This window comes from Micromonospora zhanjiangensis, from assembly GCF_042650605.1.
GTDB lineage: Bacteria > Actinomycetota > Actinomycetes > Mycobacteriales > Micromonosporaceae > Micromonospora_J > Micromonospora_J zhanjiangensis.
In genome coordinates this window covers 114,464-298,698 of the sequence record NZ_JBHSBN010000008.1, presented here as the reverse complement: position 1 = coordinate 298,698, position 184,235 = coordinate 114,464, and the positions used below count along the sequence as shown (strand labels likewise).

Genomic DNA, 184,235 nt, shown 5'->3' with positions numbered 1-184,235 from the left:
CGCTCGACTTGCATGTGTTAAGCACGCCGCCAGCGTTCGTCCTGAGCCAGGATCAAACTCTCCAACAAAAAATTAGAGAAAATCCTGACAACAAAAATGTTGCCAAAGGAATCCCAGCCGAACCAGCAAAAAATGCCGACCCGACACGGGGTATAAAACAATTGGCACTGGCTTATCAAGCACCCTGTTGAGTTCTCAAAGAACAAACACACACCGGAGTTAACCCCCGCTTGCGGCGGGCGTTACCCTCGGGGCAACTTGCCTAACTTACCCGGTCGACCTCGCGGCGTCAAGCTGATCTCTCAGCTCTTCTTCGCATCGCCCGGTTTTCTCCAGCAGAACGAGCACCGAAGATCGGTGGTCGTATCGTAGGAGGAAGTCCGCAGACCGGCCGGCCACCGCTTCAGCGGCACACCCGCCCGGCTCCTGCCGGCTCCGAGTACTATACGCGGTCGGTTTCGCGATCTCAAGTCCGGCTTCGCCGGCGATCGCACCACCCGCCCGGTCCCGATCGACGGTCACCCGCCCCGGATCCGGTGCCCACGGTTCCGGCTGTTTTGTCCGGTGTCCCGCGTGCAGAGAGAAAGTTACGCGTACGGCAGCGGGAAAGCAAATCGGCAGGTGTCGTTGCCGTCGCGCGCTCGGTCCCGGGCGCCCGGACGTGCGAGAGTGGCGGGCATGGACGATGGCGTACCGGTGCCGGCCGGTCACGTGCTCGCCGAGGAGGCCGTCCTCGGGCTGTTGCTCCCGATGTGGCACCTGGTCATCGGGGCGCTGGTGCTGTTCGCCGTGGTCGCCTCGGTGCGCCGGCTGGCCCGCCGCGGCCGGTCGAGGATGACCACGGCGCTGCTGGTCACCGCCGGCACGATCATCAGCTTCGCGGTCATCGGCATCCTGCTGCAGAGCCGCTGAACCGCCGGCGCTCCGGAGGCGCCTGGACGGCAACCGCCCGGCCATCCGGCGCTCCCGAAAGCCACAGCCGAGCCAGCCATCCTGGGCTACAGCCGGCGGTTGGCGAGGCTGGGCAGCTCGCGTCGGATGGTGACCGAACGGTCCAGGTCGATGTCGGCCACCGCCACACCTACCGTGTCCGGCATCTGCGCGACCACGGTGCCCCACGGGTCGATCACCATGCTCCGGCCGAAGCAGGTCCGGCCCGGGTCGTGGTCGCCGATCTGACCCGCGGCGATCACCCAGCACTGGTTCTCGATCGCCCGGGCGCGCAACAGGATCTCCCAGTGGTCGCGTCCGGTGTGCAGCATGAACGCCGCGGGGACGACCAGCACCTGGGCGCCACCGGCCACGGCCAGCTCCCGGTAGAGCTCCGGGAAGCGCAGGTCGTAGCAGATGGACAGGCCGACCGGCACGCCCTCGATCTCGGCCACCACCGGTTCCGTGCCGGCGGCCACCCCGTCGGACTCCCGGTAGGACACCCGACCGGGGATCTCCACGTCGTACAGGTGGATCTTGCGGTAGTGGGCGCGGCGGGTGCCGGTCCGGTCGAAGACCAGGCTGGTGTTGTAGGTGCGTCGGGGGTCCGGGCCGACCTCGTGGAACGACCCGGCGTGCACCCAGATCCCCAGCCGGCGCGCGGCCTCGGCGAAGAAGGCGGCGAACTCGCCGTCGAGCGGTTCGGGCGTCGGTGCGTCGGCCGCGGGGCCCAGGTAGTCCACGTACTCGGGCAGGACGGCCAGGTCGGCGCCGGCGTCGGCGGCCTGGGCGAGCAGCTCACCGGCGGCGGCCAGGTTGGCGGCCCGGTCGGCGCGGGCATTGAGCTGGCAGACGGCTACGCGCATGGCGACAGCCTACGGCCGCCGGCGACGCGGTGGGCGGGCGTCCAACCGCCCGGAACGGTCCGCCCGTGCCGCATCCGACGGTACGGGCCGGAGCGTCGACGGGTGCCCGCCGGCTCCGGGCCGCGGTGGTCGACCCGCGGCCGGACGCCGGATCAGGCGGACTTCTCCTCGCGGTCCCGACGGCGGCGGCCGCCGGTGAACTCCCGCGGCACGATCGTCGGGTTGACGTTCTCCAGGACCACCTCGCGGGTGATCAGTACGCGGGCGGCGTCGGGGTTGCTCGGCACCTCGTACATCACCGACTGGAGGACCTCCTCCATGATGGCCCGCAGCCCTCGCGCGCCGGTGCCGCGCAGCATCGCCTGGTCGGCGATGGCGGCCAGGGCGGCCGGTTCGAACTCCAGCTCGACGCCGTCCAGCTCGAACAGGCGTTGATACTGCCGGACCAGGGCGTTGCGCGGTTCGGTGAGGATCTGCACCAGGGCCTCGCGGTCCAGGCTGCGCACGTTGGTGATGACCGGCAGCCGGCCGATGAACTCGGGGATCAGCCCGAACTTGAGCATGTCCTCCGGCATGACCTTGCCGAAGATGTCGTCCGTGGAGCGTTCGGAGACCGAGCGCAGGTGGGCGCCGAAGCCGAGGCCACCCTGACCGGTACGGGACTCGATGATCTGGTCGAGGCCGGCGAACGCGCCACCGCAGATGAACAGCACGTTGGTGGTGTCGATCTGGATGAACTCCTGGTGCGGGTGCTTGCGGCCGCCCTGCGGCGGGACGTTCGCCACGGTCCCTTCGAGGATCTTCAGCAGCGCCTGCTGCACGCCCTCGCCGGAGACGTCCCGGGTGATCGACGGGTTTTCCGACTTCCGGGCGATCTTGTCGACCTCGTCGATGTAGATGATCCCGGTCTCGGCCCGCTTGACGTCGTAGTCGGCCGCCTGGATCAGTTTCAGCAGGATGTTCTCCACGTCCTCGCCGACGTAGCCGGCCTCGGTGAGCGCCGTCGCGTCGGCGATGGCGAACGGGACGTTGAGCATCCGGGCCAGGGTCTGCGCCAGGTGTGTCTTGCCGCACCCGGTGGGGCCGATCAGCATGATGTTGGACTTGGCCAGCTCGACGGCGTCACCGCCGGAGCCGGGCGCGTTGGACGCCTCGGCCTGGATCCGCTTGTAGTGGTTGTAGACCGCCACGGAGAGGGCCTTCTTCGCCTGGTCCTGGCCCACCACGTACTGGTCGAGGAACTGGCAGATCTCCATCGGCTTGGGGAGTTCTTCCCACTTGACCTCGCCGGTCTCGGCCAACTCCTCTTCGATGATCTCGTTACAGAGATCGATACACTCGTCGCAGATGTAGACCCCGGGGCCCGCGATGAGCTTCTTGACCTGCTTCTGCGACTTGCCGCAGAAGGAGCACTTCAGTAGGTCGCCGCCGTCACCGATCCGTGCCACCTACGTTCTCCCTGCGCTCATCGGTCCGGCGGTGCCGGCCCTGGGCTTGAGGTCTGTCCGCCTCGTCGGTCTTCGATCCCCCGCGGGCCGGACCGATGGACGGTGCAGACCCGACGTTACCCCCTTGGGGGGCATTCTCCGACCCCCAAAACGGGTGTGTCAGAGGCCGGTCGCCGTCCCGTGGGCGCGACCGACCTCTGACCCGTGCGTTGTCAGCTCGCGGCGTTGGCCGCCAGCAGACCCTTCTTCCGACTGGTCAGGACGGTGTCGATGAGCCCGTACTCGCGGGTCTCCTCGGCGGTCATGATCTTGTCCCGGTCGATGTCCTTGCGGACCTGGTCGACCGGCTTGCCGCTGTGCCGGGAGAGCATCTCCTCCAGCTGGGTACGCATCCGGAGGATCTCCCGGGCCTGGATCTCGATGTCCGAGCCCTGCCCGTAGCCGCCCTCGGTGGCCGGCTGGTGGATGATGATCCGCGAGTGCGGCAGCGCCATCCGCTTGCCCGGGGTGCCCGCGCCGAGCAGCACGGCGGCGGCGCTGGCCGCCTGCCCCAGGCAGACCGTGGCGATGTCCGGCCGGACGTACTGCATGGTGTCGTAGATCGCCGTCATCGCCGTGAACGACCCGCCCGGCGAGTTGATGTACATGGTGATGTCCCGGTCCGGGTCGCTGCTCTCCAGGGTGAGCAACTGGGCCATGATGTCGTTCGCCGAGGCGTCGTCCACCTGGACGCCGAGGAAGATGATCCGGTCCTCGAACATCTTGTTGTACGGGTTGGACTCCTTCACCCCGTACGACGTGCGCTCGACGAACGACGGCAGGATGTAGCGGTTGTGCACCGGCGCGAAGTGCGGCGGAAGCGTCATGTCGGTCATCGTCAACTCCTCAGCTCAGGGTCCCGGCGCCCTCGGGAACCTGGGTGGCTCCCGTGATCACCTTGTCGATGAAGCCGTAGTCCCTGGCCTCGGCGGCGGTGAACCAGCGGTCCCGGTCCGAGTCGGCCTCGATCTGCGCCTGGTCCTGCCCGGTGTGGTGCGCCACCCGCTCCTGGAACATCCGCTTGGTGTACAGCATCTGCTCGGCCTGGATGGCGATGTCGGAGGCGGTGCCCCCCATCCCACCGGACGGCTGGTGCATCATGATCCGCGCGTGCGGCAGGGCGTACCGCTTGCCCCTGGTGCCGGCGCAGAGCAGCAGCTGGCCCATCGAGGCCGCCATGCCCATGGCGACCGTGGACACGTCGTTGTCGATGAACTGCATCGTGTCGTAGATGGCCATGCCGGAGTAGACCGAGCCACCCGGCGAGTTGATCCACAGGTTGATGTCGCGGTCGGGATCCTCCGCGGCGAGCAGCAGCAGCTGCGCGCAGATCCGGTTGGCGACCTGATCGGTCACCTCACTGCCCAGGAAGATGATCCGCTCCTTGAGCAGCCGGTTGTAGACCGAGTCGTCGAGGTTGCCAATGGAGTCCCCGCCGCGGGCGTCAACCGCGCGCAGGGGCATCGCTGGGATGTGCATATCGGTCATGGCAGCCCTTCGCTCTCCGTACCGTCTATAGGCCCGACACTAACCGCTCCCCCGGGCCGCAGCGCCCCCGTCTGCGCGGTTTTCGCTAACAGCGCACGTGCGCCGGGACGTACCCCGGAAAGCGGTTTCGGCCGCCGTGCGCCACGGGTTCCGGGCGCGCGGCGGCCGACCGCGACGGCTCAGTGCTCGTGGTCGTGCTCTTCGCCGGCGGCGGCGCGGAGCTCGTCCAGGGTGACCTGGTTGCCGGCCGCGTCCGTGATCTTGATCTTCTCCATCACCGAGGCGAGGGCCTTGCCGCGCCGGACGTCACCGAAGACCGCGCCCGCAGCACCGGAGCGGACCAGCTGGTCGTAGTACTGCTGCGGGGCCATCCCGGCGCGCTGCGCCCGGTGCACGATCTCGTGCCCGAACTCGTCGTCGGAGACCTGGATCTCCTCGGCGTCGGCCAGGGTGTCCAGCAGCAGCTGGATCCGCACGCCTTCGGTGGCGGCCTCGCGCAGCTCGGTGTCGATCTGCTCCTCGGTCTTCTCCTCGGCCGAGAGGTAGTCCTCCATCGAGGCGCCGATCCGCTCCAGCTGGTCGACCATCGCCTGCTTGCGGTGCTCGACCTCGTCGGCCACCACGCCCTCCGGCGCCGGCACCTCGGCGGCCGCGACGAGCTGCTCCAGGGCCTTGTCCCGGGCGGCGTAGATCTGCTCGACCCGCTTGCCCTTGGTGACCCGCTCGCGCAGGTCGGCGCGCAGCTCCTCCAGGGTGTCGAACTCGCTGGCCAGGCCGGCGAACTCGTCGTCCAGCGCGGGCAGCTCCTTCTCCTTGACCGTGCGCACGGTCACCGCGACGTCCGCGTCCTGGCCGGCGAAGTCACCGCCGACGAGCTGGGTCACGAAGGTCTTGGACTCGTCGGCGGACATGCCGACCAGCACCTCGTCCAGGCCCGGCAGCAGCTGCTTGCTGCCCACCTCGTGCGAGATGTTGCTGGCCGAGCCGCCCGGCACGTCCTCGCCGTTCACCGTGGCCGCCAGGTCGAGCTGCACGTAGTCGCCCTCCTGGGCGGCCCGCTCGACGGTCTTCAGGGTGGCGAACCGCTCCCGCAGGCTCTCCACCTGCTGGTCGATCTCGCTCTCGTCGATCTGCAACTCGTCGACCGTCACCTCGATGGTGGACAGGTCCGGGATGGTGATCTCCGGCCGGACGTCGACCTCGGCGGTGAACTTCAGCGTGTCCCGGTCGTTGAACTCGGTGATCTCCACCTCGGGCCGGCCGAGCGTCTTCACGTCGTGCTCACGGACCGCGGCGAGGATGTTCTCCGGGATGGCGTCCTGGACCGCCTCGTTGAGCACCGCACCCCGACCGACGCGCTGGTCGATCACGGCGCTCGGAACCTTGCCCTTACGGAAGCCGGGCACCGTGACCTGCTGGCCGATCTCCCGGTACGCCTTCTTGAGGCTCGGCTCGAGCTCGACGAACGGCACCTCGATGGTGAGCCGGACGCGCGTCGGGCTCAAAGTCTCGACGGTGCTCTTCACAGGCGTACTCCTTGATGGATCTCAGTCTTTGTCTGGGCGTGCTTCAGCCCATCGAGCATAGTCGGGCCGCAACGACGGCCCGGCGGCGCCCGGCGACCGCGGACGTGATAGTGATCCACTCCGCGGTGCGGACGACAGTCGGGGTGGCGGGATTTGAACCCACGGCCCCTCGCTCCCAAAGCGAGTGCGCTACCAAGCTGCGCCACACCCCGTGACGAAAGGAAGTGTATGCCTTCCGCGCCCGCCCGCGTCGCCTGGTGCCCGCGCGCCGCATTTCGCCCGCGTCCGCGCGCTTCGTCCGATTCGACAACCATCGAGGGATTGGCGGCTTCCGGCAGTTCCGGTCCGCGCCGGATTGGCGGCCTGCGGTCCGCCCGGCCCGGCGGGTCGCGTTCGCCGCCGGCCACCCCGGGGGTACGGGTCGTCAGCGCGCGCCGGGGATACCGGTGGAGCGGATGCGGGGGCGTTCGGTAGTCTTGGTGCCACGCCCGGGCGACCGGGCGACGCGGGCGTAGCTCAATGGTAGAGCCTCAGTCTTCCAAACTGATTACGCGAGTTCGATTCTCGTCGCCCGCTCCGAACGTCCCGGCCCAGGTCAGCGGCATGATCGCCGCACCTGGGCCGCTGTCGTTCCAGCCCTCTTTGATCTCGTCTACCAGTGGCGCTGTCGTTCATGACTCCGTGGCTTCCGATCGCTGTCCACCCCCGGGGCACTCCTCGGGCGGGGCGTAGGCACGAATGGTGCCGTTGTGCCACGCGACTCTTCCGTCAGTGGTGAGGGCTACGACGCGGTTACAGACGGGGCACCGACCCCGCTGGTGCTGCGAACGCTCAATCACCGTGCCTCCCGGGTGGGTCGTTGTTACGTCGTCGGGGCTCATCCGCCGAGCCGTGCCACCCATCGTTGCCGATCGAGGCTCGGAAGCGGCCTGACGGTCTACGACTGCCCGGTGAGCGATCCGCTTTCAACGACCAAGAAATCGCACGATGGCGTCGCGAAGCAGCCAGTCCGGATCGCGAAGCTGAAGATCAGGATCGTTGAACGGCGGGCCGGCAACGAGCTCGCCAAGGACCGACGCCAGCCGCTTCCGTTCCGCTCGCAGGTTCCGCCAGGCCGTGTCGGGGAGCCGCAGTACCGTGGCGAGCAGGTCGCCCGGGTAGTAGTCGCCCTCCGACATGGGATTGCGGAGCAGTGCCTTTGCCGCGAGAGGCAGCAGAGCAGGCACGCCGATCTCTTGCCCGAGCATGATGCGCAGGTCTTCGACCGTGAACTCGGCGAGCGGCTTGCGTCGCAGTTCGGTGCAACGCCTCACGAGTGACGTGGCGTCCGGACCGGGGTCCGGCCACGCGCTCCCTTCAAGCTGTTCGATCGTCGTCACGGCGGTCAGGGTAGCCCGCCGCCACGGACGCGAATCGCTACGCCGACATGCGCTCGGCAGGTCGAGGAGTTGATGTGCATTTCGTCGTACGTTCGTGGCTGACATCCGTCGTCAGGTGACGGCGCAGACCGAGAGCGCGGCGATCGGCCGGCTCCGCTTCTATGCGGCCGGGCTCTCCATCGCCCTCGGAATGCTGGGCGTCGTCGCTTTCCTGCCCCTGGCCCGAGGAGACGTCTCGTGGGCAGCAGCGCCAGGCTGCCTTCTGATGATCGCCGGAGGCGCACTCGGGATCGGTTCACCTGCCTGCTCTCCTGAGGCACCGCGCACCTCTCACCTCCGGTCAGGTCCGCGGAGGCCGAAGTATAAGAGTCAAGGTGCAGCCAGCTGCACGCCGTCGACGTCTTCGTCACGTAGCAGCCGGTCCAGGTCCTCTGGCCTCATCCGCTTGATCGCAGCCTCAAGCTCGCGGCTGTACGAGCGGTCGTTCGGGTCGCTGCCGTTGCCGGCCGCTACCAGGCCATACGCCTTCATGAAGGGTCCGGGTTCGCCTCGGATCCGATCTTCTCGGCGGCTCATGCCTCAACGGTAGGTGGCGAAAGTCGTTCGTCGACAGCGATATGGGCGGCTGAGCAGCGCGGCTACATGTCACGGGTTCAGAAGCTCGTCCCAGTCCGCGAGGGCATCCAGCTCTTCGACATGTTTTCGGAGTGCTTTCGCAGTGGTCGGGGTCATGGCGCAGATGGCTAGTTCCAAGACCCGACGATGATCGAGTGGATCCAGGCAGCACGAGAGTTGGCCGCAGCCACGCATCTCGGCTCGTTGCTGCCGAGAGGCATGAACGAACAACCTCCACTCGCGTAGCGACTCAGCTACCGCGCCGGGATGCAGGCGGGACCGCTCAAGTTGGGCTATCTCAGACTGGCCACGGCGAGGGACGCCAGGGACCACGGCGATTCGTTCTCCGGGCTGCGGGCGCCGACGGAAGCCGGCGCGGGTCTGAGCTGGCGATCTACGAGACACGGCTCTTTCGGGTAATCGACATAAGGCACATGATCCCATGGGCCGTGCATGGAAAGGAGCCGTCCCACCGCTAGGCCGTGACGATCGCGTAAACGGTCAGCCGTCGTCGAGGCGGGGCGATCGCTGCCACACCCGCTGCGCGGCTTGCCATTGGATGACGAGGACCAGGCCGCGGTGCAGCCGGTCCGATGGGAAGCCGCCCCCGGCCCAAAGGCCGGGGCGGTAGCCGCCCGACGTCGGAGCTACTGGTGGGCGAGGCAGCCATCACCGTCGAAGTGGACGAATCGCAGCTCACGAGCAAGGGCGTTGATGGCCCGTTGGAGCTGTGTCTGACCAGCTTCCTCGTTCACCCTGAAGGCCAGCCAGCCTTCCTGGGCGGCCTCTTCAACCACCACATGGGCGAGACGTTCAATCGACTGGAGGTAGTCGACGTCTCCGCAATTGTCAGCCCGATCCACGGCACCTCCCACCTTTGATCGATCGACCGTACAGCCAAGAAGGCCATCCTCGGGCACCCAGAGTGCAACGTGCAGAGTGCTTGCAATGATCTTGGCTTGCGGAACCGGTGGACGTCTCAGACGTACAGGTCACCGACAGGTTCGGCGGCCCGACTCAGTCGCCTTTGTAAGCCGTGTGTCGCATATACACACTTCTGAGTACAGTAGCCGCACCCGGACCGAAGGCCGGGAGCGGTGAGCCGAAGGATGCCGGACAACCGCGCCCCAGCGCGCCGCCGCCCGGCCCGACGAAACATCGGGCCGGGCGCGCGTCGATTGAGCTACGCCACGAAGCGGGAACGGCGTCGGCGTCCGATCACGTAGCCCACGGCGCCGAGGAGCAGCAGCGCACCGCCGATGCTGGCCACGGTCGCGGTGGCGGCACCGGTCACGGGCAGCCCACCGCCCTCGCCGCCGGGGGCACCCGGGCTGGCGGAGGGAGCAGCGGTCGGCGCGGCGGTCGCCGTGGCGCTCGGAGTCGGTGTGGGCGCAGCCGCGCAGTCAAGCGCGCGTGCGACGTACAGGCCGTTGTTCAGATACTCCAGGAGGGCGTCGATGGTCCCGTCGTCGAGCGTCTTCTGCGCGGCCGCCTTCACGTTGGCGCCGGCGCGCGTCATGGTCTGGCCCACGGTGATCCGCAGCGCCGTCGTCCAGGTGTTCTGCAGGTCCTTCTTGAGGAATGCGCGGAGTGCGTCCGCGGTGCCGTTCAGCCGCTCCTCCAGCCGGCCGGGCAGGACGGGCAGCGACTCGGCGTTCGCCGTGTCCAGGATCCGGTAGGCCAGCAGCCGCAACTCTGCCTCGTTGGCGGCGTCCAGGTCGATGGTGACCAGTTCGCGGATGTCCTTGTACACCTTGCGTTCGATCGTCTGGCAGGACTCGTTCTGCCCGGGCGCCTGGGCGTGGACTTGGGCCACCGCCGGCGCCGCCGGAATCAGAAAGGCCAGCGCCATGAGGACGCCGGCCGGGATCTTCCATCGCATGTGGATCTTCCTCCCCGTTGCAGTCAAAACACGGGGATAGTACCGGCGGGTCATCGGGCTTGTGCGCGGATGTTGTCCGGCCAGTGCGACTGGACTCCGAGATCGGACAGGACCGACTGAAATTCGGCGCACAGGTCCGACCTCGACCAGACGTCCCGCCCGAGGTTCGGTCGGCGCAGCGCTCTGCCGGCCTCCGGTTCCTCGGCGGCCCAGCCGATTCCCCGGAGTTTGTGAACGTCTGGTGTCGCTCCAGCAGCACCAGATGCACCCAAACCCGTCGGCGCGGCGACAGCGGCGGGCGGGACGGGTATCGGGGATACGAGCGGGCGGGCGTAGGCGTCGGGCAATTGTCGAAAATCGGACCCGGCCACCGCTCCTGACGGCCTGGTTGGGCGGTGGTTCCCCCATTGCTGCCTGCCAGCGGCGGAGGAACCGTCAGCCGGCGTCGGTGAGGATCTCGCGGAGGCGGGCCAGCAGGTCGGGGCGGCTGGTGCAGTTCAGCCGGGACCGCATCCGGGCCACGTGGTGTTCGACGGTCTTGGCCGAGATGAACAGCCGGTCCCCGATCTGCCGGTAGGTCAACCCGTCCAGCACCAGCCCGGCCACCTCCCGCTCCCGCTCGCTGAGCGGGGACTCGGCCGCGGCGGCCGGCACCCCGGCCGTCCCGGCCATCCCGGTCGTCGGGGCCAGCGCGGCGGCGCTCGGCTGCTCGGGCGGTACGGCGGCGCGGGCCGACGGTCGGCCCTGCAGCGCCCGGGCGCACTCCAGGAGCGTGGTCATCGCCCGCCGGTCGGTGGTACGGATGGCCGCCTGCCCGGCCAGCCGTGCGGCGTCCCAGCACAGGCCCACGTCGGACAGTTCGCGGGCCGCCGCCTCGACGCGTACCGGGTCGATGTCGGCGCGCAGCACGGCCCGCCAGGCGTCGGCGGCGCCGGCCAGGGCGGCGGCGTACCGGCCGTGGCCGGCGGCCCGGCGCAGCGCGGCGGTGTGTTCGTCGGCGGCGGCCGGGTGTTCGGCGGCGATCGCCGCGTGCAGCAGGTTCCAGTGCAGCGGCGTCGACCAGAGCACCGGGTCGCCGAGCCGGTGCAGCACCGCGCGGGCCTCGGCGAGCTGCGGGCCGAGCCGGTCCAACTCGCCGAGGCGGGCGGCGGCCACCGCGAGTTCGCCGAGCGGCAGCAGGGTGAACAGGTCGACGGGGTGGCGCAGCACGGCCTCCCGGGCGTACCCCCAGGCACGCCGCAGGGTCGGCAGGTCGCTGTTGCGGCGGGCGATGCCGACCTGGAGGGCGGCGTGCAGCAGCAGGTCGCGCGGTTCCAGCGGGCGGCCGTCGGCGACGGCCGCGGCGGTCTCCTCGGCCGCCGCGGCGGTCCGACCGCCGAGCATCGCGACGCAGGCGCGCAGCAGCCGGTGCCGGCGGGCCAGCAGCGGACCGCCGGTACGGGCGGCCACGGCCCGGTCGAGCACCCGCGCGCCGATCTCCAGTTCGCCGCAGTGCAGCGCGGTCAGCGCGGCCAGCGCCGCCGGGCTGTCCGGCAGCAGCGCGGCCCGGCCGGCCGGTTCCAGCAGCGCGGCGGCCTGCACGAACGCGGAAAGTGCGGCGGTGGGCGCCCCGGTGAGGGTTTCCCGCAGGCCGCGGGCGGTCAGGTTGGCGGCCCCGGCGAGCAGGGTGGGCGGCTCGTCGACCGGCGGTTCGAACGGCTCGTCGAGCCGGCCGGTGCCCACCGCGCCGACCGTGGCGTGGGCCAGCGAGGTGGCGGTGCCGGCCCAGCGGTACAGCTCGGCGCTGCGGGCAAGTTGGCCCCGGTGCGCGAGCGCGGTCGCGGCGACGGTGGCCGCCTCGGCGCGGCTGGCCGGGTTGGCCGTACCGATCAGCCGGTCGGCCAGCCGCAGCGCGGCGTCCAGGTCGCCGGCGAGCGCGGCGGCGGCGGCCTGCCGGGCGGTGCCGCCGCGGCCGTCGGCGGCCGCCGCGGCGAAGAGTTCGGCGGCGTACCCGGGGTCGTCGGCGAGCGCCTCCTCGGCGGCGGCGGCCAGCATCGCGGCCGGGTAACCGCCGTCGGCGCCGACCGCGCGCAGCGTCCGGACCAGCGGCAGCACCGGGCCGCCGCGGGCCAGCCGCAGCTCGGTGAGCCGCTGCCAGACGGCGTCCCGCGCGGCGGCCGGGGCGAGGGTGGCGATCGCGCGGGCGACAAGCGGGGCGAGCCGGCCGTCCGGGCCGAGCAGCCCGGCCGCGGCCGCCTCGGCGACCGCCTCGCCCACGGCCGCCGGGTCGCGCCGCAGCAGCGCCGCGAGCAGTTCCACCGGCAGCGGCCCGCCGGCCGCGGCGGCCAGCAGCAACGCCCGGGTGTCCGGGCCGAGGGCGTCCAGATCGGGCCCGAGTTCGAGGACGACGGACCGGGGCACCGCCCGCTCGGCCCGCCGGCCGGTCCCGCCCGGCACGGGTACGGCGTGCTCGCGCACCCCGCGCGCCAACCGCTCGACGTCCCGGGGCACCCCACCGGTCTGTGCCTGCACGAACCGGGCCACCGCGGGATCGGTCAGGCCCACCGTGTCGGCCAGGTGCGCGGCGGTCTGCGCCGGGGTGAACGGGGGCAGCGGCAGCGGCTGCCCGTGCCGGCGGAGCAGGTCGACCAGCCGGGCCAGGGCCGGCGGCTGCGGCCACGGCCGGTAGCCGACCACCAGCCGGACCGGTCCGCTCTCCAGCAGGTCGCCCAGCGCCCGCAGCCGGGCCTCGTCGAGCAGGTGCGCGTCGTCCAGCAGCAGCACCTGGTCCGCGCCGAGCCGGCCGGCGCCGACCCGGTCCAGCTCGGTCCGGTCCGGTCCGAACCGGTCGCCGTCGGAGCGGTCGACGTCGACCCGGTTGCCGTCCGAATGGTCGGGGTCGGATCGGTCGGGGTCGGAACGGTCGGGGTCGGAACGGATCGGGTACTCGGTGAGCACGGTCAGGCCGGCTCGGCGGTAGGCGCGGGCGAACGCGTCCAGCAGCACGGTCTTGCCGTGCCCGCCGGGCGCCGGCAGGGCCAGGCAGAGCGGCCCGTACGGGTCGGCCGCCACGCCGGCGAGCAGGGCGCCGGCGCGTTCGCCGAGGACCGGCCGGACGCCGTCGACGGTGCGCGGGTCCACGGTGGTCATGATGGTCATTCGGCGCGTCCCCGGCCGCGAACCAGGGCCAGCCGGGACGCCTTGGGCAGCTCCAGCGGGGCGAGTCGGACCGGCGGTCGGGGCGGTGGTTCCGGGGCGTCGTCGCCGTATCCGGTGTCGGCCGGGTAGCGGGTCGGGTCGCCGTGCCGCGCCTCGTCCGGGTAGCGGTCCAGGGTGCCCGCCCGGCGGTGGGCGAGCTCGTTGCCGTACCGGTCGGGGACGGCGCCGTGGTGGGCCTGGTCGGCGGGGGCGACACCGTGCCGGTCGGCCGGGTCGTGACGCCGGTCCGGCGCGGGCGACCGGGGCGCGGGCCGGGCCGGCCGGACGCCGGTGCTGCGGGCCGCGACCTGGCAGCCGGCGAGCGCGGCGCCGGTCGCGGCGGTGGTCCGCGGTTCGGCCTGCACCTGCACCGGGCCGGGGAACCGCGCGGTCAGCAGCTCGGTGAGCAGCGGGATCCGGGCCGACCCGCCGGCCAGCAGCACCCCGTCGAGTTGGTCCGGCGCCAGCCCGGCCCAACGGACCGCCCGGTCCAGCAGGTCCACGGTGGTACGCAGGGCCGGACGGATCATCTCCTCGTACTCGGCCCGGGTCACCGGGATCCGCACCGGGCCGGCGGGCGACCGGACCAACACGTCGGTCTCGGTGGCCACGGCCAGGTCCCGCCGCGCCCGCGCGCAGGCGGCCCGCAGGTCGGGCGGCGCGGACCCGCCGGCCGACCGACCGCCGACCGCCGACCGGCCCAGGACGGTACGCACGTGCTCGGCCAGGATCTCGTCCAACTCCGCGCCGCCGAACTCGTCCAGCCGCTGCGCCAGCCCGACCGTGGCGAACCCGCCGCGCTCGGTGGCCCGGACCGCGGTCGCCTCGAAGCTGGTGCCGCCCAGGGTGTAGACCGCCGCGGTGGTGCCGCCGAAGCCGCGGGCGGCGTGGCTCTCGGTCGCCGCCACCGCCCGGGGCAGCAGCACCGCGTCACCGAGGCCGATCTCCCACAGCGCCCGGTGCAGCAACCCCCGGCGGTACGCCCCCCAGCCGCTCGGATGGGCCAGGACGATCGCCTCGGGGCGTTCGCCGACCCCGGTGGTGACCCGGTCGACCACCCACCGGGCCAGTACCGCGGTGAGTTCCTCGGCGGTGCACGAGCGGCCACCCACCAGCACCGGTACGTCGTCACCGACCCGTCCGACGAAGTCGCGCGCCTTGCGCTCGCCGTCCGGGCTGCCGGCCGGCGGGTCGCCGACGGCCAGCTCGCCGTGCTCGGCCAGGTACACCACGGACGGTACGGCGGTCGAGCCCGGTTCGAGCTCCACCGGTTCGGGACGGGTCCAGGTCCCGCCGCGGATCCGGGACACCGCGGCGGCGGTGGTGCTGCTGCCTGCGTCGATTCCGAGGACGTACGGCATCCGTTGGTTACCCCCACCACGAGTCGAGCGGTCGGTCCGGGGGCGGTACCGCGGCGCGGCGTACCGGTCCCCGACTGTCGTATCGCGCCGGGGCGGCCAGACGTAACAGATCGGGGCGGACGTCCGTTCGGTGTGACCCGTTCCCCCTAACGTCCAATCCGGACGATCCCCTAACGCGGGTGGACCGGATACGGGACGCCGCCCCGATGACCGGACCGTGGCGCCGCCCCTAGCGTCGTAACCGCGCCGCCGTCCCGGCTTCGAACGGGTCGCCGCGGACGACAGCCATCCGGCCACTGTTGAGGAGAACCAGCACAATGAGCTCGGCCCAGACGCTGCACGACTTCGTGCTCAACCTGTTGACCGACCCGGACGCCCGGTCGGCGTTCGACCTGGACCCCGAGGGCGCCCTGCACGACGCCGGGCTGGCCGACGTCACCGCCGCCGACGTGCAGGACGTCGTGCCGCTGGTGGTCGACTCCGTACCGGTGCCGGAGGCCGCGGCCCTGGGCGCGCTCGGCCAGCCGGTCGACCTGGGTGGCCTGACCGACATCGACCCGGTCGGCCAGCTCCAGCTGATCACGTCGCACCTGCCGGTCACCGCGCCGTCGGCGAACCTGGACGTCAGCGCCGGCATCGCCGGCGCCCTCGCGGTCGACGCGGGCAGCTACGCCGCCGGGGCCACGATCATGCCGGGCCTCGCCTTCGGCGTCGGGCCGGCGGGCCTGACCAGCGACCTGAGCGCGGTGCACGACGTGGCCGGCTCGCTCGACGTGACCGACCTCAACACGCCGGCCGGCGACGTGCTCGGCACCGACGCGGTGACCGGCCCGGCGCTGTCCGGCGTGCAGGAGCACGTCGACGGCCTGACGGCGGGCGGGCTCACCGGCGGGTCGTTGGACGTGTCCTCGACCCTGCACACCGCGACCGGGCTGGTCGGCTCCACCGGCCTGACCGACCACCTGGGTGGCGTCGGGCACACCGCGGACGGCGTGCTGGGCGGCGTCACCGGCACGGCCGACGGCGTGCTGGGCGGCGTGACCGGGCACACCGACGGCGCGCTGGGCGGCCTGAACGGCACCCTGCACGGGGCGACGTCCGGGCTGACCGACTCGGTGCACGGCCTGACCGGTGGTCTGACCGGCAGCGTCAGCGGCGGCGCGAGCGCCGGCGCCCACGCGGAGACCGAGACCTCGGCCCACCACGGCGGCCTGCTCGGTCTCGACCTGCTGCACTGAGTCACCGCGCCACAACCCGATGAACCTCATGTGACCTCTCCCACACTGAACGCGCTTCCTGTCACGGTCCGGCACGCGGGCGCGATTGCAGGTTGAAGAGGCTCACTGAGCTGCGACCTTCCGCTCAGCACAGGGCGCGGGCCGGATCTCATCTGCCATGATCCGGCCCGCGCCCGCCCCTCTTCCTCTTGAAAAATGTAGAAATTTCAGCACAATTGCAGCGTGATCGCCCCGATCTGGTTGGACGTGCTGGACGAAGTCGCCCGGCTCTGTGTCGCCCACGGGCGCAGTGACCTGCTCCGCAACGTCCAGCACAAGCGCGCCCACCTGCTCGACCCGGCGCTTCGGGTGCTGGTCGTCGGTGAGCCCAAGCAGGGCAAGAGCCAACTGGTCAACGCTCTGATCAACGCCCCGGTGTGCCCGGTCGGCGACGGACCCACCACCGCCCTGCCGACGGTGGTCCGGCACGCACCCGCCCCCGCCGCGGCCCTGGTGAGCGCGGCCATCGCCGGCGGCGGGTCGCCGGCCAACCCGGTGGACGGTGGCGTCGACCGGACACCCGTACCGCTGGACCAGGTCGCGGCCCGGATCGCCGGCCGCGGTGGTCGACCCGGCGGGCCGGCCACGCACGTCGAGATCGGCGTCCCCCGGGAGTTGCTGAACGCGGGCCTGGTGCTGGTCGACACGCCCGGCACCGACGCCGCCGGCACACCCGGCGGTACGGCGGTGCCGGAGGCCACCACCGTCCGGGCCGACACGGTGCTGCTGGTGTCCGACTCGACCCGGGAGTTGTCGGTCGGCGAGTTGAACCTGCTGCTGCACGTCATGCAGTCGCACAGCAACGTGGTCGTGGTGCAGACCAAGACCGACCTGGTGCCGGACTGGCGTACGGTGGCCGACCGCAACCGGGGACACCTGGCCGGCGCCGGCATCCCCGCCGCACTGATCTGCGTCTCGGCGGCGCTGCGGCTGCGGGCCGCCGGCACCGACGACCGGGCGCTCAACGCCGAGTCGGGCTTCCCGGAACTGATCGCCCGGCTGCGCCGGGACCTGACCGGCAAGGCCGACACACTGGCCCGGTCCGCGGTCGCGTTGATCGTCCGCAACGTCGTCGAGCAGTTGGCCGCGCCGCTGCGCGCGGAACTGTCCGACCAGGACGCCGGCGAGCAGTCCGCGCCGATGTCGCGGCTGCGCGCCGCCCAGCGCGAGGTCGACGAGCTGCGCCGGTGCACCGCCCGCTGGCAGAACATGCTGGGCGACGAGATGGCCGACCTGATCTCCGACGTCGAGTACGACCTGCGGGACCGGACCCGGCGCATCCTCAAGGTGGTGGACGAGGCGTTCGACACGGCCGACCCGCTGACCGGCTGGGACGACTTCCAGCGGTGGCTGGAGCAGAGCCTGATCGAGGCGACCCGGGACAACCGGCGCTGGTTCGCCCAGCGCTGCGACTGGACCGCCCGCCGGGTCGCCGACAACTTCGCCCGGTACGGCCGGGACGCCCTGCCCGGCTGGTCACCGGCGCGGCTGGCGGAGTCGGCCGACGAGTTGCCCGTCCTGGACCGGCCGACGATCGACAAGTTCTCCGCCAGTCACAAGCTGATCACCGGGATGAAGGGCTCGTACGGTGGGGTGCTGATGTTCGGCCTGGCCACCACCCTCGCCGGCATGCCCATGATCAACGTGGTGTCGGTCGGCGCCGGCGCGGTCTTCGGCGGCAAGAGCGTCTGGGACGAGAGCAGGTCCCTGCTGCGGCGTCGCCAGTCGATGGTGAAGACCGCCGTCCAGCGGTACGTCGACGACTACTTCGTCCGGGTGACCAAGGAGGTCCGGGACACCGCCCGGCAGGTGCAACGGACGCTGCGGGACCACTTCGCGGCGTCGACCGAGCAGTTGCAGGAGGCCATCGTCCAGTCGTTCCGCACCGCCAAGCAGGAGGCGGACGCCGACGCGGCGATCCGCGAACAGCGGCAACGGGAGATCCAGCAGAAGATGGCCCGGCTGGCCGCCGTCTACGAGCAGGCCCAGCGGCTGGGCATGCCGCGCGGCGCGGCTCCCGGACTGGCCACCAAGCTGTGACGTACGGGCTGCGGCTGGCCGAGGCGGTCTGGGGCACGCTGCAGGACGCCCTGGCGGTCTACGCCGACGACCGCCGGGCCACCGGCCACCTGCGGCAGCAGCTCGGCCGGCTGGAGGAGCCGGTCCGGCTGGCGGTGGCCGGGCCGTGGCGGTCCGGCAAGTCGACCGTGATCAACGCGGTCATGGGCGAGGAGGTCGCCCCGCTCGGCGTCGAGCCCGCCGGTCGGGCCTTCGTCTGGTACGAGGACGGTCCGCAGCCGCGGGCCACCGCCTACCCGGTCACCGGCCCGGCGCAGGAGTTGACGGTCGCCAAGTCGGCCGCCGGGCTGCGGATCGACCCGGTCGGCTGGCCGTCGGGCGAGGTCGAGGATGTCGTGGTGCGGTGGCCGACCCGGGCCCTGCGGCAGGCCACGCTGATCGACACTCCCGCGGTCGACGACCCGGACGGCAACCGGCCCTCGCCGGTGCTGGACCGGGTGCTGCGGGACGCCGACGCGGTGCTGTACCTGACCCGCGACGGGCGGGACACCGACCTGCGGGCGCTGGAACCCGTCCGGGACAGCGCGGTGGGGCAGGCCGCGCCGGTGAACGTCCTGCTGGTGCTGTCCCGGGCCGACGAGGTCGGCGGTGGCCGGGTGGACGCCCTGCTCACCGCCCAGCAACTGGCCCGTCGTCAGCGCCGGGACCAGCGGGTTGCGGCATGCTGCGTGGACGCGGTGGCGGTCAGCGGCGTGGTGGGCCTGGCCGGCCGGGTGATGAGCGAGTCGGACTTCACCGCGCTGGCCGCGCTGGCCGACGCGGACCGGGTGGAACGGGACGCGGCGCTGCTCTCCGCCGACCGGTTCCTCCGCGCGAACCTGCCGAGATACCTGGACGCCCCGGTGCGAGCCGCGCTGCTGGACCGGTTCGGACTGTTCGGGCTGCGACTGGCGAGCACGCTGATCCGCTCCGGCGCGGACAGCCGGGCCCGGCTGTCCGCCGAGCTGATCCGGCGCAGCGGGCTGGCCGAGCTGCGTACCGCGGTGGCCCGCTACTTCATCGAACGGACCGACGTGCTCAAGGCACGGTCGGCGCTGCTCGGGCTGGAGTCGCTGGCCCGGACGGCGCGCCGGCCCGGCAGCGCGGAACTGCTCGCGGCGGTCGAGCAGATCCTCGCGGGCGCGCACGACTTCCGGGAGCTGCGGCTGCTCGCGGCGTTGGGCGACCCGCGACTCGGCCTGGCCGCCGACCTGACGGCCGACGCGCACCGGCTGGTCGGCGGGCAGGGCGTCAGCCTGCCCGCCCGGCTGGGGCTAAACGACACCGCCGACGACGACGGGTTGTGGACCGCCACCTGCGACGCGTTGGTGCGCTGGCGCGAACTCGCGGAGCAGCCGGAATCGACGGCGGCCCGGCAACGGGCGGCCCGGGTGGTGGTCCGCACCTGCGAGGGCATCCTCGCCGAGATCACCGAGGGCGGTCGCTGAGCGGTCAGCGCCCGGCGTCGGCCGGCTCGTCGGGGCAGCGCCCGGCCTCGGCCGGGCAGGCGTCCTGACCGAGCCGCTCGATCACCTGGGTGGCGAGCCGTTCCAGCTCGGCGAGCTGGCCGCGGTCGAGGCCGTCGAGGAAGTAGCGCCGGACCGCGTCGACATGGCCCGGCGCGGCGGTCTCGATGGCCCGCCGGCCGGCATCGGTGATCACCACGAAGGCGCCCCGCGCGTCGGACGGGCACTCCTCCCGGCCGACCAGGCCCCGACGCTGCATCCGGGCCAGGTGGTGCGACAGCCGGCTCTGCTCCCACTCCAGGCTCCGCTGCAACTCGTACGGCCGGAGCCGGCCGTCGGGGGCCTCGGTGAGCTGCACGAGCACGTGGTAGTCGGCCAGCGACAGGCCGGCGTCGGCCTGCAACTGCCGGCCCAGCCGGGCGGTCAGCCGGGCCTGCATCTGCAGGTACGCCCGCCAGGCGCGCTGTTCGTCGGCGTCAAGCCATCGGGTGCCGGTCATGGCTCCAGCGTACCAGTGGTACATGACACATCATCTTTGGAATGAATGATGCGTCATGTAAGTTGAGTGAGGTGTAGATGACACATCATCGACCGAGGGAGACACCGAGATGACCACCACCACCACCGACCTGAGCTCGCTGACCGGCAGCTACACCATCGACCCGAGCCACACCCGGATCGGCTTCGTGGCCCGACACGCGATGGTGACCAAGGTCCGCGGCGCGTTCAACGAGTTCGAGGGCACCGCCACCTTCGACGCGGCCAACCCGGCCGCCACCGCCGTCACGGTGCGGATCACCGCCAAGAGCATCGACACCCGCAACGCGCAGCGGGACGAGCACCTGCGCGGCAACGACTTCCTGGCGATGGAGACGTACCCGGAGATCACCTTCGTCTCCACGGCCTTCACCCAGACCGGCGAGGCCAGCTTCGACCTGACCGGCGACCTGACCGTCAAGGGCGTCACCAACTCGGTGACCATCCCCTTCGCGTACGAGGGCGCGGCCACCGACCCGTTCGGCAACCTGCGGGTCGGCTTCGAGGGCGCGGTGACCATCAACCGCAAGGACTACGGCGTGACCTGGAACGCGGCGCTGGAGGCCGGTGGCGTGCTGGTCAGCGACAAGATCACCCTGGAGTTCGAGGTCTCCGCGATCAAGAACGCCTGAACCGGCTCGGGACGGGCCCCGGCCGGACCGGGGCCCGTTCCCGACCACCCGCACCACCGCGACCAGCCGGGAGGAAAGATCCCATGAGCACCCTGTTGACCCCGAAGACGGACATCCGCCGCGCCGGTGACCGCTTCAAGACCAAGATCTCCTGGCTGGACTCGAAGCACTCGTTCTCGTTCGGCGGACACCACGACCCGGCCAACACCCACCACGGGCTGCTGCTGGTCAACAACGACGACGTGGTGACCCCCGGCTCGGGCTTCGAGACCCACCCGCACCGGGACATGGAGATCGTCACCTGGGTGCTGCGCGGTTCGCTGGTGCACCAGGACTCCACCGGCCACTCCGGGGTCATCTACCCGGGCCTGGCCCAGCGGATGAGCGCCGGCACCGGCATCCTGCACTCGGAGAAGAACGACTCCTGGCGCCTCGGCGGCGACCAGCACACCGACCCGGTCCACTTCGTCCAGATGTGGGTGGTCCCCGACGAGCCCGGCATCACGCCCGGCTACGAACAGCTCGAGATCGACGGCGAGTTGCTCTCCGGCGACCTGGTGCCCGTCGCGTCCGGCATGGCCAAGCACGACGGCGCCGCCGCCATCCGGATCAAGAACCGGTACGCCGCGCTCTACGCCGCCCGGCTGGACGCCGGCCAGAGCGTGGAACTGCCCGACGCGCCGTTCCTGCACCTGTTCGTGCCCCGCGGCGCGGTCCACCTCGAAGGCACGCAACCGCTCGGCACCGGCGACGCGGTCCGCTTCACCGCCACCGGCGGGCAGCGGGTCACCGCCACCGAACCGGCCGAGATCCTGGTCTGGGAGATGCACGCCACCCTCGGCTGAACCCCGCCCCGCGGCACCTGTAACACCATCCACGGCACCGGAAGGAGCCACACCCCGATGACCCTCAGCAAGCCGGCCGACACCTCGGCCGCCCTGCACCCGCTGCTGGCCCAGCGGTGGAGCCCGCGCGGCTTCGACCAGGTCCACGAACTCGACGACGAGCGGCTGACCACGCTGCTGGAGGCCGCCCGCTGGGCCTCCTCGGCGGCCAACACCCAGCCCTGGCGGTTCCTGGTCACCCGGCGCGGTGAGGTCGCCTTCAAGCGGCTGTTCGGCACCCTGGCGCCGGGCAACCAGACCTGGGCCGGTGGCGCCAGCGCCCTGGTGCTGGTGGCCGCCCGGACCGTGGCCGAGAACGGCGACGAGTTGCCCTGGGCGCTCTACGACACCGGGCAGGCGGTCGCCTCGCTGGTGGTCCAGGCGCAGGCGGACGGCCTGGCCGTACACCAGATGGGCGGGTTCGACCGGGCGGCGGTGGCCGCGGAGTTCTGCCTCGACGCGGGCCTGACCCCGCTGGTGGTGGTGGCCGTCGGCCGGGCCGACCACACCGTCGACCTGCCGACCCCGCTGGCCGAGCGGGAACGCGCACCCCGGGCCCGGCACCCGCTCGGCACGCTGCTGCTGCCTGCCGAGGCACGGTCCGCCGCCTAACGGCGGCTGCACATCGGCACCCCGAGGGGCTGGGGAGTCTGAGTGTCGTCCCGACGACAATCAGATTCCCCAGCCCCTTGTCCGGCCGAACCGACCGGTGGTCGGGGAGGTAAGGCACCGCTTGCGTACGATGCGGGGCCGGACACCCCTCGTACCGGCCGGAGGTTGACGGGAGATGGCAGACCAGCCCTACGGGTTCGCCCTGGGCGTCGACCTCGGCACGTCCAACACCGTGGCGGTGCTGCGCTGGCCGGACGGGCGTACCCGGCCGCTGCTGGTGGACGGGCAGCCGATCCTGCCGTCCGGCGTCTACGCCGACCACGAGGGCCGGCTGCACGTCGGGCGGGACGCGCAGCGGCTGGCGCAGGCCGAACCGACCCGCTACGAGGCCCACCCCAAGCGCCGGATCGACGACCGGAGCGTCCGGTTGGGCGACCGCGAGTACGCCCCCGCCGACCTGCTCGCCGCGACCCTGCGTACGGTCGCCGACTCGGCGGTGGCCGCCACCGGCTTCCTGCCGCCGGCGGTGCTCACCTGCCCGGCGACCTGGAACGAGGCCCGCCGGCAGGTGCTCGCCGACGCGCTGGCGCGGGCCGGTTGGCCGGCCGCGGCCGAGCACACCATGGCCGGACCCATCCCCGCCGGCACCCGCCTGCTGCGCGAACCGGTGGCCGCCGCCCGCTACTACACCGAGGTGCTGCGCCGGCCCGTGCCGATGGGTACGGCGATCGCGGTCTTCGACCTCGGCGGCGGCACGCTCGACGTGGCGGTGGTCCGCAACGAGGGCGCCGACCCGTGGGGCGACTCGGGCTTCGAGGTGATCGCCGCCGGCGGCATCGACGACCTGGGCGGGCTGGACCTGGACGCGGCCCTGGTCGCCCGGCTCGGTGAACTGGTCGCCGCCGAGCATCCGGCGCAGTGGAAACAGCTGGAGCAGCCGGCGGACACCGGCCAGTGGCGGGCCCGGCACCAGCTCTGGGACACCGTACGCGGCGCGAAGGAGATGCTGTCCCGGACCACCGTGGCGCCGGTGGCCGTACCGGGGGTGGAGGTGGCCGTCCAGCTCACCCGGGCCGACCTGGAACGGGTGGCCACGCCGCTGCTGCGTCGGGCGGTGACCGAGACCCGGAACGTGATCGCCGCCGCCGGCCTGGCCCCGGAGCAGTTGACCGGCCTGTTCCTGGTCGGCGGGGCGACCCGGACACCGCTGGTGGCCCGGCTGCTGCACGCCGACCTGGGCGTCGCGCCGACCGTGCTGGAACAGCCCGAACTACCGGTGGCCGAGGGCGCACTCACCGACCTGCCCACCCGCCCGGCACCGCGCTCCGGACCACCCGTCGCCGTACCGGTGAGTGCCGCACCCGCGTCCCCCGCCGTGGCGCCGGCGTCGACGCCGCCCGGAGGCGCATCGCCGCACCTCGGGGTGCCCGGGTCCGCAGCACCGTATCCCGGGGTGCCCGGCTCCGCGCCGCCGTATTCCAGGGCGCCCGGCTCCGCGGCACCGGCCTCCCCGGCTCCGGTACCCGGATCGGGTCCGCCGGCGGCACCCGCCGTACCCCACGGGTCGGCCGTGCCCGGCGGCGCCGCGCCGTACCCGATCCTCGGGCCGGGCGGGACGGTGCGGGAGATACCCGGGTTCGGGGCGCCGGCCGGTCCCCCGCCGCCGGGCACCGGCGGGAACGGCTCGGCGAACCGACGCCGGCGGGCGCTCTGGATCACGGCCGGCGCGGTCGTCGCGCTCGCCGGGGTGGTCACCGCGGCGGTGCTCTACCTGACCCGGGACCGCTACCCGGAACTGGAGTACCTGCACTCGGTCAGCGAGGTGGCCCGGATCCCGACCGGGGCGGCGGACCGGCCGGGCGACATGTTCACCGCGGTGCTCGGCGACCGGGCCTACGTCGCCTGGCCGAGCGAGGACGACCACCTGGAGGTCGTCGCGGTCGACGTCACCACCGGCAGCCAGCGGTGGCGGACCCGGACCGGGTCGACCGCCCAGCAGTGGTACGGGCTCGCCTCCGTCCCCGGCGGGATCGCGGTCTACGCCGACGCGGCCGGCGACTCCACTCCCCGGGACATGACGGTGTTCGACGCGGGCACCGGCGCCCAACGGTGGACCCGCCCGATCCACGGCAACGACCAGGTCCACTTCTCGAAGGACACGGCGGTGCTGGCCGACCAGGAGGGCCACCGGCTGGTCGGGCTCCGGCTGACCGACGGCGAGCCGAAGTGGACCCTGGACTACCCGCGTGATCAGCGCGGCGGCCAGCGGGCCACCGTCCGCGTGGTGGGCGGCGAGAAGGGGGGCAACGGGCCGGCCACCGTGTTTGGGACGCCGCGTGACCCGTACGGCGACGCCCCCCAGCGGTTGGTGCTGATCGGCGCGGACCGGTCGGTGCGCCTGATCGACAGCCGCAGCGGAGAGGTCCTGGCGACCCGCGCCGACGTCGCCGACTACGACGACGTCATCACCGCGTACGGCGACCGGCTCTACGTCGCGAACGACGACAGCAAGTACGGGCTCCTCGCGTACGACCTGACGAAACTCGGCGCGGAGCCGACCGTGCTGTACACCGTGACGGACGACCAGCGCCGGCCGAAGTCGGTGGTGCCGTGCGGCGAGCACCGGGCCTGCCTGCTGGAGGTGCGCGGCTACGACAACGAGACCGCCGAGATCGTGGCCGCCACCGAGGGCGAGGGCACGAGGCACTGGCCCGCGCCGGGCACCACGTCGCTGGTGCCGGTCGGCGACCACGTACTCGCCGCGCACGGTTCGCCGGGCGAGTCCGTCACGCTCTTCGACCCCACCGGCAAGGCCGTGCTGCGGGCCCGCAAGGGGGTCGCCGCGCGACTCGACGCCGGCAACGTCCTGGTCTTCAACAAGGAACTGGGCACGAGTACGGACGACCGCGCCCTGGCCGGCGTCGGGGTGCGGTCCGGCAAGGTCACCGAGCTGGGCGGGGTCAGCAACGTGCGCAGCCGGACCTGCTCGTGGAACACCCGGTTGATCGTCTGCGGCGCGGAGAAGGACTTCGTCGTCTACCGGTTCGCCGCGGACTGACCCGGGACGTGGTTTGGCCGAAAGATCGACAAGGCATTAACAGTGTCGTGACCACGCGCGACGCGGCCGGCGGAACCGGCGACCCCGGCGCCGGGACGGATGACCGGACGACCCGGACCCGGCCGGTGCCCCGCTGGGTGGCGCCCGTCTTCGGCGTGCTCGCGCTGCTGACCGTGCCCTGGATCGGCTACCTCGCGGTCACCCTGCCCCGGCAGTCGGTCAGCGCGCACTACCGCAGCGCCTGGGTGGGTTTCGACATCGGCCTGGTGCTCGGGCTCGCGGTCACCGCCGTGCTGGCGTACCGGGGGCACCGGCGGGTGGGGCTGGCCGCCACCGCCACCGCGACGCTGCTGGTGGTCGACGCCTGGTTCGACGTGACCAGCACCCCGGCCGGACCGGACCTGCTGGCCTCGGTGGTGCTCGCGCTGCTGGTGGAGTTGCCGCTGGCCGCGGTCTGCCTGTGGATCGCCGGCAACGCCGAACGGGTCACCGAACGCCGGATCCGGCAACTGGCGCTGCGGGCCCGGCTCGCCACCGAGCGGGCCCGGGTCGCGGAGCAGACGATGGCCGAACCCCGGCGGGGTTGGCGGGCCCGCCGGGCGAGGTCGTCCACAGCGGCGGAAAGGTAATCTGCACGGGCCGGTCCGGGCCTTGCCGCCAGCGGGGAGACCGGTAGCCTCAGAAGAGCAGTCCCCCTTCGACCAAGCGGAGCCATGGCGCGCACACTTATCGTTTCCGCGGAACGCCCCGGTGCCTACCCGACCATCCGGGACGCCCTGGAGATCGCCCCCGACGGATCAGTCATCTCCATCGAACCCGGCGTCTACCCCGAGACGGTCCGCCTCGTCGGGCGGCGGTTGAGCCTGGTCGCGGCCAAGGAGGCCGGCTCGGTGACGATCGACGCCAGCGAGGCGCGCGGCTCCGCGGTGGCCTGCGAGGGCGGCGAGACCACCCTGCAGGGACTCGTCCTGCGCGCGGCCGACTACCCCGCGTTGAGCGTGGTCGGCGGCCGGGCCACGGTCGAGAAGTGTGAACTCGCCGCCCGGTACGCGGCGGCCGGCACCGCCACCGACGGCGCGACGCTGACCGCCACCGACGTGAAGGTCACCGCCGGCCAGTACGGCCTGGTCGTCGAGGACGCCGGCGGACTGCTGGACAAGTGCGAGATCCGGGACGTCACCGACGACGGGATCATCGTCCGGCTCGGCGCCAACCCGACCATCCGCAACTGCACGGTCGTCGACTGCGGATACCGCGGCCTCTACATCTACCAGGCGGGCCAGCCGACGATCGAGCGCTGCGACGTCTCGAACACCGGGGACGTGGGCATTTCGGTGGCCCACCAGAGCTCGCCCACCATCACCGAGAGCTGGGTGCACGACACCCGCGGCGTCGGCATCCTGTTCGGACGCGGCTGCGGAGGTCTGGTCGAGGGCACCCGGATCGAGGACACGGCCGCGCCGGGGATCGAGGTCGAGGACGGCGCCACGCCCACCATCCGCGAGGCCCAGGACGACGGGCACAAGCCGAAGGTCGGCGTCAGCGCGATCGAGGGGTCCACCCAGCGGGACACCGAGAAGGTCGACAAGCTGCTGGCCGAACTGGACTCGATGATCGGGCTGGCCGGCGTCAAGGCCGAGGTCCGCGCGCTGATCGACGAGATCCAGGTCAACGAGTGGCGGCGCAGTGCCGGGCTGGCCGTCGGCGCGGCCAGCAACCACCTCATCTTCACCGGAGCGCCCGGCACCGGTAAGACCACCGTGGCCCGCATCTACGGCCAGTTGCTCAAGGCGCTCGGCGTACTGCCCAACGGACTGTTCCGCGAGGTGTCCCGGCGGGACCTGGTGGGCCAGTACATCGGTCACACCGCGGAGAAGACCACCAAGGTCTTCGAGGAGGCGCTCGGCGGTGTGCTGTTCATCGACGAGGCGTACACCCTGTCCCGGTCCGCCGGAGCGACCTCCGACTTCGGTCAGGAGGCGATCGACACGCTGGTGAAGCTGATGGAGGACCACCGGGACCAGGTCGCCGTCATCGTCGCCGGGTACACCACCGAGATGCTCGACTTCCTGGACGCGAACTCCGGTCTGGCGTCCCGGTTCGCCAAGACGCTGGAGTTCGAGAACTACGCGCCGGACGAACTGGTGCTGATCGTCCGGCGGATCGCCCGCAACGACGACTACCTGCTCGGCACCGGTCTGGACGACGCGCTGCTGGAGTGGTTCGGTCAGATCGAGCGGGACCGCAACTTCGGTAACGCCCGCGAGGCACGCAAGCTCCTCGAAGGCATGCGCAAGGCACAGTCCGGCCGGTTGCGTTCGCTCGGCCGGATGCCCAGCCGGGACGACCTCCGAACGCTCGTCCTCGACGACCTGCTCGTCGCGACCAGGTAGCCGGGCGGTCGGCGGAGACGGCGGTCGGCGGAGACCGGGCGGGCGTTCCTATGATGGGCGGGCCCGAATTGGGCGGCGAGCTAGGCAGGGGGTAGCAGCCGGCATGAGCCAACGCAGCGCGGCCGCGGCGACGGTGCCGACGCGGCCGGAAGGGGACGCCGCGGCGGATCGCACCACTACCCGGGGCCAGTCCCGGCCGCCGATCCTGACCCCCCGTCGCAGACCCGGTCACCTCGGCCCGATCCACGTCACGCAGCTCCTGCTGATCGAGGCGGTGCTGGTCGCGATCGCCGCGATCAGCCCGTACGGGTTGCTCGCCGTGGTGCCGGTGGTGCTCGTCTCGGTGGTGTTGCTGGGCGTCGTACTGGCCCGCCGCAAGGGTCGGTGGTGGTTGGAACGCCGGATCATGACCCGCCAGTTCCGGCGCCGCCAGCAGGGCGTGGCCGGGGCGACGCTCGGCGCCGACCCACGACTGGCGGCATTGCGGGCGCTCGCCCCGGGGCTGGTGGTGGAGAACGTCACCACCAGCGACGGTGCCCGGATCGGGGTGGCCCGGGACGACGCGGGCTGGTACGCGGTGGCCTCGGTGGCCCCGGACTCCCCGGTGGACGACGGGCCGACCACGTTGCCGCTGGAGAAACTGGCCAGCACCTTCGTCGAGGCCGACCAGCCGGGCGCGGTGCTGCAACTGGTCACCCACACCCTGCCGGCGCCGAGCATCGACACGCATCCGTCGTCGCCGGCCGGGCACTCGTACCGGCAGCTGCTGGCCCAGTTCGGCACGGTGGCCGTGCCGGCGGACCGGGCCACCTGGCTCGCCGTACGGCTGGATGCGCGGACCTTGGCCCAGGCGCTCGGCGACGACCCGGCGGACCTGGAACAGGCGCCCGCGGTGACCGCCGCGCTGATCCGTCGGGTGACCAAGTCGTTGCACCGGGACGGCATCGCGCACCGGCTGCTGGACGCCGACGGGCTGCTCGCCGCGCTGGCCCGCTCCTGCGACCTGGAGCCCACCGGGCAACCGGTCGAGGCCGTGTCGCCGCGCGAAGAGTGGACCGAGTGGCGCTCACCGCGGTTGGCGCACCGGTCCTACTGGGTCCGCGGTTGGCCGCCGGTGGGGCAGGCCGGCGCCGTGCTCGGCACCTTGAGCGGGGTACCGGCGGCGATGACCAGCGTCGCGCTGATCCTGGCCCAGGACGACGACAACGGTCTGCTGGATCTGCGCGGCCTGGTCCGGGTGGCCGCACCGGCCGGTGAGTTGGCGCAGACCTGCCACGGACTGACCCGCGCCGCCCAACAGGTGCGCGCCGAACTGTTCCAACTGGACGGAGAGCAGGGGCCGGCGGTGTACGCCACGGCACCGACCGGGGGTGGCGCGCGATGACGAGGCCCGGAGACCAGGAACGCCCGCGCGACGACCAGTACGGCGTCGTGCCGCCGGCCGTGCCCGGATCGATCGGGCGGGCCACCGTCCGGCCCGGACAGAATCCGCCCGCCGGGCAACAGCCACCGGGCCAACCGCCGCAGGGACAGCCGCAACCGGGACAGCCGCAGCCGGGACAGCCACGGTTGCCCGGCCAGCCGTACCCGCGACAGGGCTATCCGCAGCAGGCTGGCCAGCCACATCCCCACCAGGCCCACCAGCCGCACCAGGCCCAGCAGCCGCAGCCGGGACAGCAGTATCCCCGGCAGGGACAGCCGGTGCCGCCGCAGCGGGGCTACCCGCAACCGGGCTACCCGCAGCAACAGCCGTACCCGCACCAGGGGGCGCCGCAGCCGGGACGGCCGCAGCAGCCGTACCCGCAGCAGGGCTATCCGCAGCAGGGCTATCCGCAGCAGCCGTACCCGGCGGTGGCGCCGCAGCCGCCCGGCGGTGGTCAGGGCGCGGCGGTGATCGGCCGGCCCGCCGCGCCGGCTCAGGCGCAGGCCGCGCCGGCACCGGCTCAGGCCGCGCCGGCACCGCCAGCGGCGGCGTCCCCGGTCTCGGCGCCGGTCCACGGGCCGGCGCAGACCGCGCCGGCGCCGGTCGCCGGCGCACAGGGTGCCGCGGCGGCAACGGCGACCGCCGCGGCGGTCGCCACAGCCCGGCCGACCGCCGCGCAACTGCCCGCCTCGCTGGCGCTGCCGGGTACCGAGCAGAAGGGTCCGGACACCGAGGGCCCTCACCCGCCGGACAAGGACGGCTTCCGGAGCCTGGGTGGTCGGATGGCCCGGCTCCGGATCGGCTCACACACCGTCTCCCGGTCGGCGTTGACGCAGTTCCGGGTCTCCGGCCGGGGCACCGGCCTGATCCTCGGCGCCGACCAGCACAAGTCGCCCGTCTCGGTCCGGCTCTTCCGGCCGCAACCGACCCGCGTAGCGCTGGTCGGCGGCGCCTGGGCGAGCCAACTCGTCGCCTTCCGGGCGCTCGCGCTGGGCACCCGGGTCGCGGTGATCACCAACCAGCCGCACGGCTGGCAGGGTTTCGGCGAGCGGGTCACCGGCCGCACCGACCGGATGTCGGTGTACGGCGCCGAGCAGCAGGTCACGCTCAGCGGCACCGCCGCCCAACCGGTGCTGATCATCCAGGACCTCGGCCTGGGCGGCAGCGCCCGATCGGTGCCGCTCGGCCCGTGGCAGACCCAGCTCACCGTGCTCCGGACCCTGGACCGGTCCGGTCTGCCGGCGGTGCAGGACGCCGATCTGGTGCTGCTGCAACGGATCGCGGCGACCGAGGCGCCGTTCGTCACGAGCGCACTGCGGCTGCCGACGAACAGCGTCCGGTACCTGCAGACGATGGCCGACGACATGATGGCCCTGGTGGCCGGCGGCACCGACCACTACCTCTGGTTCGCCCAGACCGACGTCGAGCGCCAGTACGGCGGCCCACCCCGCCGCTGAGCCACGCCACCGCCGTGCCCCGCGGCGGCCCGGCGCGGCCCGGCCGACGCCGGGCCGCGGTGGGTTCGCGTCGGCCGCCTACTGAGCCGGTGGGGTCCAGGCCAGCTGGACCAGTTGGGCGCCGTGCCGGCGGGTGAACAGCCAGGCTCGGCCGGGCGGCAGGAACTGCGGCTTCATGTTGCCGAAGAGCGCGCCCTCCTCGCGCGGGCCGGACATCATGATGCCGGGTGAGGCGAGTTCCCGGATCCGGGCGATGATCGGGTCGAACATCGCCCGGCCGGCGCCACCGATCCGGCGGGTCATGATGAGGTGCAGGCCGATGTCCCGGGCCTGGGGCAGGTACTCCAGCAGCGGCCCCAGCGGGTTCGTCGCCGCGCCCGCGACCAGGTCGTAGTCGTCGACCAGGAGGTAGAGGTCCGGGCCCTTCCACCAGCTGCGGTTGCGCAGCTGTTCCGGGGTCACCTCCGGGCCGGGCAGCCGCTCCTGCATCACCGTGACCACCTGCTTGACCAGGTCCGCGGTGGTCTGCTGGGACGTGCCGTAGCCGATCAGGTGGTCGGTCTCGACCGTGCCGAGCAGGCTGCGCCGCAGGTCAACCAGGATCAGCCGGGCCTCGCTCGGTTGGAAGTTGGCCGTGATGGTCTTGGCCATGCTGCGCAGGAACGAACTCTTGCCGGCCTCGATGTCGCCGAACAGCAGCAGGTGCGGCTCGGCGTCGAAGTCGAGGTGGACCGGTTGCAGGTCGGCCTCGGCGATGCCGATCGGCAGCCGGCTGCCCTGGGCCGCCGGGAGCAGCTCGTACGGCAGCTCGTTCGGCAGCAGGCGGACCGCCGGGGCCGGCGGACCGGACCAGTACGAGCGGGCGTACGTGACGAACTCGGCGACCGCCTCGCCCAGGTCGTCGACCCGCTGCGCGTCGTCCAGCCGGGGCAGGCCGGCGAGGAAGTGGAAGCCGTCCGGGGTGAGGCCGCGACCCGGCGTCTTCTCCGGCACGTTCACCGCCGCCCGGCGGTTGATCACCGAGTCGGCGGTGTCGCCCAGCCGCAGCTCGATCTTGGTGCCGAACATGTCCCGGGCCGCCGGGCGGACGTCCATCCAGCGGTTCGTCGCGGCGAGCAGGTGGATGCCGTAGCCGAGACCGCGGTTGCCGATCTCGTTGACCAGCGGCTCCAGGTCCTCGAACTCGGCCCGGACGGTGGACCAGCCGTCGATCACCAGGAACACGTCGCCGAACGGGTCGTCGGTGAACCGGCCCTGCTGCTTGGCCCGGCGGTAGGCGGTGATCCCCTCCACCCCGTTGGTGTCGAAGAACGCCTCCCGGCTGCGCAGCAGGCCGTGCACCTCGGCGATGGTCCGCCGGACCTTGTCGGTGTCCCGCCGGCTGGCCATCCCGCCGACGTGCGGCAGGCCGGACATCACGGACAGGCCACCGCCGCCGAAGTCGAGGCCGTAGAACTGCACCTCGCGCGGGGTGTGCCGCAACACCAGGCTGCCGATCAACGTACGCAGGAAGTTGCTCTTGCCGCTCTGCGCGCCACCGACCAGCATGACGTTGCCGCCGCTGCCGCTCAGGTCGATCCACATCGGCTCGCGCAGCTGCTCGAACGGCTTGTCGACGATGCCGACCAGGCCGTGCAGGGCACGGTCCGGGTCCGGGTCGCTCACGGTGAGGCCACGGTCCGGCGACGGACCGACCGGCCCGAGCAGCTGGGTCAGCGTGGGCGGGTCGTCCAACGGCGGCAGCCAGACCTGGTGGGCCGCGGGCCCCTGGCCCTCCATCCGGGCCACCAGCACGTCCAGCAGGGTCTCGCCGACCGCGTTCTCCTCGTCCTCCGGGTCGACCTCGCTCTCGCCTTCCTCCCGCTCCTGGGGCGGCGCCACGTAGTAGGTGGTGAAGTCGCGGACCGGATCCACCGGACGGCCGCCCACCAGCGCCTGGAACCCGTCCTGCCGGACGATCCCGGAGACGTACGCGGCGCGGAACCGGATCAACCCCTCGGTCCCGGTACGCAGGTAGCCGTGACCCGGCGCCCGGGGCAGCTCGTACGCGTCCGGGACGCCCAGCACCGCCCGACTGTCCATCGAGGAGAAGGTCCGCAGCCCGACCCGGTAGGACAGGTGCGCCTCCAGGCCACGCAGCCGGCCCTCCTCCAGCTTCTGCGAGGCGAGCAGCAGGTGGATGCCGAGCGACCGGCCCAGCCGGCCGATCTGCACGAACATGTCGATGAAGTCGGGGCGGGCGGTGAGCAGCTCGCTGAACTCGTCGACGATGATCATCAGGCTGGGCAGCGGCGCCAGTGGCACCCCGGCGGCCCGGGCCCGTTCGTAGTCGCGCTGTGACGCGTAGTTCCCCGCCTTGCGCAGCAGCTCCTGGCGGCGGACCAGCTCACCGCCGATGGCGCCGAGCATCCGGTCGACCAGGGACAGTTCGTCGGCCAGGTTGGTGATGACCGCGCTGGTGTGCGGCAACCGGTCCAGCGCGGTGAAGGTGGCACCGCCCTTGAAGTCGACCAGGACGAAGTTCAGGATCTCCGAGCTGTGCGTGACGGCCAACGCCAGCACCAGCGTGCGCAGCAGCTCCGACTTGCCGGAACCGGTCGCGCCGACCAGCAGACCGTGCGGGCCCATGCCGTCCTGGGCCGACTCCTTGAAGTCCAGTTCGATCGGGCGGCCGTCCGGTCCGACGCCGATGGGCACCCGGAGCCGGTCCCGGTTGGGTCGACTGGCCCAGGTGGTGGAGAGGTCGAAATCCTGCGGCGAGCCGAGTTCGAGCAGCTCGGCCAGGCCCAGGTCGACGGTGGTGCCGCCCTGCTGGTCGGCGTACGAGGTGGCGGACATCCGCAGCGGGGACAGCTCGCGGCCGAGCACCTCGGCCTGCGCGGCGTCCAACCGGTCGGCCCGGCCCACCTGGGTCGAACCGTCCATCGTCGTACCGGTGATCTCGCCGTCCTCGGCGACGTCCAGCACCACCGACATCTCGTCCAGCAGGCGCGGCGGTTGGTTGGACAGGTCGAGGATGGTCACCCCGGCCACGCCGCCCTCGGTCATCAGGTGGTCGGACCCGGTGGTGGAGCCACCGTCGATGACGACCACCACGTGCGCACCGGGTACCGACTGGGCCGCGCCGGGGTCGAACCGGGGCCGGTTGGCCAGCACGTCGTCGAGCATCGCCTCCAGCGAGGTGACCGCCCCGGCGAACAGCCGGATCGGTCCGACCGCGTCGACCTTGTCGGGGTGCTGCGCGTGCGGCAGCCACTTCGCCCACTCCCAGTCCGGCCGGCGCTCGTCCGACACGCACAGCCCGATCAGCAGGTCGTCCGGCGCGTGGAAGGTGGCCGACTGGGCCAGCAGGGCGCGGACCAGGTCCCGCGCCGCGTCGCCCGGGCCGCGCAGGTAGACGTACGAGAAGTCGCGCAGCGCGATGGCCACCGGCAGGTCCGGGACGACCGAGTAGGTGGCGACGAACTTGCGCAGCGCCATCGCGCAGAGCGGTTCGAGTTCGTCGACCGGCCGGGTCTGCGGCGGGATCAGGGGCGTGGCGACCTCCTGGGCGCCGAGCCCGATCCGGACCACGCTGAAGTCCGCGTCGGACCGGCGGCGTTCCCACAACCGGCCGCCCGTGCTGACCGCCGACCACAGCGCGTCCGGGTCCGGGTGCCGGTAGTGGATCGCCTCCTGCTGCTCCCGGATGGTGGTCCGGATCTGGGCGCGCAGCTGGGACAGCCGCCGCATGTACTGCCGGCGTGCCTCGATCATCTCCTTCTTGCCCGGCCCGCTCTGGTTGACCGCCATCATCGCGATCATGCCCAGGATCGACACGCCGTACATGCCACCGGCCACATAGGTCAGTGGGCCGCCGCGCTGGGCACCCATCATCAGGCCCATCGCCGCCGCGCCCGCGCCCATCGGCAGGATCATCAGCATCCGGGTCCACGCCTTGCCGGCGGCGTTGGGCACCTCGGGCGGCGGGTCCAGCACCACCTCGCCGGACGGTAGGGGCGGCGCCGGACGGCGTGGTGGCCGCTTGACGATCACCGATGTCATCCGCTGGACCCTCCCCCTGCGCCGCGGAACGAGCGGGCCAATCCTATAGACCACCTGGCGGGCCGGGCACGCGGCCGAGCCGGCCGGTGCCGCCGTGCTAGGTTGAGCGCCGGAAAACGGCGGCTGACGAACGCAGGGTACGGGGAGGTGACCAGCGTGACGGCCCCGGGTGGCCTCTCTCTGGCCAGAGTTACGGTCGCGGCCCCGAAACGCCGCATGGACGTCGCGTTGCCCGACAATCTGCTCGTCGCGGAGTTGCTGCCGCACCTGCTCCGGCACGCGGGCGACGACCTGGGCGGCACCGACGAGCGACACGGTGGCTGGGTGTTGCGGCGCGCCACCGGCGCCGTGCTGGAGCCGAACCGCAACCTCTCCGTGCAGGGCATCCGCGACGGTGAGCTGCTGCACCTCGCGCCGCGCCGGGAGGACTGGCCGGAACTGGCGTACGACGACGTGGTCGAGGTGATCGCGGGCGGCGCCCGGCGGGCCGGCCGGTCCTGGGGCAACGCGGCGACCCGCCGCTGCGGGATCGCCGTCGCCAGCCTGGTCTTCGGCCTCGGCCTGGTCGCGTTGCTGCTGTCCGGTCCGCCGTGGCCGCTGCCCGCCGGGGTGGCCCTCGGTGTCGCCGCGGTGCTGGCGATCCTCGGCATCCTGCTGTCCCGCGCCTTCTCCGACGCCGGCGCGGGAGCCGGGGTGGCGGCCGCCGGCCTGCCGTACGCCTTCGTCGGCGGCGCCCTGGTGGCCGCGCCCAGCGGACTGGCCCTCGACGTCACCCAGCTCGGCGCGTCCAACCTGCTGCTCGGCTCGGCGGCGCTGCTGCTGTTCAGCATCGTCGGGTACACCGGCGTCGCCGCGGTGCAGCGACTGTTCATGGCCGGCATCGCCCTGTCGCTCACCGGTCTGCTGGCCGCGCTGCTCTCGCTCGGCGGTACGGCACCGGCCGGCGCCGCGGCGGTCAGCCTGACCGTGGTCATCGGGCTGCTGCCCGGCTACCCGCTGATCGCCAGCTGGATCGGCCGGCTGCCGGTGCCGGAGCTGCCGAACCGGCCGGAGGAGATCCTGGCCGACCGGCCGGTGCCCAAACGCTCCGACGTGTTCGCCGCCGTGGCCCGGGCCACCGAGTTGCTCACCGGGATGCTGCTGGCCGCCGCGATCAGCAGCACGGTCGCCATGGTGGTGCTGGTCATCGTCGACCGCCAGTTCGCGGGTGGCCTGCTGGCGCTGGCCGGCTCGGCCGCGCTGCTGCTGCGCGCCCGGCTGTTCGGCGGCCCGCACCAACGGGTTCCCATGCTGGCCGCCGGCATCGCCGGGCTGGGTCTGCTGGCGCTCGGCTACGCGCTGTCCTCGGGTACCGGCGGTCGACTGCTGGTGCTCGCGCTGCTGATCCTGGCGGCGGCCGCCGTGCTGGCCGCCGGGCTGCTCTACAGCAAGCGCAACCCGTCGCCGTACCTGGGCCGGGCCGCGGACATCCTCGACGTCCTCGCGATCATCGCGCTGATTCCGCTCGCCTGCGCGGTCACCGGCCTGTTCGGCACGATCCAGGGCATGTTCGCGTCCATCGGCGGCTAGCCCCCGTACCGCTTCTGTCCAGCGCCTTCCCGCCACGTGGCGTGGACCGGAAGGAGAGAAGGATTCCATGGCGACACGGCGCGACCAACTCCAGTCGTACCAGTTCATGACCCAGCGGGTGATCTCGGCGTTCGTGATGCGCGAGACCGACCCGGCGCAGTCGCCGCTGCGGCGCGGTGTCGGCGCGGTCTTCGGCGGCCTGATGGTCGCCGTCCTGGTCGCGGCGGGCTTCGGCATCTACGGGCTGCTCACGAAGATCGGCAGCGCCAAGTGGAAGAACGAGGGCGCCGTCGTCGTCGAGAAGGAAACCGGGGCGACCTACGTCTACGTCGGTGGCGTGCTGCACCCGACGCTGAACTTCGCCTCCGCGATGCTGGCCAGCGGCCGGCCCAACCCGGCGGTGTTCCCGGTCTCGGCCAACTCGCTCGACGGGGTGCCGCGCGACACCACGATCGGCATCCCCGGCGCGCCCACCTCGCTGCCCGGCGTCAAGAAGTTGGCCGGCATGCCGTGGTCGGTGTGTGCCGTACCGGGCACCGACGCCGGGGGGCAGCCGAGCAACGTCATCGGGCTCGCCGTGTCGTCGGCACCCACCGGTGCCGTCCGGATGGGCGACGATGGGCTGCTGGTCACCGACGGCAGGGGCGGGCTGACGTACCTGGTCTGGCACGGTCAGCGGTACCGGGTGCACGACGCGAAGCACATCGTGCCGGCGCTGTTCGGCGCGGTCACCCCGGTCCGGGTCGGCACCGCCTGGCTGGACGCCATGCCGGCCGGCTCGGACATCGAGAACGTGCAGGTCGACAAGCGTGGCGAGCCGTCCGGTTCGGTGCCCGGCCGGCAGATCGGCGACGTGCTGGTGGCGCAGACCGGTTCCGGACCGCAGTCGTACCTGGTCTTCGCCGACGGACTGGCCCCGATCACCCCGTTGCAACAGGCCATCCTCAGCATCGACAAGCAGGTACGGCCGGTGGAGGTGACCGTCGGCGAGGTGACCTCGGCACCGCGGTCGGGCCGGCTGCGGTCACCCACCGGGAACGCCCAGCCCCCGACCTCACCGCCGAAGCTGGTCAACCCGGCGCCCGACGCCCCGGTCTGCGCGGTCACCTCCAACGCCAAGGACAACCCCGTCGTGATGGTCGGCGGGACGGTCTCCGGCCTCGACACCGCGCCACGTACCCCCTCCTCGACGTCGACCGGGGTGTCGCTCGCCGACCGGGTGCTGGTGCCGGCCGGACGGGTCGCCGTGGTCCGCGGCATGGGCTCGCCGACCGCCGAGTCGGGTCCGTACTACGTCGTCACCGACCTCGGCATCAAGTACCCCGTGCCCAGCGCGGCCGTGCTGCCGCTGCTCGGCTACGCGCCGGACCAGGCCACCGACGTACCGGTCGGCCTGGTCAGCCGGATCCCCAGCGGTCCGACGCTGGACCCGGCCGAGGCGATCAAGCCGGCCCCCGTCACCGACGCCCGCGCGGGCGGCTGACCCGACGCGGGCCGCGCCGGGCGGCGACCCGCCGGTCGACGGTCGACGGTCCAGCGGCCCGCCGGACGACGGCGGCGGCTCAGGCGGTGGGCCTGGACTCGTCGAAGAGCTGCAGCGGCGGTCCGGGCTCGGTCGGGTCGCTCCGGGTCGGAACCGGGCGGGCGATGGTCGAGCGCCAGAACCGGCGCCGGCCGCGGGGCAGCGCGATCGCCACGAAGACCAGGACGAACCCGACGGCCAGCACGCCGGTGGTGCCGATCAGCGCGAGCTGCCGGCTCCGCGCCCAGACCCCGGCCCCGGGGTCGGCCGGCCGGGTCATCGGCCGCATCGCGACCGGTTTCTGGTCCGACAACTGGTCGTTCAGCGCCGCGTACGGGTTCACGATGCCGTGACCGTAATCGTCGCCGCCGGCCGCCGGAGTGGCGGTCGCGAAGAGCAGCCGGATGAGTTCCCGGGCGTCCAGGTCACCGCGCTTGGCCCTGGTCAGTGCCACCGTCGCGGCGACGAAGCCGCAGGCAACGCCGGTGCCGTTGACGCCGGCGGCCATTCCCCGGCCGCGCTGCAGGGACAGTACGTCGGCGCCCGGCGCCACCAGGTCGACGTAGTCGCCGTGCTGGGAGTTCTGCCACCGGGCGCTGTCCGGGCCGATGGCGCCCACCCCGATCACCCCGTCGTAGCCGGCCGGGTAGGGCTGCGGGTTGCCGCCGTTGGCGTCGCCGAGGTCGCCCACCGCGGCCACCAGGATCACGCCCTTGGCCTGGGCCTTGGCGACCGATTCCTGCAGGGCGGGGCTGCCGGAGTAGCTGACCGTGGAGATCGCGACCACCTTGGCTCCCCGGGCCACCGCCGCGTCGATCCCCCGGGCCAGGACGGCCGGCTCGGCGGTCGACGGGCCGAAGGTCTGCTTGTCGGTCACCCGGACCGGCAGGATGGTCACACCGGGCGCGAGGCCGCTGAACCCGCCGGAACCGGTCGCCTGGGCCGCGATGACGCCGGCGACCCGGGTGCCGGTGCCGGTGCAGTCGGTGTTCGCCGGGCCGCCGTTGCCGGTGGCGTCGAACCCGGCGCTGACATGTCCGCGCAGCTGCGGATGGTTGCCGTCGACTCCGGAGTCGAGCACCGCGACGGTGATCCCGCGACCCTGCGCGAACGGCCAGATCCGCTCCGGCCCGAACATCTGCTGCGGCCAGGGCACCTGGGTGATGACCTGGCCCGGCTCGGCGCAGTTGTCCTTCGGCGCGGCGACGGCCGGCGGGGCCGGCGGGGCCGGGAAGGCGCCGGCCGACGCCACGGCCACGGACACGGCCAACGTGGCGCGCCAGATGCGTCGCATAGCCCGTCGGATCCCTTCTCGTTCAGCGGCGCGAGGGCCGGCAGTGGTCGGCGCTGCGATCCGGCCGGCAGGCAGGCCGCCGCCGCGCCACTACTCGTAGCGGAGCTTCATCTCCATCCGGAAGCCCTCGAGCCGTGCTTCCAGGCGTTCCCGGGTGAACTGGGCCGGGTAGCGTTCCCGCTCGGCCCGGCCGTGCGGCGTCCAGAACGCCGAGTCCGGCACCTCGTCGGTGCCTTCCGGCAGGAACTTGAGCATCTCGGCGAACGCCGCGACGCCCAGGGCGAACGCCTGCTTCCGCTCGGTCTCCCTCTCGGGACTCCCGCTCGGCGGAGCCGAGCCGTCACGGATTCCCATGGTCGCGACCAGGGACCATTCGCCGGCATCGAGCAGCTGCGACGGCTCGGGACCGCCGAAGAAGAACACATCGTCCGGACCCGGCAGGGCCGGGCGCTCCGGCAGCCGGAAGACGAACTCGCGCGGCGCGCGGCAGCTCTGGCACACGCCGTGGTAGCGCCGCGCGGGCGCGTCCTCGTCGTCGGTCAGCGCGCTGTCCCAGGTGATGTCCACACCGCCGCAACGGTCGCACGGATGCAGGTCCATGTAGAGGTGCGCCTCGTCGCGGCTGCGCACGACCGGTAGAGCCATCCTCGCGCCTCCCGTGAACCGTCGAGCGTCCGCCAATCTAGCAGCGCCCGGTGGTCGGGCACGAACGTCGCCCGGCGGCCACGGCGCGCGTACCCGACGGGAACCGTGGTCGTCGTGTCGCACCGTATATCCTGGCGGGCACGAGGCGGGGGAGGCGTGCGCGTGGTCGATCTGTGGGAGTCCCAACTGATCGCGGCCCCCTGGGTCGGCCAGGACGGGTCCGTCGGAGCGCTACCCACGTTCGGGGTGCACGAGTTCGACCTGGGTTATGTCTTCTGGCGCACGCGTCCGTTGGGCCGGCCCGAGGACGTCGGGTCGGGTCGGATCGTCGTCGACCGGCGCAACGGCGAGGTGACCCACTGGCCCTCGATTCCCGTGCCGAGCGTGGTCGAGCAGTACCGTGCGTTCCGCGACCACACGCCCCTCGCGCCGCTCACCTGGGATCCCGTCGAGCGGGCCCGGCGCGATCGAGTGCGCGCGCAGTTTCCGGAGAACGTCACCCACCTGAGCTTTCCCGACGGGCGGCTGCGCACCGGGCGCAGCATGAAGGGCGAGGGTGTCCCCAACCTGCACCCACTGGTGCGCGACATCCTCGACGGACTGCCGGTCGAGTACCGGGAACGCGGCAACGACCGGTGCTCCGAGGTGGCCGTCCTCTCCGACGTGCTGCACGTCGAGGACGCCCGCCGGACTGCGGCCGGCGAGGAGGGGCTGTCGCTCGACGAGGCGCGTGACCGGTTGCTGCGCGGCGCGGACCTGGTGACGTACCGGATTCGCGAGCCCGGCGACCCGTGGGGCGGGCAGACCGTACCGCCGTGCGTCTCCTGCCAGGCGCTGCTGGATCGCCTGGGCTTCGCCCTGCGATCGCCGACGGAGGACGTGTGATGGCCGACCGTTTCAACCCGGAGGTGGAGGCGGCGCTGCGCGACGCCGGATGGACCCCGGGCCGGCATCTGTCCCCCGACGCGGTCACGGCCATGCACCGCGCGGTCGCCGCCGGCCGGGGGCGGTACGACGGTCAGTTGACCTCGGCCTACCTCGCCGACCCGGTGCTGGCCGAGTTCGGCGGGCTGGTGATCGCCCGCGACGGCGCCGGGGTGGACCTCAACCCCCGGCCGTTCGCCATCGACCCGTCCCTGGCCGTGCGGAACGTCGAGACGCTCATCGACGTGGGTCGCGCCATGGGCAGTACCCTCTACCCGCTCGGCGTCGAGGGCATGGACGAGGCCGTCCTCGCCATCACCGACCAGGGCAAGGTGATATCGATCGATCCGGTCGGCGAGTGGTTCCTCGGGAACACGTTCGACGAGGCACTCGACACACTCGTCACCGGCCGCACGCCCCGGCCGGTCGGCCCCGAAGACGGCCGCACTCCCCCGTGGGTCCCTCCGTCGGAGCATCCCACGGAGAGCCTTCCGCTGGGAAGCCTGAGGCGCCCAGTCGGCGCGGCGTTCTTCCTGCCGAAGACGCCGTTCAACCTGCACTACATGTGGTTGCCGAACACCCTGATCCGGATGGGGATCGTCCCGCTGGCCGACCCGACCAACCCGGGCCGGTTCAATGTTAACGAATGGGGTGGGATGCGGTGCGAAGTCCACGTCCTCGACCTGGACTTCTACACCGTCCTTCTGCTCGCCTTCGACCTGCGTGACTACTTCGACCAACGCGCCGAAGCCACCCGCGAGACCGCGGCCGGAGCCACCGGCGAGGACGGGACGCGGATAGACGGAACGACGGTGGGGCGTGCCTTCCAGGTGGCGTGCTCCGCGCTCGCACCGGATCTCCAGGCGGCCTTCCTGCACGTCCACCGTGTGCCGGACCTGCTCCGCTTCGCCGCCGAGGTGGAACTCGACGTGGTGACCGTGGACGGTGACGCGCTGCTCGACCGTGGCTTCGACATGCTCTACCTGACCGACCAGGTCGACTACGACGTGGCCGGGACCCTGGAGATCCGGCCCCGGTACGAACTTCCGGTCAGCGGCGGCCGGCTCGTCCTCGCCGACACAAGGCCGTCTTGATGGACCTTGCCGCGCCCGACGCGGCGCTGGTGCGGTCGTGGAACGACGTGCGCCGCAAAGTCGTCAAGCACCTCCCCCGTGGGGAACGGGAACACCTCGACGCTCTCGTGATGGGCCTGATCGCGCCGGCGAGGCAATCCGTGGGGGCGGAAGAGTTCGATCGGGTTGACCGGACCGACCGCGTGACGATCGGCGCCGAGACCGCCGCGGTCCTCGCCAAGCAGGGTGTGACGGACCTGGAGGTGCTCGCGGCCGCGATCGCGCTCCCATGGTACGACAGCGATCTGGCCGGCAATCGGAACCTGCTGGAGAGCGTCCGCCCGCTCACGTGGCCCGCCGCCATGACCCTGGCGATGACGCGACCGCTCTCCCGGACGAGCGGACATCCGCCGTGGCGTCGGACCGCATACGTGCATCAGCTTCGCACCCTTCCGCCGGTGCTGCGTGCCGCAGCCGTCGTGGTGCGGGACGTCGCGGCTGCGCTGTCGCGGCGTTCGCCGTACTCGCACGTCGCCCAGGCGCGTCCCTTCGATCTCACGGAGATCGCCTCGCTGGAGCAGCCCGTGCCGCCCAGCAATCGGGCGCCGGGCCAGCCGCTTGCCTCGATGCCGCCGCCGGTCGGCAGCCCACGCGAAGCCGTCGACCTCGTCAGGGCTCGTCCATCCGAGCGGTTCGACGCCTATTACATGGAGGTGCCCAGCCTGGGCGTGAACCGTCCGGAGTACGTCGCGGAGGCCCGGGGACTGGTGTACCTCGTACGCTGGGACGTTCCGCCCGAGGAGATCCAGGCGGTGGGACCGCCGGTGAACTACCCCGGCGACACCGGGTACCGCCAACCGTACAAGGAGCCGGGCTGGCTGGTCGACCGGATCACCCGCGAGGTCCGGACCGTCGACCTGCGGTGGCTGCACGTTTCCCGTCTCTGGGCCACACCGCTGCCGCCCGGGTGGCGGCCGAGCGGACGGCCGGCCATCGCGGACGGTCTCGCCGCCGACCTCGCCATGGTGCTGCCGGCGCCGCTGTGCGCCGCGCTCGAACCGGTCATGCGCGAGGTCACCGCCCGCTACGGCCACCTGCTGGCCACCGATACCTGGCCCGACCTGATCGTCGCCTGGCAGATCGCCCGACACACCGTATGGCTGCTCACCGCCACGGGTTGCGCCGATCCGGAACTACTCACCGCGGCCCTCCTGACCGCCCGCGGTACGGCGCCCGCCGACACTCTCGTCGACGACGATTCCGACCTGTGGCGAACCCCCGCGGGCGCCCACGCGAGGACGGCCCGCCCCGCGGACGCCGAGACGGACGACCCCGAGGCCACGGCCCGGGCGCACCGACTCACCACCGCCCCCGCACCGCTGCGCGCCCTGGTCTTCGCCAACGCGTGGGCCCGCAGGCACGCCGAGACCGAACTGTTCGGCAGCACCCCCACCGCCCGCACCCGCGAACTGAACGCCCTGTCGACACTCGTGCACGACCTGCCGACACTCCATCAATTCGTTTAGGATCCGGGGATGACCGAGCCGTCCCAGCCCGCCGACGCCGACCGTTCCGTGACGGCGCGGCCGCTCGAGCCCAGGCCGGCCCCGGCGGCCGCGCAGCCGTCCGAGGCCGGACCGGCCCAGCCGGCGCCCCGGCCGATGGGCGATCAGCGGACACCCGCCAAGCGGGCCAGCGACAAGCTGAAGGACGGGCTGGTGTTCGCCGCCCTCGGTGCGGGGCTCGTGATCCTCACCTGCGTGGGTATCGGCTTCCTGGTCGGCCACGACTTCCCGGGCGTGAAACTGGTGGGCTTCCTGAGCCTCTGCCTCCTCGCGCTCGGGCTGTTCGGCTTCGTGCTCGGGGTCTTCTGGACGGTCCAGGGCATCCTGTGGAGCGTCAAAGCACGCCGCGACCGCTGACCGGGACGAGTCCCGGTCAGCCCCGTCGAATCAGCGCGACGGCCCGGTCCAGTCGCTCCTGGTCCACCTCGGACAGTCGGTACTGCCGCTGGGCCATGTGCCGCAGGAAGTCCGGTTCGGGCGGTACGCCGTACCGGTCGGCGAAGTAGGCCAGCGACTCGGACCACACCCATTCGCCGTCCGTGCGCATGTTCAACGGCACCACCTGCACCCGGTCCGGGTCGAACGGGTCCTCGTCGTACCCCCAGGCGACCGCCACCAACGGCGCCTCACGCAGGTACGCGACCACCGCCGGTCGTTCCGCCTCGTGCAGCCGCGCCGTCGGCAGCACCGCCGTACCGGTCGCGTCCCGCACCCCGTCGACCGCCGCCGCCAGGCGCATCCGTGGGGTGCCGGGGGGCAGCTTCTCCTCCTCCGCCGCCCGGGCGGCGAGCGTGCGCCACCACCGGACGACCTGCTCGGCCGCCTCGATGTCCAGCGGCCGCAGCTCGTCGTCGATCTCGCCGATGTCCGCCCATTCCAGCGTGTCCGTCGGGCGCCAGACACCGTCGGTGTGCAGCGCCTCGTCCACGTTCGACGATCCGATCCGGCTCCGCCGCAGCAGGCCCTTGGGCCGCTCCGGGACGTCCGTCAGACCGAGCCGGGCGAAGTACTCGATGCGGATCATCTCCAGGCCGAGCTCCGGCAGCGGCAGCGGCCGGGACCCGCCCTGCGTGCCGACGGTGGCCTGGTACGCCAGGTAGTTCGGCGAGCCCAGCCGGAGGACGTCCCGGAATCCCGCCACGATGTGCTCCGCCAGCCCCCGGTACTGGGCGGTCGTCGCGGGCCAGTCAAGTTCCATCCGCCAGAACTGGTCCGGGTCGTCGTCGAGCGGCAGCCAGCCCGCCGCCCGCAACCGCTCCTGCTGCTGCCCGGAGAGCCGCCGGTCGGGTACGCGGCCGATGTTGCCCGCGAGTTCCACGTACAGCCGGCCCGGGTTCTGCCAGATCTGCGCGTAGTCGCCGCCGACCGGTTGCCGCACCTCGTGCAACTTCAGCAGCGTGCCAGTGGGCAGCCGACTCAGCACGTCGGCCAGCACGGCAGCGAACTCGTCCCAGGTCATCGGCCGGGTCACCAGGCATCACCCTCCTCGGAATCCGCCAACTCGGCCAGCATCCGGTCGTACGCGGCGCGCGCCGCCTCCAACCGCACCCGACCGAACCGGCCCGGCTCGGCGTCCCGGACCGCGCGCCCCCGCTCGGACCAGAAGGCCGTGTCCGGCACCTCGCCGGCGTCTCCCGGAAGGAACTTGAGCACCTCCAGCACGGCCGCCCGGGCGGCCAGCAGATCGGTACGCAGTTGCCGGCGGGCCGACGCGGAGAGGTTGAAGTGGTCCGTGGACCGGCTGGCGTAGGTGTCCGCCACCCAGAGCCACTCCCCCGCGTCGAGCAACTCGGACGGCCGGTCGCCGTCGGCCCAGACCGTCTCGTCGGGGATCGTGATCTCCGCCGGTTGACGGAACTCGTACGCCCGGGGTCGGCCGCACGCCGCGCACTCGCCGGAGTACCGGCAGATCCAGTCGTCGCCGACCTGGCTCAGCGAACTGGTCGGCTCGAAGTCCGGTTCGCCGCACGGGCACGGATGCAGCTCCAGGAACAGGTGTGCCTCTTCGTTGGTACGGGCCAGCGGCGCGGTCACGTCAGCGACCATAGCGCGTGGGGAACTCGGCCAGCCGCTCGTACCGTTGCTCCCGCAGCCGGGTCACCCGATCACGGCGGAACCAGTCCGGGTCGTGCCGGTGGAACTCGCGGCCGGTCGGCGTCCAGCAGGCGTCCGCCGGCAACGCCTCGACGCCCGGCGGGAAGAACTTGAGCACCTCGTCCAGCGCCCCCGCCGCGCCGGTCAGCAGCCGAAGCAGTTCGTCGTCGTCGAGCAGCGCGGCCTCGTCGGGCTGCAGCGCGCCGTCCGCGACGGCGTCCGGCAGCCAGGCGTAGCCGACGCTGACGGCGGCCCAGTCGCCCGGGTCCAGCAGCCGGGACGGTCCGTCGTCGGGGAAGCTGAACAGGTACGGCGAGCCGGGCGGCAGCCCCGGGCGGGGCGGCAGCCGGAAGGTGAACTCGCGCGGCGCCCCGCAGCCCTCGCACGGGCCGGCGTACCGCAGCACCGCACCGTCCTCGTCGTCGGCCAGCACCCGCATCCGGCTCCGGTCGAACAGTCCGGATCCGCAGTCGCACGGATGCAGGTCCATGTAGACGTGCGCCTCGGCGTACGTCCGCGCGGGCAACGGCTCGTCCGCTCCGGAGTCCGCGGACGGGAGGCGTTCCGCCTCGGGCGGGGTCCGCGGCGCCGGTACCCGGGCGACGGACCCGGTCGCCGTTGTCCGGTCGGCTCCCGCCTCGACGCCCCGCGACTCGGCGGACCGCAGAGCGCCCCGCGATTCGGCGGACCGCAGCTCGTCGGCACGGCGCTCGTAGAAGCGGCGCACGTCGGCCAACCGGTCGCGCCGGAAGGCGTCCCGGCGCAGCGAGCGGACCCGCCGGCCGTGTTCGGTCCAGAACGCCCCGGACGGCACCTCGTCGCCCTCCGCGGGCAGGAACTTCGCCACCTCACCGGCCGCCGCGGCCGCCGCCGCCCAGGCGTCGACGACCGCCCGGTACGTCTGCTCGTCGATCCCGCCGTCAGCCTGGTCCAGCCCGGCCTGCGCCATCCCCGCGTACGCCGCCTCGAGGGCGTACCACTGGCCGGCGTCCACCAGGGTGGACCGGCCGGGGCCGAACCTCTGCCCGGCCTCCTCGGCGGCCCGGTGCGTGACGTGCGGGATTCGTACCTCCCGGCTGATCCGGCGTCCCTCGTACGGCCCGTCGAAGCGCAGGACGTAGTGCTCGTCCTCGCTGTGCAGGGTGGTGTACCGGTCGTGGTCGAGCCAGCTCTCCCCGGCCGGCAGGGTCAACTCCAGAAAGGCGTACGCCTCGGCGATCGTCCTGGCCTCGGGAACTCGGTTCACCAGGCGTCACCCGCCGCCTCGTCGTCCTCGTCTTCGAAGGACAGCTCCAACGCCTCGTCCCGGCGGCGGAGGTACTTCTCGGAGACCAGCGCGAGCTCGACGAAGTACAGGCCCTGGGTCACCCGCAGCGTTCCGCTCGTCGCGGGCCAGCGCACCTCGGGATCCTCGCCCGGTCGACGGTCCACCGCCTCGCCGACGACGTCGGTGACCGCCCGGACCGCGGTCGCGAACGCGTCCCGGTTCACTTCGGTCGCGGTCACCGTCCCCTTGTCCGCCGGGTCGCTGACCTTGACGACGATCTCTCCCTCGCCGTCGCCGAACAGTGCGACGGAGGCCAGCCCGTCGAACACCGCGAGCCCGGTCCGCGCGATCGCGGCGTCCCCCTCGTGCCGGGGCGGCGCCTCGACGGTCCAGCCGAGCTCGTCGGTCAGCCGGCCCAACTCCGCGAGCGACCAGGACAACCGCAGCCCCGCCAGCCGGGTGGCCAGCTCCGAGATCTGCTCCGGCGTCAGGACGTGCTGCTGCGGCATGGGCAGATCGTAGCCAACCCGGTCCCGGCGCTGTACGCCCCGCGACGGAGGGACGCGTGCCCCGCGGTGGCCTCGTCCCACCGGCGGCCGGCCGGATCAGTCGTACGGCAGTTCCTCGCCCTGGTAGGCGGCGTCCATCCGGGCGCGCAGCCGCCGCCGCAGCGGACCGTCCGGTCCCTCGAGGTCGACCAGGTCCGCGACGATCGTCCGTGCCTCGGTCTCGGCGAGACCGGGTCGGCCGGCCCGGACCAGCGCCTCACACCGGCGGATCCGGGCCGCGAAGACCGAGTCCAGCGCGCCGATGACCCGCCGCTCGCCGGCGTAGTCCCTGGCCAGTCCGGCGAGCACCTCGGCGTACTCGGCGAACCTGCCCTCCCGCCAGAGCGGCTCGGCGGCCAGGAAACGATCGTCGATCGCGTTGACCCGGCGCACGGCCCGCCGATTCCGCCACCGGGCGAGCGGGCCGGGCCGCACCGCGTCGCGTCCGCTCACTGTGTCAGCGCCCACAGCCGACCGGGGCCGGCCACGAATACGGTGCCGTCCGGGCCGACCGCCGGGCGATAGGTCAGCGGAACCGGGGCACGCCAGGTCCACACCTGCTCGCCGGCCACACCGACGCAGCGGACCAGGCACTCGTCGGACAGGTCGTACCACCGGTGGTAGTCGTTCCACCGGTCGAGCGTCGGGCCGCACACCACCAGCGCCCGGTCCGGGGCCGGGGCGAGCAGTGCCTGCGGCGGGGTCGGCAGGGGATGTGACCAGACCAGCCGGCCCGTGTCGTCGGTCAGGTGCATCGCGCCGCCGACGCCGCCCGACGCGGCCCGCCCGCCCGGTCCGGCGGCGACCAGCCGCCCCGGCCCGTCGCCCGGCAGCACGGCCACCGGGCTGCGCAGGCCGACCGGTGCCGCCAACCGGTCCACCGTGGCGGCCGCCGGGTCGAGCAGATAGAAGCCGTGCCCGTCCGGCTCGGCGAACTCGACCAGGATCCGGCCGTCGGGCAGTGCCCGCAGCGGACCGTGCACCCGACCGTCGGTCGGCGTCGGCGCGTCCGGCTCGCGGAAGCCGTCCCGGTCGGCGCTCCAGAGCGCCGTTCCGGCCAGGTCGTACGCCCGCACGCTGCCGCCGTCGGCGACCAGCACCCGGTCCCGCGTCGCGAGCAGGGTGACGAACGGTTCGGTCAGCGGCACGGCCCAGCGGACGGGCCCGTCCGGCGCGGATCGGCACAGCATCGGCCCGCGGTCCTGGATCCAGGCGGAGTGCAGCAGGTCGCCGTCCGGACCGGCGGCCATCCCGGAGACCCCGGGGACGGCGATGCTGACCGTGGTAGCGCCGGTGGTGAGGTCCCGGGTGACCAGGTTGCCGTCCTCGTCACGGAGCACCTTGTCACCGGCCAGCAGAACCGGTTCGCCGAGCAGTCCGAGATCCGTGCGTACCAGCCAGCCCGGCCGGCCGGAGGGGTGCACCACGGCCAGGAATCGGCGGGTGGAGACGACGACCCGACCGTCCGGCGTGACCAGGAGGTGCCCGTCGTCGGCCGGCGGAAGGTCGATCGACCATTGGACACGCTCGTCGCGGAGCGCCGGGGCGCTCTCGGTCGCGTCGGGCGGGTCGGCTCCGTCGACGAGGCGCATCAGTTCGTCCCCTCCTGGCCGGCGTACGGCGGGCTCGGACACCCGCGACCGCCGGTCCCGCGGTCGCCGGTCCACCCCAGGCTACCGAACCCGGCACCGGGTACGGTGGAACGCGAGGTGCCGCCTCTGAGTCGAACCAGCGCGGAAGCGCATCTCTACATGGACCTGCGGCCGTGCGAGTGCGGCGGGTCCGGGTTCGCCCGGGACAGTGCCGTGGTGGTCCTGCCCGACGGCGGTATGGCCACCCGCTACACGGGGGCCTGCGACCGGTGCGGCCGGCCACGGGAGTTCCTGTTCCGGTTGCCCGACGAGGTGGCGATGCCGCCCGCCGACGACCGGATCAGCTACGGCGGTGACGAGCCGTCCCACCTGCTCGACCCCGGCGAGTGGCTGTGGGTCGCGGACGCGTACGCGGCGAGCGCGCCGGCGGACCCGGCGACCGCCGACCCCGAGCAACGACGCCGGATCACGCCGAACTGATCCGCGGCGCCGTACGCGGCTCCAACAGCACGCGGATGGGCGGGGAGGTGGCGGGTCGCGGCCAGCGCCTCGGCGGCGTGCCGCAGGTCCGGTCCGGCACCGTCTCCGGCCTGGCCACCAGGTCCTCCCGGATCGACCGGATGACCGGGGCCACCGGGCGGGCCGGGATCATCCGGGTGACCGGGGCCGTCCGTCCGGGCCGGCCGGATCGGTGCCGTCGAGCATCCGCCGGATCTCGGCCAACTGGTCGTGGGCCCGCCGGGCCAGGTTCTCCGGGATGATGGACGCGTCGTGCGGCACCTCGCCGAAGAGCATGCGTCGCGTGCCGTGCAGGGCCAGCGCCAGCCCGGACGCCCGCGACCAGGTCAACGCGTGCTCCGGCAGTGGCCGGCCGCCCGCGTCCTGGTAACCGTCGAAGAACTGTCGTTGCAGCTCCGGCAGCAGCGGCGCGATGTCGAAGTTGTGCGCGAACGCGGACATCACCCGCTCGAAGACGCCGACGTCCAGCGCGGCGACGCCGACCGGACGCCCGTGCGCGTCCATCGAGCTGTGCATGCCCTCCAGGTCGATGACGGTCACCCGACCGGTGACCGGGTCGTGGAAGAAGTTGCCCGGATGCGGGTCGCCGTGCACCAGGGCGGCGGCGCCGGGGTCACGACGCATCGCCGCGCCGAGTTCCTCGAACCGCCGGATCAGGTGCTCGCCGTCGAATCCGTACCGGCGTTGGAAGCCCTCGTGGCCGGCCCATTCCCGGATCGCGTCGAACGCCCGCGTGACACCGGGCCGGTCGGCGAACCAGTCGGCCACCGGGCCACCCGAGTCGGCCGGCCGGTTGTGCAGCTCGGCCAGGGCCGCGCCGGTGTCCCGCATCGCCCGGCCCAGGTCCGCGACGGCGGCCGCCCGGGTCTCCGGTCCGGCGTCCCGGACCGCCGCCATGAGGTCGTCCAGCGGTCGGCCCTTGGCGACCGAGCTGACCAGTACGCCCGCGGTCGCGTCCGTCGCGCGGGCCACGCCGACCGACAGCGCCCGCGGTACGTCGAGCCGGTCGAAGGACTCGGCCGACAGGCGTTGCAGCGCGGACAGTTCCCGGGCGAACTCCTCGACCTTCGGGAAGACCTTGACCACGGCGACCCGGGCGCCGGCCTCGTCCCGGATCCAGAAGACCGGTGCGCCGGACGCGCCCTTGGCGCCGCCCGGACCGCCGATCCGGTCGATGGTCAGCCCTTCGGCCGGACGACCCAACGCCTCGGCCGCGTGCCGCAGCAGCGCCTGCCGCTGCGCCGCGCCCGGACTGTCCACCGGCCCGTCGTGGTGCAGCAGTTCGGCGAGCCCGCGAACCGTGGGATGACCGTCCAGGCCCTCGACCGTGGGCAGGCTGTCGACCAACCGGCGCAGCCCCTGGCCGTCGAGTTCCCCGGTGTCGGAGCGCACCTCGGCGGCCCGGTCCAAGGCCTCGGCCGGAGTGTGGTGGTCGGCGATCGGCTCCGCGCCGGACAGCTCGACCGCCCGGTGCACGATCTCGGGATGGTCGGCCAGGCCGGGAATCCGGTTCACCATGTCGGCGAGGGTGGTGAAACCCCGGCCGGGCTCGCCCAGCAGCAGGTCGGGGGCGGTCAACTGGGCGCCCCGCAACACCTCGTAGAGCGAGTGGTCACCGGACGGCAGCATCCAGCCCAGCAGCGCGTGCAGGAACCCGACCCGGGCGGAGTCGGGCACGTCCAGCCAGTCGAACGCGGCCAGCAGTCGGGCTGCGGTCCCGGAGATACCGGCGGTGACCGGCAGTCCCGAACCGTCGACCACCTCGCGGTGCCAGGCGTGTTCGGGATTCATCGCGTAGCGCGCCGAGCCGTCGACCCAGCCGACCGGCAACTCCGGGCCGAAGGCACCGGGCGGCAGGTCGTGCAGCCGGGGGTTGACCACCCGCTCGCCGTCGCGGACCTCCAGCCACACCTCGCGGACCACCCGCGCGCCGGAGGCGTCGGTGAGGTGGCCGCCGCGTCCGTCCGAGGCATAGTTCACGTGTACGGCGAGGACGTCGGGCCGCCGCAGCAGCGCCTGCACGTCCGGCTCGCCGTCGGCGGTGTACGGCACCCGGTCCGCCGGCACGGCCTCGGCGTGCTGTCCCACCATGGTGATCGCGTCGTGCTCGACCAGTGCGCGGTACTCCGCGTCGTGCAGCGGTGTGCCGAATTCGACCAGGCTCCGACGGTCCCGCAGGAACACCCGCTGCTCCTCGGGCGTCCGTTCCGTCCTCGCCTGCTGGCTGGCCGCGTGCTCGGCCGCGATCAGCCCACCGTGCCCGTCGGCACCGGCCAGCGTACGGGTGTCCATCAGGTCCGGTCTGTCGGTGGCGAGCAGCCGGTCCCGGACCGGGCGCAGTCGCTCGACGTCCAGACCTGCCTCGCGCAGCCGGGATTCCCAGCCCTCCTCGCCCAGCACCCTGGTCAGCGTGTGCTTGAGGTCGAGCGGGTGGTGGCTCTCCAGCACGCCGTTGTAGAAGGCGGTCATCAGCATCCGCAGATTGCCCTGCGACCGCACCTCGGTCAGCGTGGTGTGCTCGGCGCTGACCTGTCCCGCGTTGCGGAAGTCCTCGCCGAAGAGCATCGCCTCGACGTCGGCCCGGCTGTGTTCCGGGTGGTGCAGCGCGGCGAGCGCGTCAACGAGCCGGTGCAGGGCCGCGTCGGCGGCCTGCCGGGCGGCCGGGTCGGCGAAGAACTGCCGCCCCAACTCGACCTCGAACCGGCGTACCCGCTCGACGTCCCGGGCTGACGCCTCCGGCGAAGCACCGTGCTCCGTGGCAGCGGGCCGTTCGTGCCGGACGTGCAGCCCGGAGTCCCGCCCGTCCACGACCGGCCCGTCCTGCCGATCGGTGGTGGGTGCGTCGTTCCGGTCGGTGGTGGGTGCGTCGTTCCGGTCGGTGGTGGGTGCCTCCTCCCGGTGGGTCGCGTCCGGGGTCGTGCCGTCGTGGTCCTGCGGTCGGGTCCCGTCACCGTCGTGCGAGGGCGTGCCATCGTCGTGCGGGGTCGTGCCGTCGTGGCCGTGCGGCGGGGTTCCGTCGCCCCAGACGGCCGGCGGGCCGGAGCGGGTCACGTCACCGTCCCGGAACAGGGGCGGCCGCTCGTCCGGCGGCAGCGACCGGGCGATCTCCTCCAGATGCTGGATCCGGTCGTGCGCCCACCAGGTCCGGTGCAGCAGCTGGTCGGCATCCGACCGGAAGACGGCCAGGTGATCGTCCGGCGCGGTGCCGAAGTAACGCCGCAGCAGCTCCGAGCGGGACATGCTGACCGACTCCCGCTCGTGGTCCGCCGCCACACCGGCCAGTTCGCGGGCACCGGCACCGACCGCGGAGTTGCCGGTCATCACACCCGTCCCGGTCGCGGCCTCGCCCACCCGGGACGCCGGCGTGCTCGGCCGCGGATGGGCCGGTTGCGGATGGCCGGGCGCCGGATGGGGCGCCGGCTCGGGTACGAACGCCTTGAAGCCGAGGTTGACCAACCCGGAGAACACCTGGTTGCGGACATCCCGACCGAAGCTGAGCAGCCGCGGCTTGACACCGGCCAGGCCAGACGGGCTGTGCGCCACCCGCTCGATCTCGTGATTCAGCCACTCCCGTACCCCGCGGGTGATCTCCTCCGGCGACCGGGTCGGGTCCACGCGGAGCTCGTGCGTGACGTCGGAGTTCACCCGGTGCGCGGTCACCACGGCGTCACCCCGTCCGGTGCCGATCTCGAAGGTGATCACCTCCGGGCGTCTACCCGCCCCCCGGAACGAGACCTGGAACGTGTTGTCCGCGCCGTCGACCGGATGGATCCTGGCGTGCCGCGGCAGGTCGGGCAGATCCACGACGTGCCGACTCACCTCGGGCAGCAGGACGTCGTCCGGGGTGGGGATGTCGCCGTACCGGTCGCGCATCGCCGCCACCTCGTCGGCGGTACGCGGATCCGCAGCCAACTGCCGTTCCAGCTCGCGGGCCCGGCGTTCCAGATCCTGCACCGGATCGCGCTGCTCGCGCAGCCCGTCCCGCAGGTCCTGCGGGCTGACGTCGCGGACGTCCGTACCGGCCAGGGCCTGCATGAGTTCGAGGTCGTTCATCCGGAACTGGTTCAACCGGTTGATGCCGCCCTCGAACAGCATCATGCCCGCCCCGACACCCGCCAACATGCCGAGCGGTGCCGCGGTGAGCATTCCGACGCCCACGGCGGCCGCACCCCGACCGGCGGCCGGGAGCAGGTCCTGATAGAACCGCTGCCGCCACGGCAGCCGGTGTTCCCGATCGAACAACAGGTTGTCGGTGATCCGGTCCAGGGTCCGGGCGATCCGGGCCGGGTCGGCGTCCACGTTGACGTCGAAGTCGAACCGGCTCGCGTAGTGGTCCGGCCGCAGCCAGCCGAGCTGGCTGCGGGGGGAGAACCGGATCCGGTCATCCGTCGGGGTCACCGCCCCGCCCTCGCCGCCGTCCCGGAAGTGCAGCCGGAGCTCGACGCTGCGGGCCCACCCGGGCCGTTCGATCCGGTACCGGACCTCAGTCACGCTGTTGCCCGCGTCGTGCGTCTCGATACGGACGCTGCCCCCGCCGTGCTGCCGGCCGACCAACGTCCGCTGGATGGCCTCCGCGACCGCCCGGTGGCCCGGCGACACCGCCGGTTGTCCACCCGGCCGCGGGCCCGGGTGTGTTCCGTCGAGCCGGTCGGCGAACGACTGGGCCAGGTCGCGTCCGTTGTGCGCCAGGTCGACGATCTGGTTGCCGATCGTGCGCCGGACGTCGTCGTCCAGCCAGGGCCGGTCCCTGCTGTCGTGCTGCCAGCGCAGGTCGTCCAGCTCCATGGTGCGCCGACCCATCACCCGGTCGGCGATCAGTTGCACGATCGTCCGGGCAGCGCCCGACGAGGTGATCACCGTTCCCAGCCGGGCGACGAGGTTCTCCCCCGCCAGGAAGAGGGGCAGCGCCGACAGCCCTTGAGCCAGCATCGACTTCTCGAACCGAACAACCAGTGAACGGTCAAGGTTGATCATGTGCTGCCGCTCGGCGACGGCGGCGAGCGCGTCCCGTACGGCCGTGTGCAGGTCCGCCCCCGGATGCCCCAGTTCCGGCGGCACCCGCAGGGTGATCTGCCCTTCGGTGTAGCGCACCTCGATCTTCGACGGGTCGGGGGTGTGCCCGACCTCGACGTGCAGCACCGGCTTGACGCCCCGCCCGACCACCAACCGGTACCGGTCACCGGGGAGCTCCGTCAACCGCCGCAGGTGGTCGATGGGTTCGGTGCCGAGCCGCTGGATGATCCGGTCGATCCGCTGCTTCACCTCGCCGCGCAGGGCGTTGGCCTCCGACTCGGGAATCGGGTTGGTGCCCGCGGTGCGTTCCGGGTCGGGCGTGACGGTGCGGTCCATCAACGACCGGTCGCCGAGCGCACCCTCGGCGAAGTCGGCGGCGACCCGGTAGCTGTGCTCGATGTCCGACTGCAGCCGCCCGCCCTCCACGGCGGACCGGTCGGGCATCATCGCCAGCGTCCGGTCGTGGCCGCGTTCCAGCGCCTCCAGTTCGAGGCGGCGACCGGAGTGCAGGTTGGTGGCGACGTCGGCGACCGTCCGGGCGACGCCGCCGATGGCGAGCCGGGGGTTGCCGGACAGCGCCGCGACGGCGGTCGTGGTGACCGCGCCCGCCACCGACGGCGCGTTGGTCCAGACCCGGTCCCTCAACCGGGCCGGTACGTCGGGTGCGCGGTCGTGTTCCTGCCGGATGTGGTCGGTGATGACCTGGTGCAGCGCGACGCGGAACCGGCGCCCGAGGAACGGGTCGACCGGACCGTCAGGATGGTGCGCGGCGAACTGGGCGCGGTCGACCACCAGGACGAAGTGCTGCTGCAGCCCCCCGGCCTCGAACCGGGCGACCCCGCCGGGCACGTCCCCGGACCGCAACTCGTACGTGAACGAGGCTCGCCCCTCGCCGACCCAGTTGTTCGGTTCGACCCGGAAGTGCTGCTGGTCGCGCACCCGCACCGGAGTGATCCGGGCGCCGTCGTGATGCCGGTCGACCAGCAGTTTGCGGGTGCCGGCGACCACGGGGTCCGAATCCCGACGCCAGTCCCGCAGGTCGTCGAGCAGCCCGGCCGCCGTGTCGGACAGATGCCGGCGCGCCATGACGTTCCGCACGTCCGCCCCCGGCATGCCTTCCCGCAGGCCGTGCCGCTCGATGAACCGGCCGAGTTCCGCCTCGACCGCGGCCCGCTCCGGACCGGTCAGGTGCTCGTGCAGCCGGGCCAGCGCGTCGAACTCGGCGAGCCGGACCAGATCGCCGTGGCTGGGCCGGCGGGCGGACCGCCCCGGCGTCGGGTCGTTCACCAGCGCGTCGTGGCCGTTCAGCCGGCCACCGTGCAGGCCGACGAACCGGCCGAGGCGACCGCCACGACCGGCCGCCACCTCGCCGCCGGTGTGCCCGATCGCGCGGGTCACCAACCGGTCCAGTTCGGCCCGGCTCAACCCGTCGGCGTGGTCGGCGGAGAACTCGACGCGGTGCACCCCGCCCTCACCCAGCCGTACGGTGAACGGCGCGCCGTCGGCGGCGCCGAGCGCCAACTCGATCCGGTACGGCCGGCCCCGGCTCGGCTGGACGTCGAGGGTGTGCGCGTCCACGACCGACACCCGGTCGATGCCGTGCCGGGGGCCACCCGGTTCGAAGACGTGCGCGATCCGCTGCGCGGCGTGGTGCAGCCGCTCGCCCAGCCGGGCGTCCATGGCACTCGACGCCGGCGGCAGCCGGTCCGCCACGCCCCGCAGGTCCAGCCCGTCGAGCCGGGCGCGTTCGGTGGTGACGGAGACGTGGTGGTTGCCGTCGACGTCGACCCGCACCCGGTGCATCTCGACGGTGAGGTCGCCCCGGCGCAGCGCCCGGTGCAACTCGTCGAGCAGTTCCGGATGCCGTTGCAGGTGCTCGTGCAGCCGTGAGCTGGTCTGCAGCACGTCCCGGACGTACTCCGGGGTGCCCCGCTCGGTGAGCGTGCCGTCCTGCAACCGGTGTGTGCTGCCGGTGAGGTCACCGGTCTCCAGCACCACCAGCCGGTGGTTGTTCCGGTCGAACCCGGCGACGGCGAACTCGCCGCCGGCGCGGCCGCCCTCACCGGGGCGGCCGGTCAGCACGTCGTCCGGGTGGATGTCGAACCGGTCCGCCAGCACGTGCCGGGCCGCGGCCCGAGGAACCTCGCCGGCCGCCTTCCTGACGTCGCCGACGAGGTCGGCGTGCCGCAACGCCGCGTCCTGCAGACTCCGTACGGCGCGCTGGTGCGCCGGGTCGGCGCTTGCCGCCTCGAGCCGCTGGATGGTCCCGCTCAGTCGCCTGCTCGACAACTCGCTGAGGTTCCGCACGCCGAGTTCGTCCATCATCGGCCGCAGCGTCCCGTCCCGGTGCTGCTGCAGCGCCTGCCGCGCCGCGTCCAGGTCCCGCTGGGCCTGGACCACCTCGTCCGGCTGCCGGTGCGACTGATGGGTCTCGGGTGGGTCGACGACGGCGTGGTGGTCGACGGTGCGCGACGGGTCCGTCGACGGGTCGTTCACCCGCTCACCGGTCACGCTGTCGCGCAACTGGAAGGTGCGTTCGGTCCGGTACGTGCCCGGCCGGTCGCCGTACCGGTGGTAGTCCCGGTGGTCGGTGCCGTCCCGGTAGCTGCCCTCCCGGTCCCCGGGCCGGTGGAGGTGGCCGTCGGGGTCCCGGTGGCTCCGCCAGCCGTCCCCGACGGCGTGGTTGCGACCGTCGCTGCCCACATGGGTCAGCGGACCGGCCCGGGTGCCGCCACCGGCCGACGGCTGGGCGGTCGTCGCCGGGTTGACCGTGCCCTGGTTCGCCGGGCCGGCATCGATCTCCCGTCCGTCCGGTCCGAAGGTGCGCCACCGGCCGTCCGCCGGTTCGGTGGGCACCCGCCCGTCGCGGGCGTCCGGGCTGGACACGATCTCGGTGCCGTCCAGGTACGTCCACACCTTGTCGGTGGCGCCGGTAACCTCACGGCCCAACTGCCGGGCCAGCGCGGCGGCCACCGGATGGTGTCCCGCCCCGGAATGGCAGGAGACCAGCTTGATCCGGCCGGTGCCGAGGTCGATGCGACCGGTCCGGTGCAGCTCGGCCAGGCCACGGGCGAGGTCGGCGCCGCTCATCCGGTGCCCGCCGACCACCACCTGACCGTTCTCCAGGCCGTGCAGTGCGATCTTGACTACGCCGGGTTCGGCGCGCAGCGCCTCGGCGTAGCGGCGCATCTCCGGGTCGCCGGTGAGTTCCAGGCCGGAACGGGTGTCCCGGACGAAGTCCCGCAGCGCCTGGAGCGCCTCCTCGCCCCGCACCAGCGGCAACTGGTGGTGGTCGGGTCGGTTGTCCCAGCGGCCCGGTCCGTCGTCCGACGCCTGCCGGTCGTCCGGGCGTCCGGCCTCCGGGGCGTCGTCACGATGGGTGGGAGCGGTGTCCCGGTGCGAACTGCCGCCGGGGTGCTGCCCGGGCGTGGCGTGGTCGCCTGGCACGACCCCGGCCAGGGCTTCCGCGATCGAGGTGCGGTGCGGCAGTCGTACGTCGTCGAGGCCCTCCGGCACCCGCACCGCCGCGCGGGCGGCCTGTTCCCGGGCGAGCAGGTCGCGCTGGTGCTCGGCGCTGACGTCGACGCCACGCGCCGCCAACCGGTCCAGGGCGGCCTGGTGTGCCGCCCGACTCTCCGGGGTGTCGATCCGGACCTGGAAGTGCTGACCGGTGCCGGGGTCACGCCAGTGGGTGACCACGCCGCCAGAGCGGCCGTCGGTCCACAGGTTCTCCGACCGGATCGGCTCGTAGCCCCGCGCGATCAGGTCGTCGACGGTACGCCGGAGGCCGTCGGCGTACCGGTCGTGCGGCAGTTCGACGGTGTGCCGCAGCGGGCCGGACGGCGCGGCGGCGTGCCGCTCCGGTGCGTGGGCCGGACTCGCCTCGACCAGTTCGCCGCTCAGGATGCGTTCGATGCGGCTGCGCCCGTCGGCGGGTCGGGTCTCGTCGACGCGGGTCCCGCCGCCCTCGCCGGCCGCCTCGGCGACCGCGGCGGCGATGGTGGCCCGGTGGTCGGGCGGATCGGTCAGGCCGCGCACACCAGGTGCCGGTCCATCGTCGGGTAGCCGAAGATGTACTCCATCTCCTGGCCGTTCTCCCGGACTTTCCGGAAGTCGATGAGCTTGGCCACCGCCGGTGCCTCGCGCCTCCCGCCCGCCGTCGGTCCCGTCGTGCGCCGGGGTGACGTGCTGGGGCGTCTTGACGCCCTCCCACAGCGAACCGAGCATGGCCCGCTTGCCGATCCAGGAGGATTCCGGGCCCCGCTGCCCGGTCCAGCCCGCCCGGCTGATCTCGGCCGGGGTCGGGTAGCCGTCGCTGCCGAAGCTGTGCCGGGCCGCCCGGTCGAGGATGTCCTGCGCGCCGTCCCGCTGCCGGGCCAGTTGGTCACGCAGGTCCGCCGGATCGTCGACGCCGTGCCGCTCCCGGAGTCCCTGGATGTCGACGCTCGGGTCACCGGCCTGCCAGCGGTGCACCAGCGCGATGTCGTCGTCCAGTCGGTCGAGTTCGTTCCGCAGGCGATCGAGCACCTGCTCGGCGCGGTGCGACTGACCGGGCGCCCAGTCGAACCCGGCCCGGGCCCAGGCGTAACCGCCGACGGTGGAGGCCGCCCGCACCTCGATCCGCGCCACCCCGGAATCGGCGAACCAGCCCTCCAGGTCGCGGGTGAAGGCGCCGATGAAGCCGTGCCCCTGCAGCCGGTCGGACATGTGGAAGGTGACGTACCGGGCAACGACCTCGCCGTCCACGGTGCGGCGCAGCTCGATGACCACATTGCCGACCAGGCCGTGTTCCGGATGGACCACGTCAGGACGCATCACGACGGCGTCACGGTAGACGGTGACCTGCCGGTCGTCGAGCAAATCGATCCGGCTGCGCATGCCGCCGTGCTCGAAACCGCCGACCCGGTCGGCCAACGCCGTCCGGATCGCGCCGTCCCAGGCGCTGGCCTCGGCATCCGTACGTGGGATCAGGTCGGTCGCCGACGGCGGGTGGTCGGCTCCGGACCACGGCGCCGAGTCCGTCGGCGCCTGCCCGTCGGCGCGCGAAAGGTCGGTGTGGCCATCCGGGTGCAGACTCGGCTCGGCGTGCCGCGGTGCCGGCGTCCCGTTCGCCGCGTCGTGGTGCATCGGCGGCGGGTTCAGGTGGATCGGCGGCGCCTGGTGCGCCCGCGGCCCCGGATCCACCGGTACGTCCCGTGGCGCGGGCCGCGGCGGCGGTGCGTGATGCTCGGGGCGTGGCACCTCGTGCGGCGGCGCCTGGTGCGGAGCCGGGTGCCCCTGATGCGGCGGAGCCGGCGCCTGGTGCGGAGCCGGCGGCACCTGATGCACCGGCGGAGCCTGATGGGCCCACGGGCCCTGATGCACCGACGGCTGACCGTGGTACGTCGGGGTCTGGCGCACCGGACCGCTGTTGACGACGGCGGCCCACGGCGGAGCACCGTGCGTCGGCGTGCCGGCACCGGCGAACGGGTGCGCGGATCGGCCCAGCCCGGCGAGCTCGTGGTCGACGCCGGCGAGATCGCGGACCAGCGCGGCCCGGTGCTCCGGCGTGGTCGCCATGCTGATCTGCCGGAGCAGGACGTTCCGGTCGTTCATCAGGGCCCGCTGGTGCGGGTCGACCTGGTGCGTCGGCGCGTCCTGGTGGCCGAACAGTGCGGCCAGCCTGTGCATCGCCCGGCGGATCAGCCCCTGCGATTCGGGCCGGTGCGCCTCGGCGCGCTGCTGGTGCACCGTCTCGGTGATCTCACGCACCCAGGCCCGGGTCAGGTGCTCGCCGGCCACCCGGTGGTTGACCACGCTGACGTGCGGATCCTGGGGCGTACCGGCGCGCATCGTCGTCTCCGCGACGTTGTGCATGCCGTGACCCACCTCGGGCCGGAACCAGGTCGTACGGCCGTCGGCGGTGTCCACCCGGACCAGGCCGCCTTCGGGGCGTACGCCGACGATGCCGTCGTTGCCGAAGTCGGTCCGGGCCACCTGGCCGGCCGACCAGAGCAACTCCGGCCGGCTGACGTCGCCGACGTGCGGCGGACGGCCGTCGGGCAGGAACCCCATGCCGTGCTGAGGGCTCGCCGGGTGGGTGGGGCCGGGGACGCCGGTGGGCGAACCCGGGTGGGCCCCGGGGTGGGTGGGCGCCTCGGCGGGTCCCGTCTGATGCGGCACGCCGGGCGCGCCGCCGGGTGGTTCCGGCGTGCCGGGGGCGCCACCGGAGTGTTCCGGCGCGCCGGGGGCGGCCGGGTCCGCGGTCCTGGCGCCCTCTCCCGGCGGCCCGAGCCGCTCGCCAACGATCTTGACGTGGTGGGGCAGTTCGACGCCTGTCACAGGGTGCCTGGCGCGCGTCCCTTCCAGCGCGGCCGCCACCTGCGCGTCCACCCCGCGGGTGAAGTGCCACTCCAGCTGCGGCGGGTGGCCGTCCACGTGGAACTCTCCGCCGAGCGCGGCGATGATCAGCTGCCTTCTGAGCTGGTCCGACAGCTTTTCGAACGTCCTGCTGCCCATGCCGAACTGGTTGTAGTTCTTGGCGTCCAGCCATTTACGACCGCCATCGGCGACAACGTCGACGTCACTCTCGTACAACTTGCCGTCCGGACCGGTCAGAGAGACCTTCCGGCCCACCTCCTGAACATCGGCCGTCCGCTCGGCGAGTTCCACCTCACCCTCGACGCCCTGCACCGTGTTGCCGTGGTCCCGAGCGAGTTGGACCGACGGTCTGCCCTGCCCGAGTCGCTCCTTCTGGAGCGGCCGCACCTCATCGTTGAGGTCCTGCCGCCAGCTATCGATCCCCCGGACCTCGGGATGACGTTCGGCGTACGCGTCGATCCAGGCGCGTACGTCGCTGATGGCGTTGAGCTGTGCGTCGATCTCACGGATCACGTCCGGGGGCGGTGGCGTCTCCTCCTGGCGGGCTGCGTGTTTCGCCTGTGCCTGCTCGTGCCGGTCGGCGAGCGCCTCCTCCAGCGTGCTGCCCTGGGCATGGGCCTTCTTCTCCATACCGTCGAGCGCGGCGGCCAGGTGCTGCTCATTGCCGATCTGGGAGTGCATCCGCGCGAACTGCTCCCGCGCGTGGGGGTCGTGCAGGGCGTCGTACCGGCTACGCAGGTGATCCGGCAGGTCGTCCGGCCGGAACTCGCCCGTACGGGGCGTTTCCGGGCTGCCGGGATCGACGTTCTGCCAGCCGCGCAGGTTCTGATGCGCCTCCGCCGCGGCGGCGTGGTGCTGTTGCTCGGCGGTCCGGTCGGTCGCGGCGGCGTGGCGTTCGGCCGTCGCGGCCGCGTCGGCGGCCTGCGCCACCTGGCCGTCGTACGCCGCGTCCGCCCGTGCCTGGTCCCGGGCCGCGGCGTGCTGGGTCGCCTCGTCCCGGTGCTGCCCGGCCGCCCGCTCGTGCGCCTCGGCCCGGCGCAGGTGCTCCTCCGCCTGCTGCCGGTCGGCGGGGTGTTCGCGGGCGGCGAGTTCGCCGGCCGCGCGGCGCAGCTCGACCGCTTCCGCGTCGAGTGCGCGGGCCCGCTCCTCGGCCTCGGCCCGGCGCTGCTCGTGCTCGTGCGCCGCCCGGTCGTGGGCCGCCGACTGTTGCCGGTGCCGCTCGGCCCGCTGGGTGTGGTCGCGCGCCAGCCGCTCGTGGTGGTCGGCCGACAGGCCGCGCTGGTGCGCCGCCCGGTAGTGGTCGCCCGCGTGCTGCGCGACGTCGGCGAGGCGCTGGTGGTGTTGGGCCCGCTGCTGCGCGAGCGGCCGGACCGGGTCGTTCGGGGCCCGGTGCGCCGCGTCCTGCGCGTGCTGGGCTGTCTCGGCCCGGTGCTGGGCGGCCCGCTGGTGATGGGCGGTCGCCGCCTGGTCCGTCTGCTGCGCCAGGCGCGCCTCCGCCTGTGCCGCCCGCTGCTCGTGCAGCCCGGCGGTGTGCTCGGCCCACTCGGCGACGCGGGCGGCGTCGCGCCACTGGTTCTCGGCGTTGCTGGCCCGTTCGCCCGCCCGCTGCTGGTCGAACTCGGCCTGCCGGCGCAGGCCCTCCTGCTGGTGCGCCGCGTCGCGCAGCCGCTGTGCCTCGTGGCGGGCCTGCTCCGCGCCGGCACGGTGCTGCTCGGCGAGCTGGTGTGCCTGCTGCCGCTCCGGCGGCGTACCCGTGTGTTCGCGCTCGGCGTGGTGCCGCGCGGCCGCCTCGTGCTGGGCGGCGACCTGGTCGCGCTGGTGGGCGGCGCTCCAGGCCGCGTCCCGCTGATTTTCGTGTACGCCGGCCCGCTGACCGGCGTCCTGCGCCTGTTGCCGCGCCGTGGCCAGGTCGGCGGCGTGTTGCTGCTCCGCCTGCCGGGCCTGGTTGGCCTGGTCGGTGTGGTGCCGGGCCGCGTTCCGTTCGGTGTCCAGTGCGGAGCGGGTGGCGTTCGTCGCCTCGGTCGCCTGGATGTGCGGCGGCTGCCGGTGCAGGTACTCGGGCGGCAGGGGCTCCGTGTTCCAGGTGCCGGGTGGCCGGTCCGCGAACGGCATCGGGTGGCCGTTCCGGTCGACCACCAGCGCGTCCATCGTGGTGATGACGCCCTGGTCATGGACGGGATGGCCGACGTCCTGGCCGCTGTGCGGGTCAACGTAACGCAGGTTGCCGAGGTGGTCGGGAACGGCGACCACGACACGGCCGCCCTGCGGGTCGATGAAGTGGACGACACCGTCGTGGTTGACCGCCGCCCACGCGTGCGACCCACCGCCCCGCCAGGCCGTGATGATCGAGGCGAACGAGCCGTGCCCGCCGGCGAGCAGTTGCCGGTGCAGCTGCTGGAAGGCGTCACCCACCTTCGGCGCCGCCTGCGCCGGATGCTGGTTGGAGACGTCCGCCAGCAGCGACTGGTAGCGGCCGCCGGTGAGGCGCTCCATCCGCCCGGGGCCACCGGCCTCGCCGCCGAGCGGCATACGCGGGTTGCTGGCGTGGTAGCCGTCGAAGGTGCGCGGCGCGGCGACCGTGGGACGCCCGTGCACGTAGGTGTCGTAGAGCGCGGCGACCGTGTCCAGGCAGTTCTGGGTACGCGTCGGGTCGCCGTCGATGCCGAACGCGTTCAGCAACCGCAGCCACGGGCCCTTCGGATCCGGCGTACGCGGGTAGCCACCGTGCCCGTCGGCGAGCGCCCGCTCCAACCGGGCCTGGTCCACGTGCAGCGGATGGCGGAGCCCGCCGACCTGCCCGTACGGGCGGTTGGCCCAGACGGGCGGCGGTACGTCGCGTCCGGTCAACGCGGAGACGCGGGGGCCCTCGCGAACCACCCCGCCGCCCTCGGATACGCCCACCCGGTCGAAGCCCCGCTCGGCGTCGACGTTCGCCCACCGCCAGGCCGCGTCCTGATTGCCGCGCGCCTCCGCCGTGATCCGGTCGGCGCGGGCGTTCGCCTCCTGGAGCCGGGTGCGCGCGTCGGCCGCCCGCTGCTCGCTCGCCTGTGCCCGTTGCTCGGCGCGCTGCGCCTCGTCGGCCCGCTGCTTCGCGTAGGCGTCGACCTGGTCCGCGTGCCGCCGGGTCGACTCCTCCCACGGGCCCATGTGTTCCGCCCGCGCCCGCTCGAGCTGCGCGTCGGCCCGCGCCTTCGCCGCCTCGGCCCGGGCGGTGGCCGCCCGGGCGTGCTCGGCTGCGGCGTCGGCCCGCGCCCGTTGCTCGTCGAGGGACGCCTGATGTGCCTCGTGCCGCGCCTGCCGCACCTCGGGGCGTCCCTCGACGTCCCGCACGAACTGCCGCTGCGCCTCGCGCACCTGCGCCTCGTGGCGGGTGCGCTCGTGCTGCTCCGCCAGGTCGCGCTGGGCGTCGGCCCGCCCGCCGTCGAAGAGGTTGCTCAGCCGGTCCCGGATGCGGTCGAAGAGCTTGGCCCGGGTCCCTTCGCCGGGTGGGTCGTGGCGCGCGCCGGGCTCGGGCCCGTGACCGGGGTGGCCGGGATCCGGCCGGTGCGGGGACCCAGGCTCGGGCGCCCCGGCCGGCACCAGGTCCCGCTCGCGGGCACCGTCGTGGTCCCGGACACCGTCGTGGTCCCGGGCACCGTCGTGGTCCCGGGCACCGTCGTGGTCCCGGGCACCGTCGTGGTGGCCGCTGTCGTCGCGGTCCCGTTCCGGCGCGCCGTCCCGGGCAGCGGCGTCATGGGTAGTGGCGCCGTCATGGTCGCGGGTGGGGGCGTTGTCGCGGACCGGCGCGGGACCGTTCTCGCTGTCGGTCCGGTGTGCCGGTTCGTCGCGGTTGAACAGCGGACGCTCGGCTTCGGGGTCGTCGCGATGCCCGGTCGGCTCGTCCGGTGTCGGCGGCGGGTGTTCCGGGGTGTTCGGCGACCGGTGCTCGGGCAGGTCCGGGAAGACCTGCGCGGTGTGCTGTCGGCGGATCTCGCCGAGGTCGATGCCGTGCGTCTCGGCCAGGTGCCGGGTGATCGGGCCGATGACCCCGCCGCGCAGCCGTTGGGTCGGGTCCGGGTGGGTGCCCTCCTGGATCGCCGACCGGGCCTGTTCCGTGACGGACGTGGGGTTGAGTTCAGGATGCTCGGAGGCGATGTCGTGCGGAGCGAACTGTGGTGGGATGCCGTACGCGGTCACCACTCGGTTTCGCAGTTGGGCCGGGCTCATGTCGGCCAGTTCGCGATACCGGTCGGTGCCCGGGATTCGCGGGTCACCGGCGAGGTCCGGCGAGCGGCCGCCGGTGAGACCGCGCAGGAACTGCTGTTGCGCGGCGAAGCCCTGGAACTCCCGCTCGAACCTGATCCGGAACGCGACCTCGCTCTGGTGCTCCGGCGGCACATCGGTCCTGATCTCGTCCCGCAGCAGCGACCAGCTCGGCTGCAACGCGTGCACGCTCTCGTGCACCACGGTCGCCGCGACGGCCGAGATCGGCCGGGGGTACGACCCCTCTGCTCCAGTCAGCGGGTGACGGGCGACGCCTTCGGCATTGATAAAGGTGAGATCTGCCTCCGCGTCATGGAACGCGGCTGGTCGTCTTTCGATCTGCTCCCGGAGACGATTGAATTCCTCCGGTGAGAGCCGGGCCCTGGCGTGTTCCAGGTCCAGCGGAATGGTCCGGTCGAGCGTCTTCATCGCGTGGGCCTCGAACTCGGGGCCCATCACGTCACCGATCTTGGCGATGGCCATCGCCCGGTCGAGCGCGTGGAATTGGTGCGTCTCCGGGTCGATGCCCATGATCCGGTTGGCCAGTTCGACCGAGTTGAGCGGATCGACGCCGTGCAGGTCGCGCCAGCCGGGGTCGGTGACCCGACCTCGTTCGTCGAAGTTCTGCCAGTCGCGGTGCCGGTCCGCGTAACCGTTGATCTCGCGGCTCAGGTCGCGTACCCGTTGGACCACGTCGCGCAGGTCACCGCCGTGCCGGGCCCGGTCCGCCGAGTGTTGCAACCGGTCGGCCAGGTCGGCGATGTGGTCGAGTTCGCGCAGCCGGGCCGCGATCGCGTCCGCGGGATAGCGCTCCGACAGCCGCGCCTTGGCCTGGTCGACCAGCTCGTGCACCTGCCGCGGCAGATCCGCACCGGTCCGCCCCTGCACCGACGGGTACGCCGGGCCGAGGTTGTCGGCCGGCACGAGTTCCGGCTCGACGTCCGGCGTCCGGGTGTGCTCCGGCCCGGCGTTGCCCGGTGCCCGCTCGTGTTCCGCGGTCGACGCCAGGTCACGGTCCCGCTCGGGCGCGCCGTCACGGTCCCGCTCCGGTGCCCCGTCGTGATCCCGCTCCGGCGTCCCGTCGTGCCGGCGTGCGCCGTCGTCGTGCCGGGTGCCGTCGTGCCCGGGTTCCGGACCGGCATCGCGGTCCCGGACAGGCGTGCGGTCCTGGGTGGGCGTGCGGTCCTGGTCGCGGGCACCTTCCCGGTCCCGGGTGGGAGAGCCGTCCCGGTCCCGGCTGGGCGCGTCGTCGCGATCCCGCGCCGCCACGTCCTCCCGGTCCCGTCGCGGGGATCCCTCGCCGTCCCGCGTGGTCCCGCCGTCCCGGTCCGGAGCACCGTCCCGGTCCGCCGGCCGCGCGCCGTCCCGATCCGCCGGCCGCGCACCGTCGTCGGATCGGGCCGGTCGGCCGTCCGGTTCGGCGCCCGTCCGGTCCGGGTTCCGGGGCTCGGCGACGGCACCGTCCCGGCCGCGCGCCGGAACGCCGTCGTCCGTACCCACCCGATGGTCCGGCGCGGTGCCGTCCGGCTCCCGGACGCCGGGCTCGGCCGGCATCCGCTCGCCATCCGGTACGGGTGTCGCGTCGTCCGGACGCGTCGATCCGTCCGCCCCGGCGTGCTCCGGGTCCGTGGTCGTCGTGCCGTCGTCCGACGGTTCCGGGTCGGCGTGCCGGCCGTTCTCCGGGCGGGTGGGGTGCGCCGACGAGCCGCGCAGCTGGTCCAGCTTGTTGCCGATTGCCGCCGCGTCCAGCGGGCGCCGGCCGCCCGCGCCGTCCGGCTGGCTGAAGTGCTGTTCGAGGTAGTTGCGCAGGTGCCGCCCATAATGATTGAGCGATTCGGGACGCGCGTTCAGCGCCTGCTGGACCATCTCCGGAGTCAGGTGCGGCGGCTGCCGGCCGTCGAGTCCCCCCTCGGGCGAGGCGCCGAACCGGTCGGCCAGCGCCGTCTCGTAGCTGACCTCGAACCGCTTCTTGAACTGGTACCACTTGGGCTTGTCCCGGTCACCGGCGGCGGAGGTGTCGCCGTCCCGGGTCGGCGCCTGCCGGTCGCCCTGCTGGCCGTTGCGGTCACCCTGGTTCGGCGGGTCCCCGCCGTCGCCCTGGTGGTGTGCCGGGGGCGCGTCGGATCCGCCGTCCCGGGAACCGTCCCCGTCGGCGCGGGCCTGACCGCCATCGTGGGTGGCGGCGGATCCGCCGTCCGCGGTATGCCCACCGTCCGTGGCCGAGTGGGACGGCGGTCCCCCATTGTCGCCGCGCGACGCCGCGGCGGGGGTCTCGCTGCGGAGCGGGTCCGCCCGGTGCTCACCGCCGGACTGGTGCGTCGCACCGTCCGGCTGGTGTCCGGTGGCGGTCGTGCCCGCGTCCGGCGTCGCGTGCTGCGTGCCGGAGCTCGCCGTCTCCGGTGGCGGCCCCGGCGGCGGATCGGCGTGTGCCGTGGTCGACGACGAGTCTGCCCGGTGCGGGTCCGCCACCGTCGTGTCGCTCCGGGTCGAGCCGGTGTCGCCGCGGCTGGGCTCCGCCGCGGACGGGGTGCCGTCGTGCGGCGCGGAGGGCGTGCCGGCGTCCGGGTGAACGGGAGTCGCCGGCGCGGGCGTCCCCTCGTGCCGCGCGTTGGACGACGAACCGGAGTCCCGCGACCCGGACGAGGCGTTGTCGTGCGAGCCGGCGGAGGCGGAGTTGCCGTCGTGCGTGCTGGTCGAGCGGGTGCCGGAGTCGCGCTGACCGCTCGACGACGAGTCCCGCGACCCGGACGACGAACCGGAGTCGCGCTGACCGCTCGACGACGAACCCGAGTCACGCTGACCGCTCGACGACGAACCCGAGTCCCGCGACCCGGAGGAGCCGGCGGACGAGTCCCGGGAACTGCCGGACGTGCCGGTCGAACCGTCCCGGCCACCGGTCGAGGTGGAGCCGCTGGTCGAGGTGGATCCGTCGGCCAGGCTGGGCGTCGTGGCGGTGGCCTGCCCTCCGCCGGTGTCGGCGGTCGATGTGGACGTGTTGGTCCCGTCGCCGGTGCCGGTGGTATGCGCGTTCGCGCCGTCGGTCGCCGGCGAGGGCGCGTTGTGGGTGCCGCCGAGGTCGGCGGTGCCCGGGTGGGACGTGCGCGCCCCGTCGGCGCCGAACAGGTTCGAGACGCCCCGCCCGAGGTGACCGCCGCCGAGGTTGTGCCCGCCCCGGAAGTCGGTGACGATGCCCTGCACCAGGATCGCCGGGGTCACCCCCTGCATGGCGTTCTTCAGGTTCATCCCGCTGTACCAGACGCTGTTCTTGGCGGCGTCCTTGCCCAGCATCGCCTCGAGCAGCTGGTCCCGGCCCATCTGGGAGAAGTTCTCCAGGGTTTGACCGAGACCGTAGGCGATCGCCTCGGTGAAGCGGTTCTGGATGCCGAGGGTCAGCGGGCCACCAATCGCGCCGGCCAGGAACGAGTCCACCAGCTCCACGCCGAACCTGCCCCAGAAGTTCTTCTCGGCGAACGGGTCGTGCCCCTCGAACTGCTGGATGCCGGTGATGATGGCCTTGGAACCGCCGACGAAGGCGGCGTACGTCAGGCCGCTCCTGAGCGCCGTGACGGCGAGCTTCCGGACGCCGGCCTGGATGGTCTGCCGGGTGGCGGCCTTCAGCGTGTGCCGGAAGCCGAACTTGAACACCTGCTCCCACATCTTGGCGAGCAGCTTCTTCATCAGCCCCCAGATGGCGGCCCGGGCGGTGGCGAACTCGCCGGCGCCGACGGCGAGGCCGACGCCGGTCCAGGCGGTGAGGATGAGCTGGACGAGGGCGATCGCCATCATGACGATGTTGATGATGGCCATCCACTTGGCCGACTCGATCTCGAGCGCCTTGCTCTGCACCCCCTCGTGCATGACGCTGAGGCCCTCGGCCATGCCGGAGATCTCGTCGATGTACTCCTGGAAGCGGGCCCGGGCCGCGTCGGCCGCGCCGTCGCCCTGCCATGCCTCGAGGTCGTTGAGGTAGCCGAAGATGTCCTGGAGGTGGTCGTTGTAGAGCTGTGCGGCCTCGGCGTAGTGGTCCGCGAGGTCGTAGAGGCGGTCGTAGTCGGCCTCCGGCCACTCGATGACCATCTCCCGGAACCACCCACCGGCGGCCGGGATCCACTCGGTCATCTTGTCGAAGAACTCGCCCAGCTCGTTGAGGGCGCTGTCGGCCGCGTTCCCGCCGGGCATCCCGCCCCCTCCCCCAGATCGGCCCGCTCAGTGCTGGCCCCGTAACTCGCAACTCCGCCGTCGGTCCGCTCGACGTGGTGACCGGCTACCCATCCGGTCGACCCCACGCCGACGTGTCAGGGGCGGGTCAGCCGCTTTGCCACATATTCCCGGGACCATTCGACCGGTCGACCTCCGCCGCCGGTCACCGTCCACTTCAGGACGTCGACCGTGCTGCCGTACTCGCAGAAGAACTGGTGATAGGAGAAGAACTTGACCGAGGTTTCCCCGTTCGAGTTCTCGACCCTCGGCGGTGCCACCAGGCTGGGATCGGCGTACGGGTACCGCTCGGCGAAGGCGTCGACGTCGGTGACCAGCTCACCGGCCGGCATCCCCTCGTGCACCGAGAGCGGCTCCACCACCGGGCGGTCGATGTCGCCCGCAGAATAGAACGCCGCCAGCAGTTCGGCGTAGTCGATCGGGTCCAGGTCGTCGCCCAGCCGTCGGCCGAGTTCCCGGATCACCTCGACGTCGTTGAGAAACCACTCCTCGCCGTTCCGGCCGAACAGGAAGCCGTAATTGCGGGCCGTCCACTCGGTCCCGCCCTCCGCCGTCACCCGCACGGCCTCGTCGACCCAGGATTCCCGGCTGACCCGCCAGTCGGCCGGCTGTGCCGTGTAGGCGTACCAGGAGGTGCGGAAGGAGACCTGGTCCGGCCAGTCCTTCCGGCGCTCGATCGTGAGGCCCGGGCGGACGAGGTGCCGGCGCACCGCCTCGATGATCCGATCCGCGTCCACCCCGGTCAGACCTGGACCTGCTTGATGTCCGTCCCACCGGCGTGGTCCTCGCCCTGGTACTGGTTCATCCCGCGGACAACGTTGCCACCCAGCTTGGCGAGCCCGTCGCCGGCCTTCGACATGCCCTCGGAAACCGAGTCGACAAGCTTCTCGTCGCTGCCCTCGGGCTTCATGTTGTAGGTGGTCTCGAAGCCGTGGCCGAACTTGTCGTTCCCCCAGGGTCGTTCGCCCTCCACGCCGTGGATCTTGCCTTGGACGGCGGTCACCTTGGCCTTGAAGGTCTCCGCCAGCCCTTGCAGGACGGCGCCGGTCCCGGCGACCTCGTTCGGATCACCGTCGATGTCAAGATACGTACCCATGGCCGTCCTCCTTCTTGAGAATGGTCGGCAACTCGGAGTCGTGACTGCGCATCATCCGGTCCATCGGGGTCTCGTCGTCGCGGCCGATGCCGAGCCCGAGGCCCCGGTCGTCGGGAAGGACCTTCTCGACGAGCTTGCTGGTCTTCTTGTTGGCGTCCTCGACGGCCGCCCGCACGGTCGCGACGATCGCCGCGGCGAGCGCCTTGGAGTTCGGGTTGCGAAAGACCCGAGGGTCGATGTCGAGGTCGATGAGCTGACCGCGCGGCCCGACCGTCGCCTTCAGCAGTCGGTCGTCCGACCAGGCGGTGCCGGTGACCTCGAGAATCTGCTGCCGCGTCTCCTCGATGTTGTCGAGGCTGCGGTTGAGGTCCTGGATCACACCCTGCAGCGCGGACCACTGCGGACGTTCCACGGCTCCTCCCCTCCCCCGTCACCCACGCAGCCGGAACCACCGGCGCGTCGGCCTTCCCCTGAGAATAGATGATGCGCGCACCCGGCACACCGGCGCGACCGCCCGCCTCAGTCCGAGCCGCGCAGCAGGTCGGCGATCCGGCCGTCGGCCGGCAGTCCGACCGGCGGTCCGCCGTCGTCCGCCGCCGGGACCCGGTCGCCCCGGTCGTCCCCCTGGCCGTCCCGGTCGTCCTGGTCGCCGACGACACCGCCGTGCCGTCGCCGGAGCAACTCGTCCGCGTACTCCCGCATGCCCGGGATCCGGCCGCCGTCGAGGACGAACGCGATCGGTGCACCGGGGTTCACCGCGAGCTGGTACGCCGGATCCGGCCACCTGTTCAGCAGCTCGACCATCTCCATCGGCAGGGTGGTCATCAGCAGACCGGACTCCGCCAGGTACGCGTCACACCGCTGCTGGGAGGTGAAGACCACGACGGTGGGCACCCCGTCGAACTCCAGGCCGTCGTTGCAGACCAGCACCCGGCTCATCACCAGCACGTCCAGCAGCAGATCGCCATCGATTCGGACGAGCGCCTCACGCAGCGCCGCCTCGGTGTTGTTCGCCGGCTCGAACTCCCGCCGCGGGTCGGGCAGCGGCAGGTTCATCAGCGGGACGTGTTCCGGTTCCACCAGCATCACGATCGGTGTCCCGGGGTTCACGGCCAGGCCGGTCGGGACCGGCTGGCCCAGCTCCGGCCAGGCCCGGGCCAACTCGTCCATCGAGGTCTGCCGCCAGCCCTCGGCGGACACCGCCCGCCGCATGGCCTCCACCGAGGTGAAGACCAGCAGGTACGGCACGCCGTTCCGCTCCTTGACCAGCACCCGTTGCCGCGGTTGTCCGGCCTGGTCGGCGTCCGCGCCGTCGGCGGTCGGGCGATCGCGGTCGGCGTCGTCGAACCCGGGAAGCACCAGGGGCGCCTCCAGCAGGATCCGCATCGCCTCGTCGAAGTCCTGGTCGGCGAGCACCAGGCCGAGCCGGCGCTCGATGTCGTTGGCCGGCTCCCACCGCGGCACCGGCTGCCCGCCGGTCGGGGTCAGTTGCGTGTCCATCGTCAGCGCGCCTCGAACATCCTGGTCAGCGGATCCTGGTACGGCTGGGTTGTCACCGGCTGCCAGGGTGGACGCAGCTTGGCCGGCAGGCCGGCACCGGTGGCCTCGTCCCGGACCTCGGACACCAGCCCGTCCCCGGCCCAGCGCTGGGCCAGGTCGAGCAGCGGTCGGGCGGGCCGGGTCAACGCCGACCAGAAGTCGTCGATGGTGTCCGCGCACCGGTGCAGCAGGTGGGTCGAGATGTAATCCGGGCCGAACGCCTCCCGGGCCCGCGGGTCGTCGTCGTCCCAGTACCAGACGGAGTCCAGGTCGTCGCCGGAGACCTTCACCGCGAGCAGTCCGCCCTGGACGTAACCGATCGGCAGGAAGTCGACGGTCAGCCGGTCCCGGACCCACTCCAGCGCGTAGGTCAGGTCCTGGTGCCGGTCCTCGCGGGCCAGCCCGAACAGCGGCTGGTCGGCGACGAAGCCGTGGCCCGGCAGCACCGCAGGCTCCGCCGGCCCGGCACCGTTCGTCGCGGCCAGGAACCGCTGGTACGCCGGTGGCAGCGGCCAGCCGAGCATCCGTCCGACAAGTTCCATCACGTCGTCCGGCACCTCGTCACCGTCGGCCTGGCCCACCGGTTCCGGTACGGCGTCGACGCGCAGCCCCCGGTCGGTCACCGGCAACGTGGTGATCCCACCGGCGTGCAGGTACGACCCGTGCAGTTCGGCCGGGACCAACGCCAGTCGGCGGGAGTTGCCGACGTGGGCCCAGCACCAGCCGGCCGGCGTCGGCACCGCTTGGCCGTCCGCGCCGGTCGGCGCCCAGAGCGGGTCGCCACCGTCCGCGTCGGCGGTTGCCGCCAGCAGCGCGTTCGCGGCGAGGACGTCGACCACCCGGATCTCGTCGAGGGTGAGGCCCGGCTCCGGTGGGGGCAGCTCGACCACGGCCCGCGCGCACAGCGACCAGACCGGGAACCCGGCCGGGTCGACCAGCACACCCGGCCGGTAGCGCACCTGCAGGGTGGGCGAGCCGGGATGGATGACGCCCATGGCGAACCGAGCACCGGGCAGCAGGTCGCCCGGGCCGGGTGCGGTCATCGTGCCAGCTTCGCGAAGGTGCCGTTGGCCACCCGGCCGAGTCGTTGCGGGGTGTCCGCCGGCAACGCGTCCGTGCCCTTGTTCGGCAGGGAGATGGAGACCTCCAGGATCAGGTTCCCGTCGTACGTCACGACCTTGACCTCGTACCGGTCCACCGTCCAGTACGCGTCCGTCCCGACGCCGGGCAGGTCGGTTGTCTTCGTCTTGGCCAGGCGACGCCCGGTGTTCAGGAACTCCTGCCCGAACTTGGCACTCCCGGCCAGCTGTGGGTCCACGGTGAAGACGACCACCGTTTTGGCGGACCGGAGGAACCTCGTGCAGACCCCGGAGCTGTCGGCCAGCGGCTTGCCGTCGAAGGTCGGGTAGAGCTCGGTGATCGCGGTGAGGTCAGCGACCGCGCAGATCGACGACGGCAGGGTGTAGGTGCGTCCGGCCGCGGTCGGCGCGGTGGCGGGCGCCGACGTGGCGGCGTCGGTGGCCGGTCGGTACTTGTCCGCCGGCACCCCGGACGCGTCGGGCTTGGGATCGGCTCCGCCGCATCCGGCGAGCCCCGTCAGCAGCAACGTGCCGGACAACACCGACGCGACGCGTCGAGCGGGCTGCCCCATCACACCTCCTCGGGTCACCGCGCGGACTCTACCCGTTGGCGGTGGAGCCACCGAGCGTCGGTTTGGGTTCCGGCGTGGGAGCGACCCGCTGTTGGGTGGCGCCGTCCAACACCCCGCCACCCGGGGTGGCGACCGTCCACGCCTCCTCCTGGTCGAGAACCTGACGAATCTTCTCGAACTCGTCGTCCATGGTGGGGCGGATCCGCTCCGCCTCCTTCCGGCGGGAACCGATCTGCGCCTCGTACCCCTCCCGGACCGGCCGCTTGCCACGCAGGACGCCCTTCTCCTGCGCGGTCTCGGCCACCGGACGCTCGGCCCGCCCGACGACCGGCCGGGCCGTGGGCACCGACGGCGCGGTGAAGTCGGACCTGCCCGCCGTCGTGGACAGCGGACGTGGCGGTGGCGGCAGCGTGCTGGACGGCTTGTCCGGCTTGCGGCGGTTGAGCACCGGCGGGGTCGTCGCACCGGGACGCAACGGCGAACCGGTGCCCGACGACGGCGGCTGCCCGATCGCGGGGGACCCGGGATCCCGCCGCTGGCTGCCCCGCGTCGGTGTCGCACCGGGGGCCCGCAGCACCGGCCGGGACGCGGCCGGCGGGGGCCCTCCGAACTGGTTCGACTGGCCGGTGGTGGACCGCGGCGTGCCCGGCGTCGGCTCGCCCGGGGCGCGCTGCTGCCGGCTCGCCGGCGGCGCACCGGGCGTGCCCCGGCCGGACTGCGGCTCGTTCTCCGAGCTGCCGGGGCGCTGGATCTGTCCCCGGTCCCGGCCCTGCTGACCGGTTGTCGGCTTGCCTTTCAGCGGCGCCTGCGGCGGCGGCGCACCCGGCTGTCCCTTCATCGGTGACTGCGGCAGCGACGGAGGATTGGTGTTCTGGAGCTGCTGTCCGGCGTTGAACGCCTGCTTGTTCAGCAGTCCCTGGACGCCCTTGCCCTGGCCGGGCAGGTTGTTCAGCAGGTTGTTGGCGTTGTTCCGCAGCGCCGGGTCCAGGGTCGGCGCGCCCCGGGGCCCCAGCAGCCCGGTCGGTGGCTTCTGACCGACCGGCAGCGGCGGTACGACCGGCGGAGGCATGGGCGGGACGACGGTCGGCACGGGGGGATTGACGATGTTCCGGGTGGGCGCGTCGACGTCCGCCCTCGGATCGGGCACCGAGTCGGGGTCGACCGAGGGCTTGTCGATGTTCGGCCGGTCCTTCAGGTCCGGCTTGTCGATGTTCGGCTTGTCGACGTTTGGCTTGCCCACATTCGGCTTGCCGACGTTCGGCTTGCCCACGTTCGGCTTGCCCACGTTGGGAACGGTCGGGGCGATGATCTTGGCAAGGAAGTTCGGGTCGGGCATGACCGCGTCGGTGGGGCCCTCGTAGACGGTGGACGAGCCGCCGCGGAGCTCACCGTTCATCACCGAGTGGTATTCCTTGGCCATGCCGAACTGGATCTGACGGGCCTGGATGCTCCACCAGCTCTCCAGGTTCTTCAGGTCGGTGACGTACTGGTCCTTCATCTCGCCGGACAGGTCCTCGACCTTCTTGTCCTCGAGACCGTAGTGCTTCAGCCAGTCCTTGCTGTAGCTGACCATGGCCTGCTTGTACTGCTCGTACAGCTCGTTGATCTTGCCCTGGTGGGTGGGGATGGCCTGCGCCAGGGTGAGCGTGCCCATCCAGTTGGAGTACGCCGCGTCGTGCCAGTCTTCGAGCGACTTGAGGGTCGCACCGGGGCCGCGGGCCAGGAAGGCGTTCGCGCCCTGGCCGCGCCAGCCGCCGTTGTTGCCCGGCGTGCCGTCGCCGCCGTTCTTCAGGCCGAGTGCCGCGTTCCGCACCCTCTCCCGGATGTCCTCGATGACCTGGATGACCCGGAACCACTTGTCGGCGAGCCCGTACATCGCCGTCGGGTCCTGGGCCAGCATCCGCTTACGGATCTTCTCGATGCTGTCGTTGGCCAGCAGGCTGTTCTCGTTCTCCTTCTGCTGGCCGCTGAGCTTCGGATCGTCCCAGTTGATGGTGTCACCGGGATACTCACCACCGGACTCCACCGGCGGGTAGTGGGACATGTCCTCGCCCATGTGCCGGGCGATGAAGTTGTTCCTCCGTAGCCGCTCGTTGCCGCCCGGGGTGTAGCCGAAGTAGTCGCCGTCGCCCATGACGCCCTCAGTATCCGATGCCGTACTGCTTGATGCCGTCCTTCGTGCCCTGGGTGCCGAGCTTGTTCACCGCGCTCTCGACCGGGCCCTGCTCCTGCTCACCGGAGCGGTGCTGCCCGGTCTTGACGGTGGTGGTGTGTTCCGGATCCGTGTGCGTGGCCTTGCCGTCGGAGTCCACCGTGGCCGTCTGGTTCTTCACCGTGATGGTGCCGTCGTCGGCGGTGTTGGTCTTCGTGGTGGACCGGGTGCCGCTGCCCTTGTCGCCGTCGTAGGTGGTGCTGGTGACGGTCCGGTTCTGGCCCTGGACCTCCTGGCTCTCGCGGTACAGGAGCTTGCCACCGGGACCGTAGACGGTCGTCTCGGTCTTGGTCTGGCCGTTGCCGTACGAGACGGTCACCACCTGCTTGGACGAGCCGTCCGAGAAGTTGTAGACCGTCATCCCACCGAACGGGCTGTAGGACGAGGTCGCCAGGCTGTTGTCACCGGTCAGCGCCATCGCGTTCTGCCCGGCCTGCTCCCGCATCCGCTGCTCGTACTCGGCGTAAGTCTCGTACTTGCCGAACCCCTTCGGGGGCTTGGCGCCCGGGTCGGAGAAGGCGAAGGCGATCGTGTTCACGTCCGCGCCGGAGTGGAAGTCGGTGTCGTTGTACGTCTGGGCGATCACCACCGCCGCGGACCCGATGTTGCGGACGCCGTTGAGCACGTCGGTCATGAAATGGCTGAAGTCGCTCTGCCGCTGCGTCATGAGCCGGGCCAGCTGCGCGCCCTCGGGTAGGACGCCGGCCCCGCCGGCCGGTGGCGTCAGGAAGCTGCTCCGGATCAACTGGGCGAGATCCGCGACCTCCATCTTGGCCGGCCCGGAGGCGTCCATCTGGATGTCCAGCATCTCCTTGTAGTACGCGCCCATGTCGGTGATGTTGACGTTGACGTCGCCGCCCGCGAAGGACTCGTACGGCTTTGCACCGCTGCCGGAACCGCCCCCGGTGTCGTCCCTCGGAATACCCACGCTGTCCTCCCCCGTGGTCGCCGCCCCCGGCGTCGAGCCTCTTACCAACCGTCCGTGTCCCGCGGCGGGACACGACGCGGATGGTGCCGGCGGTCCGCGATCGACGCGCGCCGGCACCACCCGCGGTGAATCACATGCCGGCGGCGATCCGGCCGTCGGTGGCGTGCATGCCGTCCGAGGCGGCGGCCAGCTTGGTGCCGAGCGTCGCCAGCGCCTGCTTGATCTCGGTGGCGCCCTGGTTCCACTTGGTCCGCGCCTCGTCGCAGGCCTGGCCGGCGGCACCCTGCCAGTCGCTGGCGAAGAGCGTGGTGAACTGGGTGTAGAGGTCCTGCAGTTGCTGGTCCATCTGCCCCTGGAAGCTGGTGATGGCGCCGGCCACGTCGGTGATGGCACCGAAGTTGTAGGTAATTCCGTCGCTACTCATTGACTTGTCGCCTTTCGCGGGTCTCGGCTACCGGTTCGGAGTCTCAGCCGCGCAGCGCGCTGATGACGCTGCTGTTGTGGGTGGCCGCCGCGGCCGACCGGATCTCCTGCGCCGCGTCGTCGTCGTGCACGCCGTACTGGGTCGAGGCGTCACTGATCTTGCCAGCCAGCTCGTCCAACGCGTTCAGCACGGTGGTGAGCCCGTGGTTGAGTTCGCCGGAGACGCTCTGCAGCGCGTTGTTGGCGTTGCCGCGCATGCCGGCGCCGCTCAGGCCAACGATCCGGTCGAGCAGGCTCGCCATGCCCCGGGCGATGTCGTGCCCGGTGTCCTCGCACGTCTGCGCCATCTTGTTCAGCTGTGCCTGGGTGGCATGTACCTGGCCCATGCCTGGAGTATCCGTCAAGGTGGATTCACCCCGTCCCTCTGTCGTGCCCCCCGCGTCTGGGAGCCTCCCCTTGAGGCGCGCGAATCCTCGCCCGCCGTATCTCGCAATATGAAGGTAGCGCGCTTCGTCAAGCCGGGCTACCCGGTACCCACCGATACTTGTCATTGCAAATTATCGCCCGTGATCGGCGGAAAACCGGTCGTAGTCGCGGCGGCGAAAGAGATCGGGCGCCGGCGATGTCGCCGGCGCCCGTGGGAGCGATTCCAATCTGGACGGCTCACACCGCCCGGGGGGAGCCCGCCGGATCAGGCGGGGGACTCGGTCCGGTCACCCGCCCACTCGGTGTGGAAGGCACCGTCGGCGTCCACCCGCCGGTAGGTGTGCGCGCCGAAGTTGTCCCGCAGCCCCTGGATCAGGGCGGCCGGCAGCCGCTCGGTGCGCAGCGCGTCGAAGTAGGCCAGCGACGAGGAGAACGCCGGGGTCGGCACGCCGACCCGGGCCGCGTCGGCCACCACCCGCCGCCAGCTCGGCACCCCGTCCGTGACGGCCTTGGCGAAGTATGGTGCGACCAGCAGCGACTTCAGGTCGGGCTGCTCGTCGTAGGCCTCCCGGATCCGGTCCAGGAACCGGGCCCGGATGATGCACCCACCACGCCAGATGGTGGCCACCGCGCCCCGGTCGATCGTCCAGTCGTACTCCAGGCTGCCGGCCTGGATGTGGTCGAAGCCCTGGGCGTAGGCCACGATCTTCGAGGCGAACAGCGCCTTGCGGACGTCCTCGATGAAGCCGTCCCGGTCGTCGATCCGCCAGTCCGGGTCACCGGCGGCGTCGGCGAACGTCCGACGGGCCACCGCCCGCTGGTCGGCGTGCCCGGACAGCGAACGGGCGAAGGTCGCCTCGGCGATGCCGGTGATCGGGATGCCCAGGTCGAGCGCGCTCTGCACGGTCCACCGACCGGTGCCCTTCTGCTCCGCCTGGTCGACCACGACGTCGACGAACGCCTTGCCGGTGTTCGCGTCCGTGTGTGCCAGCACCTCGGCGGTGATCTCGATCAGGAACGACTCCAGGTCGGTGGAGTTCCAGTCCCGGAAGATCTCCGCGATCTCGGCCGGCGACGCGGACAGCCCCGCCCGCAGCAGGTCGTACGCCTCGGCGATGAGCTGCATGTCGGCGTACTCGATGCCGTTGTGCACCATCTTGACGAAGTGTCCGGCGCCGTCCGGCCCGACGTGGACGCAGCAGGGCGTGTCGTCGACCCGGGCCGCGATCGACTCGAAGATCGGCCCGAGCTTGGCGTACGACTCGGCGGAGCCGCCCGGCATGATGCTCGGCCCGCGCAGCGCGCCCTCCTCACCGCCGGACACCCCGGTCCCGACGAAGTGCAGGCCCACCTCGCGCAGCCGCTCCTCCCGGCGCCGGGTGTCGGCGTAGTGGGCGTTGCCCGCGTCGACCACGATGTCGCCGGCCTCCAGCAGCGGCACCAGTTCGTCGATGACGGCGTCGGTGGGCGCACCGGCCTTCACCATCACGATGACCGCCCGGGGCCGCTCCAGCGAGGCCACGAAGTCCTCCAGCGACTCGCTCGGTACGAAGGTGCCCTCGGTGCCGTGCTCGGCGACCAGCTTGCGGGTCCGCTCCGGGCTGCGGTTGTGCACCGCCACCGCGTACCCGTGGTGGGCGAGGTTGCGGGCCAGGTTCCGCCCCATCACGGCGAGCCCGGTCACCCCGATCTGCGCCGTGCCCCGTGCCTCCGTCGTCTGTCCAGTCATCGTGCCGCCTGCCTCATGCTCGTCCGACGCCATCCGGTCTTCCCCGTTCGTCGAACCTATCTTGGATCACCGGGGGATGGCTCGCCCAATCCCACGGGCCGATCCAGAAATAAAGTTCTCCCGCAATTTCTTGAGCCAAATTTGTGCCGACGGATTGAACCGGAGGAATCATTCGTTCGGTCAATGTCACCGCGCCGGACGCGGTGCCGGCGGCTCATTCCGCCGGCATCGGCCGGGCGGGCTCGACGGTGGGTGACGGGTCGGGTCCGGCCGCGCGACGGCGGCGGCGCCCGCGCAGCAGCTCCACCGCGATCGGCACCACCGGCACGAGGAACTTCACGTGGCCTCGCAGGGGTGTGCGGTCGGGGTCGGCGGACGACCACCGGCACGGATCATCCCGTCAGGGCCGGGTTCCCGCCCGCCGGTCGGCCGGTCGTCCGCGCCACCAACCGGTCGACGAGCAGGACGACCGTGACGGCGACCGCACCGATCGCCGCGCCGACGGCGATGTCCAGCGGGTAGTGCACCCCGTCCCAGACCCGGGCGAACCCGAGCAGCGCCGCCAGCACCGTCAGGGCTACCCCCCACCGGACCGAGAGAAACACGCCGACCGCGAAGGCCAGGGCGAACCCGGCCGTGGCATGGTCGCTGGGCAACGAGCCGCCGGGGGCGTGCGGGATGAGCTGGTGCACGGCGTGCGTCTGGAACGGCCGGACCTCGTGGTTGAGGTGGGCGACCAGTTGGCCCCCGGCGAAGGCGAGCAGCAGCGCCGCCGCGACCCGGACCAGGGCGGCGGTGCGACCGGCCCGGGCCACCCGCACGGCCGGCACCAGGGCGACCGCCGCCATCAGCACGATCACCCAGGTCGCCGACCATTCCAGTACGTCGTCGAGCGGGTCCAGCCGGCCCGCCTGGCCGTTGATCAGTTGGAACAGGTGGTAGTTCACCCAGCCAGCCTCGCTCGGCGGGCGGGCCGGCGGCCGGAAATCGGCGCCATGTCCAGCGAACCCTCAGCCGACACCGGTCGATACCGCCGCAATGACGGATGAAACACCGTCAACGGGGTAATGAGGCCGGATGAGGCCGTGGCGTACCCCGTCCCCCCGCGCGGTCGGTGGCGCGCTGGGCGCCGCCCTGCTGGGGCACGCCCTGCCGTCGGTGACCGCGCTGCCCGCCGTACGACTGCGACTGTTTCCGGAGTTCAGTGGGGTTGGCGATCCCGGCCGGGTGGCGCTGACCTTCGACGACGGTCCCGACCCGGTGTCCACCCCGCGGTTCCTGGAGGTGCTGGCCGCGCACCGGGTACGGGCCACGTTCTTCCTGGTCGGCTCGATGCTGGCCCGGGCGCCGGGGCTCGGCGGCGAGCTGGTGGCGGCCGGGCACGAGGTCGCGGTGCACGGCTGGACCCACCGGAACCTGCTGCGGCTGGGCCCCTGGGCGACGTACCGGGAACTGGCCCGGACCCGGGACCTGGTGGCCGCCGCGACCGGCACGACCCCGCGGTTCTTCCGCCCGCCGTACGGGATCCTCACCGCACCGGCCCTGCTGGCCGCCCGGCGGTTGGAGCTGATCCCGGTGCTGTGGACCTGCTGGGGCCGGGACTGGACCCGGGACTCGACCCCCCGGTCGGTGTTCGACACCGTACGCCGAGGGCTGGCCGGCGGCGGCACGGTGCTGCTGCACGACTCCGACTGCACCTCGGCGCCGGACTCCTGGCGGGCCACCCTGGCGGCCCTGCCGGACCTGCTGGCCGAGTGCGCCCGGCGCGGCTGGCAGGTTGGTCCGCTGCGCGAGCACGGCCTGCCGACCCTGCCGACCTGAGTCAGAGGCTGGTCACCCAGTTCCAGGCGGTGATCACCCACTCGGTCTGCCGCAGGTAGGCCACCCCGGCACCGACCAGGAACACCCCGGCGACCAGGTGCGCGCCGCGGGCGCTGCGCCGGACCCGGCCGAGTTGCCGCTCCAGGACCACCCGGCCGAGCAGCCGGGACAGCGCGAACAGGCCGGCCGCCACCAGCAGGGTGAGCAGGAACGCCGCCACCGGGCTGGTCAGGTTGCCCCGGGAGGAGATGGCCCAGACACCCCAGCAGACGAACGAGAAGAGCAGACCGAGGGTGCTCCACTCGCTGCCGCGGCGCAACTGCCGCAGCTGGCTGCCGGCCGGTGGCCGCGGCCGGGACTGTCCCGCGTCCGGCCAGCCGGTGCCGGTCGGCTCGTGCGGTGCGGCCGGGAACTCCTCGGTGCGCTGCCGGGGCGGCCCGACCGAGGCCCGGCCACGACGGAAGCCGCTCTCCTCCGGCGGCATCTCGACGGTTCGCTCGGCCCACGGCTGCGTCTGGTCTGCTGCCATTCCCTCTGTTCCTCCCCCTCGGAGGTCGGGCGGATTGCCCATCGATCGCCCGGTCCCCTCATCGAGGGTAACCATCCGATCAAACCGGTCGCCGCCCCGCGCGGTCCCGGCCGGCCCCCTCCGGGCGACGGGACCCGGTACGGTCGCAGTATGGGCGAGCACGAACGTCGGCGTCGGCGGCTGCGGCGCGGCCACCCGGGTTCCGCCGAGAACGCCGGCGCGCCGGCCGATGGCGGGGCCGCCTCGGGCCGGGACGGTCCGTCGGCCGTACCCGGGCCGCGGGAGGACGGGCGGCCGGCCCGGACCAGCGAGGTTCACGACCTGGAGCCGGACCCGCTCGTTCCGCGCCGATCCGGCGGCGGCCCGGCGGCCGAGGACCGGGACACCGAACGCGGCCTGCGCAGCCTGGTCGGCTCCGGCTCGTCCCAGGTCAGCGTGAGCGCCGCGCTCCGGGCCCGGGACGCCGCCCGACCCGGCGAGGGCGACCTGGCCACCGCCGAGGCCGACGTGGTCCTGGTCCGGCGCAACTGGGTGCCCCGCGAGGACCTGCCCCGCCCTCCTCGCTGACCGCCGGCGGATCAGGGCAGCGGCGGGAGCTCGCGGGCGGTCTCGTACTCCGCCACCTGGGCGATCCGCCGGGCGTGCCGCTCGTTGCCGGAGAACCGGGTGCCGAGGAACGCCTCCACCAGCTCGGTCGCCTCGGCCAGGGTGTGCTGCCGCGCGCCGACCGCCACCACGTTCGCGTCGTTGTGCTCCCGGGACAACTGAGCCGTCTCGACGTTCCAGGCCAGCGCCGCGCGTACCCCGGCGACCTTGTTGGCGGCGATCTGCTCGCCGTTGCCGGACCCGCCGATCACCACCCCGAGGCTGCCCTGGTCGGCCACCACCCGGGCACCGGTGTGCAGGCAGAACGCGGGGTAGTCGTCGTCCGGGTCGAAGACGTGCGGCCCGACGTCCACCACCTCGTAGCCCTGCTTGGCCAGGTGGTTGGTCAGGTGGACCTTCAACTCGAAACCGGCGTGGTCGGAGCCCAGGTAGACGCGCATAACGCGCAGTCTGTCAGCCCGTCGGAAACGGTGCCGACCCGGCCGGTACGTGGCCGGGTCGGGTCACATCCCGCCGCGGTCGGACCGCCGGTCGCCGAGTTCGGCGAGGACCAGCCCACCCCGCGCCTTCGGGGTGAACCAGGTGCTCTTGCGGGGCATCTTCTCCCGGGCCAGATTGACGGCGACGAAATCGTCGACGGTCACCGCGGCGATCAGGATCGCCAGCTCGGCGCGGCCCGCGTCGACCTCGCCGACCAGCCAGCTCGCCGGGTAGTCCCCGCCGACGTAGGTGATCCGCTTGTCCCCCGGATCCAGCCCGAGGGCGTCGCGCAGCAGCACCCGCTCGACCAGCGCGTGGTCGAGGTTGTCCACCCCGCCCCGTTCGGCACCGGGCAGCGTGACCCGGTACGTCCGGCCCGCGGCGTACAACTGGACCGTGCCGCCCCGGGCCGGCACGGCGGGCGGACCGTCGACCGGCTCGACCTCGGCCCCCGCCGCGCGGAGCCGGCCGAGCAACTCGTCGGCGGTGCTGGTCAGCTCGCTGATCAGCCGGTTGTACGGCTGGATGGCCACCGAGGCCGGCGTGGTGATCACCGCGAGGAAGCGCGGCAGTCCGCCGGTCTGGGCGGCCAGGCTGCGGTGGTTGCCGTCGGCGACCACCAGCTCACCGCCGCCGGCCAGGTCGAGCAGTTCCCGCTGCCGCGGCCCGGGCCCGAGCAGCCAGATCGCATGGGTACGACCGGCCTGGTCGACGTCGGTGGCGGCGGGCACACCGGCCGCCTCGGTCGCCGTGGCGAGCGCCTCGTGCAGCTCGGCGCCCCGGCCGGTCTGCAGCAGCAGCACCGGCGACAGCAGATGCCCGACCGCCTCGGCCAGGGCGACCCGCTCGCGGACCTTGGCGACGAAGACGTCCTCGTTGCGGATCACCAGACCCGGCTCGTCGGCGCGGGTGGAGATCTGGTCGGTGTCCACCAGGACGAACAACCCGTAGCCGGGCTCGTCGTCCGGTGCGCTGATCCGGTAGAGCACCACCACCTGCTCGGCCGGCGTGTAACTGCCGTCGGCCTTGGCCTCGGCGAGCCGCGCCGCGGCGGCCGGCAGCGAGTCGAGGAAGGAGCTGCCGAGGCTCTCCGGCGCCCGGTGCGGCATCTCGATGGCGAGAGCGCTCTGCGGGTGCGCCTCGATGATCGCGGTGATCTCCGCGTCGTCGGCGAACTCGTCGTAGTTCTGCGCGCCGGTGCCGCCGGTGGTGATCCAGGCCCGGGTGATCGGATGCACGACCGTCATGCCCGATGACGCTACCGTCGCCCGCCCCGCCGCCCACGGACACCCCGCCGGTGTCCACCAGTCGGGCGGCCCCTTGTCCACCGGCGCCGGGCGTACCGGGACACCGGGGCCCGGCGGGCATGCCGCCGGGCCCCGGCGCCGTGCGCCGTCAGTCGAAGATCGGCTCCTGCTCCCGGGAGCGCTTCAACTCGTAGAAGCCCGGCGTGCCGGAGACCAGCAGCACCCCGTCCCAGAGCCGGCCGGCCGCCTCGCCCTTCGGCGCCGGGGTGACCACCGGGCCGAAGAACGCCACCGGTTCGCCGTTCGGGCCGGGGGCGTGGATGACCGGGGTGCCGACGTCGGTGCCGACCGGCTTCATCCCCGCGTTGTGGCTGGCCCGCAGCGCCTCGTCGTAGTCGGTGGAGACCGCGGCCTTGGCCAGCTCCGGGTCGAGGCCGGCATCGGTCAGCGCGGCGGCGTACAGCTCCGGGCCGCGCTGCTCGCCGCCCGGGTGGATCCGGGTGCCCAGCGCCGTGTAGAGGTCGCGCAGCACCCGCGGACCGTACTGCTGCTCGGCGGCGATGCAGATCCGGACCGGCGCCCAGCCGGTCACCATCAGTTCGCGGTACGGTTCGGGCAGGTCACGCCCCTCGTTGAGCACCGAGAGGCTCATGACGTGGAACCGGATCTCCACCGGCCGCACCCGCTCGACCTCGAGCAGCCAACGGGAGGTGAGCCAGGCCCACGGACAGATCGGGTCGAACCACATGTCCACGGTCGCGCGTTCCGCCACGGGTACGTCCTTTCGCCGTCGTCCGGCGCCGCGTCGGGCGCCACCGTCACCGCAGATCATCACCCCGCCGGGGGGTCACCGGCATTGGAATGAGACGGTGACCTGGGCCACCGGCGCACCCACCACGTGGAAGACTTCAGCGGTAAGGGCTGCCAAGGTGGCCCCTACCAGGCTGTCATGGTCGACAGCGGTGAGACGGGATGGAGATTCACGTGCCGGGAGTGCGCAATCTGACGCAGGTCGAGGCCACCGAGCGGGCCCGCCTGCTCGACGTCGTGGGATACGACATCAGTCTTGATCTGTCGAAAGCGGGTGAACCGGCGGACGGGCGCACCTTCCGCTCCGTGACCGAGGTCAGGTTCCGCTGCACGGAACCGGGCGCCGACACGTTCGTCGAACTCGCCGCCGACTCCGTCCTGTCCGCCACCCTCAACGGTGAGCCGGTGGAGCTGTCCGGCTGGTCGGCCGAGAACGGGCTGACCCTGACCGGGCTGGCGGCGGAGAACACCCTGGTGGTGGAGGCCGACTTCCTCTACTCGGCGAGCGGGCAGGGCCTGCACCGCAGCGTCGACCCGGTGGACGGCGAGACCTACCTGTACAGCCAGTTCGAGACCAACGACGCGCAGCGCGTCTTCGCCTGCTTCGACCAGCCCGACCTCAAGAGCGTGTACACCTGGCACGCCACCGTCCCGGCGCACTGGCGGGTGGTGTCCAACATGCCGGTCGACCGGGAGGAGACGACCGGTTTCCGGGGCACCCCGGGCGGGGACGCGGTCAAGACCGTCCATTTCGCCACCTCGGCCCGGATGAGCACCTACATCACCGCGCTCTGCGCCGGGCCGTACCACGAGGTCCGGTACAGCCACGACGGCATCGACCTGGGCTACTTCTGCCGGGCCAGCATGGCCGAGCACATGGACACCGACGACCTCAACCTGATCACCACGCAGGGCTTCGACTTCTTCCACGAGCAGTTCGGGGTGCGCTACCCGCTGCCCAAGTACGACCAGCTCTGGGTGCCGGACTTCAACGCCGGGGCGATGGAGAACTTCGGCTGCGTGACGCACGCCGAGGCGCACTACATCTTCCGGTCGCAGGTCACCGACTTCGAGTACGAGCAGCGGGCCAACACGATCCTGCACGAGATGGCGCACATGTGGTTCGGCGACCTGGTGACCATGCGCTGGTGGAACGACCTGTGGCTGAACGAGTCGTTCGCCGAGTGGGCCAGCCACTGGGCCAACACGCACGCCACCCGGTTCACCGACGCCTGGACCACCTTCCTCTCGGTCCGGAAGAACTGGGGCTACCGGCAGGACCAGCTCTCCTCCACCCACCCGGTGTACTGCGAGATGCCGGACCTGGAGGCCGTCGAGGTCAACTTCGACGGCATCACGTACGCCAAGGGCGCCAGCGTGATCAAGCAACTGGTGGCGTACGTCGGCATCGAGCCGTTCCGGGCCGGCCTGCGCAGCTACTTCGGCAAGCACGCCTGGGGCAACGCCACCTTCGACGACCTGCTCACCGAGCTGGAGACGGCGTCCGGCCGGGAGCTGCGCAAGTTCGCCGCGCAGTGGCTGGAGACCGCGCAGGTCAACACGTTGCGGCCGGAGGTCACCATCGGCGCCGACGGCCGCTACGAGCGGGTCGCGGTACGCCAGGAGGCACCGGCCGGGCACCCGACCCTGCGCACCCACCGGATCGGGGTGGGCCTGTACGACCTGGCCGACGGCCGGCTGACCCGCCGGGAGCTGATCGAGGTCGACGTCACCGGTGAGCGCACCGAGCTGCCCCAGCTGACCGGGACGCCGGCGGCCGACGTGCTGCTGCTCAACGACGAGGACCTGAGCTACACGAAGCTGCGGCTGGACGAGCGATCGATGGCGGTGGTGGTCGAGCACCTCGCCGGCTTCGAGTCGTCGCTGTCCCGGGCGCTGTGCTGGACCGCCGCCTGGGACATGGTCCGGGACGCCGAGCTGTCCGCCCGGGACTACGTCGCGCTGGCGTTGGCCGGGCTGCCCGCCGAGACCGACATCAACCTGATCACCCCGACCCTGCGGCAGATCGCCAGCACGCTGACCATGTACGCCGATCCGGCCTGGGCGCCGCAGGGGTGGGCGGCGCTGTCCCGTACCGCCGCGACGGCGCTGCGGGCGGCCGAGCCGGGCAGCGGGTTCCAGCTGGCCTGGGCCCGGGCGTTCGCCTCGGCGGCCCGGTCCGCGGCGGACCTGGCCACCCTGCGTGGTTGGCTGGACGGGGTGGACGTGCCGGCCGGCCTGGCCGTGGACACCGAGCTGCGCTGGACGGTGCTGCAGTGCCTGGTCGCGAACGGTGCCGCCGACGCCGCCCAGATCGACGCCGAACTGGCCGCCGACCGGACCGCGAGCGGTGAGCGGGAGGCCGCGCTGACCCGGGCGTTGATCCCGACCGCGGAGAACAAGGCGCAGGTCTGGGCCGAGCTGACCGGCGACGCCAGCCTGCCGAACTGGCGCCACCGGGCCCTGCTGCAGGGCTTCCAGCATCCGGCCCAGGTCGAGCTGACCTCGTCGTACGCGGGGAAGTTCTTCGCCTCGGTGGACGGTGTCTGGGCCAAGCGGGACAGCGAGCCGGCCCAGGAATTCGTCCTGCTCGCCTACCCGGCGTACCAGGTCGACGACGAGACGGTGGCCGCCACGGACGCCTGGCTGGCCGGCGAGGGCCACCCGGCGCCGCTGCGCCGGCTGGTGGCCGAGGGGCGCGACGGCGTGGTCCGGGCGGTCCGGGCCCGCGCCAAGGACGCCGCCACGTCCTGACGTCCGGCCCGTCGTGGGCCCGCTTCCCGCCGGGTCCGTCGATGGGGTGTGGCCGGCCGCGCCCGGCTCCGAGCGGTCAGGCTTGATCTCTCCGCCGGGTCCGGCCGGCCACACCCGCGGGCCGCACGGACCTACGGCGTCCGCGCCGGAAACCGTCGAGTCAGGGGTACGCCGACAGCGGCGCGGAGGACGCGTCCAGCGTGGCCGAGCCGATAGTCTGCTTTACCGGAGGTGAACGCGATGGCACAGCCGACGTACGAGTGGCATCCGCCCGAGCGGGGCTGGACGGAGCGGGACCTGTCGGACCTGCCCGTCGATGGCCACCGCTACGAGATCATCGACGGGAGCCTGCACGTGACCCCACCGGCGGATTTCTCGCACCACGAGTTGGCCGACGAGATCCGGGCAGCACTGCGTGCTGCGCTGCCGGCCGGTTGGCGGGTGATCCGTGAGATCGGCGTTCGGGTGCCAGCCGGCAACGTCATCCCGGACATCACCGTGCTGCGGCCCAGCGCGCCCGACGACGGTATGTGGGCCGAGCCGGCCGACGTGGCGTTGGTGGTGGAGGTGGAGTCGCCGAGCAGCCGGCGGCACGACCGGTTCACCAAGCCGGCGTTGTACGCCGAGGCCGGAATCGGCTGCTACTGGCGGATCGAGCGGACCGACTTCGGTCCGGCGGCGCACCTGTACGAGCGGGCCAAGGCCGGCCACTACGAGTTGCACCACTCGGTTGGCCCGGACGAGGTCGCGACGACCGAACAGCCGTTCCCGTTCCGCGTCGACCCGGCCGCCTGGCGGGGCTGACCCACCGGCGGCGGTGGGTCAGCGGCGGGCCGGGGCGGCCTTGCCGGCGCGGGAGGCGAGTTGGTCCAGCCCGGCGACGATGCCGCCGGCGAGGTCGCCACCGCCGAACGCGGCCACCATGGACAGCGCGGCGAGCTTGGCGTCCCGGTCCGGGATCCGCTTGCGGGCCTCGGCCCCGGTGACCACCTCCAGCAGCCGCTGGTTCGGCGACAGCGCCACCAGCACCGCCCGGCTCGCGTCGGCCAGTTGGGCGTGCAGCCGTTGGGCGTGCTCGCGGACCGGTTCCTCCAGGTCGCCGACGTAGACCGTGAAGATCAGGCCGGTGCTCTGGTCGGCGGTGCGCAGGGCCTCGTCGATGCGCAGCAACTGCCGGGTCGTGAACGGGCCGTCCAGCACCTCCGGCCGGTCGGCCGGACCCGACACCTTCTCACCAACGGTCACTTGCGCCTCCTGTGGCACCCGCCCGGGTCGGCGGAACGTTCTTTTCGACCTCGCTGCTGGTCAGCGCGGGAGCCTGCGCGCCGGCGGGCAGCGCGACGCCGTTGGGCTCGGCCAGCTGCTCGGGCGAGGACAGGAACCAGACCGGCCGGAAGTCGAACGGCCGGCCCGGACGGTAGCGGCGACCGCCCTGTCCACCGCGTCCGGCGTACACCAGTGCGGAGATCACCAGCACGGTCAGTGCCGGGATGCCGACGAAGATCAGCAACGTCTCGGTAATGGACAACCTCAACGCCCCCAGGCGGAAAGAGTAACCAAGGCACCCGGACCGGGGTGGTGACGGTGCCGTCAGAACCCGGCCGAGTCAGACCCCGTTCACGTTAGCGGAGCGCGGTGCCCGGCAGCCCGCCGGGTGGCCATACCGGCCCGAGAAGTCGCGTTTCGACCGGCCGGCGAACCGGGCGTTCCCGCCGTACCGGCCCGTGGGCGGCCGACCTGCGGGCATACCCGCCGAGCGGACCGTGACCGGGACGACTCCGCGCTGGACCGTGACGAACGTCCCACCCGAAAGTGCCGATGGTTCCGGGCCCCTCACCGCCGGGCCACCCCCGCCGCCGGACCACCCCTCAGCGCGAGGACCCGGCATCCCGAGGACCGGGTGGGACGACGGCGGCCAGCGCCTCGGCGACCCGCCAACAGTCGTGGTAGGTCGAGTACAGCGGGGTGGGTGCGAACCGGACGATGTCCGGCTCCCGGGCGTCGGCGAGCACGCCGTGCTCGTGCCGCAGCCGCTTCACCAGGTCTCCCGCGCCGACCGCGCCGGTCCGTACGGACAGCTGGGCGCCGCGCCGGGCCGGCTCGCGCGGGGTGACCCCGGTCAGCGGCCGGTCCCGGGTGACCTCGTCGAGCAGACCCTCCAGGTAGCCGGTCAGCCGCTCGCTGCGGGCCCGCAGGGTGTCCATGCCGACCCGGTCGAAGATCTCCAGCGAGGTGCGGACCGGGGTGAAGGCCAGCAGTTGCGGGGTGGACAGCTGCCAGGCGTCGGCCCGCGGCAACGGCCGGGAGACCGGCGCCATCTCGAACCGGGTGTCCGGGTCGGTGCCCCACCAGCCGTCGAACCGGGGCAGGTCGGTGCGGCCCAGGTGGCGCTCGTGGATGAACACGCCGCCCGGCGAGCCGGGACCGGAGTTCAGGTACTTGTACGTGCACCAGGCGGCGAAGTCCACCCCCCAGTCGTGCAGCCGCAGCGGGACGTTGCCGGCCGCGTGTGCCAGGTCCCAGCCGACCACCGCGCCGGCCGTCCGGCCGGCCTCGGTGACGACCGGGATGTCCATCAGCTGCCCGGTCAGGTAGTTGAGCCCGCCCAGCAGCAGCAGCGCGACCGTGTCCCCCTCGGCGGCCAGGAACCCGGTCACGTCCTCGGTGCGCAGCAGGTCCTCGCCCGGGCGCGGGCGCAGCCGGACCACGGTGGCGTCCGGGTCGAGGCCGTGGAACCGGGCCTGGCTGCGGACCGCGTAGCTGTCCGACGGGAAGGCGCTGTCCTCGATGACGATCCGGGTCCGCCGCCCGGTCGGCCGGTAGAACGACACCATCAGCAGGTGCAGGTTGACCGTGAGCGAGTTCATCACCACGGTCTCCGCCGGGCGCGCGCCGACCAGTCGGGCGCTGGGCTCGGTGAGCAACTGCGGGTACGACAACCAGGGCCGGTCGGCCTCGAAGTGGCCCTCGACGGCGAGCCGGGCCCAGGCGTTCAACTCCTCACCCAGGTCAGCCCGGGCGGCGCGGGGTTGCAGGCCCAGCGAGTTGCCGGCCAGGTAGGCGACCTCCGGGTAGCGGCCGCCCTCGGCCGGTGGAACCAGGAACAGGTCACGCTGGCCGGGGTCGTCGGCGTCCCGCCGGCGCGCCTCGTCCTCACCGCTCGTCATCGATCCAGTCCTCCGCGAACCGTGCCTACATGAACGTACGGGCCGACCACAGCTCGGGGAAGACCACCCGGGCCATGCTGCGCTGCAGCCAGGTCAGTCCGGCCGAGCCGCCGCTGCCCACCTTGGCGCCCATCGTCCGCTGCACCGCCTTGACGTGCAGGTACCGCCAGTCGCCGAACTGCTCGGCCACCTCGGTCAGCGCCTCGCCGAGCAACCGCAGGTCGTTGTCCGGACCCGTGTCGGCGTAGATCCGCGTCCAGGCCCGTTCGACCGCGGGGTGCGGCTCGTGCTCCTGCGCCGGGTCCCGGTCCAACAGTTCGGCCGGCAGGTCGTGCCCGCGCCGGGCGAGCAGGGCGATCGTCGCGTCCCACAGGCTCGGCGCGGCCAGCCCGGCGGTCAGCTCGGCGTGCACCGCGGGATCCTGCCGGAACGGCCGGATCAGCTTCGCGTTCCGCAGGCCCAGCCGGAACTCCAGGTGCCGGTACATCGCCGACTGGAAGCCCGAGCCCTCGCCGAGCAGGTCGCGGAACTTGTTGAAGTCGGCCGGGGTCATCCAGCGCAACGACTGCCAGGAGGCGACCAGGCCGGCCAGGTGCAGCTCGGCGCGGCGCAGTGGGGCCAGCGCGCCCCGGACGTCGTCGCGATCGATCAGCCGCTGCGCCTCACGCAGTTCGTGGCAGACCAGGCCGAAGTACAGCTCCATGATCTGGCTGACCATCAGGAAGGACATCTCGCCCGGGTCGTCGCTCACCGGCTGCTGCAGGCCGTGCAGGGTGCTGGCCCGCACGTACGCGTCGTAGGGGGTCTGGCCGGTGAACTCGACGGTCGGCTCGCCGGCGTTGGCGGCGGCCCGTCGGTCGCGCTCCTCGGCGTCCACCGGTCGGACCGCCGGGGTCGGGCCATTCGGTCGGTCGATCGTCGCCGTCCGTACATCTGTGCTCACCGCGGGTCCCCTCTCTGCGCGCGGTCCGGAAGAGAGTCCATGATCTGCCCGGAGCGGGCCGGGACGGAATGCCGAACCAACGGCACTTCAGTCCGTCCACCCCATCACTCGCGGCTAAATTCGATGAGCCACTTACGGAAAGGAAGGTCCCGGTGGACCACATGGATTGGGCACTGCTGCGCGAGCTGCAGTCCGACGCCCGGCTCTCGTTCAGCGAGTTGTCCCGCCGGGTGCACCTGTCGCCGCCCGCGGTCGCCGAGCGGGTCCGGCGGCTGGAGGAGTCCGGCGTGGTGACCGGCTACCACGCGCACGTCGACCTGAACCGGGCCGGTCGGACCGTGCTGGCCTCGATCCGGATGTCCTGTTACGGCCCCCGGTGCATCCTGCGCGATCCGGCGGTGGCCGACTGGCCGGAGATCCTGGAGATCCACCGGATCACCGGGGACGCGTGCAGCATGCTCAAGGTCGCGGCCGGTTCGATGGACGCCTTCGAGCGGGTGATCGACCGGCTCGCCCCGTACGGGCAGCCGTCCAGCACGATGATCCTGTCCACCCCGCTCGACTGGCGCCCGGTCACCCCGACGCCCGAGGCGTAGCCGGCTGGGATACGCGGCTCAACCCGGCGGTGCGGCCGGCGGCTGGGCTGGCTGAGACGGGCGCCGGACCAGCACCACGATCCCGGTCACCGCGGCGACCAGGAACGCGGCCAGCTCGAACGGCACGGTCGGGAAGAAGAGCCAGCGCCAACCGAGCGCCCGCGTGACGAACGTCCCGGCCGCAGCTCCGAGGATCAGGGCCAGCACCAGCACGCCGCCGACGACCGGCGCCAGCCAGTTGCGCCGCGGCCCGGACCGTACGACGAACACGCCCGTGACGCCCCAGGCGAGACCGGCCCCGAGCCCGGTCACCGCGCGACCGAACAGCAGCGGGCCGCCGCCCGGGGCCAGCGCGGTCAGCAGCGTCCCGAGGATCAGCAGCGCGGTCGCGGGCAGCGTGACGGCCGTCGGCCACCGCCGGCCGAGCAGAACGCCGAGCAGAGCCGTCAGTGCCGCCGGCAGCAGGAAGGCGACGAAGACCCAGAGCGTCGCCGAGGACGGCAGATGCAGCTCCCGCCGGACCGATTCCCCCTCCAGCCCGACGGGGCCGGCGAGCAGGAAGGCACCCAGCGACGCGGCGAGCGCCGGCCCGATCAGCAGCCAGCTCGGACGGCCGCCCGGGCCGGGGTCGTGCGGGGGGACGGATGAGGGGGAGGGCGAAATCACCCAGGGAGTGTACGAGCCCGAGGCATCCGTGATCGAGGACGAGAGGTTTCCACCGGCCGAATGGCTCCGGATGGCCTTTCTTGCGGCACGGCCGGGGTGTGTCCGGGCGGCTGGGGTGGGAACGCAGGGCGAGTTGAGAGCGCCCGACGCGCCAACCGGTCGGCCGACCGGAAGAGGGGGGAATCATGCGGGGTCTCACGTTTGTCTGCCGGGCGGTCGCGGCCGGGTCCGCCGCCGCCGCGCTCGCCGGGGGGACACCGTCGGCAAGCGCCTCGGCGAACGCCTCGATCGAGGTCACGCCCAGCACGGTCGAACCGGGCACCCGGGTGGATCTGCGGGCCGACTGCGCCGACGGGAACAACCGGCAGGCCAGCGCCGAGTCGGACGCCTTCGGCCGGGTCGTGCTGCGACCGGGCAACGGGGCACTTACCGGGTCGGTCACCGTCCCGGGCAACAAGCAGCCCGGCACCTACCAGGTCAACCTGACCTGCCAGAACGGCAACAACGCGAGCACCAACCTGATCGTGGTCAACATGAGTAAGCCCAGTCAGGGCCCGGCGACCGGGGGCGGCGGGACCGCGGGCGGCATGTCCGGCCCGCTGGTGATCGCGGGTGGGGCCGCGATCGTGGCGGTCGGCGTGCTGTACCTGACCGCCGGGCGCCGACGCCGGACCGGGGCGGGCTGACCCGCCGACGTCGGGGCCGGCCCGTCGACGACGCCGGGGTCCGCCGATGCCGGGCCGGCCGCGGCTTGACCAGCGGCCGGCCGAGCTGACAGCACGGAAGGGGGCGCGGGATGTCCGACCAGCAGCGACCCGACGAAACGCCCGGCAGACGGGCGCTGCGGACGGTCGTACGGATCGCGGAGCAGGCGTCGACGGCCAGCGTGCCGACGCCGGACCCGGATGATCCGGTCGCCCCCGGCACGCTGGCACCGCCGCCGGCGCCACGGCGGACCGGGCGGTCCCGGCGGGGCGGCCGGCGGCCGTACCCGTTCCACCACCGGGCCCGGATCCGGGCATCCTCGCCGCGGTTGCCGATCGCGGTGGTGCTGGTGCTGTTGGGTTTGGTCATCGCCGCGCTCGGCTACCAGCACGCCACCGGGACGTCGTTGGTGCCGAGCGCGCTGCTGCCGGCGATCCGGACGCCACCGCCGAAGTTCCCGGTGCTCGACCCGAGCCCGCCGGTCGGCATCGCCATCAAGTCGGTCCAGTTGCAGGCCCCGGTGACCAGCACCGGGCTCGCCCCGGACGGCACGATCGCACCGCCGCCGCCTGAGCGCTGGAACGAGGCCGGCTGGTACGACCAGAGCCCCACCCCCGGCCAGTACGGACCGGCGGTGATCGTCGGGCACGTCGACACCCGCACCGGACCGGCGGTGTTCCACGAGTTGAGCCGGGTCCGACCGGGTGACCGGGTGGAGGTGAGCCGGGCCGACGGCTCGGTGGCGATCTTCGAGGTCGACAACCTCAAGCGGTACGACAAGAGTCAACTGCCGCCCGACGAGGTGTTCGGCGACTTCCACCGGCCCAACCTGCGGTTGATCACCTGCGGCGGCCGCTGGGTCGGCGGGCACCTCGGGTACGCGGACAACGTGGTGGTCTTCGCCTCCCTGGTCAACGCCCACAGGTAGCACCGACCGTCGATCTGGTCGATCCGCCACCCCGGCCGGCCGGCCCGACCGGACGACGACCGGGTCAGGCCGCCTCGGCCTCGCGCAGGTCGAGCCAGTCGGCCCAGCGCGGGTCGGGCGTGCGGTGGCCGAGCACCCGCCACGCCATCCCCTTGGGCGGCGCCGGCATGGTGTGCAACCGCCAGCCCAACTCGGCCGGGGTCCGGTCGCTCTTGGTGTGGTTGCACCTGGCGCAGGCCGCCACCACGTTCTCCCAGGCGTGCCGGCCACCCCGGCTGCGCGGGAAGACGTGGTCGATGGTCTCGGCGGGACCCCGGCAGTAGGCGCAGCGCCAGCCGTCCCGGGCGAAGATCGCCCGTCGGGAGAGGCCGACATGGGTACGGTACGGAACCCGAACAAATCGGGTTAATCGCACGACGGACGGGACCGGCAGCGCGTTCCGGGCACTGTGCAGGAATCCGTCACCGTCGGCCACGCAGACCGCCTTGGCGGACAGCACGAGAATGGCCGCCCGACGCACCGACACGACACACAGCGGCTCGTAGGTGGCGTTGAGTACCAGCACGCCGGAGCCCACCATGGGTCGTATGTCAGGCATCGCGCTCACCCTCCCGGTCGTGTCGCCGCCCGCTCCCGTCATCTGCCCGTCGACCGCGGCCCGGTCCCGGTGGAACCACGGCCGACGCCGGCAGATCACCGGCGTCCGTGCGCCAATCGTCCCCGATCAGTGCCGGGATTGCACGTACTAATCCAGGCTCCCCTGGGTGAACCTTTCGGGTCCGGCGGGGAGATGACCGGTTCCGCCTGGTTGACCGGACGCCCCGGCCGTCCGGACGGGTGGCGGCGCGGACCGCCGGGGCGTCCGGACCGGCACCCCGGACGGTCGGCCCGACACTCGCCGGGGCGGCCGATGCCGACCCGGGGCGATGCGGTACGAAGGCATCGTGACCGTCCTGCGCCTGCTCGCCGAGCCGACCCCGTCGCCCGTCACCGGGCACACCCCCGGACCCAGCCAGAGTTGCCTCGACGACGCATGGTGCAGGCAGGTCTTCGACGTGACCAAGTCGGTCTGGTTCGCCGAGGGCAGCTACTGGATCCTGCTCAAGCCGCTGACCATCGTGCTGATCCTGCTGGGCGCGCTGCTGGCCCGGTTCCTGCTGCACCGCACGATCAACCGCCTGGTGCGCACCACGGCGGAGACCTCGGTGCCCACGGTGCTCCGGCCGCTGCGCGAGCGGGCCCCGTCCGGCACCGGGATCGACCCGGCGCTGGTCTACCCGGAGCGGCGGCGGCAACGGGCCGAGGCGATCGGCTCGGTGTTGCGCAGCACGGTGACCGCGGTGGTCTTCTCGATCGCGGTGCTGCAGGTGCTCAGCGAACTCAGTTTCAACCTCGGGCCGCTGCTGGCCAGCGCCGGCATCGCCGGCGTGGCGATCGGCTTCGGCGCGCAGTCACTGGTCAAGGATCTGATCGCCGGCCTGTTCATGCTGCTGGAAGACCAGTACGGGGTGGGCGACACGGTCGACCTGGGCGAGGCCACCGGGGTGGTCGAGGCGGTCGGTCTGCGGATCACCACCATTCGGGACGGTCGCGGCGTGCTCTGGTACATCCGGAACGGCGAAATCGTCCGGGTCGGCAACAAGAGCCAGGGCTGGGCTATGGTCGTCATCGATCTCCCGATCGGTTTCGCCAGCACCGAGGAGGCCACCGCCGTGCTGCGGACCGCCGCCGAATCGGTGGCGCTGGATCCCGAACTGGCCCGGTCGATCGTGGAGCCGCCCGAGGTGCTGGGCGTCGAGCAGATCACCGTCGACGGCACGGTGATCCGTACCGTCGCCAAGACCACCGCCGACGGGCAGCTCGCGGTCGGCCGGGAGCTGCGCCGGCGACTGGCCGAGGCGCTGAACAGCTCCGGCATCACCGAGCGGATCGCCGCGGCCCGGATGTTCCCGCGGCCGGCGACTCCGCCCGGTGGAACCGGCGAAACCGGCCAGGGCGGCGCGACCTAGAACTGCCGGTACGGCCGGACCGCCGACAACGACCTGGGCAACGGACCCCGATGCAGGTGCAGATGCAGTGGCATTCGACGATGCAGGGGTCGCGCTCCAGCCAGACGGTCAGGTATCGTCCGTTCGTTCAGTCGGAGATACGACGAACCGCCCATTCGCACTAGCCAGTGGTCAGACGATCCTGCAAAATCCGGAGAAATGGCAGTTCCGGAGCGTGACGAAGACCTAGCTGATCCGTCCGTCTGACAACATCTTCGGCGGCTCCATCACGAGTGGTCAGCGGTCGAGAGCGATGGAGGCCCTGGTGTCCGACCAGACGGGTGCCCGAGAGCGACCGGCCACCTTCGGCGAGGTATTCGGCCAGGCCGAATACCGGGCGATCTTCGCGTCGTCCACGCTGTCCTGGCTCGGTGACTACATCGCCAAGGCCGCCGTCACGGCACTGGTCTACCAGGAGACCCGCTCCGTCGGGCTGTCCGCCGCCGCGTTCGCGCTGAGCTATCTGCCGTGGCTGCTCGGCGGACCGTTCCTCGCCGCGCTCGCCGAGCGGTACCCGTACCGGACCGTCATGATCATCTGTGACCTGGCCCGGATGACGCTGATCGCGCTGCTCGCCGTCCTCGACCTGTCGGTCTGGATGGTGCTCGGCCTGCTCTTCCTGACCACCCTGGCCAACTCGCCCAGCCAGGCCGTCAGATCGGCGCTCATCCCCCTGGTGCTCACCGGCGACCGGCTGGTGGTCGGCCTGTCCGTGCAGGCCAGCACCGCCCAGGTCGCACAGGTCGCCGGGTACGCGGCCGGCGGCACGATCGCGGCGTGGAACCCCATGGTCGCCCTTCTGATCAACGCCGCGTCCTTCGCGTTGTCCGCGCTGATCCTGACCTTCGGGGTCCACCGGCGTCCGTCGGCCAGCCACCGTGCCCCCGACAGTCACCTGCTGCACGAGATCGGCGAGGGCTTCACCATCGTGCTGGGCAATCCGGTGCTGCGGGCAGTCGCCATCGTGGTCTGGACCTCGGTGCTCTTCGCCATCGTGCCGGAGGGTCTGGCCGCCGGTTGGGCCGGCAAGTACGGCGCCGACAGCGCCCAGCGCGGCGTCGCCCAGGCGCTGCTGATGGCCGCCAACCCGGTCGGCTTCATCATCGGCGGGCTGCTGATCAGCCGGCTGGTCCGACCCGGTGTCCGGCAGGCACTGGTCCGCCCGTTCCTGGTGCTGTCGCCGCTGGTCCTGGTGCCCGCCCTACTGGGGCCGCACCCCGCGGTGATGGCGCTGCTCAGCGCCGTCTGCGGCTTCCTGGTGGCGGGCATCCTGCCGGTGGCCAACGGTCTGTTCGTCCAGGCCCTGCCGAACGGTTACCGGGCCCGCGCCTTCAGTGTCGTGTCCACCGGGCTGCAGGTGGCCCAGGGCGGCGCGGTGCTGGTCACCGGCGCGCTCGCCAGCCACTTCGCGCTGCCCCGGGTGGTCGGGCTGTGGAGTCTGGCCGGTGTCCTGCTCATGCTGCTGGTGGCGGCGCGCTGGCCCACCCCCGACCAGTTCAACGCCGCCATCGCGGCGGCCGTCGACCGGAACCAGAGCGGGCCCCGGGTGCCGCCGGGGCCGCCCGCCACTCCCGGACCGCGGGACCGTCCGGCACCGGCCCGGCCGAACGGTACGTCGGAACCGACCACCAACCCCCAGGCCGGCGCCCGCACGGTCTGACCCGACCGGGGCGCCGGTGTGAGCGGTCGCACCGTTCCCGGGCGGCAGGCACCTGGCAGGATGGAACGGTGACTTCCGCAGGTGACCCCGCCCAGGCGCGACCGTCGACGACCTTCTTCGAGGCGGTCGGCGGCGAGCCGACGTTCCGCAAGCTGGTGGACGAGTTCTACCTGGGCGTCGCCGACGACCCCCTGCTGCGGCCGATGTACCCGGAGGCGGACCTCGGCCCGGCGGCCGACCGACTGACCCTCTTCCTGATCCAGTACTGGGGCGGGCCGAACACCTACTCCGCCGAGCGTGGGCACCCGCGACTGCGGATGCGGCACGCGCCGTTCGCCGTCTCACCGGCCGCCCGGGACGCCTGGCTGCGCCACATGCGGCGGGCGGTGGACAGCATCGACCTGACCGAGGAGCAGGCGACCACGCTCTGGGACTACCTGGAGCGGGCCGCCTACTTCATGGTCAACACGGATCACGACCTGCCCTAGAGCAGGGCTCCCTCGTCGTGCAGCCAGTCGACGAAGGTGGTGGCCACCGCGGCACCGCAGTCCAGCATCTCGACCAGTAACGCGTCGTGCGCCCCGGCGCTGAGCGGCACCTGCAGCTCGGCGTAGATGGGCAGTTGACCGCGTTCGGTGGGATCCCCGACGTACGCCTTGCAGAACCGGCGGGTGTGGTTCCACTCGTTGACCACCCGGTAGGCCCGGTCGGCCCAGTCCGGCGGCACCGTCGCGTGCGGTCGGGCCCGCATGACCAGGATCTCGTCCTCCGGCCCCTCCAAAGTGAACAGCAACGCGTGGCGCTCCCACATCGCCAACAGGCTGCCGTCCCCGTCCGCGAGGAAGCGGACGTCCAACATGTCCAGCGCGTCGCCGACCCGGCGCAGGGTCACCGGCGCGACGGTGGCCGGCATCTCGCGCATCGCCGACAGGTCGGCGGGTCTGCAGTCGTGTTCCGGCTCCCGCGGCGCGGGGGGTCCGAGCCGGACGCTGCTGTCGACAGTAGTTCCGCTGCTGCGTGTCTCCGGTTCACCGGCACCGGTGTGACCGGGACGCCATGACCACCACGGCATCGCTTCGTTGCACCTCGCTCCCCAGCGGATCCATACGCCTACGGTGCGTTGGATCCGAGGCCCGACGGTACCCGGATAGCCGGCCCGAGGCACCCCCCCAACGTGTGCACCAAACCAGACAGTCCATACGGCATCAGCCGAACGGCTGACCTGAACGCGGATTGAGCACCAGGGGACTACCACTGAGTAACCAAGCTGATCCGTACGGTGCCAGCAGCCCGGTCCACCGGCCGGCCCGGCGTACCTGGACCCGGTCCATGCCGGCCGGCGGATCGACACCGAGGAAGCCCATCCGGACGACCGCCTGGACCAGCCGCTGGGACACCTCCACCCGTACCTCCGTGGTGGTGCCGTCCGGGGTGCCGGTCACCACCACCGCCACGTGATCCAGCAGCGCGTCCCGGACGGCCCGCTGGCCCACCGCCCGGCCGCCTACCCCCTCCGTGGCGGCGGACCGGAGCGCGCCGGCCGCGGCCGCGGCGATCCGTCGCAGGTCCGCCCCGGCGAGCTGGTCCACCACCGGTCCCGGCGGGCCCGGCAGCGGCCACCGCCAGTCGGCGTCCCGGCGGGCCGGCAGCCGGGTCCCGGCCGCGCCGAGTTCGGCCAGCAGGTCCGCCGCGGACACCGTGGCGTCCCCCGGACCGGGACCGGCCACCGACCGACCGGCCAACACGGTCCACGGCAGCCGGGCCCACAGGTCCGTACGACCGGTGGCCGGGTTGGACCGCAACCGGACCAGGGCGGCCGGTTCCAGGCGGGTGAGCCGGGCCAGGAACGCCCCGGCGTCGGCCACCCCGGTCAGGCCGTGCCCGGGGTGGTCCGCTCCGATCCGGTCACGCACCGCCGTCGACCCCGCCCACCGGTGCCGCCGCCGGCACCGCGTACGGCTCCAGGAAGGCCCGTTCGGCGTCGGTGAGCCGGCGGGGCGCCTGCCGTCGCAGGTCGAACGGCACGAGTACGGAACGGGCCCGGCTGGCCAGCACCTCGCCGTCGAACAGCTCGTACCGGATGGTGAACCGGGAGGCCCGGATCTCCTCGACCCACAGCTCGATCCGCACCGTCGGTGCCTGCTCGGCGGTGGCCCGGCCGAGGCCGTAGTCGACCGGTCGGAGGTAGTCGACCTCGTGCCGGCTGATGACCACCCCGTCGGCGAACGAGTCCACTCCCCAGGCCCGGCCGCCGACGAACATCAACGCCACCCGCGCCTCCTCGTACAGGGTGAGGAAGCGGGCGTTGTTGACGTGGCCGTACGCGTCCAGGTCCGACCAGCGCAGCGCGCAGTGGTAGGTGTACCGGGCCGGATCAGTCACGGGTGAGCTTGCGGTAGGTCACCCGGTGCGGTCGGGCCGCCTCCGCGCCGAGCCGGTCGATCTTGTTCTTCTCGTACGCCTCGAAGTTGCCCTCGAACCAGAACCAGCTGGACGGGTCCTCCTCGGTGCCCTCCCAGGCCAGGATGTGGGTGGCGACCCGGTCCAGGAACATCCGGTCGTGGGAGATCACCACGGCGCAGCCGGGGAACTCCAGCAGCGCGTTCTCCAGGCTGGACAGCGTCTCCACGTCCAGGTCGTTGGTCGGCTCGTCGAGCAGCAGCACGTTGCCACCCATCTTCAGGGTCAGCGCCAGGTTCAGCCGGTTGCGCTCGCCGCCGGAGAGCACCTTGGTCGGCTTCTGCTGGTCCGGCCCCTTGAAGCCGAACGCCGCCACGTACGCCCGGGACGGCATCTCCACCTTGCCGACCATCAGGTGGTCCAGCCCGTCGGAGACCACCTCCCAGACCGTCTTGTCACCGGCCAGGCCGGACCGGGTCTGGTCGACGTACGACAGGGAGACCGTCGGGCCCACCCGCACCGCGCCCTCGGTCGGCTCCTCGAGCCCGACGATGGTCTTGAACAGGGTGGTCTTGCCGACGCCGTTCGGGCCGATGATGCCGACGATGCCGTTGCGCGGCAGGGAGAAGCTCAGATCCTTGATCAGGATCCGGTCGCCGAAGCCCTTGGTCAGGTGGTCCGCCTCGATCACCGTGTTGCCCAGGCGCGGGCCCGGCGGGATCTGGATCTCCTCGAAGTCCAGCTTGCGGGTCTTCTCCGCCTCGGTGGCCATCTCCTCGTACCGGTCCAGCCGGGCCTTGGACTTGGTCTGCCGGGCCTTGGCGTTGGAGCGGACCCACTCCAGCTCCTCGGAGAGCCGCTTCTTCATCTTGGCGTCCCGGCGGCCCTCGACGGCCAGCCGCGCCGCCTTCTTCTCCAGGTACGTCGAGTAGTTGCCCTCGTAGCCGATCGCCCGACCGCGGTCCAGCTCCAGGATCCAGCCGGCCACGTTGTCCAGGAAGTACCGGTCGTGGGTGATCGCCATGACGGTGCCGGCGTACTTGGCCAGGTGCTGCTCCAGCCACTGCACGCTCTCCGCGTCCAGGTGGTTGGTGGGCTCGTCGAGCAGCAGCAGGTCGGGCGCCTCCAGCAGCAGCTTGCACAGCGCCACCCGGCGCCGCTCGCCACCGGAGAGCTGGGTGACGTCGGCGTCCGGCGGCGGGCAGCGCAGCGCGTCCATCGCCAGCTCCAGCTTCGAGTCGACCTCCCAGCCGTCGGCGTTCTCGATCTCCTCCTGCAGCCGGCCCATCTCCTCGACCAGCTCGTCGGTGTAGTCGGTGGCCATCTGCTCGGCCACGGCGTTGTACCGGGCCAGCTTGGCCTTGATGTCGGCCACCGCCTCCTCGATGTTGCCCAGGACGGTCTTGGCCTCGTTCAGCGGCGGTTCCTGGGCCAGCATGCCGACGGTGTAGCCGGGCATCAGCCGGGCCTCGCCGTTGCTGGGCCGGTCCAGCCCGGCCATGATCTTGAGAAGGCTGGACTTACCGGCGCCGTTCGGGCCGACCACGCCGATCTTGGCACCCGGCAGGAAGCTCAGGGTGACGTTGTCCAGCACGACCTTGTCGCCGTGCGCCTTGCGCGCCTTCTCCAGGACGTAGATGTACTGGGCCACGGTGCGGCCTACCTCCGTAAGTCTGGGTGCGAAAGTCCGTGCGGTCGGCGAAACGCCACCGGTGTCCGGCCGGCCGGGTCGATCCCGGCGGCCAGCTCAATCCTGACAGGTGGCCAATCCTGTCAGGCGGGGCGGGCCGGGCCCACATCGCCCCACGCGGGCCGCGCCGCGCCCGGCCGATGTTGAAACGATCACCAGGCGTTTCGTCCGCCCGTCCCACGGGGCAGAAAGACTGGTACGGGATGCTCAGCCTGGTCGCGGCGATCAGTAGGCTCAGCACGGGACCCGTAATCACCGGAGGTGTGCGGAGCGTGACGGTACGGAGTTCGTTCGTGGTCGTGGCCAATCGCCTGCCCGTCGACGAGGTGACCACCCCCGAGGGCAAGCAGTGGCGCCGGAGCCCCGGCGGCCTGGTGACCGCACTGCATCCGGTCCTGGTGGAGCACCAGGGCACCTGGGTCGGCTGGGCCGGCGGGGTGGGCCCCGCGCCGGAGCCCTTCGAGCTGGACGGCATCGGGCTGCACCCGGTGCCGCTGAGCGCTCAGGAACTGGAGCGCTACTACGAGGGTCAGTCGAACGCGACGATCTGGCCGCTCTACCACGACGCGGTCGAGACGCCCGCCTACAAGCGGCGCTGGCGGGAGGCGTACCGGCTGGTCAACGCCCGGTTCGCCGAGGCCACCGCCGAGGTGGCGGCCGAGGGCGCCACCGTCTGGGTGCAGGACTACCAGTTGCAGCTGGTGCCGGCCATGCTCCGGGAGCTGCGTCCCGACCTGCGGATCGGTTTCTTCCTGCACATCCCGTTCCCGCCGATCGAACTGTTCATGCAGATGCCGCTGCGGGCGGAGGTGCTGCGCGGCCTGCTCGGCGCCGACCTGGTCGGCTTCCAGCAGCGGCTGGCGGCGCAGAACTTCGTCCGGCTGGCCCGGCACCTGCTCGGCCTGCGCTACGAGGGCCAGATGATCCAGGTCGACGGACGGCAGGTGAAGGCCGGCGCGTTCCCGATCTCCATCGACGTCGCCGAGATGGAGCGGATGGCGACCGACCCGCAGGTCCAGGCCCGCGCCAAGCAGATCCGCGCCGAACTGGGCGACCCGAAGACGATCATCCTGGGCGTCGACCGGCTCGACTACACCAAGGGCATCGAACTACGCCTCAAGGCCTTCCGAGAGCTACTGACTGACGGAAAGTTGACAGTTCCGGACGCCGTCATGGTGCAGGTGGCGACGCCCAGCCGGGAGCGGGTGGAGCACTACCAGGCTCTTAGGGTCAAAGTTGAACGTGAAGTTGGTCGGATCAACGGGGAATTCGCCAGAGTCGGCGTACCCGCCGTGCACTACCTCCACCAGTCGTACAGTCGCAGTGAACTGGCCGCGCTGTACTGCGCGGCCGACGTCATGATGGTGACCCCCCTGCGAGACGGAATGAACCTGGTGGCCAAGGAGTACGTAGCGGCACGTGCCGATACCGGTGGCGCGCTCGTGCTCAGCGAGTTCGCCGGCGCCGCGACCGAACTGCGTCAGGCATACCTCTGCAACCCGCACGACCCGGACGGGGTCAAGGACGCCCTGCTACGTGCCGTACACGTGGAACGGGGTGAGGCCCGGCGCCGGATGCGGATCATGCAGCGGCACCTGCGCAGCCACGACGTGGGTCACTGGGCCAAGTCTTTCCTCAACGAACTGGGCGTGCCCGAAGCGGAGGCCGAATGAACACCCCCGTCCTCGACGGGACCCGCCGTGCGGCGGATGCGATCGATCCAGCGCTCCGGGCGGCGATCGCCCGGATAGCCCGAATGCCGCTGTTGCTGGTCGCCTGCGACTACGACGGCACCCTCGCCCCCATCGTGGAGGACCCGACCAAGGCCGTGCCGCTGCACGAATCGGTGGCGGCCATACGGGCGCTGGCCGCCCTGCCACAGACCACCGTCGCCGTGGTCTCCGGACGCGCGCTGCGGGACCTGGCCACGCTGTCCCGGCTGCCCAGCGAGGTGCACCTGGTCGGCAGCCACGGGTCGGAGTTCGACGTCGGGTTCGTCGAGCGGCTCACGCCGGAGCTGGTCGAGGTCCGCACCCGGCTGGGTGACGACCTCCGGCAGATCGCCCACAACCGGGCCGGTATCCGGCTGGAGCGCAAGCCGGCCAGTGTCGCGGTGCATCTGCGCGGCGCCGACCCGCAGGTCGCGGCCGAGGTGCTGGACGCGGTCCGGAACGGTCCGGCGGTCTGGCCCGAGGTGACGGTGACCGAGGGCAAGGAGGTCATCGAGCTGTCGGTGATCCCCACCGACAAGGGCATCGCGCTCGACCAGTTACGTACCCAGATGTCGGCCAGCGCCGCGCTGTTCATCGGCGACGACGTCACCGACGAGAACGCGTTCGCCAAGCTGCACGGCCCGGACGTGGGCATCAAGATCGGCCCGGGTGACACCCAGGCGGACTACCGGGTCGACGAGCCGCTCGACGCGGCCCGGGTGCTCGGGCTGCTGTTGGACTTCCGGCGGGCCTGGCTGTTCGGTGAGCGGGCGGTGCCGATCGAGCGGCACTCCATGCTCGCCAACGGCCGCACCGTCGCGCTGGTCACCCCGGAAGCCAAGATCACCTGGCTGTGCCACCCCAAGCCGGACTCGTCGGCGATCTTCGCCGACCTGGTCGGCGGCAGTCCGGCCGGCCACTTCTCGGTGGCACCGGCCCGCGGTGGCATACCGCTGGGCCAGCGGTACCGGCCCAACACCATGACCGTGGAGACCCGCTGGTCCGGGCTCACCGTCACCGACTGGCTGGACCGGCCGTCCCAGGACGGCGTGCCCAGCGGCAGCGCGGTGGTCGCCGGCGACTCCACCCTGATCCGGGTCCTCACCGGCTCCGGCCAGGTCCGGCTCGAGTTCGTCCCGCGACCGGAGTTCGGCCAGGTGCCGGTGCAGTTGCAGCCGCTCGGCGACGGCGTCCTGGTGCTCGGGTCGAACGAACCGGTCAGTCTCTACGCTCCCGGCGTCGAGTGGGAGATCCACGAGGACGGTGGCTACGAGACGGCCCGGGCCCAGGTGGACCTCTCCGCGGCCGGCGGGTCGGTCACCCTCGAACTCCGGTTCGGGTCGCACAGCCTGGAGCACCACCGCCAGCCGTTGCCCGAGCGGCAGGCGCTGGCCGAACAGCCGTGGCGGGACTGGGTGGCCGGCCTGGACCTGCCCGACACCGCCCGGGACCTGGTCGCCCGCAGCGCGCTGACCCTGCGCGGGCTCTGCTACGAGGCCACCGGGGCGATCCTCGCGGCGGCCACCACCTCGCTGCCCGAGGAGGTGGGCGGGGTCCGCAACTGGGACTACCGCTACTGCTGGCTGCGGGACGCGGCGATGACCGCGCGGGCGCTGGTCGACCTCGGTTCGCTCGGCGAGGCGGAGGCGTTCCTGCGCTGGGTCGACGGCTGCGTCGAACGCACCGGCGGCCATCCGGAGCGGCTGCACCCGCTGTACACAGTCGACGGCTACGAACTGGGCGCCGAGGCGGTCATCGACACCCTGCCCGGCTGGGCCGGTTCCCGACCGGTCCGGGTCGGCAACCTGGCCAACCACCAGCTCCAGCTCGACGTGTTCGGCCCGATCGCCGACCTGCTGGCCGCCGTGGCCGACCGGCGCGGCGCGGTCCGGGACGAGGAGTGGCGGGTCCTGGAGTCGATGGTCGAGGCGGTCGACCGCCGGTGGCACGAACCCGACCACGGCCTCTGGGAGGCCCGGCTGGCCCCCCGGCACCACGTCTACTCCAAGGTGATGTGCTGGATGACCGTCGACCGGGCGTTGCACATGGTGCGCCGGCACGGCGGCGGGGACCGGCCGGAGTGGGCGGCGCTGCGCGACCGGATCGGGCACAACGTGCTGGAGTACGGCTGGCACGAGGCGGCCGGCGCCTACTCGGTGGCGTACGGCGACGAGGAGATGGACGCCTCCTCGCTCTGGATCGGCCTGTCCGGGCTGCTGCCCGACGACGACCCACGCTTCCTGGCCACCGTGCTCAAGATCGAGGCGGACCTGCGCAGCGGCCCGGTCGTCTACCGGTACCACTGGGACGACGGCCTGCCCGGCCGGGAGGGCGGCTTCCACGTCTGCACCGCCTGGCTGGTCGAGGCGTACCTGCGCACCGGCCGGCGGTCGGACGCCGAGGAACTGTTCCGGCAGATGGTGGACACCGCCGGCCCCACCGGCCTGCTGCCCGAGCAGTACGACCCGCTCGCCGAACGGGGTCTGGGCAACCATCCGCAGGCCTACAGCCACCTCGGCCTGATCCGCTGCGCCCTGCTGCTGGACAGCCGGGTCACGGCCGCGGCCTGACCGGACGGACCACCCGCGGGCCCGTCGTGCCGATCACCATCCGATCGGCTCGGCGGGCCCGCGCCGTTCCCGGGTCAGCCCGGCGTCCCGGCCGGCTCGGCCAGCGCGTCGACCACGTCGCCGATGACCACGACGGCCGGTGGGCGGAGGCCGGCCGCGAGGGTGTCCACGGCGACCGCGCCGAGGGTGGACCGCAGCAGCCGTTGGCTGCCGGTGCTCGCCTCCTGCACCACGGCCGCCGGGGTGTCCGCCGGCCGGCCGTGGGCCTGCAGCACGGCCGCGATGGCGGGCAGGTTGCGCAGCCCCATCAGCACCACCAGGGTGCCGCGCAGCCGGGCCAGCGCCGCCCAGTCGACCAGCGAGCCCGGGTCGTCCGGGGCCAGGTGCCCGGACAGCACGGTGAACTCGTGCGCCACCCCGCGGTGGGTCACCGGGATGCCGGCCATCGCCGGGCCGGCCACCGCGCTGGTCACCCCGGGCACCACGGTCACCGGTACGCCGGCCGCCGCGCAGGCCAGCAACTCCTCCCCGCCCCGGCCGAAGACGTACGGGTCGCCGCCCTTGAGCCGGACCACGGCCGCACCGGCCCGCGCCCGGTCCACCAGGATCCGGTTGATCTCCTCCTGGGCCCGGGCCGGCCCGTACGGGATCTTCGAGGCGTCGACCAGTTCCACCTCGGGACGCAGCTCGTCCAGAAGCAACCCGGGGACCAGCCGGTCGGCCACCACCACGTCCGCCTCGGCGAGCAACCGCCGCCCCTTGACGGTTATCAGTTCCGGGTCACCCGGTCCCGCCCCCACCAGCGCCACCCGCCCGGCGCCACGCGCCGGTACGGGCCCGTCCGGCGCGGGATCCGACAGCAGGGCGCCCTTCGCGTCCAGCAGGGCGCGGACGGCGTCCCGGACGGCGACCGCCCGGCGGGGTGAGCCGCCGCCGAGGACCGCCACGGTGACCGGGCCGTGCCGGGTCACCGCGGGGGTCCAGGCGGTCGCGGCGGCGCGGTCGTCGGCCCGGACGCAGAAGATCCGGCGTTCCCGGGCGGCGGCGCTCACCGCGGCCGCCGCCATCCGGTCGTCGACCGCGACCTGGGCCAGCCACGCGCCGTCCAGGTCCTCGGCCCGGAACCCGCGGGCGGTCCAGCGCAACCGGCCCGCGTCGGCGTGGGCGCGCAGGGCCGGGGTGAGGTCCGGCGACACCACCTCGACCGTGGCCCCGGCGGCCAGCAACGCCGGCACCCGGCGGGTCGCCACCGCACCGCCGCCGACCACCAGCACCCGCCGGCCGGCCAACCGCAGGGCCAGCGGGTACAGCTCCGGATCCGGCTGCGCGCTCACTTCTCCGACACTCCCGCCGAGTCGAAGGTGGCCACGTCGTGCAGCACCCGCACCGCGCCGGCCACCACCGGCAGGGCGAGCAGCGCGCCGGTGCCCTCGCCCAGCCGCAGCCCCAGGTCGATCAGCGGCTCCAGGCCCAGCCGGCGCAACCCGATCCGGGCGCCCGGTTCGGCCGAGCAGTGCCCGGCGATCATCGCTCCGGTCGCGTCCGGGGCGAACGCCGCCGCGACCAGGGCGGCCGCCACCGCGCTCACCCCGTCCAGGATCACCGGCGTCCGGCGGGCGGCGGCGGCCAGGACGAAGCCGGTCAGCGCCGCGTGTTCCAGGCCGCCGACGGCGGCCAGCAGGCCCAGCGGATCGCCCGGGTCGGGCCGGTGCCGGGCCAACGCGGCGGTCACCACGGCCACCTTCCGCTGGTACGTGGGGTCGTCCACCCCGGTGCCCCGGCCGGTCACCGCCGCCGGGTCGGCCCCGGTGGCGGCCGCGATCAGCGCCGCCGCGGCGGTCGTGTTGGCGATGCCCATGTCCCCGGTGAGCAGGATGCCGGCGCCCGCGTCGACCAGCCGGTCGGCGACCCCGATGCCGACCTCGACCGCCCGCCGGGCCTCGTCCCGGGTGAGCGCCGGTCCCGCCGTCATGTCCCGGGTGCCGGCCCGCACGTTCGCCGACACCAGCACCGGCACCCCGGCGATGCCGACGTCCCCCGCCCGGTCCGCACCCGCCGCCCGGTCCGCACCCGCCGCCCGGTCCGCACCCGCCGCCCGGTCCACGCCCGCCGCCCGGTCCACGTCCCCCGCCCGGTCCGCACCAACCGCCACGCCCGCGCCGGTCGCGCCGCCCGCCGCCACGCCCGCGCCGGTCGCGTCGGCCGGTGTGTCGGTGCCGGGCAGCGGGACGGCCACGCCCACGTCGACCACGGTGACCGACGCGCCGACCTGCCGGGCGAAGGCGTTGACCACCGCCCCGCCGGCCAGGAAGTTGCCGACCATCTGACCGGTGACCTCCTGCGGCCAGGGGGTCACCCGCTGCGCGTGCACCCCGTGGTCGCCCGCGAAGACGGCCACCGCCGCCGGGCCGACCAGCGGCGGCGGGCAGCACCCGGCCAGGCCGGCCAGGCGTACCGACAGCTCCTCCAGGGCGCCCAGCGAGCCGGCCGGCTTGGTCAGCCGGGCGTGCCGGTCCCGGGCCTGCGCCATCGCACCGGCGTCGAGCGGGCGGATCGCCGCCACCGTTGTCTGCACCACCATCACGCCTCCAGGATCCGGGCCAGTTCGGCGATGAACGCGTCGGTGGTGGCAGTGTCCCGTACCGCCACCCGCAGCCAGTCGGCGCCCAGTCCGGGGAAGGTGTCGCCCCGGCGTACCGCGAAGCCGCGCTCGCGCAGGGCGGCCCGCACCCGGGCCGCGCCGGCCAGGTGGATCAACACGAACGCGCTGGCGGGCGCCCCTTCGACGCGTACCCCGGGCAACGCCGACAGGCGCGCGACCAGGTGGTCGCGGTCGGCCGCGAGCCGCGCGGCGATCCGCCGCTCGGTCGCCACCGCGACCGGGCCCGCGCAGGCCCGCGCCGCGGCGAGCGCGGGCGTGGAGACGGCCCAGAGCGGCTGTACGGCGGCCAACCGGGCCAGCAGGGCGGCCGGTCCGAGCAGGTAGCCGATCCGCAGCCCGGCCAGCCCCCAGGTCTTGGTGAGGCTGCGCACCACGACCAGTCCGGGCAGGTCCCGCCGGTCGGCCAGCGACTCGGGCTCGCCGGGCCGGTCCGGCGCGACGGTGGTGTCGGCGAACGCCTCGTCGACGACGAGCACCCGACCCGGCCGGGCCAACGCGGCGACGGTGGCGGCCGGGTGCAGCACCGAGGTGGGATTGGTCGGATTGCCCACGAAGACCAGGTCGGCGTCGGCCGGGACCAGTCCCGGGTCGAGCCGGAAGCCGTCGTCCGCGGGCAGCAGCACCCGCCGTACCGCGTGCCCGGCCGCCCGCAGGGCCGCCTCCGGCTCGGTGAACTGCGGGTGCACCACCACCGGCCGGCGGGCGTCGCGCAGCGCCCGGGCCAGCAGCACGAAGCCCTCGGCCGCACCGGCGGTGAGCAGCACCTCGTCCACCGGCCGGCCGTGCCGGGCGGCCACCGCGGCCCGGGCCGGACCCGGGTCGGGGTAGCTGGCCAGTTCGGTCAGCGCGGCGGCGATCGGTTCGCGCAGCCAGCCCGGCATGGCGTCCCGCCGGACGTTGACGGCGAGGTCCACCAGTCCCGGCCCGACCTCGGCGTCGCCGTGGTGCGCGAGATCCATGGCCGCATCCTGCCGGGCCCCACCGGCCGGTCCGTCCCGGGGGTCGGCGGGTCCCATCCCGGGAGGACCGGCGGGTTCCGTCGCGGGGTTCAAACCGCGGCCGAATCACCCATAATCGTGAATTTTTCTCTTACTATCGGGTGAATTGCCCTAGCTTCAAGGTGTGATGAGCCGAAACCCCGCCACCTCGAACCGTGTCGCTCCCATCCTCCGCACCGGCCTGATCGCCGGGGTCGCCCTCGCCGCCGCCGCGTTCCCGCTCACCGCCGCCGCCGGGCTCGGCGGCAAGGCGGTCTCCGACTCGATCGGCGAGAACGGACGTGACCTGCGGACCGTCTCCCCCGCCCAGAGCACGTACGTCTACGCCTCGGACGGCAGGACCCTGTTGACCATGTTCTACGAGGAACACCGCAAGTACGTCCCGATCAGCCAGATGTCGCCGAACATCCAGCAGGCCATCGTGGCGGCCGAGGACTCCCGCTTCTACCAGCACCGCGGCGTCGACCCGAAGGGCATCGCCCGGGCCTTCGTGGTGAACCAGCAGGCCGGCGGGGTCTCCCAGGGCGCCTCCACGATCACCATGCAGTACGTCCGGATGGCCTCCCGGGACGGCGCCCAGAGCCCGATCGAGGCGTTGCAGGCCACCCAGCAGACCAGCGTCCGCAAGCTGCGCGAGATGCGTACGGCGGTCGAGGTGGAGAAGGAGATGAGCAAGGCGGAGATCCTGGAGCGCTACCTCAACTCCGCCTACTTCGGGCACCGCGCGTACGGGATCTACTCCGCGTCGGAGATCTTCTTCTCCAAGAAGCCGATCGACCTCACCCCGATCGAGGCGGCCACCCTCGCCGGCCTGGTCAAATCGCCCAGCGAGTACGACCCGGCCAGTTCCGACCAGAAGGAGGCGACCGAGCGGCGCAACTACGTCATCGACCGGATGAAGATCATGGGCTACCTCTCCCCCGACGTGGCCGCCCAGTACAAGACCCAGCCGATCCGGCTCAAGCTGACCACCCCGCCGAACGACTGCGTCTCGATCGACAAGCAGTACAACAGCTGGGGCTTCTTCTGCGACTACCTGAAGGCGTGGTGGGCGCAGCAGCCGGCGTTCGGCGCGAACTGGTCGGAACGGTTGGACAAGCTGCGCCGGGGTGGCTACAACATCGTCACCAGCATCGACCCCAAGGTCCAGGACGCCGCCGAGAAACAGGTGGGCTCCCGGGAGTCCTCGGGCAGCCCGTTCGCGCACGGACTGGTCGCCGTCGAGCCGGGCACCGGGCGGGTGAAGGCGATGGCGGTCAACCGCACCTACTCGCTGGACCAGAGCGAGAACTACCCGAACTCCAACCCCGCGATGCGGGACCGGGAGAAGGGCAACTACCCGAACACGGTGGTGCCGCTGCTCGGCGGCGGTGACCTGCCCGGCTACCAGGCCGGTTCGACGTTCAAGATGTTCACCATGCTGGCCGCGTTGCAGTCCGGCCTGCCGCTGAACACCTCGTTCGACGCGAAGTACCGGTTCGTCAGCAACTTCCCGGACGGCTCGAGCGGCCCGAACGACTGCGGCGGTCGCTGGTGCCCGACCAACGCCAGCGGGGCGATGAGCGGCACCCAGACCATGTGGTCCGGCTTCGGCAAGTCGGTGAACACCTTCTTCGTCTGGCTGGAGCAGCGGGTCGGGGTGGAGAAGGTGGTCCGGCTGGCCGAGGAGATGGGCCTGCGCTGGCGTACCGACGTCGACAAGCGGCAGTCGGCGAGCCCGCAGGTGCGCAACTGGGGCGCGTTCACCCTGGGCGTCTCGGACGCCACCCCGCTGGAACTGGCCGGCGCGTACGCCGCGGTGGCCGCCGACGGCCGGTACTGCGAGCCGACGCCGGTGCTGTCGGTGAGCAACCCGGACGGTACGCCGACCACGTACCGGGCCGACGACGGCAACGTCATCCCGGTGGCCAAGTCCCGCTGCCACCAGGTGGTCAGGCCGGACGTGGCCCGGGCGGCGACCGACGCGGCCCGCTGCCCGACCGGGGACAGGCCGGTCCGCGGCTCCTGCGGCGGCTGGTCCACCGCCGACAGCGTGCGCGCCACCGTGGGCCGTCCGGTGGCCGGCAAGACCGGTACGACGGACAGCACCCGGTCGGCCTGGTTCGTCGGCTACACCCCGGAACTGGCGGCCGCCAGCTTCGTCTCCGATCCGGACAACCCAGCCGACGCGGTCGGCGACGGGCAGGCGAACAAGCCCGTCGACGCGGTCGCGTACACCCTCAAGGAGGCCCTGAAGGGGCAACCGGTACGCCAGTTCTCCGCCCCGTCGGAGGCCATCGCCGGCCTCTCCTGACCCGGGTGGCTCGGCGGGCTCCCGACCGGGGCGGCTCGCCGGGCTCCCGACCGGGGCGGTTCAGCGGCCGAGGTCGGCCGCGACGAAGGACCAGACCTCCAGGTCGACCCGGCCGCCGTGCACGTACCCGGCGTTGCGCAGCAGGCCCTCGTAGCTGAAGCCGGCCTTCTCGGCCACCCGGCGGGACGGCGTGTTACCGGGCGCCACCCGCAGCTCGACCCGCTGGAAGCCGTGTTCCAGGATCAGCGCGATCGCCAGCGCGTCGACCGCCTCGGCGGCGATGCCGAACCCGCGCGCCTCGGGGGCCATCGCGTACGACACCTCCGTCACCTGGCCGGCCCAGTCGGTGCGTTTGGTCCACAGGCAGCCGATCAGCCGGTCGTCCTCGCGGCGGATCACACCGTAGTGGTCGCCGTTGCCGCTGTCCCGACGTTCCTTGGCCGACTCGGTGCACCAGGCGAGCCCGTCGATGGTCTCCGACTCGGTGCGCAGCGGCAGCCAGCGGCGGGTCTGCTTGTCGCCGAGGATCTGCCCGACCGGACCCGCGTCGTCCGCCGTCAGCGGGCGCACGTGGGTCCGGGGCGTGGAGACGGTCAGGGTCGGGAACCGCCGGACGGCGACCTGCCCGGTCACGCCCCGACCACCGGAGCCGGTCCGCCGGGCGGCCGGTCGGTCGGCGCGTCGCCCACCGCCGCCGATCCGGTGCCCGTGGCCGCCGGACCCGCCGCCGGCTGCCCGGCACCGGCCGCCGGCTGCGCCGGGTGTGCGGCGGGCTGGCCCGGGTGCAAGGCGGGCTGGCCCGGGTGCAAGGCGGGCTGGCCGGGATGCGAGGCGGGCTGGCCCGGGTGCGAGGCGGGCTGGCCCGGACCGGCCGGTGCCGGCACGGGGTGGCCCGGTCCGGGCGTGCCGGGCTGCGCCGGAACCGGCTGGCCGGGCCCGGCCGCCGCCGCCCCGACCAGGCGACGGGCGATCTCCGGCGCGCCGGCCCAGTGCAGGATCAACTGCGACGCGTACGTGTGGTGCCGGACGAACCCCTCGGCGGCACTGCCGGTCCAGCTCCAGGCCGGGGTCTCGCCGGCGCGCGGCCGCAGCACGGCCGAGTGCTGCTTGTAACCGACCACGCGGGCGCCGAGCGGGGCCACCACCGTCGCCGCCCGGGCGGTCGCCTCGCGGTAGCCGACGATGACCCGGTCCGTGGTCTGCGCGGTGGCATCGAAGACTCCGCACATCGGCCGGCCGTCGAACTCGCGGGCCAGCCACAGCAGACCGGCTCCCTCGGCGATCACCGGCCGGCCGGTCCGGGCCAGTTCGGCGACCGCGATGCAGAGCCTGCGGTTGACGGACAGTTGTTCCCCGTACGCCTCGGGCAGGCCACCGCCGACGACCAGCGCGTCGGTGCCGGCCGGCAACGCCTCGTCGCGCAGCGGGTCGACGGTCACCACGTCGGCGCCGGCCGCGGCGAGCAACTCGGCCGTCTCCGGGTAGGCGTATCCGCCGACGGGCCCACCGGCCAGGGCCACCACCGGCCGACGGGCCCCGGCCCCGGCGGACGCCCCGGCCCCGGCGGACTCGGCGCCGGCCACCGCGTCGGCCGGTGACCACGCCTCGACCGGCAGCCGCGGTGCCGAGCGGGCCAGCGCCAGCATCCGGTCCAGGTCGACGGCTCCGGCGACCGCCGCACCGAGCGCGCGTATCCCCTGGGCCACCTCGGGGTCCGCCGCGGCCACCGGAGCCAGACCGTGCCGCCGGGACGGCAGGACGGCCGGCAGGTCGCGCCGGCGCAGCGTGCCGAACACCGGTACGCCGATGTCGTCCAGCGCCTCCCGGAGCAGCTGCTCGTGCCGCTCGGACGCCACCCGGTTGAGGACCACGCCACCCAGCCAGAGCATCTCGTCGTACGCCCGGAAGCCGTGCACCAGCGCGGCCACCGACTGACCCATGCTCGCCACGTCGACGACCAGCACGACCGGCGCCCGCAGCGCGGTGGCCACCGCCCCCGTGGAGTCGACCTCGGGCCGGCCGGCGAAGCTGTCGAACAGGCCCATGGTCCCTTCGACCACGGCCAGGTCGGCACCGGCGGCGCCGTACGCGAACAGGGGAGCGACCCGGTGCGCGCCGACCAACCGCGGGTCGAGGTTGCGTCCCACCCGTCCCGGCTGGCCGGCCCGGCCGGCCGCGAGACCGAGGTAGCCCGCGTCGGCCTGGTCCGGGCCGACCTTGAAGCCGGCGACGTCCACGCCCCGGGTGGCGTACGCGGCGACCAGGCCGACCGTCACCGCGGTCTTGCCGTGGTGGGATGCTGGCGCGCTGACGACCAGGCGCGGCACGGAAGTCATCCTCGACCTCTCGATCAGGCTGGTCGCCCCGGCCGGGGCGACGCTGGGTCCGGTCGGCGGTCCACCGGTCGACCGGTCGGACCGCCGCGGCAGACGATACCGGGCACGACGCCGCAGATCCGACGTGCCGATCCGGCCACCAGCCTAGTGTCCGCCGTCACACGAGTAGCCTCGTGTCGTGTACCGCTTCCTGCTCACGCCGCGCTGGCTGGGCATGCTCGCCCTGGCGCTGACCGCCTCCGTGGTGATGGTGCTGCTCGGTAACTGGCAGCTGCACCGGTACCACGAGCGGGCGGCAACGAACGCGCGGGTCGACGCGGCGCAGCAGCAGGCGCCGGTGCCGCTGACCGAGGTGCTGCCCACGGCCGGCCCGACCGCCGGTACGCCCGGCCCCGCGCTGCCGGCCGACCGGGCCTGGACCCGGGTCACCGTCACCGGCCGGTACGACCCGGCGCACACCGTGGTCATCCGCAGCCGCACCGTCGACGGGCAGGTCGGCTTCGAGGTGGTCGTACCGCTGCTGCTGGCCGACGGGTCGGCGCTGCTGGTCGACCGGGGCTGGTTGCCGCCGACCCGGGGCGCGGCGACCGCGCGCGTGCAGGTGCCGGACCCGCCGACCGGACCGGTGACCGTCGTCGGGCGGATGCACCTGTCGGAGAGCCGCCCGGACGCGGTGACCCGACAGGACGGCCGGCTGGAGACCCGGCGGATCGCCGTCCCCCGGCTCGCGGCCGAACTGCCGTACCCGGTCTTCGGGGCGTACCTGCTGGTGGACGAGCAGACCCCGGCCGCGGATCCGGCCTTCTCCGGCATCCCGGCCGAACACCAGAACGACTGGCAGAACGCCGGCTACGTCGTCCAGTGGTGGATCTTCGCGGCGATGACCCTGCTCGGCTACGGCTGGCTGGCCCGCCGCGAGGCGCACGGCGACGGGCCGGGTCGCAGCACCCCACCGGACGACCTCGCCGCGGCCCCGGCCCCCACTCCCACTCCCACCCGCGCCACCCCGGCCTGACCCTGACGCCCGGGCGCCCGCTCCACGCACCCGTTCCGCGCGCCCGCAGCACCCGGGGCACCCGCAGCACGCGGATGCTGCGCCCGCAGCACCCAGGGCACCCGCAGCGCCCGCGCGCCCGCAGGGCCCGTCGCCCCACCATCCCGTCGCCGCGGGGCCCGCAGCACCCGGGGCACCCGCAGCACGCGGATGCTGCGCCCGCAGCACCCAGGGCACCCGCAGCGCCCGCGCGCCCGCAGGGCCCGTCGCCCCACCATCCCGTCGCCGCGGGGCCCGCGAAGATCGATTGTTCCGACAATGTCGGGGATTTTGTTGCATCGTCGGCGCGGGGAAGCAGCAAAGTCCCCGACATTGCTGCCTCCCCGCGATGGCCCCTGGGGTGGGTGCGGGGCGGGTGGGTGCGGGGCGGGTGGGTGCGGGGCGGGTGGGTGCGGGGCGGTGGGCTGAGGGGGCGCGTGCCGACTAAGGTTTCCGGTCATGGACGAGCGAGGCGAGGAGCCGATCCGACCGTTGCCGGCCGGGCCCGACCCGACCACCGGTGAGCCCCGGCCCGCCCCCGCCGACCGGTCGAGCAGCACACCCGCCGCGGCCAAGCGGCCCACCGCCTCGGAACCCGCAGACCCGGCACCGCCGTCCCCCACCGCGACCACCTCGACCGCTGCCGGTACGTCGTCGCCGACCGGGGCCACCTCGCTCACCACCGACGCGCCGGCGTACCCCGGCGGAGCCACCCCGGCCGGCGCTGGTGGGGTCCCGGTCCCGGCCGGGAGCCACAGCGCCGACGTTCCGGCGCCGGCCGGAGAGCCGGTCGATCCGTCCGAACGGGAGCAGGCCGACCCGTGGGCGACCTCGCAGTTCTCCGCCCCGCCGCTGTCGACCCCGCCGGTGCCCACCCAGCACCGGCCGCCGCAGGTCGGTCCGTACCCACCGGCCGGTCCGACGGCGCCGACGTACCCGGCACCGGGTTACCTGCCGCCGGAACCGCCGACCACCCCGGGCCGCCCGGCGGTGTCAGCCCCGGCCGCCGGCTACTCGGCCGGACCGGCGCCGACGTCGGGCTATCCCGCCGGACCGGCGCCCGCCACCGGCTACCCCGGCGCGCCGACCCCGACGCCCGGCTACCCCGGACCCGCCGCCCCCACCACCGGCCATCCCGGTGGAGCCACCACCGGCTATTCCAGTGGACCCGCCACCGGCTATCCCGCCGGACCGGCGCCCGCGCCCGCCTACCCCGGCGCACCGGCGGCCGCCACCGGCTACCCCGGCGGCCCGGTCACCGCGCCGGTCCCCGGCCAGTTCTCCGGACCGCCGGGGGCCGCCGCGGGACCGATCCTGGTGCAGATCGGCGAGCTGGCGGTGACCTCCACCGCGGTCCGTACGCCGGCCGGTGACATCCCGCTGGCCGGTGCGCAGTGGACCGTGCAGGACTACTGGCAGTCCGAGCAGAAGATCCCGACCTGGGCCATCGTCTGCGCGATCGCCGGCTTCTGCATCCTCACCGTGTTCAGCCTGCTCTTCCTGCTGGCCCGGGAAACCGTCCACCGGGGCACCGTGCAGGTCACCGTGACCAACGGCAATCGGCAGTACGTGGCCCGGATCCCGGTCTCCGCGCAACCGCAGGTGCAGCACATCCACCAGCAGGTCAACTACGCCCGCTCGCTGGCCGCGACGACCAACTGACCGCCCGCCGCCGCGCCGATCCGTCGACGTCGCACCGTCGCACTGCCGCGCCGCCGCGTCGCCGCGTCGACCCGTCGACCCGGGTTCAGCCTTCCGCGTCGGCGGGCCGGCCGGCGTGCAGGGAGCGTACGGTGTCGATGGTGTCCGCCTCGGCGGCGGTCTTGTCATCCCGGTAGCGGATCACCCGGGCGAACCGCAGCGCGACGCCGCCCGGGTAGCGGGGGCTGGTCTGCACCCCGTCGAAGGCGATCTCCACCACCTGCTCGGGGCGGACCCGGACCACCCAGTCGCCCCGGTCGACGGCCAACTCCTGGAACCGCTCGGTCTGCCAGCGCAGCATCTCGTCGGTGAGGCCCTTGAAGGTCTTGCCGAGCATCACGAACCCACCGGTGCGCGGGTCGCGGGCGCCGAGGTGCAGATTGGACAGCCAGCCCGAGCGCCGGCCGCTGCCGCGTTCCACGGCGAGCACCACCAGGTCCAGGGTGTGCCGGGGCTTGACCTTGACCCAGGCCGCGCCGCGCCGGCCGGCGTCGTACGGCGCGTCGGGCGACTTGACCACCACGCCCTCCTGGCCGGCGTCGACCGCCGCCGCGAAGGCCGCCGCGGCCTGCTCGACGGTGTCCACCTCGATCCGGCCGACCAGCAGCGAACCGTCCACCGCACCGGCCAGCGCGGCCCACCGCTCGCGCCCGGGTGCGTCGAGCAGGTCGCTGCCGTCGAGGTGCAGCAGGTCGAAGAAGTACGGCGTGAGCACCGTCCCGCCGTCGGCGATCGGCACCGCCGTCGGGGTGAACGAGGCGTCGCCGGCAGCCACCCGACGACGCGCGCCCCGGGTGGCGGCCCGGCTCGCGGTCTCCTGGAACGGTCGGGGTCGGCCCCGCGCGTCCAGCGCGATCACCTCGCCGTCCAGGACGATCTCCCGGACCGGCAGCGTCCGGACGGCGTCCACCACCTCCGGGAGCCGGGCGGTGATGTCGTCCAGGCTGCGGGTGAACACCGCGATGTCGGAGCCGGAACGGTGCACCTGGACCCGGATCCCGTCCAGTTTCACGTCCACCACCGCCGGTACGCCGGTGGCCGCCAGCGCCTGGTCGACCGAGGCGGCGCTGGAGGCCAGCATCGGGGCGAGCGGCCGGCCGACCCGCAACGCGAACCCGGCCAACGCCGGCGCACCACCGGTGAGCGCGGCCTCGGCCACCGTCTTCAGGTCCCCGCTGAGCAGCAGGGCCCGGCGGACCACCGGCAACGGCACCTCGGCGGCCCGGGCGATCGCGTCGGCGAGCAGTCCGGCCTGCGCGCCCTGCCGCAACTCGCCGCTGAACAGGCCGGTCAGCATCCGCTGCTCGTCGGCGGTGGCGGCGGCGAACAGCGCGCCGAGCAGGTCACGCCGGCGGGCCTGCGAGCCGGCCCCGGCGACGGCGGCGATCTCGGCGACGGCCGCGTCGACCCCGCCGACGGTCAGGGTCGGCCGGTCGGCCGGCGGGGGCAGGTCACGCAGGCCGGCGTAGCCCACGCCGGTCTGCCGCTGGCGCAGCTCACCGGCCAGGTAGGCGGCCCCGATCGGGATCTCGTCGGGGTCGAGGCCGCGCAGCGCGGCGGCGAGCAGGTCGACCTTGGCGCGCCGGCCGGAGGTCGCGGTGACGGCGGCGGAGGTGGCCGCCAGGTCGAGGAACCGCACGTCCCCATCCTGGCAGCCACCACCGACAACCGGACCGGTCAGGCCGCGGCCGGCTCCTCGATGCGCAGACCGCGGGCGCGGACGCCGTCGGCCACCCGGGACAGCACGGCGTCGAGGGCACACAGCACGGCCGACAGCTCGCCGAGTTGATCCTTGAGCGTGTCGTCGGACCACGCGGAGACGTCGAGGTCCCCCAGAGCACTGACAGCGGCGTCGAGCCGCACGATGGCCTCATTCGTACTCATGTTCGAAATTCTATCGTACGAAGAGGGCCCGCGTGTACTTATCGTCCGATCCGTAGGACGGCATCCTGAAACCGTTCACGCTGGTCACCGGGCCGGTTCGGCACCCGCCTCGGCGACCTTGGCCAGCAGCAGCGCCTCGGCGAGGCAGACCCGGGCGAACTCGCCCAGGTGCAGGCTTTCGTTCGGCCCGTGCGCCCGGGAGTCCGGGTCCTCCACGCCGGTCACCAGGATCGCGGCGTCGGGGAACATCTCCTGGAAGGTGGCGATGAACGGGATCGAGCCACCCACGCCCATGTCGACCGGGTCGACCCCGTCCCAGGCGGTCCGGAACGCGTCCCGCGCGGCGTCGAACATCGGGCCGGTCGCGTCGATCGAGATCGGGTTTCCGTCGTGCTCGAAGGTCACGGTCACCCGGGCGCCCCACGGCGCGTTCTTCTCCAGGTGCTCGACCAGCGCCGCGTACGCCCGCTTGGGGTCCTGTCCGGCGGGCAACCGCATGCTCAGCTTGGCCTTGGCCACCGGGACCAGGGCGTTCGGCGCGCCCGTCGTCGGCGGGGCGTCGATGCCGAGTACGGACATCGTCGGCTTGAGCCAGATCCGCTCGGTGAGCCGGCCGGTGCCGATCAGGGACACCCCGTCCACCATGCCGGCCTCCTGCCGCAACCGGTCCTCGGGGTAGTCGACGGTCGTACCGCCGTCGCTGACCAGGCCCGCGACGGCCACGTCACCGGCCTCGTCGTGCAGGGTGGCGATCAGCCGGGACAGCGCGGTGAGCGCGTCCGGCACCGCACCGCCGAACATCCCGCTGTGCACGGCGTGCGAACCGGTGCGCACCTCGACGAAGCAGTTGACCAGACCGCGCAGCGAGGTGGTCAGGGCCGGGACGCCCACGTCCCAGTTGCCCGAGTCGGCGATCACCATGACGTCCGCCGCGAGCACGTCCCGGTGCTCGCTCAGCAGCTGCTCCAGCGAGTCCGAGCCGTACTCCTCCTCGCCCTCGATGAACAGCACCACGCCGACCGGCAGCGCGTCACCGAACGCCCGCAGCGCGGCGACGTGCGCCATGATCCCGGCCTTGTCGTCGGCCGCGCCGCGACCGTAGAGCCGACCGTTCCGCTCGACCGGCTCGAACGGGTCGCTCTCCCACAGCGCGAGGTCGCCCACCGGCTGCACGTCGTGGTGGGCGTAGAGCAGCACGGTCGGCGCGCCGGGCGGGGCCGGCCGGGTGCCGATCACCGCGGGCTGGCCACCGGACCGGACGATCCGGACGTCCAGCGAGCAGTCGCGCAGCAGTTCGGCGACCGCCTCGGCGGAGCGTTCCACGTGCGAGTGGTCGAACCCGTCGAACGCGATGCCGGGAATCCGGACGAGGCGCTCCAGGTCGGCGCGTACCCCGGGCAGCTCACGGTCGATCGCCGCACGCAGGTCGGACTCGGTGAAGATCGGTGTGGTCATGGGCGCGATCGTAGGCCGGGGCTTACCGATCCGCCGCCGTACCCCCGTTCGGGTGCCCCTTTGCCGCCCCGGCGGTCCGATCGTCCGGGCCGCCCGCCGACCGGCCGCGGCCGGCGGCCCGGGCGGCGGCCTCGCCGGCCGCCCCCATCCAGGACCGGGCCCGCCCGGCGCCACCGCCGACCCACCCGCCGAGGTCGCTGGCACCGTCGCCGAGCTTGCGCAGCAACCCGACCAGCGGATCCTGGGACCGGCTGAACTCCTCCCGGTACGCCTCGGCGGCGGCCTTGATGTCCTCGGTCACCGAGGCGGCGGCGTCGTCCGCCCGGCGCGGGTACTCCCCCGCCAGGATCCGGCCGTACTCGCCCGAGTCCACCCACTGCCGCAGCGCGGCGGCCCGGGCCACCGGCACCGGGTGGGTGCTCCACGCGGTCAGCCGGACCTTGTGCAGGCTGTCCCGCAGGTCACCGCCGCTCTCGTACTCGGCCGCCTGGTCCAGGAAGGCAGCCGTGTCGATCTGGCTGAGGTCGCCACCCCCGGCGATCTTCATCAGCAGCCGGGTGGCGGCCGCCGGGTCCTGGGCGGCCAGCAGGCCGGCCCGGTCGGCGGAGAGCTCCGCCTTGCGCCACCACTCCAGCATCGCGGCGATGATCGCGCGGAGGGCGATCGCGCCGACCGGCAGCCAACTGAGGCTGGCCGCCCACCGGGTCAGGATCATCAGGATCGTCTTGTAGACGGCGTGCCCGCTGCACACGTGACCGAGTTCGTGGCCCAGCAGGGTACGCAGTTCGTCGTCGTCGAGCTGTTGCACGCACGCCGAGTCGAGCACCACGAACGGCCGGTCCAGACCCACCGCCTGGGCGTTCAGCCAGGGCGACTGGGTGACGTACACCTCGGGCAGTTCGGGCAGGTCCAGCGTGCTGGCCGCCTCGGTGAGCCGCTGGTAGACCCGGGGATACTGCCGGTGGTCGACCCGGATGGCGGCGCCGAGCACCGAGAGGCGGAAGGACCGCTCGTTCCACATCCCGAAGAACGCCTTGACCACGTCGTCGAAGCCGCGCAGCTCGCGCAGCGCGGTGAGCGCGCCCCGGTCCGCCGGGTGTTCCCAGGCCCGCGAACTGATCCCGGTCAGCACCACCCGCCGGCGGACCGGCGCCGCGCCCGCGACCTCGTCGGATGTCGTCATGCCGTCCCCCTCCGGGCCGCCGGTCGGTCCGTCGTGCCCGATCGTGCCCTAACCTGCGGGTCAGGTAAATGGGCCGTCCGAGCCGCCTGCCCGGACATACCGGGTGGTCGGGTCGTGATTCAGCTCCGGTGCGCCGTCCACCACCAGGTCCGCGTGTTCGGCGGTCCGGTCGGCGGCGAAGTGGACATCCTCCCCCCGTCGCCAGCGGCGCAGGTGCGGCAACAGATGGTCACCGTCGCGGGCCAACGCCCGGTCCAGCCGCAACCGTTCCGGCGCGGTGACGAAGACGGCCAGGGTCAGCTCGGGCCGGATCGCCGCCCGCGCCGCGCTGACCCCTTCGAGCAGGACCACCGCGCCGGCCGGCACCGGCACCCACGCCGGGGTGAACTCTCCCCGCAGCCAGCTGTACCGACGGTAGCGGCCGGGCCGGCCGGCCCGCAACGGCGCCAGCACCCAGTCGTCCAGCCGGGGCCAGAAGGTGAACTGGTCGGACCAGCCGTCGAGCAGGTCGTCGGTGCGCACCACCGGCGGCGGCGTGCCGATCGCGGCCGCGAGCGCGCCGGCCAGCCGGCCGGTGAACACCGTCTTGCCGGCCCCGCTCGGCCCGTCGACGGCGACCAGCCGGGTCGCGCCGAGCCGCGCCGGCCCGGCGAGGATCCGCCGGGCCAGTTCGGCGTACGTCTCGGCCCGGCCCGTCATCGACGTTCCCCGCCCGGGTGCCGACCCGACCCGCCACCCCTTGACCCGGCCGGGGGTGTCCCGCCGTCGGGCAGGCAACCGGTCATCACGAGTTTCCGCACGTCCGTCAGTATCCCGGCGGAACGATTGTCGGCCCGGCGCAGCCGGAAGGTCGGCCGGCGTCACGCGATAGCTCGACAAATTCTCAATACCGGTCCCGGGCTTGCGGTGCCCGACACAATCGACGGGTGACCGAAGTCGTTGCCCCCGGAATAGACGCCCTGCTGGAACAGGCCCGCAGCGGTGTGCGGCGGCTGACCCCGGAGGAGACGGTGGCCGCGTCCCGGCGCGGGGCACTGATCATCGACACCCGGACCGAGGCGCAGCGCCGGGAGCAGGGCGAGTTGCCCGGGGCGATCGTCATCGACCGGACCGTCCTGGAGTGGCGGCTCGACCCGGGCTCGGAGTGGCGGATCCCCGAGGCGACCAGCTACGACATGGAGGTGGTGGTGGTCTGCCGGCAGGGCTACAGCTCCAGTCTCGCGGTGGCCACCCTGCGGCTGGTCGGCCTCTGGCGGACCACCGACATGATCGGCGGGGTCGAGGCGTGGCAGGCGGTCGGCCTGCCGCTGAACGCCGGCCCCGCCGACGTGCGTACCTGACGTCACAGTCGGTTCAGCCCGTCGCGCTCTTGGGTGCTGGCGGTGCGCCCGGCGGTACGAACGGCAGGTCGGCGGGTGGGCCGGACTCGATCAACCGCCACAGTGCGACGGTGTCGAGGTGCTCCTCGACCAGGTCGCCGAGCAGGTCCAGGGTGCGTTCACGGACGTCGGCGAAGGACGTGTCCGGGGCGACCCGGAAGCCGGCACGGCCCGCGACCCGCGCCGCCTCGGCGAGGAACCGGCGGCGGAACTCGTCGCCCTCGAACGCGCCGTGCCAGTGGGTGCCGGAGACCGGGCCCAGCACCGCGCCCTCGGGCCGCCCGTCGGCGTACGTCAGCAGGGGCGACAGGCCCGGTTCGGCCGCCGAGACGTACCCGTGGTGGATCTCGTAGCCGGTGACCGGGACCGACCCGTGGGCGATCGCCGTACCGTGTGACCGGGTCACCGTCTTGCGCCGGTCGAAGGTGATCTCGATCGGCAGCAGGCCGAGCCCGTCGACCGTGCCGCGTCCGCTCTCCACCTCGTCGTGCACGGCCCTGCCGAGCATCTGGAACCCGCCGCAGATCCCGAGCAGCGGCCGACCGTGCCGCACGTGCGCGCGCACCGCGTCGGCCAGGCCCGACCGGCGCAACCAGGCCAGATCCTCCACCGTGGACTTCGAACCGGGCAGCACGACCAGGTCGGCGTCCGCGATCTCGGCCGGCTCCACGGTCAGCCGGACCCGGACGCCGGGCTCGGTGGCGAGTGCCTCGACGTCGGTGGCGTTGGAGATCCGGGGCAGCCGCACCACGGCCACGTCCAGCCACTCGGTGCCCCGGGGCGGGGTGGGTCGGCCGAGCACCCGGCCGTAGGCGAGCGAGTCCTCGGCGTCCAGCCAGAGGTCCAGGTGCCAGGGCAGCACCCCGTACGTCGGTCGACCGGTGACGGCGGCCAGCATGTCCAGCCCCGGTCGCAGCAGTTTCCGGTCACCCCGGAACTTGTTGATCACGAATCCGGCGACCAGGGCCTGGTCGGCCGCGTCGAGCAGGGCGACGGTGCCGAACATCGACGCGAAGACGCCACCCCGGTCGATGTCGCCCACCACGATCGTGGGTAACCCCGCCTGCCGGGCCAGCCCGAGGTTGACGTAGTCGGTGTCCCTCAGGTTGATCTCGGCGGGACTGCCGGCGCCCTCGCAGATCACCACGTCGTACCGCTCGCGCAGCTCGGCCAGCGCGTCGTACGCGGTGCGGGCCAGCCGGGGCCGCAGCTCGCGGTAGTTGCCGGCGGTGAGGTCGGCGACCGCCTCGCCGAGCAGCACCACCTGGCTGGACAGGTCACTGCCCGGCTTGAGCAGCACCGGATTGAACCGTAGGTCCGGCGCCACCCCGCAGGCGGCCGCCTGCATCGCCTGGGCGCGCCCGATCTCGCCGCCGCGCCCGTCCGGACCGATCACCACCGCCGAGTTGTTGGACATGTTCTGCGCCTTGAACGGCGCCACCGTGACCCCGCGCCGGTACAGCCACCGGCAGATGCCAGCGGTGACCACGCTCTTGCCGGCGTCCGAGGTGGTCCCGGCGACGAGCAGCCCACCGCCGCTCACCGCCCGCCCCGCGAACCCGCCGCGGCCCGGGCGGCTCGGAACGCGGCCGGTACGGCGAGCGCCGCCAGGCTCGCCACGGCCAGCGCGCCGAGGCCGACCGCGCCGGACAGCCGGGCGGCCCGGCGGATGTGCCGATGCTCGGGCCGTGGACCGTCACCCAGGTACGGCCGCACCTCGGACCGCCCGAAGTACACGTTGCGCCCACCGAGCCGGACGTCCAACGCACCGGCCATCGCGGCCTCGCACTGCCCGGCGTTGGGGCTCGGGTGGTCGTGCCGGTCGCGCCGCCACACCCGCAGGGCCCGGCCCCGATCGCCGTGCGCCAGCGGGGCCGCCGCGACGGTGAGCAACCCGGTCAACCGGGACGGCACGAGGTTGAGCAGGTCGTCGAGCCGGGCCGCCGGGGTGCCGAACCGGGCGTACCGGGCCGAACGGTGGCCCACCATGGCGTCGAGCGTGTTGGCCGCGCGGTAGCCGAGCAGGCCGGGCAGCCCGGCCACGGCGCCCCAGAGCAGCGGCGCGACGACCGCGTCGGAGGTGTTCTCGGCGACCGACTCGACGGTGGCCCGGGCCAGCTCGGACTCGTCCAGCGTCGACGGGTCCCGCCCGCACAGGTGCCCGAGCCGGCGGCGGGCGGCCGGTACGTCACCCCGGCGCAGCGCCGTTGCCATGGTGCCGGCCTCCCGGCGCAGGGTCCGCCCGCCCAGCACGGTCCAGGTGGCCGCGGCCACCAGCGCCGTACGGGCCAACGGCCGGTGCCGGGTGACGGCCTGGGCTGCGGCGCCGGCCAGCACCGGCAGCCCGACGGCGAGCGCGGCATGGGCCATGCCCGCCGAGCGGCGGTCCCGGTACAGCCGACGCTCCAGGGCGCCCGCGGCCCGGCCGAAACCGGCGACCGGATGGAACCGGCGCGGGTCGCCGAGCAGCGCGTCCAACGCGTAACCGGCGAGCAGCCCGACCGCCGTGGCCGTCGCGCCGGCCGGGACCCGGGACCCGACCGGGCCCGGCGCGCGCCTGATCCCGGCTCGCATACCGATCACCTCCAGTGAACCTTTTTCGACCTCCCCCTACGGACCGTCGCCGCCAAGGTCGAAGGCGGCGCTTGCGCGCCGCGCGGTTTCAGGTTGAAAGGGTTCAGTGCTGGAACCTTACGGGCCGGACGCGGTGGAGGATCGGGGCGGTGGGCACGCTCCCGTTCCTCCACCGCCGCACCGACCCTGCCGCGGGATCGGTGCCCGCCGACCGGACGGTGCCCCCGGACCGGCCACCCGTGAGGAGAACGGTGACCGGCCCGATCGTCCGGGGCGGAGTGTGTCGGCCGACGGCCCGACGCGGCCCGCCGGCCGGACGGTCAGCTCGGCACCGGCACGCGGCCCCGCCCCCGGCGACCCCGACCGGTCGTCCCGGCCACCGGCTCGACGCCCTCCGGCGCGGGCGACCCGTCACCGGCCGAGCCGGCGACCGGCTCCGCACCCTCCGCCGCAGCCGGCCCGCCGGCTCGGCCGGCCCCCGATGGCACGCCGTCCGACGCGGCCGAGCCGTCGCCGGCCTGGCCGGCCGCCGGTTGCCCGCCGTCCCACCCCTTGCCCTCCACCGGCTCGGCGCCGCCGCGCGTCCCGGCACCGGAGTCACCGTCCGGCGAGTCGGTCGACGACGGCGTGGCCGGGGCGGACATCGGCTGGTGGCCGCGCGCCGATGACCAGCCCGACCCGGTCACCGGCAGGTCGCCGAACCCTCCGGCCCGGGAGCCGTCGATGTCGCCACCCGGGAAATCCTCGGCGTTGCCGCCCCGGGACGCGTCGCCGCCCCGGAAACCGTCGGCGTCGTCGGCGCGGAAGCCGACGAAGCTCTCCGACCGCAGACCGGCGTAGCTCTCCATCGGCAGGCCGCCGATCTCGTCGAAGTCGGCGTCGTCGTCGAACGGCAGGTCGCCCCGCCGGGCCGGCGCGTCCTCGTCGGCCACCGCCTCGGCGACCTCGCCGCGCACCCGGGCCTCGGCCTCGGCGTCCTCGACCGCACTGGTCGCCAGCGTCGGACGGTTACGGGCGAACTTGCCCCGACCCCGGGACAGGTCGTGCCCGACGGCGACGGCCTCCAACTCGTACAGGGTGCGGTGGTTACCCGCGTCGTCGGTCCAGTCCCGGGTGTAGAGCCGGCCGACCACCACTATCGGGTCGCCCACCATCACCGAGGAGGCGACCCCCTCGGCCAGCTTGCGCCAGCAGTTCACGCGGACGCGCAGCGAATTGCCGTCCACCCAGCGGTTGTTGTCCCGGTCGAGTCGACGGGCCGTCGATGCGACCTTGAAGTTGGCCACCAGCGTGCCGCTCTGCGTCGTGCGCCGCCACTCCGGCGCGGTCAGGACGTTACCTACCACGGTCACGTGCGTATCGAACATCTTCTCTCCAGGTGTTCCACGGCCTACGGTCCGAGTCGACTCGCCGCCCAGCCTGGACCCCGCCCGGGCCCGCCACCAGCCCCGGCGGGCCGGGCTGTGGACAACCCGACCGACTGTGGAAAACGCCCTGATCAAGCACAACCGTGGTATGGCGCGGTAGCGTCGGATCGTGGATCCGGATGTGCTGGGTGAGCCGTACGAATGCCAGACGATCGACCTCGGCCGGGACGACGAGGGCCCGGTCGTGGCCACCCTGGTCCGCCGTCGGGCCGAGCGGCCGACCGGCCGCGCCGTGCTCTACGTGCACGGGTACGTCGACTACTTCTTCCAGACCCACCTGGCCGGCTTCTTCGTCGACCGGGGCTGGGACTTCTACGCCATTGACCTGCGCAAGTACGGCCGCAGCCTGCTGCCGCACCAGACCCCGAACTTCTGCCGCGACCTGAGCGACTACCACCCGGAACTGGACGCCGCCGCGGAGATCATTCGCGCCGACGGCAACCACACCCTGCTGGTCAACGGCCACTCCACCGGCGGCCTGATCGCCGCACTCTGGGCGCACGACCGGCGCGCCGACGGCATCGTCGACGGCCTCTTCCTGAACAGCCCGTTCTTCGACTTCAACGCGCCCTGGTTCGTCCGCCGGCCACTGGCGGCGGCAGTGTCCCGGCTGGGGCCCGTCTCGCCGTACCGGATCGTCCCGCTCGGGCTCAATCCCGTGTACGGGCAGAGCCTGCACGCCGACCACCGGGGCGAGTGGCACTTCGACCTCACCTGGAAGCCTCTGGGCGGCTTCCCGGTCCGGGTGGGCTGGCTGGCGGCGATCCGGCGGGCGCAGGCGCGGCTGCGGGCCGGGCTGGAGATCCCGGTGCCGGTGCTGCTGGCCTGCTCGTCCCGCAGCTTCCGGGGCAGTAGCTGGCACGACTCGGCCGCGCTGGCCGACGCGGTGCTCGACGTGGAACACATGGTCCGCTGGGCGCCCCGGCTCGGCCGGCACGTCACCCTGGTCCGCTTCGACGGCGGCATGCACGACCTGACGCTGTCCGGCCCGGCCGTACGCGGGCAGGTGTTCACCGAGGTCGGCCGCTGGGTGGACGCTTTCGTCGTACGGGATCGGGTGTTGCGGGAATCCCCGGACGGTGCCGAGGTCAGTATTCCCGGCGGGCCTGTTCCGGCTCCGCCCGGCGCTGGGTCGGCGGCCGGTACGGCTGGCCGGTCGGCGCCGGGGTCGGCGCCGGCGGACGCAGCGTCTGCCACTTCCCGTCCCGCCACACCAGCAGATCCCGGCTGAGCAGGTGATCGTCGCCGGCGAAGAAGACCCGGTCGACCGCCCGCCGGGCCTTGGCCAGGCCGGGCCGGGACTCGCTCCCGGTGACGATCACCACGTCCCGGGCCGGCACCCCGACGATCAGCTCGCCGGGCACCGAGTCCTCCAACTCGTACCAGAACTCGTCGACCAGCAGCGCGCTGGACTCCAGGCCGTCGAAGGAGAGCATCAGCGCCGGCGGCTGACCGTGGATCCGCAGCCGGACCATCGCGTGGCTGAGGTTGTCCAGGGCGATGCGCCGCACGGCCCGCCGACTGAACCCCAACTCGTCCATGTCCGTCCAGGTGACCAGCCGTTCCCCGTACGGAGGCCCGAACGAGTACCCGACCGCGATGTCATCGACGAACTCCTCCAGAAGATGATCATCTTCGAGTTGCTCGTCGAGGATCGAGACCAGGACGGGGAGAAACCGGGTGCTCGTCACCTGCACGTCTGAAAACCTAGTATGTGCTGGCCGGACAGTCATCCCCGTTCGGCCGGACGACCTGTACTGGCCGTTCGGTCACCCGGGTACCCTTCTGGCGCACCACGCCGGCGCCCGTAGCTCAGCGGATAGAGCAGGGGACTTCTAATCCCAAGGCCGCAGGTTCGAATCCTGCCGGGCGCACACGTATTCATGAGGAGAAACAGCTTTACGGTCAGCTTGCAAGATCGGCCGGACCCACCGTGACCAGCGGTTGACCAGCGTGCCTCGACGCCACGCACGGCTTGGCCGGGTCCGATCCTACGGTTCCAGCAGTGGCAGGTTCTTCGGCCACTTGCGGGTAACCCGCGGTGCGCCGACCTGGGGGCGGGGTGCAGGTGTACCGCGGGTGGCAGGTGCCTTTCGCTGTGGTCTTGGCTCAGGTTCGAGGTGGCTACCGACCGCGTCGGGTGCAGGTCGGCGCGGGGCCGATTGGCGCGGGGCCGGCGGTCGGGTGGGGCGAACCGGTCGGGCGGGTGCCCGGTGTACGTAGTGCAGGCCAGCCACCTGCACGAATACTTCTCGCTTGTTGATGGCTTCGCCGGTGTGGTCGAGCACGTATCCGGTGAGCCAGATCCAGCCGTGGTAGGTCGGCTTCGGATCCACGCTGGTCACGCGCATCAGCAGGGCACGGTCGCCGCCGAACTGCACGCTCGCTGCCGCGCCGATTCTGACCACGTCGCCGGTCTGCGGGTTCATGAGGGCCAGTGCCCTCGGTTGATGGGGATCCGGTGTCGTGCGCGGCAGGGCAGTTCTGCTCCGCAGCGGCAGACGCGGCGCCATTTGGTCCATGACCACACTGGTCGGTGTCGGCGGGCGAATGTCATCGCGGTGGCGGTCAGGTATTCGTCGTAGCGGATCCGGGCCATGCGTGCTCCCTTGTGGAAGGGCAGGGCGGCCGAGGTCCGTTCCTCCCGACCGCCCCGCCCCAGCTCATGAGGAACCGTCAGGGCGACGGGATCCGCGTCGCCCTGACGGGGCTAGCCACCGGTTTGCCGAACCAAGGGGTCAGCCACGAGCAAACCTACGTCAGATGGTGACGCTGGTAAACCCGCGACACGCGATTTTTCTACGCCACTTGCTGACGCAGGTTCGGTTGTGATCAGATGGGAGAGCCGAACCAAGGGGATACCGCCATGCCCTCAAGCAAGCCGGACTTTCGCCGGATCGCGGACGAAATCACCGCGCAGATCAAGAGCGGCGAACTCGCCCCCGGGGCGAAGCTGCCGAGCACCAGCAAGCTCGCCGACCAGTACGGCGTGAGCGTGACGACGGCGTACCGGGCCGTCTCACTCCTGCACGACCGCGACCTGGTCCTCGGCCAACCCGGACGAGGCGTCTACGTCGCGGAGAAGGATTAGTCCCTCAGTCCGTGGGCCACCAGGGAGTCACCGACGCCGCCAGCGGAAGAGGTTCGGTGTCAGCCGGGGAGCCCTTGGCAGCGTGGATGCGCCACACTCCGGGCACCATCGCTCTTTGACCTTGAAGCTGAACAGTCCTGCCAGGAATCCCAGTAGTACCGCGCTGATCAAAGCACCGAGCGTCATCACGAGTCACCCTTCGCCTGCTTGCGGGTGGCTGCCGGACGAACCCGTTGCCGCGGGCCGTCCGACAGCCTGAGGGGAACCCGGCAACCGACCCCGTCTTTGGCGCTGGCGTCCGTCCTACCGAAGTTCCGCAATGACGGTATGAGCGGACCGCCAGCGGAGTCCATGATGTTGCGAACTGTTGCGACGCTAACCCAACTGTTCGATGGTATGGCCGATCAATGCTCGCGCCTCGGGGCCGTACACGGCCGAGACCTGGAGGCGATCGAACATCCCGGCGTACAACTCGATCTCGTGTGGCCGGGTGACCTCGATGCTCGCCGTGGGGGTCTCCAGCGCGACCAGCAGGTTGTCAAAGATCCAAAAGCCGGTGGACGCCACTGCCGGGCGTTCGGTCATCATGGGGATGATGCCCACCGAGACGTTCGGCAGTGACATCACTGCGAGCAGTCGGTCCAGCTGCCCGGCCTGGGTGGTGGCGTCCCCGAACCAGGTACGCAGCACCTGCTCTTCCAAAACCACCACGAACCGCTTACCGCGCTGGTAGAGCACCTGCTGACGCTCCATCCGCACCGCCACGGCCTCGTCCACGTCGTTCGGTGTCTCCAGGAAGTCGATCCAGAACGACAGCATCGCAGCCGTGTAGTCGGCGGTCTGGAACAGCCCGGGGATGACGTTGTGCTCGTAGATCCGGAACACCGACGTCTGCTCGTACAGGGCTAGAGTGTGCGCGCCGAGCACCCGCTTCATGCCCGCCCGGCTCTGCCGCCGGAACTCCAGGTAAGCCGACTCCACCGTTCGCAGCGTGGCGGTCAGATCCGCGATTTGGTCTTCGGCGTTGCAGGCTTGGCACCAGGCGCGGATGTCGTTGTCGGTGGGCGGCTGAACACCGTGTTCGATCTTGCTGACCCGGGTGAAGTGCTGCCCGGTCAAGGCCGCCAGCGCCCGCCCCGTAAGCCCCGCCTCCTTGCGCAGCTCACGGAGGCGAACGCCGAGTGCCTCTTGGCCCTGGCGGGCGGCGCTAGACGGGTTGGTAGTCACGGTGCGGGATGGCCAACCGCCATACGGATTCAAAGGCGGACCGGCATAACCGCAGGTCGTGTGGATCGGTGGAGGCCACCCGGTCCACCGCCAGGCCGTGGCCGGCGTAGATGAGGAAGACCGCCAAGCGGTCGTCGAACAGGTAGTAGTCGTTCCCTGGGAGCGCCAGCGACGACACCAACCGGCGTGGCACCCAGCGGATGTCCTCACCAGCGTCCACCATGGGCTGCGCAATGCTGTACGACCAGCGCTGATAGTCGCTCAGTGGCTCAGAGACGATGCGCGCCCGGCGCACCGACCGGCCCGCCTTGACGTGCTCGCGCAGGCTCTCGCACCAGCCTGCCAGCCACGCCAGGTCATCCGGCTCGCCCACAGCCCACTTGGCCATGTGCGGCAACTCGACCGCAGTGCCATAGGCATCGCGTGTCTCCAGGTGGATGGCGTCGCGCTCGAAGCTCACCAACAGCCGCTCGAACTCTGCCTCACTGATCGAGGTCACGATCCCCCTGCCTGAAGAACTGGAGCATCCGGTCTGGGATCTCCACGCACGACTCACCCTCCGGAATTCTCATCTGCGCCAACACCGCCGGGTCCGAGACCACCCACCCTTGCACCACCCAACTCTCCCGGTCGGTGCGGTACACGGTGGGCGAGCCGGTCGGGTTCGACTCCGGATCCTTGCCGATCAACGTTAGGCGCATGGCCACTCCCTGTCCTGCCGGTTGCGGGATGTTGCGACTTGGCCATCCTGAGGGCGGGCATGGATGGCGTCAAGGAGTAGGCAAAGGATTGCACATGGTGACAGCAAAGGGTTGCCGAGCCTTCTAGTGCGGCTTGCAAGAACCTGGATCAGGCACGCCTTCTCACCATGTCTCCGCGGATGGCTGCGCAGGCACAGATCATCGGATCCACACAGGAAGGCGCTCGATGCGCCCCGGCTCAAGCCGTCCCCACGGCCAGGTCTCGTAGCAGACGCCAGAGTGCCGACGAATCGGCCAGGTACCGCATCACGCAGCCGGCGCCTTGCCTGCCGCATGCATCTCCTGCCAACCCTCGAAGTCCCAGCCCTGGGCGACAGCCGAATAATGATCAAGCGCCGCGATACGGCGATGGCGGGTCGCGTACTCGCGTAGTGCGAGGTTGACCGCTTCCTTCTTGCTATTCGCACCTGACAATCGCATTGTCTCGGCGAGGGCTTCCTCGTCGAGATCAATTTGAGTCACAGCCATCGGACCCCCTGTTGGCAATGTTGGTCGAGCCCAAACATTCCCAACATCGCACCTCGCCGGTATCGGATCAACGTCCCAGGTCACTGTGTTACCCGGCGCATGTACCTGCTGCCTGGATCCAGCCGGTCCAGCGGTTCCGATTCTGACGCCAGTGCCGACGATCTTGCTCGTCCAGGTCGCCTCAGCGGTCGTCGACTACGAGTAGCCGTACGGTGCGCGGGGGCGGTACGGGGCTTCCAGCCTGGCCATCTCCTCGTCACTGAGGGTCAGCTCCACGGCGGCCAGAGCGTCGTCGAGGTGGTGGGGCTTGGTCACGCCGACGATCGGCGCGCTGACCGGCGTTTTGCCCAGCAGCCAGGCCAGCGCGACCTGGGCGGGTGGTCGGGTGTGTCCGGCCGCGACGGTGCGCAGCGCGTCGATGATGTCGGCGTCGTTGTCGTCAACACGCTGCGATCCGTCGGCCCGCTCGGCGGTCGCGCGAGGTGTGTCGCGACGGCCACCGACGAGCAACCCCCGGGCGAGCGGGCTGTACGGCAGGACGCCGACGCCCTGATCGGCGCAGAGCGGCAGCATCTCCCGTTCCTCCTCGCGGTAGGCGAGGTTGTAGCGCGTCTGCATCGACACGAACCGGGTCCAACCGCCTGCCTGCGCGGTGTACTGGGCCTTCGCGAACTGCCACGCGTACATCAGGGACGCGCCGAGGTAACGCACCTTGCCGGCACGGACGACATCGTGCAGCGCCGCCATAGTCTCCTCGATCGGTGTCTCGGAGTCCCACCGGTGAATCTGGTACAGGTCGATGTAGTCGGTGCCCAGCCGCCGTAGCGAGGCGTCGACGGAATCCATGATGTGTTTGCGGGACAGGCCGCGGTCGTTGGGCCCCGACCCCATCGGGTAGAAGAGCTTGGTAGCGAGCACGTAATCGCCGCGGCGAGGAAAGAGCTTGCCGAGCAGCCGCCCGGTGAGCTGCTCGCTCACCCCGCCGGAGTACATGTCGGCGGTGTCGAAAAAGGTCACGCCGGCGTCGACGGCGTGCCGGACGATCGGCTCGGCGGCGTCCTCGGACAGAAACCACGGCTCGGCGGCGGGATCACCGAAGCTCATCATGCCCAGGCCGATGCGGGAAACCTTCAGGCCGGACGAGCCGAGCCGGACGTAGCGCATTCTGATTCCTTCCGATCGGTCACCATGGACGGACGTTGGTGGATCGCAACCGCCATCGTCACCAGCGCCACTCCGAGCAAATCGGGCACCGTCGGCGGTTGGGCGAGAACGAGCAGACCGATGACCGTCGCGGAGGCCGGCAAGATGCTCAGCATCAATGCGAAGGTCGCCCGGCGAAGCCGGGCCATGGCAAGTTGGTCGGTCACGTACGGAATGACCGAGGAGCAGACGCCGACCGCGACACCGGCCATCAGCCAGCCGGGGTGGCGGAAGGCCGGCGCCGCGCCGGACAGGCACAGCGGCGTGGTCACGACCGCCGCGATCAGCATGGCGGCACCGAGTTGGTCGACGCCCTCCCATCGGGAGCCGTCGCGTGGTGCGGTGTTGGCGACCCGGTGGCCGAGGATCAGGTAGAGCATGAACAGCGCGCAGTTCACGAAGGCGAACCCGAAGCCGAGTGGTGTGCCCGCCAGCCGGATGTCAGTGAGCGTGACCACGCCGGCCACGGCGAGCCCGACCGCGAGTGTGTTACGCAGGCTTCTCACCCCGGCGGCGGCCAGGACGACAACCCCGAGGAACTCGATCGAGCCGACCGTGGCCAGTGGTAACCGGGCGATTGCCAGGTAGAACGTCGTGTTCATCGCCGCCAGCACCACGCCCAGCGCCAGCAGGACCCGGCGTTGCCGGGTGGTCAACCGTCGCCACAGTCGCCATGGACGTCGCCATACCGCGAACACCAGGGCCGCGCTGGCGATCCTGAGCCAGGCGACCCCGAACACATCCAACCGGGCGAACAGCAGCACGGCGAACGCCGGGCCGAGGTAGTGGAAGACGGCGCTGACCGCGATGCACGCCGGCGCCACCAGCCCGGCCGCACGACCGGACGCAGGCGTGGGCGAGGTTCGCTCGCCGCCCGCCACCGCCACATCTTTCACGCGAGTATCTTCCAAAGCGCGAAGCGGACCGTGAAGGGCAAAATTAAGGAGGAAGACGCGACTTGCCTAGAGATTCAAGGCCAGAAGGCCCTAGTTCCTTGAATAGCCAGATCAAGCTTCTAGATACCGTCAACGTGCGCATTTTGTCCGAATTGCAGGCCGACCCGCGCCTGTCGATGTCGGAGCTGGCCCGCCGCGTCGGCATGTCCGCGCCGGCGGTCACGGAGCGGGTACAGCGGCTGGAAACCGCCGGCGTGATCGCCGGGTATCGGGTAGACATCGATCCCGCCGCGCTCGGCATGCCGGTAACCGCCTTGGTACGCATCCGGCCCGGCCCCGGCCAACTACCCAAGATCGCTCGGGCCGCGCAGGAAACGGAACAGGTGGTCGAGTGCTATCGGGTCACCGGAGAGGACTGTTTCCTCCTCAAGGTTCACGCGCCTTCCATCGGTGAACTCGAGGAAATCCTCGACCGGTTCCTCCTCCTCGGGCAGACGACCACCTCCATCGTGGTCTCCACGCCCGTCCCCGCGCGACCACTGCCGCCGCCCACTCCGGCGCCTGAATAGCGCAGCGAGCGAGCACATCGACAGACGTGGTCCTCACGGTATCGTTTGGCGACGTGGAACTCGTTGGGGTTCAGAAGACTCTCAGCCCCGTTCTCAAGGCCAAGGCACTGGACAACCGGCTGCCGGCCCCGATCCTCGGCGACGCATACGCCGAGCAGACGATGCGCCGCCTCGACCCCGGCTACGACAGGGGCAGATTCGGCGCCAGTCAGGTGGGCCTCGCCGCCGTGGTGCGCGCCAAGGCGCTCGACGACTGGGTCCGAGGCTTCCTCGCCGACCACCGCGAGGCGGTCGTGCTGAACCTGGGCTGCGGCCTCGACGCCCGGGTGTACCGGATCGATCCGCCCACCACGGTGGACTGGTACGACCTGGACCATCCGCCCGTGATAGAGCTGCGGCGGCAGTTCCTGCCGCCGCGCGGGCACTGCACCTTGATCGGCTCCGACGTCACCGATCTCACCTGGTTGGAGAGTGTTCCCCGTGGCCGGCCGGTGCTGGTGATCGCCGAAGGGTTGGTGCCCTACCTGACAGCGGCGGACGCCCGGCTGCTGCTGACCAGCGTCGTCGATGCCTTCCCCACCGGTCAGCTGCTCTTCGACACGGTTTCGGTTTCGGCGTGCCGCGCCTCGAAGTGGGATCCGCTCGGGCGCAGGTACAACGCACAGTTCCACTGCGGCTTCGATGATCCAGCCGCGCTGGCCGATTGGCACCCGCGGCTCGAATACGTCGACGAGGCACCGATGAACGACTCGCCGGTGCTGATGGCCAAGGCCCCCGCGGGTGTCCGCCGCCTGTACCGCCTCATGAACCTGCTGCCGGGATTCAGACGGTCCAGCCGTATCCTGCGGTTCCGATTCTGACGCCAGCAGCAACTGCACCGTCACTCAACGTGGACGATCAGCTCTGACCCCAATTCCTCGTTCCCGCGCAGCAGGCGTCGTCGCAGCCTTCGGTACCGGTTTCGGCCAGCAGGGTGCCGCCCCGCCACGGCCGGCACTGGAAGCACTCAACGAGGCGCTGCGCGCCGCGCCCGCGTACCCCCGGATGCGCTGGACCGGTGCGGCCGTGACAGTCGCGGTGGCCCGCAGCGGCGACGCGCGCCGCGACCTGTACGCGGAGCTGGCGCAGGCCGCCGCGGACCTACTCGGCGACCCGGCCGTGACCCGGGTCCGCGGCTGCGCGGGCGCGAACTGCCGCCTGCTGTTCCTGCCCGCGCACCCGAACCGCCGCTGGTGTTCCCCCGACACCTGCGGCAACCGGGCCCGGGTGGCCCGCCACTACCGAAGGCACCGCGGCTGACCGGCGGAGCGTGTCGGTGGCTGTCGATAGCCTCGGCAGATCATCGGCAGCGGCACGGGAGGGTCGGGCATGGTCGACGACGGCGGGTGGGACCGGTGGAGCTTGTGGATCTGGTCGGATCCGGCTGAGGTGCGGGCCCGGCTCGCGGCCGGCGCCGATCCGAACTCCCCGACCGTGCGTCCGCTGCACGCGGCGGCCGAGTGGGGCTCCGCCGAGGTGGTCGCGGAGCTGGCGGCTCGGGTCGACAACATCGACGTCGAGTACGACGGCCGCACCGCGTTGTGGGTCGCCGTCCAGGCCGGCAAGCCGGACACCGCCCGGGTGCTGGTCGCGGCCGGCGCGGACCCGTGGCGGCCGATGATGGCCGGCTGGTCACCCGGTCGACTGAGCCTGGCCGGCCCGACCCCGGACCTCTTCCCCACCCCGCCCGACGGTCAGGGGCTGTCGCCCGCCGAGGTGGCCGCCGCGGCCGAAGCCCGCCGGCTGGTCGGCGTGCTCGGTGACCTCCACTACGAGGGGCTCAGCCTGTGCTGCGTGAGCGGCGTCGACGCGGCCGAGGCGGTGCGCCGGCTCGGGGCGACGACCCTGGAGTACGACGACCCGGAGGCGGTGGGCGAGCACTTCGAGGACGACTCGTTGAGCGACGCGGCCCTGCTGACGGTCGGCGTCACCGACGTCCCGGGCGGTTGCGTGGTGTGCCAACCCTGGGCGTACGGGGCGTCCACCCCCGTGGTGTCCCAGCTGTTGTCGGCCGGCACGGTCTGCTACGCGATGTACGCCAACCCGAAGAGCGGCAACCAGGGCAGCATCTGCCGGGACGGCCGGTTCGACGGCTGGGACCTGCATCCCGGTGGCGGCTGGTCGGCCGCCGGCGACCCGGCGGACGACATCCTGCGCACCTACCTCCACCGGCACAAGGCCATCGCCTACTGCTGCGCCTACGCGGACCTGCGGCCCACCGACCCGCGTCCGTTCGGCCACACCCCGGACCGCTGGGTACGGCTGCCGCAGCGCGACTACTGGAAGCACACCGACTGACCGTTCCCGGACACGGTGCCATCACCCGACGGAGGCGGTCCCGCTCCGAGCGGCGCCGATGCGGCGAACACCCAGCGTGTCCACAATTGACAGTCGTGGGCGCGATCCTCAATTTATGATCAAGTGCTTACCGGGATGGGCATCGGCGGCGGTTACCGGTCGTAGCGTACGGATCAGCAATGATCTGCACGACCGGAAGAAGTCCGATGATCGGGAAACGCGTCACAGACTCGTACAGCCCGTCGGGCACCGCCTGACACCGGTGGCTCCGCCGCGTCACCGGTGAACGACCCGGGCCGAACGCCGCGACGGCTGCAACGGACCGGCCCGGGCCGGACGGTGCGGGGCACGGGCCCTCCCCCGGGCCCCGCACCGCCTTCCCCGCCGGGGTGAAAACGGCGGACCGACCCACCCGCGGTCGGCGCGAGCCTAGTCACCCCGGCCGGAGGGTGGGAAACACGTCGCCCATCGACGCCCGTACTGCCATCCTCGACGCCATGACCGATGCCGCCCCGACCTGGCGGAGCCCGCGCCTCGCCGAGGTCGTCGCCGGCCTCGACGCCGAGATCCGGCGGGCGTGGGCGGGCCTGCTGCGTGATCGCGACGTCGCCCCGGACTCGCCGGAGGAAACCGAACTGGCCCGGCTCGTCGCGGACGATCCCTCGGCGTACGACTGGCGGACGGTCGACGGGGCGATCGACCGGTTGCGCTGTCCGGACTGCGGATCGCGGCTGACCGGCGGCCCGGCGACCTGCGGGACGTGCGAATTCCACCACCGGATGCGGTTCGGCGCGCGGGAGGTCGACCGGCCGGGCGTCCCGCCGGGAAACGAACACGCGATACGGGTGGCGACCGCGGTGGCCCGCGCCCGGCACCGGTACTCGCCCCGGGCCCGGGCCGGCTACGAGCTGCTGCTACCGGACCTGGTCGCCGGCGCGCTGCCCACCACCCCGCAGGCCCAGTCCGCCAAGGCACTGATCAACAAGCTGACGCCGGCCGAGTGCGACCGGGTGACCAGCCTCGCCGACGTACGGCACCTGGCCGCCGACCGCTGAACCCGCGGCCGTTGAGCGCCCGGGCGCTGAGCCCTCGGACGCTGAGCCCGGCGACCGCTCCCGGTGCGACGCCGTCAGGACCGGACGCCGACGCCGCCCCGGTCGACCTCCTCGAACAGGGTGGCCGCCCGCCGGGCGGTGCCGAGCGCCCAGCGTCCGGTGCTGACCAGCCCGAACCCGACGACGCCCGCACCCAGCCCGAACACCAGCCACCACACGCCGCGCGTCGCGCCGACGGCCGCCGTCCCGTCGCCGACCAGGGCCGAGCCGACGATGGTTCCGGAGATGGCCACCCCGAGGGTGGTGCCGGTCTGCCGACCCACGGAGGCCACCGAGGCGGCCACCCCGGCCATCGAGCGCGGCATCCCGGCCACCGCCGTGTTGGTGATGGGCGGGTTGACCGTGCCGAGGCAGAGGCCGAACAACAGGTACGTCCCGACGACCGCCGGCAGCGGGGTGGCCGGCCCGACGAACAGCAGGGCCAGCCCGCCCAGCGCCAGCGCGGTCCCGGCGACCACCAGCGGCAGGCGGGACCCGCGGGTGCCGATCAGCCGCCCGGTGATCGGCGAGCAGACCACCACGAGTACGCCCACCGGGAGCAGGCACAGCCCGGCGGCCAGCGCCGACAGGCCGCGGACCTGTTGGAGGTACTGGGTGGTCACGAACAGGAACGCGGCGAACCCGCACAGGGCGCACAACGCCGTCAGGATCGCCGCACCGAACGGCACGCTGCGGAACAGCCGCAACTCCAGCAGCGGATCGGCCCGGCGCGGCTCGTAGCCCAGCAGACCCAGCACCCCCAGTACGGCGACGGCGAGCAGCCCGAGGATGACCGGCGACGTCCAACCCAGCGTCCGGGACTCGATGATCGCGTAGACGACGCTGCCCAGCACCAGGACCATCAGGGTTTGGCCCACCGGGTCGAACCGGCGGGCCCGGGCGGCCCGGGACTCGGGCACGAACAGCGCGGTGCACCCGATCGCGGCGACCACGATCGGCACGTTGACCCAGAAGACGGCGTGCCAGCCGAACCCGTCGACCAGGGCACCGCCGAGGACCGGCCCCAACGCCAGCGACAGGCCGGACACCGAGCCGAACACACCGATGGCCTTGGCCCGCTCGGCCGGTTCGGGGAACGTGGTGGCGACGATCGCCATCGCCACCGGGTTGAGCATGGTGCCACCGACGGCCTGCACCGATCGCGCCGCGACCAGCAGGCCGACGCTGGACGCGAGAGCGCACAGCAGCGAGCCCAGCCCGAACACGGCCAGCCCGATCTGGAACACCCGCCGCCGACCGAACCGGTCGGCGGTGGACCCCGCCAGCACCAGGAAACTCGCCAGCACCAGCGTGTACGCGTCGACCGTCCACTGCAGGCCGGACGTCGAGGCGTCCAGGTCACGGCGGATGGCCGGCAGCGCGACGTTGACGATGGAGATGTCCATCACCACCACGGTGATGCTGGCGCAGCAGATCGCCAGCACCAGGTACCGGCGCCGTCGGCTGAGCCCGGTCGGTTCGCTGTCCACGATCTGAACGCTAGGAGTTCGACCCCACTCGAAGTCAAAACCTATTGCCAGGTGGCCGTGTCGGGGTCGATGTCGTGGGCGCAGGCCGTCACCCCCAGCCGGGTCGAGACCTGACCGACGGTCAGACCGTCGGCGTCCGGGGCGTCACGCATGCCTCTCATTGAACCTGCCGCCACCGGAGGCGGGTGCGGTGATCCCACCGGCCGCCAGGTATCGCGCCTCCGCACTGTCCGGATCGAGCGGCTTTCCCGCGGTGAACACGACCCGCGCCTTCTCGGGCGTGATCACCTCGACGTCACGGGTGTTCCACGGGGTGTCCCGCGGCCCGTCGACCGAGTCCGGGTCCACCGCGCGACAGGCCTCGGCGACGGCATCGACCTGGTTCAGCACGCACGCGAAGCTGACGCTCGCCGCCGGCGCCTGCTCCGGCACGCTCGCCGCCGAGACGAGGAGCACGTCCTGGAACGCCCACCGGCGCAAATGCACCAGCCGGCCGGGGATGCCGAACAACTCGAAGAAGCCGAGCCCGCGGGTCCAGAAGTCCACCGACTCCGCCAGGTCACGCGTCGGGATCGTCACGAACATGGGCATGCCGTAGATGCCCCGGAACGGTTCCGGCGCCACCGCGTCCGGACCGGGAACGGGTACGGGGCTCATCTCGAAGGCGTTGTACTGATCGCTCATGCGGCAACCCTCCTGCCTGACGCTACGTCAGGGTCAAGCCGGTTGCGGGCGGAGAGCCAGGCGAGCATCGACTCGTACGGGTCGCCGCGCGGGGATAGCGGCAATGTCCCCGACATTGTCGGATCGCGGTGGACACAGCGCGGCAAGTGTTCTATAACTCTTGCATGAGTTCTAGAGGTGTTATGGGTGTGGTTGGAACGAGTGGGCGGTTCGGGGCGTACGGGGGGCGGTTCGTGCCGGAGTCGCTGGTCGCGGCCTGCGACGAGCTGGCGGCGGCGTTCGCCGAGGCGTGGTCGGACCCGGCGTTCCGGGCCGAGCTGACCGACCTGCTGGTCCGGCACGTCGGCCGCCCCACGCCCGTCTCGCCCACCCCGCGCCTGAGCGCCGAGCTGGGCCTGACCCTGCTGCTCAAGCGCGAGGACCTGACCCACACCGGCTCCCACAAGATCAACAATGTCTTCGGCCAGGCGCTGCTGGCCCGCCGGATGGGCAAGCGCCGACTGCTCGCCGAGACCGGCGCCGGGATGCACGGCGTCGCCACCGCCACGGCCGGCGCGCAGCTCGGCATGCCGGTCACCGTGTTCATGGGCGAGCGGGACATGGAACGCCAAGCGCACAACGTCTTCCGGATGCGGCTGCTCGGCGCCGAGGTGGTGCCGGTGCGCTCGGGCACCCGGACCCTCAAGGACGCCACCAGCGAGGCCATGCGGCACTGGGTGGGTGCCGTGGCCGACACCCACTACTGCCTCGGTTCGGTGCTCGGCCCGCACCCGTACCCGTGGCTGGTGCGCGAGCTGCAACGGGTGATCGGCACCGAGGCCCGCGGCCAGCTCGACACGGTCCCGGACGTCGTCGTCGCCTGCGTCGGCGGCGGGTCCAACGCGGCCGGCACCTTCGCCGGTTTCGTGGACACGCCGGCCCGCCTGGTCGGCGTCGAGGCCGAGGGCGGCGCGGGCGTCTCGGGCGGCGAGCCGGGGGTGCTGCACGGCGCCCGGTCGCTGTTCCTCCAGGACCGGCACGGCCAGATCCGCGAGGCCCACTCGGTCGCCGCCGGCCTGGACTACCCGGGCGTCGGGCCGGAACACGCCCACCTGCGCGACCTCGGCCGCGCCGAGTACACGACGGCCGGCGACGACGAGGCGATCGCCGCCGCCGCGCGGCTGGCCCACGCCGAGGGCATCATCCCGGCGATCGAGTCGTCGCACGCGCTCGCCTGGGTGATCCGGGCCGCCGGCACCCCGGCGCTGCCGGCCGGCTCGACCGTGCTGCTCACCCTCTCCGGCCGGGGCGACAAGGACATCACCACCCTGATGGAGCGACTGTCATGACCCTCGAACAACACCTCCGCGACCGCCGGGCCGCGGGCCGCAAGCTGCTCATGCCGTACGTGACCGGCGGCATCACCCCGGACTGGACCGACCAGCTGCGCGCCTACGCCGACGCGGGCGCCGACCTGATCGAGGTGGGACTGCCGTTCTCCGACCCGACGGTGGACGGCGCGACCATCCAACGCGCCTCGGACGTCGCGTTGGCCCGGGGCGCCACCCCCGACGGGCTGCTCGACGAGTTGTCCCGGGTGGACGTCGGGGTACCGCTGGTGCTCAGCACGTACAGCAATCTGGCCCTGCGTACCGCGGAGTTCTGCCGGTCGGCGGCGGCCGCCGGGACCGCCGGCCTGATCGTGCCGGACCTGCCGGTCGAGGAGGCCGCCGGGCTCGCGGCAGCCGCGGCGGCGGCCGGGCTCGACCTGGCGCTGCTGGCCTCCCCCGCCACGCCGTCGCCCCGGTTGCGCACCGTCGCCACCGCGAGCCGGGGTTTCGTGTACGCGGTGTCGCTGATGGGCACGACCGGGGAGCGCATGGCGCTGGCCGGCTCCGCCGCCGCCCTGGCCACCCGGCTGCGCGAGGTCACCGACCGGCCGGTGCTGCTGGGCTTCGGCATCTCCACCCCCGCGCACGCCGCCGAGGCCGCCCGGTACGCCGACGGCGTCGTCGTCGGCGCCGCGCTGATGCGGCAGGTGCTCGACGGCGCGGACGCGGCGCGCGTGGGAGCCTTCGTCGGGACGCTACGCTCGGCGCTGGACACGGAGCACGGTGGTGGCAATGGCAGCGACGGCGCGATACCGCGCGATCGCCGAGGACCTGGCGGCGAAGATCCACGCGGGCGCGTACGCGCCGGGTGACCCGCTGCCCCCGCAGCGGGACCTGAGCGCCGCCTACGGCGTCACCCTGATGACGCTGCGGCAGGCGCTGCGGGAGCTGAGCGACCAGGGGTTGATCGTCCAGCAGCACGGCCGGGGCACGTTCGTGACCCCGGCCCCGGTGCCCTACCGGCTCGGCTCGCTGCGCAGCTTCACCGACGACCTGCGCGACCAGGGCTACGACGTCCGTACCGAGGTCGTCTCCCGGTCGCTGCGCCGGCTGCCGGCCCGGATCGCGGCGCTGCTGCACCGCCAGCCGACCGACCAGGGCCTGCGCCTGGAACGGGTCCGCGCGTTCGCCGGCCGCCGCGCGGTGCACCAGGTCTCCTGGGTACGCCGGCCGTACGCGGACCGGATGACCCAGGTCGACTTCGGCACGACGTCGCTGTACGCCGCGCTGGCCGCCGCCGACGGGGTGCCCGCGCGGGCCGGCGAGACGGTCGGCGTCGGCCTGCTGGACGCCGCCTCGGCGGCCCACCTGGACGAGCCGGTCGGCAGCCCGGTCCTGATCAGCGAACGGGTCACCACGACCCGGGACGGCGCACCCGTCATCGTCGACCGGGCGGTCATCCTCGGCGGGATGATGCGGATCGCCACCGACCGCGCCGCCGACGCCCTCTCCCTGCGCTGGACCACCCCCTGAGCCCGCACGCCCCGGTCACTCCGTAACCGGTCGGTGAGCAGATCACGCCCTCACCGTCCGGCCGTCCGGCGGCGGCACCTTCAGCGCCCCCTGCCCGACCGCGGCGAACACGTTCGCAGTCTTGGACAGGTTCTGTTCGCGGCGAAACAAAATCTGTCCAAGACTGACTGCGGTTGCGCCGGAGAGCGGCTGCGGTGCGAGTGGACTAGCTGGCGGCAGGGGCGTCGGGCCAGTTGATGTCGTCGAGGAAGCGGTCGACGGCGACCACTACCCGGCCCAGCACCGCGACCGACTCGGTCAACGGCCCGGGCACGTACATCCCGTGGTCCGCGCCGGGCACCTCGAACACGTGCGGGGTCAGCTCGCGGGCCAGGACGCCGTCCCAGAGTCCGTCCCCCGTGCCGCCCACCAGCAGGAACGGCGCGCTGGCCCGGCGCAGCGCCGCCACCACCCAGGACCGGGTGAGCAGCGGCGTGAGCCAGACCGCGGGAAGCTGTCGCTCGACGGCCAGCCGCGCCGCGTTGCTGCCGAACGACTTGCCGATCAGCAGCGGCCGGCCGTCGAGGGAGTCGAGCAGCGGGGTCAAGTCGGCGCAGACGATCTCCTCGGCGTCCGGGGTGTCCGAGAAGGGCGCGCGCGGCGACCACTCGTGCCGGTGCACCGTCGCGCCACGGCGCTCGGCCACGTCACCGCCGTACATCAACAGCGGCGTGCCAGGTCCGTACCTTCCGCCGGGGATCACCACCGCGTCAGCCATGGCGCCGACCATAGCGGCAATCAAGCGCTCTACGTCGAAGGTGTCAACAGCCTGTCCGCCGCCACCATCTCCGCGCGGGCGGCGGCGAGTTCGTCAGGGGTGAACGCGCCGTGCTCGGCCTGCCATTCCACGAGCAGGTGCTGGCCGAGGCGGCGGCGCAGTCCCCGCTCGGTGGCGTCGGCCACCAGCCGGGACACCGGCACGCCGTCCTCGGCCGCCACCACGCCGAGCGCCTCGACCAGTTCCTCGGGCAGGGCGACGGTCAGCCTCCTGGTAGCCATCCGAACACCCTACGGGGTCACTCAGTCGAGGTCGGCGAAGAACTCGCGCAGGTCCGCGACCACCAGGTCCGGGTCGGTGGTGTACGCGAAGTGCCCGCCCCGGTCGAACTCGGTGTACCGGACGATGGCGTTGGCCCGCTCGGCGAACGTCCGTACCGTCCGGAAGTCCTGCGGGAAGACGGCGACCGCGGTCGGCACCCGGTTCGGCAGGTCCCGGTAGCCGGCCCCGCTGTGCGCGTCCTCGTAGTAGTGCCGGGCGCTGCAGACGCCGGTCCGGGTGAACCAGTAGAGGCTCACGTGGGTCAGGAAGGTGTCGACGTCGAGGTGGTCGGCGTACTCGCCCCAGCCGGTCCACAGTTCGGCGTTCCAGGCCAGCTGGCCGGCCGGCGAGTCGGTCAGCCCGTACCCCAGGGTCTGCGGCCGGGTCTGCTGGATCTTCTGGTAGCCGGCCTTGCTCTGGAAGTCGGCGGTCGTCCCGGTGAGGCTGGCCCGGTCCGCGTCGGAGATCCGGGCCAGCTCCTTCGCCGCCTCGTCCGGGTCGCCGGACGGGAACGCGAAGATCTGCAACAGGTGTACGCCGATCAGCCCGTCCGGCGCGAGGATGCCGAGTTCCCGGCCGACCAGGGCACCGGCGTCGCCGCCGGCCGCACCCCAGCGGTCGTAGCCCAGGGCGGTCATCAGGGTGGCGAACGCCCGCGCCATCCGGGCGCTGTCCCAGCCGGGCTCGGCCTGCGGGCTGGAGAAGCCGTACCCGACCAGCGACGGCACCACCACGTGGAAGGCGCGGGACGGGTCACCGCCGTGCGCCCGCGGGTCGGTCAGCGGGCCGATCATCCCGAGGAACTCCAGCACCGAGCCCGGCCAGCCGTGCAGCAGCAGCAACGGCGTGGCGCCCGGCTCGGCCGACCGGACGTGCAGGAAGTGGATGGTCTGCCCGTCGACCGTGGTGGTGAACTGCGGAAACTCGTTGAGCCGGGCCTCGTGGACCCGCCAGTCGTACCCGTCCCGCCAGCGGTCGACCAGCCGGCGCACCACGTCGAGCGGCATGCCGTGGTCCGCCCCGGTCCCGGGCACCTCGCTGGGCCACCGGGTGGCGGCCAGCCGCCGGGCGAGGTCGTCCAGGTCCGCCTGCGGGATGTCGATCCGGAACGGGCTGATCTGCGGTTCGTTCGTCATGCCGACAACGCTACGGACCCTTCCGGTCAGCTTCTGTCCGGAAGTGCTGACAGACTTCCGCCCATGTGGGAGACCTCGGCCCGGCTGCTGAAGCTGCTGTCCCTGTTGCAGGCCCGCCGCGACTGGTCCGGCGCCGACCTGGCCGACCGCCTGGCGGTCAGCGAACGTACCGTGCGGCGCGACGTCGAACGGCTGCGCGATCTCGGCTACCCGGTGCACGCCAGCCGGGGCACCGACGGCGGCTACCGGTTGGGCGCCGGCGCGGCCATGCCGCCGCTGCTGCTGGACGACGACGAGGCGGTCGCCGTCGTGGTCGGGCTCCGCACGGCGGCGCGCGGTCCGGTCGCCGGCATCGAGGAGGCATCGGTACGCGCGCTGGCCAAGCTGGAACAGGTCCTGCCGGCCCGGCTGCGCCGCCGGGTGTCCGCGGTGGCCGACTACACGGTGCCGATCCCGCCGGACACCCCGGCACCCGCGATCGACCCGGCGACGCTCACCACGCTCGCCGCCGCCTGCCGCGACCACGAGAGGTTACGCTTCGACTACCGCTCCCACGACGGTACGGCGACCATCCGTACGGTCGAACCGCACCGCCTGGTGACCTGGGGCCGTAGGTGGTACCTGGTCGCCTGGGACGTCGAACGCGACGACTGGCGCACCTTCCGGGTCGACCGGGTCGAGCCACGGATCCCGACCGGTCCCCGGTTCACGCCCCGCGAGCTGCCCGGCGACGGCGACCTCGCCGGGTACGTGGCGCGCGGCGTGTCGGGCGCCGGCTTCCGGTTCCGGGCCCGGGTCACCGTGCACGCCCCGGCGGACGTGATCGCCGCCCGGGTCAACCCGGCCGTCGGCGTCGTCGAGGCCGTGGACGAGCGGACCTGCGTACTGTCCTGCGGCGCCGACAGCGTGGACACCCTCGCCGTCTACCTCGGCCTGCTCGACGCCGACTTCGACGTCACCGGCCCACCCGAGCTGGTCGCCCGCCTCGACCTCCTGGCCACCCGCTACCACCGCGCCCACACGGGGGTTCCGCTTCGCGATCAGCCGAGGACGTGACAGGGTAGGACGATGACGGTCCAGCAGCGCGTCCAGACGTCCGGCGTCCTCGGTATCGGGTATGAGGGCCGTGACATCGACGGCTTCGTGGACGAGTTGCTCGCCCAGGACGTGACCCGACTGGTTGACGTTCGACTGACGCCCATCTCGCGTAAGCGCGGCTTCAGCAAGACCGCACTCGGTCAGGCCCTGCGGGACGCCGGGATCGCGTACCAGCACTGTCCGCAACTGGGCAACCCGAAGGACAATCGGGCCGGTTTCGCCGGAACCCCGCTGGAGCGGGAGCGCGCCCGAAGCATCTTCGCCGCGCGACTCCGCCACCCGGACGCGACCCGTTGCCTGGCGGAGGTCGCCCGAGCAGCCGCGAGCGAACGGATCGCGCTGCTGTGCTTCGAGGCGGACCAGGAACGTTGCCACCGGGACGTGGTCATTGCGGAATTGGCCGCCCAGGCGCGCTAACCCTTTGGGTAGTACACGCCCAACACGCTGAAGACGTGGGCCCGCTTGGCCTGGTTGCCGACGTAGAAAGCCACGTCCCGGGACGGATCACACATCAACCGGACGAACTTGTCCTCCAACTGCCTGCGGATCTCGCCGTCGGTGAGGTGCCGGAGGCGCCGCTGCAGAGCGACGAATTCCCAGTCGATCAAGCCTTGCTGGTGTCCGTTGCACATCTGGTCATGGCACCGGTACCGGTAGGCGGCCTTGAATCGAGGTGCCGCCAAGGGAGTGCGGTCCTGCCCGCTGAAGAGGTCGAGCTGGCTGACGTACGCGTCGATTCTCCGCTGCTCATCCGGTGTCCAGCCCGGATGAGGCTTGATGGTCAATCCCCCGACCTCACGAGGCCGGACGAGGCTCAGCGACTTGGCGTTGGCATCAATCCGCGCGTCCTGGTTGAGTCGACACATCGAGTCCTCGACGTACTGGTCCAACCAGGCGCGCCGATGCTTCCACGGTTCGAGGTGGCGGAGTCTGACCATGGACGTCATGCGGGGGCGCCAGCTCTCCCGTCTCTGGTCCTGCCTCGCGGGGGTCGCGTCGACCGAGATGACGTCGTACTTCCTGAAGTTCTCGTCGCTACTGAGTTCGCGGAAGTTGATCGGGTACAGCCGCACCCACCCGGGTCGCCGTAGGTCGGTACTCACGCCCGCCACGCAGACGGTCTCGCCGTATTTCTCGGACGGGTTCGGGGCCGCCTTCACCGTGACAAGCACTTCCAGCCGGACTACCTGATCGCTCGCCGGTTTCGGGGCGGGTTCGCGCTCCGGCGGCCCGAACAGATCCATCTGCGTCACGCACACCCCCAGCAGATATGCGACTCCGGGTAGTCGTAAAGCTACCCTCAGAGATGTCAGGGTGACACAGTGGATGGTCCGTCGCTACCCCCGCCGGTCAGACCGCGCCGGTCGAGCCGTCGGTCAGTTCGCGGAGGATGTCGGCGTGGCCGACGTGCCGGGCGGTCTCCTCGATCATGTGCACCAGGATCCAGCGCAGCGAGACCTCACCGAGCTGCGGTTGCGGCACCACGTGGTCGAGGTCGAACCGGGCGGCCAACTCCCGGGACCGGGCGCACGCCCGCTCGTACGCGGTGGCCAGCTCCGCCACCGTGTCCCCGTCGGCCAGCGCGAAGCTGGCCTCGGCATCCTCCTCGGAGGTGACGAAGACCTCGCCCGGTCCGGGGTCGAGAAGGGCGTGGAACCAGTTCCACTCGATCAGTGTGAGGTGCTTGACCAGGCCGGCCAGCGTGGTCGACGACGGCACCAGCCGGCGGGCCGCGTCCACCTCGGACAGTCCGCGCACCTTGCGCAGCACCATCGAGCGGTGGAAGTCGAGGAAGGCTTCCAGGACGGCCCGTTCGTCCCCGGTACGGGCGATCACCGGTGCGAGCGTGGGATCGATCTCGATTTCCGCCATTCCCAAACCCTAGCCGGGCCGGGTGCTCGCCCACGGTCCCGTTCGCCCACGGCGGATCCGGGACGCACGGGTAATGGGATCGCCGCCGGTCCGGCAGGCGGTCACAATGCTGGTGATGAATGACAGTTCCATGATCAAGTTGAGTAAGCGGATGTCGCTGGCGTTGCGGCACGCGCCGGACCGGTTCGGGCTGGTGCTGGACCGGGCCGGCTGGGTGCCGGTGGACGAGTTCCTCACCGCCCTGCGGATCGACCGGCCCACCCTCGAGGCCGTGGTGGTCGGCAACGACAAGCAGCGGTTCGCCGTCGAGCGCGGCCCGGACGGCGTCGAGCGGATCCGGGCCAGCCAGGGCCACTCGGTCCCGGTCGACCTCGGACTGACGGCGCAGGATCCCCCGTCGCTGCTCTACCACGGCACCAGCCGCACCGCCGCCGAGGCGATCCGGCGGGTCGGCATCGAGCGCGGCAGGCGGCACCACGTACACCTGTCGGTCGACGTCGAGACCGCCCGGCGGGTGGGCGCCCGCCGGAGTGCTCCCGTAGTGGTGCTCGCCGTCGACGCGACGGCGATGGCCAACCAGGGCCACGCCTTCTACCGCAGCGCCAACGGCGTCTGGCTCACCGCCGCCGTCCCGCCGGAATTCCTGCTGCCCTGAAGCCGCTACGCCGGGACGATCGGTTTGCGCATGCGGATCAGCGGGACGGGGGTGCCGCCGGTGGCGTCCTCGACGTGCTCGACCGGTACGAAGCCGGCGGCCTCGTACAACGGGCGGCCGGAGAGCGTGGCCATGAGTTCCAGCGTGGTGAAGCCCTCGGCCGCCGCGGCGGCCTCGCAGCGGGCCAGGATCAGCCGGCCCACGCCCCGGCGGGTGGCTTCCGGATGGGTGTACATCGCCCGTACCTTGGCCGGGTCGGTCGCCGGGTCCAGCCGGGCGGGGTCCCGGCCGGGCGAGTGATCACCGCCGTAGAGGGTGGCCCGGCGGCTCCACCCGCCGCAGCCGACGATCCGACCGGCCGACTCGACCACGTAGTACGTCCCGTCGTCGATCAGCTGCGTGTCGACACCCATGATGGTCCGGCTCGACGCGATCTGCGCCTCGTCGAGGAAACCCCGCTGCAGCTCCCCGATGGCCGCGTCGATCAACGCCAGCAGGACCGGCAGGTCGGCGTGCGTCGCGAGTCGACTCGTCAGCTGCTGGCGCGCCCGCCACTCGGGCGCGGTCATCGCGTACACGAGTTCTTCCTTCCATTCGCCCTTGAACAGCATGTTGCCCCGCAGATGCCCCTCGAGGCGCATGCCGAGCCGTTCCATCAGCCGGGCCGACGGGCGGTTGCGGGCGTTGCACCGGCCCACGATCCGGTGCAGGCCGAAGTGTTCGAAGCCGAGCCTGAGGATCGCCGTGGCCGCCTCGGTGGCCAGCCCCCGGCCGTGGAACTCGGGGTTGAACGCGAAACCGATCTCACCCTGCCGGTGTTCCTGGCTGCACCAGACCAGTTCCACGTGCCCGACCATCCGGTCGACCTGCGGCCAGACCACGGCGAGGCAGAGGCAGTCGCCCTCCTCGACGAGTTGGTCCTCGACGACCATCCCCGCCACCGCCGTCGCGGACTCGTGGCGTTCCCGCGCCTCCCACGGCATGAACCGGGCGACCTCCGGGTGCCGCTGGTACGCCCAGACGTCGTCCACGTCCGACGGCGCGACCGGCCGCAGGACCAGCCGCCGGGTGACGATCGGGTACGCCACCAGCGGAACCGGCGGCACGTCGGCGTCGGGACCCGGTGCGGACACGATGGCGTTCCTCTCAGTTGTGCCAGGAGTGCCAGAGCGCGGCGTAGGCACCGCCGGCCCGGACGAGTTCGTGGTGGCTGCCGAGCTCGCTGATCCGGCCGTCGGCCAGCACGGCGACCCGGTCGGCGTCGTGCGCGGTGTTCAGCCGGTGCGCGATCGCGATGACGGTCCGACCGGTCAGCACCGCGGCCAACGCCCGTTCGGTACGCCGGGCGGTGGTCGGGTCCAGCGCGGCCGTCGCCTCGTCCAGGATCAGGGTGTGCGGGTCGGCGAGCACCAGCCGGGCCAGCGCCAACTGCTGCGCCTCGGCCGCCTCCAACTGCCGGGCCCCGTCGCCGAGTTCCGTGTCGAGCCCGGCCGGTAGCTCGTCGTACCAGTCGGCGCCGACGGCGACCAGCGCGGACCGCATCCGCTCGTCGGTGGCGTCCGGCGCGGCGAACGCCAGGTTGTCCCGCAGCGTGCCGATGAAGACGTGGTGTTCCTGGGTGATCAGGGCGATCCGGCGGCGGCGCTCGGCCGGGTCGAGGTCGGTCACCGGGCAGTCGCCGATCCGGACGCTGCCGTGCTGCGGGGCGTCGATGCCGGCCAGCAACCGGGCCAGGGTGGACTTGCCGGCGCCGGACGGCCCGACGATGGCCAACCGCTCACCCGGCCGGACGGTCAGGTCGATGCCGTGCAGCACGTCGCGCCCGTCCGCGTACGCGAACCGGGCGCCCCGGACGACCAGCGGCGCACCGGCCGGCGCGCTCGCCCGGCCGGGCGGTTCCGGCGGTACCTGCCCGACGCCGAGCACCCGGGCGAACGAGGCGAAGCCGCGCTGGGCCTGCTCGGTCCACTGGAGGATGCGGTCCAGCGGTTCGATGGCCTGCTGGAGGTAGAGCGCGGCGGCCACCACCGCGCCGAGCGACACCCGCCCGCTGGTCAGGAAGAAGCCGCCGACCAGCAGCACCGCGGCGACCGGCAACGCGTAGCTGGCCTCCACGACGGAGTAGAACCCGGTCCGCAGGGCGAGGGTGGCCCGTCGGGTGGACCAGACCCGGGCGACCCGGGTCGTACCGTGGGTGATCCGCTCCCGCGCCAGCCGCAGCGCCTCCACCGTCCGGGCGCCTTCGGCGGTGGTGGTCAACGTCTCGGTCAGTTCGGCGGTGGCGGCGCCCTCGGCCAGGTAGGCGGGGCTGGCCCGGCGCAGGTACCAGCGGGTGATCGCCCAGATCGACGGCAGGCCGACCAGCGCGACCAGGCCGAGCAGCGGGTGCAACAGGAAGATCGCGCCGAACAGTAGGACCAGTTGCGCGGACGCGATGGCCATGGTCGGTACCACGTCGCGGACCGTGGTGCCGACCGTCGACACGTCGACCGAGCTGCGGGTGGCGAGGTCCCCGGCGCCGGCCCGCTCGACCACCGAGACCGGCAGGGCCAGGGTGCGGTCGACGAACTCCTCGCGCAGCCGCGCGACGGCCCGCTCGCCGAACCGGTGGCCGGCGTACTGGGCGTACCGGGACAGCAGCGCCTGCACCAGCACGCAGCCGGCGATGGTCAGCGCCAGCCGGTCCACGACGCCGACGCCCGCGCCCGCGGCGACCTGGTCCACGATCCGGCCCAGCAACCACGGCGCGGCCAGCCCGGCGACCGCGGCGGCGGCGTGCAGCGCCACCACCAGCAGGACCGCCCGCCGCTCCCGGCCGAGCAGGTCCCGCATGGCCCGGCGGACGGCCGGCCGGTCGGCCACCGGCAGCCGGCTCACCGCAACGCTCCCTCGGTCCCGGCGGTCCCCCGGTGGTCGAGGTCACCGCCGTCCCCGTCGAGGTCGTCGCCGCCGTCCCGGGACACCAGGTATCGGTAACCGGGCGTCGACCGCAGCAGGTCGAGGTGCGGGCCGGTGGCGGCGATCCGGTCGCCGGTCAGGTACGCCACCGTGTCGGCGTGCCCGAGCAGCAACGGTGAGGCGGTGAGCACGACGGTGGTCCGGCCGGCCCGGGCGGCGCGCAGCCGCTCGGCGATCCGGGCCTCGGTGTGCGCGTCCACCGCCGACGTCGGTTCCACCAGGATCAGCACCTCCGGCTCGGCCAGCAGCGCCCGCGCCAGTCGTACCCGTTGCCGTTGCCCGCCGGAGAGCGTGCGGGCCCGGTTGTCGAGCACGGTGTCCAGGCCGTCGGGCAGCGCGTCGGCCACGTCCTGCGCCGACGCGGTGCGCAACCCGGCCCGCAGCCGTTCGTCCGAATCGGTTCCGCCGGTCCAGGCGCGCAGGATGTCGCGCAGGGTGCCGGCGAACAGGTACGAGTCGTGGTCGGCGACCAGGATCCGGGCCCGGACCCGGTCCAGCGGGATCGCGGTGATCGGCACGCCGCCCCAGGTGGTGTCGCTGACCACGTACCGGCCGAGCCGGTCGGCCAGGGCCAGCGCGGCCGCCGGATCGTCGGCCGCGACCGCGGTCAGCCGGCCCGCGCGGACGGTGAGACCGGTGACCGGGTCGTGCAGCTCCGCCGGCTCGGCCGGCGCGGACCGCGGCGACCGGGTCCCCGGTACGGCCGGCACCCCGGCCGGGTCCGGCGGGTGCCCGACGTGGTCCGGGGTGAGGTTCAGCAGGGCCACGATCCGGCGGGCGGCGACCCGGCCGCGGATCACCCCGTAACTGCCTTCGAGCAGGAAGAGAACCGGCACGATCAGGGTCGCCACGTAGCCGTAGACGGCGACCAGCTGACCGATGGTGATCTCACCGGTCACCGCCATCCGGGCCGCCAGCCAGACCACGGCGGCGAGGAACAACCCGGGAATGGCGACCGAGAACGCCTCGACCCAACTGTTGACCGCGCCGACCCGGTACCCCTCGGCGAGCAGCCGCTGGGACCGGTCGGTGTACCGGCGGGCGAACAGGTCCCGCCCGCCGACCCCGGCCAGCACCCGCAACCCGGCCACGATGTCGTTGGCCCGGCTGGTGAGCAGCCCCTGCTGCTGCCGGTAGACCGACTCGGCCCGTTCCAGCCGACGCAGCAGCGGGCCGATGACCAACGCGATCGCCGGCACGCCGAGCAGGATGCAGAGCGCCAGGAACGGCGAGATCGACCAGAGCACGACGGCGATCACCGCGTACGCGATCACCGCGCCGACGCCCGGGCCGGTCATGGTCAACACGTGCGAGGTGTAGCCGATGTCGGAGCCGCCGACGGTGGCGACCTCCCCGGCGGCGAGCCGGCGGGGCAGCACCGCGCCGATGCCGGCGAGCTTGCGCAGCAGCACCTCGGCCGACCGGGCGGTGGCGTCCTCGCGGACCATCGTCATCGTCCGGTGCCGCATGGTGCCCAGGAACGCCAGCACCATCCCGGCGACGACGATCGCCGCGACCCAGAGCAGCAGGGCCCGGGTGTCGTGCCCGCGCAGGCCGTCGTCGACGGCCCGGGAGATCAGGTACGGCCGGACCGACAACCCGATCATCCACGTCGTCCCGATCACGCTGCCCCGCAACACCCGCCAGGGCTGGCTGCGGACCAGCCACCACACGTACCGCAGAGGTCCCCGGGTGTCCGGGACGCCGGGATCGGGGTGGGGAATCGTCGGCGGCACCGACCCAACCTATCGAGCCCGACCGCGGCGGACCCACCCGTTTTCCCCGGCAGACGGGCGGGGCCGGCCGTGCCGTCGTCACGGTCCCGCGGTGGTGAGGCTGCGGTCGGACAGGAACCGCAGGTACTCCCCCTCGTCGAGCGGGTTGCCGTCGGTGCGGGCCCGGGTCGGGGCGGGACCGCGGACCGGCCGGTCCGGGCCGGGCCGGGACCACATCGCGCCCTCGCCGTGGGTCAGGCCGGGCAGGGCCGTGGTGAACTCCTGCACCAACCGGGCCGGCAGCTCACCGGTGACCGACCAGGAGTCGCCCCGGGCCACCGGGCCGGCCAGGTCGGCGCCCAGCGTGCCGAGCAGCCCGAGGACGGCGCTCAACGCCTCCGCCGGGAACTCCACCTCCAGCGCGTGGCACGGCTCGTACACCCGGGTGCCGGCGGCCGTCAGGGCCCGCATCAGCACCAGCGGGGTGAGGTTCCGGAAGTCGGCGGCGGTACTGAGCGGGGCGCAGAAGCCGACCCGGTGCAGGGTGACCACGCAGTCGGTCACCTGCCAGCCGTGCAGCCCTTGCTGGAGGGTCTGTCCGACGGTCTCCTCGATCGCCCGGTGGAAGGCGCGGGGCACCAGCCCCGGCTCGACACCGAGCCGGTAGTGGACACCGGAACCGGTCGGACCGGGTTCGACCCGCAGGCCGATGGTCGCCCAGAACAGGTTCGACCCGTGCCGGTCGATCTCGGAAATGGCTTCGCCGGCCCGGACCGGCCGTTCGAAGTAGACCGGGCGGACCGGCTCGAAGACCGCGGCCACCCCGTACTCGCGGCGCAGCCGGGCCTCGATGACCTCCCGCTGCACGGCGCCGTACAGCAGGACCGAGGTGGCCCCGCCCGCGGCCGGCCGGGTACGGATCAGCGGGTCCTCGTCGGCCAGGCTGGTCAACGCGGCGTGCAGCCGCGCCTGGGCGCCGGGTTCCCGGGGCCGGACGACGGTCTCCAGGCTGGGCGGGGCGAAGTGCGCCGGCGTCGCCCCGGCGGCCCGCTCCCCGAGCCGGTCGCCGACCCGGATCCGGGCCAGCCCGCGCAGCCGGCCGATCTGCCCGGCGACGAGCGCCCGGCGGCCCGGTTCGGCGCCGACCACCGCCAGGCCGGTGATCCGGCCGGGGTGGCTGCCGGTCCCGCCGTCGGGTTCCGGACGGTGGAACACGACGCGTTGCCGTTCGCGCAGTTCCCCGGCGAACAACCGCAGGTAGGCGGTCTTCTCCCCGCCCGGGCCACGCTCGACCGCGAACACGGTGCCGGTCGGTTCGGCGCGGCGGTCACCGGACGCGGGTGGCAGGAAGGTGGCGATGCCGCGGGTCAGGTCGTCGACACCCTGGCCGCTGCGCGCCGACCCGAAGTACACCGGGTGCAGCACGCCGGTGGCGGTCAGCCGGGCGATCCGCCGTTCCAGGTCGGCCCGCCCGGGCAGCGAACCGGCGACGAACCGGGCCAGCAGCGCGTCGTCGTGGTCGGCCAGGATCTCGGTGGTACGGGCCCGGAACTGCGCCTCGTCCGGCGCGACGGTCTCGGCGTCGGCGGTGCCCGGGGCCCGTACGGCGGTCATCGGCACCACGTGCGGCACGAGCTTGCGCCGGATGTCGGCGAGCAGCGTGTCGTACCGGGCACCCATCCGGTCGATCTTGTTGACGAAGACGATGGTGGGCAGGCCCAGCCGGCGCAGCGAGCGCATCAGCACCCGGGTCTGCGCCTGCACGCCCTCGACGGCGGACACCACCAGCACCGCGCCGTCGAGCACCGACAGCGCCCGCTCGACCTCGGCGATGAAGTCGGGGTGGCCGGGGGTGTCGACCAGGTTGACCTGGAGATCGTCGAGGGCGAACGCGGCCACCGCCGAACGGATCGTGATGCCGCGTTCGCGTTCCAGGTCACCCCGGTCGGTCTGGGTGTCGCCGGCGTCGACGCTGCCGAGCCGGTCGATGACGCCGTGGTCGTACAGCAGCCGCTCGGTCAGGCTGGTCTTACCTGCGTCGATGTGAGCCAGGATGCCAAGGTTCAACGTTCGTTCGGGCACGCGGGTCCTCGGAGGATGGGAGACGGGACGGAAGCTGGTTGACTCCGAGGTGCCGGCGCATCTCTCTCGTCCTTCCGTCCGTCGTCATCTGGACCTACCTGTGCCGTCGTCCACGCTACTGCCGACGACCGGGGTGGCAACCGATTTACCGGCCGGCCCGCGCCGGTCGGGCCGGCCCGCGCCGGTCGGGTCGGCTCAGCCCGATCCGCCGGAGGCGACCGCCGCGAAGAAGGCGATCCGCGCGTTGCGTCCCTTGCGGTGCAGCACCACGAAGCAGGCGGCGAGCACCACCGGAACCGGCCACGGACCGACGACGTCGACCGCCGCGCCGCCCCGGAACGCCCGGGCCTGGACCGTGACGTGCCCGGCCGGGCCGGTCAGCCGCCCGTCGTACCGGAGGAACGCCCGCCCGAAATCCCACCGGACCGGATCGTCGGAGCCGGCCAGCCGCGCCCAGGGCGGGTCGAACTCGACCGCGACGTCGCCGCCGGGTCCGGCCGTCGCCCGGCGGCCCTGGCGGTCGCGGACCCGCGCCACCCAGACCCCCTCGGGGGTACGCAGTTGCGCCGAGCGCAACCCGCGTCCGCCGTCGAGCCGGCCGAGTTCCCGGTCGGCGCCGTCCTTCAACACCCAGTTGTGCCGGCCGGTGCGGTACAGGGTCAACGCGGTCATCGGTACGTCCTCTCGGCTGACTGGCGGGGGCTCGTCACCGGAAGGTTAGGCAGCCGGACCGGGCCGGTTCGTCGGTCCGGGGACGGGTCTTCGGCGCCGGGGCTCGGCCGCGGGACGGAGGACCGCTTGCGCGCTGGCCAGCGTCGTGCTGGTCGGTCTGTCCATGGTGGAGGATTCCGGCCACCCGGTCGACCAGTCGCTCGTCCGGCTCCTGATCGCCGCGACCGTGCTGCCGGTCGGCGTGACCGCCGGGTGGCTGGCCCACCGGATCGGGCAGACCGGCCGGATCGCCGCGCCCGGCCTGGTCGCACCGGCCACGTCGGCGCTCGGGGTCGGGGTTCTCGCCGGCCTGCCGTACGTGGGCGAGTCCCTCGGCAAGGCGACCTCCGCCACGCTGGTGGCGGTGGCCTGCTGGGGCGCCGCGACGGTGGCGCTGGCCACCGGCTGCCGTGCCCTGGTCCGACGGGGGCGGACCCGTACGGCCATGGCCGCGCTGGTGCTCGGCGGGCTCGCGGTGGTCGAACTGGCCTGCGCGGTCTACCTGTCGGTCGCGCCGGTCGGGACCGGCACCTCGGTGACCGCCACGCTGGGTGCCTACCCGGCGCTGCTGGTCGGCGCCGGCACCGATGTGCTCGGCGACCGGGCCGGCGAGCTGACGGAGACCCTCAAGATTCTGCCCCAGCTTCTCACCGTCTGCACGGCGTTCGCGCTCGTCCTCGCCGCGACCGGCACGCCCGAGGCGGCCGACCGACCGTGATCGTTGTCCTCAGCGGCGGGCGTGCCGGAGCGCGGTGACGGCGAAGGCGACCGCCAGGAGGGCGAGCGTCGCCGCGCCGACCGGCAGCGGGCCCGGCCCCGCCGGTACGCCGTCCACCCGCAGCGCGCCGATGAAGTCGAGCGACCGGATGTCGTTGGCCACCGCGTACCACAGTGGCAGGTAGAGCACCTGAAACAGCCGGGCGGTACGGCTCAGCACGCCGGCGGCCAGCGCCAGCGCCGGCACGAACAGGGTCCCGGCCAGCCAGGCGGCAAGACCCGTCCCGTCCAGTGTGCCCAACATCCGTACCGCCGGTCCCAGGCCGACCAGGGCCAGCAGCAGCACGCCGGCCGCCCACTGCGCGAACAGCCGCCCAGGTACCGCCGGGAAGGCCCCGAGCAGGGTGTCCACCCGGTGCTCGACCTGCTGGGTGCCGAGCCGGGCGAGCGCCAGGATCGGCCAGATCGCGGTGCCCAGCAGCAGCGGCCCGGCGGCCACCCGGTGCGGCACGACCAGGCCGAGCACGAGCAGCAGCGCGACGCCGAGCCACCACCAGACCGACAGCCCCTTCACCAGCACCCGCAGTTCACCGGCGACCAACCGGCCGAGCGCGCCGCCGTACCGGGGCGCGGTCGTCACCCGCGGCACCCGCCAGTCGACCCCCGCCGGCTCCGCGTCCACCACGACCCCGCCCGGGTACGCCCCGCCCGTCGCCACGACCCCACCCGGGTACGCCGATCCGGGACCCGCCGCCGGCCACGGCGGACCCGCCACGCCCGGTACCCCGGCCGGCCCGGCGGGCTGCGGCCCGGCGGGCTGCGGACCGGCCGGTGACGGGCCGGGTCCGGACACCCGGCGGGTACGGGCCGGGTCGAAGCGGTCGAACCACAGGGCCGGCAGCACGGCCAGCCCGGCGGCCAGGCCGAGCAGCACCAGCCGTCCGACGACGAAGCCGGCCCCGAAGTCCAGCCCGGAGAAGACGAAGACCCCGGGTGGCCGGTCCAGGTACATCAGGCCGATGCCCAGCTCGCCCGGTCGCAGGTGCTGCGCGGTCAGGTCGGCCGACACCGCCCGCGCGAACACCCCGGTGCCGAGCCCGCCGAACGGCGCCGCCGACGACTGCGCCGCGACCATGCCGACCAGCGCCAGCAGGAACCAGGCGATGTTGCCGAGCCCGCCGCGCAACAGCGGCACCGTCTCGAAGAGCACCGCCACGGCCGCCGTGCCGGCCAACACCGGCAGGGTGAGCAGCAGGTACGGCGACAGCAGCGCCACCGGGTCGACGGTCCGGGACTCACCCCGGGCCAGTTGCATGATCACTGCCGTGACCGCCAGCAGCCCGGCCATCGAGGCCAGCACCAGCAGGTTGCTGAGGAACTTGCCGAGCAGGTAGCCGCTGGTGCGCACCGGCGTGGCGGCCAGCAACTGCCCGACCCCGGTGGCCCGGTCCCGCTGCACCGCCACCCGGATCACATAGAAGCCGCCCAGGCACAGCCACATCGCGCCGGCCAGCGCGGTCACCGCACCGACGTAGTCGCTGTCGTACCGGCCGCGGACCTCGCCCAGGCTGACGATCGTCCAGCGCGCGTCCGCGGCGGGCACGGCCAGGTAACCCACCAGCACCGCGGTCGCCAGGATCACCAGGTACGCGGGCCGGCGTACCCGTTCCCGGAAGTCGGCCACGGCGAGCGCGCCGAGCACGGCCGGCCTCACCGCGCCACCGCCAGCGGCGACCCGGTGACCACCGCGAGGTACGCGTCCTCCAGGTCCGGCGGCGCCGGGCTGGCCCCCGGGCCCGGCGACGCCGCTGCCAGCACCCGGACCCGCACCCCGGCGGCGGTGCGGACCATCCGGCTGACCACGTGCCGGGCCTGCACCCGGGGTACGTCCGCCGGCGCGACCAGCAGTTCCCACACCCGCCCGTCGACGGCCCGGAGCAGCTCGTCCGGGCTGCCCCGGCGCAGCAGCCGACCACCGGCCACGATCGCGATGTCGGCGGCCACCGACTCGATGTCCGACACGATGTGGGTGGACAGCAGCACCACCCGCTCGGCGGCCAGGTCGCTGAGCAGGTTGCGGAACCGCACCCGTTCCTGCGGGTCGAGCCCGGCGGTGGGCTCGTCGACGATCAGCACCCGCGGGTCGGCCAGCAGCGTCTGCGCGATGCCGACCCGACGCAGCATGCCGCCCGAGTAGCCGCCCAGCGGGCGGCGGGCCGCCTCGGTCAGGTTGACCAGTTCCAGCAGTTCGTCGATCCGACGCCGGGCCGAACGTGCGGACAGGCCCTTGACCGCGGCCAGGTAGGACAGGAACTCCCGGGCGGTGAGCTGCGGGTAGACCCCGAAGTCCTGCGGCAGGTAGCCGAGCGCCCGGCGCAACGGGTCGGGCCGGGTCACCGCGTCCGCGCCATCGAACAGCACCCGACCACCCGTGGGCCGGGTGACCGTGGCGGCGATCCGCATCAGTGACGACTTGCCGGCGCCGTTCGGGCCGAGCAGGCCGATCAGTCCGGGGCCCAGTCGCAGCGTCACGCCGTCGACGGCGCGCTTGCCACCGGAGTACACCTTGGTCACGTCGATCAGTTCGAGCATCAGCCGGCCTCCCCCACCGCGGATCCGTCTCCCGCGAGTTGACCCGTCCAGCAGACCAGCCGGCGGGGTGGCCCGGCACTGACACTGACCGCCCGAACGAGGTATGCCTGGGCCTACGCCGTCCCCGGGGGCCGGCTCACCCCCCGACCGGCGGGAGCACCGGATACCGCAGGATGGTCCGCAGCTTCTCCGGCGCCGTACGCCGGTGGTCCGACAGGTAGATCTCGTGGTGTTTGCCGTGCATCCGCAGCCCGCGCTCGCCGATGAAGGCCATCAGCCGGTCCAGCGTCGCCGGCTCCTCGCTGAACGGCCCGACGTGCAGGATCTGGGCGCTCGGCCCCTCGGCGAGCGTCCGCAGCTCCACCCGGTCCAGCGCGGCGGACGGCCGCTTCCGCCCGGCCCCGGCGACGGCGTCGGCGACCAGGTCCGCGGTCACCTGCGGCGGCTGCATGATCATCATCGTGTAGTGCCAGGCCGACCGGTCCGCCGTCGACCCGTCCCGCAGTCCCGGGCTCCACCAGAGCCCCTCCAGGGGCATCACCGGGTACTCCAGGACGCCCGCGTTCTTCAGGCCGAACCGCAGCGTGTACGCCACGCCGTACAGCGCCTCGACCACCTGGCGGTAGGCCGGACCCTCCGGGTCGCCGACGCCGTCCACCGCCAGCATGGTCAGCTCCGGCACGTCCACCAGCGTCGGCGTCGCCCTCGCCGCGTACACCTGCCGGTACGTCTTCTTGAAGTCCGTCCTCGGCAGCTCGGTCATACGTCCTCCTCCTCGTCGACCGGTACGACGATCCGGGTCACGAACTGCGCCGGGTCGGTCGTACCGGGGTCGGTCAGGTAGCCCTCGCGGACGGTGCCGCGCGGTCGTAGCCCGCGCTCGTGGATCCAGGCGAAGACGGCGTGGTACGTCAGCGCCACGTGCTCGTACGGGCCGACGTGCACAGCCGTGGCGGCCGGGCCCGCCGGCACCCGCTCCACGGACAGCCCCGGCGGCGCCTCCGGCTCGGCGCTCTGGACGCCGACCGCGATCCGCAGCGGGTCCGTCAGGTCGGCCGGGTAGATTCCCCACACCGGGGGCGTCCAGCCGACGTCCCGCACCGCCGCCATCAGCCGCCCGACGCCGGCGGACACGGCCACCCCGATCTCCTCGGGCGCGGCCACGGTGCGGTACACCAGCAACCGCCGGGCCGGTTCCCGGGACAGGGCGACGTCCAGGCGCAACAGCCCGTCGGTCAACAGCCGGTCCAGCAACTGCCAGGTACGCCGCTCGGCGGCCATCCGCTCCTCCAGCCGCCGCTGTTGCCCCCGCAGTACGGCGGTCCGGACGTCGTGGTCGCCGGCGAGCACCTGCCCGATCGCGTCCAGCGGCACGTCGAGCCCGCGCAACAGGGCGACCACTGTCGCGTCGCGCACCTGGTCGCGGCCGTAGTACCGGTAGCCGGTGACCGGGTCGATCCGGGCCGGCGACAGCAGCCCCAGGTCGGCGTAGTGGCGCAGCTGTTTCACGCTGAGCCGGCACAGTCGGGCGAAGGCGCCGATCGGCAGCAGGTCCCCGGTCACCGGAGCATCATCACCTCTCCCACCGTGGGAGAGTCCACCCAGCCGGAAGCCCGTCGTGCGGCACGCCGTCCCCGGTCCGGGCCGGCCCGTCAGCGCCGGTCGGGCAGGGCGACGGCGGTGCCGGTGACGGCGATGCCGGTGTCCGGCCCGGTCGGGACGTCCACCCGCAGCAGGCTGGGCCGGCCCAGGTCGTGTCCCTGGTGGACGGTGACGGTGGCCGGCGGCCGAACCAGACCCCGCTCGCGCAGGTAGCCACCGAGGGCCGCGGCGGCGGCGCCGGTGGCCGGGTCCTCGATCACTCCGCCCGGCGGGAACGGGTTGCGGGCGTGGAACACCGTCGACGACTCGCGCCACAGCAGGTCGACGGTGGTCCAGTCGTGCCGCGCCATCAGCGCGCCGAGGGCGTCGAAGTCGTAGTCCAGGTCCGCCAGCCGTCGCCGGCTCACGGCGGCGAGGACCGGGTGCCACGCTCCGGCGTACGCCACCCGCGGCGGCAGCGCCGGGTCGAGATCCGCCGGGGCCCAGCGCAGCGCCGCGAGCAGTTCGGTGAGGTCGTCGGCGGCGAGCGGAACGGTTCGCGGCGGCACGCTGACCAGCGTCGCGGTCGGGGTGCCGCCCGGCGCGATCTCGGTGGAGACGTCGACCTGCCCGGCCCGGGTGGCCAGCCGCAGCGACCCCGGCCCGTGCCGCTCGGCGTACGCGGCGGCGGCCGCGATGGTCGCGTGCCCGCAGAACGGCACCTCGGCCAGCGGGCTGAAGTACCGCACGTCGAACCGACCCGCGCCGCGCGGCGTCAGGAAGGCGGACTCCGAGTAGCCCAGGTCGGCGGCGATCGCCAGCATCGCCGCGTCCTCGGCACCGGTCGCGTCGAGGACGACCCCGGCCGGGTTGCCACCGGCCGGATCAGCGCTGAACGCGGTGTAGCGCAGGATCTCCATCCGCCCACCCTGGCACGGCGGACCGGCGCCCGAACATGGCCAATCGACGCGTCGTGGCCGGCGCCGACCCGGTCGGCCGGCTGCGGTCGTACCCACCTTCCAAGAGCATCAGTTGTCGAACTGTCGCCCCACCGGCGTGTCGCACCGGAAAAGCACTGATGCTCTTGGCGCCCCGGCCACGATCATCGCCGCCATTGGCCGAGAAGAGTGCGTACGGGCGCTTAGCCGTGATGATGGTGGCTCGGCAGTGTGCGGGGCACCGACGCTTCGGTGCCGGGTTCCACGATCACGAACTGGCCCATCATGCCCTTGTCCTCGTGCCGAAGGATGTGGCAGTGGTACATGTAGGGCGTTTTCGGGTCGGTGTGGTGCCCGAACTGCACGGCGAGCCGCACCGTCGACTTGCGCGGGATGAACGCCGTGTCCTTCGGGCCCTGCAGGTATGCCGACGGCGGCCTCCCGTCGATGTCCAGGATGCGGAAAGCCACTTCGTGGATGTGGAAGTTGTGGGAGTAGACGGGGTTCTGGACGTGCCAGATCTCGATCGCTCCTGCGGGCACGACCTCGTCGATGCGGGTCATGTCCATCTCCCGCCCGTTGATCGCATCGCTGCCGTTGAGCTTGAACGTGCGCTCCCGAGCGCCGACGGGTGCCTCGATGCGCCGGCTCGCGGCCAGCCGCTGCGGAACCGGCGGCCCTGGCTTGAGCTGATCCGCCGCGACGAACTTCAGCAGCTCGTAATCCCCTTCGTCGATGCCGTCGTCGCCGGCGACGCTGCGCAGCACGACCTGGTCGCGCGGTTCGAACTCGACCAGGACCTCCAACCGCTCCCCCGGACTCAGCTGCACGCGGTCGACCGCCACCGGTGCCGCCAACAGGCCAGCGTCGCTGCCGATGACGTGGAACCGTCGCCGGTCGGCGAACTCGACGTTGTACATCCGCGCGTTGGATCCGTTGAGGATGCGCAGCCGCACCAGCGTCGTAGTCACCTCGAAGTAGGGGTCGTAGACCCCGTTGACCAGGATCTGGTCGCCCATGAGGCCCCACACCGGGTTGGCGTCTTCCTGCAGCACGCCGTTCGCGTCGAGGGTCTTGTCCTGCAGGATGAGCGGGACGTCGTCGACCCCGTAGGTCGAAGGCAGGCCCAGTGCGGCCGTCTCCGGGTCATCGACGAGAAGAAGGCCCGCCAGCCCGCGGTACACGTGCTTGGCGGTGTTGCCGTGCGGATGCGGGTGGTACCAGGCGGTAGCGGCCGGCTGGTCGATCGTCCAGTGCGGGGACCAGGTAGCGCCTGGTCGGATCATCTGGTGCGGGCCGCCGTCCATCACCGCGGGCAGCCGCATGCCGTGCCAGTGGACCGTGCTCGGCTCGCCGAGCTGGTTGTGCACGCGCATCGCGACGCGGTCGCCACGCGTCGCGCGGATCGTCGGGCCGAGGAAGGCGCCGTTGAAACCCCACGTCGTAGTCGGCTTGCCCGGGAGCAACTCCACCTGCCCGGCCTGCATCGTCAACGAAAACTGCTTCGTGCCGTCGGCCGCAACGGCCGGCTCCAGCAACGGCGGCACCCTGAGCCGATTGGCGAAGGCCAGGGTGCCGGAGTTTCCCTTCGAATCCGAACCCGGGTTACCGCAACCGGCGAGGGCGGCCAGTCCGGCGAACATAAGAAGATCACGACGCTTCATGCAGATGATCATGCCCGGCCCGACGGGACGCTACATCGGGGATCCGACCCGGAGGGCACCCTGACAGTCCGATCCGGAGAACCCCTACTGAGCAGGCCGCATGCCAAGATCAGGCGGCGCGAACTCCTGCTCGTCGGCGGTCGCCGGGACGACCGGGCCACCGCACGCATCGGTCCGGCATGTCCGACTGACGGCTTTGCGCCCGGCCACGTCGTGGTTGGCCCCGACACCCGCTCCGACCGGCGCCACCGCCACCCCGACACCGGCCGGAACCGACGTACCGCCGCCGACCGGGAGCCCGACGGCGACCGGAAGCCCCACGCCGGCCGGCTGACCAGCCGGTTACCGTTGACCCGTGGCCGTCCTGCGTTCGCTCCTGCTGTTCCTGCTGGCCGCGCTCGCCGAGATCGGTGGTGCCTGGCTGATCTGGCAGGGCTGGCGGGAGCACCGCGGCGTGCTGTGGATCGCCGGCGGCGTGCTGGCCCTCGGGGCGTACGGGTTCGTGGCAAGTTTCCAACCGGACGCCAACTTCGGCCGGGTGTTGGCGGCGTACGGCGGGATCTTCATCGCCGGCTCGCTGGCCTGGGGCATGGTGCTGGACGGCTTCCGGCCCGACCGGTGGGACCTGGCCGGCGCGACGATCTGTCTGGTCGGCGTCGCCGTCATCATGTACGCCCCCCGCAGCTGACCGCGCGCACCGCGCGCGGACCGGCCCGTGGACGAACGGCTTGGCCCGGCACCGCCGGCGATCCGATACGGTGACCGCACCTGTAACCCGGATCCCCCGGGCGGAACGGCGGACCAGCCAGGGCGCCGTTCGATCGCTCCCACCTCGGGAGAAGTTCGATGACCATCCTCATCACCGGCGCGCGTGGCGCGGTCGGCAGCTCAGTCCTGCACGGCCTGCGGGCCGCCGGACACCCCCTGCGCGCGTCCAGCCGGCGGCCCGAGCAACTCCGGTTGCCCGTCGGCGTCCGCTCCACCGACGTCGAGGTCGTCCCGCTCGACCTGGCCCGACCGGCCACCTTCGCCGCCGCCCTGCGCGGTGTCGAGCAGGTGTTCCTCTACGCCGAACCGGGCGGCATCGACGAGCTGGTCCGGGCGGCCGAGGCCGCCGGCGTCCGGCACGTCGTGCTGCTCTCCTCGTCGGCGGCACTGTCGCCGGACGCGGAGGACGACCCGCTGGGCCGGCACCACCTGCTTGTCGAACGGGCGTTGACCTGGTCCAACCTCGACACCACCATCCTGCGGCCCGGCGCGTTCGCCGGCAACGCGTACGGCTGGAGCCAGGCGATCCGGCGCGGCGACCCGGTCGACCTGGCCTACCCGGAGGCGTTGCTGGCGCCGATCCACGAGGACGACATCGCCGACGTCGCGGTGACGGCGCTGACCGGGAACGCCGCCGTTCGCGGCCGGGCGGTCACGTTGACCGGCCCGCACGGGCTCACCCTGCGCGAGCAGGTCGGCGAGATCGCCGTCCGGCTCGGCCGGGACGTCCCGGTACGGCGGCCGACCCGGGCCGCGGCGGAGGAACAACTGGGCCGGTTCATGCCCGCCGACGTGGCCGCCTCGCTGCTCGACCACCAGGCCGGTACCGTCGGAATCCGCCCCGAGATCAGTACCGCCGAGCGGATCACCGGCAAGCCGGGCCGTACCTTCGGCCAGTGGGTGGACGAGCACCTCGACGCGTTCCGCCCGCACTGATCCGTCCTCGGTGCCCGGTCACCGGCGGCACGTGCCGGCGGCCGGGCAGCACACGCGGTGTGTCCGGACCCACCCCGGGCGGTGACGGTCGTGCGTCGCGAAACGGCGCGAATGCCTTCAATATGCTATTCTCATCCGTCGATGTGAATAGGCGGGCAATCCGCCGAGCCCACCGCCGGGAGGACTGCCGTGCTGCCCGATGCCCGGCCGGAGGCCGCGCCACCGGCGGTCCCGACCACGCCGGCACCGGACAACCCGGCCGGCGCGGCACTCGGCAGGATCGTCGCGGTCTTTCCCGCCGTCATCCGGGTGACCTGCGGCCTGGCCGGGGCGTGCGTGGCCCTGGCGGTGCGCACCCCACCGGTGCACGTGCCGCTGCTGGTGGTCACCGTCGCCGTGCTGACCGGCTGGTCGCTGGTGTTCACCCGGTGGACGCTGCGGCACGGGCTGACCGGGCGGCTGGTGACCGTCGACGTCACGCTCACCGTGGTCACCTGCCTGCTGATGCGGCACCTGGTCGCCGCCGAGGTGCTGCCCGGCGAGGTGAGCTGGGTGGCGATCCTGGCCAGCACCTCGGTCATCGTCGCCCAGCTGGGGCTGCCGGCGTCCCGGTCGATCCCGACCGGACTGCTCGTCGTCGGGGCGTACGCGCTCGGCGCGCACCTCGCCGGTGCCGACCCGGAGGCGGTCGCGCACGCCGGCACGCTGACCGTCCAGACGTTCTCCGGCGCCGGGTTGACCTATCTGGCCCGGCGCGGCAGCCGACTGGCCGACGAGGCGTTCGCCGGATTCCAGCGGGTCTCCCGGCAGGCCCTGCTGGACCGCGCCGCCCGGGAGGCGGAGCGCCAGCACAACCGGGACCTGCACGACACCGTGCTGTCCACCCTCACCGTGGTCGGCCTCGGCGCGGTGACCGCCGGCTCGGCCGGGCTGCGCGAGCGGGCCCACTCCGACCTGCGCACGCTTATCGAGTTGACCGGGGCGCGGTCCGCCGGCGCCGACCGCCCGACCGACGTCCGCGAACCGCTCGCCGACCGGGTGCGTACCGCCCTGGACCGGCTGCCCCGGCAACCGGTGGTCACCGACCTCGACGAGTGTGCCGTACCGCCGGCGGTCGCCGACGCCATCACCGGCAGCCTGGCCGCGGCGTTGTCCAACGTGGAGCGGCACGCGCCGGGCAGCGCGGCCGGCGTGCGACTGCGCGGCGGCGACGGCAGGGTGGTGGTCGAGGTGACGGACGACGGCCCCGGCTTCGACCCGGGCACGGTCCCGACCCACCGGTACGGCCTGCGCGAGTCGATCCACGGCCGGATGGCGACCGTCGGCGGTCGGGCCGAGGTGATCTCCGCCCCGGGTCACGGCACCCGGGTACGTCTGGTCTGGCCGGCCCGATGACCGCCGACCCGATCCCCCGCGGGGACGACCCGACGACCGGCGCGGTCACGGCGGTCTCGGTCACCTCCGAACGCGGCGTCCGGATCGCCGCGGTGGTGATCGCCTTCGTCTGGCATCTGGTGATCAACCTGCCGGCGATCGTGGTCGGCTGGTCCGGCTACCGCCACCCGTGGGTGGCCGGTACGGGCTGGCTGGTCGTCGCCGTCGTCGGGCTGGTCGCCACCGCCCACCTGTTCCGGGGCACCCGGTTGCCGGTCTGGCCGGCGGTGGCCGTGCTGCTGCTGGTGCACGCGGCGGTGTTCGCCGCCGTCCCGCCGACCCGCTTCTTCAGCGGCGCCAACTGGTCCTGGGGGACGCTCGGCTGGTTCGCCGTGCTGGTGCTGTGGGGACGGCCGGTCAGCCGGTTGATCGCGGTGCTCGCCGCCGGGGCGGCGATCGCACTGGCCGCGGTGCTGGGCGCCGGCCCGGGCGGCGCGGCGGACGTCAGCCGCTGGGTGATGTTCGTCTACGGCACGACGGTGTTGCAGGTCGCGCTGGCCGTCGCCGCCGGTGCGCTCGGCACGCTGGCCGGGTCCACCGCGGCCACCGCCGCGGCCCGGGCCGCCGTACAGGCCGAACGTGAGGCCGCCGATCGGGCGCTGCGGGAACGCCGGGAACGGCTGTCCGGGATCAGCCGCACCGCCGGAGCGCTCCTGGCCGAATTGGCCGACGGCCGGGCCGACCCGGCGGATCCCGCCGTGCAGCGGCGGTGCGCCCTGGAGGCGTCCCGGTTGCGCCGGCTGATCGCCGAGTCGGACGACGTGCCGGATCCGCTGCTGCACGAGTTGCGGGCCTGCGTCGACATCGCCGAGCGCCGCGGCGTGCCGGTCGAGTTCGTCGCCGTCGGTGATCCGCCGGAGTTGCCGGTACGGATCAGGCGGCGACTCGCCGAACCGCTCGCCACCGCGTTGGCGAACGCCCGGGACTGGGCCCGGCTCACCGTGGTGGCCCAGCCCGACGAGGTCGCGGTCAGCCTGGTCGCCCCGACCGTCGGCGGCGCGAACGGGCGGGACCCGACCCCGCCCGGGGGCGGTGTCGGCACGCCACCGCCGGACGACCTGATCGAGCAGTTCCACGAGCAGGACGAGGACATGACATGGACGCAGACCCGGTGGCGGGCGAGATGACCGACGAACCGACGCGGATCACCGTCGCGATCGTGGACGACCATCCGGTGGTGGTGGAGGGGGTGCGGTCCTGGCTGGCCAGCGAGCCACGGCTCGACGTGGTCGCCACCGGCGACGATCCGGACGCGGTGTTGCGGGCCACCGAGCAGCCGGCCGACGTGATCCTGCTCGACCTGCGACTGCACGGTCGGATGGCGATCGACAAGGTGGCCGAGTTGTGCGCGGCCGGCCGGCGGGTGGTGGTGTACTCCGAGCACACCGGGCAGGAGACCATCCTGGCGGTGTTGGACGCCGGCGCGGTCGCCTTTCTCGCCAAGCACGAGGGGCGGGAGCACTGCGTGGCGACGGTGGTGGCGGCGGCCAGCGACCGGCCGTACGTGCCGCCGTCACTGGCCGGGGCCATCGTCGGCGACCGCCGCTCGGACCGCCCCGCCCTGTCCGATCAGGAGCGTGAGGCGCTGCTGCTGTGGTTCCAGTCGATGTCGAAGGCGTCGGTGGCCCGGCGGATGCGGATCAGTGAACACACCGTGAAGCAGTACGTCGACCGGGCGCGGTTGAAATACGCCCGGGCGGGCCGGCCGGCGGCGACGAAAGCCGCGTTGCTCGCCCGGGCGATCGAGGACGGACTCATCCGGCCGGACGAGATCGGCACCTACCGGTCGTACGCGGCACCCGATAAGTTGACCCCTCAACGACCGTCATGACACCGCGTACCCGGGCCGGCACGCTGATCGGGAAGAAGTTCCTCGACGGGAGGCCCTTCCCCGATGAAAGCCAACGCCGCGCCGTTCTTCATCCGGCCGCACCGCTTTGACGATCCGGAGACGGACGACGCCTCGTATCCGGAGCTGGACTGGCGGGGTCGGATCGTCCTGGACACCGACGAGCAGGTGCTGTGGCACGGCCGGGTCGAGCTGGCCGGCTACCTGCTCGGCCGGACCGTCGACGACGCCACGTTGAGCTGGACGCTGCCCCGGCCCACCGACCTGGTGGTCACCGACCGCCGGTTGGCGTACGTCTGCGCCGGTTGGGACCTCGACGCCGCCCCGGTCGCGGGCGCCGCCGCGCCCCGGCACCGGCGCCGGGCCGGCCGGGTGAACGCCCGGGTCGCCACCGGCCAGATTTGTTGGCAGTGGCCCGCCCGGCTGCACCTGAGCCCGGCCGGGGCCGACCGACCGGCTTCCCGGCCCCGGCCGGCGGATGGCGACCGTCCGCCCGCCGGCCCGCGCACGACCGGCCGGCCCCGGCCGGTGACACCGGGACGGCCGGAGCAGTTGCTGATCGTCTGCGACGCGCTGCGCGCGGCCGGCCGGCCGACGTTGGCCGTCGGCGGTGACCCGCTCGGCACGAACGGCACGGTCCGGGAGTTGGGGCACCTGGTCCGGCGGGCGGTCGCCGGCTTCCGGCTGACCCACCCGGGCACGGTCGAGCTGACCCCGCCCGAGCGGGACGCGTTGACCGCCCGCACCCGGGCCAGCCTGTTCAGCGACGAGCTGGCCGACCCGTACCGCGGCGTCGATCTGCCGGGGGCGCTGCTCGTCGAGTTCCTGCACCGGGACGACTACTACCGCCGGTCGCCGCGTGGGTCGCGGGGCACCGGGCGGATCGAGCGGGTCCGGCGGGCCGCCGAACGGCATCCGGGCTCGGCGGTCTGAGCCGCCCGCGGTGGTCAGCCACGGGACGCCAGCAGGTCGGTGATCAGCTCGGCGATCCGGTGGGGTTGCTCGGCGGTCATCGCGTGGCTGGCCCCGGCCAGGTGCACCACCCGCAGGGCGGGGTTGGCCTCGGCCGCCGCGGCGATCCGGCCGGCCAGGTACCGGCGGTATGCGGCGTACAGGTCGGCGAAGGGCCGCTGCTCCGGCAGATCCACCGTCGCCTGGACGAGCAGCAGCGGACACGTCGCCCCGCGGTACACCGGGTCGAGGTCGAGCGCGTCCATGGCCGGGCGGAGCTGACCGAGCAGTTCCGGGCCGGGACGCATCCTGGTGCTCCCGTCCCGGGTGGACAGGTTGCGGTCGAAGGCCGCCACCCAGACCGCCGGATCGATGCCGTACCGCTGGGCCATTGCCCGCTGGCCGGCCCGCGCCTGGTCGAGCTGCTCGGCGCCGAGCGGCGCGGCGAGCGCCGTGGTCATGGCGTCGAACGCGGCATGCAGCCGGGCCAGTTCGGCGCCCGCCCGTTCCGGGTCCAGGCCGGGCAGTTGCGCCGGCCGGGTGGGTGCCGGGTTGCCGTCCAGGCTGACCGCGCCCGGGCACTCCGGGTGCCGCGCCGCCCACAGCGCGGCGAGCATCCCGCCCAGCGAGAGGCCGACCACGGCCGGGGCCTTCAGGTCGAGCGCCGCGACGACGACGTCCAGATCGGACAGTACGTCGGCCCAGTCCCACCGGCCGTCCCCGGAGTGGCCGTGGCCGCGCAGGTCGACCGCCACCACCCGGTGCGCCGGGCGGAGCAGGTCGGCCAGCCCGGTCATGCTCACCAGGTTGGCGCCGGCGCCGTGCAACAGCAGCACCGGCAGTCCGGCGCCGCCGAAGTCCCGGACCGCGATCGGCACCGGGCCGGATTCCACCGTCAGGTCACGCATCGTTCTCAACCTTCCTTCCCGCCGAGGGCCGGCGCAGCCGGTCCCGGACCGACGTGGGGATCACTCCGCCGTCCGGATGCCGGGCCAACTTCCCCCGGGTGACCAGGTCGTGGACGCCCTGCCGGGTGATCCCGAGCATGGCACCGGCGACCGCGTACGAGACCGAGACGGCGGTCGGGTGGCCGACCCGGTACGCGACCGTCCGACCCAGCGGCGTACGCCACCAGTCCGCGGGCGGGTCGAACGGACCGTCGTCCGGATACAGCGTCGACAGCAGTCGCATGATCGTGCCCAGGGCGGCCGAGTCGTCGCCGGTCGCGATCCGGGTCGCCCAGTCCCGGGCCCGGGCCCGGAGCACGACGCGCATCGCGTCGACGGTGTCGTCGCCGTCGAGCAGGATCTCCAACGGGTCGAGCAGCCGGATGTCGAGCAGCCGGACCAGCTGCTCGGTCACCTCGTCGCGGGTCGGTGGCATGGCGGAGCCTCCCTCCTTGGCAAGGAGTGTCAAGTACTTGACGTCGCTTGTCAAGTAGTGGGTCGGCCACCGCCGCCGGCGAGGCTTGACCTCGAGTGCGCTCGAATTCGTACGGTCGAAGGCATGACGACGACACCTCAGCACAAGATCGGGTCGGAATTCGACTTCCGCAGCACCGCCGGGGAGGTGCTGCGCGGGATCGACCTGACCGGGAAACTCGCGGTGGTCACCGGGGGCTACTCCGGCATCGGCCTGGAGACCACCCGCGCCCTGTCCGGCGCCGGCGCGCACGTCGTCGTGCCGGCCCGGCGGCCGGACACCGCCCGGCAGGCGCTGGACGGGTCGGCCCGCGTCGAGGTCGACGAGCTGGACCTCGGCGATCTGGACAGCGTCCGCGAGTTCGCCGACCGGTTCCTCGCCTCGGGCCGGACCATCGACATCATGATCAACAATGCCGGCATCATGGCCTGTCCGGAGACCCGGGTCGGCCCCGGTTGGGAGGCCCAGTTCGCCACCAACCACCTGGGCCACTACGCGCTGGTGCAGCGGCTGTGGCCGGCGATCGTCCCGGGCGGGGCGCGGGTCGTCTCGGTCTCCTCCGGCGGGCACCGGCGCAGCGGGATCCGCTGGGACGACGTGCAGTTCGCGCACGGTTACGACAAGTGGGCGGCCTACGGGCAGGCCAAGACCGCGAACGTGCTGTTCGCCGTGCACCTCGACGAGCTGGCCCGGGACCGGGGCGTACGGGCGTTCGCCGTGCACCCGGGCGGCATCCTGACCCCGCTGCAGCGCCACCTGGCGAAGGAGGAGATGGTGGCGTTCGGCTGGATCGACGCCGACGGCAACCCGCTCAACCCCGACTTCAAGACCCCGGAGCAGGGTGCCGCGACGCAGGTGTGGGCGGCCACCTCGCCGCGGCTGGCCGGCCTGGGCGGCGTCTACTGCGAGGACTGCGACATCGCCGAGCCGGCCGGTGCCGACCATGCCACCGGCGGCGTCCACGACTGGGCGGTCGATCCCGAGCAGGCCGCGCGGCTGTGGCGGTTGTCGGCCGACCTCACCGGCGTGGATGCCTTCGCCGCCAGCCGCTGACCGCGCTGCCCGGCCGGCCCGGACCGGCCGGTCCGGCCGGGCCCGACGTCGCGGTCGGCCACCACCCGGAGCCCGGCCCGCGCCGCCGGGTCGACCGGCCGGTCCGGCCCGGCCCGGGCGGCGGGGTCGCCCTACTCCGTGCCGAGGTGCGCGGCGAGGTCGGCGGGCACGACGACGTACTGCCGCAGGGACAGGTCGCGGAAGGTGACCGGGCCGCGCGGGCCGGGCACCCGGTCGATGTTGATCCCGGTCTCCGGCACGGAGAGCAGCTTGAAGCCGTCCAGCAGCCGGGTGGTCGCGTTCCAGAAGCCGCCCGTACCGGCGTACCCGGTGAGGAACTCGGCCGCGGCGGCCGGATCCTCCGCGACGATCGCGGCGGCCAGGCCGGATGTCTCCTGGTTGGCGATCCGGGCGGCGTCGGCCGGACCGGTGGCCGGCGCGACCGTCACGGTCGCCTCGTTGCCGTCGTCGAGCGCCCACTCGAAGCCGATCGGGTGCTCGTGCGGCGGCAACGAGGCGGTGATCTTTGGCTCGTGCCGGGCGAACAGGTCCAGCACGGTCGGCACCAGCTCGTCCCAGACAGCGGTGTCGACCAGCAACAGGTTGAGCCGGTTGCACACGCCCAGCCGGTCGATGCTCCGCTCGACCAGCTCGACCGCACGCCGCCGGTCGGCGGACGGGTGCAGGTAGAGCACCGCACCCCCGTCGGCGTGCGCCAGGGTTCGCACCCCGGCCAGCGCCGCCTGCTCGGCCAGGCTGCGGGTGCTCTCCCCGCTGCCGCGCAGGATGACCAACGGCAGCAGTCGGGGCTGCCGGACCAGGGCCGCGGCGGACTCCCGGCCCGGCAGGCGGAGCAGTTGCACGGCCGCCGGGTCGAGGCCGGCCTCGGCCAGCGCCGGCGCGACCACGTGGTCGATCAGCGCGACGGCCGAACCGAGCGCGGCCGAGCCGGTGCGCAGCACCCCGGCGTTGCGCGACTTCACCAGCTGGGACGCGATGTCGACGACCACGTTGGGGCGGGCCTCGAAGTTGGCCCCGATCACGCCCACCGGGCGGCGCCACTCCTGCACCACCAGGTCGTCGTCGAGCCGCCGCACCGGCCGGCGGGCCGGCTCGGCGGGGATGTCGGCCAGCGCCAGCAACTGGTCACCCATCTCGCGCAGCCGGGCCTCGTCCAGTCGGAGCCGGTCGAGCAGGCCACCGCCCATCCCGCCGGCGACGGCGGCGCGGTGGTCCTCCCGGTTGGCGGCCAGCACCGGCTCGGCGGCTTCGACCAGGAGCCGGGCCATCGCCCGGAGCGCGGCGTCGATCTGCCCGTCGGTGGCCGTGGCCAGCGACGGGCTGGCCCGGTGCGCCTCGGTCGCCGCCGCGCCGACCGCCTCGACCGCCCGCGTCATCGCGTCGTCCCCGCTCACGCCAAACACCCCATTCCGGTCCCGATTCGGCATCCCGTTCGCCGGTTGCCCGCAGTGGCCGCCTGGCGCGCCCGCCAGCGCACCGTCGAGGGCTCACCCGCCTTACGACCGACCGCCAGCGTAGACCGTTGGATGTAGGTTGTTCTACAATTTGCCCACCATTCGGAACCGGAGGCGTCGATGACCAGGCCGTCCCGCGCCCGGCCGGCCGAAACCGAGCTGGCCGGTCTGCCGGCCCTCACCCCGGTTCCGACCGCCGCCGAGCGCGCGGCCGAGGCGATCCGCGAGCACATCTTCGCCGGCCGGTTCCGCCCCGGTACGGCGCTGCCGGAGACCAGCCTCGCGCGGGCCCTGGGCGTCTCCCGGAACACCGTTCGGGAGGCCTACCGGACCCTGGTGAACGAGCACCTGCTGTCGTACGCCGCGCACAAGGGGGTGGTGGTCCGCCGGTTGACCACCGCCGACGTACGGGAGATCTACGGCCTGCGCCGGATGCTGGAGTTCGCCACCCTCGACGGGCTGCGGACCGGCACCTGCGCGCTCGAACCGGCGACGCTGGCCGGACCGCTGGCGGCCGGCGACCGGGCCGCCGCGGGCGACGACTGGCTGGCCGCCGGCACCGCCAACCTGCGCTTCCACGCCGCGATCGTGGCCGCCCAGGGCAGCACCCGGGCGGACGACTTCTTCCGGCGGTTGATGACCGAGCTGCGGCTGGGCTTCCTCGCCCTGGTCGATCCGCGGGCGTTCCACGAGCCGTACCTGCGGCGCAACCACGACATCGCCGACCGGCTGCGGGCCGGCGACCTGGACCGGGCCCGGGCCACGCTGGACAGCTACCTGGCCGACTCGATGCGCCAGGTGGTCGCCGCCGTCGCCGACGCCCCGGACGGACGGTAGCGGTGGCGACGGGCGAACCGGCCGGACCGCTGCTGCGCCGCGCCGGCCGCTGGTCCTGGCTGGTCGAGGTGGACAGCGGGCCCGCCGCCGACCGGTTGCACCGGCACCTCGCCGCGCTGCGCGGGCGGGGCGCGCTGCCCGGCGTGGTCGACCTGGTGCCGGGTGCCCGGACCGTGCTGCTCGACTGCGCGTCCCCCGGCCCGGGCCGGGCGGAGCTGAGCCGACTGCTGGCCGGGTGGGACCGCGCGGTCCCGGCCACCGACGCCGCCGGTCCGGTGGTCCGCGTCCCGGTCCGGTACGACGGCCCGGACCTCGCCGAGGTCGCCGCGCTGACCGGCCGCACCCCCGCCGGGGTGGTGGCCGCGCACACCGGCACCGAGTTCACCGTCGCGTTCTGCGGCTTCTCCCCCGGCTTCGGCTACCTGACCGGCCTGCCCGAGTGGTTGCGCGTGCCGCGCCGGCCCGAGCCGCGTTCGGCGGTGCCGGCCGGTGCGGTCGGACTCGCCGGCGAGTACACCGGCGTGTACCCCCGCTCGTCACCGGGCGGCTGGCAGCTCATCGGCCGGACCGCCGTACGACTCTTCGACGCCACCCGCGACCCGCCGGCGCTGCTGGCCCCCGGCACCCGGGTCAGGTTCACGGCGGAGCGGCCGTGAACCGGGCAGCGCTGGTGGTGGTTCGCCCGGGGCCGTTGAGCACCGTGCAGGACCTCGGCCGGCCGGGGCTGGCCCACCTGGCCGTGCCCCGGTCCGGTGCCGCCGACCCGGACAGCCTCCGGCTGGCCAACCGGCTGGTGGGCAACCCGGAGGACGCCGCCGGGGTCGAGACCACGCTGCTCGGCGCCGACCTGCGACTCACCGCCGGACGCTGGGTGGCGGTGACCGGCGCGCCCGCGGCGGTCCGGGTCGACGGCCGACCCGCCGGCCTGGACCGCCCGCAGTGGGTGCCGGCCGGCGCCACCCTGACCGTCGGCCCGGCCGAGCGCGGGGTACGCGGCTACCTGGCGGTGGCCGGCGGGATCGACGTGCCACCGGTGCTGGGCAGCCGGTCGACCGATCTGCTGTCCGGGATCGGGCCGGCACCGCTGGCCGCCGGGCAGCGACTGCCGGTCGGGCCGGTCCGGGCGATGCCGGCACCGGTGGACGTGGCGCCGCGGCCGGCCATCCCCGATCCGCTGCGGCTGCGGCTGTACCGCGGACCGCGCGACGACTGGTTCGGCGACCGAGCCCTGCGCGCGATGAGCGGGGCCGACTACCGGGTCACGGCCGAGAGCAACCGGATCGGGGTGCGACTCGCCGGGCCGGCCGTGCCCGGCACGCGCACCGGCCAACTGCCGAGCGAGGGCATGGCACGCGGGTCGGTCCAGATCCCGCCGGGCGGCCAACCCCTGGTCTTCCTGGCCGACGCGCCCACCACCGGCGGTTACCCGGTGGTGGGCGCGGTGCACCCGGACGACATGTGGCTGGTGGCCCAGGCCCGACCCGGTTACCGGGTGCGGTTCCGCTGGATCACGCGCGCCTGACGACGCGGACGGCGATCGGCCGCAGCGGTCAGCGGCGGCGGGTCAGCGGCGGTCGGGCCCCAACCGGCCGCGGGCGAACGCGTCCACCCGGCCCCAGCGGCCCGGGATGTCGAGCAACTCGATGCGGCCCATGTCGACCGGCAGCACCGGCTCGACGGCGAGGTGTCCCTCGTGCGGCTCCAGACCGAGCATCGTCCGCAGCAGCAGCAACGGCGTACCGGTCGACCATGCCTGTGGGCTGCAGGCGGTCGGGTACTGCACGGGATAACGGGTGAGCCACCGCTCGTAGCCGGCGAACGCCTCCGGCAACCGGCCCTTGAAGAAGCCCGCCGCGCTGATGATGCCCTCGGCGATCCGGGCCGCCTCCTCGGCGAACCCGTAGCGGCGCAGCCCCCAGGCGATGAACGAGTTGTCGAACGGCCACACCGTGCCGTTGTGGTAGCCGATCGGGTTGTACCGGGCCTCACCCGTGGCCAGGGTACGCACCCCCCAACCGCAGAACAGCCGCGGACCGAGCAGGTGCTCAGCGATCCGACCGGCCCGTTCCGGGGTGACGATGCCGCTCCAGAGCAGATGCCCGAGGTTGGACGACAGGACGTCCGCCCGCCGGCCGTCGGGGTCCAGGCCGAGCGCGTAGAACTCGCCGTCGGCGACCCACCAGTCGCGGTTGAACCGTTCCTTCAGCTCGGCCGCCTGGCGCTCCAACCGGTCGGCGAACGCCTCGTCGTGCCAGATCTCGCGGGCCAGCCGCGCGGCACGCACCTTCGCGTCGTACGCGTAACCCTGCAGTTCGCAGGTGGCCCGGGGGAAGCCCGGCAACTCGCCGTCGGAGTAGGAGATGGCGTCCCAGGAGTCCTTCCAGCACTGGTTGGCCAGGCCGGTCTTCCTGTTGCGCGGCTCGTACCAGATGTAGCCGTTGCCGACCAGGTCGGCGTGCTCGTCGATCCAGGTCAGCGCCGCCCGGGCCTCGTACTCCAACTCGCGCACCAGGGCGACGTCACCGGTCCACCGTTCGTACTCGTCGAGCAGCACGACGAACAGCGGCGTGGCGTCGGCGGTGCCGTAGTACGGCGAGTGCGGCTGTTCCTCGAACGAGGCGGATTCGCCGTACCGCATCTCGTGCAGGATCTTGCCCGGGTCCTCGTCCCGGAAGTCGTCGAACCGGGTGCCCTGCAGGGTGGCCAGGATGCGCAGCGTGGTGACCGACATCTGCGGCGTGAACGGCAGGGTCTGCAGGCAGGTGAAGATGCTGTCCCGGCCGAACATGGTCATGAACCAGGGCAGACCGGCCGAGGGCAACGCCTCCCGGCCGAGCGACAACGGCGAGAAGCGCAACGCCGCCAGGTCCACCAGGCTCCGCTCGTACGTCTCGGCGAGCGGCTCGCACTCGCACACCATCCGCGGCGCGTTCGCGATCCACGTCCGCAGGTCCTCCTCCAGGCCCTTCTTCCGGTCCTCGCCGTGCGCCCGCAGCCCGATCCGCAGGTCCTGACCGCTCGGCCCGATGGCCTGCGTCCGGACCTGGATCTCGGTCTCCCAGCGGGACTGCGGTTGCACCTGGATCGAATAGCTGAAGCCGTGCTCGTCGTACCGGGCCGGCTCGCTGGAGGAGATCACCGTCTCCCGACGGTAGGTCTCCCGATGATAACCGAGGCGCAACGCGCCCTCCTCCACCACGGCGTAGCGTTCGCCGGTCTTCTCCAGGATCTCGTCCTTGATCTCGAACAGGTCGGCGAAGTCGGCGCCCGCCTCCATCCGGACCTCCAGCCGCACCGGCTCCTCGTCGTGGTTGAGGATGGTCAACTGCTCCTCGAAGCTGTCCCCGATGGTGCGTTCCCGGATCACCGACAGCTTCGCGTCGATGTTCGGCGCCGTCCCGCCGGGCACCAGGAAGAACCGCGCCTCGTAGTACTGGAGGTCGTCGAAGGAGAGCGGGTCGAGCCGCTGGCCGTTGATGGTCAACACCCAGCGGGAGAGGAACCGCGTGTCGATCGAGAAGAGCCCGGTCGGCTCGCTCGGGGTCGCCTCGATGTCGCCCCGACCGTCGGAGACGACGAAGGTGTTACCGTCCAGAATCGAGATCTTCTGTCCGTTCATCTCGGCCCGGCCCCCTCCGTGACCGCCCCGCGCCCGCACGGGCCACGGCCCCTTCCGCGCGAGTCGGGCGGTCCCGGGAAGAGCCGTTCCAGCGTGAGGACCAACCGCAGGTCACCGGCGACCTGCATGGCGCCACGCAGCATCGCGGCGATGCCGTTCTCCTCGCCCCCGACGATCTGTTCGAACAACTCGGGATCGGTCGTCACGACGCTGTCGGCCGGGCCGTCGTCCCGGGACACGGTGACGTCCCCCCGGTCGAAGCGGACCATCCAGTGTTCGGTGCTCGGCCCCTGCCGTACGTCGATCCGCACCGTCCCGCGCACCTTCCGCAGCAGCGGCTCGCCCCGGAGCCGGTCGAGTCGTTCGAAGAACCGGGCAGCGGCGTCCTCCATCGACTGCGCCCCGCTCAGTTGTTCGGCTCGTCCGCGCTGATGTCGGCCAGCACCGACTGCGGTTCCCGTTCCACGGCCAGATCGCCCAGCGAGACCAGACCGATCAACCGACCCTCGTCGATCACCGGCAACCGGCGTACGCCGTAGGTGCGCATCAGGTCCGCGGCGGCCACCGCGTCGTCGTACTGCGTGACGGTGACGATGTCCTGGCTGATGATCTGGTTGAGCTTGGTGGTGTTCGGGTCCAGCCCCTCGGCGATGCCGCGTACCGTGATGTCCCGGTCCGTGGCGATGCCGATCACGTCGTCCCCGTCCGTGACGATCACGTCCCCGATGGCCCGGTCGCGCATCTCCTGCGCGGCGGCGCAGAGCGTGTCCTCGCCGTCCATGGTCACCAACCGGGTCGTCATGAACTCCCCGACAGTGGTCATCCCCCGCCCCCTCTCACCTGATGGCTGGCCGCCGCGTCACGCGGGCCACGGTCGCCGCGGTGTACCCGGCGCGACCGGAAGGTAACGGCGAAGTCCGCACCGATTGCCGGTGGGCGGAAAGGTCCGCCCACCCACCGGATCGGGCGGGGCGGGCGGCAACGGATGACGGACGGCGCTCAGCGCGCGGCGGCCACCAGTTCGGCGATCTGTACGGCGTTCAGCGCCGCGCCCTTGCGCAGGTTGTCGCCGGACAGGAAGAGGGCCAACCCGTGCTCGACCGTCTCGTCCGCCCGGATCCGGCCCACGAAGGTCGGATCCTGCCCGGCCGCCCGCAGCGGGGTGGGCACCTCGGTCAGCGTCACGCCGGGTGCGGTGGCGAGCAGTTCCCGGGCCCGACCCGGGGTGAGCGGGCCGGCGAACCGGGCGTTCACCTGGAGCGAGTGGCCGGTGAACACGGGCACCCGGACACAGGTGCCGGAGACCTTCAGGTCGGGGATCTCCAAGATCTTACGGCTCTCGTTGCGCAGCTTCTGCTCCTCGTCGGTCTCCGCCGACCCGTCGTCGACAAGCGAGCCGGCGAGCGGGAGCACGTTGAAGGCGATCGGCTCGGCGTACAGCCGGGGTGCCGGCAGTTCCACCGCGGCGCCGTCGAAGGTCAGCTCGGTGGCCCGCTCGGCCACCTTGCGGACCTGCTCGTCCAGCTCGGCGACGCCGGCCAACCCGGAGCCGGAGACCGCCTGGTAGCTGGCGACCACCATGCCGACCAGCCCGGCCTCGGCGTGCAGCGGGCGCAGCACCGGCATCGCGGCCATGGTGGTGCAGTTCGGGTTCGCGATGATCCCCTTCGGGCGTACCGCGGCGGCGTGCGGGTTGACCTCGGCGACCACCAGCGGCACGTCCGGGTCCATCCGCCAGGCGGACGAGTTGTCGATCACGACCGCACCGGCCTCGGCCACCCGGGGCGCCAGTTCCCGGGACGAGCCCTTGCCGGCCGAGAAGAGCACGATGTCCAGCCCCCGGTAGTCGGCCGTCGCCGCGTCCTCGACCGGCACCGACGAGTCCCGCCAGGGCAGTTCCCGGCCGGCCGACCGGGCCGAGGCGAACAGCCGCAGCTCGTCGGCCGGGAAGTCACGCTCGGCCAGCATCCGTCGCATCACGCTGCCGACCTGGCCGGTAGCACCCACAATGCCGATTCTCATGACGGCGAGGCTACCCAGGCGGGCCCGAGGGTCCCAACCGGTTCCCATCTCCGGCTCAGCCCGCGGCGTCGACCACCTCACCGAGGCCGGCGGCGATCAGGTCGTCCCGGATCACCGCCGCGTCGCCCTCCACCACCAGGGTCAGTCCCTCCGGGTGCAGGTGCGTGGCGGCGGCCGCCGAGACCCCGGCCACGGTTGCGGCGAGCAACTCGTCGCGCAGCCGGGCGTGGTAGTCGTCCGGCAGCCCGTAGAGCACCAGGGTGCCCAGGGCGCTGACGATCGACCACGGGCTCTGCAACTCGACCGACAGTTGCCCGGCCCGCCAGGAACGGGCCACCGCCAACTCGTCCTCGGTCACCCCGGTCGCCCGGGTACGGGCGATCTCGCCGACCGCGTCGATCACCGCCGGCGCGGTCACCGCGGTCTGCACCCCGGCGCCGACGACGAACCTGCCGAACCGTCGGGATAACCCGAAGTCACCCCGGATCCCGTACGTATAGCCGCGCACCTCGCGGATCAGATGGTTGAGCCGGGAGGTGAAGGCCCCGCCCAGCACCGTTCCGGCCAGCGTCATCGGGACGTAGTCCGGGTGGGCCCGGTGCGGGGCAGCGTGCCCGAGCCGGAGGGTGGACTGCACCGAGCCGGGCCGGTCGACCAGGATGATCCGGCGCCGGTCGCGGATCGCGACGTCCACCGGGCCCTCGACCTCGGCCGGCTCCCCGGCCGCGCCGGCGAACGCCGCCTGGCCGAGGGCGGCCAGGTCCAGCCGGTCCAGGTCGCCGGCGACGAGCAGGGTGCCGGGCCGGGTCAGCCGGTCGGCGTGGAACCGGGTCACGTCGTCGACGGTGACGGCGGCCACCGACTCCGGGTCACCGTCCATCGGCCGACCGTGCCGAAGGTCCGCGCCGAAGATGTCACCCCGCAGCGTCGCGTCCGCCCGGGGACCCGGGTTGGCCCAGTACATCCGCAGCGCGGTCACCTCGTCGTCGCGGACCCGGGTGACGTCGTCCGGGTCGAGCCGCGGGGTGCGGACCGCCTCGGCGAGCAGTTCGACGGCGGCCACCAGCCGGTCCGGCGGGACCTGCACACCGACCCGGAACGAGTCCCAGTCCAGGTCGATGGAGAGCTCGGTGCCCAGGCCCTCCAGGGCGAGCGCGTAGGCGGTCGCGTCGCGCCGGGTGGTGCCCTCCTCCAGCGCCTTGGCCACCACCCCGGCCAGTCCCTCCCGGCCGAGCGGCTCCCGCCCCGCGCCGGCGTCCAGCAGCAGCGCGGCCACGGCGAGGTTGTGTCCGGGCAGGTGGGCCGCGACCACCTGGCCGCCGGCCACCGCGCGGCGGACGACCGCGGGAAACCGGTACGGCCGGGCCGGCCCCGGACCGGGACGTCGGGTGATCAGGGTCACGACTTCACCTCACGTTCTGGCAGGTAGGTCAGGGTGACCCGGTCCTCGGGGCGGAGCATCCGGCCGGCCGCCTCGGCGACGCGGTCGGCGTCCACCGACAGCCAGCCGGGCAACCGGTCGGCCGCGCGGGCCGGGTCGCCGAACTGGACGGCGTACCGGCTGAGCAGGTCGGCGCGGCCGTCCACGGTGGCCAGTTGGCGCCACCAGCCGGTGGTGAGCAGGGCCTTGGCCCGGTCCAACTCCTCCTCGGTCACCGGTTCATCCGCGAATCCGTCCAGCACCTCGGCCAGCCCGGCCTCCAGGTCCGCCGCGGTCACCCCGGCCCGGGCGGTCGCGGTGACGATCAACGGCGCCGGGGCGTACCGGAGGTCCACCCCGTACGCGCCGATGTTGTCGGGTTGGGCCAGCCGGGCGCCGTCGGCCAGCCGCCGGTAGAGCCGGCTGCCGCGACCACCGCCGAGCACCAGCGCGAGCACCGTCACGGCGTCGTAGCCGTCGGTCCCGAACGGGTACGTGCGGTGCGCCTGATAGATCCGGGGTGCCGGTACGTCGCCGGAAACCGTCTCGCGGACCGGCCCACCGGTCACCGGGCCGAGGTCGGTCGGCGGGGCGGCCGGAATGTCCGGTCGGGGGGCCAGCCCGCCGAAGTACTTCTCGGCCAGGGCGAAGACCTCGGCCGCGCCGACGTCTCCGACCACCGTCAGCACGGCGTTGTTCGGCGCGTAGTACGTCGAGTGGAACGCCTGGAAGGTGGCCAGTTCGGCGGCGTCGAGGTCGGCCATCGAGCCGATCGTGGCGTGGTGGTACGGGTGCCCGGGCGGGTACAGCATCGGCAGCAGCCGCAGCCAGGCGTCCCCGTACGGCACGTTGTCGTACCGCTGGCGCCGCTCGTTCTTGACCACCTCGCGCTGGTTGTCCAGCGTCTCCTGGGTGAGCGCCGGGACCAGGCCGCCCATCCGGTCGGCCTCCAGCCAGAGCGCCAGTTCGAGGTGCTCCGACGGCATGGTCTCGAAGTAGTTGGTGCGGTCCGGGTTGGTGGTGGCGTTGAGCGAGCCGCCCGAACCTTGGACCAGCCGCATGTGCTCGGTCTTGGCCACGTTCACCGAGCCCTCGAACATCAGGTGCTCGAAGAGGTGGGCGAACCCGGTCTGGCCGGCCGGCTCGTGGCGCGAGCCGACGTCGTACCAGAGGTTGACGGCCACCACGGGTGCGGTGCGGTCCTCGCTGACGACCACGCGCAAGCCGTTGTCCAGTCGGATGGTCTCGATCGGCCAGGGGAAACCGGTCTCGGGCATGGGGGTGACGGTATCGGATCGCGGCCCGTCCGGGTGCCCGCCCGGGCGCCCGCCACGCGGTGCGATCGAGACGCGGTGGTGGGGGCGCGGTGGTGGGGCGGTCAGTCCGGCGGTTCCGACGGGGTGACCGTCTGCTCCGAGGTCCGGCGTTCCAGGAAGGTGTCCGGTGCGGCGTCCGGATCGTGTTCGCGGACGTCGGAGTCGGCGAGGATGGCCGCTGCCTGGGCCCGCGGGTTGTCGCTGCCGACGGCCCGCTCCTCGGGCAGCAGGTGCTCCGCCCGCCCGTCGACCCGGTCCGCCTCGTTGCGCTCGTCGCTCATGCCCGTCCTCCGCTGCGCTCCGGACGGCCACTCGCACCGGGCCCGATGATTCGCTCGCTGCGCTTGCTCATGCCCGCGGTGTTACCCCGGCACGCCGGGTGGAGAAACATGGCCACACCGCTGGAAACGCGTCG

Annotated in this window: 154 protein-coding genes, 3 tRNA genes, 1 rRNA gene and 4 pseudogenes; 62 read left to right on the top strand and 100 right to left on the bottom strand. The window is 72.8% G+C overall.

Features of this window, described 5'->3' with window-relative positions; all coding sequences use genetic code 11:
• Positions 1-68 (bottom strand): 16S ribosomal RNA (locus ACFOX0_RS15090); the annotation flags it as partial.
• A gap of 610 nt (positions 69-678) precedes the next feature.
• On the opposite strand from ACFOX0_RS15090, the gene ACFOX0_RS15085 reads away from it, so the two are divergent.
• Positions 679-912, top strand: coding sequence for a hypothetical protein (locus ACFOX0_RS15085; protein ID WP_377545910.1), 234 nt, complete (start codon positions 679-681; stop codon positions 910-912).
• An 86-nt stretch (positions 913-998) separates the two neighbouring features.
• Here the strand turns inward: ACFOX0_RS15085 and ACFOX0_RS15080 are convergent, their stop codons facing one another.
• From ACFOX0_RS15080 to ACFOX0_RS15055, 6 genes are all read right to left on the bottom strand, one after another.
• Positions 999-1,796: a carbon-nitrogen hydrolase family protein gene (locus ACFOX0_RS15080; RefSeq protein ID WP_377545908.1), complete on the bottom strand. Its 798-nt coding sequence runs from the start codon at positions 1,794-1,796 to the stop codon at positions 999-1,001.
• A gap of 152 nt (positions 1,797-1,948) precedes the next feature.
• Positions 1,949-3,244, bottom strand: coding sequence for an ATP-dependent Clp protease ATP-binding subunit ClpX (gene clpX / locus ACFOX0_RS15075; RefSeq protein WP_377545906.1), 1,296 nt, complete (start codon positions 3,242-3,244; stop codon positions 1,949-1,951).
• A 212-nt stretch (positions 3,245-3,456) separates the two neighbouring features.
• Entirely contained in the window at positions 3,457-4,119 is a 663-nt protein-coding gene (locus ACFOX0_RS15070) for an ATP-dependent Clp protease proteolytic subunit (protein WP_377545904.1), read from the bottom strand.
• 10 nt (positions 4,120-4,129) lie between these two features.
• Complete coding sequence (locus ACFOX0_RS15065) at positions 4,130-4,771, bottom strand: ClpP family protease (RefSeq protein ID WP_377545902.1); 642 nt, start codon at positions 4,769-4,771, stop codon at positions 4,130-4,132.
• 179 nt (positions 4,772-4,950) lie between these two features.
• Entirely contained in the window at positions 4,951-6,297 is a 1,347-nt protein-coding gene (tig, locus tag ACFOX0_RS15060) for a trigger factor (protein ID WP_377545900.1), read from the bottom strand.
• 138 nt (positions 6,298-6,435) lie between these two features.
• Positions 6,436-6,509: transfer RNA gene (locus ACFOX0_RS15055), tRNA-Pro, on the bottom strand.
• Between the two features lie 293 nt (positions 6,510-6,802).
• On the opposite strand from ACFOX0_RS15055, the gene ACFOX0_RS15050 reads away from it, so the two are divergent.
• Positions 6,803-6,873, top strand: a tRNA-Gly gene (locus tag ACFOX0_RS15050).
• A gap of 389 nt (positions 6,874-7,262) precedes the next feature.
• On the opposite strand, the gene ACFOX0_RS15045 is transcribed toward ACFOX0_RS15050, so the two are convergent.
• Positions 7,263-7,676 carry a contact-dependent growth inhibition system immunity protein gene (locus tag ACFOX0_RS15045; protein WP_377545898.1) on the bottom strand — a complete coding sequence of 138 codons (414 nt, stop codon included), beginning with the start codon at positions 7,674-7,676 and terminating at the stop codon, positions 7,263-7,265.
• 369 nt (positions 7,677-8,045) lie between these two features.
• Positions 8,046-8,252, bottom strand: a complete 207-nt coding sequence (locus tag ACFOX0_RS15040; protein WP_377545896.1) for a hypothetical protein — start codon at positions 8,250-8,252, stop codon at positions 8,046-8,048.
• Between the two features lie 692 nt (positions 8,253-8,944).
• Between ACFOX0_RS15040 and ACFOX0_RS15035 the strand changes: the two genes are divergently transcribed.
• Positions 8,945-9,172 (top strand): hypothetical protein, encoded by a 228-nt coding sequence (locus ACFOX0_RS15035; RefSeq protein ID WP_377545894.1) that lies wholly within the window; start codon positions 8,945-8,947, stop codon positions 9,170-9,172.
• Between the two features lie 302 nt (positions 9,173-9,474).
• Here the strand turns inward: ACFOX0_RS15035 and ACFOX0_RS15030 are convergent, their stop codons facing one another.
• The 3 genes from ACFOX0_RS15030 to ACFOX0_RS15020 all read right to left on the bottom strand — a co-directional run bounded on the left by ACFOX0_RS15030 (position 9,475) and on the right by ACFOX0_RS15020 (position 14,711).
• Positions 9,475-10,173 (bottom strand): LPXTG cell wall anchor domain-containing protein, encoded by a 699-nt coding sequence (locus ACFOX0_RS15030; protein ID WP_377545892.1) that lies wholly within the window; start codon positions 10,171-10,173, stop codon positions 9,475-9,477.
• 435 nt (positions 10,174-10,608) lie between these two features.
• The gene (locus ACFOX0_RS15025; RefSeq protein ID WP_377545890.1) at positions 10,609-13,311 is read right to left on the bottom strand and encodes a helix-turn-helix transcriptional regulator; all 2,703 of its coding nucleotides are present in this window, start codon (positions 13,309-13,311) and stop codon (positions 10,609-10,611) included.
• The gene (locus tag ACFOX0_RS15020; protein ID WP_377545888.1) at positions 13,308-14,711 is read right to left on the bottom strand and encodes an Hsp70 family protein; all 1,404 of its coding nucleotides are present in this window, start codon (positions 14,709-14,711) and stop codon (positions 13,308-13,310) included. The genes ACFOX0_RS15025 and ACFOX0_RS15020 overlap by 4 nt, the downstream gene beginning before the upstream one ends.
• A gap of 317 nt (positions 14,712-15,028) precedes the next feature.
• Here ACFOX0_RS15020 and ACFOX0_RS15015 point away from each other — a divergent pair, with 317 nt between their 5' ends.
• The 3 genes from ACFOX0_RS15015 to ACFOX0_RS15005 all read left to right on the top strand — a co-directional run bounded on the left by ACFOX0_RS15015 (position 15,029) and on the right by ACFOX0_RS15005 (position 19,494).
• Positions 15,029-15,949, top strand: coding sequence for an IniB N-terminal domain-containing protein (locus ACFOX0_RS15015; protein WP_377545886.1), 921 nt, complete (start codon positions 15,029-15,031; stop codon positions 15,947-15,949).
• Between the two features lie 222 nt (positions 15,950-16,171).
• On the top strand, positions 16,172-18,028 hold the full coding sequence (locus ACFOX0_RS15010; RefSeq protein WP_377545884.1) for a dynamin family protein: 1,857 nt from the start codon (positions 16,172-16,174) through the stop codon (positions 18,026-18,028).
• Entirely contained in the window at positions 18,025-19,494 is a 1,470-nt protein-coding gene (locus tag ACFOX0_RS15005) for a dynamin family protein (protein ID WP_377545882.1), read from the top strand. The genes ACFOX0_RS15010 and ACFOX0_RS15005 overlap by 4 nt, the downstream gene beginning before the upstream one ends.
• A gap of 4 nt (positions 19,495-19,498) precedes the next feature.
• On the opposite strand, the gene ACFOX0_RS15000 is transcribed toward ACFOX0_RS15005, so the two are convergent.
• Positions 19,499-20,011 carry a MarR family winged helix-turn-helix transcriptional regulator gene (locus tag ACFOX0_RS15000; RefSeq protein ID WP_377545880.1) on the bottom strand — a complete coding sequence of 171 codons (513 nt, stop codon included), beginning with the start codon at positions 20,009-20,011 and terminating at the stop codon, positions 19,499-19,501.
• A 109-nt stretch (positions 20,012-20,120) separates the two neighbouring features.
• Between ACFOX0_RS15000 and ACFOX0_RS14995 the strand changes: the two genes are divergently transcribed.
• The 8 genes from ACFOX0_RS14995 to ACFOX0_RS14960 all read left to right on the top strand — a co-directional run bounded on the left by ACFOX0_RS14995 (position 20,121) and on the right by ACFOX0_RS14960 (position 30,508).
• Positions 20,121-20,681, top strand: coding sequence for a YceI family protein (locus ACFOX0_RS14995; RefSeq protein WP_377545878.1), 561 nt, complete (start codon positions 20,121-20,123; stop codon positions 20,679-20,681).
• Positions 20,682-20,764: 83 nt separating this feature from the next.
• Complete coding sequence (locus ACFOX0_RS14990; RefSeq protein WP_377545876.1) at positions 20,765-21,526, top strand: pirin family protein; 762 nt, start codon at positions 20,765-20,767, stop codon at positions 21,524-21,526.
• Positions 21,527-21,583: 57 nt separating this feature from the next.
• Positions 21,584-22,177: a nitroreductase family protein gene (locus ACFOX0_RS14985; protein WP_377545874.1), complete on the top strand. Its 594-nt coding sequence runs from the start codon at positions 21,584-21,586 to the stop codon at positions 22,175-22,177.
• Positions 22,178-22,352: 175 nt separating this feature from the next.
• Positions 22,353-25,235, top strand: a complete 2,883-nt coding sequence (locus ACFOX0_RS14980; protein ID WP_377545872.1) for an Hsp70 family protein — start codon at positions 22,353-22,355, stop codon at positions 25,233-25,235.
• Between the two features lie 47 nt (positions 25,236-25,282).
• Positions 25,283-25,864 (top strand): hypothetical protein, encoded by a 582-nt coding sequence (locus ACFOX0_RS14975; RefSeq protein WP_377545870.1) that lies wholly within the window; start codon positions 25,283-25,285, stop codon positions 25,862-25,864.
• A gap of 84 nt (positions 25,865-25,948) precedes the next feature.
• A complete protein-coding gene (locus ACFOX0_RS14970) occupies positions 25,949-27,628 on the top strand; it encodes a right-handed parallel beta-helix repeat-containing protein (protein ID WP_377545868.1) in 1,680 nt (559 codons plus the stop codon).
• A 103-nt stretch (positions 27,629-27,731) separates the two neighbouring features.
• Positions 27,732-29,012 (top strand): type VII secretion protein EccE, encoded by a 1,281-nt coding sequence (locus ACFOX0_RS14965; protein ID WP_377545864.1) that lies wholly within the window; start codon positions 27,732-27,734, stop codon positions 29,010-29,012.
• Entirely contained in the window at positions 29,009-30,508 is a 1,500-nt protein-coding gene (locus tag ACFOX0_RS14960; RefSeq protein ID WP_377545862.1) for a hypothetical protein, read from the top strand. Before ACFOX0_RS14965 ends, ACFOX0_RS14960 begins: the two co-directional genes overlap by 4 nt.
• A 78-nt stretch (positions 30,509-30,586) precedes the next feature.
• Here ACFOX0_RS14960 and eccCa read toward each other — a convergent pair whose 3' ends face one another.
• Positions 30,587-34,552 carry a type VII secretion protein EccCa gene (gene eccCa / locus ACFOX0_RS14955; RefSeq protein WP_377545860.1) on the bottom strand — a complete coding sequence of 1,322 codons (3,966 nt, stop codon included), beginning with the start codon at positions 34,550-34,552 and terminating at the stop codon, positions 30,587-30,589.
• 147 nt (positions 34,553-34,699) lie between these two features.
• On the opposite strand from eccCa, the gene eccD reads away from it, so the two are divergent.
• Positions 34,700-36,121 carry a type VII secretion integral membrane protein EccD gene (eccD, locus tag ACFOX0_RS14950; RefSeq protein WP_377545858.1) on the top strand — a complete coding sequence of 474 codons (1,422 nt, stop codon included), beginning with the start codon at positions 34,700-34,702 and terminating at the stop codon, positions 36,119-36,121.
• 67 nt (positions 36,122-36,188) lie between these two features.
• Positions 36,189-37,604, top strand: coding sequence for a type VII secretion protein EccB (eccB, locus tag ACFOX0_RS14945; protein WP_377545856.1), 1,416 nt, complete (start codon positions 36,189-36,191; stop codon positions 37,602-37,604).
• A 79-nt stretch (positions 37,605-37,683) separates the two neighbouring features.
• Here eccB and ACFOX0_RS14940 read toward each other — a convergent pair whose 3' ends face one another.
• Together ACFOX0_RS14940 and ACFOX0_RS14935 are read right to left on the bottom strand one after the other, a co-directional pair.
• A complete protein-coding gene (locus tag ACFOX0_RS14940) occupies positions 37,684-38,937 on the bottom strand; it encodes a S8 family serine peptidase (RefSeq protein WP_377545854.1) in 1,254 nt (417 codons plus the stop codon).
• A gap of 90 nt (positions 38,938-39,027) precedes the next feature.
• The gene (locus ACFOX0_RS14935; RefSeq protein ID WP_377545852.1) at positions 39,028-39,582 is read right to left on the bottom strand and encodes a hypothetical protein; all 555 of its coding nucleotides are present in this window, start codon (positions 39,580-39,582) and stop codon (positions 39,028-39,030) included.
• Positions 39,583-39,744: 162 nt separating this feature from the next.
• Here ACFOX0_RS14935 and ACFOX0_RS14930 point away from each other — a divergent pair, with 162 nt between their 5' ends.
• Genes ACFOX0_RS14930 through ACFOX0_RS14915 form a run of 4 tightly spaced genes read left to right on the top strand, consistent with a single transcriptional unit; the run spans position 39,745 to position 43,501 of the window.
• The gene (locus tag ACFOX0_RS14930; protein WP_377545850.1) at positions 39,745-40,467 is read left to right on the top strand and encodes a YwqJ-related putative deaminase; all 723 of its coding nucleotides are present in this window, start codon (positions 39,745-39,747) and stop codon (positions 40,465-40,467) included.
• Positions 40,467-41,600 carry an SUKH-3 domain-containing protein gene (locus ACFOX0_RS14925; RefSeq protein WP_377545849.1) on the top strand — a complete coding sequence of 378 codons (1,134 nt, stop codon included), beginning with the start codon at positions 40,467-40,469 and terminating at the stop codon, positions 41,598-41,600. The genes ACFOX0_RS14930 and ACFOX0_RS14925 overlap by 1 nt, the downstream gene beginning before the upstream one ends.
• On the top strand, positions 41,600-43,105 hold the full coding sequence (locus tag ACFOX0_RS14920; protein ID WP_377545847.1) for a hypothetical protein: 1,506 nt from the start codon (positions 41,600-41,602) through the stop codon (positions 43,103-43,105). The genes ACFOX0_RS14925 and ACFOX0_RS14920 overlap by 1 nt, the downstream gene beginning before the upstream one ends.
• Before the next feature lie 9 nt (positions 43,106-43,114).
• Positions 43,115-43,501, top strand: coding sequence for a hypothetical protein (locus ACFOX0_RS14915; RefSeq protein ID WP_377545845.1), 387 nt, complete (start codon positions 43,115-43,117; stop codon positions 43,499-43,501).
• Positions 43,502-43,517: 16 nt separating this feature from the next.
• Here ACFOX0_RS14915 and ACFOX0_RS14910 read toward each other — a convergent pair whose 3' ends face one another.
• The 6 genes from ACFOX0_RS14910 to ACFOX0_RS14885 all read right to left on the bottom strand — a co-directional run bounded on the left by ACFOX0_RS14910 (position 43,518) and on the right by ACFOX0_RS14885 (position 48,645).
• Positions 43,518-44,615 (bottom strand): TY-Chap domain-containing protein, encoded by a 1,098-nt coding sequence (locus tag ACFOX0_RS14910; protein ID WP_377545843.1) that lies wholly within the window; start codon positions 44,613-44,615, stop codon positions 43,518-43,520.
• Positions 44,612-45,178, bottom strand: coding sequence for a hypothetical protein (locus ACFOX0_RS14905; protein ID WP_377545841.1), 567 nt, complete (start codon positions 45,176-45,178; stop codon positions 44,612-44,614). The genes ACFOX0_RS14910 and ACFOX0_RS14905 overlap by 4 nt, the downstream gene beginning before the upstream one ends.
• Position 45,179: 1 nt before the next feature.
• Entirely contained in the window at positions 45,180-46,484 is a 1,305-nt protein-coding gene (locus ACFOX0_RS14900) for a hypothetical protein (protein ID WP_377545839.1), read from the bottom strand.
• Complete coding sequence (locus ACFOX0_RS14895; RefSeq protein ID WP_377545837.1) at positions 46,481-47,014, bottom strand: DUF6301 family protein; 534 nt, start codon at positions 47,012-47,014, stop codon at positions 46,481-46,483. Before ACFOX0_RS14895 ends, ACFOX0_RS14900 begins: the two co-directional genes overlap by 4 nt.
• 96 nt (positions 47,015-47,110) lie before the next feature.
• Positions 47,111-47,506 carry a hypothetical protein gene (locus tag ACFOX0_RS14890; protein ID WP_377545835.1) on the bottom strand — a complete coding sequence of 132 codons (396 nt, stop codon included), beginning with the start codon at positions 47,504-47,506 and terminating at the stop codon, positions 47,111-47,113.
• A complete protein-coding gene (locus ACFOX0_RS14885; protein ID WP_377545833.1) occupies positions 47,503-48,645 on the bottom strand; it encodes an outer membrane protein assembly factor BamB family protein in 1,143 nt (380 codons plus the stop codon). Before ACFOX0_RS14885 ends, ACFOX0_RS14890 begins: the two co-directional genes overlap by 4 nt.
• Positions 48,646-48,804: 159 nt before the next feature.
• Between ACFOX0_RS14885 and ACFOX0_RS14880 the strand changes: the two genes are divergently transcribed.
• Entirely contained in the window at positions 48,805-49,125 is a 321-nt protein-coding gene (locus ACFOX0_RS14880; protein ID WP_377545831.1) for a hypothetical protein, read from the top strand.
• On the opposite strand, the gene ACFOX0_RS14875 is transcribed toward ACFOX0_RS14880, so the two are convergent.
• The 15 genes from ACFOX0_RS14875 to ACFOX0_RS14805 form a co-directional block, all read right to left on the bottom strand.
• Positions 49,112-49,297, bottom strand: coding sequence for a hypothetical protein (locus tag ACFOX0_RS14875; protein ID WP_377545830.1), 186 nt, complete (start codon positions 49,295-49,297; stop codon positions 49,112-49,114). The genes ACFOX0_RS14880 and ACFOX0_RS14875 overlap by 14 nt on opposite strands.
• The gene (locus ACFOX0_RS14870; RefSeq protein ID WP_377545828.1) at positions 49,294-68,958 is read right to left on the bottom strand and encodes a toxin glutamine deamidase domain-containing protein; all 19,665 of its coding nucleotides are present in this window, start codon (positions 68,956-68,958) and stop codon (positions 49,294-49,296) included. Before ACFOX0_RS14870 ends, ACFOX0_RS14875 begins: the two co-directional genes overlap by 4 nt.
• Positions 68,959-69,074: 116 nt before the next feature.
• A complete protein-coding gene (locus ACFOX0_RS14865) occupies positions 69,075-69,734 on the bottom strand; it encodes a hypothetical protein (protein ID WP_377545826.1) in 660 nt (219 codons plus the stop codon).
• 5 nt (positions 69,735-69,739) lie between these two features.
• Positions 69,740-70,093 (bottom strand): hypothetical protein, encoded by a 354-nt coding sequence (locus ACFOX0_RS14860; protein ID WP_377545824.1) that lies wholly within the window; start codon positions 70,091-70,093, stop codon positions 69,740-69,742.
• Positions 70,077-70,472 (bottom strand): YbaB/EbfC family nucleoid-associated protein, encoded by a 396-nt coding sequence (locus tag ACFOX0_RS14855; protein ID WP_377545822.1) that lies wholly within the window; start codon positions 70,470-70,472, stop codon positions 70,077-70,079. Before ACFOX0_RS14855 ends, ACFOX0_RS14860 begins: the two co-directional genes overlap by 17 nt.
• Positions 70,473-70,612: 140 nt before the next feature.
• Positions 70,613-71,593 (bottom strand): SseB family protein, encoded by a 981-nt coding sequence (locus ACFOX0_RS14850; RefSeq protein WP_377545821.1) that lies wholly within the window; start codon positions 71,591-71,593, stop codon positions 70,613-70,615.
• Positions 71,594-71,595: 2 nt separating this feature from the next.
• On the bottom strand, positions 71,596-72,675 hold the full coding sequence (locus tag ACFOX0_RS14845) for an HNH endonuclease (protein WP_377545819.1): 1,080 nt from the start codon (positions 72,673-72,675) through the stop codon (positions 71,596-71,598).
• Positions 72,672-73,283: a hypothetical protein gene (locus ACFOX0_RS14840; protein WP_377545817.1), complete on the bottom strand. Its 612-nt coding sequence runs from the start codon at positions 73,281-73,283 to the stop codon at positions 72,672-72,674. Before ACFOX0_RS14840 ends, ACFOX0_RS14845 begins: the two co-directional genes overlap by 4 nt.
• A gap of 28 nt (positions 73,284-73,311) precedes the next feature.
• Positions 73,312-75,417, bottom strand: coding sequence for a hypothetical protein (locus tag ACFOX0_RS14835; protein ID WP_377545815.1), 2,106 nt, complete (start codon positions 75,415-75,417; stop codon positions 73,312-73,314).
• A 7-nt stretch (positions 75,418-75,424) separates the two neighbouring features.
• The gene (locus tag ACFOX0_RS14830; protein WP_377545813.1) at positions 75,425-76,423 is read right to left on the bottom strand and encodes a hypothetical protein; all 999 of its coding nucleotides are present in this window, start codon (positions 76,421-76,423) and stop codon (positions 75,425-75,427) included.
• A gap of 130 nt (positions 76,424-76,553) precedes the next feature.
• The gene (locus tag ACFOX0_RS14825) at positions 76,554-76,847 is read right to left on the bottom strand and encodes a WXG100 family type VII secretion target (protein WP_377545811.1); all 294 of its coding nucleotides are present in this window, start codon (positions 76,845-76,847) and stop codon (positions 76,554-76,556) included.
• 43 nt (positions 76,848-76,890) lie between these two features.
• A complete protein-coding gene (locus ACFOX0_RS14820; RefSeq protein ID WP_377545809.1) occupies positions 76,891-77,232 on the bottom strand; it encodes a WXG100 family type VII secretion target in 342 nt (113 codons plus the stop codon).
• Between the two features lie 305 nt (positions 77,233-77,537).
• Positions 77,538-79,001 (bottom strand): NADP-dependent phosphogluconate dehydrogenase, encoded by a 1,464-nt coding sequence (gene gndA / locus ACFOX0_RS14815; protein WP_377545807.1) that lies wholly within the window; start codon positions 78,999-79,001, stop codon positions 77,538-77,540.
• A 214-nt stretch (positions 79,002-79,215) separates the two neighbouring features.
• The gene (locus ACFOX0_RS14810) at positions 79,216-79,341 is read right to left on the bottom strand and encodes a hypothetical protein (protein ID WP_377545805.1); all 126 of its coding nucleotides are present in this window, start codon (positions 79,339-79,341) and stop codon (positions 79,216-79,218) included.
• A gap of 52 nt (positions 79,342-79,393) precedes the next feature.
• On the bottom strand, positions 79,394-79,948 hold the full coding sequence (locus ACFOX0_RS14805) for a phosphatase PAP2 family protein (RefSeq protein ID WP_377545803.1): 555 nt from the start codon (positions 79,946-79,948) through the stop codon (positions 79,394-79,396).
• A gap of 130 nt (positions 79,949-80,078) precedes the next feature.
• Between ACFOX0_RS14805 and ACFOX0_RS14800 the strand changes: the two genes are divergently transcribed.
• Positions 80,079-80,822: a polysaccharide deacetylase family protein gene (locus ACFOX0_RS14800; RefSeq protein WP_377545801.1), complete on the top strand. Its 744-nt coding sequence runs from the start codon at positions 80,079-80,081 to the stop codon at positions 80,820-80,822.
• A 1-nt stretch (position 80,823) separates the two neighbouring features.
• Here ACFOX0_RS14800 and ACFOX0_RS14795 read toward each other — a convergent pair whose 3' ends face one another.
• On the bottom strand, positions 80,824-81,351 hold the full coding sequence (locus ACFOX0_RS14795; RefSeq protein WP_377545799.1) for a hypothetical protein: 528 nt from the start codon (positions 81,349-81,351) through the stop codon (positions 80,824-80,826).
• A gap of 150 nt (positions 81,352-81,501) precedes the next feature.
• Here ACFOX0_RS14795 and ACFOX0_RS14790 point away from each other — a divergent pair, with 150 nt between their 5' ends.
• Positions 81,502-81,918, top strand: coding sequence for a hypothetical protein (locus ACFOX0_RS14790; RefSeq protein WP_377545797.1), 417 nt, complete (start codon positions 81,502-81,504; stop codon positions 81,916-81,918).
• 11 nt (positions 81,919-81,929) lie between these two features.
• Here ACFOX0_RS14790 and ACFOX0_RS14785 read toward each other — a convergent pair whose 3' ends face one another.
• The 3 genes from ACFOX0_RS14785 to ACFOX0_RS14775 form a co-directional block, all read right to left on the bottom strand.
• Positions 81,930-82,397 carry a ribose-5-phosphate isomerase gene (locus ACFOX0_RS14785; RefSeq protein ID WP_377545795.1) on the bottom strand — a complete coding sequence of 156 codons (468 nt, stop codon included), beginning with the start codon at positions 82,395-82,397 and terminating at the stop codon, positions 81,930-81,932.
• Positions 82,398-82,460: 63 nt separating this feature from the next.
• The gene (locus ACFOX0_RS14780; protein ID WP_377545793.1) at positions 82,461-83,684 is read right to left on the bottom strand and encodes a DUF1015 family protein; all 1,224 of its coding nucleotides are present in this window, start codon (positions 83,682-83,684) and stop codon (positions 82,461-82,463) included.
• Between the two features lie 148 nt (positions 83,685-83,832).
• A complete protein-coding gene (locus ACFOX0_RS14775) occupies positions 83,833-84,432 on the bottom strand; it encodes a mycothiol-dependent nitroreductase Rv2466c family protein (RefSeq protein WP_377545949.1) in 600 nt (199 codons plus the stop codon).
• Between the two features lie 245 nt (positions 84,433-84,677).
• On the opposite strand from ACFOX0_RS14775, the gene pepN reads away from it, so the two are divergent.
• Together pepN and ACFOX0_RS14765 are read left to right on the top strand one after the other, a co-directional pair.
• On the top strand, positions 84,678-87,248 hold the full coding sequence (gene pepN, locus ACFOX0_RS14770) for an aminopeptidase N (protein WP_377545948.1): 2,571 nt from the start codon (positions 84,678-84,680) through the stop codon (positions 87,246-87,248).
• Positions 87,249-87,488: 240 nt separating this feature from the next.
• Positions 87,489-88,052, top strand: a complete 564-nt coding sequence (locus ACFOX0_RS14765; protein WP_377545791.1) for a Uma2 family endonuclease — start codon at positions 87,489-87,491, stop codon at positions 88,050-88,052.
• Positions 88,053-88,070: 18 nt separating this feature from the next.
• Here the strand turns inward: ACFOX0_RS14765 and ACFOX0_RS14760 are convergent, their stop codons facing one another.
• The 4 genes from ACFOX0_RS14760 to ACFOX0_RS14745 form a co-directional block, all read right to left on the bottom strand.
• The gene (locus ACFOX0_RS14760) at positions 88,071-88,493 is read right to left on the bottom strand and encodes a DUF5130 family protein (protein ID WP_377545789.1); all 423 of its coding nucleotides are present in this window, start codon (positions 88,491-88,493) and stop codon (positions 88,071-88,073) included.
• On the bottom strand, positions 88,480-88,782 hold the full coding sequence (ctaJ, locus tag ACFOX0_RS14755; protein ID WP_449288857.1) for an aa3-type cytochrome oxidase subunit CtaJ: 303 nt from the start codon (positions 88,780-88,782) through the stop codon (positions 88,480-88,482). Before ctaJ ends, ACFOX0_RS14760 begins: the two co-directional genes overlap by 14 nt.
• 334 nt (positions 88,783-89,116) lie before the next feature.
• Positions 89,117-90,415 (bottom strand): kynureninase, encoded by a 1,299-nt coding sequence (gene kynU / locus ACFOX0_RS14750; RefSeq protein ID WP_377545787.1) that lies wholly within the window; start codon positions 90,413-90,415, stop codon positions 89,117-89,119.
• 25 nt (positions 90,416-90,440) lie between these two features.
• A complete protein-coding gene (locus tag ACFOX0_RS14745) occupies positions 90,441-91,331 on the bottom strand; it encodes a tryptophan 2,3-dioxygenase (RefSeq protein ID WP_377545944.1) in 891 nt (296 codons plus the stop codon).
• A 179-nt stretch (positions 91,332-91,510) separates the two neighbouring features.
• On the opposite strand from ACFOX0_RS14745, the gene ACFOX0_RS14740 reads away from it, so the two are divergent.
• Positions 91,511-91,954 carry an Lrp/AsnC family transcriptional regulator gene (locus ACFOX0_RS14740; RefSeq protein WP_377545785.1) on the top strand — a complete coding sequence of 148 codons (444 nt, stop codon included), beginning with the start codon at positions 91,511-91,513 and terminating at the stop codon, positions 91,952-91,954.
• Positions 91,955-91,972: 18 nt separating this feature from the next.
• Here the strand turns inward: ACFOX0_RS14740 and ACFOX0_RS14735 are convergent, their stop codons facing one another.
• On the bottom strand, positions 91,973-92,620 hold the full coding sequence (locus ACFOX0_RS14735; RefSeq protein WP_377545783.1) for a hypothetical protein: 648 nt from the start codon (positions 92,618-92,620) through the stop codon (positions 91,973-91,975).
• 185 nt (positions 92,621-92,805) lie between these two features.
• On the opposite strand from ACFOX0_RS14735, the gene ACFOX0_RS14730 reads away from it, so the two are divergent.
• Both ACFOX0_RS14730 and ACFOX0_RS14725 read left to right on the top strand, forming a co-directional pair.
• The gene (locus ACFOX0_RS14730; RefSeq protein ID WP_377545781.1) at positions 92,806-93,306 is read left to right on the top strand and encodes a hypothetical protein; all 501 of its coding nucleotides are present in this window, start codon (positions 92,806-92,808) and stop codon (positions 93,304-93,306) included.
• 110 nt (positions 93,307-93,416) lie between these two features.
• A complete protein-coding gene (locus ACFOX0_RS14725; protein WP_377545779.1) occupies positions 93,417-94,253 on the top strand; it encodes a class F sortase in 837 nt (278 codons plus the stop codon).
• Positions 94,254-94,317: 64 nt separating this feature from the next.
• Here the strand turns inward: ACFOX0_RS14725 and ACFOX0_RS14720 are convergent, their stop codons facing one another.
• Positions 94,318-94,851: an HNH endonuclease gene (locus tag ACFOX0_RS14720; protein ID WP_377545777.1), complete on the bottom strand. Its 534-nt coding sequence runs from the start codon at positions 94,849-94,851 to the stop codon at positions 94,318-94,320.
• A 328-nt stretch (positions 94,852-95,179) separates the two neighbouring features.
• On the opposite strand from ACFOX0_RS14720, the gene ACFOX0_RS14715 reads away from it, so the two are divergent.
• The 3 genes from ACFOX0_RS14715 (at position 95,180) to ACFOX0_RS14705 (ending at position 98,449) form a co-directional block, all read left to right on the top strand.
• The gene (locus ACFOX0_RS14715; RefSeq protein ID WP_377545775.1) at positions 95,180-96,262 is read left to right on the top strand and encodes a mechanosensitive ion channel family protein; all 1,083 of its coding nucleotides are present in this window, start codon (positions 95,180-95,182) and stop codon (positions 96,260-96,262) included.
• Positions 96,263-96,563: 301 nt separating this feature from the next.
• Positions 96,564-97,961 (top strand): MFS transporter, encoded by a 1,398-nt coding sequence (locus ACFOX0_RS14710; RefSeq protein WP_377545942.1) that lies wholly within the window; start codon positions 96,564-96,566, stop codon positions 97,959-97,961.
• The gene (locus ACFOX0_RS14705; protein ID WP_377545940.1) at positions 97,958-98,449 is read left to right on the top strand and encodes a globin; all 492 of its coding nucleotides are present in this window, start codon (positions 97,958-97,960) and stop codon (positions 98,447-98,449) included. Before ACFOX0_RS14710 ends, ACFOX0_RS14705 begins: the two co-directional genes overlap by 4 nt.
• On the opposite strand, the gene ACFOX0_RS14700 is transcribed toward ACFOX0_RS14705, so the two are convergent.
• From ACFOX0_RS14700 to ettA, 4 genes are all read right to left on the bottom strand, one after another.
• Positions 98,446-99,033, bottom strand: a complete 588-nt coding sequence (locus tag ACFOX0_RS14700) for a type III secretion system chaperone family protein (protein ID WP_377545773.1) — start codon at positions 99,031-99,033, stop codon at positions 98,446-98,448. The two genes, ACFOX0_RS14705 and ACFOX0_RS14700, sit on opposite strands and share 4 nt — an antisense overlap.
• Before the next feature lie 133 nt (positions 99,034-99,166).
• Positions 99,167-99,874 (bottom strand): hypothetical protein, encoded by a 708-nt coding sequence (locus ACFOX0_RS14695; RefSeq protein WP_377545771.1) that lies wholly within the window; start codon positions 99,872-99,874, stop codon positions 99,167-99,169.
• Entirely contained in the window at positions 99,867-100,343 is a 477-nt protein-coding gene (locus tag ACFOX0_RS14690) for an acyl-CoA thioesterase (protein WP_377545769.1), read from the bottom strand. The genes ACFOX0_RS14695 and ACFOX0_RS14690 overlap by 8 nt, the downstream gene beginning before the upstream one ends.
• Positions 100,336-102,012: an energy-dependent translational throttle protein EttA gene (gene ettA, locus ACFOX0_RS14685; RefSeq protein ID WP_377545767.1), complete on the bottom strand. Its 1,677-nt coding sequence runs from the start codon at positions 102,010-102,012 to the stop codon at positions 100,336-100,338. Before ettA ends, ACFOX0_RS14690 begins: the two co-directional genes overlap by 8 nt.
• A 311-nt stretch (positions 102,013-102,323) precedes the next feature.
• On the opposite strand from ettA, the gene ACFOX0_RS14680 reads away from it, so the two are divergent.
• Positions 102,324-103,724 carry an alpha,alpha-trehalose-phosphate synthase (UDP-forming) gene (locus tag ACFOX0_RS14680; protein ID WP_377545765.1) on the top strand — a complete coding sequence of 467 codons (1,401 nt, stop codon included), beginning with the start codon at positions 102,324-102,326 and terminating at the stop codon, positions 103,722-103,724.
• A complete protein-coding gene (gene otsB / locus ACFOX0_RS14675) occupies positions 103,721-106,333 on the top strand; it encodes a trehalose-phosphatase (protein ID WP_377545763.1) in 2,613 nt (870 codons plus the stop codon). The genes ACFOX0_RS14680 and otsB overlap by 4 nt, the downstream gene beginning before the upstream one ends.
• A 74-nt stretch (positions 106,334-106,407) precedes the next feature.
• Here otsB and cobA read toward each other — a convergent pair whose 3' ends face one another.
• The 4 genes and pseudogenes from cobA to cobC all read right to left on the bottom strand — a co-directional run bounded on the left by cobA (position 106,408) and on the right by cobC (position 110,011).
• Positions 106,408-107,667 carry a uroporphyrinogen-III C-methyltransferase gene (gene cobA / locus ACFOX0_RS14670; protein ID WP_377545761.1) on the bottom strand — a complete coding sequence of 420 codons (1,260 nt, stop codon included), beginning with the start codon at positions 107,665-107,667 and terminating at the stop codon, positions 106,408-106,410.
• A pseudogene (locus ACFOX0_RS14665) lies at positions 107,664-108,392 on the bottom strand (nicotinate-nucleotide--dimethylbenzimidazole phosphoribosyltransferase); the annotation flags it as partial. The pseudogene ACFOX0_RS14665 and the gene cobA, both read right to left, overlap by 4 nt.
• 102 nt (positions 108,393-108,494) lie before the next feature.
• Positions 108,495-108,911: pseudogene (locus tag ACFOX0_RS14660) on the bottom strand (nicotinate-nucleotide--dimethylbenzimidazole phosphoribosyltransferase); the annotation flags it as partial.
• Between the two features lie 2 nt (positions 108,912-108,913).
• Complete coding sequence (cobC, locus tag ACFOX0_RS14655; protein ID WP_377545759.1) at positions 108,914-110,011, bottom strand: Rv2231c family pyridoxal phosphate-dependent protein CobC; 1,098 nt, start codon at positions 110,009-110,011, stop codon at positions 108,914-108,916.
• A 109-nt stretch (positions 110,012-110,120) separates the two neighbouring features.
• Between cobC and ACFOX0_RS14650 the strand changes: the two genes are divergently transcribed.
• The gene (locus ACFOX0_RS14650; RefSeq protein ID WP_377545757.1) at positions 110,121-112,286 is read left to right on the top strand and encodes a transglycosylase domain-containing protein; all 2,166 of its coding nucleotides are present in this window, start codon (positions 110,121-110,123) and stop codon (positions 112,284-112,286) included.
• Positions 112,287-112,346: 60 nt separating this feature from the next.
• Here ACFOX0_RS14650 and ACFOX0_RS14645 read toward each other — a convergent pair whose 3' ends face one another.
• Entirely contained in the window at positions 112,347-112,919 is a 573-nt protein-coding gene (locus ACFOX0_RS14645; RefSeq protein ID WP_377545755.1) for a GNAT family N-acetyltransferase, read from the bottom strand.
• The gene (locus ACFOX0_RS14640) at positions 112,916-114,622 is read right to left on the bottom strand and encodes a cobyrinate a,c-diamide synthase (protein ID WP_377545753.1); all 1,707 of its coding nucleotides are present in this window, start codon (positions 114,620-114,622) and stop codon (positions 112,916-112,918) included. The genes ACFOX0_RS14645 and ACFOX0_RS14640 overlap by 4 nt, the downstream gene beginning before the upstream one ends.
• A 178-nt stretch (positions 114,623-114,800) precedes the next feature.
• Here ACFOX0_RS14640 and ACFOX0_RS14635 point away from each other — a divergent pair, with 178 nt between their 5' ends.
• Together ACFOX0_RS14635 and ACFOX0_RS14630 are read left to right on the top strand one after the other, a co-directional pair.
• Positions 114,801-115,637: an SURF1 family cytochrome oxidase biogenesis protein gene (locus tag ACFOX0_RS14635; RefSeq protein ID WP_377545751.1), complete on the top strand. Its 837-nt coding sequence runs from the start codon at positions 114,801-114,803 to the stop codon at positions 115,635-115,637.
• 477 nt (positions 115,638-116,114) lie between these two features.
• Positions 116,115-117,317 carry a hypothetical protein gene (locus ACFOX0_RS14630; protein WP_377545749.1) on the top strand — a complete coding sequence of 401 codons (1,203 nt, stop codon included), beginning with the start codon at positions 116,115-116,117 and terminating at the stop codon, positions 117,315-117,317.
• An 85-nt stretch (positions 117,318-117,402) separates the two neighbouring features.
• On the opposite strand, the gene ACFOX0_RS14625 is transcribed toward ACFOX0_RS14630, so the two are convergent.
• From ACFOX0_RS14625 to ACFOX0_RS14605, 5 genes are all read right to left on the bottom strand, one after another.
• Positions 117,403-118,995, bottom strand: a complete 1,593-nt coding sequence (locus ACFOX0_RS14625; protein WP_377545747.1) for an ATP-dependent DNA ligase — start codon at positions 118,993-118,995, stop codon at positions 117,403-117,405.
• A gap of 38 nt (positions 118,996-119,033) precedes the next feature.
• Positions 119,034-119,240 carry a hypothetical protein gene (locus ACFOX0_RS14620; RefSeq protein WP_377545745.1) on the bottom strand — a complete coding sequence of 69 codons (207 nt, stop codon included), beginning with the start codon at positions 119,238-119,240 and terminating at the stop codon, positions 119,034-119,036.
• A gap of 84 nt (positions 119,241-119,324) precedes the next feature.
• Positions 119,325-120,695 carry a dipeptidase gene (locus ACFOX0_RS14615; RefSeq protein WP_377545743.1) on the bottom strand — a complete coding sequence of 457 codons (1,371 nt, stop codon included), beginning with the start codon at positions 120,693-120,695 and terminating at the stop codon, positions 119,325-119,327.
• A gap of 22 nt (positions 120,696-120,717) precedes the next feature.
• Entirely contained in the window at positions 120,718-121,878 is a 1,161-nt protein-coding gene (locus ACFOX0_RS14610; protein WP_377545741.1) for a M48 family metallopeptidase, read from the bottom strand.
• 60 nt (positions 121,879-121,938) lie between these two features.
• Entirely contained in the window at positions 121,939-122,577 is a 639-nt protein-coding gene (locus tag ACFOX0_RS14605; RefSeq protein ID WP_377545739.1) for a uridine kinase family protein, read from the bottom strand.
• A gap of 227 nt (positions 122,578-122,804) precedes the next feature.
• Between ACFOX0_RS14605 and ACFOX0_RS14600 the strand changes: the two genes are divergently transcribed.
• Positions 122,805-123,218 carry a rhodanese-like domain-containing protein gene (locus ACFOX0_RS14600; protein ID WP_377545737.1) on the top strand — a complete coding sequence of 138 codons (414 nt, stop codon included), beginning with the start codon at positions 122,805-122,807 and terminating at the stop codon, positions 123,216-123,218.
• A 13-nt stretch (positions 123,219-123,231) separates the two neighbouring features.
• On the opposite strand, the gene ACFOX0_RS14595 is transcribed toward ACFOX0_RS14600, so the two are convergent.
• From ACFOX0_RS14595 to ssb, 3 genes and pseudogenes are all read right to left on the bottom strand, one after another.
• Positions 123,232-124,785: a cobyric acid synthase gene (locus ACFOX0_RS14595; RefSeq protein WP_377545938.1), complete on the bottom strand. Its 1,554-nt coding sequence runs from the start codon at positions 124,783-124,785 to the stop codon at positions 123,232-123,234.
• Positions 124,771-125,831 (bottom strand): annotated as a pseudogene (locus ACFOX0_RS14590) (cobalamin biosynthesis protein); the annotation flags it as partial. The pseudogene ACFOX0_RS14590 and the gene ACFOX0_RS14595, both read right to left, overlap by 15 nt.
• Positions 125,832-126,538: 707 nt before the next feature.
• A pseudogene (gene ssb / locus ACFOX0_RS14585) lies at positions 126,539-127,198 on the bottom strand (single-stranded DNA-binding protein); the annotation flags it as partial.
• A gap of 169 nt (positions 127,199-127,367) precedes the next feature.
• On the opposite strand from ssb, the gene ACFOX0_RS14580 reads away from it, so the two are divergent.
• Positions 127,368-128,489: an alpha/beta hydrolase gene (locus ACFOX0_RS14580; protein ID WP_377545735.1), complete on the top strand. Its 1,122-nt coding sequence runs from the start codon at positions 127,368-127,370 to the stop codon at positions 128,487-128,489.
• Between the two features lie 570 nt (positions 128,490-129,059).
• Positions 129,060-129,132, top strand: a tRNA-Arg gene (locus ACFOX0_RS14575).
• Positions 129,133-129,249: 117 nt separating this feature from the next.
• Here ACFOX0_RS14575 and ACFOX0_RS14570 read toward each other — a convergent pair.
• Positions 129,250-129,687: a hypothetical protein gene (locus ACFOX0_RS14570; RefSeq protein ID WP_377545733.1), complete on the bottom strand. Its 438-nt coding sequence runs from the start codon at positions 129,685-129,687 to the stop codon at positions 129,250-129,252.
• Positions 129,688-130,124: 437 nt separating this feature from the next.
• On the opposite strand from ACFOX0_RS14570, the gene ACFOX0_RS14565 reads away from it, so the two are divergent.
• On the top strand, positions 130,125-130,349 hold the full coding sequence (locus tag ACFOX0_RS14565; protein WP_377545731.1) for a GntR family transcriptional regulator: 225 nt from the start codon (positions 130,125-130,127) through the stop codon (positions 130,347-130,349).
• Positions 130,350-130,724: 375 nt separating this feature from the next.
• On the opposite strand, the gene ACFOX0_RS14560 is transcribed toward ACFOX0_RS14565, so the two are convergent.
• The 6 genes from ACFOX0_RS14560 to ACFOX0_RS14535 all read right to left on the bottom strand — a co-directional run bounded on the left by ACFOX0_RS14560 (position 130,725) and on the right by ACFOX0_RS14535 (position 134,835).
• Positions 130,725-131,576, bottom strand: coding sequence for a helix-turn-helix domain-containing protein (locus ACFOX0_RS14560; RefSeq protein ID WP_377545729.1), 852 nt, complete (start codon positions 131,574-131,576; stop codon positions 130,725-130,727).
• Positions 131,557-132,075 (bottom strand): DUF6879 family protein, encoded by a 519-nt coding sequence (locus ACFOX0_RS14555; protein ID WP_377545727.1) that lies wholly within the window; start codon positions 132,073-132,075, stop codon positions 131,557-131,559. Before ACFOX0_RS14555 ends, ACFOX0_RS14560 begins: the two co-directional genes overlap by 20 nt.
• The gene (locus ACFOX0_RS14550; protein WP_101367898.1) at positions 132,059-132,277 is read right to left on the bottom strand and encodes a hypothetical protein; all 219 of its coding nucleotides are present in this window, start codon (positions 132,275-132,277) and stop codon (positions 132,059-132,061) included. Before ACFOX0_RS14550 ends, ACFOX0_RS14555 begins: the two co-directional genes overlap by 17 nt.
• 306 nt (positions 132,278-132,583) lie before the next feature.
• The gene (locus ACFOX0_RS14545) at positions 132,584-132,805 is read right to left on the bottom strand and encodes a type II toxin-antitoxin system VapB family antitoxin (protein ID WP_377545725.1); all 222 of its coding nucleotides are present in this window, start codon (positions 132,803-132,805) and stop codon (positions 132,584-132,586) included.
• A 195-nt stretch (positions 132,806-133,000) separates the two neighbouring features.
• A complete protein-coding gene (locus ACFOX0_RS14540) occupies positions 133,001-133,969 on the bottom strand; it encodes an aldo/keto reductase (protein ID WP_377545723.1) in 969 nt (322 codons plus the stop codon).
• Entirely contained in the window at positions 133,936-134,835 is a 900-nt protein-coding gene (locus tag ACFOX0_RS14535; RefSeq protein ID WP_377545936.1) for an EamA family transporter, read from the bottom strand. The genes ACFOX0_RS14540 and ACFOX0_RS14535 overlap by 34 nt, the downstream gene beginning before the upstream one ends.
• 167 nt (positions 134,836-135,002) lie before the next feature.
• Between ACFOX0_RS14535 and ACFOX0_RS14530 the strand changes: the two genes are divergently transcribed.
• The 5 genes from ACFOX0_RS14530 to ACFOX0_RS14510 all read left to right on the top strand — a co-directional run bounded on the left by ACFOX0_RS14530 (position 135,003) and on the right by ACFOX0_RS14510 (position 138,865).
• Positions 135,003-135,473, top strand: coding sequence for an Lrp/AsnC family transcriptional regulator (locus ACFOX0_RS14530; protein WP_377545721.1), 471 nt, complete (start codon positions 135,003-135,005; stop codon positions 135,471-135,473).
• A 53-nt stretch (positions 135,474-135,526) separates the two neighbouring features.
• Entirely contained in the window at positions 135,527-136,333 is an 807-nt protein-coding gene (locus ACFOX0_RS14525) for a class I SAM-dependent methyltransferase (RefSeq protein WP_377545719.1), read from the top strand.
• Positions 136,334-136,376: 43 nt separating this feature from the next.
• Positions 136,377-136,772: a CGNR zinc finger domain-containing protein gene (locus tag ACFOX0_RS14520; protein ID WP_377545934.1), complete on the top strand. Its 396-nt coding sequence runs from the start codon at positions 136,377-136,379 to the stop codon at positions 136,770-136,772.
• Positions 136,773-136,841: 69 nt separating this feature from the next.
• On the top strand, positions 136,842-137,810 hold the full coding sequence (locus tag ACFOX0_RS14515) for an ankyrin repeat domain-containing protein (RefSeq protein WP_377545717.1): 969 nt from the start codon (positions 136,842-136,844) through the stop codon (positions 137,808-137,810).
• A 497-nt stretch (positions 137,811-138,307) separates the two neighbouring features.
• The gene (locus tag ACFOX0_RS14510) at positions 138,308-138,865 is read left to right on the top strand and encodes a hypothetical protein (protein ID WP_377545715.1); all 558 of its coding nucleotides are present in this window, start codon (positions 138,308-138,310) and stop codon (positions 138,863-138,865) included.
• Positions 138,866-138,939: 74 nt separating this feature from the next.
• On the opposite strand, the gene ACFOX0_RS14505 is transcribed toward ACFOX0_RS14510, so the two are convergent.
• Together ACFOX0_RS14505 and ACFOX0_RS14500 are read right to left on the bottom strand one after the other, a co-directional pair.
• Entirely contained in the window at positions 138,940-140,394 is a 1,455-nt protein-coding gene (locus ACFOX0_RS14505) for an MFS transporter (protein WP_377545713.1), read from the bottom strand.
• 144 nt (positions 140,395-140,538) lie between these two features.
• On the bottom strand, positions 140,539-141,078 hold the full coding sequence (locus ACFOX0_RS14500; protein ID WP_377545711.1) for a VOC family protein: 540 nt from the start codon (positions 141,076-141,078) through the stop codon (positions 140,539-140,541).
• A gap of 182 nt (positions 141,079-141,260) precedes the next feature.
• Between ACFOX0_RS14500 and trpB the strand changes: the two genes are divergently transcribed.
• The 3 genes from trpB to ACFOX0_RS14485 are packed head-to-tail and all read left to right on the top strand — an operon-like array spanning position 141,261 to position 143,921.
• Entirely contained in the window at positions 141,261-142,406 is a 1,146-nt protein-coding gene (trpB, locus tag ACFOX0_RS14495; protein ID WP_377545709.1) for a tryptophan synthase subunit beta, read from the top strand.
• Positions 142,403-143,260: a tryptophan synthase subunit alpha gene (trpA, locus tag ACFOX0_RS14490; protein WP_377545707.1), complete on the top strand. Its 858-nt coding sequence runs from the start codon at positions 142,403-142,405 to the stop codon at positions 143,258-143,260. Before trpB ends, trpA begins: the two co-directional genes overlap by 4 nt.
• A complete protein-coding gene (locus ACFOX0_RS14485) occupies positions 143,181-143,921 on the top strand; it encodes a GntR family transcriptional regulator (RefSeq protein WP_377545705.1) in 741 nt (246 codons plus the stop codon). The genes trpA and ACFOX0_RS14485 overlap by 80 nt, the downstream gene beginning before the upstream one ends.
• A gap of 205 nt (positions 143,922-144,126) precedes the next feature.
• Here the strand turns inward: ACFOX0_RS14485 and ACFOX0_RS14480 are convergent, their stop codons facing one another.
• Genes ACFOX0_RS14480 through ACFOX0_RS14470 form a run of 3 tightly spaced genes read right to left on the bottom strand, consistent with a single transcriptional unit; the run spans position 144,127 to position 146,135 of the window.
• Positions 144,127-144,678: an alpha/beta hydrolase gene (locus ACFOX0_RS14480; protein WP_377545703.1), complete on the bottom strand. Its 552-nt coding sequence runs from the start codon at positions 144,676-144,678 to the stop codon at positions 144,127-144,129.
• Between the two features lie 29 nt (positions 144,679-144,707).
• The gene (locus ACFOX0_RS14475) at positions 144,708-144,959 is read right to left on the bottom strand and encodes a ribbon-helix-helix domain-containing protein (protein ID WP_377545701.1); all 252 of its coding nucleotides are present in this window, start codon (positions 144,957-144,959) and stop codon (positions 144,708-144,710) included.
• A gap of 21 nt (positions 144,960-144,980) precedes the next feature.
• The gene (locus ACFOX0_RS14470) at positions 144,981-146,135 is read right to left on the bottom strand and encodes an epoxide hydrolase family protein (RefSeq protein WP_377545699.1); all 1,155 of its coding nucleotides are present in this window, start codon (positions 146,133-146,135) and stop codon (positions 144,981-144,983) included.
• Positions 146,136-146,198: 63 nt separating this feature from the next.
• On the opposite strand from ACFOX0_RS14470, the gene ACFOX0_RS14465 reads away from it, so the two are divergent.
• Together ACFOX0_RS14465 and ACFOX0_RS14460 are read left to right on the top strand one after the other, a co-directional pair.
• Complete coding sequence (locus tag ACFOX0_RS14465) at positions 146,199-147,191, top strand: helix-turn-helix transcriptional regulator (protein ID WP_377545697.1); 993 nt, start codon at positions 146,199-146,201, stop codon at positions 147,189-147,191.
• Between the two features lie 12 nt (positions 147,192-147,203).
• A complete protein-coding gene (locus ACFOX0_RS14460) occupies positions 147,204-147,650 on the top strand; it encodes a DUF488 domain-containing protein (protein WP_377545695.1) in 447 nt (148 codons plus the stop codon).
• On the opposite strand, the gene ACFOX0_RS14455 is transcribed toward ACFOX0_RS14460, so the two are convergent.
• Positions 147,647-148,477, bottom strand: a complete 831-nt coding sequence (locus ACFOX0_RS14455) for a hypothetical protein (protein ID WP_377545932.1) — start codon at positions 148,475-148,477, stop codon at positions 147,647-147,649. The genes ACFOX0_RS14460 and ACFOX0_RS14455 overlap by 4 nt on opposite strands.
• Positions 148,478-148,583: 106 nt before the next feature.
• Complete coding sequence (locus tag ACFOX0_RS14450) at positions 148,584-149,105, bottom strand: DinB family protein (RefSeq protein WP_377545693.1); 522 nt, start codon at positions 149,103-149,105, stop codon at positions 148,584-148,586.
• A 115-nt stretch (positions 149,106-149,220) separates the two neighbouring features.
• On the opposite strand from ACFOX0_RS14450, the gene ACFOX0_RS14445 reads away from it, so the two are divergent.
• Positions 149,221-149,760: an RNA 2'-phosphotransferase gene (locus ACFOX0_RS14445; RefSeq protein WP_377545691.1), complete on the top strand. Its 540-nt coding sequence runs from the start codon at positions 149,221-149,223 to the stop codon at positions 149,758-149,760.
• Positions 149,761-149,765: 5 nt separating this feature from the next.
• Here ACFOX0_RS14445 and ACFOX0_RS14440 read toward each other — a convergent pair whose 3' ends face one another.
• The 5 genes from ACFOX0_RS14440 to ACFOX0_RS14420 form a co-directional block, all read right to left on the bottom strand.
• Positions 149,766-150,893, bottom strand: coding sequence for a GNAT family N-acetyltransferase (locus tag ACFOX0_RS14440; RefSeq protein ID WP_377545690.1), 1,128 nt, complete (start codon positions 150,891-150,893; stop codon positions 149,766-149,768).
• A 13-nt stretch (positions 150,894-150,906) separates the two neighbouring features.
• Entirely contained in the window at positions 150,907-152,592 is a 1,686-nt protein-coding gene (locus tag ACFOX0_RS14435; RefSeq protein WP_377545930.1) for an ABC transporter ATP-binding protein, read from the bottom strand.
• Between the two features lie 41 nt (positions 152,593-152,633).
• Positions 152,634-154,358, bottom strand: a complete 1,725-nt coding sequence (locus ACFOX0_RS14430; protein WP_377545928.1) for an ABC transporter transmembrane domain-containing protein — start codon at positions 154,356-154,358, stop codon at positions 152,634-152,636.
• Between the two features lie 174 nt (positions 154,359-154,532).
• Positions 154,533-156,515: a GTP-binding protein gene (locus tag ACFOX0_RS14425; protein ID WP_377545688.1), complete on the bottom strand. Its 1,983-nt coding sequence runs from the start codon at positions 156,513-156,515 to the stop codon at positions 154,533-154,535.
• A gap of 195 nt (positions 156,516-156,710) precedes the next feature.
• On the bottom strand, positions 156,711-157,187 hold the full coding sequence (locus tag ACFOX0_RS14420; RefSeq protein ID WP_377545686.1) for a hypothetical protein: 477 nt from the start codon (positions 157,185-157,187) through the stop codon (positions 156,711-156,713).
• A 163-nt stretch (positions 157,188-157,350) separates the two neighbouring features.
• Here ACFOX0_RS14420 and ACFOX0_RS14415 point away from each other — a divergent pair, with 163 nt between their 5' ends.
• A complete protein-coding gene (locus ACFOX0_RS14415) occupies positions 157,351-157,944 on the top strand; it encodes a hypothetical protein (RefSeq protein ID WP_377545684.1) in 594 nt (197 codons plus the stop codon).
• A 9-nt stretch (positions 157,945-157,953) separates the two neighbouring features.
• Here the strand turns inward: ACFOX0_RS14415 and ACFOX0_RS14410 are convergent, their stop codons facing one another.
• The 6 genes from ACFOX0_RS14410 to ACFOX0_RS14385 all read right to left on the bottom strand — a co-directional run bounded on the left by ACFOX0_RS14410 (position 157,954) and on the right by ACFOX0_RS14385 (position 164,718).
• Positions 157,954-159,657 (bottom strand): hypothetical protein, encoded by a 1,704-nt coding sequence (locus ACFOX0_RS14410; protein ID WP_377545682.1) that lies wholly within the window; start codon positions 159,655-159,657, stop codon positions 157,954-157,956.
• Positions 159,654-160,535, bottom strand: coding sequence for an ABC transporter ATP-binding protein (locus tag ACFOX0_RS14405; RefSeq protein ID WP_377545680.1), 882 nt, complete (start codon positions 160,533-160,535; stop codon positions 159,654-159,656). Before ACFOX0_RS14405 ends, ACFOX0_RS14410 begins: the two co-directional genes overlap by 4 nt.
• Before the next feature lie 136 nt (positions 160,536-160,671).
• Entirely contained in the window at positions 160,672-161,298 is a 627-nt protein-coding gene (locus tag ACFOX0_RS14400) for a GyrI-like domain-containing protein (RefSeq protein WP_377545678.1), read from the bottom strand.
• Complete coding sequence (locus ACFOX0_RS14395) at positions 161,295-162,098, bottom strand: MerR family transcriptional regulator (RefSeq protein ID WP_377545676.1); 804 nt, start codon at positions 162,096-162,098, stop codon at positions 161,295-161,297. Before ACFOX0_RS14395 ends, ACFOX0_RS14400 begins: the two co-directional genes overlap by 4 nt.
• Before the next feature lie 89 nt (positions 162,099-162,187).
• A complete protein-coding gene (locus tag ACFOX0_RS14390; RefSeq protein ID WP_377545674.1) occupies positions 162,188-163,036 on the bottom strand; it encodes a PhzF family phenazine biosynthesis protein in 849 nt (282 codons plus the stop codon).
• A gap of 221 nt (positions 163,037-163,257) precedes the next feature.
• Entirely contained in the window at positions 163,258-164,718 is a 1,461-nt protein-coding gene (locus ACFOX0_RS14385; RefSeq protein WP_377545672.1) for a multicopper oxidase family protein, read from the bottom strand.
• Between the two features lie 355 nt (positions 164,719-165,073).
• Between ACFOX0_RS14385 and ACFOX0_RS14380 the strand changes: the two genes are divergently transcribed.
• The 6 genes from ACFOX0_RS14380 to ACFOX0_RS14355 all read left to right on the top strand — a co-directional run bounded on the left by ACFOX0_RS14380 (position 165,074) and on the right by ACFOX0_RS14355 (position 170,638).
• Positions 165,074-165,406: a YnfA family protein gene (locus tag ACFOX0_RS14380; RefSeq protein ID WP_377545670.1), complete on the top strand. Its 333-nt coding sequence runs from the start codon at positions 165,074-165,076 to the stop codon at positions 165,404-165,406.
• 158 nt (positions 165,407-165,564) lie between these two features.
• A complete protein-coding gene (locus tag ACFOX0_RS14375; RefSeq protein WP_377545668.1) occupies positions 165,565-166,422 on the top strand; it encodes an SDR family oxidoreductase in 858 nt (285 codons plus the stop codon).
• Between the two features lie 189 nt (positions 166,423-166,611).
• A complete protein-coding gene (locus ACFOX0_RS14370) occupies positions 166,612-167,817 on the top strand; it encodes a sensor histidine kinase (protein ID WP_377545666.1) in 1,206 nt (401 codons plus the stop codon).
• Entirely contained in the window at positions 167,814-168,983 is a 1,170-nt protein-coding gene (locus ACFOX0_RS14365) for a hypothetical protein (protein ID WP_377545664.1), read from the top strand. The genes ACFOX0_RS14370 and ACFOX0_RS14365 overlap by 4 nt, the downstream gene beginning before the upstream one ends.
• Positions 168,953-169,687 carry a response regulator gene (locus ACFOX0_RS14360; protein ID WP_377545662.1) on the top strand — a complete coding sequence of 245 codons (735 nt, stop codon included), beginning with the start codon at positions 168,953-168,955 and terminating at the stop codon, positions 169,685-169,687. The genes ACFOX0_RS14365 and ACFOX0_RS14360 overlap by 31 nt, the downstream gene beginning before the upstream one ends.
• Positions 169,688-169,750: 63 nt before the next feature.
• Positions 169,751-170,638: a hypothetical protein gene (locus ACFOX0_RS14355; protein WP_377545660.1), complete on the top strand. Its 888-nt coding sequence runs from the start codon at positions 169,751-169,753 to the stop codon at positions 170,636-170,638.
• A 14-nt stretch (positions 170,639-170,652) separates the two neighbouring features.
• Here ACFOX0_RS14355 and ACFOX0_RS14350 read toward each other — a convergent pair whose 3' ends face one another.
• Together ACFOX0_RS14350 and ACFOX0_RS14345 are read right to left on the bottom strand one after the other, a co-directional pair.
• On the bottom strand, positions 170,653-171,564 hold the full coding sequence (locus tag ACFOX0_RS14350; protein WP_377545658.1) for an alpha/beta fold hydrolase: 912 nt from the start codon (positions 171,562-171,564) through the stop codon (positions 170,653-170,655).
• Complete coding sequence (locus ACFOX0_RS14345) at positions 171,557-172,039, bottom strand: hypothetical protein (protein WP_377545656.1); 483 nt, start codon at positions 172,037-172,039, stop codon at positions 171,557-171,559. The genes ACFOX0_RS14350 and ACFOX0_RS14345 overlap by 8 nt, the downstream gene beginning before the upstream one ends.
• A gap of 123 nt (positions 172,040-172,162) precedes the next feature.
• Between ACFOX0_RS14345 and ACFOX0_RS14340 the strand changes: the two genes are divergently transcribed.
• Positions 172,163-173,131 (top strand): SDR family NAD(P)-dependent oxidoreductase, encoded by a 969-nt coding sequence (locus ACFOX0_RS14340; RefSeq protein WP_377545654.1) that lies wholly within the window; start codon positions 172,163-172,165, stop codon positions 173,129-173,131.
• 131 nt (positions 173,132-173,262) lie between these two features.
• On the opposite strand, the gene ACFOX0_RS14335 is transcribed toward ACFOX0_RS14340, so the two are convergent.
• Positions 173,263-174,546: an aldehyde dehydrogenase family protein gene (locus ACFOX0_RS14335; protein ID WP_377545652.1), complete on the bottom strand. Its 1,284-nt coding sequence runs from the start codon at positions 174,544-174,546 to the stop codon at positions 173,263-173,265.
• A gap of 180 nt (positions 174,547-174,726) precedes the next feature.
• Here ACFOX0_RS14335 and ACFOX0_RS14330 point away from each other — a divergent pair, with 180 nt between their 5' ends.
• From ACFOX0_RS14330 to ACFOX0_RS14320, 3 genes are read left to right on the top strand one after another with little or no spacing between them, the layout of a single operon-like run.
• Positions 174,727-175,443 carry a GntR family transcriptional regulator gene (locus ACFOX0_RS14330; protein ID WP_377545650.1) on the top strand — a complete coding sequence of 239 codons (717 nt, stop codon included), beginning with the start codon at positions 174,727-174,729 and terminating at the stop codon, positions 175,441-175,443.
• Positions 175,444-175,445: 2 nt separating this feature from the next.
• Positions 175,446-176,099 (top strand): 5-oxoprolinase subunit PxpB, encoded by a 654-nt coding sequence (pxpB, locus tag ACFOX0_RS14325; protein WP_377545649.1) that lies wholly within the window; start codon positions 175,446-175,448, stop codon positions 176,097-176,099.
• Complete coding sequence (locus ACFOX0_RS14320; protein WP_377545647.1) at positions 176,096-176,965, top strand: 5-oxoprolinase subunit C family protein; 870 nt, start codon at positions 176,096-176,098, stop codon at positions 176,963-176,965. Before pxpB ends, ACFOX0_RS14320 begins: the two co-directional genes overlap by 4 nt.
• A 42-nt stretch (positions 176,966-177,007) precedes the next feature.
• Here ACFOX0_RS14320 and ACFOX0_RS14315 read toward each other — a convergent pair whose 3' ends face one another.
• The 7 genes from ACFOX0_RS14315 to ACFOX0_RS14285 all read right to left on the bottom strand — a co-directional run bounded on the left by ACFOX0_RS14315 (position 177,008) and on the right by ACFOX0_RS14285 (position 184,101).
• Entirely contained in the window at positions 177,008-179,062 is a 2,055-nt protein-coding gene (locus ACFOX0_RS14315; RefSeq protein WP_377545645.1) for an amylo-alpha-1,6-glucosidase, read from the bottom strand.
• A complete protein-coding gene (locus ACFOX0_RS14310) occupies positions 179,059-179,454 on the bottom strand; it encodes an SCP2 sterol-binding domain-containing protein (RefSeq protein ID WP_377545643.1) in 396 nt (131 codons plus the stop codon). The genes ACFOX0_RS14315 and ACFOX0_RS14310 overlap by 4 nt, the downstream gene beginning before the upstream one ends.
• Before the next feature lie 14 nt (positions 179,455-179,468).
• On the bottom strand, positions 179,469-179,885 hold the full coding sequence (locus ACFOX0_RS14305; RefSeq protein ID WP_377545641.1) for a CBS domain-containing protein: 417 nt from the start codon (positions 179,883-179,885) through the stop codon (positions 179,469-179,471).
• A gap of 176 nt (positions 179,886-180,061) precedes the next feature.
• The gene (locus ACFOX0_RS14300; protein WP_377545640.1) at positions 180,062-181,084 is read right to left on the bottom strand and encodes an aspartate-semialdehyde dehydrogenase; all 1,023 of its coding nucleotides are present in this window, start codon (positions 181,082-181,084) and stop codon (positions 180,062-180,064) included.
• Positions 181,085-181,139: 55 nt separating this feature from the next.
• A complete protein-coding gene (locus ACFOX0_RS14295; protein WP_377545638.1) occupies positions 181,140-182,486 on the bottom strand; it encodes a M16 family metallopeptidase in 1,347 nt (448 codons plus the stop codon).
• Positions 182,483-183,781 carry a M16 family metallopeptidase gene (locus ACFOX0_RS14290; RefSeq protein WP_377545636.1) on the bottom strand — a complete coding sequence of 433 codons (1,299 nt, stop codon included), beginning with the start codon at positions 183,779-183,781 and terminating at the stop codon, positions 182,483-182,485. The genes ACFOX0_RS14295 and ACFOX0_RS14290 overlap by 4 nt, the downstream gene beginning before the upstream one ends.
• A gap of 101 nt (positions 183,782-183,882) precedes the next feature.
• Positions 183,883-184,101: a hypothetical protein gene (locus ACFOX0_RS14285; RefSeq protein WP_377545634.1), complete on the bottom strand. Its 219-nt coding sequence runs from the start codon at positions 184,099-184,101 to the stop codon at positions 183,883-183,885.
• Positions 184,102-184,235 lie beyond the last annotated feature (134 nt).

Excerpts from the sequence above, each read along its gene's own strand:
- ACFOX0_RS14400 (WP_377545678.1), bottom strand. The coding sequence starts at position 161,298 with ATGACCGAGCTGCCGAGGACGGACTTCAAGAAGACGTACCGGCAGGTG.
- ACFOX0_RS14935 (WP_377545852.1), bottom strand. The coding sequence starts at position 39,582 with ATGGCTCTACCGGTCGTGCGCAGCCGCGACGAGGCGCACCTCTACATG.
- ACFOX0_RS14820 (WP_377545809.1), bottom strand. The coding sequence starts at position 77,232 with ATGGGCCAGGTACATGCCACCCAGGCACAGCTGAACAAGATGGCGCAG.
- ACFOX0_RS14715 (WP_377545775.1), top strand. The coding sequence starts at position 95,180 with ATGCGGTACGAAGGCATCGTGACCGTCCTGCGCCTGCTCGCCGAGCCG.
- eccB (WP_377545856.1), top strand. The coding sequence starts at position 36,189 with ATGGCGACACGGCGCGACCAACTCCAGTCGTACCAGTTCATGACCCAG.
- ACFOX0_RS14300 (WP_377545640.1), bottom strand. The coding sequence starts at position 181,084 with ATGAGAATCGGCATTGTGGGTGCTACCGGCCAGGTCGGCAGCGTGATG.
- ACFOX0_RS14480 (WP_377545703.1), bottom strand. The coding sequence starts at position 144,678 with ATGGCTGACGCGGTGGTGATCCCCGGCGGAAGGTACGGACCTGGCACG.
- ACFOX0_RS14895 (WP_377545837.1), bottom strand. The coding sequence starts at position 47,014 with ATGCCGCAGCAGCACGTCCTGACGCCGGAGCAGATCTCGGAGCTGGCC.
- ACFOX0_RS14475 (WP_377545701.1), bottom strand. The coding sequence starts at position 144,959 with ATGGCTACCAGGAGGCTGACCGTCGCCCTGCCCGAGGAACTGGTCGAG.
- ACFOX0_RS14700 (WP_377545773.1), bottom strand. The coding sequence starts at position 99,033 with ATGCCGTGGTGGTCATGGCGTCCCGGTCACACCGGTGCCGGTGAACCG.
- ACFOX0_RS14290 (WP_377545636.1), bottom strand. The coding sequence starts at position 183,781 with ATGCCCGAGACCGGTTTCCCCTGGCCGATCGAGACCATCCGACTGGAC.
- ACFOX0_RS14990 (WP_377545876.1), top strand. The coding sequence starts at position 20,765 with ATGAGCACCCTGTTGACCCCGAAGACGGACATCCGCCGCGCCGGTGAC.
- ACFOX0_RS14835 (WP_377545815.1), bottom strand. The coding sequence starts at position 75,417 with ATGGGCGACGGCGACTACTTCGGCTACACCCCGGGCGGCAACGAGCGG.
- ACFOX0_RS14375 (WP_377545668.1), top strand. The coding sequence starts at position 165,565 with ATGACCATCCTCATCACCGGCGCGCGTGGCGCGGTCGGCAGCTCAGTC.
- trpB (WP_377545709.1), top strand. The coding sequence starts at position 141,261 with ATGGGTGTGGTTGGAACGAGTGGGCGGTTCGGGGCGTACGGGGGGCGG.
- ACFOX0_RS14605 (WP_377545739.1), bottom strand. The coding sequence starts at position 122,577 with ATGACGGGCCGGGCCGAGACGTACGCCGAACTGGCCCGGCGGATCCTC.
- trpA (WP_377545707.1), top strand. The coding sequence starts at position 142,403 with ATGACCCTCGAACAACACCTCCGCGACCGCCGGGCCGCGGGCCGCAAG.
- ACFOX0_RS14455 (WP_377545932.1), bottom strand. The coding sequence starts at position 148,477 with ATGGATCTGTTCGGGCCGCCGGAGCGCGAACCCGCCCCGAAACCGGCG.
- ACFOX0_RS14550 (WP_101367898.1), bottom strand. The coding sequence starts at position 132,277 with ATGCGCCTAACGTTGATCGGCAAGGATCCGGAGTCGAACCCGACCGGC.
- ACFOX0_RS15040 (WP_377545896.1), bottom strand. The coding sequence starts at position 8,252 with ATGAGCCGCCGAGAAGATCGGATCCGAGGCGAACCCGGACCCTTCATG.
- ACFOX0_RS14825 (WP_377545811.1), bottom strand. The coding sequence starts at position 76,847 with ATGAGTAGCGACGGAATTACCTACAACTTCGGTGCCATCACCGACGTG.
- ACFOX0_RS14795 (WP_377545799.1), bottom strand. The coding sequence starts at position 81,351 with ATGGCAGCAGACCAGACGCAGCCGTGGGCCGAGCGAACCGTCGAGATG.
- ACFOX0_RS14875 (WP_377545830.1), bottom strand. The coding sequence starts at position 49,297 with ATGATCCCGGCCCGCCCGGTGGCCCCGGTCATCCGGTCGATCCGGGAG.
- ACFOX0_RS14545 (WP_377545725.1), bottom strand. The coding sequence starts at position 132,805 with ATGGCTGTGACTCAAATTGATCTCGACGAGGAAGCCCTCGCCGAGACA.
- ACFOX0_RS14345 (WP_377545656.1), bottom strand. The coding sequence starts at position 172,039 with ATGCCACCGACCCGCGACGAGGTGACCGAGCAGCTGGTCCGGCTGCTC.
- ACFOX0_RS14360 (WP_377545662.1), top strand. The coding sequence starts at position 168,953 with ATGGACGCAGACCCGGTGGCGGGCGAGATGACCGACGAACCGACGCGG.
- ACFOX0_RS14940 (WP_377545854.1), bottom strand. The coding sequence starts at position 38,937 with ATGCGACGCATCTGGCGCGCCACGTTGGCCGTGTCCGTGGCCGTGGCG.
- ACFOX0_RS14565 (WP_377545731.1), top strand. The coding sequence starts at position 130,125 with ATGCCCTCAAGCAAGCCGGACTTTCGCCGGATCGCGGACGAAATCACC.
- ACFOX0_RS14860 (WP_377545824.1), bottom strand. The coding sequence starts at position 70,093 with ATGGGTACGTATCTTGACATCGACGGTGATCCGAACGAGGTCGCCGGG.
- ACFOX0_RS14775 (WP_377545949.1), bottom strand. The coding sequence starts at position 84,432 with ATGTGGTTCGACCCGATCTGTCCGTGGGCCTGGCTCACCTCCCGTTGG.
- ACFOX0_RS14450 (WP_377545693.1), bottom strand. The coding sequence starts at position 149,105 with ATGGCGGAAATCGAGATCGATCCCACGCTCGCACCGGTGATCGCCCGT.
- ACFOX0_RS14630 (WP_377545749.1), top strand. The coding sequence starts at position 116,115 with ATGGACGAGCGAGGCGAGGAGCCGATCCGACCGTTGCCGGCCGGGCCC.
- ACFOX0_RS14385 (WP_377545672.1), bottom strand. The coding sequence starts at position 164,718 with ATGAAGCGTCGTGATCTTCTTATGTTCGCCGGACTGGCCGCCCTCGCC.
- ACFOX0_RS14925 (WP_377545849.1), top strand. The coding sequence starts at position 40,467 with ATGGCCGACCGTTTCAACCCGGAGGTGGAGGCGGCGCTGCGCGACGCC.
- ACFOX0_RS14540 (WP_377545723.1), bottom strand. The coding sequence starts at position 133,969 with ATGCGCTACGTCCGGCTCGGCTCGTCCGGCCTGAAGGTTTCCCGCATC.
- kynU (WP_377545787.1), bottom strand. The coding sequence starts at position 90,415 with ATGACGAGCGGTGAGGACGAGGCGCGCCGGCGGGACGCCGACGACCCC.
- ACFOX0_RS15065 (WP_377545902.1), bottom strand. The coding sequence starts at position 4,771 with ATGACCGATATGCACATCCCAGCGATGCCCCTGCGCGCGGTTGACGCC.
- ACFOX0_RS14285 (WP_377545634.1), bottom strand. The coding sequence starts at position 184,101 with ATGAGCGACGAGCGCAACGAGGCGGACCGGGTCGACGGGCGGGCGGAG.
- ACFOX0_RS14445 (WP_377545691.1), top strand. The coding sequence starts at position 149,221 with ATGAATGACAGTTCCATGATCAAGTTGAGTAAGCGGATGTCGCTGGCG.
- ACFOX0_RS14365 (WP_377545664.1), top strand. The coding sequence starts at position 167,814 with ATGACCGCCGACCCGATCCCCCGCGGGGACGACCCGACGACCGGCGCG.
- ACFOX0_RS14340 (WP_377545654.1), top strand. The coding sequence starts at position 172,163 with ATGACGACGACACCTCAGCACAAGATCGGGTCGGAATTCGACTTCCGC.
- ACFOX0_RS14995 (WP_377545878.1), top strand. The coding sequence starts at position 20,121 with ATGACCACCACCACCACCGACCTGAGCTCGCTGACCGGCAGCTACACC.
- ACFOX0_RS14780 (WP_377545793.1), bottom strand. The coding sequence starts at position 83,684 with ATGACGGTCGTGCATCCGATCACCCGGGCCTGGATCACCACCGGCGGC.
- ACFOX0_RS14850 (WP_377545821.1), bottom strand. The coding sequence starts at position 71,593 with ATGGACACGCAACTGACCCCGACCGGCGGGCAGCCGGTGCCGCGGTGG.
- ACFOX0_RS14885 (WP_377545833.1), bottom strand. The coding sequence starts at position 48,645 with ATGCGCCTCGTCGACGGAGCCGACCCGCCCGACGCGACCGAGAGCGCC.
- ACFOX0_RS15030 (WP_377545892.1), bottom strand. The coding sequence starts at position 10,173 with ATGCGATGGAAGATCCCGGCCGGCGTCCTCATGGCGCTGGCCTTTCTG.
- gndA (WP_377545807.1), bottom strand. The coding sequence starts at position 79,001 with ATGACTGGACAGACGACGGAGGCACGGGGCACGGCGCAGATCGGGGTG.
- ACFOX0_RS14355 (WP_377545660.1), top strand. The coding sequence starts at position 169,751 with ATGAAAGCCAACGCCGCGCCGTTCTTCATCCGGCCGCACCGCTTTGAC.
- ACFOX0_RS15080 (WP_377545908.1), bottom strand. The coding sequence starts at position 1,796 with ATGCGCGTAGCCGTCTGCCAGCTCAATGCCCGCGCCGACCGGGCCGCC.
- ACFOX0_RS14920 (WP_377545847.1), top strand. The coding sequence starts at position 41,600 with ATGGACCTTGCCGCGCCCGACGCGGCGCTGGTGCGGTCGTGGAACGAC.
- ACFOX0_RS14415 (WP_377545684.1), top strand. The coding sequence starts at position 157,351 with ATGGTGGAGGATTCCGGCCACCCGGTCGACCAGTCGCTCGTCCGGCTC.
- ACFOX0_RS14965 (WP_377545864.1), top strand. The coding sequence starts at position 27,732 with ATGAGCCAACGCAGCGCGGCCGCGGCGACGGTGCCGACGCGGCCGGAA.
- ACFOX0_RS15085 (WP_377545910.1), top strand. The coding sequence starts at position 679 with ATGGACGATGGCGTACCGGTGCCGGCCGGTCACGTGCTCGCCGAGGAG.
- ACFOX0_RS14785 (WP_377545795.1), bottom strand. The coding sequence starts at position 82,397 with ATGCGCGTCTACCTGGGCTCCGACCACGCCGGTTTCGAGTTGAAGGTC.
- ACFOX0_RS14765 (WP_377545791.1), top strand. The coding sequence starts at position 87,489 with ATGGCACAGCCGACGTACGAGTGGCATCCGCCCGAGCGGGGCTGGACG.
- ACFOX0_RS14845 (WP_377545819.1), bottom strand. The coding sequence starts at position 72,675 with ATGACCGCACCCGGCCCGGGCGACCTGCTGCCCGGTGCTCGGTTCGCC.
- ACFOX0_RS14980 (WP_377545872.1), top strand. The coding sequence starts at position 22,353 with ATGGCAGACCAGCCCTACGGGTTCGCCCTGGGCGTCGACCTCGGCACG.
- ACFOX0_RS14570 (WP_377545733.1), bottom strand. The coding sequence starts at position 129,687 with ATGAACCCGCAGACCGGCGACGTGGTCAGAATCGGCGCGGCAGCGAGC.
- ACFOX0_RS14615 (WP_377545743.1), bottom strand. The coding sequence starts at position 120,695 with ATGACCACACCGATCTTCACCGAGTCCGACCTGCGTGCGGCGATCGAC.
- ACFOX0_RS14460 (WP_377545695.1), top strand. The coding sequence starts at position 147,204 with ATGACGGTCCAGCAGCGCGTCCAGACGTCCGGCGTCCTCGGTATCGGG.
- ACFOX0_RS14485 (WP_377545705.1), top strand. The coding sequence starts at position 143,181 with ATGGCAGCGACGGCGCGATACCGCGCGATCGCCGAGGACCTGGCGGCG.
- ACFOX0_RS14985 (WP_377545874.1), top strand. The coding sequence starts at position 21,584 with ATGACCCTCAGCAAGCCGGCCGACACCTCGGCCGCCCTGCACCCGCTG.
- ACFOX0_RS14315 (WP_377545645.1), bottom strand. The coding sequence starts at position 179,062 with ATGAACGGACAGAAGATCTCGATTCTGGACGGTAACACCTTCGTCGTC.
- ACFOX0_RS14725 (WP_377545779.1), top strand. The coding sequence starts at position 93,417 with ATGTCCGACCAGCAGCGACCCGACGAAACGCCCGGCAGACGGGCGCTG.
- ACFOX0_RS14330 (WP_377545650.1), top strand. The coding sequence starts at position 174,727 with ATGACCAGGCCGTCCCGCGCCCGGCCGGCCGAAACCGAGCTGGCCGGT.
- ACFOX0_RS14620 (WP_377545745.1), bottom strand. The coding sequence starts at position 119,240 with ATGAGTACGAATGAGGCCATCGTGCGGCTCGACGCCGCTGTCAGTGCT.
- ACFOX0_RS14970 (WP_377545868.1), top strand. The coding sequence starts at position 25,949 with ATGGCGCGCACACTTATCGTTTCCGCGGAACGCCCCGGTGCCTACCCG.
- ACFOX0_RS14915 (WP_377545845.1), top strand. The coding sequence starts at position 43,115 with ATGACCGAGCCGTCCCAGCCCGCCGACGCCGACCGTTCCGTGACGGCG.
- ACFOX0_RS14870 (WP_377545828.1), bottom strand. The coding sequence starts at position 68,958 with ATGCCCGGCGGGAACGCGGCCGACAGCGCCCTCAACGAGCTGGGCGAG.
- otsB (WP_377545763.1), top strand. The coding sequence starts at position 103,721 with ATGAACACCCCCGTCCTCGACGGGACCCGCCGTGCGGCGGATGCGATC.
- eccCa (WP_377545860.1), bottom strand. The coding sequence starts at position 34,552 with ATGACATCGGTGATCGTCAAGCGGCCACCACGCCGTCCGGCGCCGCCC.
- ACFOX0_RS14405 (WP_377545680.1), bottom strand. The coding sequence starts at position 160,535 with ATGCTCGAACTGATCGACGTGACCAAGGTGTACTCCGGTGGCAAGCGC.
- ACFOX0_RS14305 (WP_377545641.1), bottom strand. The coding sequence starts at position 179,885 with ATGACCACTGTCGGGGAGTTCATGACGACCCGGTTGGTGACCATGGAC.
- ACFOX0_RS14610 (WP_377545741.1), bottom strand. The coding sequence starts at position 121,878 with ATGACGACATCCGACGAGGTCGCGGGCGCGGCGCCGGTCCGCCGGCGG.
- ACFOX0_RS15070 (WP_377545904.1), bottom strand. The coding sequence starts at position 4,119 with ATGACCGACATGACGCTTCCGCCGCACTTCGCGCCGGTGCACAACCGC.
- ACFOX0_RS14500 (WP_377545711.1), bottom strand. The coding sequence starts at position 141,078 with ATGAGCGATCAGTACAACGCCTTCGAGATGAGCCCCGTACCCGTTCCC.
- ACFOX0_RS14790 (WP_377545797.1), top strand. The coding sequence starts at position 81,502 with ATGGGCGAGCACGAACGTCGGCGTCGGCGGCTGCGGCGCGGCCACCCG.
- cobC (WP_377545759.1), bottom strand. The coding sequence starts at position 110,011 with ATGGGACCCGCCGACCCCCGGGACGGACCGGCCGGTGGGGCCCGGCAG.
- ACFOX0_RS14800 (WP_377545801.1), top strand. The coding sequence starts at position 80,079 with ATGAGGCCGTGGCGTACCCCGTCCCCCCGCGCGGTCGGTGGCGCGCTG.
- ACFOX0_RS14390 (WP_377545674.1), bottom strand. The coding sequence starts at position 163,036 with ATGGAGATCCTGCGCTACACCGCGTTCAGCGCTGATCCGGCCGGTGGC.
- ACFOX0_RS14350 (WP_377545658.1), bottom strand. The coding sequence starts at position 171,564 with ATGCGTGACCTGACGGTGGAATCCGGCCCGGTGCCGATCGCGGTCCGG.
- ACFOX0_RS14640 (WP_377545753.1), bottom strand. The coding sequence starts at position 114,622 with ATGACTTCCGTGCCGCGCCTGGTCGTCAGCGCGCCAGCATCCCACCAC.
- ACFOX0_RS14960 (WP_377545862.1), top strand. The coding sequence starts at position 29,009 with ATGACGAGGCCCGGAGACCAGGAACGCCCGCGCGACGACCAGTACGGC.
- ACFOX0_RS15000 (WP_377545880.1), bottom strand. The coding sequence starts at position 20,011 with ATGACCGGCACCCGATGGCTTGACGCCGACGAACAGCGCGCCTGGCGG.
- ACFOX0_RS14720 (WP_377545777.1), bottom strand. The coding sequence starts at position 94,851 with ATGCCTGACATACGACCCATGGTGGGCTCCGGCGTGCTGGTACTCAAC.
- ACFOX0_RS14510 (WP_377545715.1), top strand. The coding sequence starts at position 138,308 with ATGACCGATGCCGCCCCGACCTGGCGGAGCCCGCGCCTCGCCGAGGTC.
- ACFOX0_RS14470 (WP_377545699.1), bottom strand. The coding sequence starts at position 146,135 with ATGACGAACGAACCGCAGATCAGCCCGTTCCGGATCGACATCCCGCAG.
- ACFOX0_RS14840 (WP_377545817.1), bottom strand. The coding sequence starts at position 73,283 with ATGGGGCAGCCCGCTCGACGCGTCGCGTCGGTGTTGTCCGGCACGTTG.
- ACFOX0_RS14310 (WP_377545643.1), bottom strand. The coding sequence starts at position 179,454 with ATGGAGGACGCCGCTGCCCGGTTCTTCGAACGACTCGACCGGCTCCGG.
- ACFOX0_RS14420 (WP_377545686.1), bottom strand. The coding sequence starts at position 157,187 with ATGACCGCGTTGACCCTGTACCGCACCGGCCGGCACAACTGGGTGTTG.
- ACFOX0_RS15015 (WP_377545886.1), top strand. The coding sequence starts at position 15,029 with ATGAGCTCGGCCCAGACGCTGCACGACTTCGTGCTCAACCTGTTGACC.
- ACFOX0_RS14435 (WP_377545930.1), bottom strand. The coding sequence starts at position 152,592 with ATGCGGGACCTGCTCGGCCGGGAGCGGCGGGCGGTCCTGCTGGTGGTG.
- ACFOX0_RS14650 (WP_377545757.1), top strand. The coding sequence starts at position 110,121 with ATGAGCCGAAACCCCGCCACCTCGAACCGTGTCGCTCCCATCCTCCGC.
- ACFOX0_RS15025 (WP_377545890.1), bottom strand. The coding sequence starts at position 13,311 with ATGACCATCATGACCACCGTGGACCCGCGCACCGTCGACGGCGTCCGG.
- ACFOX0_RS14465 (WP_377545697.1), top strand. The coding sequence starts at position 146,199 with ATGTGGGAGACCTCGGCCCGGCTGCTGAAGCTGCTGTCCCTGTTGCAG.
- ACFOX0_RS14515 (WP_377545717.1), top strand. The coding sequence starts at position 136,842 with ATGGTCGACGACGGCGGGTGGGACCGGTGGAGCTTGTGGATCTGGTCG.
- ACFOX0_RS15020 (WP_377545888.1), bottom strand. The coding sequence starts at position 14,711 with ATGCCGTACGTCCTCGGAATCGACGCAGGCAGCAGCACCACCGCCGCC.
- ACFOX0_RS14730 (WP_377545781.1), top strand. The coding sequence starts at position 92,806 with ATGCGGGGTCTCACGTTTGTCTGCCGGGCGGTCGCGGCCGGGTCCGCC.
- ACFOX0_RS14880 (WP_377545831.1), top strand. The coding sequence starts at position 48,805 with ATGGACCTGCGGCCGTGCGAGTGCGGCGGGTCCGGGTTCGCCCGGGAC.